Source organism: Streptomyces sp. NPDC059256, assembly GCF_042753785.1.
In the GTDB taxonomy this organism is placed as follows: Bacteria; Actinomycetota; Actinomycetes; order Streptomycetales; family Streptomycetaceae; genus Streptomyces.
Map to the genome: position 1 here is coordinate 57260 of NZ_JBHYZO010000009.1, position 175954 is coordinate 233213.

At 69.6% G+C, this 175954-nt stretch carries 152 protein-coding genes, 1 pseudogene and 1 riboswitch (1 of these 154 only partly in view); of the genes and pseudogenes, 59 read left to right on the forward strand and 94 right to left on the reverse strand.

The genetic code is table 11. The features are described 5' to 3' along the window. Positions 1 to 60 carry the beginning of a TetR/AcrR family transcriptional regulator gene (locus tag ACFXJL_RS20920; protein ID WP_384694497.1) on the reverse strand. It extends 537 nt beyond the left edge of the window, so the window shows 60 of its 597 coding nt (coding positions 1-60); its start codon is at positions 58 to 60; the stop codon falls past the left edge of the window. 80 nt (positions 61 to 140) lie between these two features. On the opposite strand from ACFXJL_RS20920, the gene ACFXJL_RS20925 reads away from it, so the two are divergent. Together ACFXJL_RS20925 and ACFXJL_RS20930 are read left to right on the forward strand one after the other, a co-directional pair. Further along, complete coding sequence (locus ACFXJL_RS20925) at positions 141 to 1352, forward strand: FAD-dependent monooxygenase (RefSeq protein WP_384694500.1); 1212 nt, start codon at positions 141 to 143, stop codon at positions 1350 to 1352. 145 nt (positions 1353 to 1497) lie between these two features. Further along, positions 1498 to 2403, forward strand: coding sequence for a Gfo/Idh/MocA family oxidoreductase (locus ACFXJL_RS20930; protein WP_358881946.1), 906 nt, complete (start codon positions 1498 to 1500; stop codon positions 2401 to 2403). Here the strand turns inward: ACFXJL_RS20930 and lnt are convergent. Then, positions 2327 to 3976 (reverse strand): apolipoprotein N-acyltransferase, encoded by a 1650-nt coding sequence (gene lnt / locus ACFXJL_RS20935; RefSeq protein WP_384694503.1) that lies wholly within the window; start codon positions 3974 to 3976, stop codon positions 2327 to 2329. The two genes, ACFXJL_RS20930 and lnt, sit on opposite strands and share 77 nt — an antisense overlap. Positions 3977 to 4303: 327 nt before the next feature. Here lnt and ACFXJL_RS20940 point away from each other — a divergent pair, with 327 nt between their 5' ends. Then, complete coding sequence (locus tag ACFXJL_RS20940; RefSeq protein WP_358881944.1) at positions 4304 to 4450, forward strand: hypothetical protein; 147 nt, start codon at positions 4304 to 4306, stop codon at positions 4448 to 4450. A 114-nt stretch (positions 4451 to 4564) separates the two neighbouring features. Here ACFXJL_RS20940 and ACFXJL_RS20945 read toward each other — a convergent pair whose 3' ends face one another. From ACFXJL_RS20945 to ACFXJL_RS20960, 4 genes are all read right to left on the reverse strand, one after another. Further along, a complete protein-coding gene (locus ACFXJL_RS20945; RefSeq protein WP_384637135.1) occupies positions 4565 to 5023 on the reverse strand; it encodes a nuclear transport factor 2 family protein in 459 nt (152 codons plus the stop codon). A gap of 97 nt (positions 5024 to 5120) precedes the next feature. Then, on the reverse strand, positions 5121 to 6284 hold the full coding sequence (locus tag ACFXJL_RS20950) for a methyltransferase (protein WP_384637131.1): 1164 nt from the start codon (positions 6282 to 6284) through the stop codon (positions 5121 to 5123). A gap of 148 nt (positions 6285 to 6432) precedes the next feature. Then, on the reverse strand, positions 6433 to 6606 hold the full coding sequence (locus tag ACFXJL_RS20955; protein WP_329015451.1) for a hypothetical protein: 174 nt from the start codon (positions 6604 to 6606) through the stop codon (positions 6433 to 6435). A gap of 52 nt (positions 6607 to 6658) precedes the next feature. Then, a complete protein-coding gene (locus ACFXJL_RS20960) occupies positions 6659 to 6784 on the reverse strand; it encodes a hypothetical protein (protein ID WP_358881940.1) in 126 nt (41 codons plus the stop codon). A 616-nt stretch (positions 6785 to 7400) separates the two neighbouring features. On the opposite strand from ACFXJL_RS20960, the gene ACFXJL_RS20965 reads away from it, so the two are divergent. Next, positions 7401 to 7958: a DUF4352 domain-containing protein gene (locus ACFXJL_RS20965; protein ID WP_384694507.1), complete on the forward strand. Its 558-nt coding sequence runs from the start codon at positions 7401 to 7403 to the stop codon at positions 7956 to 7958. Positions 7959 to 8092: 134 nt separating this feature from the next. Here ACFXJL_RS20965 and ACFXJL_RS20970 read toward each other — a convergent pair whose 3' ends face one another. Together ACFXJL_RS20970 and ACFXJL_RS20975 are read right to left on the reverse strand one after the other, a co-directional pair. Then, positions 8093 to 8980, reverse strand: a complete 888-nt coding sequence (locus ACFXJL_RS20970) for an undecaprenyl-diphosphate phosphatase (RefSeq protein WP_384694510.1) — start codon at positions 8978 to 8980, stop codon at positions 8093 to 8095. Positions 8981 to 9273: 293 nt separating this feature from the next. Beyond that, positions 9274 to 9978: a TVP38/TMEM64 family protein gene (locus tag ACFXJL_RS20975; protein ID WP_384694513.1), complete on the reverse strand. Its 705-nt coding sequence runs from the start codon at positions 9976 to 9978 to the stop codon at positions 9274 to 9276. A 49-nt stretch (positions 9979 to 10027) separates the two neighbouring features. Between ACFXJL_RS20975 and ACFXJL_RS20980 the strand changes: the two genes are divergently transcribed. From ACFXJL_RS20980 to ACFXJL_RS21005, 6 genes are all read left to right on the forward strand, one after another. Beyond that, entirely contained in the window at positions 10028 to 10741 is a 714-nt protein-coding gene (locus ACFXJL_RS20980) for a DNA alkylation repair protein (protein ID WP_384637122.1), read from the forward strand. 309 nt (positions 10742 to 11050) lie between these two features. Next, positions 11051 to 12322 (forward strand): beta-ketoacyl-[acyl-carrier-protein] synthase family protein, encoded by a 1272-nt coding sequence (locus ACFXJL_RS20985; RefSeq protein ID WP_384694516.1) that lies wholly within the window; start codon positions 11051 to 11053, stop codon positions 12320 to 12322. Then, positions 12319 to 13536 (forward strand): ketosynthase chain-length factor, encoded by a 1218-nt coding sequence (locus ACFXJL_RS20990; RefSeq protein ID WP_384694519.1) that lies wholly within the window; start codon positions 12319 to 12321, stop codon positions 13534 to 13536. Before ACFXJL_RS20985 ends, ACFXJL_RS20990 begins: the two co-directional genes overlap by 4 nt. Continuing rightward, entirely contained in the window at positions 13533 to 13826 is a 294-nt protein-coding gene (locus tag ACFXJL_RS20995) for an acyl carrier protein (protein WP_384694522.1), read from the forward strand. The genes ACFXJL_RS20990 and ACFXJL_RS20995 overlap by 4 nt, the downstream gene beginning before the upstream one ends. 10 nt (positions 13827 to 13836) lie before the next feature. Then, positions 13837 to 14868, forward strand: coding sequence for a ketoacyl-ACP synthase III family protein (locus ACFXJL_RS21000; protein WP_384694524.1), 1032 nt, complete (start codon positions 13837 to 13839; stop codon positions 14866 to 14868). Positions 14869 to 14875: 7 nt separating this feature from the next. Next, a complete protein-coding gene (locus ACFXJL_RS21005; protein WP_384694527.1) occupies positions 14876 to 15883 on the forward strand; it encodes an acyltransferase domain-containing protein in 1008 nt (335 codons plus the stop codon). Positions 15884 to 15950: 67 nt separating this feature from the next. Here the strand turns inward: ACFXJL_RS21005 and ACFXJL_RS21010 are convergent, their stop codons facing one another. Further along, positions 15951 to 16841 carry a class I SAM-dependent methyltransferase gene (locus ACFXJL_RS21010; protein WP_384694530.1) on the reverse strand — a complete coding sequence of 297 codons (891 nt, stop codon included), beginning with the start codon at positions 16839 to 16841 and terminating at the stop codon, positions 15951 to 15953. 148 nt (positions 16842 to 16989) lie between these two features. On the opposite strand from ACFXJL_RS21010, the gene ACFXJL_RS21015 reads away from it, so the two are divergent. The 3 genes from ACFXJL_RS21015 to ACFXJL_RS21025 are packed head-to-tail and all read left to right on the forward strand — an operon-like array spanning position 16990 to position 20571. Next, positions 16990 to 18591, forward strand: coding sequence for an FAD-binding oxidoreductase (locus ACFXJL_RS21015; RefSeq protein WP_384637104.1), 1602 nt, complete (start codon positions 16990 to 16992; stop codon positions 18589 to 18591). After that, positions 18591 to 19334 (forward strand): NAD-dependent epimerase/dehydratase family protein, encoded by a 744-nt coding sequence (locus ACFXJL_RS21020; protein WP_384694533.1) that lies wholly within the window; start codon positions 18591 to 18593, stop codon positions 19332 to 19334. The genes ACFXJL_RS21015 and ACFXJL_RS21020 overlap by 1 nt, the downstream gene beginning before the upstream one ends. Positions 19335 to 19353: 19 nt before the next feature. Continuing rightward, positions 19354 to 20571 (forward strand): acyl-CoA dehydrogenase family protein, encoded by a 1218-nt coding sequence (locus ACFXJL_RS21025; RefSeq protein ID WP_384694536.1) that lies wholly within the window; start codon positions 19354 to 19356, stop codon positions 20569 to 20571. A 74-nt stretch (positions 20572 to 20645) separates the two neighbouring features. On the opposite strand, the gene ACFXJL_RS21030 is transcribed toward ACFXJL_RS21025, so the two are convergent. Together ACFXJL_RS21030 and ACFXJL_RS21035 are read right to left on the reverse strand one after the other, a co-directional pair. Further along, positions 20646 to 21443: a phytanoyl-CoA dioxygenase family protein gene (locus tag ACFXJL_RS21030; protein ID WP_384694539.1), complete on the reverse strand. Its 798-nt coding sequence runs from the start codon at positions 21441 to 21443 to the stop codon at positions 20646 to 20648. Between the two features lie 55 nt (positions 21444 to 21498). Beyond that, positions 21499 to 22224, reverse strand: coding sequence for a class I SAM-dependent DNA methyltransferase (locus ACFXJL_RS21035; protein ID WP_384694542.1), 726 nt, complete (start codon positions 22222 to 22224; stop codon positions 21499 to 21501). 159 nt (positions 22225 to 22383) lie between these two features. Here ACFXJL_RS21035 and ACFXJL_RS21040 point away from each other — a divergent pair, with 159 nt between their 5' ends. After that, entirely contained in the window at positions 22384 to 23601 is a 1218-nt protein-coding gene (locus ACFXJL_RS21040; protein ID WP_358881637.1) for a class I SAM-dependent methyltransferase, read from the forward strand. A gap of 152 nt (positions 23602 to 23753) precedes the next feature. Here ACFXJL_RS21040 and ACFXJL_RS21045 read toward each other — a convergent pair whose 3' ends face one another. The 4 genes from ACFXJL_RS21045 to fabG all read right to left on the reverse strand — a co-directional run bounded on the left by ACFXJL_RS21045 (position 23754) and on the right by fabG (position 29384). Beyond that, positions 23754 to 25877 (reverse strand): BTAD domain-containing putative transcriptional regulator, encoded by a 2124-nt coding sequence (locus ACFXJL_RS21045; RefSeq protein ID WP_384694545.1) that lies wholly within the window; start codon positions 25875 to 25877, stop codon positions 23754 to 23756. 319 nt (positions 25878 to 26196) lie between these two features. Continuing rightward, positions 26197 to 27519: an activator-dependent family glycosyltransferase gene (locus tag ACFXJL_RS21050; RefSeq protein ID WP_384694548.1), complete on the reverse strand. Its 1323-nt coding sequence runs from the start codon at positions 27517 to 27519 to the stop codon at positions 26197 to 26199. A gap of 51 nt (positions 27520 to 27570) precedes the next feature. Continuing rightward, positions 27571 to 28539, reverse strand: coding sequence for an aromatase/cyclase (locus ACFXJL_RS21055; protein WP_384694550.1), 969 nt, complete (start codon positions 28537 to 28539; stop codon positions 27571 to 27573). A 59-nt stretch (positions 28540 to 28598) separates the two neighbouring features. Then, on the reverse strand, positions 28599 to 29384 hold the full coding sequence (fabG, locus tag ACFXJL_RS21060) for a 3-oxoacyl-ACP reductase FabG (RefSeq protein ID WP_358881633.1): 786 nt from the start codon (positions 29382 to 29384) through the stop codon (positions 28599 to 28601). A gap of 224 nt (positions 29385 to 29608) precedes the next feature. Between fabG and ACFXJL_RS21065 the strand changes: the two genes are divergently transcribed. The 3 genes from ACFXJL_RS21065 to ACFXJL_RS21075 are packed head-to-tail and all read left to right on the forward strand — an operon-like array spanning position 29609 to position 32060. After that, complete coding sequence (locus tag ACFXJL_RS21065) at positions 29609 to 30673, forward strand: methyltransferase (RefSeq protein ID WP_358881632.1); 1065 nt, start codon at positions 29609 to 29611, stop codon at positions 30671 to 30673. Positions 30674 to 30714: 41 nt separating this feature from the next. Beyond that, the gene (locus ACFXJL_RS21070; RefSeq protein WP_384694554.1) at positions 30715 to 31614 is read left to right on the forward strand and encodes an alpha/beta fold hydrolase; all 900 of its coding nucleotides are present in this window, start codon (positions 30715 to 30717) and stop codon (positions 31612 to 31614) included. 26 nt (positions 31615 to 31640) lie between these two features. Then, entirely contained in the window at positions 31641 to 32060 is a 420-nt protein-coding gene (locus tag ACFXJL_RS21075; protein ID WP_329015390.1) for an ester cyclase, read from the forward strand. A 68-nt stretch (positions 32061 to 32128) separates the two neighbouring features. On the opposite strand, the gene ACFXJL_RS21080 is transcribed toward ACFXJL_RS21075, so the two are convergent. Next, positions 32129 to 33262, reverse strand: a complete 1134-nt coding sequence (locus ACFXJL_RS21080; protein ID WP_384694558.1) for a nucleotide disphospho-sugar-binding domain-containing protein — start codon at positions 33260 to 33262, stop codon at positions 32129 to 32131. 297 nt (positions 33263 to 33559) lie between these two features. Between ACFXJL_RS21080 and ACFXJL_RS21085 the strand changes: the two genes are divergently transcribed. Both ACFXJL_RS21085 and ACFXJL_RS21090 read left to right on the forward strand, forming a co-directional pair. Beyond that, positions 33560 to 34396 carry an NAD(P)H-binding protein gene (locus tag ACFXJL_RS21085; protein ID WP_384694561.1) on the forward strand — a complete coding sequence of 279 codons (837 nt, stop codon included), beginning with the start codon at positions 33560 to 33562 and terminating at the stop codon, positions 34394 to 34396. Positions 34397 to 34570: 174 nt separating this feature from the next. Continuing rightward, a complete protein-coding gene (locus ACFXJL_RS21090) occupies positions 34571 to 35878 on the forward strand; it encodes an activator-dependent family glycosyltransferase (RefSeq protein ID WP_384694564.1) in 1308 nt (435 codons plus the stop codon). Between the two features lie 62 nt (positions 35879 to 35940). On the opposite strand, the gene ACFXJL_RS21095 is transcribed toward ACFXJL_RS21090, so the two are convergent. From ACFXJL_RS21095 to ACFXJL_RS21120, 6 genes are all read right to left on the reverse strand, one after another. After that, entirely contained in the window at positions 35941 to 37224 is a 1284-nt protein-coding gene (locus tag ACFXJL_RS21095) for an activator-dependent family glycosyltransferase (RefSeq protein WP_384694567.1), read from the reverse strand. 11 nt (positions 37225 to 37235) lie between these two features. After that, positions 37236 to 38450 (reverse strand): P450-derived glycosyltransferase activator, encoded by a 1215-nt coding sequence (locus ACFXJL_RS21100; RefSeq protein WP_384694570.1) that lies wholly within the window; start codon positions 38448 to 38450, stop codon positions 37236 to 37238. A gap of 25 nt (positions 38451 to 38475) precedes the next feature. Next, a complete protein-coding gene (locus ACFXJL_RS21105; protein ID WP_384694573.1) occupies positions 38476 to 39960 on the reverse strand; it encodes an NDP-hexose 2,3-dehydratase family protein in 1485 nt (494 codons plus the stop codon). After that, positions 39957 to 40574 (reverse strand): dTDP-4-dehydrorhamnose 3,5-epimerase, encoded by a 618-nt coding sequence (locus ACFXJL_RS21110; RefSeq protein ID WP_358881624.1) that lies wholly within the window; start codon positions 40572 to 40574, stop codon positions 39957 to 39959. The genes ACFXJL_RS21105 and ACFXJL_RS21110 overlap by 4 nt, the downstream gene beginning before the upstream one ends. Then, complete coding sequence (locus ACFXJL_RS21115) at positions 40571 to 41890, reverse strand: activator-dependent family glycosyltransferase (protein ID WP_384694577.1); 1320 nt, start codon at positions 41888 to 41890, stop codon at positions 40571 to 40573. The genes ACFXJL_RS21110 and ACFXJL_RS21115 overlap by 4 nt, the downstream gene beginning before the upstream one ends. An 81-nt stretch (positions 41891 to 41971) precedes the next feature. Further along, the gene (locus tag ACFXJL_RS21120) at positions 41972 to 43801 is read right to left on the reverse strand and encodes an ABC transporter ATP-binding protein (protein WP_384694580.1); all 1830 of its coding nucleotides are present in this window, start codon (positions 43799 to 43801) and stop codon (positions 41972 to 41974) included. Positions 43802 to 44025: 224 nt separating this feature from the next. Between ACFXJL_RS21120 and ACFXJL_RS21125 the strand changes: the two genes are divergently transcribed. The 3 genes from ACFXJL_RS21125 (at position 44026) to ACFXJL_RS21135 (ending at position 47035) form a co-directional block, all read left to right on the forward strand. Beyond that, positions 44026 to 44652 (forward strand): TetR/AcrR family transcriptional regulator, encoded by a 627-nt coding sequence (locus ACFXJL_RS21125; RefSeq protein ID WP_384694583.1) that lies wholly within the window; start codon positions 44026 to 44028, stop codon positions 44650 to 44652. Between the two features lie 25 nt (positions 44653 to 44677). Next, a complete protein-coding gene (locus ACFXJL_RS21130; RefSeq protein ID WP_384694586.1) occupies positions 44678 to 45622 on the forward strand; it encodes an SDR family oxidoreductase in 945 nt (314 codons plus the stop codon). Between the two features lie 99 nt (positions 45623 to 45721). Next, a complete protein-coding gene (locus ACFXJL_RS21135) occupies positions 45722 to 47035 on the forward strand; it encodes an activator-dependent family glycosyltransferase (protein ID WP_384694589.1) in 1314 nt (437 codons plus the stop codon). On the opposite strand, the gene ACFXJL_RS21140 is transcribed toward ACFXJL_RS21135, so the two are convergent. Continuing rightward, on the reverse strand, positions 47028 to 47795 hold the full coding sequence (locus tag ACFXJL_RS21140) for an SDR family oxidoreductase (RefSeq protein ID WP_358881618.1): 768 nt from the start codon (positions 47793 to 47795) through the stop codon (positions 47028 to 47030). The two genes, ACFXJL_RS21135 and ACFXJL_RS21140, sit on opposite strands and share 8 nt — an antisense overlap. 139 nt (positions 47796 to 47934) lie before the next feature. After that, positions 47935 to 48255, reverse strand: coding sequence for an antibiotic biosynthesis monooxygenase family protein (locus ACFXJL_RS21145; RefSeq protein WP_358881617.1), 321 nt, complete (start codon positions 48253 to 48255; stop codon positions 47935 to 47937). 169 nt (positions 48256 to 48424) lie between these two features. On the opposite strand from ACFXJL_RS21145, the gene ACFXJL_RS21150 reads away from it, so the two are divergent. Both ACFXJL_RS21150 and rfbB read left to right on the forward strand, forming a co-directional pair. Next, the gene (locus tag ACFXJL_RS21150) at positions 48425 to 48859 is read left to right on the forward strand and encodes an ester cyclase (RefSeq protein ID WP_093751100.1); all 435 of its coding nucleotides are present in this window, start codon (positions 48425 to 48427) and stop codon (positions 48857 to 48859) included. A gap of 76 nt (positions 48860 to 48935) precedes the next feature. Further along, positions 48936 to 49967, forward strand: a complete 1032-nt coding sequence (gene rfbB, locus ACFXJL_RS21155; protein ID WP_384694594.1) for a dTDP-glucose 4,6-dehydratase — start codon at positions 48936 to 48938, stop codon at positions 49965 to 49967. 98 nt (positions 49968 to 50065) lie between these two features. Here rfbB and rfbA read toward each other — a convergent pair whose 3' ends face one another. The 4 genes from rfbA to ACFXJL_RS21175 form a co-directional block, all read right to left on the reverse strand. Further along, positions 50066 to 50956 carry a glucose-1-phosphate thymidylyltransferase RfbA gene (gene rfbA, locus ACFXJL_RS21160; RefSeq protein ID WP_384694596.1) on the reverse strand — a complete coding sequence of 297 codons (891 nt, stop codon included), beginning with the start codon at positions 50954 to 50956 and terminating at the stop codon, positions 50066 to 50068. A 130-nt stretch (positions 50957 to 51086) separates the two neighbouring features. After that, entirely contained in the window at positions 51087 to 52196 is a 1110-nt protein-coding gene (locus tag ACFXJL_RS21165; protein ID WP_358879806.1) for a DegT/DnrJ/EryC1/StrS family aminotransferase, read from the reverse strand. A 90-nt stretch (positions 52197 to 52286) separates the two neighbouring features. Then, complete coding sequence (locus ACFXJL_RS21170; protein WP_358879807.1) at positions 52287 to 52997, reverse strand: class I SAM-dependent methyltransferase; 711 nt, start codon at positions 52995 to 52997, stop codon at positions 52287 to 52289. Between the two features lie 107 nt (positions 52998 to 53104). Next, positions 53105 to 53884, reverse strand: a complete 780-nt coding sequence (locus ACFXJL_RS21175) for a cyclase family protein (protein ID WP_358879808.1) — start codon at positions 53882 to 53884, stop codon at positions 53105 to 53107. A gap of 163 nt (positions 53885 to 54047) precedes the next feature. Between ACFXJL_RS21175 and ACFXJL_RS21180 the strand changes: the two genes are divergently transcribed. Next, on the forward strand, positions 54048 to 54461 hold the full coding sequence (locus tag ACFXJL_RS21180; RefSeq protein WP_358879809.1) for a nuclear transport factor 2 family protein: 414 nt from the start codon (positions 54048 to 54050) through the stop codon (positions 54459 to 54461). A gap of 73 nt (positions 54462 to 54534) precedes the next feature. Here ACFXJL_RS21180 and ACFXJL_RS21185 read toward each other — a convergent pair whose 3' ends face one another. Further along, complete coding sequence (locus ACFXJL_RS21185) at positions 54535 to 55791, reverse strand: cytochrome P450 (RefSeq protein ID WP_384694601.1); 1257 nt, start codon at positions 55789 to 55791, stop codon at positions 54535 to 54537. A gap of 224 nt (positions 55792 to 56015) precedes the next feature. Here ACFXJL_RS21185 and ACFXJL_RS21190 point away from each other — a divergent pair, with 224 nt between their 5' ends. From ACFXJL_RS21190 to ACFXJL_RS21200, 3 genes are all read left to right on the forward strand, one after another. Continuing rightward, entirely contained in the window at positions 56016 to 56852 is an 837-nt protein-coding gene (locus ACFXJL_RS21190) for an SDR family NAD(P)-dependent oxidoreductase (protein WP_384694604.1), read from the forward strand. Between the two features lie 4 nt (positions 56853 to 56856). Then, positions 56857 to 58191, forward strand: a complete 1335-nt coding sequence (locus tag ACFXJL_RS21195; protein WP_384694607.1) for an activator-dependent family glycosyltransferase — start codon at positions 56857 to 56859, stop codon at positions 58189 to 58191. 121 nt (positions 58192 to 58312) lie between these two features. Then, entirely contained in the window at positions 58313 to 59221 is a 909-nt protein-coding gene (locus ACFXJL_RS21200) for an NAD-dependent epimerase/dehydratase family protein (protein WP_384694610.1), read from the forward strand. Between the two features lie 115 nt (positions 59222 to 59336). On the opposite strand, the gene ACFXJL_RS21205 is transcribed toward ACFXJL_RS21200, so the two are convergent. Together ACFXJL_RS21205 and ACFXJL_RS21210 are read right to left on the reverse strand one after the other, a co-directional pair. Next, a complete protein-coding gene (locus ACFXJL_RS21205; protein WP_384637015.1) occupies positions 59337 to 60647 on the reverse strand; it encodes an MFS transporter in 1311 nt (436 codons plus the stop codon). A gap of 59 nt (positions 60648 to 60706) precedes the next feature. Further along, positions 60707 to 61723 carry a hypothetical protein gene (locus tag ACFXJL_RS21210; RefSeq protein ID WP_384694614.1) on the reverse strand — a complete coding sequence of 339 codons (1017 nt, stop codon included), beginning with the start codon at positions 61721 to 61723 and terminating at the stop codon, positions 60707 to 60709. A gap of 95 nt (positions 61724 to 61818) precedes the next feature. Here ACFXJL_RS21210 and ACFXJL_RS21215 point away from each other — a divergent pair, with 95 nt between their 5' ends. Both ACFXJL_RS21215 and ACFXJL_RS21220 read left to right on the forward strand, forming a co-directional pair. Then, positions 61819 to 62271: a DUF4442 domain-containing protein gene (locus ACFXJL_RS21215; protein ID WP_329015312.1), complete on the forward strand. Its 453-nt coding sequence runs from the start codon at positions 61819 to 61821 to the stop codon at positions 62269 to 62271. Positions 62272 to 62338: 67 nt separating this feature from the next. Beyond that, positions 62339 to 62869 (forward strand): gamma carbonic anhydrase family protein, encoded by a 531-nt coding sequence (locus ACFXJL_RS21220; protein WP_384637006.1) that lies wholly within the window; start codon positions 62339 to 62341, stop codon positions 62867 to 62869. Here ACFXJL_RS21220 and ACFXJL_RS21225 read toward each other — a convergent pair. After that, positions 62811 to 63395, reverse strand: a complete 585-nt coding sequence (locus tag ACFXJL_RS21225; protein WP_384694618.1) for an ATP-binding protein — start codon at positions 63393 to 63395, stop codon at positions 62811 to 62813. The genes ACFXJL_RS21220 and ACFXJL_RS21225 overlap by 59 nt on opposite strands. 109 nt (positions 63396 to 63504) lie before the next feature. Between ACFXJL_RS21225 and ACFXJL_RS21230 the strand changes: the two genes are divergently transcribed. Further along, positions 63505 to 66894: a LuxR C-terminal-related transcriptional regulator gene (locus ACFXJL_RS21230; RefSeq protein WP_384694621.1), complete on the forward strand. Its 3390-nt coding sequence runs from the start codon at positions 63505 to 63507 to the stop codon at positions 66892 to 66894. Positions 66895 to 67106: 212 nt separating this feature from the next. Further along, the gene (locus tag ACFXJL_RS21235) at positions 67107 to 68333 is read left to right on the forward strand and encodes a cytochrome P450 (RefSeq protein WP_358879819.1); all 1227 of its coding nucleotides are present in this window, start codon (positions 67107 to 67109) and stop codon (positions 68331 to 68333) included. 103 nt (positions 68334 to 68436) lie between these two features. On the opposite strand, the gene ACFXJL_RS21240 is transcribed toward ACFXJL_RS21235, so the two are convergent. The 5 genes from ACFXJL_RS21240 to ACFXJL_RS21260 form a co-directional block, all read right to left on the reverse strand. Continuing rightward, positions 68437 to 69723 carry a cytochrome P450 gene (locus tag ACFXJL_RS21240; protein ID WP_384636996.1) on the reverse strand — a complete coding sequence of 429 codons (1287 nt, stop codon included), beginning with the start codon at positions 69721 to 69723 and terminating at the stop codon, positions 68437 to 68439. After that, the gene (locus ACFXJL_RS21245) at positions 69720 to 70334 is read right to left on the reverse strand and encodes an ATP/GTP-binding protein (RefSeq protein WP_329015296.1); all 615 of its coding nucleotides are present in this window, start codon (positions 70332 to 70334) and stop codon (positions 69720 to 69722) included. The genes ACFXJL_RS21240 and ACFXJL_RS21245 overlap by 4 nt, the downstream gene beginning before the upstream one ends. Then, positions 70315 to 70674 (reverse strand): DUF742 domain-containing protein, encoded by a 360-nt coding sequence (locus tag ACFXJL_RS21250; protein ID WP_329015293.1) that lies wholly within the window; start codon positions 70672 to 70674, stop codon positions 70315 to 70317. Before ACFXJL_RS21250 ends, ACFXJL_RS21245 begins: the two co-directional genes overlap by 20 nt. Next, on the reverse strand, positions 70671 to 71090 hold the full coding sequence (locus ACFXJL_RS21255; RefSeq protein WP_329027309.1) for a roadblock/LC7 domain-containing protein: 420 nt from the start codon (positions 71088 to 71090) through the stop codon (positions 70671 to 70673). Before ACFXJL_RS21255 ends, ACFXJL_RS21250 begins: the two co-directional genes overlap by 4 nt. Before the next feature lie 163 nt (positions 71091 to 71253). Beyond that, a complete protein-coding gene (locus ACFXJL_RS21260; RefSeq protein WP_384694626.1) occupies positions 71254 to 72966 on the reverse strand; it encodes an ATP-binding protein in 1713 nt (570 codons plus the stop codon). 510 nt (positions 72967 to 73476) lie between these two features. On the opposite strand from ACFXJL_RS21260, the gene ACFXJL_RS21265 reads away from it, so the two are divergent. Further along, a complete protein-coding gene (locus tag ACFXJL_RS21265) occupies positions 73477 to 74229 on the forward strand; it encodes an acyltransferase (RefSeq protein WP_384694629.1) in 753 nt (250 codons plus the stop codon). A gap of 72 nt (positions 74230 to 74301) precedes the next feature. Here the strand turns inward: ACFXJL_RS21265 and ACFXJL_RS21270 are convergent, their stop codons facing one another. After that, positions 74302 to 75168, reverse strand: a complete 867-nt coding sequence (locus ACFXJL_RS21270) for an EamA family transporter (protein ID WP_384694632.1) — start codon at positions 75166 to 75168, stop codon at positions 74302 to 74304. A 93-nt stretch (positions 75169 to 75261) separates the two neighbouring features. Between ACFXJL_RS21270 and ACFXJL_RS21275 the strand changes: the two genes are divergently transcribed. After that, positions 75262 to 75834, forward strand: coding sequence for a helix-turn-helix domain-containing protein (locus ACFXJL_RS21275; RefSeq protein WP_384694635.1), 573 nt, complete (start codon positions 75262 to 75264; stop codon positions 75832 to 75834). Positions 75835 to 75943: 109 nt separating this feature from the next. Next, positions 75944 to 76498 (forward strand): YbaK/EbsC family protein, encoded by a 555-nt coding sequence (locus ACFXJL_RS21280; protein ID WP_384636977.1) that lies wholly within the window; start codon positions 75944 to 75946, stop codon positions 76496 to 76498. A gap of 74 nt (positions 76499 to 76572) precedes the next feature. Here ACFXJL_RS21280 and ACFXJL_RS21285 read toward each other — a convergent pair whose 3' ends face one another. Next, positions 76573 to 76980, reverse strand: a complete 408-nt coding sequence (locus ACFXJL_RS21285) for a CoA-binding protein (protein ID WP_358879825.1) — start codon at positions 76978 to 76980, stop codon at positions 76573 to 76575. 62 nt (positions 76981 to 77042) lie between these two features. Here ACFXJL_RS21285 and ACFXJL_RS21290 point away from each other — a divergent pair, with 62 nt between their 5' ends. Then, a complete protein-coding gene (locus ACFXJL_RS21290) occupies positions 77043 to 77669 on the forward strand; it encodes a YigZ family protein (RefSeq protein ID WP_358879826.1) in 627 nt (208 codons plus the stop codon). A gap of 153 nt (positions 77670 to 77822) precedes the next feature. On the opposite strand, the gene ACFXJL_RS21295 is transcribed toward ACFXJL_RS21290, so the two are convergent. Further along, positions 77823 to 79001, reverse strand: coding sequence for a YncE family protein (locus tag ACFXJL_RS21295; protein WP_384694639.1), 1179 nt, complete (start codon positions 78999 to 79001; stop codon positions 77823 to 77825). Positions 79002 to 79616: 615 nt separating this feature from the next. Between ACFXJL_RS21295 and ACFXJL_RS21300 the strand changes: the two genes are divergently transcribed. The 3 genes from ACFXJL_RS21300 (at position 79617) to ACFXJL_RS21310 (ending at position 85043) form a co-directional block, all read left to right on the forward strand. After that, positions 79617 to 80855, forward strand: a complete 1239-nt coding sequence (locus ACFXJL_RS21300; protein WP_384694642.1) for an exonuclease SbcCD subunit D — start codon at positions 79617 to 79619, stop codon at positions 80853 to 80855. Further along, positions 80852 to 83998 carry an AAA family ATPase gene (locus ACFXJL_RS21305; RefSeq protein ID WP_384694645.1) on the forward strand — a complete coding sequence of 1049 codons (3147 nt, stop codon included), beginning with the start codon at positions 80852 to 80854 and terminating at the stop codon, positions 83996 to 83998. Before ACFXJL_RS21300 ends, ACFXJL_RS21305 begins: the two co-directional genes overlap by 4 nt. Positions 83999 to 84191: 193 nt before the next feature. Beyond that, positions 84192 to 85043: an SDR family oxidoreductase gene (locus tag ACFXJL_RS21310; RefSeq protein ID WP_358879830.1), complete on the forward strand. Its 852-nt coding sequence runs from the start codon at positions 84192 to 84194 to the stop codon at positions 85041 to 85043. A gap of 277 nt (positions 85044 to 85320) precedes the next feature. Here ACFXJL_RS21310 and ACFXJL_RS21315 read toward each other — a convergent pair whose 3' ends face one another. Further along, positions 85321 to 87003 (reverse strand): DUF885 domain-containing protein, encoded by a 1683-nt coding sequence (locus tag ACFXJL_RS21315; RefSeq protein ID WP_384694648.1) that lies wholly within the window; start codon positions 87001 to 87003, stop codon positions 85321 to 85323. A 491-nt stretch (positions 87004 to 87494) separates the two neighbouring features. Next, positions 87495 to 87995: an Lrp/AsnC family transcriptional regulator gene (locus tag ACFXJL_RS21320; RefSeq protein WP_358879832.1), complete on the reverse strand. Its 501-nt coding sequence runs from the start codon at positions 87993 to 87995 to the stop codon at positions 87495 to 87497. A gap of 59 nt (positions 87996 to 88054) precedes the next feature. Between ACFXJL_RS21320 and ACFXJL_RS21325 the strand changes: the two genes are divergently transcribed. Further along, positions 88055 to 89266: a trans-sulfuration enzyme family protein gene (locus ACFXJL_RS21325; protein WP_384694652.1), complete on the forward strand. Its 1212-nt coding sequence runs from the start codon at positions 88055 to 88057 to the stop codon at positions 89264 to 89266. On the opposite strand, the gene ACFXJL_RS21330 is transcribed toward ACFXJL_RS21325, so the two are convergent. The 4 genes from ACFXJL_RS21330 to ACFXJL_RS21345 form a co-directional block, all read right to left on the reverse strand. Then, entirely contained in the window at positions 89178 to 90488 is a 1311-nt protein-coding gene (locus tag ACFXJL_RS21330; protein ID WP_384694769.1) for a GNAT family N-acetyltransferase, read from the reverse strand. The genes ACFXJL_RS21325 and ACFXJL_RS21330 overlap by 89 nt on opposite strands. An 845-nt stretch (positions 90489 to 91333) precedes the next feature. Continuing rightward, positions 91334 to 94351: a DUF6493 family protein gene (locus ACFXJL_RS21335; RefSeq protein WP_384694655.1), complete on the reverse strand. Its 3018-nt coding sequence runs from the start codon at positions 94349 to 94351 to the stop codon at positions 91334 to 91336. Then, positions 94348 to 95754 carry an SWIM zinc finger family protein gene (locus ACFXJL_RS21340; protein ID WP_384694658.1) on the reverse strand — a complete coding sequence of 469 codons (1407 nt, stop codon included), beginning with the start codon at positions 95752 to 95754 and terminating at the stop codon, positions 94348 to 94350. Before ACFXJL_RS21340 ends, ACFXJL_RS21335 begins: the two co-directional genes overlap by 4 nt. 232 nt (positions 95755 to 95986) lie before the next feature. After that, positions 95987 to 97585, reverse strand: coding sequence for a PLP-dependent aminotransferase family protein (locus ACFXJL_RS21345; protein WP_384694661.1), 1599 nt, complete (start codon positions 97583 to 97585; stop codon positions 95987 to 95989). A 282-nt stretch (positions 97586 to 97867) separates the two neighbouring features. Between ACFXJL_RS21345 and ACFXJL_RS21350 the strand changes: the two genes are divergently transcribed. Beyond that, positions 97868 to 98893 (forward strand): DMT family transporter, encoded by a 1026-nt coding sequence (locus tag ACFXJL_RS21350; RefSeq protein ID WP_384694663.1) that lies wholly within the window; start codon positions 97868 to 97870, stop codon positions 98891 to 98893. Between the two features lie 121 nt (positions 98894 to 99014). On the opposite strand, the gene ACFXJL_RS21355 is transcribed toward ACFXJL_RS21350, so the two are convergent. After that, the gene (locus ACFXJL_RS21355) at positions 99015 to 99848 is read right to left on the reverse strand and encodes an alpha/beta fold hydrolase (RefSeq protein WP_358879838.1); all 834 of its coding nucleotides are present in this window, start codon (positions 99846 to 99848) and stop codon (positions 99015 to 99017) included. Positions 99849 to 100007: 159 nt separating this feature from the next. On the opposite strand from ACFXJL_RS21355, the gene sigJ reads away from it, so the two are divergent. Together sigJ and ACFXJL_RS21365 are read left to right on the forward strand one after the other, a co-directional pair. Continuing rightward, a complete protein-coding gene (gene sigJ, locus ACFXJL_RS21360; RefSeq protein WP_384636943.1) occupies positions 100008 to 100910 on the forward strand; it encodes an RNA polymerase sigma factor SigJ in 903 nt (300 codons plus the stop codon). Between the two features lie 257 nt (positions 100911 to 101167). Continuing rightward, positions 101168 to 101932, forward strand: coding sequence for a GntR family transcriptional regulator (locus ACFXJL_RS21365; protein WP_358879840.1), 765 nt, complete (start codon positions 101168 to 101170; stop codon positions 101930 to 101932). Positions 101933 to 102018: 86 nt separating this feature from the next. Here ACFXJL_RS21365 and ACFXJL_RS21370 read toward each other — a convergent pair whose 3' ends face one another. The 8 genes from ACFXJL_RS21370 to ACFXJL_RS21405 all read right to left on the reverse strand — a co-directional run bounded on the left by ACFXJL_RS21370 (position 102019) and on the right by ACFXJL_RS21405 (position 110791). After that, positions 102019 to 103176 carry an ROK family transcriptional regulator gene (locus tag ACFXJL_RS21370; RefSeq protein WP_358879893.1) on the reverse strand — a complete coding sequence of 386 codons (1158 nt, stop codon included), beginning with the start codon at positions 103174 to 103176 and terminating at the stop codon, positions 102019 to 102021. Between the two features lie 379 nt (positions 103177 to 103555). After that, complete coding sequence (mug, locus tag ACFXJL_RS21375) at positions 103556 to 104104, reverse strand: G/U mismatch-specific DNA glycosylase (RefSeq protein WP_384694772.1); 549 nt, start codon at positions 104102 to 104104, stop codon at positions 103556 to 103558. Next, positions 104101 to 105543 (reverse strand): adenylosuccinate lyase, encoded by a 1443-nt coding sequence (purB, locus tag ACFXJL_RS21380; protein ID WP_384694667.1) that lies wholly within the window; start codon positions 105541 to 105543, stop codon positions 104101 to 104103. Before purB ends, mug begins: the two co-directional genes overlap by 4 nt. Positions 105544 to 105628: 85 nt before the next feature. After that, on the reverse strand, positions 105629 to 106408 hold the full coding sequence (locus ACFXJL_RS21385) for an SGNH/GDSL hydrolase family protein (protein ID WP_384694670.1): 780 nt from the start codon (positions 106406 to 106408) through the stop codon (positions 105629 to 105631). A gap of 181 nt (positions 106409 to 106589) precedes the next feature. Next, positions 106590 to 107603, reverse strand: a complete 1014-nt coding sequence (locus ACFXJL_RS21390; protein ID WP_358879843.1) for a hemolysin family protein — start codon at positions 107601 to 107603, stop codon at positions 106590 to 106592. Beyond that, positions 107600 to 109021: a hemolysin family protein gene (locus ACFXJL_RS21395; RefSeq protein WP_384636935.1), complete on the reverse strand. Its 1422-nt coding sequence runs from the start codon at positions 109019 to 109021 to the stop codon at positions 107600 to 107602. The genes ACFXJL_RS21390 and ACFXJL_RS21395 overlap by 4 nt, the downstream gene beginning before the upstream one ends. Before the next feature lie 166 nt (positions 109022 to 109187). After that, positions 109188 to 109655, reverse strand: a complete 468-nt coding sequence (locus tag ACFXJL_RS21400) for a GNAT family N-acetyltransferase (protein WP_358879845.1) — start codon at positions 109653 to 109655, stop codon at positions 109188 to 109190. 284 nt (positions 109656 to 109939) lie between these two features. Continuing rightward, positions 109940 to 110791, reverse strand: a complete 852-nt coding sequence (locus ACFXJL_RS21405) for an ABC transporter ATP-binding protein (protein WP_384694675.1) — start codon at positions 110789 to 110791, stop codon at positions 109940 to 109942. Between the two features lie 174 nt (positions 110792 to 110965). Here ACFXJL_RS21405 and ACFXJL_RS21410 point away from each other — a divergent pair. Continuing rightward, positions 110966 to 111175 (forward strand): annotated as a pseudogene (locus ACFXJL_RS21410) (antitoxin); the annotation flags it as partial. Between the two features lie 161 nt (positions 111176 to 111336). Then, positions 111337 to 111708, forward strand: coding sequence for a fic family toxin-antitoxin system, toxin component (locus ACFXJL_RS21415; RefSeq protein WP_329015217.1), 372 nt, complete (start codon positions 111337 to 111339; stop codon positions 111706 to 111708). Positions 111709 to 111775: 67 nt separating this feature from the next. Here the strand turns inward: ACFXJL_RS21415 and ACFXJL_RS21420 are convergent, their stop codons facing one another. The 5 genes from ACFXJL_RS21420 to bioB form a co-directional block, all read right to left on the reverse strand. Continuing rightward, complete coding sequence (locus ACFXJL_RS21420; protein ID WP_384694678.1) at positions 111776 to 112438, reverse strand: methyltransferase domain-containing protein; 663 nt, start codon at positions 112436 to 112438, stop codon at positions 111776 to 111778. A 32-nt stretch (positions 112439 to 112470) separates the two neighbouring features. After that, entirely contained in the window at positions 112471 to 112824 is a 354-nt protein-coding gene (locus ACFXJL_RS21425) for a VOC family protein (protein ID WP_384636926.1), read from the reverse strand. A 117-nt stretch (positions 112825 to 112941) separates the two neighbouring features. Then, a complete protein-coding gene (bioD, locus tag ACFXJL_RS21430) occupies positions 112942 to 113655 on the reverse strand; it encodes a dethiobiotin synthase (protein ID WP_384694681.1) in 714 nt (237 codons plus the stop codon). A 196-nt stretch (positions 113656 to 113851) separates the two neighbouring features. After that, positions 113852 to 115171 carry an adenosylmethionine--8-amino-7-oxononanoate transaminase gene (locus ACFXJL_RS21435; RefSeq protein WP_384694684.1) on the reverse strand — a complete coding sequence of 440 codons (1320 nt, stop codon included), beginning with the start codon at positions 115169 to 115171 and terminating at the stop codon, positions 113852 to 113854. After that, positions 115164 to 116447 carry a biotin synthase BioB gene (gene bioB / locus ACFXJL_RS21440; RefSeq protein ID WP_384694687.1) on the reverse strand — a complete coding sequence of 428 codons (1284 nt, stop codon included), beginning with the start codon at positions 116445 to 116447 and terminating at the stop codon, positions 115164 to 115166. Before bioB ends, ACFXJL_RS21435 begins: the two co-directional genes overlap by 8 nt. Before the next feature lie 168 nt (positions 116448 to 116615). On the opposite strand from bioB, the gene ACFXJL_RS21445 reads away from it, so the two are divergent. Continuing rightward, entirely contained in the window at positions 116616 to 117782 is a 1167-nt protein-coding gene (locus ACFXJL_RS21445; RefSeq protein WP_384636917.1) for an 8-amino-7-oxononanoate synthase, read from the forward strand. Here the strand turns inward: ACFXJL_RS21445 and ACFXJL_RS21450 are convergent. Together ACFXJL_RS21450 and ACFXJL_RS21455 are read right to left on the reverse strand one after the other, a co-directional pair. Then, entirely contained in the window at positions 117775 to 117981 is a 207-nt protein-coding gene (locus ACFXJL_RS21450; protein WP_329015205.1) for a DUF397 domain-containing protein, read from the reverse strand. The two genes, ACFXJL_RS21445 and ACFXJL_RS21450, sit on opposite strands and share 8 nt — an antisense overlap. A 9-nt stretch (positions 117982 to 117990) precedes the next feature. Then, positions 117991 to 118848: a helix-turn-helix transcriptional regulator gene (locus ACFXJL_RS21455; protein WP_358879854.1), complete on the reverse strand. Its 858-nt coding sequence runs from the start codon at positions 118846 to 118848 to the stop codon at positions 117991 to 117993. 250 nt (positions 118849 to 119098) lie between these two features. Here ACFXJL_RS21455 and ACFXJL_RS21460 point away from each other — a divergent pair, with 250 nt between their 5' ends. Beyond that, positions 119099 to 119530 carry an ATP-binding protein gene (locus ACFXJL_RS21460; protein WP_329015198.1) on the forward strand — a complete coding sequence of 144 codons (432 nt, stop codon included), beginning with the start codon at positions 119099 to 119101 and terminating at the stop codon, positions 119528 to 119530. A 179-nt stretch (positions 119531 to 119709) separates the two neighbouring features. Here the strand turns inward: ACFXJL_RS21460 and ACFXJL_RS21465 are convergent, their stop codons facing one another. From ACFXJL_RS21465 to ACFXJL_RS21475, 3 genes are all read right to left on the reverse strand, one after another. Continuing rightward, complete coding sequence (locus ACFXJL_RS21465; protein ID WP_358879855.1) at positions 119710 to 120186, reverse strand: C40 family peptidase; 477 nt, start codon at positions 120184 to 120186, stop codon at positions 119710 to 119712. A gap of 3 nt (positions 120187 to 120189) precedes the next feature. Next, positions 120190 to 120345, reverse strand: a riboswitch (cyclic di-AMP (ydaO/yuaA leader). A 358-nt stretch (positions 120346 to 120703) separates the two neighbouring features. Further along, positions 120704 to 121018 (reverse strand): hypothetical protein, encoded by a 315-nt coding sequence (locus tag ACFXJL_RS21470; protein ID WP_384694774.1) that lies wholly within the window; start codon positions 121016 to 121018, stop codon positions 120704 to 120706. 5 nt (positions 121019 to 121023) lie between these two features. Next, on the reverse strand, positions 121024 to 121671 hold the full coding sequence (locus ACFXJL_RS21475) for an ATP-dependent Clp protease proteolytic subunit (protein ID WP_384694692.1): 648 nt from the start codon (positions 121669 to 121671) through the stop codon (positions 121024 to 121026). 502 nt (positions 121672 to 122173) lie between these two features. On the opposite strand from ACFXJL_RS21475, the gene ACFXJL_RS21480 reads away from it, so the two are divergent. Next, the gene (locus ACFXJL_RS21480) at positions 122174 to 122464 is read left to right on the forward strand and encodes a type II toxin-antitoxin system Phd/YefM family antitoxin (protein WP_358879857.1); all 291 of its coding nucleotides are present in this window, start codon (positions 122174 to 122176) and stop codon (positions 122462 to 122464) included. A 68-nt stretch (positions 122465 to 122532) separates the two neighbouring features. Here the strand turns inward: ACFXJL_RS21480 and ACFXJL_RS21485 are convergent, their stop codons facing one another. Beyond that, complete coding sequence (locus tag ACFXJL_RS21485) at positions 122533 to 123240, reverse strand: lysophospholipid acyltransferase family protein (protein ID WP_358879858.1); 708 nt, start codon at positions 123238 to 123240, stop codon at positions 122533 to 122535. 650 nt (positions 123241 to 123890) lie between these two features. On the opposite strand from ACFXJL_RS21485, the gene ACFXJL_RS21490 reads away from it, so the two are divergent. Beyond that, positions 123891 to 124385 (forward strand): ATP-binding protein, encoded by a 495-nt coding sequence (locus ACFXJL_RS21490; RefSeq protein WP_384636904.1) that lies wholly within the window; start codon positions 123891 to 123893, stop codon positions 124383 to 124385. Between the two features lie 62 nt (positions 124386 to 124447). Here the strand turns inward: ACFXJL_RS21490 and ACFXJL_RS21495 are convergent, their stop codons facing one another. From ACFXJL_RS21495 to ACFXJL_RS21515, 5 genes are all read right to left on the reverse strand, one after another. Next, the gene (locus tag ACFXJL_RS21495; protein WP_358879860.1) at positions 124448 to 124615 is read right to left on the reverse strand and encodes a hypothetical protein; all 168 of its coding nucleotides are present in this window, start codon (positions 124613 to 124615) and stop codon (positions 124448 to 124450) included. A 173-nt stretch (positions 124616 to 124788) separates the two neighbouring features. Then, entirely contained in the window at positions 124789 to 125799 is a 1011-nt protein-coding gene (locus tag ACFXJL_RS21500; protein ID WP_384694697.1) for a cytochrome c oxidase assembly protein, read from the reverse strand. Positions 125800 to 125903: 104 nt separating this feature from the next. Beyond that, positions 125904 to 126929, reverse strand: a complete 1026-nt coding sequence (locus ACFXJL_RS21505; protein ID WP_329015174.1) for a 6-phosphofructokinase — start codon at positions 126927 to 126929, stop codon at positions 125904 to 125906. A gap of 228 nt (positions 126930 to 127157) precedes the next feature. Beyond that, positions 127158 to 127886, reverse strand: coding sequence for a glutamine amidotransferase (locus ACFXJL_RS21510; RefSeq protein WP_329015171.1), 729 nt, complete (start codon positions 127884 to 127886; stop codon positions 127158 to 127160). A gap of 63 nt (positions 127887 to 127949) precedes the next feature. Further along, positions 127950 to 129188 carry a MurT ligase domain-containing protein gene (locus tag ACFXJL_RS21515; RefSeq protein ID WP_329015168.1) on the reverse strand — a complete coding sequence of 413 codons (1239 nt, stop codon included), beginning with the start codon at positions 129186 to 129188 and terminating at the stop codon, positions 127950 to 127952. 115 nt (positions 129189 to 129303) lie between these two features. Here ACFXJL_RS21515 and def point away from each other — a divergent pair, with 115 nt between their 5' ends. Then, entirely contained in the window at positions 129304 to 129873 is a 570-nt protein-coding gene (gene def, locus ACFXJL_RS21520) for a peptide deformylase (protein ID WP_384636896.1), read from the forward strand. Between the two features lie 110 nt (positions 129874 to 129983). Here def and ACFXJL_RS21525 read toward each other — a convergent pair whose 3' ends face one another. After that, positions 129984 to 130631: a TetR family transcriptional regulator gene (locus ACFXJL_RS21525; RefSeq protein ID WP_358879863.1), complete on the reverse strand. Its 648-nt coding sequence runs from the start codon at positions 130629 to 130631 to the stop codon at positions 129984 to 129986. Between the two features lie 166 nt (positions 130632 to 130797). Here ACFXJL_RS21525 and ACFXJL_RS21530 point away from each other — a divergent pair, with 166 nt between their 5' ends. Further along, positions 130798 to 132024 (forward strand): acyl-CoA dehydrogenase family protein, encoded by a 1227-nt coding sequence (locus ACFXJL_RS21530; protein WP_358879864.1) that lies wholly within the window; start codon positions 130798 to 130800, stop codon positions 132022 to 132024. A 217-nt stretch (positions 132025 to 132241) separates the two neighbouring features. Here the strand turns inward: ACFXJL_RS21530 and ACFXJL_RS21535 are convergent, their stop codons facing one another. From ACFXJL_RS21535 to ACFXJL_RS21545, 3 genes are read right to left on the reverse strand one after another with little or no spacing between them, the layout of a single operon-like run. Next, a complete protein-coding gene (locus ACFXJL_RS21535) occupies positions 132242 to 132733 on the reverse strand; it encodes a glutathione peroxidase (protein WP_384694703.1) in 492 nt (163 codons plus the stop codon). Further along, positions 132730 to 133635: an acyl-CoA thioesterase gene (locus ACFXJL_RS21540; RefSeq protein WP_384636890.1), complete on the reverse strand. Its 906-nt coding sequence runs from the start codon at positions 133633 to 133635 to the stop codon at positions 132730 to 132732. Before ACFXJL_RS21540 ends, ACFXJL_RS21535 begins: the two co-directional genes overlap by 4 nt. Before the next feature lie 36 nt (positions 133636 to 133671). After that, on the reverse strand, positions 133672 to 136245 hold the full coding sequence (locus ACFXJL_RS21545) for a DEAD/DEAH box helicase (RefSeq protein WP_384694706.1): 2574 nt from the start codon (positions 136243 to 136245) through the stop codon (positions 133672 to 133674). A 99-nt stretch (positions 136246 to 136344) separates the two neighbouring features. Between ACFXJL_RS21545 and ACFXJL_RS21550 the strand changes: the two genes are divergently transcribed. After that, on the forward strand, positions 136345 to 137136 hold the full coding sequence (locus ACFXJL_RS21550) for a metal-dependent hydrolase (protein WP_329015152.1): 792 nt from the start codon (positions 136345 to 136347) through the stop codon (positions 137134 to 137136). 165 nt (positions 137137 to 137301) lie between these two features. Here the strand turns inward: ACFXJL_RS21550 and ACFXJL_RS21555 are convergent, their stop codons facing one another. The 4 genes from ACFXJL_RS21555 to ACFXJL_RS21570 all read right to left on the reverse strand — a co-directional run bounded on the left by ACFXJL_RS21555 (position 137302) and on the right by ACFXJL_RS21570 (position 145067). Beyond that, complete coding sequence (locus ACFXJL_RS21555; protein ID WP_358879868.1) at positions 137302 to 139116, reverse strand: ABC transporter ATP-binding protein; 1815 nt, start codon at positions 139114 to 139116, stop codon at positions 137302 to 137304. Further along, the gene (locus tag ACFXJL_RS21560) at positions 139113 to 141023 is read right to left on the reverse strand and encodes an ABC transporter transmembrane domain-containing protein (protein WP_384694710.1); all 1911 of its coding nucleotides are present in this window, start codon (positions 141021 to 141023) and stop codon (positions 139113 to 139115) included. The genes ACFXJL_RS21555 and ACFXJL_RS21560 overlap by 4 nt, the downstream gene beginning before the upstream one ends. Positions 141024 to 141217: 194 nt before the next feature. Further along, positions 141218 to 142711: a Gfo/Idh/MocA family protein gene (locus tag ACFXJL_RS21565; RefSeq protein WP_384636880.1), complete on the reverse strand. Its 1494-nt coding sequence runs from the start codon at positions 142709 to 142711 to the stop codon at positions 141218 to 141220. 157 nt (positions 142712 to 142868) lie between these two features. Continuing rightward, positions 142869 to 145067 carry an efflux RND transporter permease subunit gene (locus tag ACFXJL_RS21570; protein WP_358879871.1) on the reverse strand — a complete coding sequence of 733 codons (2199 nt, stop codon included), beginning with the start codon at positions 145065 to 145067 and terminating at the stop codon, positions 142869 to 142871. Between the two features lie 566 nt (positions 145068 to 145633). On the opposite strand from ACFXJL_RS21570, the gene ACFXJL_RS21575 reads away from it, so the two are divergent. Next, on the forward strand, positions 145634 to 146089 hold the full coding sequence (locus ACFXJL_RS21575; protein ID WP_329015136.1) for an SRPBCC domain-containing protein: 456 nt from the start codon (positions 145634 to 145636) through the stop codon (positions 146087 to 146089). A 93-nt stretch (positions 146090 to 146182) separates the two neighbouring features. Next, a complete protein-coding gene (locus ACFXJL_RS21580) occupies positions 146183 to 147445 on the forward strand; it encodes an FAD-dependent oxidoreductase (protein ID WP_384694715.1) in 1263 nt (420 codons plus the stop codon). A 70-nt stretch (positions 147446 to 147515) separates the two neighbouring features. On the opposite strand, the gene ACFXJL_RS21585 is transcribed toward ACFXJL_RS21580, so the two are convergent. The 7 genes from ACFXJL_RS21585 to ACFXJL_RS21615 all read right to left on the reverse strand — a co-directional run bounded on the left by ACFXJL_RS21585 (position 147516) and on the right by ACFXJL_RS21615 (position 156538). Further along, complete coding sequence (locus tag ACFXJL_RS21585) at positions 147516 to 148760, reverse strand: cytochrome P450 (protein ID WP_358879873.1); 1245 nt, start codon at positions 148758 to 148760, stop codon at positions 147516 to 147518. A 287-nt stretch (positions 148761 to 149047) separates the two neighbouring features. Beyond that, a complete protein-coding gene (locus ACFXJL_RS21590) occupies positions 149048 to 149467 on the reverse strand; it encodes a hypothetical protein (protein ID WP_358879874.1) in 420 nt (139 codons plus the stop codon). Between the two features lie 136 nt (positions 149468 to 149603). Beyond that, positions 149604 to 150647, reverse strand: coding sequence for a ketoacyl-ACP synthase III family protein (locus ACFXJL_RS21595; protein WP_358879875.1), 1044 nt, complete (start codon positions 150645 to 150647; stop codon positions 149604 to 149606). A 44-nt stretch (positions 150648 to 150691) separates the two neighbouring features. Further along, positions 150692 to 152281 (reverse strand): phosphopantetheine-binding protein, encoded by a 1590-nt coding sequence (locus ACFXJL_RS21600; protein WP_384694720.1) that lies wholly within the window; start codon positions 152279 to 152281, stop codon positions 150692 to 150694. Next, positions 152271 to 153854: a class I adenylate-forming enzyme family protein gene (locus ACFXJL_RS21605; RefSeq protein WP_384694723.1), complete on the reverse strand. Its 1584-nt coding sequence runs from the start codon at positions 153852 to 153854 to the stop codon at positions 152271 to 152273. Before ACFXJL_RS21605 ends, ACFXJL_RS21600 begins: the two co-directional genes overlap by 11 nt. Then, complete coding sequence (locus ACFXJL_RS21610) at positions 153851 to 154906, reverse strand: ketoacyl-ACP synthase III family protein (RefSeq protein WP_358879878.1); 1056 nt, start codon at positions 154904 to 154906, stop codon at positions 153851 to 153853. The genes ACFXJL_RS21605 and ACFXJL_RS21610 overlap by 4 nt, the downstream gene beginning before the upstream one ends. Positions 154907 to 155326: 420 nt before the next feature. After that, positions 155327 to 156538 carry an MFS transporter gene (locus ACFXJL_RS21615; RefSeq protein ID WP_384694726.1) on the reverse strand — a complete coding sequence of 404 codons (1212 nt, stop codon included), beginning with the start codon at positions 156536 to 156538 and terminating at the stop codon, positions 155327 to 155329. A gap of 189 nt (positions 156539 to 156727) precedes the next feature. Here ACFXJL_RS21615 and ACFXJL_RS21620 point away from each other — a divergent pair, with 189 nt between their 5' ends. Then, positions 156728 to 158368: an MFS transporter gene (locus ACFXJL_RS21620; protein WP_384694729.1), complete on the forward strand. Its 1641-nt coding sequence runs from the start codon at positions 156728 to 156730 to the stop codon at positions 158366 to 158368. A 222-nt stretch (positions 158369 to 158590) separates the two neighbouring features. Here the strand turns inward: ACFXJL_RS21620 and ACFXJL_RS21625 are convergent, their stop codons facing one another. Together ACFXJL_RS21625 and ACFXJL_RS21630 are read right to left on the reverse strand one after the other, a co-directional pair. Next, entirely contained in the window at positions 158591 to 159382 is a 792-nt protein-coding gene (locus tag ACFXJL_RS21625) for a thioesterase II family protein (protein ID WP_384636852.1), read from the reverse strand. 406 nt (positions 159383 to 159788) lie between these two features. Continuing rightward, complete coding sequence (locus ACFXJL_RS21630) at positions 159789 to 160625, reverse strand: BTAD domain-containing putative transcriptional regulator (protein WP_384694732.1); 837 nt, start codon at positions 160623 to 160625, stop codon at positions 159789 to 159791. 254 nt (positions 160626 to 160879) lie between these two features. On the opposite strand from ACFXJL_RS21630, the gene ACFXJL_RS21635 reads away from it, so the two are divergent. The 4 genes from ACFXJL_RS21635 to ACFXJL_RS21650 all read left to right on the forward strand — a co-directional run bounded on the left by ACFXJL_RS21635 (position 160880) and on the right by ACFXJL_RS21650 (position 166686). Next, entirely contained in the window at positions 160880 to 161296 is a 417-nt protein-coding gene (locus ACFXJL_RS21635) for a hypothetical protein (RefSeq protein ID WP_384636846.1), read from the forward strand. After that, positions 161293 to 163662 (forward strand): TOMM precursor leader peptide-binding protein, encoded by a 2370-nt coding sequence (locus ACFXJL_RS21640; RefSeq protein WP_384694736.1) that lies wholly within the window; start codon positions 161293 to 161295, stop codon positions 163660 to 163662. The genes ACFXJL_RS21635 and ACFXJL_RS21640 overlap by 4 nt, the downstream gene beginning before the upstream one ends. Before the next feature lie 62 nt (positions 163663 to 163724). Next, entirely contained in the window at positions 163725 to 165404 is a 1680-nt protein-coding gene (locus tag ACFXJL_RS21645; RefSeq protein WP_384694739.1) for a SagB family peptide dehydrogenase, read from the forward strand. A gap of 43 nt (positions 165405 to 165447) precedes the next feature. Beyond that, positions 165448 to 166686: a sensor histidine kinase gene (locus ACFXJL_RS21650; protein ID WP_384694742.1), complete on the forward strand. Its 1239-nt coding sequence runs from the start codon at positions 165448 to 165450 to the stop codon at positions 166684 to 166686. Positions 166687 to 166786: 100 nt separating this feature from the next. Here the strand turns inward: ACFXJL_RS21650 and ACFXJL_RS21655 are convergent, their stop codons facing one another. From ACFXJL_RS21655 to ACFXJL_RS21680, 6 genes are all read right to left on the reverse strand, one after another. Beyond that, a complete protein-coding gene (locus ACFXJL_RS21655; protein ID WP_329015092.1) occupies positions 166787 to 167395 on the reverse strand; it encodes a response regulator transcription factor in 609 nt (202 codons plus the stop codon). A 106-nt stretch (positions 167396 to 167501) separates the two neighbouring features. Then, on the reverse strand, positions 167502 to 168581 hold the full coding sequence (locus ACFXJL_RS21660; protein ID WP_358879887.1) for a ScbA/BarX family gamma-butyrolactone biosynthesis protein: 1080 nt from the start codon (positions 168579 to 168581) through the stop codon (positions 167502 to 167504). A 240-nt stretch (positions 168582 to 168821) separates the two neighbouring features. After that, on the reverse strand, positions 168822 to 170531 hold the full coding sequence (locus ACFXJL_RS21665; protein ID WP_384694745.1) for an FAD-dependent monooxygenase: 1710 nt from the start codon (positions 170529 to 170531) through the stop codon (positions 168822 to 168824). Further along, complete coding sequence (locus ACFXJL_RS21670; protein WP_384694748.1) at positions 170528 to 171298, reverse strand: HAD family hydrolase; 771 nt, start codon at positions 171296 to 171298, stop codon at positions 170528 to 170530. Before ACFXJL_RS21670 ends, ACFXJL_RS21665 begins: the two co-directional genes overlap by 4 nt. A gap of 545 nt (positions 171299 to 171843) precedes the next feature. Next, positions 171844 to 174261 carry an MMPL family transporter gene (locus tag ACFXJL_RS21675; protein ID WP_384694752.1) on the reverse strand — a complete coding sequence of 806 codons (2418 nt, stop codon included), beginning with the start codon at positions 174259 to 174261 and terminating at the stop codon, positions 171844 to 171846. 121 nt (positions 174262 to 174382) lie between these two features. After that, positions 174383 to 175618: an SMP-30/gluconolactonase/LRE family protein gene (locus ACFXJL_RS21680; RefSeq protein ID WP_384694756.1), complete on the reverse strand. Its 1236-nt coding sequence runs from the start codon at positions 175616 to 175618 to the stop codon at positions 174383 to 174385. Positions 175619 to 175954: the final 336 nt, after the last annotated feature.

Consider the following 175954-nt stretch of genomic DNA (forward strand, 5'->3'; position numbering starts at 1 on the left):
AAGAGCGGTGTCGGTGATCAGGTCGGCTCGGGAGCCCTGTGGTGTGGTGCGTTCGGCCATGGCACCAACCTACCGCTGGGCAACTACGGGTGTAGTACGCTCCTGGGGTCACTACAGATGTAGTTACGCGAGGAGAAGGCATGTCCGGTTCGGCTCGACCCACTGCGCCCCGTGCCATCGTGATCGGCAGCGGCATCGGCGGTCTCACCGCCGCCGTGGCCCTGCACCAGCGGGGCTGGCGGACCACGGTCCTCGAACGAGCGCAGAGCCTGGAGCCCGTGGGCGCGGGAATCAGCCTCGCCCCCAATGGCCAACGGGCGCTCGACGTCATCGGGCTGGGCGACGGCATCCGTGAACTCGCCGCCTGGCAGGGCGGTGGGGGTCTGCGCAACCCCCGAGGCCGATGGCTCAACCGAGTGGACAGCGCTGCGTTCGCCGAACGCTTCGGCGGCCCCCTCGTGGTGATCCACCGCGCCACCCTGATCGACCTGATCGCATCCGGACTGCCCGCCGGGGTCGTACGGACCGCGAGCCCCGCCGAGCTGATCGATCCCGGCGTACCCGGTGGGGAGCCGGCCGTGGTCGCCGTCGGCGACGACCGAATCGAAGCCGAACTGGTCGTCGCCGCCGACGGCATCCACTCGTCCGCGCGCCAGACCCTGTTCCCGGCGCACCCGGCACCGGCCTACTCCGGCTTCACCACCTGGCGCATGCTCGTTCCGGCGCTCGAACAACCCCAGGAACCGCACGAGACCTGGGGCCCGGGGATGCTCTGGGGCACCCAGCCGCTCAAGGACGGCTCCCTCTACGCCTATGCGGCGGCCCTCGCACCGCGCGGAGAGCGCGCCGACGACGAACGCGCCGAACTGCTGCGCCGCTTCGGCGGTTGGCACGAGCCCGTGCCGCAGATCATCGACGCCACATCACCGGGCGGGGTACTGCGCAGCGACGTCCACCACCTCATCGACCCGCTGCCCACGTTCCACCGGGGCCGCACCGCACTGCTCGGGGACGCCGCCCACGCCATGACCCCGATGCTCGGCCAAGGCGGCAACCAGGCCGTCGAGGACGCCGTGGTCCTCGCCCATCATCTGGCCCCGAACGGGGACCTCGGCGCCTCGCTCGCCGCCTACAGTGCCGATCGCCAACCCCGCACCACCGCCATCGTGCGCAAAGCCTCCCGGGTCGCCAGGGCGCAATCGCTGTCCAGCGCCCCGGCGGTCACCGTGCGCGAAGCGCTGTTGGGTCTGGTCGCCCGACTCGGCCCTCGGGTCGCACTCCGGGCGGGCGACGGGATCCTCGACTGGCGGCCACCCCAGCGCACGTATGCTGACCAGGCATCGCACGGATGACGGACTCGGTGGTGAACCGTCATCCGGTGTGGATCGGTCCGCCCCGGCGAGCGCGGTACGGCGCTGGAGTCGACCCGCGGTCCGAAGCACCCATGACACGGGTGCCCAACGGGCGCGCACCAGGACAGGCCCTAGGGAGGAATCTGTGAAGATCGGTTGCATCGGCCTCGGAGACATCGCGCAGAAGGCGTATCTGCCCGTGTTCGGCGCACTGCCCGGGATCGAGCTGCACCTCCAGACACGTACTCCCGCCACCCTCGCCCGGACGGCCGAGGCGTACCGCATCCCGGCGGCGCAACAACACACCACCTTGGAATCCCTGCTCGCCCAGGACCTCGACGCCGCCTTCGTCCACGCCCCGACCGCCGTGCACGCGCAGATCGTCGACACCCTGATCGAGGCGGGTGTGCCCACGTTCGTCGACAAGCCGCTGGCCAATGAACTGGCCGAGGCGCGCCGACTGGTGGAACTCGCCGCAGCGCGCCGGGTCAGCCTCGCCGTCGGCTTCAACCGCCGCTTCGCACCCTCCTACGCCCAGTGCCTGGAACACCCCCGCGATCTGATCCTGCTCCAGAAGAACCGCATCGGGCTCGCCGAAGTCCCGCGCACCTTCGTCTACGACGACTTCATCCATGTCGTCGACACCCTGCGCTTCCTGGCCCCCGGGCCGATCGAGCACACGGACGTACGCGCTCGTCTGATCGGTGATCACCTCCACCACGTCGTGCTCCAGCTGTCCGGCGACGGCTTCACCGCGATCGGCACGATGAACCACCGCAGCGGCTCCACCGAGGAGATCCTGGAGATCGCGGGCCAGGACAGCAAGCGCGAAGTGCGCAACCTCGCCGAGGTCGTCGACCACAAGGGGCAGCCCAGCATTCGGCGCCGGGGCGACTGGGTGCCCGTCGCCAGGCAACGAGGCATCGAACAGTCGGTGCTCGTCTTCCTCGACGCGGTACGCGCCGGGACGGTCCTCAGCGCCCAGGACGCCTTGCAGACCCATGAGTTGTGTGAGCAGGTCGTACTGCGGGCGATGGAGCACGCCTCCTGATCCTGCGCGCCGCCTCCCCGGCGCCGAGTACGACCAGAACGGCTGCGGCGCCCTGGACGGCCCAGTCACCGAACCGGACGAATCCGGTCGTTCCTCGGGTCAGTGGCACCTCGTAGACGGCGGCGGCGCTCGTGCCGGTGGGCAGTTGACGCCCGATGCGGTCGCCCTCGGCGCCGTACACCGCGCTGACTCCGGTCAGCGTCGCATGCACCATCGGCCGACCGTTCTCGGCCGCGCGCAACGCCGCCAGTGATGCGTGCTGCTCGGGAGCCCAACTGCCCTGGAACGACGAGGTCGCCGACTGGGCGAGCAACAGTCGCGCACCGTCCCGGGTCAGCTGTCTGCTCATATCGGGGAACGCCGACTCGAAGCAGACGAGCGGCCCGATCCGGGTGCCGCCCTCGGCCGTGGTGACGGAGGTGTCCCCCCGCGCCACCTCCATCACCACCGTCCGGGTGCCCCGCACGCGATCCTCACCTGCGGCCCTGCCCACCGAGGTCGCCCACCCCAGCAGCTCCCGGGCCGGAACGTACTCCCCGAACGGAACCAGCCGCATCTTGTCGTAGCGGTCGCCGGTCGGTCCCGTCGGGCCCACCAGCACGGAACTCTTGTAGATGCCGGCCCCCTGTCCACCGTCGGTGCGGCGGGCATCCACATTGACCAGTACCTCGGCCCCGACAGCGCGGGAGAGCGCGGTCAGCCGGGCCGTGAGGTCGGGACGTTCACCAAGATCCGCACCCACACTGCTCTCGCCCCAGACGACCAGATCGAGCCGTTGGCCCACCAGTGCACGGGTCAGTTCCTCACCGCGTGCGAAGCGTTGCTCCGCACCCCGCTCGCCCGCCCCCTCGAACACCCCAGGCTGCACGATCGCCACCCGTATCCGCCCCGACTCCTCCGGGCGCGGGGCGGCGAATCCCATGGCCGTGATCACCAGTGCGCCGACGAGGGCGCTCGTGAGCACGGCGGTTCTGGCCGAGGGGACGGCGATCAGCAGAGCGATCGTCGTGTTCACCGCCACCACCAGCAGGGTGAGGAGCCACACCCCGCCGACCGATGCGATCACCAGGGCGGGGGCGACGTCGAACTGGCTCGCACCGAGCAGGCCCCAGGGGCCGCCGAGCCCTTCCCAGGACCGGACCAGTTCGATCATCAGCCATCCCGAAGGGACCACCACCAGGGCGGCGGCCGTTCCGCTCGGCGAGAGGCCACCGCGCAGCCGGGAGTGGACCAGCCAGCCCCAGGGCGCCCACAACAGTCCCAGCAGCGCACCGAGCACCACGATGAACACATGGAGGCTGGGCACCAGCCAGTGGTGGACGGCGATCACAAAGCCCATCCCGCCGAGCCAGCCCTCGATCGCCGCCTGCCGACCGGAGGGCGCAGACCGCAGCAACAGCAGCCACGGCACGAGCGCCACATACGCGAACCACCACCAGGCCGGCTCCGGAAAGGCGAGCGCAGGCAGTGCACCGACCAGGAGCGCCAGTCCCACCCGGTGGCGCACCGGGGCGAACCACCCGGAAGCCCTCCCACCGTGCCGCAGCTCTGGAAGGCGGGCCGCAATCCGCATGGCGCGCCTCCTCGTCCTGCTGCGAAGGGCCGTGAGCAGTCTCCCTTCCAGTCTGTGCGCCATCGGGAAGCGGATCAACACGGCATCCGGAGTCGGTATCTGCCCGCGTCCGACCGCCTTCAGTCCGTCGGGGACGGCGGCCGAGCGCGATCCGGCCCCAGCTGTCGCCGGCCCGAACCGGAGCCCCTCGACCGGGGCGGCCGAAAGTCGACCGCCATCCCGTACGTCCATGGCGAGGGCGGAGGGTGGGATCTAAGGTCCCCCTGAGCCGTCGATGCGACGGCGCCCGCCGCCGCATTGAGCGGCCCGTGCCCGGGGAGTGCGCCCATGAGCGTCCGCCGTCTGTCCCTCGCCCTGATCGCCCTTGTCGCCACCGCCTTCCTCATCGGTGCCGCCGCACAGCTCGCCAAGATGTCCCATGGCGGCCCTGCGCACTCCATCAGCGCCATGAACAAGGCGGAACTGGTCGGCTGACCTCGGGCCTTCGCATTTGCCGAGACCGATCGTGCTCGGTACGACCCGAACCCGGGCCGGCCGAGCACGGCGGGCGCCTCCGGCGGACACCGCCGTCCGTGGGCCCGGGGTCCCTCAGACTCCAGCGGGCGCCCCCGGACCGTTGCGCCACTTCTCCCGCATCACCACCCGGGTGAGTCGCCATCCGTCGTCGGTACGGAGGACACCGAAGGTGTAGCGGCCACCCGATCCATGGCCTTCTCCACCGTCCCCGCGCACCGGATGCAGATAGTCGGCCTGTACCTCGCCGTCGTCGCCGAAGTAGCCGCCGAGGTCCTGTAGCCGTAGGAGACGGTTGACGACGAGGTGCTGTCGTACGGGCAGGGACTCCAGGTTCCCGGCCATCCAGTCGGCGACCTCGGCCGCCGATCCCTCGATCCCACCGGCACTGCGGTAGTCGGCCCGCCCCCCGGGGGCGAACAGTTCTCGGAACGCGCTCCAGTCCGCATCGTCCACGGCCACCGCATAGCGAGTCACCAGCTCGTCGATGGCCAGCCGGTCCATTACCGTTGCGAGATCCACGCGCTGCGTCATCGGCTCAGTGTCGGGTAGTCGGGGCCAGACGCCAAGGGCCGTGCGGGTACGTCCTGCGCCGACGTCGGGAGACGGGGCCGCTCCCCGGCCTGCGGAGCTACTGCTTCACGGCCCTCAGGACCACGAACTTGGGGTCGCTCGCCATGACCTCGCAGTTGCCGAAGAGCCGCTTGAGCCGTACGTGATATCCGAGGTGTCGGTTGCCCACCACCCATAGTTCACCGCCCGTGCGCAACGCCCGCCGGGCATCGCCGAACATCCGACGGGCCGTGCCGTCCGACCTGGCCCGGTGGGAGTGGAAGGGCGGATTGTTCAGTACGAGGTCGACGCTCTCCGTGGCGAGCTGCGACAGGGCGTCGCCCACCAGGAACTCCGCGGTACTGCCGGTGGGCGCGTTCTCGCGGAAGGTGGCCTCGGCCGATGCCACCGCCGCGTACGACTCGTCGACGAAGGTCACCGACGCCTCGGGGTTCGCCAAGGCCACGGCGGTTCCGACGACCCCGTTGCCGCAGCCGAGGTCCACCACGTGCTCGGCTCCGCGGTGGCGGGGCAGATGGCGCAGGAAGAACCGCGTACCGATGTCGAGACGATCGGCGCAGAACACACCCGCGTGATTGGTCACGGTCCGTCCGGCGAGCACCCCGGTGTCGTCCGGCAGCGCATAGCGCAGCGGCCAGGGGTTGGCAGCGGGGCGCAGCTGCGGATCGGGCGTGCAGAAGATCAAGCGTGCCTTCTTGGCCGCGAGTGAGGTCTTCGTCGGACCGATGATCCGCTCGAACAGTCGCAGCGTCGAAGTGTGGATCTCGCTGACCATTCCCGTACCGATGACGACGGTCCCGGCGTGCACGGCGGGTGCCAACCGGTGCAACTGGTCCTCCAGCAGCGCCAGGCTCTTGGGAACCCGCACCAGCAGTACGTCGATGCGCTCCGGCACGGGGTCATGGGTGGCGAGCAGCCGTACCGCCGAGGACTCGATGCCGTTGCGGAGGAGATTGGCCAGCGTGGCCTGCCGGCCGAGGAAGGAATCGCTGATCTGCACCGGGGCGGTCGGGACGGGACCTGCGGCGAGGGCCACGGTCAGCGCACCCCAGCGATCGCCGACCACCACCAGCCGGGACGGTTCACGGGGGATTCCCTCGCCCTCCTGGAGGTGCCGCAGCAGATACTCGTCGGCGGCGTCCCAGGCTCGAAGGGTGTCGCGGGGGTCTTCGGGGAAACGGGCGAGTGAGACATCGCCCCATGACGTGGTCAGACGGTTCATCGTGCAGCCAGGCTAGCCCAGGGCGACACCGGCGGGCGCTTCACACGATCCGGGGGCGGCTCGGCGGGCGCCCCTGTGGTGAGGAGCCCGACGGGGGTCGGGCTCCCGACTCACTGTGCCGTAGGGATCGTGCGGTGGGCTGTGATGCTCAGGCCGCGTGCTCGACGCGCTCCAGCGCAGCAGCCGCCCACTTCAGTACCAGTGCCTCGTACTCCGGACGCCTGGCATCGGGCAGCTGCCCATCGGCCCACAGCTCGCGAATGCGCAAGTTGAGTTCGGCGGCGGACAAAGCAGTCTCTGGCTCGTGTGGAAGGGGGGACATGCGAACAGATTACGGCCTCCGTAGCGGAAGGACTCCCATGCTGCGGCTGCTTTCAGACGCCCGAATCGCCCGTATGTGGGCTCGGCACACCCCTCCCCACCAGGATGAACAGGGCGATTCCCAGAAACACATGGGAGATCATGAACGGCAGGAAGGTATTCGTAGTGACGAAGCTCATGAACCACACCATGTGGCCTTGATCACTGTGACCTGCGTCTTCTCCGTGATTCGGTGCTTTGCGTAAACGGGTGGTAAATGAGAGACGGGGTTTATCCAGCAGGGGGCGCATGCACCTTTTCCGGCGTTCGTGCAGCGATTTTATGAACGATGTTGCAGGGCTGTGGTCGAAGGCGTCTTCGTCATCGTCACCGCGACCTGTGGGTGTGCGCCGGGTCGAGTGCCCGCGCCGGGACTTGTGCGACGTATTCGTTGTTTCTTCAACCGGTGGTGCGTTTCTTCAAGCCGGTGGTGCTCTGTGAGCGGTGGGTGGGCCGACCGGTCGTCGAGGTGGTCTCCCGATCCGGGCCGTCCGACTCCACGTTCCAGCGGTGTCGCTGACGGTCCGTGCGCTCTCTCTCCCACGGTGGGTTGCGCCGCGGCGCGGCGGCCTGGCCCCACTCAGTATCAGTGAGGTAACGGACCTCCCGTGGTTCCTCCTGGTTGCCGCCCCCTCGGTACATTCCCCCAATCCACACCCATTGGGGGGCAGTTCACGTATGAGTCAGCAATACCCGCCCGGTCCGCACCAGCCCGGACAAGGCCACCCCGGATATCCGCCCCCAGCGAAGAAGCGCATGTCCACCGGGGCCATCGTCGCCATCGTCCTCAGCAGCGTCGTCGGTGGGATGCTCCTGCTCGGCATCCTCGGAGCCGCGCTCAGCGAAGACTCCCCGGCCACGAGCGGGAAGAAGGCGACCTCCACCGCCGAGGCGCCCGTACAGCCGTCGAAGAAGGCGCCGGCGGTAGCCGGCGAACCGAAAGAGGCCAAGCCCGAGAAGAAGTCGGAGAAGAAGGCAGCACCCGAGCCGGAGGTGAAGGTGGTGGCTCAGAAGGCGACCTTCACGCCGAGCATTCTGAACGACGGCGGGGCGTTCACCAGTGTGAAGGTGACCATCACGAACAACAGCGACAAGAAGATCAGTGTCAATCCGCTGTACTTCACGATCACCGACACCAACGGCACGAAGCACGAGTCCGAACTCGCCGAGGACGAACACCAGATCGACACCATGGATCTCGAACCCGGAGAGAACACCAGCGGAATCGTCACCGGTGAGGGCAAGTTCACCCCCAAGTACGTGACGTACATCGACGGAATGTTCGGCGACGGTGTGCGCGGCGATGTGAGCTGAATCCGGTCGGGTCGTCGAGGCGAACGTCCCTCGTCGAGACCGAGGACGGTTCCGTCTCACCCGCGAGACGCATGGTGTTCGAGCGGCCCGGGCGGTCTCCAGCGGTCTTTGGGGCGACTCGCCCGCGAGGGCTTCTAGCCGCCTGACTCGCCCGCATGTGGGCTCAGGGCACCCGTTCCCACCAGGATGAACAGGACGATTCCCAGGATCACGCGGTAGATCACGAACGGCATGAAGCTCTTGGTGCTGATGAACTTCATAAACCATGCGATCACCGCATAGCCCACGCCGAAGGCGATCACCGTGGCGAAGAGGGTGGGGCCCCAGGAGACATGGCCCTCGCCCGCGTCCTTGAGTTCATACGCGCCTGAGGCGAGTACGGCAGGAATGGCGAGCAGGAACGAGTAGCGGGCGGCGGCCTCGCGTGTGTATCCCATGAGGAGGCCGCCGCTGATCGTGGCGCCCGAGCGGGAGACTCCGGGGACCAGCGCCATCGCCTGGCAGAAGCCGTAGATCAGACCGTCCCTGACATTGAGTTCGCGCAGTGTCTTGCGCTGTTTGACGGCCCGGTGCCGGCCGCCGGACTCGTCGTGGGGGCGCTCGTCGCGAGCAGCGAGCCGATCGGCGACGCCGAGCACGAGCCCCATCACGATGAGCGTGGTGGCGATCAGCCGCAGATCGCGGAAAGGCCCCTCGATCTGATCCTTCAGGGTGATTCCGAGCACGCCGATCGGAATCGATCCGATGATCACCAGCCAGCCCATTTGAGCGTCGTGGTCGGTGCGCATTTCCTTGTTCCTCAGTGAGGAGAACCACGCCGTGACGATTCTGGCGATGTCGTCACGGAAATAGATCAGGACGGCTGTTTCGGTGCCGATCTGGGTGATCGCGGTGAAAGCGGCTCCCGGATCCTTCCAGCCGGCGAAAGCGGCCGTCAACCGCAAATGCGCGCTGGAGGAGATGGGGAGGAATTCGGTCAGGCCCTGGACAAGTCCGAGGATGAGGGATTCAAACCACGACATGGAAACTGAGCCACCCAAGAAAACGATCCCGATCATGCGTCGGACGGGGGAAGAGTAGCCCTCCGAGGCGAACGAGCAGTGACGTGAAGAGGAACGTTCGATGGGATCTCTTGTACGGGTGACCATCGGTCCGGGTGAGGCGTTGTGACAACCGGACGATTCGGTTCAGCAGCCAGCAGCCAGCAGCCAGCAGCCAGCAGCCAGCAGCCAGCAGCCAGCCGTGAGCCGTGAGCCGTGAGCCTGAGCGGAGGGCGGAGGGCGGAGGGCGGAGGGCAGAGAGCGGCCGATGGACGTTAGCCCTGGCGCAGACCGTGACGCTTGCGCCAGGCGACCGCTCCGGCGATCAGTCCCGTCACCACGATGAACCCCATCGCCACCAGGAAAGCCGGCGACGTCGGAGAGGAGGCCCGGCTGCCGGCGACCACGTAGGCCGCCGTGTTGGGGATGGACCCGAGGGCGGTGGCCAGCAGGAACGGGGTGTAACCCATCCGGGAGACGGCGGCGCAGTAGTTCGCCGCGGCGAACGGGATCCCCGGGAACAGCCGTATCGCCAGCATCGACCGGAAGCCGTGTCTGCTCAGCTGGGAGTCCGCGGCCTGGAGCACTCGCCCACGCAGCAGGGGGCGCAGGGCCTCCTGGCCCAGGAGCCGACCCAGGGTGAAGGCGATACCCGCCCCCAGAACGGTTCCCGCCAGCGCCGACACCAGACCCAACTGCGATCCGAACAGTGCGCCCGCCGCCAGATTGAGCAGCGGACGGGGCACGAAGGCCGCGGTGCACACCCCGTAGGCGACCGCGTACAGCAGCACGGCCGCCGCGCCGCCGAGCTGCGCGGGCCAGCCCTCGGACAACAGTCTCTGCGGTTCGTAGAGCACCACCAATGCGCCGGCCGAGGCCAGCATGATCAGCAGCAGCGACAGTCTCGACCACGGCGAGAAGAGCAGCCGCGCGCAGCGGATCGCAAGACCTGACGACGGGTGGGGGACTGGCTCGAACATCCGGGGAGACTAACCGACATCGTGATGAGATCGCCGTAACGTGTGCCTCATGACGCGTGGCCGACCCATCCCAGCCGTCCCCGGCAGCCCGCTCGCAGATGAGGTCCTGGAGCGAATCACCACCATCTACCCCCCGGCGGCGCAGCCCCAGCGGGCCGCGGAAGCCAGTGCCTATATGAAGGGCGTCGTTCCCTTCCTCGGGATCCGGACGCCTGCTCGCCGTGCGCTGTCCCGGCAGGTGCTGGAGGGGCTCGCCCCGCCCGACGAGCGCGACTGCACGGCGATCGCGATCCGGTGCTGGCGACTTCCCGAGCGCGAGTACCACTACTTCGCCGTCGACTATCTGCGCCGGTACGTGGGCCGCTGCTCCTCGGGATTCCTTCCGACCGCCCGTTGGCTGCTGACCACCGTCCCCTGGTGGGACACCGTCGATGCCCTCGCGGCCCACACCGTCGGACCCCTGGTCGCGGCCGACCCCGCCCTGAAGACGACCATGGACGGGTGGATCGAGGACGACGACCTCTGGGTGGCGCGCACGGCGCTCCTGCACCAACTGCGCTACAAGCAGGCCACCGACAGCGAGCGGCTCTTCCGGTACTGCCTCCGCCGTGCCGACCATCCGGACTTCTTCATCCGCAAGGCGATCGGCTGGAGCCTGCGGGAGTACGCCAAGACGGATCCCGAGGCGGTGCGCGCCTTCGTCGGGTCGGCACGGGACCGACTCTCCCCTCTGTCGGTGCGCGAAGCCCTCAAGAACCTCTGACCGAAGCCGACACCGGCGCCCCCGCCGACCCCTACACCGACAGCGCGGACGAGACCCCCGTCCGTGCCGGGCCGTGGCCCCGATGGTCACCTTCCCCTGCCCTGGCCGGGCACCGGGCAGCCGACGGGGTCAGCGGCGCTCCCACCAACCAGCCGGGATCGACTGACAATGCAGGGACCTGTGCTCTGGCCCGAGCGTTGCGAATCGTTTCCTCACCCCTGATCCAGTAGCCCTCGACGCCCCTGCGAGAGCGGCATCGCATCGTCGAACCGTTCATGTGCCGCTGGTGGTGAGAGTCTGGGGGTCCTCATGGGGGAACGTCGCGTCGCCATTACCGGAATCGGTGTGGTCGCACCGGGAGGAACCGGTGCCAAGGCGTTCTGGGAGCGCATCGTGTCCGGGGTGCCCGCCACCCGGGGCATCACGGCCTTCGACCCGGGGCCGTTCCGCTCACGGATCGCCGCCGAGTGCGACTTCGATCCGCACCAGGCCGGATTGACCGGTCCTGAGGCCGATCGGTTGGACCGCGCCGCGCAGATGCTGATGATCGCGACCCGGGAGGCGATGGCCGAGAGCGCCCTGCTGATCGACCCCGACGCGGCCCACCGGGTCGGGGTCACCATCGGCAATGCGGTCGGGCTGACACAGCAGTTGGAGCGTGAGTACCGTCGGCTGAGCGGCGACGGACGGAGCTGGGTCGTGGATCCCGCGCTGGCCTCACCCCATCTGTACGACTACTTCGTCCCGAGTTCGCTTTCGGCCGAGGTCGCCTGGGAGATCGGCGCCGAAGGCCCCAACTCCGTCGTCTCCGCCGGATGCACCTCCGGCGTCGACGCCATCGGATACGCCTGCGATCTGATCCGCGAGGGCGCGGCGGACGTCATGGTCGCGGGCGGCACCGACGCACCGATCGCGCCCATCACCGTCGCCTGCTTCGACGCGATCAAAGCGACCTCGCCCCGCAACGACGAACCCGACAGCGCCTCCCGCCCCTTCGACCGAACCCGCAACGGCTTCGTCCTCGGGGAAGGCGCGGCCGTCCTGGTCCTGGAGTCGCTGGAGCACGCGCGCCGCCGCGGAGCGCACATCTACGCGGAGGTCGCGGGATACGCATCCCACGGCAATGCCCACCACATGACGGGACTGCGCCCCGACGGGCTGGAGATGGCCGGCGCCATCGCCTCAGCCCTCCACCGCGCCCGCCTCGACCCCACGGCCGTCGACTACGTCAACGCCCATGGCACCGCCACCCAGCAGAACGACCGGCACGAGACCGCAGCGTTCAAACGGAGCCTCGGGGAGCACGCCCGCGCCGTGCCCATCAGCTCGATCAAGGCGGTCGTCGGGCACTCGCTCGGCGCGATCGGTGCCATCGAGGTGGCCGCCTGTGCGCTCGCCCTGGAGCACGGGGTGGTGCCGCCGACGGCGAACCTCCACCGCCCCGACCCCCAGCTCGATCTGGACTACGTACCGCTGACCGCCCGCGAACAGCAGTTGGGGACGGTGCTGACCGTCGCCAGCGGGTTCGGTGGATTCCAGAGCGCCATGGTGCTCACCGACGCCGACAGGAGGGCCGCGTGACCACGGCCGTAGTGACCGGTACGGGGGTCATCGCCCCCAACGGGTTGGGAACCGAGGCGTTCTGGGCGGCGACCCTGAACGGCCGGGACACCATCGAACCCATCGACGGATACGACAGCAGCGCCTTCGACTGCCGGCTCGCCGGGCAGGTCCGGGACTTCGACGCGGCCCGGCATCTGCCCAGCAGACTGATACCGCAGACCGATCGCATGACCCAGTTCGCGCTCGCTGCCGCCGACTGGGCGCTCACCGACAGCGCGATCGACACCGAGGGGATGTCCCGCCTCGACCTCGGTGTGGTCACCGCGGCCGGAGCGGGCGGCTTCGACTTCGGCCAGCGGGAGTTGCAGAACCTCTGGGGCGAGGGACCCGACCACGTCAGCGCCTATATGTCCTTCGCCTGGTTCTACGCGGTCAACACCGGCCAGATCTCCATCCGGCACGATCTACGCGGCCCGGCCGGAGTGCTCGTCGCCGAACAGGCCGGTGGCATCGATGCCATAGCGGGGGCGCGCCGGGCGATCCGCAACGGGTCCGCCATGATGCTCACCGGTGGCATGGAGTCCTCGCTCTGCCCCTACGGCATGGCCGCCCGCAACGCCGGCGGGCGGCTCTCCACCCGCAAGGACCCGGGCCGCGCCTACCTCCCCTTCGACCCGGACGCCAGCGGACAGGTACCGGGGGAAGGCGGGGCGATCCTCGTGCTGGAGGACGAGGACCGGGCGCGTGAGCGTGCTGCCGAGGTGTACGGCGAGATCGTGGGCTACGGCACCGCGTTCGACCCGCCGCCGAGCTCCGGACGACCCGACAACCTCGGCCGCGCGATCCACAACGCCCTGTCCGACGCGCAGCTCACCCCAGCGGACGTCGACGTCGTCTTCGCCGACGCCGACGGCTCTCCCGAGCGGGACCGCGCCGAGGTAAGCGCCCTGACCGCGGTGTTCGGCCCCGGGGGCGTACCGGTCACCGCGCCCAAGACCATGATCGGCCGGCTCTGTTCCGGCGGTGCCCCGCTCGATGTCGTCCTCGCACTGCTCGCGGTCCGCGACGGCGTCATCCCCCCGACCACCAAGGTCACCACCGACTACGACATCGACATCGTCCGGGACGAGCCCAGGCCCTTCACCGGGTCGACCGCCCTGGTACTGGCCCGTGGACACAACGGATTCAACAGCGCCCTGATCGTCCGAGGGCGACGAAAGGACTCCCCATGAGCGAGCTTCGTGAGCCGAGCGAGCTGACCCTGCCCGTGCTGACCGACATCATGCGCGAATGCGCAGGCGAGGACGAGGCCCTGACCGCCCACGAGGGGGACGTCGGGGAAGTGGAACTCGAATTCCTGGGCTACGACTCGCTGGCGCTGATGGAGGCGGCCAGCCGGGTCAAGCGGCAGTTCGGGGTCGAACTGTCCGACGACGGCCTCGCCCAGATCCGTACGCTCAACCAGTTCGTGACGGCCGTCAACGAGCGCCTGGCCTCCGCCGCGGCGGGGCGGGCCGGCTGACGGTACGGCGATGGACGAACTCTACATAGCGGCGACGGGCAGTTGGCTGCCCCCGCGCCTGCCGATCGAGGAGGCCGTGGCCGACGGCCGGTGCCCCGCCCCCCTCGCCCGGACCACCGGCATGGTGTCGGTGGCCGTGGCGGGGGAGGAGTCCGCGCCGGAGATGGCCGTACGCGCCGCGCGAAGCGCCCTGGACCGCTCCGGCACGGGCCCCGCCGACATCGACCTGGTGCTGCACGCCAGCTTCTTCTACCAAGGACACGACCTGTGGGCGCCGGCCTCCTATGTCCAGCGGGTCGCGGTCGGCAACCACTGCCCTGCCATGGAGGTCAAGCAGGTCTCCAACGGCGGCATGGCCGCACTCGAACTGGCCTCGGGCTATCTCGCCGCCGATCCCGCGCGCACGGCGGCGCTGATCACCACGGGCGACAAGTTCTGCCCGCCCGGGTTCGACCGCTGGCGCAGCGATCCGGGCACGGTCTACGCCGACGGGGGCACCGCGCTGGTGCTCTCCCGCCGGGACGGCTTCGCCCGGCTGCGCAGCCTGGTCACCGTCTCGGCACCCGAGTTGGAGGGCATGCACCGCGGCGACGACCCGTTCGGCCCAGTGCCCTTCAGCCATCGACCAGGGGTGGATCTCGACGCCTGCAAACGAGCCTTCCTCGCCGGGACGGGCTCCTCCTACGCGGTCGCCCGGGTGAGCTCCGCCCAGGACTCCGCCATCAAGGGAGCCCTGGCCGGTGCCGGGCTGGAACTCGGCGATGTCACCCGTGTCGCCCTGCCCCACCTCGGCCGACGACGCCTCCAGGCCGGCTACTTCGGGCGGTTCGACCTGGACCCCGAACGGACCACCTGGCCCTGGAGCCGAGAGGTCGGCCATCTCGGTGCGGGGGATCCGATCGCCGGGCTCGACCACCTCGTCACGAGCGGTGCCCTCGACGTCGGGGACACCTGTCTCCTCGTCAGCGTCGGGGCCGGATTCAGCTGGTCCTGCGCCGTGGTCGAAATACTGCGACGCCCCGAGTGGGCGGCTCGCGCATGAGAGGGGAATGGGGACGTTGGCAACCGGGCGATCGACTGTGCTTCTCCTGCCGGGCCAGGGGTCACAGCACCTCAGGATGGCCGCCGGCCTGTTCGGGACCGAGCCCGTGTTCACGGCAGCCATGGGCGAGGTCTTCACCGCGCTGGGGACGGAAGGAGACCGGCTCAGGGAAGACTGGCTCAGCGAAAGACCGGCCGTCGAACTCGACCACGTGACCCGCTCCCAGCCACTGCTCTTCGCCGTCGACCACGCACTGGGCCGGCTGGTGCTGAGCTGGGGAGTGCGGCCGGGGGCGGTGCTCGGGCACAGCATCGGCGAACTGGCGGGAGCCGTCCTGGCCGGGGTGTTCGCCCTGCCGGACGCGGTTGCCCTGGTGCGCGAGCGCATCCGGCTGCTGGGGGATGGCCCACCGGGTGGGATGCTCGCGGTGGCTGCGGCGCCCGAGGAGGTCGAGCCGTTCCTCGGCGGCGATGTCGTCATCGGCGCGTACAACGCTCCCCGGCAGACCGTGCTTGCGGGGCCGGATCCCGCGCTGGAGAAGGTACACGCGGCGCTGCTGGAGGCCGACTTCACCTGTCGGCGCGTTCCGTCGCTCAGCCCGTTCCACAGTCCTGCGCTCGCCCCGGCGGTCGAGGGATCGGCAGATCTGATCGCCGCCCTACCGGTCCGGCCTCCCAGGATCACCCTCCACTCCTGCTACACGGCACTGCCGCTACGCCCCGACGAGGTGGCCGACCCGGAGTACTGGGCCGCGCAGCCCGTCGCCCCCGTACGGTTCTGGCCGGCGCTGGATGCGCTGCTCACCGATGGTGACGCCGTGCTGGTGGAGGCGGGACCGGGTCAGGGGCTGGCCCAACTCGCGAGGCGGCACCCGTCGGTACGGGCCGGGCGCAGCGTGGTCGTATCCCTGCTGCCGGCTCGTCCCGGGCCGCCCGAGCGGGACCGTGCGTCGGTGGCGGCGGCCCGGGAGGCCCTGATCGGGTTGGGGGTCGCGCCGGAGGCCACCGCTGGGTGACCGTGCCCGAGCCAAGGCGACCCGGACGGATGCGGTCCGCCCGGGTCGCTGAGTTCCTGGCCGCGCGCTACCGGCGTACCGTCGCCGTGACGTAGCGGACCGGGGTGTCGATGGTCAGCGGCCCGTCCCCGTCCCGCATCGCGTCGAGGGCGGTGATCAGCCGCTCGCGCAGCCGCCGGCTCTCGTCGTCGGGCAGATGCGTCCACAGCAGTCGCATGCCTTGGGTGTGGGACCAGTCCACCCATGCCTCGCCCGAGGTGGCCGTCAGTTCCACCGGCTCGTCCACGACCTCGACCTCGGTGAAGCCGGCCGCCTCCATCGTCCGGCGGAGGTCGGCGGGGTGGGAAAGCCAACTGTTGAACCGTCGCTGCAATGCCTCCGGCTGCCACTCCGGCGGCAGATTGGCCAGCAGGGAGCGCGGGATGAGGTCGGTGAACACCGGCGGCAGGAACGGGAAGGTGTCGTCGGTGAAGACGGGACTGGTGAAGGCGATGCGCCCGCCGTCCCGCAGCAACTCGGCGTAGCGGGTGAGCGCCCCGGGCGCGTCCGGCAGGAAGATCACGCTGTAGCTTCCCGTGACGAGGTCGAAGGAGCGGGCGGGCAGGTCGGGACGCTCCCCGTCCATCACCTGTGCTTCCACCTGGCTCACACCCTGCCGCGCGGCCTCTCGACGGGCCTCATCGACCATCGCAGGGGCGATGTCGATGCCCAGCACCGATCCCGTGGGCCCCACCTGTTCGGCCGCCGGGAAGAGTGCGGCGCCGCGTCCGCAGCCGATGTCGAGGACCCGCTCGCCCGGCAGCGGCTTCGCCCGCTCGATCAGCCTGCGTCCCATGGGGGTGAAGAACTCGACCCCCATGCGGTCGTAGTGGGCCGCCGCGCGGTCGAAGGCCCGGGTGACCTCTGCTTTGTAGGCCGAGTCTTCCAGATTTTCCGCGTTGTCCGTTGTTGCTCCCATAGGGGGCAGCATGCAGCCGCCGTCTCGCACCGATGTCTCGCCCGCCTGGAACCCGCCTCGACGGCCCTTACAGCAGAACCCCAACGGTTGGACAGGGCCACTGCCTAGCGTGACGCCCGTACCGGACGGATTGACGGGGGAAGGAACGGTGTTCACGTTGGGTGAGTTGACGCGGCGCGGCGTACTGCGGGGCACGGCCGCCACCGGTGGGGCCGCGGCTCTGACCGGGCTGGGAGCACCGAGCGCGCGGGCCACGCCCTCCGCGAGGGCCTGCGCCCCGGTCGTGGGCCCGGTGACCGTGGGTCGGACGGACCCCAGATTCATCAACCTCAACACGAGCTACAACAGCCGGTTCACTCCGAACCCGGAGTCGTTCTGGCTTGTCTGGTCGGGCGACCAGGTGGTGGCGGCGGTCGACGAGGCCGTGCGGACCGGCAAGCGGATCGCCGTCCGCAGCGGCGGCCACTGCTACGAGAACTTCGTCACCAGCTCCGATGTCGCCGTGGTGGTGGACATCTCACCGCTGAACCAGGTCTCCTTCGACACCGAGCACCAGGCGTTCTCGGTGGAGTCGGGCGCCACCCTCGGCGAGGTGTACAAGGCGCTCTACTACGGCTGGGGAGTGACGATCCCGGGCGGCAGCTGCCCCAGCGTCGGCGTCGGCGGCCATATCGCCGGCGGTGGTTACGGCTCCCTCTCCCGTGAACACGGCATGGTCGTGGACCACCTCTACGGCGTGGAGGTCGTGGTCGTGGACCGGTCGGGCAAGGCTCGTCGGGTCGTGGCCACCCGCCGACCCGACGACCCCAACCGGGACCTGTGGTGGGCCCACACCGGCGGAGGCGGCGGCAACTTCGGCGTGGTCCTGCGCTATCTGCTGCGCACCCCGAACGTACGCAGCCGCAACCCCGCCCTGCTGCTGCCCCGCCCACCCGAGACCTCCGTGGGCAGAACGCTCACCTGGCAGTGGGAAGGCATCACCGAGCAGGCGTTCACCACTCTCGTGCGAGCCCACGGCCAGTGGCACGAGCGGTACCCGCAGACCAAGGTGGGCAGCTCGCTCTCCCTGCCGCACCGCACGGCAGGAGAGTTCCAACTGTTGGTCGGGGCGGACGCCGAACGGGCCGAGGCCGAACGGCTCATGGACGACTTCATCAGGGTCGTCACCGCCAACGTGGGTGTCGCGCCCACGGTCGAGCAGTCGGAACAGGCTTGGTTGCCGGAGACCTTGAACTCCGAGACCCACCCGGGCGGCACGCCCTTCAAGTCCAAGGCGAGCTTCCTGCGCAGACGGTGGACCGACCGACAGATCGCCACGATCCACAAGTACCTGAGCGACGGATACCGCTGGGGCGCGTCCGTCTACCTCAACTCCTTCGGCGGGAAGATCAACTCCGTAGCCCCTTCGGCCACCGCCTTCCCGCACCGCGACGCCCTCTTCAGCGTCTCCTACGACCTCTACTACGACGACCCAGCCAACACCGGGGAGTTGGAGTGGATGCGCCGCTTCTACCAGGAGGTCTTCGCTGACACCGGCGGTGTCCCGGCGCCTGACGCCAACAACAGCGGCTGCTACATCAACTACCCGGACGCCGACCTCGCCGACCCCCGCTGGAACACCTCCAAAGCCCCTTGGTCCACCCTCTACTACCGGGACAACTACCCCCGGCTCCAGCAGGTCAAGGCCCGCTGGGACCCGCGCGGCGTCTTCTCGCACGCGCTCTCCGTCCGCCCCCCATCCGTCCGCTGATGGAGATCATCGGCACCGGATTCCTCGCCCGGCACCTCAAGCCGCTCGCCGGCGCGCACCCACGGGTGACCGTCCTCGCGGCCGGGGTGCCGCGCCACCCCCTACCGGACTCCGAACACCGTCGCGAGGAGCGCCTGGTCCTGGACACCCTGGAGCACTGCCGCTCCCGGGGGCAGACACTGGTCTTCTTCTCCACCGTCAGCATGTACGGATCGCCCGGCTGCCGGGGCCGCGAGGACGACCCCGTCGTTGCCGCCCTGCCGTACGGACAGCACAAGCTCGGTCTGGAGAAGCTGGTCCGGGACTCGGGCGTACCCCACCTCGTGCTGCGTCTGGGCTATGTGATGGGACCCGACGAGCCGGCGTACCGGCTCCTTCCGGTACTCATCCGCCAACTCCGAGCCGGCCGCATCACCGTCCAGCGCGGCGCCCGCCGCGACCTGTTGTACGTGGACGAGTTCGTCTCCGCGCTGGACCTGCTGCTCGCCACGGGCACCGTCGACGAGGTGATCAATCTGGCCTCCGGCGACTGCGTCGACATCAGCGACGTCATCGACCACCTGGAACTGCGTCTGGGGCTCGGCGCCGAACGCGGATACGCCGACCACACCGTCTCGCACTGCCCCTCGGTGGACAAGCTCCACCGGATCGTGCCCGAAGTGGCCGCGCTGGGCTTCGGGCCGGGCTACTTCCGTACCGCCATCGACCGGTATCTCGCGACGGCCGACCGCGCGGATCCGTGACACCGAGGAGAACGACACCATGACCCCTCACGTCATCAGCCGCCCGCCCCTCTGCGACCTCGGCGCGCCGATCAGCCCCGAGGGCGCCGAGCTGTTGGAGATCATCGGACGCCATCTGCCGCGCATCGCCGACGAGGCCGCGGAGCACGACCGCGCGGGGACCTTCCCCGAGGGCGTGTTCCGTGCACTGCGGGACGACGGAGTGCTCGCCGCCACCGTGCCCGTCAAGTTCGGCGGGCTCGGCGTCAGCAGCGTCCACGACGTCTGTCTCGCCATCATGCGGATCGCCGAGGCCGACGCGTCCACGGCGCTCTCCTTGCACATGCAGCTCTGCCGGGGCATCACCATGTCGTACGAGCGCGAGCACTCCACCCCGGCCGGACAGGCGCTCGCCGAGCGGATCCTCACCCTGATGGGCACCGGCGACGCGGTGGTGAGCGGTGCGCTGAAGGACGCCCGGCAGACCACCGAACTGCGTCCCGCGGCCGGAGGGGGCTGGCTGCTCTCGGGTGCCAAGATCCTCGTCAGCATGGCGCCCGTGGCCACCCACTTCGTCGTCGCGGCACCCATCAGGCCCGAGACCGGCCCGCCGCGACTCGCCGCCGCCTTCCTCTCAGCGGACACCGCGGGGTTGAGCGTGCCGGACGACTGGGACGGCATGGGCATGCGGGCCTCGGCCAGTTCCTCGGTGGTCTTCGACGACTGTCCGGTCCCCGACGAGGACCTGTTCGTGCGCGGCCCGGTCGGCGAGGTCAACCACGCCGCTTTCGCCGGGCAGACGGTCAGCTCCATCGGTCTGCTCGGTGTGTACGCGGGAATCGCCCAGTCCGCACGGGACTTCACGGTCGCCGGTGTGCGGCGCCGGGGTGGCACTCCGGCGAGTGCCGTGCGCACCCTCGTCGCCGAACTCGACGTCAAGCTCTACACCCTGCGGTCCGCGCTGGCTGCGGCCCTCATCCACACCGAGCACCTCTCGGAGCGGACCGACGGCGATCCCGCCGAGCGCGGACGCCGGATGATGGCCCCCTTCCAGTACGCCAAGCTGGTGGTGAACCGTTGTGCTGCGGCCATCGTCGAGGACTGCATGACCTTGACCGGAGGCGTGTCGTTCACCGCAGGGCACCCCCTCGCCCGCCGTCATCGGGACGTCCGCGCCGGATGGTTTATGCAGCCGTTCACGTACGCCGACGCGATCGACCAGCTCAGCGCCTGGGCGTTGGAGCTCGACGAGCACTGAACGCCACGAGCGCCAGAACTGAACGGACGGCGGCCCCGGGGAACGATCCTCCCGGGGCCGCCGTGCGATCGGGGTCAGCTCGTGACGATCGGGAACAACTCCGCGTCGTCCAAGGGCTGACCCGGCTCCATATGGGCGAGGTACTCGTCCATCACCCCCGGCAGATAGGTGGTTCCGGCGTCCATGTAGATGACGCCGTGGCCGACCCGACGGGTGTCGGTCTCGTTCCCACCGGCCCAGTGCAGCGTTCGGCAGTGGTGGAAGGCGACGTCACCGGCGCGCAGCGGCACGGTGACCCGGGGCCGCCAGGGGAAGTCCGGCCAGACCTCGTCGGGCTCACGGAACTGCTCGAAACTGGTCATGTGCCGCAGCCGCTCGGAGTCCGCCCGCAGATGCGAGCCGGGGATGTAGCTCAGACAGCCACGTTCGACGGGGACGTCCACCAGCGCGATCCACGCGGTGAGCGTCTGTTCCAGCCCGTCCATCGGCAGCCCCGCTTCGTCATCGTGGAGCAGGGTGGGCGGCGCCCCTTCGGGCTCCTTGACGAGCACCTCGCTGCTGTAGAGGCGCAGCGGAACGCCCGCGAGCCGTCCGGCGATACCGGTCAGCGCGGGGTGGAGGGCCAGCCGGCGCAGCGTCTCGTCCTTGCGCCACACCTGGGTGGTGTAGTTGACCTCCACGGCCGCGCCGTCGTCGCCACCCGCCCACACCTCCATGTCCCGCTCCAGGATGCTCTCGGCGGCCGTCCGGTAGACGGAGACCTCTTCCGGGGAGAGCAGCCGGGGCACATGGACGAAGCCGTCCTCGCGATAGCGGCGGACGCTCTCCTCGGTGAGCGTCGCCGGGGTGGTCAGTTCACGGGGGGACGCCATGGGCGGCTCTCCTTCGCATCGATGGGTCAGTGGGCGGGCGAGGGCGTCGGCGTGCTCACGCCGCGGGGGTCTCCAGTACCCCGACGAACAGACCGCGGCCGTTGTGCAGACCGTCGAGGTACTCCACGCTCAGGCCGGCCGCGGTGAAGGCCGCCTCGTACTGCCGACGGCTGAACAGCGAGATCAGATGGGTCTCGCTGAAGTGCCGCACCCCAGTTGCGGCATCGGCGACGAGGTAGTGCACCTCGATCCGGGACGCGTCGCCCACCCGCACCGAGTGCGACACGCGGGCGAGCGTACGGCCGTCCTCCGTGGTTGTCCCGGTCGCCACATGGCCGTCGAGGAAGGTCTCCGGGAACCACCAGGGGTCGATGGCGACCACACCGCCCGGCCGTAGGTGCCGCGCGAAACGGCGCAGCGCCGACGCCAGCTCTCCCGGGTCGGCCAGATAGCCGATCGAACCGAACATGCAGGTGATGGCCGAGAAGGAGGCGTCCAACGAGAAGTCGCGCATATCACCGGTGTGTACGGTGACCCCCGGCAGCCTGCGTCGAGCGGACTCCGCCATGGGCGCGGACAGCTCAAGCCCCTCGACCCGCTCGAACACCGGGCGGAAGTGCTCCAGATGGGCTCCCGTGCCACACGCCACATCGAGCAGTGACACGGCGCCCGGCATCCTGGCCCGCACCTGGCGGGCGATCTCCTGCGCCTCCGACCGGTAGTCCTTGCCTCTGCCCTGGTGCAGCAGCTCGTAGATTTCGCTGGCCTCTGCCCCGTACAACGCGACTCCCTCTGCCGGCGGGTCCGCGCGCTCACGGACGTGGGCCGCCGGATTCAGGCTGCGGCGAGCGGCTCGAAGCCGCGAAGAAGCCCGCTGGAGCCCGGTTCGGTCCAGTCATCGTTGAGACGGCTGCGAGAGCCCGGGGAGACCGTCTACACCATGACGAGCTGCCGTATCTGCGGCGGCCGACTTCACGAGTTCGGTGATTTCGGTACGCAGCCGCTTTCCAGCGGGTTCCTGGAACCCGACTACATCGGGGACGAGTACCTCTTCCGGCTCGCGCTGGGAGTGTGCGACTCGTGCACCATGGTCCAGCTCATGGAGGAAGTCCCCCGGCATCTGATGTTCAACGGCCACTATCCGTATCTGTCATCCGGGTCGTCGGTGATGAGGAAGCACTTCGAGCAGACGGCGCAGGACTTCCTGCGGACCGAGCTCACCGCCCCGGGCGCGTTCGCCGTCGAACTGGGCTGCAACGACGGCATCATGCTGCGGGCGCTGGCCGACGCGGGCGTCAGGCATCTGGGCGTGGAGCCCTCCGAGAGCGTGGCCGACATCGCCCGCAGGCTCGGCATCCGGGTCACCACCGAGTTCTTCCAGGCGTCGACGGCACAGGAGATCCGGGAGGCGGAGGGCCCCGCCCAGCTGATCTACGCGGCGAACACCCTGTGCCACATCCCGTACATGGACTCCATCTTCCAGGGCATCGACGCGCTGTTGGCGCCCGACGGTGTGTTCGTCTTCGAGGACCCCTATCTGGCGGACATCGTCGAGAAGACCTCGTACGACCAGATCTACGACGAGCACTACTACTTCTTCAGCGTCACATCGGTGGCGGCCATGGCCGAGCGGTTCGGCTTTGAACTGGTGGGTGCGGAGCGGCTGCCCGTGCACGGCGGTGAGGTGCGCTACACCCTTGCCCGCAGGGGTCGGCGCACTCCGGATCCCGCGGTGGCCGTGCTGCTCGCGGAGGAGAAGACCCGCAGACTGGCCGAACTGGACACCCTCAAAGGCTTCTTCCGGAACGTCGAACGCTCACGGGACGAGTTGGTGAGCCTGCTCCGGAAGCTGAAGGCGGAAGGGTGCACGGTGGTCGGGTACGGTGCGACGGCGAAGAGTGCCACCGTGACCAACTACTGCGGAATCGGTCCCGACCTGGTGTCGTTCATCTCCGACACCACACCGAACAAGCAGGGGCGGCTCACTCCCGGCGCCCACATCCCGGTGCGCCCGCGTGCGGCGTTCGACGATCCCTATCCCGATTACGCCCTGCTCTTCGCCTGGAACCACGCCGAGGAGATCATCGCCAAGGAGACCCAGTTCCGGGAGTCGGGCGGCAAATGGATTCTCTACGTACCGCATGTGCAGGTGGTGTGACGCTCCTGCGCAGCCGCACGGTCGCCCGTCCGCGATCTCGCGGCTGCTGAGTCGGTGTGCGCGGTGGAACCTCGCTCCCACCGCGCACACCTTCCCTGCTCATGGAGCCTTGCGCCGGAGGCCGGGCAGCCCCATTCCTCAGGTCCCGGACATCACCTGGGGTGCGAGGGTCCCTGGCAGGCGTGCTCGTCCGGGGCGTCCGCCCTGAGCCGAGGGTCCTGCCTGAGCGTCGAGTCCAGCCGTCCCCTTGCGTACGTCCAGGTCAACGGGGGAAGAGCGTAGTGCAGCTCATCGTTGCCATAGTGGACGATCTTGAGGAGGTAGCTGTTGACGAACCGGTCGAGGATGCGCTCGACCGAGGGGATCTCCCACCCGAGCAGGTCGGCCACCGTGGTGGCGGTGAACTCGTCGGCGGGCAGCATGCTCAGCAGTCGAAAGACCGCCTGTTCGCTCCGGGTGAGCCGGTCGTACGCGGCGTCGTAGCCTGACCTCACATCGAGGTCGCCCAGCCGGAGTTCGCTCAGGATGTCGCTGGACCTCGCCAGTTGGTCCGCGACCCGGGTGAGGGGGAGCCCCGGCATGGTGGCCACTCGGCCGCCGATACATCGCAGCGCAAGGGGTAGCCATCCACCCAGCTTCCCCAGCTTGTCGGCCGCCTGTGGCTCTTCGTCGAGCCGTTCACGTCCGATCAGACTGGCGAGGAGGTCGATCCCCTCCGTGCTGTCCAGCACATCGAGGTCCACGCTCTGGGCTCCGGCCAGTCCGTGCAGCCGACGACGACTGGTGATGATCACCGCACACTCGGGTCCGCCCGGCAGCAGTGGACGGACGTCCGCCAGCGTCGCCGTGTCATCCAGCACCAGCAGGACCCGGCGCGCCGCCGTTGTCGAGCGGAAGAGCTTCGAACGCTCCTCCAGTTGGGTCGGAATCAGCGTGTCGGGGATGCCCAGGGACCGCAGTAGTCCATGGAGCACCTCCCGGATGTCCCGGGGTTCGTCGCTCGATCCATGGAGTTCGACGTGGAGCTGCCCGTCCGGGAAGAGATGTCGCACCCGGTGGGCCAGATGGACCGCCAGGGCCGACTTGCCGACCCCCGGCATGCCCGCGATCACGACGACACGGGTCGCCGCGTGCCGCACGGTTCCGTCCTCCGGGGGGAGGAACTGGAGCATGATGTCCTCGATGACCGGTGCCCGGCCGGTGAAGTCACCGACGTCCGCGGGGAGTTCCGCGGGTGCGGGCGTGGTCGACTGCCCGGCGCCGGCACGCTCCTCGGCGTGGGACCGCGGGGGCGATGGCACCGGACCCGTCGCCCTGACGGGGCCGTGGGCGCCCTGGGCTGACGCACCGGCGGCGTCGCGTTGGGCCGGAACCGAGGTGAGCAGATGGTCTCGCTCCGGCGCATGGGTGGCCGGCGTGCGCTCCTCCACGTCGACGGCGGTTCCCCGCGCGGCCCGTGGCCCGGCCGTACTCGTCGCGGCACCGTCCCGAGACCCCGTACGGATCGACTGCCGGGCATCGAACGGAGGTCCGACGGGCGCGTCGGCGAGCAATGCCTGGTGCAGTTGGCGCAGTTCCTCGCCCGGTTCGAGCCCCAGGTCCTCGACCATGTTCTGTCGCAACACCCGGAAGACCTCAAGGGCCTCATGGCGCCGCCCTGATCGATGCAACGCGATCATCAGCGAGGCATGGAGATGCTCATGGAGGGGATGGGTGAGTATGAGTGACTTGAGTTCGCTGACCAACTCCCGGTGGTGGCCGAGTTGGAGATCTGCCTCGATCCGCATTTCCAGGGTCCTGGAGCGGAATTCTTCCAGCCGTGTCGCATAGGAGGAAAGGAGCGCCCCTCTGTCCACATCGACGAGCGCAGGCGCCCGCCAAATCGACAGGGCTTCGGCGAGGGATTCACGAGCCCGTACGGGATCGCCGTTCCTCAGTGTTGCCTTGCCCTCGCCCGCCGCTTTTTCGGCCCGGTGGAGGTCGACTGAGGAGTTGGGTATGTCAAGGACATATCCACCCGGTCGAGTATGAAGAACCTCTTTGCCCCCGTAGCGAACAAGGATCTTGCGGAGTTTGTAAATGTAGGTCTGAAGAGTTGTTAGCGCGCTGGTGGGAGGGCCGCCCTCCCACAATTCATCGATCAGTTCGGATGTCTGGACGACTGCGTTTCGCCGCATGATCAAGAGTGCGATTACTTGGCGAGGCTTGGGTGCTGTAGGCGCAACGTTCTTGTCTTTCTCAAGCATCCCTAAGGGCCCGAGAACTTGGAAATCCATTGTTCCCCCAGTTGCACACAACGGTGGCTCGATCCGCTGTCGAAGCGAGATGCGTTGAAATTCAACCACCCATCGAGGTTGGTGGCCTCAATGAAGCGATACATCGCGACTCGCTGCAACTTGACTCTAGATTTGGTCGACTAGCTTGTCAATGTTCAGCCAATGGGAACGTCAAGGATTGGTAATTCGATTGACGACACGCCGAAGCGCGTGCCGGAAGCGCTGGGCCCGGGGCATGTGCAATCGACATTTCCCGGGAGAATCCGCGCGGAGCGGGACAGAACCAGGGCCGCCGTGCGGCCGTCACGGGCAGGACTGCTCACAGGCCCCGACGGACAGCCGGCCGATGGTGGGCGGTGAGCCGTTCGAGGACGGGGACCACATCGGCGGGCGCGGCGGTCGCAGCCATCTCCCGACGCAACCGACGGGCCTGGCGCGCCGGAGCCGGGTCGTCGAGCACTCGGCGGACGAGGTCACGCAAGCCCGCCGCGGTCAGACGCGCGGGATCGGCGACCTGGAGCCCGGCACCGGAACGTTCCAGGCCCTCAGCCCGGCGGGCGCTGTCCCACAGCACGTCCGGCAGGATGATCTGCGGGACCGCGTGGGCCAGCGCCGACTGGTAGGTTCCCGCCCCGCCGTGGTGCACCACGGCGGCACAACTGGGCAACAGGGCGTCCAGCGGCACGAAGTCCACCACCCGCACCCGTGCGGGCAGCGTTCCGAGCGCATCGCGCCGCGCCGCGCCGACGGTCGCGACGACCTCGACGTCCAGTGCAGCGACGGCGTCGAGGATCTCGGCCACCGACACCCGGTCCCTGCCCAGGGTCTCCAGCAGCGACAGCCCGAGAGTGACACAGACCCGGGGGCGCCGCGGCGGCTCCAGGACCCAATCAGGTAATACGGCGGGCCCGTTGTACGGGACGTAGCGCATCGGCACCCGCACCAGATCCGTCGGCAGTGCCAACGAGGTGGGAACCGGATCGATGGTCCACTGCCCCACCACGGCCTCCTCGGTGAAGCGGCAGCCGTACTCCTCCAGGGTCCAGCCCAACCACTCCGCCATCGGATCGTCCCGCAGCGCGGGTATCCGACGCTCCAGCACCCGGTTGTAGTGCTGGCGCAGAAAACCGATGAGGTCGAGGCCGAAGAGCAACCGGGCGTGCGCCGCGCCCGAGGCCATCGCCGCGACGGGGCCCGCGAAGGTCATCGTGTCCCACACCACGAGGTCCGGCCGCCACCACCGCGCGTAACGCACCAGGTCGTCGATCATCTCCGGGTCGCACTGGGTGGGAAACGCTCCCGCTGCGAGGGCCAGTTGCCTGCGGTGCATCAACTCGTACGTGAGCCGCTCCGGCCGGACCTCGCTGATATCGGTCAGCTCCAGGTAGTCCAGGGACTCCGGCCCCTCCCGACCACTCTCCAGCGCTTCGCTGCGGCGCTCGTCCAACTCCTCCACCAGGGCTTCCTGGTTGAGTGGAGCACCCACCGGCACCGCGGACAACCCCGCCCGCAGCACATGCTCCACGGCATCGGGCTGGGTGGCCACGCGCACATCGTGCCCCGCAGCGCGCAGCGCCCACGCCAGGGGCACCTGGCTGTGGACGTGCGTCCGCGCCGCGAAGGTGGTGAACAGCACGCGCATGGCCCTCTCCCGACCTCTCCCCGCCGTGAACCGGTCCGCTCAGCGACCAGCTCAGTGAGCCGCCCGGTGACCTGCCCGGTCTGCGATCTCCTCCGCGTACGCCTTCGCGTACCCCATCGTCGCCGTGCTGTTGCGGCCGAGCGCCTCCCGGATGAAGGTGCGCGCCTCGGTGACGCCCGCCTCGGCGCCCAGGACCCCCGCGATCGCCTCCGGATTCACGACCACCGTGTGGGTACTGGTGATCTCCGTCTCCTCGCCCACCTCGCGGATCAGCCACTCACCGGTGTGCGCCGACATCAACACCGGCGTCTGGAGCTGCTTGTAGACGATCCGGTCATGGGGGAAGCAGATCCGCACCGACCGGGTGGTGTGCGTGGAGCCGTCCGCGGTACGGGTGTCCATCTCCAGCACCTGCTGCCTCGGGACGTCCTCGGCGAGGGACACCCGGGCCACGTGCGGCAGCCGCTGCTCCCAGGCGTCCGCCCGGTCGATGAAGTCGTAGACGTCCTTGGCGGCACCGGCCACCCGCAGCGAGTCCGAGAACGTCAGCGTCAGCTCGCCGCGCTGCGTCCGCAGTTCCGCGGCTGCGCGCAGCGCCGCCAGTTCCTGGCCGCTGTTGCGGTCCACCGCCTGTTGGATCCACTCGACCTTCGCCGGGTCGTCGCCGATCGCGCGGAAGTCGTGCAACAGCCGGACCAGGGTCGCACCGGACGGATCGGTCTCGATCACCCATTCGCCGCCCATCGCGGCCACGGGAGGCGCGGACACCTCCTGACGGAACCGGACCCGCAGCCGTTCCCGGTCCAACTCGCGCAGCGAGGTCCAGCCCTTCACCTCCCCGCCCGCGGTGGCCCAGATCCGGATGCGTTCACGGTCTCCGTCGCGTTCGGCGTCGACATGGACGCACGGCGGGAAGGTCTCCGGCCAGCCGGTGACGTCCTCGATCAGCGCGAACACCACATCGGCCGGGGCGTTCACGGTGATCCGGTGCTCGGTGTGGTGGGTCTGGGGCTCAGTCATCTTCCGGTCCTCTTGTCTCACCCGTCGCTGCCACGGTGGTCGGTCGTCCTCCGGTCGGCTCAGTAGTTGCCCAGCCCGCCGCAGACGTTGAGCGCCTGTGCGGTGATGGAGGCGGCCGTGTCGGTGACGAGATAGCCGACCAGACCGGCCACCTCCTCGGGCGTCGAGTACCGGCCGAGCGGAATCTTCGCCTCGAACTTGGTCAGGACCTCGTCCTCGCTGGTCTCCCAGAAGTCGGCGTACCCCTGCCGCACCCGCTGGGCCATCGGGGTCTCGACATAGCCGGGACAGACGGCGTTGACAGTGATCCCGGACTTCGCCAGCTCCTGCCCCAACGCCTTGGTGAAGCCCACCACCCCGTGCTTCGACGCGGAGTACGGGGCGCCGAACATCACCCCCTGCTTGCCGCCGGTCGAGGCGATGTTGATGATCCGGCCGCTGGTGCCCTCCAGCATCCGGCCGGTGGTGAGCACCTCGCGCGTCACACGGAACACACCGTCGAGGTTGGTCGCCATCACATCGCGCCACAGTTCGTCGGTGAGGGTCGACGTCGTACCGCCGCCGCTGCGACCGGCGTTGTTGACCAGGATGCCGACCGGGCCGTACTGCTCGACCGCCGCCGCGACGAACGCGTGCACATCGTCGGTGGAACGCACATCGCAGGCCCGGCCTTCGACCTCGTAGCCCTCCTTGCGGAACCGCTCGACGGTCGCCGCGACATTCTGTGCGTCACGGGCGCACAGAAAGACCCGGTGACCCTGCTCGGCCAACAGGGCGGCGACCGAGGCGCCGATTCCGCTGGTCGCACCCGTCACGATGGCGACCTTCTGTTCCTTGCTCGTCATGCGTTCCCCGTTCGTGGAAGTCCCTCGGTGTTCCTTCGACGTCCCTTGGGTGCGCGCTCAAACGGAACGCCGATTGCCCACGCTGTCAGGGGCCGCTCGCGGCCCACTTGACCCGTCCGCCACTTCCGCTCCGACGATGGCCCAGCGATCGTCGAGACGGTTGCGAGACGGGCGGACCACACTCGCCGGGCACGGACGTCCGAGCGACTCAGGGAGACGCCCACGTGAGCAGCACGAGCAGTCAGCACGACGGCACGCCCATCGACCGCTTCCTCCGGCTGGTCGACCTCGTCACACCGACGTCCCTGCGGGTCGCCGCCACCCTGCGCCTGGTGGACCACATGGCCGCCGGCGCGCACACCCCCGAGGACCTGGCACGGGCCACCGGCACCGACGCCGGTGCGCTGCACCGCCTGGTGCGCCACCTCACCGCCGTCGGCGTGTTCGAGGAGAGCGCCCCCGGCCGGTTCGGCCCCACCGACCTCGGACTGCTGCTCGCCGACGACCACCCGCTCCAACAGCGCTCCTGGCTCGCGCTCGACCAGATCATCGGCCGGGCGGACCTCGCCTTCACCCAATTGCTGGAAGCGGTCAGGACCGGACGCCCCAGCTATGAAGCCCTGTACGGAAGGCCCTTCTGGGACGACCTGTCGGCCAACCCGGAGCTGGGTGAGTCCTTCGACGCACTCATGGCGACCGAGGAGGAAGCGGTCGACGAGGGCTTCATCGCCACCTATGACTGGAGCGGCGTACGGCACGTCCTCGACGTCGGCGGTGCTCCCGGCGGATTGATCCAGTCGATCGTGCGGACACTGCCCGAGGTGCGCGGCACCCTGCTGGACCTGCCGTCCCCGGCCGATCGGGCGCGTGCCAAGATCGCCCAGCGGGGGCTCGCGGACCGCATCGACGTCATCGGCGGCGACTTCTTCGACGAACTGCCGGTGACCGCGGACCTGGTCCTGCTCTCCATGGTGTTGTTGAACTGGCAGGACGACGAGGCCCGACGCATCCTCAAGCGCTGCCGGGACGCCCTGGAGCCGGGCGGCACCCTGATCCTGCGCGAACGCGCCGAACCTTCCACCGACGCCACGACGAGCACCGCCGACCTCCACTTCAGCCTCCTCGACATGCGGATGCTGGTGTTCCTCGGCGGTCGGGTCCGGACGACGGCCGAGTGGTCCGAGCTGGCGGCCTCCGCCGGCCTCGCCATCACCTCCCTCGTCACTCCCATCACCTCGCCCGTCGTGCCGTTCGACTTCTGCCTGATCGAGATGACCCCCGTCGACTGACGGGGACGGAACCAGAGCGCACCCGCGAGAGGGAATCCCGCATGCCCGAACGGATCGTGACCACCGACGATGTACAACTGTGGAGTGAGGACCTCGGAGACCCTGCCGGCCCACCGCTGCTGCTGATCGCCGGAGGGAACCAGTCCTCCCAGGCGTGGCCCCGGGAGTTCGTCGACCTGCTGACCGCCGAAGGACTGCGGGTCATCCGGTACGACCACCGGGACACCGGGCGCTCCACCGTCCGTGACTTCGCCGCACACCCCTACGGCTATGCGGAGCTGGTACGGGACCCGGTGGCCGTCCTCGACGCCCACGGCGTCGCCGCCGCGCACGTCGTCGCCATGTCGATGGGCACGGTGATGGGCCAACTCCTCGCCCTCGACCACCCCGAACGGCTCCTCAGCATGACCCTGATGCTCGGCGGCGGACTGGACATCGACTTCGACGGCAACATCGAACGGGCCTTCAACGGACAGCCGTCCGTCGACGGTCTGCCCTTGCCGCAGCAGCCGCTGCTGGACGCGCTGGCGCTGATGTCCGAACCCGCGGAGGGCCGCGATGCGGTACTCGATCTCCGGGTACGCAGGTCGAGGATCTTCTCGGGCGACAAGGTTCCCTTCGGCGCGGAAGACTTCCGCCGCTGGGAGGAGCAGGCCGCAGACCACGCCGGCACCATCGCCGAGCCCGTCGCCCACCACCAACTGGCCTCCCACCCACGCGAACGGGCAGCCGAACTCGCCGGGGTACGGGTGCCGACCCAGGTGATCCAGGCGCTGGAGGACCCCATCTCCCCACCGCCGCACGGCAGGCACCTCGCCGGACTCATCCCGGGCGCCCGCCTGGTGGAGATCCCCGGCATGGGGCACGCGCTGCCCCGCTCCGTCCACACCCCGCTCGCGGAAGCGATCACCGCCCACACCCGTGCCGCCGTCCGGCCCTGACCCGGCGCCCAGCACCAGGAGATCCGATGTCCCCACAGGAGAACAAGGCACACGCCCTGCGCATGGTCGACGCATGGAACCGTGGCGACCCCGACGCCGTCATCGCGTACTGGGCCCCGGACGCCGTCCACTACGACGAGGACGGCGGCCGGATGCCCGCCGACCAGATCGCCGACATCATGCGCGGCACCCTGGACTCGTTCCCCGATCTGCGTCTGGAGGCCAAGAGCATCGTCGCCGAGGGTGACCGGGTGATGCTGCGGATCACCGCCACCGCGACCCACCGGGGTGACTTCATGGGCGTACCCGCCACGGGCGCCCCGGTGTCCTGGCACTACCTCGAAGAACTCCTCTTCGACGACCAGGGCCGGGTGACCGCACACTGGGACGTGATGAACTTCGGCCCCCTCTACCGGGTCCTGGGCCAGATACCCGACGGGCTCTGAGAACACCACGGAAGCACGGAGCCCGGGCCCCCTCTGTGCGGGCCCGGGCTCCCTTGGCGCTCCGGCCGTCAGCCTGCCAGCTCCACCAGCCGTGGCACCAGATCGGCCGGGGTCGGCATCGTGTCGACCATCTCCTGACGCAGCGCGCTCGCCGCGGTGCGCAACTCCAGGTCGTTCAGCAGCCGACGGCATTCCACGGCCCCGATCGTGGTCGCATCAGCCGTGAATCCGGCCCCGCTGCCCACCAACACCGCACCGTTGGCCTGCTGGTAGGCGCCGTCCGGCAGTACGCACTGCGGCACCCCCAGCCGCATGGCGGTCAGCAGTGTGCCGGAACCGGCATGGTGGACGATCCCCGCACAGGTCTCCAGCAGCGGCGCCAACGGCACCCACTCCACGGTCCGTACGTTCTCCGGCAATTCGCCGAGGAGTTCCACATCGCCGCCGCCCAACGTCAACACGAACTCGGCGTCGATGTGCGCGGCCTCGGCCATCAAGGGGGCGAGCATCGTGATCCCGCCCCACTGCGCGCCGATCGATCCCAGGGTGACCGCGATCCGGGGCCGCTCGGACGGTGCAAGGAGCCAGGCGGGCAGTGTTCCGCCGCCGTTGTAGGGGACGTAGCGCATCAGCCACTCGTCCTTTGGGCGTTCACCCCCGGGCAGCAGGTGCGCCAACCGGGCCGGGACCGAGCTGATCCGCGCGGTCGCCCTGGGCGTCGCGCTGATGCCGTGCCGTGCGTAGTCCCCCTTCATGGCCTCCCGCAGCAGCCCGGCCAGCCGCGGGTCGCTGTCGGCCGGGCCCAACGGCAGCTCCACGCACGGGATGCCGAGCGCACTCGCGGCGAGCGCCCCCGCGCCCTGGGCGGCCGAGTGCACGATCACATCCGGGGCCCAGGACCGTGCGGCCTCCAACACCCCGTCCACCTCGGCACCCGACACCCGGCCGAAGAGCTCCGCGAGGAACTCCACCCCCGCGTCCTTGACGTACATCGGGTCCTCGGCGCCTTCGGGCACCCAGATCTTGTCGTAGTCGAGCCCCGGGGTGACGTCGACGGCGGGCAGGCCCGCATCGGTGACGGCGTCCAGGGCGGCTCCGAGCGCATAGCGGACCTCATGGCCTGCGGCGAGCAGCGCGTGGGCCACCGGCACCGTGGGGAAGGCGTGACTGAGTACGGGAGAGGTGACGAACAACGCGCGCATGATTCCCCTGTCGACGAACTGCTGGTTCCGGTGAGCGTCGCAGCGCCCTCTCGCGGTGTGGCTGAAGAACGGTGGAGACACAGCGCACCCCGGTGGACCCGGCTCCAGCGGCCCACCGGAATCTCTCGTGGCGCACGCGGCATCGTGATCGTCCGGCGGACCGTCACCAGGACAGCGGACGGCCGCCCGGCCGTGGACCCGCGCCGCATCCCCCGGGGCGCGGGCCACGGCTGTGGTTCCACGGCGCACCTGTGGAACAAAGGCGCACAAGGAACTCTGCAAGGTGGAGGAGAGACCATGGCCATACTCGTCACCGGTGCGACCGGACACGTCGGCCGCCATGTGGTGCGACGGCTCGTCGCCGCCGGCCAGCCCGTCCGGGCGCTGACGCGCGATGTCGGCGCGGCCAAGTTCCCCGCTGGAGTCGACGCCTTCGAGGGGGATCTGCTCCAGCCGGCCACGCTGCGCGCGGCGCTGACCGGGGTGGAGCGGATGTATCTCTTCCCCGTGGCCGAGACCGCGCGGGAGGTCGCCCTCCTGGCCGCATCGCTGGGGGTGCGCAGGATCGTGGTCCTCTCCTCCGACGCGGTCACCGACGGAAGTGACCCGAGCGGGCACCGAGACGTCGAAGAGGCGGTGGAAGCGGTGGAGGCGGCCGGGGTGGAGTGGACCCATCTGCGGCCCGGCGAGTTCGCCGTCAACAAACTCAGTCTGTGGGAGCACTCCATCCGCACCGGGGCGGTGGTCAGGTCCGCCTACCCGGGTGCCATGGGTGCGCCCGTCCACGAGGACGACGTCGCGGCCGTCGCCGTCGCCGCCCTGCTGGAAGAAGGCCACCAGGGGGCGATCCTTCGGATCTCCGGGCCCCGCGCGCTCAGCCAGCGCGACCAGGTCCTCGCAATCGCACGGGGGCTCGGGCGGGCCATCGCCTTCGAGGAGGTCTCGCCCGCCGAGGCCCGTGCGGACATGCTGGCCCAGGGCTTCCCCGCCGACATCGCCGACTACATCCTCGCCCACCAGGCGACCTGGGCCGACCAACCGGCCGCCGTCCACCCGACCGTGGAGCAGGTGACCGGGCGACCCGCCCATGACCTGGCGCGCTGGGCCGCCGACCATCTGACGGACTTCCAGTGATCGCGACCGCCCCCTGATGTCGGGGAACCGGGTCAACCCCGGGCTCTCGACCGCGCCCGACCCCGGTCAACCCCGGACCAGGCCGGCGCCCCGGACATCAGCGACCACCGTCTTCCGTGGTTCCGGTTTCAGTGATGTGACCCCCAGTTTCCAGTGATCGAGCGGAGCCCATCGATGCGCGTACTGTTCGTCACCCTCGCCGCCTCGACGCATCTGCACGCCCAAGTACCGCTCGCCTGGGCACTGCGGGCCGCGGGGCACGACGTCTGTGTGGCGAGCCACCCCGATGTGGCCGACGACATCGTCCGCAGTGGTCTCACCCCCGTGCCCATCGGCGAGCCCATGGACATCGGCCAGTGGGCGGACGTCTCCCCGCTCACCGAGGAGGAGTTCCACGACGAGGCCAACATCTGGGATGCGCGCGGGGGTGTCAACTGGGAGTTGTTCGACCTGTGCGAGATGCGACCGGAGAAGCTCACCTACTCCCATATGCACGCGGTGTTCAGTGCCTGGATCGGTGCCAGCTTCCAGGAGATCTCCTCGCCTCAGCTCATGGACGACCTGGTGTGCTTCGCTCGCCAATGGCGTCCCGACCTGGTGATCTGGGATCCGCTGACCTTCGCGGCCCCGGTCGCAGCGCTGGCCGTCGGCGCGGCCCACGCGCGCATGATGTTCGGGTTCGACGTCATCGGCCGCATGCGCCAGAGCTACCGGACCGCGGTGGAGGAGCGCCCCGCCGTCCTGCGCGATGACCCGTTCGAAGAGTGGCTCGGCACCGCCCTGGCCCGGTACGGCGTCGCATTCGACGAACAGGCCGTGCTCGGACAGTGGACCGTCGACACCGTTCCCTCCTCGATGCGGCTGGAGGTCGACCACCTGTACCTCCCCATGCGGTACACGCCGTACAACGGCCGCTCCACCGTTCCGCGCTGGTTGTGGACCCCGCCTGAGCGCCGCCGGGTCTGTCTGACCCTCGGCCGCTCCTTCCGGGAACTGATGGGGGGAGACCGCGCCGATGTGGGGGAGTTGCTCCGGGGCGTCGCCGATCTGGACATCGAGGTGGTCGCCACCCTGAACACCGATCAGCTCAGCTCGCTGCCGTCGCTTCCCGACAATGTGCGCGCGGTGGACTTCGTCCCCCTGGACGCGCTGCTGCCGAGCTGTTCGGCGATCATCCACCACAGTGGATCAGGGACCACGCAGACCGCGCTCGCGCACGGAGTGCCCCAGGTCATCGTGCCAGCGAACATGATGGACAACGTCCTCAAGGCGCAGCAGGTCGAAGCCGCCGGGGCCGGTCTCCACGTCAAGGACACCGCCGCGCTGACGGCGGATTCACTGCGTGCCCTCCTGCTGAGGGTGCTGGACGAGCCGTCGTTCGCCGAGAACGCGGCGGCGCTGCGGCGGGAGATGCTCGCTACTCCCGCCCCCCGCGACATCGTGCCCGCGCTGGAGCGCCTCACCCGCCTCGGCCGCCGCTGAGACCAGCCGCTGCTGTGCTGTGACCGGCCGCCGCCTCCATCGGGGGCGGCGGCCGAGCCGTGTCACGCCGGCGCGGCGGCCCGGCTCCGGTGCCGCGCGGTGAGCCGCTCCAACACGTCGACCACCTCGTTGGGGTGCGGCGCGGCACTCACCTCCGCCTGCAACGCCTGTGCGCGAAGCCGGAACTCCGGCTCCTTCAACAGCCGCAGCAGGCCCGAGCGCAGGCTCTCCGCCGACACTCCTCCCGCCGGCAGGAACAGCCCGGCGCCCAACTCCGCGAGCCGCTGTGACCGGTAGACCGCGTCCCACACCCGGCCCAAGGAGATCTGTGGCACCCCGCAGGCGGCGGCGGTCGCCCAGGTGCCGGCGCCGCCGTGGTGCACGATCGCCGCACAGGTCGGCAGCAGCACGTCCAGCGGTACGTGGTCGACCAGCCGGACGTTGTCCGGTACCGAGGAGATCAGCTCCCGCTCCGAGGGATCCACCGTGGCCACCACCTCGGCGTCCAACCCGGAGACCGCCTCGAAGACGTCGTCCACCGCAATGGTGCTGGGCGCACCGGTGTTGCGGGTGGTCATGCCCGCGGTCACACAGATCCGGGGCCTGGTGGGCGCCGACCGCAGCCACGGCGGGACCACCGTCGGGACCTGGCCGTTGTACGGGATGTAGCGCATCGGCACCAGGGGCTGCCCCAGCGACAGGCGTACGCTCGGCGGCATCTGGTCGATCGACCACTGACCCGTCACGACCTCCTCGTCGAACGCACAGCCATAGCGCTCCAGTGTCAGACCCAACCATTCGCCCAGGGCATCGTCGTGCTCCGACTCGGGCCCCCGCTCCCAGTGCTCCCGCAGCAGCCGACGCGTGCTCATGAACATGTCCGGGAACGAGAGCAGCCGAGCGTGGGCGGCACCGCTGGCCCGCGCCGCCACCGCACCGGCGAAGGTGAACGGCTCCCAGATCACCAGGTCGGGCCGCCACTCCCGGGCGAAGGCCACCAACTCGTCCACCATCGACTCGTTGTTGATCCAGGAGTAGAAGAGCGAGGTCATCACGGTTTCATGGCTCATCAGAAAGTCCCGGCTGAGCTGATCGTGGCGCCTCTCCAGATAGTCCGGGCGGTCGTGCAGGGCCATCATCGGCCCGCCCACCGCGCCGAGCACGGTGTGCAGCGCCGGGTCCTCACCCACCGGTACCGCGGTCAGACCCGCGCCGGTGATGGCGGCGGTGAGCGCGGGTTGGGAGGCGATCCGCACCTCGTGCCCCGCGGTCCGCAGCGCCCAGGCCAGTGGCACCGAACCGCTGAAGTGGCTCTGCTCCGCGAAGGAGGTCATCAGTACACGCATGGTTCGACCCTTCAGCCGGTGGAAACGGGCAGGTGCAGTACACCGCCGGTCACGGGGGACCGCAGCCGGCGCAGTTCAGGGCCGGCTCGGCGCAGCTTCGGCAGTTGGGCGACGGCGGTGGCCACGACGGCGGTGGCCAGCGGCCTCACCAGTGGCTCCAGCGGGCCCGTGAACAGGTCGTCGGTGAAGGCGAGCAGCGGCGCTCCGGCCGGGCGGTCGAGGTCGAAGCGGTCCGGGTCGGGGAACGCATCGGGGTCGCGTTGGGCGGCCTCCACCAGCACCACCACCTCATGGCCGGCTTCGATCGGCTGCCCGCCCAACTCCACGTCCTCGTAGGCGAACAGCTTCTGCATGCGCACCGGTGGGGAGTGGCGCAGTGCTTCCTGGACGGCGTCAGCCGCGCGGTTCGACTCCTGTCGGACCCGGTCCCAGGACTCGGCGTGGTCCAGCAGCAGTGCCACGGTCCGGGCCGCGGTGTTGGCGGCCATCTGCACTCCGGCGACGGCGAACAGCCCCGCGACCCCCCGGGCCGGTGCGCCGGCTCCGTTGCCCGCCGCGTCCAGCAACTCGCCGACCTGATCGACCGCGGTGATCAACGCCCGTGCCGTGGGGGTCCGCGGCGGACACACGGTCGCGTCGAGCGCGGGCGCGGTCTCCACGCACAGCGCGACGAACCGTTCCCGTTCGGCGGGGGACACCCCGAGCAGCGCCGCCACCGCGGACGCCGCGACCGGATGTGCGACCTCGGTCATGAAGTCGAAGGCGCCGTCCTGTCGGCCCAGCGCCTCCTTGCACCGTTCGGCGACCTCGTCGGCGAAGCCGGTGCCGACCGTGGCACGGGCCAGGGCGCCCAGCTCCCGGTACTGGCTCCGCTCCTGCGCCAGGTACACCTCGTCCAGCGGTAGGACCCGGTGCAGGGCCGGCAGTTGCCACTCGTACATCGGCTCACCGTCGTTGCCCTCCGCCGCCACGGGGTAGCGCACGCCGAACCGGGGATCCCGCAGCAGTTCGGCGGCGGTGTCGTACTTCGCGGTCACCCAGGCGTCGGCCATGCTCCACATCACCTCGCCGTGTGCGCGGGCGTGGCGGCCGAGGTCGTGCGGGTCGTCGCTCTCGGCCCTCAGCAGCAGGGCGTAGGGGTCGTCCTTGATGCCGTAGATCCACTGCATGCCCCGGAGCGACATCAGCAGGGAGCCCAGCTCACTGTCGGTCTTGGTGGAAATCATGCGGTCGAAATTAAGCCGGATCGCTCTAGCTTCCCTCGACTCCCGCTGTGCTCCCCGAGCGCTCCAGCAGACCGTGCAGACATGCCACCAGACTGCGCGCCTGGATGTTGAGGTAGTGGCTGTGCCGCAACAGTTCGGTGAGCTGGTGGACGGCGGTCCAGCGATAGTCGGGGTGCTCGATTTTGGTCGGAGCCACCTCCACGATGAGATACCGGTTGAGGGCGTGGTAGAAGCGTCCGCCCTCCTCCGACAGGACCGTGTCGTACCGGATCTGCTCGGGAGCGGCCGACAGGACGGTGTCCAGGAACTCCGGGCGGGCCGTGGCGGGCAGGGCCGCCAGACTGTCGGGGATGCACTGGACGGTCGGGGCGAGTTCGACGACGTCCAGGAATCCGGGCTCCACCCTGGCGTGCATCAGGGCGTGCAGCACACCGTCGAACTCGGCGACGAGCAGGGCGATCACACCCCGGCCGTGCTGGCGGATCATGGGCTGGGACCAGTGCGCCACCTCACGGCCCCCCGCGGTCACGTCCACGCCGATGACCGAGAAGAACTCACCGCTCTCATGGGAGATCCGCTCGGGTGTGCGCTGCCAGCCGGACAGCCGGTCAAGTGGCAGGAGTCGGGCGCTCACCTCGGTCCGGGTGCGCATCTCCGTCATCCAGTGGAGCAGTTCGCCGGTGGGGTGCCGGCTGCCGGATGCCGTCGCGCAGGAGCGGACCAGTGCGCCCCGAAAACCGCTGCCGTCCGATCGTAGGACCGTGTCGAGTCCGGGGCCCGTCAGGGGCAGACAGGAGAGCACGGAACGCAGATCCATGTTCACGGTGTCCTCGACGGCCAGCAGTTCCTGGATCTCTCCGATGGTGAGCCAGATGAAGCCGTCCAGGAGCTGGACTTCCCCGACCGCCTCCACCACCATGTTGCGGTTGCGCTTGCGGTAGAACCAGGATCCCTGTTCGGACTGGCGCACATCGGCTATCTGCCGGTGGCGCCATGGCTCGCGGAAGAACTCCAGATACGGGACGGGCTTGCCCTGGTGAACCCGGAGGTAGTTGCTCCGGGTCGCCTGGACCGTCGGTGCGAGTTGTAGCCCGTTGCGATTGCCCGGCTCGACCTTGGCCTGCACGAGGGCACGCAGCACCCCGTCGAACTCCTTGACCAGCAGCCCCAGCACACCGATCTCCGGCTGGTGGATCACCGGTTGCGTCCAGTGCTGCACCGGCCCCTGGGGCCGGCTGGTCGAGAGCCCCTCCACACTGAAGAACCCACCGCTGTGGTGGTGGAGGTTGCCCGTGTCGGGGTCCTGCCGCCAGCCCTCCAGCTCCGCCAGCGGCGCCGGTCGCACCCGTGTGTAGGCGCGTGCACCGAACTCCTCGAACCACTGGCGGAATCCGGTGAGCGGCCCGCCGTCCGCGCCGCGTTCTCGTACCGACTCACCGAGCCGCAGGGCGATGTCTCCGAGGTCGCCGCCCACCGCTGTCGCCGGACCGGTGGCGGTGAGCGCCGTCATGCCGACCTCAGTGCCCGGTCGAGCTTCAAACAGGTCTGGTAGTCGGGCAGCAGTCCCGCCGCCCGTGCCTCCGCCAAGGTGGGGGCGACCTGATCGCGCTCCGAGAGGATCGGGGCGACGTCCGTGGGAAGCGGCAGCCCGAGGGTCGGGTCGAGGACCGACAGGGCGGCTTCGTTCTCCTGCACGTACTCGCCGGAGAGCATGTACGACACCACCGTGTCGTCCTCCAGGGCGATGAAGCCGTGGGCCATTCCGACCGGGAGGTACACGGACCGGAAGTCCTCCTGGTCGAGCAGTGCGGAGTCCCACTGGCCGAACGTCGGGGAACCCACCCTGATGTCGAGCACGATGTCGAGTGTCCTGCCCCGGGCGCAGTAGACGTACTTGGCCATGCCCGGCGGGGTGACGGTGTAGTGCAGCCCGCGCACCACACCACGGCGTGAGCGGCTGTGGTTGGTCTGGGCGACCGGGAACAGCTTGTGCCCGGTGGCCGCCACGAAGGCGGCCTCCTGGTAGGGCGACACGAAGATGCCGCGGTCATCGCCGAAGACCCGGGCCTGGAACTCGAATCCCCCCTCGACGCTGAGGGCGCGCGACTGCATGGTGATCGTCATGATTCGCTCCGATGAGGCTGTGAACGGTGTTCGTCAGTCAGGCGTTCGAGGGTGGGAACGATGTCTCGCGGCACCGGCATGGCGAGCATCTCCCTGCGTACCTTGGCCGCGGCTCGGGCGAACGACGGGTCATCCAGTACCCGGGCGATCAGCGCGCGCAGCGAGTCGGCGGTCTGCGGGACGTCGTCGGGTACGGCGAGGCCGCTGCCGCTGGACTCGATGTAGCTCCGTTTGGCGGCGCCGTCCCACAGGGCCGCCGGGAAGATGATCTGCGGTACGCCGTGCAGCTGAGCGGTCTGCAAGGTGCCGGCGCCGCCGTGGTGGACGATCGCCGCACAGGTCGGCAGCAGTGCGTCCAGCGGGACGTGGTCCACCACCCGGACGTTGTCGGGAACCCGTGCGGTGGGCGGGAGTTGCGCGGCGCTCAGGGTGGCGATCACCTCGATGTCCAGATCGGCGACCGCTTCCAACAACTCGGCGATCGGCGCGTGGTCGGCGCCCAACACCTCCCGACCGGCCTGACCGAGCGTCACGCAGACGCGTGGCCGTTTCACCGGCTCGTACAGCCAGGAAGGGATGGAGGAGGCCCCGCCGTACGGCACATAGCGAACGGGAACGTGGCTGCCGCCGACCGGCCCCCGCATCGAACCCGGGATGGGGTCGATGGTCCACTGCCCCGTCACCGCCTCCTCGGAGTACGGGACGGAGTAGCGCTCAAGGGTCCGGCCGAGCCAGCGCTCCAGAGGATCGTCGCGCTCGCCGGCCGGTCGGTCGGCGAGGGACTTCCGGAAGGCCGCATGGCTGCGCCCGATGAGGTCGAGGCTGAACAGCAGTCGTGCGTGTGCCGCCCCCGTGGCCATCGCGGCCACCGGTCCCGCGAAGGTCTGACAGTCCCAGATGACCAGGTCGGGGCGCCAGGAGCGGGCGAACTCCACCAGGTCATCGATCATGGAAGGTGGTGACAGACTCGGATAGACGTAGCTCGTCAGTGCCTCGAACGCATCATGGAGGTAGTCATGGGTCAGTCGCTCCGGATGCGTCCCGGACAGATCCGTGAGGTTGACGAAGTCGAGGTCCTCCTCGGCGAGCGGGACGTCTTCGACGTCCCGCTCCCGGGTCATGCCGTTCATCTGCTCGTCCAGGCGTAACTCCGCGCCGACGGCGACACCGGTGAGGCCCGTGTGACTGATGTACTCCACGAGATCCGGCTGGCTGGCGACGCAGACGTCATGCCCCGCCGACCGCAGCGCCCACGCCAGCGGGATCTGGATGTGTAGATGTGACGTCGCTGCGAAGGTCGTGAACAGGACCCGCATCAAGACTCTCCTCTTCTTTCGCCCCGAAGCGTGGGTCACCTGCCTCGCAGTCCGCTCAACGACCGCTGGACGGCCGCCCGGTCAGGAAACGCCCACACCGTCCTCCTGGAGTTGCCGGTGCTGCTGACTGACGGTTGCGATCCTCAGCGCGGCCACGAGATCCCGGTAGAGGTCGTCGGATGCGAGCAGTTCGTCATGGGTGCCGGAGGCCCGGCAGAGGCCGTTCTCCATAACCATGATCTGGTCGGCCTCCACGACCGTGGAGAGCCGGTGCGCGATGGTGACCACCGCTCCGCGCTCGGCCACCCTGACGATGGCGTCGTGGATCGCCGACTCGGTGAGGCCGTCCAGTTGTGCGGTCGCCTCGTCCAGCAGCAGGATCTCCGGCTCGCCCACCAGGGCCCGCGCCAGGGCAATGCGCTGTCGCTCACCGCCTGAGATCTCACTGTCGGACAGGGTGGTGTCCAGGCCCTCTTCCAGTTCCCGCACCCGCTCGTCCAGTCGCACCGCACGCAGCACCGACCAGAGGTCCTCCTCCGCGGCCTCCTGGTGGTTGTAGAGCAGGTTCTCCCGCAGGGTGCCGGGAACCAGGGGGGTGTCCTGTTCGACGTAGACGATCCGCTTGCGCACCTCGTCGAGGTCGTAGTGGTCCAGGGGGACACCGTCGAGGCGGACCGATCCCTCGGTGGGGTGCAGGAACCGCAGCATCAGCGAGAACATCGTGGTCTTCCCCGCGCCGGACGGGCCGACCACCGCGGTGTGGCCGCGCCGTGCGATATCGAGGGAGACCCCGTTCAACGCGGTGCCCGCGTCCGGTCCGTACCGGGCGACGACGTCGTGGAAGGAGAGCACGGGGGAGGCCGGAGCGCGCTCCGCCGGTGCGACGGATTCGTCCGCTGCGGGGACGAGGGCGGGCCGCCGCTCCTCCGGCAGGTCCTGGATCTCCTTGATGCGAGCGGCAGCCACCAGGCCGGACTGGAGCAGCGAGACGGTCTGGGTCAACTGGGTCACCGGCTCCACGATCCAGAAGGCGTACAGCAGGAACGCCACCAGACCGGAGACCGGAAGCATGTCCTGGCTGACCCGCCAGGCCCCGACCGAGAGGATCATCAGGATCGCACCCTCGAAGCCGACGCCCGCGAGCGTCCAGGTCAGCGATTCGATGCGGACCGCCCGGACGCGCTGGCGCGCCGACTCGCGGGCCTCGGCGAGTATCCGCTCGCTCTCCCGGCCCTCCCCGCGGCTCGCCTTGACGGTACGGATCGCCCGCAGCGCGCCTTCCAGTACTCCGCCGAGCCGTCCGATCGCGGCCTGCGCCTGCTCCTGGGCCCGCGCCAGTGGCGGCATCAGCAGCCCGATGGAGATGGCCATGACCACCAGCGTGCCCAGCATCACGAGCAGCAGTACCCAGTCGAGCAGGGCCATCAGGACCAGCGCGCCGACGATGGTGATGACCGCGCCGAAGAACTCCAGGGCGGTGGAGGCCGCAGCTTCGCGCAACAGCACCGTGTCCGAGGTGACGCGGGTGATCAGCTCGCCGGGCGAGCGTCGGTTGAGGACTCCCAGCGGTGCGTGCAGCAGCCTCTTGACCATGGAGGTGCGGGCGTCGAGCACGATCTGCTCGGCCAGTTTGCCGAGCAGGACCGCCTGGAACAGGCCCACCACGGCGCCCACTACCAGCAGCCCCACGAGCAGCCAGATCGCGCCGGCGATCGGCTTCGACTCGGCGAGCCCGTCCAGGATCCACTTGGTCGCCATCGGCGTGGTGAGCATCGCGGCCGTGGTGAGCGTGGTGAGGACGAAGGCGACGAGCAGGGTCCATCGGTGGGGGTGGACGAACGACCAGAGCACCCGGAGGTTGGCCCAGCGCAGCGGCGGCGCCTCGGTCTCGGAGACATCCGGTTCGGTCACGGGAGGGGCCTTTCGTATGGAGACATAGAGATCTGCTGGGATTTATGGAGGTTTATAAAGATTTACGGAGATGGAGATTCGCGGAGATGGGTGCGGTGTCGTGGGGAGCGATGGGGAGCCATGGGGAGCGGCAACGGAGAAGGCCACCATCAAAATGGGACACTGAAGTCCCAAGTTAGCATGTGATCAATCCGCTATGGGAGTTGTCTGCTAGCTTTAGGTACGTGAGTGACATCGCCGGGGAGTCCGGAACGCGGAACCGTACGCGCCGCGCCATCTTGGGTGCCGCTGCCGAAGTGCTTGCCCGGGACAGGACCGCCACGCTGGCCGACATCGCCAAGGCGGCCCAGGTCGGGCGCAGCACGCTGCACCGCTACTTTCCCGACCGTGACGACCTGATCCACGCCGCAGTGGCCGACTCGTATCTGGTGATCCAGCAGTCCATCCAGGACGCGGCGGTCGACCAGGGGACGGCCTTGGAGGCGATGCGCCGTCTCATCGCGGCGATCGTGGACACGGGAGGCCGGATGCTCTTCCTCTACGGCGACTCGCGCGTCCTGGAGGACTTCGCGGCGCACGACGGCGGGGACGGCGAGGACGGTGGGGCCGAGGCGGCTGAGGGGGAGCCCGACACCGCTCCGGACTCGGTCTCCTCGATGGTGGTCGACCTGATCCGGCGCGGTCAGTCTGAGGGTGTGTTCGATCCCACCCTCGACGTCGACTGGGTCCAGGACGTGATCTGGGCCCTGGTCTACACGGGCTGTGAGGCCGCGAGCCGAGGCACCCTGCCGCGCCACGGTGTCACCACCGCGGTGGTCCGCATGTTGGAGAACGGAATCCGCGAACAGTGAGCCAATCGAGAGGAAGCACGACGTTATGGCAATACTGGTGGCCGGTGCGACAGGAAACGTCGGTCGGCATGTGGTCGGACGGCTGATCGAGGCCGGGCAGGACGTCCGCGCGCTGACCCGCCGTCCGGGGGCCGCCGCACTACCCCCGGGGGTCCAGGTCTTCGAGGGAGACCTCACCCGCCCCGAGACCCTGCCACCCGCCCTCGAAGGGGTGCGCACCATGCTGCTCTTCCCGGTCGGGGAAGCCGTGGACGAGGTGGTCGCGCTGGCGGTGAAGGCCGGGGTGCGCCGGATCGTGGTCCTCTCCTCCGCGGCCGTCACCGCGGGCTACGACACCGAGTACCACTACCCGGTCGAGCAGGCCGTCGAGCGGTCCGGGCTGGAGTGGACCCATGTGCGGCCCGGTGAGTTCGCGGTCAACTCCCTCTATCTCTGGGGCCCTTCCGTCAAGGCGGAGCGCCGTGTGGTGGACATCGACCTCGACACCCCCGGCACTCCCATCCACGAGGCGGACATCGCGGAAGTGGCCGCAGCCGCATTGATGGACGACCGGCACGCCGGCAAGGCGTACGACCTCGCCGGCCCCGAGGCACTCACCCACCGCGACCAGATCGCCGCCATCGCCGCCGCCATCGGTGCCCCGCTGCGCGTGGACGAGGTCGAGCCCGAGGAGGCCAGGGAGTTCTACCGGGCCCAGGGCGGTTGGGCCGCGGAGAACGCGGACTTCCTGTTCGGCTTCGAGGACTACTCGGGTGCGACGACGGACCCCGGCGAGACGGCTTCCGGCGCGAACCAGCAGCCCGGCGAGCAGCCCGACGAGCAGTCGGACGAGCAGCTGGGGGACGGCGCGGGGGAGGAGCAGACATGGGAGGAGCCGGACATCTCCTGGCTCACCTGCGCCGACATCACCGGCGTGCCTGCCCGCACCTACGCCGAGTGGGCCCGCGACCACGTGGACGACTTCCGCTGATCCTCGGGGCGGCGGCGGGGTGTCCAGCGCGATGCGAGTGGCTTGCATCCCCGCCCTCCTACCGTGAGCGCACGAGCTTCATCGGCTAAGGAGTTGGGGATGCGGGTCCTGTTCACGGCGTTCGCCACCAGGTCACACATGTACGCCTTCGTACCGCTCGCCTGGGCGCTGCGGGCGGCCGGGCACGATGTCCTGGTGGCGAGCCAGCCCGATCTGGTCGATGACATCCAGGCCACCGGACTGACCGCCGTGGGCGTCGGTGAGCCGCTCAATCTGGCCGAGGACATGATCTTCGAGGATCTCGCCCCCGGGCCCGATGACCCCCATGGCGTCGATATGAACACCTGGCCCGAGCTGCTGGACATCGGGGAGACCTCGCTGGAGCGGATCACCGACGACTACGCACAGGGGGTCTTCGCCGCCTACGGACCCTTGATCTTCCACTCCCTCTCCTCCGTGATGATGGACGAGATGGTCGACTTCGCCCGGTGGTGGAAGCCCGACCTGATCATCTGGGACACGATGACCTATGCGGGGCCGGTCGCCGCCAAGGCATCGGGGGCCGCCCATGCGCGGCTCCTGTTCGGGCTCGACCTGGTGGGCTGGATGCGTCAACACCATCTCGCCGCACTGGGCAGGCGGCATCCCGCCCTGCGGGACGATCCGATGGCCGAGTGGTTGAGCTGGACCCTCGGCGACTACGACCGCGAGTTCACCGAGGACACGGTGCTGGGGCAGTGGACGATCGACCCGGTCCCCACCTCCATGGCGCTGCCGACCGCCACCACCCGGGTCCCGGTCCGCTACGTCCCCTACAACGGGCCGTCCACCATCCCCGGCTGGATCCACGAGAAGCCGAGCCGGCCGAGGGTCTGCGTCACCATGGGCGTCTCCCAGCAGGAGGTGTTCGGCAAGGACCGCGCGTCCCTCCAGGAGATCATCACGGCGACCGCCGAACTCGACATCGAGGTCGTCGCCACCTTGAACGCGCGCCAACTCGCCGCCCTCGGCGAACTGCCGCCGAATGTGCGGGCGGTGGACTTCGTCCCGCTGGACGCCCTGCTGCCCACCTGCGCCGCCATCATCCACCACGGAGGCTCCGGCTCCTTCAAGACCGCGCTCGCCCACGGTGTACCGCAGATCATCGTCCCGGCCATGCTCTGGGACACCGTCCGCAAGGCGGACCTCCTGACGGAGGCCGGGGCCGGACTGCGGATCGAGGACCCCGACCAGTTCACCGCCGCCGAACTGCGCGAGCTCCTCAGCCGGATCCTCAACGACCCCTCCTACGCCCGACAGGCCGCCCGGTTCCGTCAGGAGATCCGGGCGACTCCGGCGCCCGCCGACATCATTCCCACCCTGGAGGGGCTCACCGCCCACCACCGCACGGGTGTGGTGACCCGGGCTAGGTGAGCGAGAGCCCACCGTCCACGGGGATGACCGTGCCGTTCGCGTAGTGCGCCTCGGGGCGCGTCAGTTCGGTGATCCACCAGGCGATCTCTTCGGGAGTGCCGACGCGTCCGGCCGGTGACTGGGCCGCCATCTGCGCCAGGAAACCGTCGTACTGTTCGGCCGACATCCCCATCCGTAGTCCGATGCCGCTGTTCACGACGCCCGGTGCGATGCCGACGACCCGGATGCCGCGGGGTGCCAACTCCACCGCCCAGGTCCTGGTCAGGAAGTCCAGAGCGGCCTTGCTCGCGCCGAACGCGCCGGCACCCGGCCAGGCCCGCAGCCCCAGTGCCCCGGATGAGCCAACGTTGACCACCGTGCCGCCGCTGGCCGCGAGTGCGTCCAGGGCGGCCCGCGTCAGCGCGATCGGGCCCAGCAGATTGGTGGCGATCTGTGCCTCGTCGTCCTCCCGGGTCTGATCACTGAGGGTGCCGTACCGGGACGCGGCGGCATTGTTGATCAGCACGTCGATCCGGCCGAACTCGCGCAGTGCCTCCCCCACCACCACCTCGCCGACGTCCGGCCGGGTCAGGTCGGCGATCACCGTCTTGATGGTGTCGTGGTCCTTGGCCGTCTCGGCCAGGGCTGCCTGGGTCCGCCCGGCGATCAGCACCCGGGCTCCCTGCGCGGCGAAGGCACGGGCGGTCACCCGGCCGATTCCGGTCCCGCCCCCGGTGATGACGACCACGGGTGTCTGGTTCTCTTCTACGGTTTTCGACATGGGCACAGCGTGGGGAGCCCTGCTCGAACCGCAGTCGACTCCGCCTCGCTCCGGGCCCGAGGCGACGGCCCGAGGCGACGGCCCGGGGCTAGGACCCAGGGTGAGGTCCCGGAGCGGGCGCCATTCTCCTGATGGGGCGTCAGTTCGCTGCGCGGACCGTGGTGCGCGGCAGATACAGATGCGGCTCGCTGGTGCTGAGCGCGCGCAGTGCCGCCGCGTGCGGCTGGAACTCGGGCTGGGCGACCGCTCGCCGCAGCGACTGTGCATCGTCCCATCGGGCGATGTTCACATAGCGGCTGCCGTCGGTGGTGTGGCGCATCAACGTGTGCTCCACAAAGCCGGGTTGCCGGGCCATGAACTCCGCGGTCCGCGAGAACGCCTCCTCGAACTCCTCCGGAGTGGCGGAGAGCGTGAACGTGTTGATGAAGGTGACTCCAGCGTCGGGCGCTTGGGCGGTCATGTCCGAAATCCTCTCGCAGACGTCGATGCGTTGCGCGCCAGCATGCGCCAGCGATCTCGTCGCGCACTCAACGGCCGCGCGGCGGAATCGAGCCGAAGTCGACGGGACGGCGATCGGCGGATGCCACGTTTCCCCTGCCTGTCAACGACCGGAACAGGGAGTGCCGCGCATGAGCGAACAGATCGAAGCCGTACGCAGGGTGATCAACGCCTTCAACACCGGGGATGCCTCGGACGCCGCCGAGTACCTCCATGAGGACTATCTCAATCCGGCCACCCAGGAGCATGGCATCCCCCCGGGCCCTGGCGGGTTCCAGATGATCGTCAAGTGGGTGAAGATGACCTTCTCCGAAGAGGCGCACCTCGAAGAGGTCAAGATCGAGGAGAACGGCGAGTGGGTCCGCGCCTACCTCGTTCTCTACGGTCGCCACGTCGGCAACCTGGTCGGCTTCGCCCCCACCGGCCGACGGTTCGCCGGTGAGCAGGTCCACCTCTTCCGCTTCGTGGACGGCAAGATCCGTGACCACAGGGACTGGCCCGAGTTCCAGGGCACCCTGCGCCAGCTCGGCGAGCCCTGGCCCGAAGGCGGCGGTTGGCGCCCCTAGCCGATGCGCGGTCCGGCCCCGCCCCCTCCAGCGGGATCCGGCTCGTTCACCAACGAGCCCTCCTAGCGTGGAGCACATGGGCACCCTCATGATCACCGGCGGGGCCGGATTCATCGGATCACACTTCGTCAGGCACTGGTGCGACACCCACCCCGGGGACCGTGTCGTCGTCGTGGACGCGCTGACCTACGCGGGCAACCTCCGCAATCTCGACGATGTGCGGGATCGCATCGTCTTCGAGGAGGCGAGCATCACCGACAGTACGGCGATGGAGCGTGTGCTGCGGACCCACCAGGTCGACGTCGTCGTCAACTTTGCGGCCGAGTCGCACAACTCCTATGCGCTCTTGGAACCGGGCCAGTTCTTCCTGACCAATGTGCTCGGGACGCAGACCCTCCTTGAGGCCGCGCGCCGCGTGGGGGTGGGCCGCTTCCACCACGTCTCCACCTGCGAGGTGTACGGGGACCTGGATCTGGATGCGACGGAGTTGTTCACCGAGTCCTCCCCCTACCGGCCCCGCACCCCCTACAACGCCAGCAAGGCCGGAGCGGACCACGCCGTCCGGGCCTACCACGAGACCTTCGGTCTGCCGATCACCATCTCCAACTGCGCCAACAACTACGGTTCGCACCAGTTCCCGGAGAAGGTCATTCCCGCCTTCACCACGTCCGCGCTGAACGGCAAGCCCCTCCAGCTGTACGCCCAGACGGAGAACCGTCGGGAGTGGATCCACGTCCTCGACCACTGTCGGGCCATCGAAGCAGTACTGGAGCGGGGCCAGGTGGGGCGCACTTATCACGTGGGCACCGGACAGGAAGCGTCCATCGCCCAGATCGCCGATCTGGTCCTCGACGAGCTCGGACTGCCCGCCTCCATGAAGACCATCGTCCCCGACCGGCCCGGTCATGACCGTCGGTACGTCCTGGACTGGACCACCCTGCGGGACGAACTCGGCTGGCTTCCGCGCACCGACTTCACCGAAGGGCTCCGGGAGACCGTCCGCTGGTACGCCGAGAACCGGGCCTGGTGGGAGCCGTTGCTCGACCGGATGCCGGTCAACGAGGGGCAGTGGTCGACCGGAACACCAGTCGGGTCCGGGACGCGCTGAGACCTCAGGTCCGACCACCCGCCCCGTCGAGCGGGGCACACGGAACAGCGTTGGGGGCGAGCCGCGAACGGCTCGCCCCCAACGCCGCGTCCACGGCCTCAACCCTGGACGGCGGTGCCCTTGAACTCCTCGGCGATCGCCATCACGTACTGGCCGTACTCCGACGCCGCCAACTCGACCCCCAACGCGGCGCAGGCTCCGGCGTCGATGAACCCCATGCGCAGCGCCACCTCCTCGACACAGGCGATCCGTATCCCCTGCCGCTTCTCCAGGGTGCTGACGTACTGCGTGGCCTGCTGGAGCGACTCGGGGGTACCGGTGTCCAGCCACGCGGAACCGCGGCCGAGGTCCACCAGCTTCGCCTGACCGCGCCGCAGATAGACGCGGTTGACATCGGTGATCTCCAACTCGCCACGCGGCGATGGGCCGATGTTCTTGGCGATGTTGACCACGTCGTTGTCGTAGAAGTAGAGGCCGGTGATGGCCCGGTTGGAGCGGGGGCGAGCCGGCTTCTCCTCCAGCGAGATCAGCCGCCCCTGCTCATCGGCCTCGCCGACGCCGTACCGCTGGGGGTCGTGGACCGGATAGCCGAAGAGCACACAGCCCTCGACGTCCCGGGCGTTCTCCGCGAGCACGTCGGAGAACCGGTGGCCGTGGAAGATGTTGTCGCCCAGCACCAGTGCGGCGGAGCCGTCGCCGATGTGGTCGGCGCCGATGATGAACGCCTCCGCGAGCCCGCCGGGACGGGCCTGCTCGGCATAGCTGAGCTGTAGGCCGAGCCGTGAACCGTCGCCGAGCAATCTGCGGAACTGCGGCAGATCGGTGGGTGTGGCGATGATCAGGATCTCCCGTACATCGGCGAGCATCAGCACGGAGAGCGGGTAGTAGATCATCGGCTTGTCGCCGACCGGGATGAGCTGCTTCGACACCGCAAGGGTGATCGGATACAGCCGGCTGCCGGTGCCGCCGGCCAGAATGATTCCCTTCATGGGATTCCCCGTCCTCACCGTCCGGGAACCGGACGGCTCCTCGATGTGCGCGAAGCTCCGGGCCGGACGTGTAGGTCCTCGATGAGCCGCGCCGGCCCGCCCCGGGGGACGGATGCCCGACGCGGCCCCCTCACAGCGTGGCCAGTACGTCGCGCAGTGCGCCGATGACCTTGTCCTGGACCCCGCTGGGCAGCGAGGGGTACATCGGCAGTGAGAAGATCTCCCCGGCCGCCTTCTCGGTGACCGGCAGCGATCCCTCCCGCCAACCCAGGTGCGCGAAACCGCTCATGGTGTGGACGGGCCAGGGATAGCTGATGTTCAACGAGATGTCGTACGCCTTGAGCGCCTCGATGATGGCGTCGCGCCGGGGGTGGCGCACCACGTAGACGTAGTAGACGTGGTCATTGCCCGGCGCGATCGCCGGAAGCACCAGATCCGTGTCCCCCAGCCCCTCGGCGTACCGCTGTGCGATCGCCCGTCGGCCCTGGGCATAGGCGTCCAGACGTCGCAGCTTGCGGCGCAGGATCTCCGCGTGCAGCTCGTCCAGACGGCTGTTGTGGCCGGGTGTCTGGACGACGTAGTAGCGCTCCTCCATGCCGTAGTAGCGCAAGCGGCGCAGATTGGCGTCGATCGCGGCGTCGGAGGTGATGGTGGCCCCGGCATCCCCGTACGCGCCCAGCACCTTGGTGGGGTAGAAGGAGAACGCAGCAGCGTCCCCCATGGTCCCGGCCAACTGGCCGTGGTGGCGCGCGGCGTGGGCCTGGGCGCAGTCCTCGAAGAGCACCAGACCGTGTCGATCGGCCAGTTCCCGCAACGGCGCCATGTCGACGCACTGCCCGTACAGGTGCACCGGCAGCAGACAGCGGGTGCGGGGGGTGATGGCCGCCTCGACCTGGTCGACACGCATCAGATAGGTGGCTTCGTCCACGTCCACGAAGACCGGGACGGCACCCACCGAGACGATCGCCACGACGGTCGGGGCCGCGGTGTTCGACACCGTGATCACCTCGTCGCCCGGGCCGATGCCCGCCGCCTGGAGCCCCAGCTTGATCGCGTTGGTGCCGTTGTCGACGCCGACGCAGTGCGCGGCGCCGTGGAAGGCGGCGAACTCCTCCTCGAAGCCGCGCACGCTGCGGCCGAGCACCAACTGCCCGGAACGCAGGACGGTGTCGATGGCGTCATGGATGTCGGCGCGCTCGTTCTCGTACTCGGGCAGGTAGTCCCACACGTACGTGGTCATCGGATGGCCTCTCTGACACGTCGTCGACGACATGTCGTCAACGGGGTTGGAGCGGACGGCCCGTGCCGTCCGCGGGAGCGGCGGAGCGGATCAGTCCCGGACGCCGACGAAGAGTCCCCGGCCGGTCGGTGCGCCCGGCAGGTACTCCACCGAGCACCCGGCGGCGGTGAACGCCTCGGTGTACTCCTCCTTGGTGAACAGGGTGAGGACGTCGATCTCGGTGAACTCCCGGATCCCCGAGACGTCGCCCACCAGGAACCGGACCTCCATGCGGGTGGCCCGGCCCTGGAGCGTGGAGTGGGAGATGCGGGCGACCGTCAGCCCGTCCTCCCGGCCCAGATCGCCCGCGACGTACCCCTCGACGTGGTCTTCGGGGAACCACCACGGCTCGATGACCAGGACCCCGCCCGACGGCAGGTGGGCGGCCATGGACCGGACCGCCGAACGCATCTCCTCGACCGTGCCGAGATAGCCGATCGAGCAGAACATGCACACCACCGCGTCGAAGGTGCGGCCCAACGAGAAGTCGCGCATGTCACCGGGGTGCAACGGGACCCCCGGCAGCCGCTGCCGCGCCAACTCCAGCATCGGAGGGGCGATCTCCAGGCCCTCCGCGTGCGCGAACCGTTCGTGGAAGGTGGCGAGATGGGCGCCGGTACCGCAGGCGACGTCGAGCAGCGAGGCCGCGTCGGGTCGCCGTTCCCGGACCAGCCGCACCACGTCCTCGGCCTCGCTCGCCCAGTCCTTGCCGCGACTGCGGTAGAAGATCTCGTACACCTTGGCGAGTTCCTGCCCGTACATCCGTTCTCCCTGGGGTTGGCAGCGTTGGTTCATCCCGGCCGGTCCCGGCTCCGGCCCCTTCGGGCCCGGCCTTGCCCGGCGCCGACGTGGACGACCGGTGGTCGTGCTCAGTCGTCGACCATGGCGACCGCCCGGGCCCAGCCCGCTCCCGCGCCGGTGATCTTCACGGGGAAGCAGGAGACCTGGAAGCCGTACGGCCCCGGCAGGGCCCCGAGGTTCGCCAGCCGCTCGATCTGGCAGTACTCCCGCTGCCGACCGGCCACATGGGCCGGCCAGAGCACCGATCGGTCACCGGTGCGCCGGTAGCGGGCGATGATGTCGCCGAACGGCGCGTCCAGGCTGAACGCATCGGTTCCGATGACCCGCACGCCCAGGTCGAGCAGCAGGTGCACCGCCGGCCCGTCCAGCCCGGCGAAGTCCGTGAAGTAGGCCCCGGTGCCCACCCGGGCGTCCGCCCCCGTGTGGAGCAGCACGATGTCCAGCGGGTCGGGGGTACGGCCGATGCGCGCGAACTCCTTCTCCAGCCGGTCCGCCCCGATCACCCCGGTCGGTGCATCGGTCACGTCGAGCACCATGCCGGGCCGGTGGAACCAGTCCAGCGGCATCTCGTCGATGTGGCGCGGCACCCCGGTGCCGTAGGTCGTCCTGGAGCCGTAGTGCGAGGGGGCGTCGACATGGGTGCCCGTGTGCGTGGTCAGCGACAACCGGTCCAGCGAGAGGAACTCCCCGTCGGGCAACTCGTCCGGGTCGAAGTCGACTCCGAAGTGCTCCCGCATCTCCGCGCTCATGTGCTCGGCCCCCTCCCGCGGCGACAGCACCTCGTGCACCACGGGATCGGGTTCGACGAACGAGGCGTCGACGGGCGAGGACAGATCGATCAGGCGCATGTGTCACCTTCGGGCAGTGGACAACGCTGGAGCCCGATCGTCCGCGCCCGTCGCCGCAGGGCGTTGGAGGATCGCTGGGGCCGGGCCTCAACGGAATCTCGAAGACCGTGCGGCATCGTCCCCATACCCGAGAGTGCGGGCAGCGGCCCGAGGAGGAGAACGCGTGTCAGTGCAACTATTCGCAGAGGTTCAGCAGTTCTACGCACGCCATATGCAGTACCTGGACGATGGGGCCGCCGAGGAGTGGGCCGGGACCTTCACCGAGGACGGCAGCTTCCTGCCGCCGTCGCTGCCCGAGCCGGTGCGCGGTCGCACCGCCCTCGCGGCGGGTGCCCGGAAGGCGGCGGCCGGACTCGCGGAGGCGGGGGAGGTGCACCGGCATCTGCTCAGCATGGTCGCCGTCGACCCCCAGGACGACGGCACCCTCAGGGTCCGCAGCTATGCGCAGATCGTCGCCACCCCCCGGGGCGGGCAGCCCCGACTGCATCTGATGTGCGTGTGCGAGGACGTGCTCGTCCGGGAGGGCGGCGAACTCCTGGTGCGCGAGCGACGCGTCACCCGCGACGACCGGCCCTGATCCGGAGCGGGTCCGCGGTACTCCCGGCCCGCGGACCCTCCCGCGGGCCGGCAAGACCACGACGGCTACACCGCTATCCGTCGAGTTGCACCTTGAACGAGGCGAAGTCCCGCAGCGGCAACGACCGACGACGCACCGGCTCCTCGGCGAAACGCAGCCCCGGAAGTCCCTGCGCGATGGCCATCAGCACCGCCGCGATCTCCATCCGGGCCAGGTTCATCCCCAGGCAGTGGTGAATCCCGTTGCCGAAGGCCAGGGAGCGCGGCGCCTCGCGTGACGGATCGAAGAGCTCCGGCTGTGGGTTGGCCGCCGGGTCCCGGTTCGCCGCTCCGAGCAGCACCCGCACCGGGGAACCCGCGGGCACCAGATGCTCGCCGAAGTGCACGTCCTCGGCTGCGTAGCGGAACCCGGCCGACATCGGCGCCGGTGCGTCCCACCGGAGCACCTCGTCCACGAATCGCAGCGCGCCGTCGAAGTCGAGGATGCCCGCCCGGTGCTCGGGACGGTGGAGCAGTGTGTGCACGGCGATGTCCAGTGCGGTGGCCGACGTTTCGAAACCGGCCGTCAGCAGTGCGACGAAGACGGCCTTCAACTCATCGTCGGTCAGCGGCGCCGACTCGGTGGCATCCGGGGCGACCAGTGCGGACACCAGATCGTCCGCGGGCTGTGCGCGGCGTCGTTCCACCAGGTCCCAGAGCCGGTCCAGAAGGGTGTGCAGTGCCACATCGGCGTCCTTCAGCGCCGCAGTGTCACTGCTGGGGTCAACCACATTGATGATCCGCGGGATCAGATCGGCGAGCAGTCGGTCGTCGTCGAGCGGCAGGCCCAGCAGCCGCGCCATGACCTGGAGGGGCACCGGCACGGAGAGTTCATGGTGGAAGTCGATGACCGCGCCGTCGGCCGACTGGGCGCCGACCTTCGCCACATGGTCCCGCGCGATGGTCATCACGCCGTGTTTGAGGGACTCCACCCGACGGGGGGTGAAAGCCCGTGCCACGAGCCTCCGCAGTCGGGTGTGTTGTGGGGGATTGGCATTGACGATCGACGTCACCAGCACCTTGAAGGCGTCGTACGTGCTCTGCTCCGGCATGAACCGGGAGAACGTCTCGGCGTCCGGTGCCGGGAAGAGCGTGGGGTTCTTCATGACGTACGAGCAGTCCTCGAACCGGGTGAGGACGTAACTCCCGAGCGGCGGTGCGAAGTACACCGGCTCATGGGTGCGGAGCCAGTCGTAGAGCGGATAGGGGTCGTCCTGTCCCGGGGCGAGCAAACGACCCAGGACTTGCGCTGCTTCACTGGTGGCCGAATGCTGGTGATCTTCGGGGTTCACCTGCGTGCTCCTCGTTCGAACGGCGGCGGTCCCGCGTAGCGTGACCGGCCCCCTTCGAGCGCGGCTCAACGCAAACTCGATGTCCGGCGGTCAGCATGACCGCACGTCGCCGGGACGGTTCGATCCGAACGGTCCGGGGCGGTGAGCGGTTGGGCCGTGCCGGCCGGGACACCCCGTGCAGAGACGACCGTAAGAGCGAGCTTCGAGAGATGAGTGGTGAGGACATGCCCCAGACCCCCGACGATTCCCGAGTCTGGTTCATCACCGGGGCCTCCCGTGGCCTCGGGCGGGCCTTTGCCGAGGCCGCGCTCGACGCGGGGGACCGGGTCATCGCCACGGCACGCGACCTCTCGGCCCTCGACGCCCTGATCGACCTCCACCAGGGCCGGTTGGTGGCCTTAACCCTGGACGTCACCCGGCGCGAGCAGGTGTTGGCGACCGTCGCCCGGGCCGTCGAGGTCTTCGGACGACTGGACGTCGTCGTCAGCAACGCCGGTCAACTCCTCTACGGCATGGTCGAGGAGGCCACCGAGGAACAGGCCCGCGCCCATCTCGACGTCAACTTCTTCGGAGCGCTCTGGGTGGCGCAGGCGGTCACCCCGGTACTGCGTGCCCAGGGGTCCGGACACCTCTTCCAGGTGACCGTCGCGGGCGCGGGCGGCGGTTCCGCGTCGACCGGGCTGTACGCAGCAGGCAAGGCGGCCGTCAGCGCACTCGGCGAGGCCCTGGCCGAGGAGGTCGAGCCCTTCGGCATCAAGGTGACCCTGCTGGAGCCGGGGGAGTACGACACCGGTCTCGGCGAACTGGGCATCACGGCCACCGATGAACTCGACGTCTACGACGAGGCGCGGGCCCGGATGATGGATGGCTGGAGCGAGGCGGCCGAGCCGGCCGCAGATCCGCGCCGCGCCGCCGACGTGGTCGTCGAGCTCTCCCGGATGGACAGTCCGCCCCGGCACCTCGTGCTCGGTGGTACCGCGTACGACGACGTACTGGGCGAGTTCCAGGAGCGGACCGACGCCTACACGCCCTGGGCAGAGCTCAGTCGCAGGGCCGGCTGAGCCCGTGCGCGTCCTCTTCACGCCGTTCCCGGCCACCACCCACGTCAACACTCAGGTGCCGCTGGCGTGGGCGCTGCGGTCGGCGGGGCACGACGTCCGCATGGCCACCCAGCCCGATGTCCTCGACGACATCCTCGACGCCGGCCTCACGGCCGTACCCATCGGTGATGTCCTGGATGTCGCGGCCCAGATGAACCCCGATCCTCCCAGCAACGCCAACAACGCCAACGCCGACACCAATACGCCAGGGGTCGAGGCCGAGCAACAGGACGACGAGGAAGAGTGGCTCGACGTCCTGGACATCGGCGAGACCAACCCACAGAAGCTGACCTACGACCACTTGCAAGGGGTGCTCACCACCTGGACCCATGTGGTGCACCAGAACACCAACCCCCGTCCCGTCATCGCCGAACTGGTCGACTTCGCCCGCTCCTGGAAGCCCGACCTGGTCATCTGGGACACCATGTACTACGCCGGAGGCGTCGCCGCGATGGCCTCCGGAGCCGCCCACGCCCGGCTGTTGTTCGGCCTCGACCTGATGGGCTGGGCCCGCCAGCACTACCGCGAGCTGCTCGCCGGGCGGCCCCCGGAGTTGCGGGACGACCCCCTGGAGGAGTGGCTCGGCCCCGTACTGCGCTCATATGGCCGTGAGTTCGCGGAGGAGGCCATGCTCGGGCAGTGGACGGTGGACCCGCTCCCGGTGTCCCTGCGTCTGCCGGTCGACCAGCCCTTCACGCCCGTCCGCTATGTGCCCTTCAACGGTCAGTCGCCGTTTCCCGACTGGTTGCGCGAACCCCCCTCGCGGCCCCGGGTCTGTCTGACCCTCGGCCGTTCCTTCCGGGAGATCGTGGGCGGTGACCGGGCGTCGGTCCAGGCACTCCTGGAGGCCGTGGCCGGGCTGGACGTCGAGGTCGTCGCCACTCTGGACACCGGTCAACTCGGCTCGTTGTCCCGTGTGCCCGACAATGTGAGGGTCGTCGACTTCGTCCCGCTCGACCTGTTGCTGCCGACGTGTGCGGCGATCGTCCACCACGGTGGGTCGGGGACCGTGGCGACCGCACTTGCCCACGGGGTGCCGCAGATCATGGTGCCCGCCCGCATGTGGTGCAACATCCCCAAGGCGCGAAAGGTGGAGCAACTCGGCGCGGGACTCTACCGACAGGCGGAGAGGTTCACCGCCGATGAACTCAGGGCGATGCTGGTCCGGGTGCTGACGGAGCCCTCGTTCGCACATAACGCCGGCCGGCTGCGCGAGGAGATGCTCGCCGCCCCCGCACCCGCCGACCTCGTACCCGTACTGGAACGGCTCACCGCCGCCCACCGCACCGGCCCCCGCTGAGGAGTGACCCGCCATGAGTGCCCGAGGCTCCGACAACTCCGATACTTCAGATAACTCAGACAATCCCGTGCACCTCGCAGGTCACCCGGGCCGCGCGCCAGCGACACCAGAATGCGGAACGGTGGCCGTGCTGGGTGCGACGGGGTTCGTCGGGCGGCAGGTGTGCGCCGCCTTCGCCCGCGAAGGACACAAGGTCCTGGGCATCGCCCGCCACCGTCGTGACCACCCGGTGGACACTCCCTTCGCGGCTTTCGACGTCACCACCGGGGAGCCCGCGGACCTGGCCGCACTGCTCACGGCAGCCGGGGTGGACGTCGTGGTCAACGCCACGGGTGGGTGGGTGCTGACGGAGGAGGCGATGTACGAGTCCCATGTCCTCCTCGTCGACCGACTGATCGCTGCGACGACCCTGATGACGTCCAGGCCGAGGATCGTCCATCTTGGCACCATCCATGAGTACGGTTTCGTCGAAGACGGTGTCTCGATCGACGAGTCCCTCGTTCCGGCCCCCACCACGCCCTACGCCCGGACCAAGCACGCCGGTTCCGCGGCCGTCCTCGCCGCCACCGAGGCGGGGCAGGTCGACGGGGTGGTGCTCCGCCCGGTGAACGTGTGTGGACCGCACACGACGGAGGCGAGCTTCCTGGGCGCACTGATGGCCCGGATCGCCGCGGCGGACCCGGACGAGGGCCTGGAACTCAAACTCGCCGATGCGCAACGGGACTACCTGGACGTACGCGACCTCGCCGACGCGGTCCTCGCGGCGGCGCACGCGCCGGTGACCGGACGGGTGATCAACCTCGGCCGGGGGGAGGCGGTGCCCATGCGCGAGATCGTCGCCCTGGTCGTCGCGGTCTCGGGCTTCCCGCCCGACGCGGTGCGCGAGCGATCCGCCGAAGTGCAGAGCAAGGGCGGCAACTGGACCCGTGCCGACATCGCCCTCGCCGGTGAGTTGCTCGACTGGCGTCCCAGGACCGGGCTGCGCGATTCCCTACGGGACATGTGGGCCACCGGCCCCGGGCGGCCTTGACCTGCGGCCCCCTTGGGCAGCCCCACAGCCGCACAACCCTCGGGAAGTCCAGGGAACACGGCCCCGACACCGCTCATCGGCGCCGGTCACCGCCCTCACATGGCGCGCCGTGTGGTCAGCCCAGCCGTTCGATGGATTCCTGGCCCTCGCCGGCCGGTGCCTTCTCCGTCGGCGGCAGCACCACCCGGTCCTGGGAACGCATCGTCAAGTTCCGTACGTCCGGTACCAACAGCACCAGGGCGGTGACGATGACCACCAGGGCGGAGCACCCCCAGAGCGCCGTGCTCCGTCCAAAGGCAATTTCCGCGGGACCGGCGAGCGCGGTTGCCAGGGGGACCATCGCCACCGAACCGAACCAGTCGTAGGACGAGACGCGTGAGAACTTGTCCTCCGGGATCTCCTGGTGCAGGGCCATCATCCAGGCGACCCCGAACACCTCGATGGCGATGCCGCTCACCAGCATCACCACGATCAGCCCCTCGACCTGGAGGGGCACCGCCAGTGCGGCGGACGGCGCCGCGAGGGGGAAGACGCACAACGACCCCGCGAGCAGCATCCGGCGCGGCTTCCACCGCATCATCAGGATCGCGCCGAGCACCGTGCCCACACCGAACGCGGCGAGCGCCAGCCCCCAGGGGGCGGCGCCTCCGAGTTCGTCCCTGGCGACGAGCGGCCCGTACACCCCTTCGGCGGCGGCTACCACGGCGACAACCACGGAGAACTGCGCGACGATGCCCCAGAGCCAGGGGCGGCTGCGGACCTCGACCCAGCCCTCCCGCATGTCGGAGATCAGCCCGCCGCCCGCCTCGCGCGGGCGGATGTGGCTGACGTCGAGGAAGGCCCGGAGCGCACCGGCGACGGCGAAGGCCACGGCGTCCACGGCGAGCACCCAGCCGGGTCCGATGGCGGCGATCATGGCCCCGCCTATCGCCGCTCCGCCGATGGCCGCGCCGTGCATCGCCATCCGGAAGAAGGCGAAGGCCCGGCTCGCCTGTGCTCCGCTGACGCTGGACAACAGCATGCCCTCGGCGGCCGGGTTGAAGAACGCCTGGCCGGTGCCGCCGAGTGCGGAGAGCACCATCATCTGCCACAGCTCGGCCTGGCCGCCCAGGACCAGCACGGCGAAGGCGGCCTGCGACACACAGCTGAGCGCATTGGCCGCGACCATGACCCGGTGGCGTGGCAACCGGTCGGCGACCGCTCCGCCGACCAGGAGGAAGAGGACGAGGGCTAGGGTACGGGCCGCGGCGACCAGACCCACGTCCCCCGCGTCGCCGCCCGTCTCGATGACGGCGAACGCCGCCGCGATCATCGCGCCGTGGCTTCCCAGGTTGGCGATGATCGCGCCGGCGGTCAGTAGTACGTAGTTGCGTCCTGCCCAGGCGGGTGGGCGCAGCGGTCCGCGGTGGGGGGAGGGGGAGGTCACCCAGGGACTATCCCCGCTCCTTCGACCGCTGCCAACCGATTATCGCGGTGCTCGGCCGGTCAGCCGGTCGAGGTGCCCGCCAGCCGGACCGTGCTGAGGATCTGTTGGATCGTGGCGTCGGCGAGTTCATCCGGGTTGCCCTTGGTTCCGTAGAGCACCCAGGACTTGAACTCGCCCTTGTCGTCCTTGAAGGTGAACGCGATCGACTTGCCGTCGGTGTCGCAGCGGGTGCGCTTCTTCACCCCGACCGCGGTGGCCGTGGAAACGCTCCCGACCAGTCCGGACTTGGTGGTGTACGGCTTGGACTTCTCGACCTTGACCGTGCCCTTCGGCTCCAGTTGGGCGTAGGCGGCCCACACCCAGTTGCCGGCTTCGTTGAACGCGGCGCTCGCACTGTCCTTCGCGCCCTTGCCGCCCTTGGTGCCGACGTTCGCCAGACTCCAGTCCTCGGCCTTGCCGTCCTTGTCGGAGTCGACCGAGCACCATTTGGCGCGGTAGCTGCTGGGGGCCGACATCACCACCAGGGGTGTGCCGTCGCCCTTCTTCTTGTCCTCGAAGCCGATGCTCACTCCGGGGCCGACGACCTGCCAGGTCGCCGGCACATCGAACTGGGTGCCGTGTTTGGGGTTGGTGACGACCTTCCAACCGGCGATGGTGGGCTTTGCGTCCTCCGCACCGCGCGGATTCTCCGAGGCAGTGGAGGGCGCTGCGGCCGGTTCCGAGGGCGACGACGCCGGTGTCGACGCGGCGGCGGGACCGCCCTTGCCCTGGTCGACGTCCTTCTTGTCGTCCTTGCCGAAGACGATCACACCGGTGACCACCGCCGTGGCGACGACGGCGGTCGCGGCCACGATCGCGACGATCGTGGTCCGCTTCTTGTCGTCGCCTCCGCTGGGCGGTTGAGGCCCGCCGGGCGGCTGCCCGGGTATGGCGTACTGCGGCACGGTCGGCTGCTGGTACGGATTGGGCTGCTGATACCCCGGCTGCTGATAGGGGTTCGGCTGTTGGTAACCCGGCTGTTGGTACGGGTTCTGCTGCGGGTTCTCGCCCCCGGGCGGCTGCTGTCCTGGCCACATGGCCAGTAACCATAAGGGGGGTGGCCGGTCCGCTGCCATGCACGTCCACCAGTGAGGATGGCCAAGCCCCTCTACTCGTGGGTAACATCGCGGCCATGAGCGCTGATCAGACATCCGTCGGCGAGATGCTCGCCGCCACTGTTCCCATGGCCAGGACCCTCGGACTTCAGTTCCTTGAGACCACGGCGGACCGGGCCGTCGTCCGACTGCCGGACCAGCCCGACTTCCACAACCACGTGGGCGGCCCGCACGCGGGTGCGATGTTCACGCTGGCCGAGTCGGCGAGCGGCGCCATCGTGATCGCGGCCTTCGGCGATCAGTTGGACCGGGCCGTACCCCTCGCCGTTCGGGCCGAGATCGGCTACCGCAAGCTGGCCATGGGCGAGATCACCGCAACGGCGACCCTGGGCCGTCCCATCGACGAGGTGGTCGCCGAACTCGACGCCGGCCAGCGCCCCGAGTTCCCCGTGCACATCGAGCTCCAGCGCGCGGACGGTGCGGTGACCGGCGAGATGACCGTCGTCTGGACCCTTCGCCCCCACTCCTAGGCGGGCAGGGCGACTCGATAGGCTGATCGGGGCGCGGCACGGACCCCGTACCCATGAGGAGTAGGCGATGACGGCTCAAGCGTGGATCGCGGGCGTCGGTGGCAAAGAACCGGACATCGACCCGGCGGCTTTCACCGCGCCCACCTCCGTGGTCGTCGGAGAGGTCACCCTGGCTGCCGGTGCCAGCGTCTGGTACCACGCCGTGCTCCGAGCCGATCTGGGGTCCATCGTCATCGGGGCCGACTCCAACATCCAGGACAACTGCACCGTCCATGTGGACCCGGGACACCCCGTCATCGTCGGTGAACGGGTGTCGGTGGGACACAACGCCGTCCTCCACGGCTGCACCGTCGAGGACGGGGTCCTCATCGGCATGGGCGCGACGATCCTCAACGGTGCGCACATCGGCGCGGGGTCCCTCGTCGCCGCCCAGGCACTGGTTCCGCAGGGAATGCGCGTGCCGCCCGGCTCGCTGGTCGCGGGCGTACCGGCCAAGGTCAGACGTGAGCTGACCGACGAGGAGCGCGCGGGCATCGAGGTCAACGCCGCGATGTACCTGGACCTGGCGAAGCAGCATCGGGCGGCGCAGCAGGACTGAACGGCCCGGCGGCTTCCCCGCGGCGCGTCGGCTGGCGACCGATGGCCCGCACGGCTTCCTCCCGGGGCCGCACCAGGATCTCCGCCGCCACCACGCTGCCCGCCGGCAGCCTGCGGGTGTCGGTGTGGACCGCGAAGGCGTCCACCAGCTTCAGCCCCCGTCCGCAGTCGACATCCGCGTCGAGCGGTTCCTGACGCCTGCCGATGCGGTGCTTCCACCGGCCGCCGTCCCGCACCTCCGTCGTCAGGGTGTCGCCCTGCATCCTGAGGGCCAGGGCCACCCATGAGCTACCGCTGTGCAGGACCACATTGCTGACCAGTTCGGTCACGATCACCGAAAGTGCTTCGTCGCAGTCGCTGTGCAGTCGCCATCGGCGCGCGACCGTCCGGGCGAAGTGGCGAAGGGCCTGGGCGGATTCCGGCGTCGCCGACATCGCACACTGGGCGAGCCCCGCGGTTGCCCCGTTCGGCCCAAGGCCGACCGAGAGCGGCGCTGTGCGTCCTGAGGTCTCCTCTGATGCGATCACGTCGGCTCCTTCCGCCCGGGGAGAGCCCGGACCGGTACAGCAACATTCCCTGTCACTGCGTGCCGAGCGCAATTGGGGAGACTGAAGTACGGATACGCAAAGAAATGACATGTCCGGAATCTTCGAGGAGGGTGATGTGGCGACCACACCCGGTGAGGAGATCTGGGCGCGCTGGGTACGGCGGACCCTGGACCAGCCCCTTCCCGCCCCGACGCTCCTGCTGCTGGAAGGCGCCGCGGGTGCGGGCAAGACCCGTCTCCTCGACCAGTTGCGGGAGCAGAGCGCAGCCGCCGGCCGACCGTACGTGGTGCTGAACTTCACTGCGTACGGGGTGATCGTGGCGAGCACCTCGGCGCAGGACCCCGCTACGGCACCCAGTGACCAGGGCCGTCCGGGCAACGGCCCGGCAGAGCCCCCGAACGGGCCGAACCGACGCACCGGGCCGGCCGACGCCCCGGGCGGACGGGCCGCCAACGGCGCCACGACCGCGCAGTCGAAGGGCCCTCCATCGGACCCGTCGGCCGACCAGGCACGGAGTTCCGGTCAGCCCCCCTCGGCCCCCGGCCGGCGGACGGTCACCCCGTCGATCGGCGCCGGTGCGCCCGGGCGCCAGGAGGCGTCCATGGGGCAGCCACCCTCAGCATCCGAAAGCCGAACATCCACCGGTCCCCGCCCCGCCCCCCGAGAGCGCTTCCACCATGACCCCGCCGCCCTCGCCCGGGACCTCGCCCGGTTGAGCGAATCGACGAAATCGTTGCTGCTGATCGCCGACGACGTCCATCGGGCCGGGCCCCCCGACGCCGATCTGGTGCGACAACTGCTGGAACGTCCGCCCACCGGGCTTGCCGCGGTTCTCGCCTACCGTCCGGAGGAACTGCGCACTCCCGGTCTCGCGCTCGGCCATCCCGTCGACCATCCCGCCCGGCTCACCCTCACCCGCGTAACCCTGGAACCCCTGGACACCGAGCAGGTGCGACAACTCGCCGAAGAACGTCTGGGCCAGGAGCGCTGCCCACCGGAACTGATCGCGCGCCTCCGAGAGCGCTCGGCCGGAGTGCCGCAGGTCGTCGTCGACCTACTCGGCCAGCTACAGGACGCCTACGGACAGCGCGACCGGTACACCGCTCGTGACCTCGACGACACCGGCACCCCGCCGCGCCTCGCCGAGCTGATCACCGGACGGCTGGTGAGCCTCCCGGAGCAGGATCGGCTCATCGTGTTCGCCGCGGCGGTCCTCGACGGCCCTGCATCGGCGGTGGACCTCCACACGGTGGCCGGTGTCTGCGCCGACCGCGGACGCAGTGCCTTGCTGGCGGCGTTGCGCGCCGCCGCTCTCAAGGAGTACGACCGCGGGCGCTACGACTTCCCCGTTCCCCTTGCCGCCCAAGCCGTCTACCGGCGGATTCCCGGTCCCGTACGCCAGGACATGCACGCCAGGGCGGCCGAGGTGCTCAGCCATCGGCATCCCCCCGAATCGATCGACTGGGTCCGGTTGGCGGCGCACCGGCTGCGCGGCGGACAGATCCGCGGCTGGTTCAAAGCGGTCGAGCGCGCCGCGCGCCAGTGCGCAGCCGCCGGGGAGCATCAGACCGCCATCGACCTGCTTGAACAGGTGCTCTCCCGACCGGACGTCCCCATGGAGACCCGGGCAAGGCTGGCCGGACTCCTCGCCCACAGCGCGGTGCTCGGACTGCACACCGATCAGACCGTTCGCGTGCTTCGACAGATGCTCGACGAACAGTCGCTGCCGTCCGCCGTGCGCGGTCGCATTCGGCTGGACCTCGGGCTGGTGCTCTACAACCAGGCGGGCCGGGGCCTGCAAGGGTGGGTGGAGCTCGAACAGGCCGCGGAGGAGCTGGAGGGGCAGCCCGCGCTCGCCGCCCGGGCCATGGCGGCGCTGTCCATGCCCGTCATGTCCTCGGTGCCGCTGGAACGCAATGCGTACTGGCTGGAGCGGGTGCGGAAGGTCGCGGACCGTAGTGGGGACGAGGAGGTGCGCACCGCCGTCGCCGCCAACAGCGTCGCCATTCTGTTGGAGACCGGTGACCCGTCCGCGTGGCAGGTTCTGGAGGGGCTGCGGAGCGAGGCCGCGGTCCCGGCCCGGGCGCCCCACGTCGCCCGCGGGCTGGTGAACGCCGCTGATGCCGCCCTCTGGTTGGGACACCCGGGACGGGTGGCCGAGTTCCTCGACGAGGGGGTGGAACTGGCGGCGAAGACAGGCGCCGCCTATGTGGAGCAGGACGGCCGTGGCACTTCCTTGCTGCTGGACTGGATGACCGGACACTGGGACGGGCTCGGAGCTCGGGCCAGGGCCTTCCTCGGGGAGTCCGCCGTGATGCCCGGACCTGGCGCCGATGCCCGACTGGTGCTGGGCATGCTGGGGCTGGCGCAGGGCGAATGGCAGCAGATGGCCGCCTGGTTCGCAGGGGACGCCCGCCCGCTGCCGCTCGGGTCGCCGCTGCCGCACATCGCGGCGGCGGCAGGCGGACTGGTCCGTACGGCGCTCGCCCGTGGGGATGTGGAGGTCGCATCCGATGAGGCCGCCAAGGCGTGGGATCGGCTCCGGGACAAGGGCGTATGGGCGTGGGCGGCCGACCTCGCCCCCTTGGCGGTCGAAGCCGCGGTGCGCGCCGATCGTCCAGCGGCGGCGAGAACGATGATCGAGGAGTTCGAATCGGGCCTCGCCGGACTGGACCGGGACAGTGCCCCTTCGGCTGCGGCGGCGCTGGACTGGTGTCGGGGCATTCTGCTCGAAGCCGCTGGTGGACCGGCCGATGCGGTGGCCTGTTATCGACGGGCGAGCCAGATGTTTACGGACATGCCACGGCCCTATGCGGCCCTGTTGACCGCCGAGGCGGCCGACCAGTGCGTCCTCAAGGCCGCCGCACATCGACACGACCAACCTGGCCCACCTGACCGACCTGACCGACACCGCCCTTCCGATCGATCGACCTCCCCCGACACACCCAGCACACCCGTCTCGTCAGGCGTCGCGGGAGCATCGGGGGCGCCACGACCGACGGGGGAGCGATCCACCGGGAAGAAGCAACGGCCATCGAAGGGGGCCGCCGCAGCCGAGGACTCCCCGGGCTCCTCTGCTTCCTCTGCTTCCGACGGCTCGGCTGAGGGTTGGTCTGACGACTGGCCCGATGACGAGACGGTGACGCGCGCCCTGGAGTCCCTCGCCTCCTGTGTGGAGCAGCTCACCCGGTTGGGCGCAGGTTGGGACGCCGCGCGGGTACGGGCCACTTTGCGCTCGCACGACCCCGCGGCCGTCGGCTCCAGGCGGCGGGGCCGCCCCAGCTATGGCGACCAGCTCTCCCCGCGTGAACAGGAGGTCGTCGACCTGGCATCGGGCGGCCTCACCAACCGTGAGATCGCCACCACCCTCCACCTCTCGCCACGGACGGTCGAGCAGCACATCTCGCGCGCCCGGCGCAAACTGGAATCGCAGTCACGCCAGCCCCTCAACCGTCCCAGGGGCCAGCGCGACCCGTGAATTTCCTGCGTATCCGTAGTCCCTCTTTTTGCAGGGCATACGGACAGTAATCACCAAGGGGCATGTCCGCTCATCATCGGACAGTTCATGATCACGGCATGGCCGAAATGGGCGACCGAAGGCATGGGATTCGGCCAAGACCTATCTGTCTCGGCCGATGACCGGTCAATAACCTTGTGTGCATTGTCCGTTACCGCTGAGAGTGAGCGATCATGGCCACCGCACAGCAGGTCCCCGACATCCTGTCCCCCGAGTTCGCCCAGAACCCCTACCCTGCGTATCGCGCCATGCGGGAGCATTCACCCCTCATCTGGCACGAGCCCACTCAGAGCTATCTGATCTCGCGCTATGCGGATGTCGAGCGGGCGTTCAAGGACAAAGAGTCCGCCTACACCACCAAGAACTACGAGTGGCAGATCGAACCCGTACACGGGCGGACGATCATCCAGCTCAGCGGGCGAGAACACGCCGTCCGCAGGGCACTGGTCGCCCCCGCCTTCCGCGGCCGGGACCTCCAGGACAGGTTCCTCCCGGTCATCGAACGCAACGCCCGGGAACTGATAGACAACATCAAGCACCGCGGCGAAGCCGACCTCGTCGAATCCTTCGCGACCCGCTTCCCGGTCAATGTCATCGCCGACATGCTCGGGCTGGACAAGGCGGACCACGCACGCTTCCACGGCTGGTACACCACGGTGATCGCCTTCCTGGGCAATCTGTCCGGCGACCCGGAGGTCATCGCCGCCGGGGAGCGCACCCGCGTGGAGTTCGCCGAGTACATGGTGCCGATCATCCAACAGCGCCGGGCGAACCTCGGGGACGACCTGCTCTCCACGCTCTGTGCGGCAGAGGTCGACGGTGTGCAGATGAGCGATGAGGACATCAAAGCCTTCTGCTCGCTGCTCCTCGCGGCCGGTGGCGAGACCACGGACAAGGCGATCGCCAGCATCTTCGCCAATCTGCTCACCCACCCGGAGCAACTCGCCGCCGTCCGTGAGGACCGCTCCCTCATCGACCGGGCCTTCGCCGAGACCCTGCGGTACACACCACCGGTTCATATGATCATGCGGCAGACCTCGGCCGAGGTGACGGTCTCCGGGGGCACCATTCCCGAGGGCGCCACCGTCACCTGTCTGATCGGCGCCGCCAACCGCGACGAAGACCGTTACCGCGACCCCGACCGCTTCAACATCTTCCGCGACGACCTCACCACGACCACCGCATTCTCCGCGGCGGCGGACCATCTCGCCTTCGCGCTGGGCCGACACTTCTGTGTGGGCGCCCTGTTGGCCAAGGCCGAGGTGGAGATAGGGGTCAACCAACTCCTTGACGCCATGCCGGACATGCGGCTCGCCGATGGATTCGAGCCGTCGGAACAGGGTGTCTTCACCCGTGGGCCCGGCTCGCTCCCCGTGCGGTTCACACCCGTGACGGACTGATCCCCTGCCGATCGCCCGGCCCACCCCCGTCGATCACGATCAAAGGGTGGGCCGGGGCATCGACACAGGGCCGCCCCGCTGGAGTGGGTGACGGCGGGTGGTGTCAGCGAACCACCGGAGTGAAACGGACGGGCAGCGAGGTCAACCCGCGCATCCAGATCGAGGGGCGCCAGGTCAACTCCGCCGGCTCCACACCGAGCACCACGTCCGGCAGCCGTTCCAAGAGCGTCTCCACCGCCGTACGCGCGATGACGTCCGCGAGCAGGGGCGCGGGGTAGGGACACCGGTGCTCGCCGTTGCTGAAGGACAGATGCGCCGAGTTCTCCGCCCCGACGTGTCCCTCCGGCCAGATCTGCGGATCGGTGTTGGCCGCCGCGAGACCCAGCACCACGCAGTCACCCGCGCGGATCTGCCGACCGCCCAACTGCGTGTCGCGTACCGCCCAACGGCCGATGAAGTTCTGCGTCGGCGTGTCCAGCCAGAGCACCTCGTTCAGCGCCTGGCCGACACTCAGTCGACCGCCCGAGACATTCAGTGCGAAGCGGTCGTCCGTCAGCAGCAGCCGCAGACTGTTGCCGATCCAGTTGGCGGTGGGCTGTTGCGCCGCGGCGATGATCGAGATCAGATCCTGGATGATCTCCTCATCACTCAGCCGGGCCTGGTGGACCAGCATCCGTGAGGTCACATCAGGACCCGGTGCCGAGCGCTTCTCCTTGACCAGTTGCTGTATGCGCTCCTGTACCCGGATGTACGCCGCCACCGGGTCGTCGCCCTCGTGGGCGTCCAGGGTGATCCGCAGATCGCGCACCAGTTCCTCGGTGTCGTCACCCCCGGCGGGCATTCCGCACATCTGGACGGCGGCCCGCATCGGGAGCGCGTGTGCGTACGAAGCCATCAACTCGGCACGTCCGCTGCCGGCGAAGGCATCGATCAACTGGTGGGCGATCCGCCGACTCCAGTGCGCGAGTTCGAACTGGTCCACACCCTCCAGCGCCTCGGTGATCACTCCGGCTCGACGCTGGTGCTCGGGGCCCTCGGTGAAGAGCACCGAGGGCTGGTAGCCCACGAAGGGCATCAACGGCCAGTCGGCGGGGATCGAGCCCCACTGGTTCCAGCGCCGTGAATCACGTGCGAAGAGGTCATCGTGCCCGGTCACATAGCTGACCTCGGCATAGCCCAGCACCAGCCACGCCGGAATGTCCCCGTCCAGCAGAATCGGTGCCACCGGACCGTACTCGCGGCGCATGGCGCGGTAGAGCTCGGAAGGGGTCTGCTGGTACTCCAACCCGCTCAGCCGCATGGCGCCCCCGTGGGCCGGGCAGCCAGGGGGCGGCGCTGCGGCCCCGGTTGGACCGGCGCCACCGCTCACTGGTTCCGTGAACTCGTTCATGGTGTCATCTCCCGGGCCATGGCCAGTTCATGAAGGTGGTTGACGAGGCTGATCAGCACATGCTTGCCGGAGTTGCGGACCCGGGCGTCACAGTCGAGCAAGGGCACATGGGCGGGCAGCGACAGCGCCTGACGTATCTCGTCCAGGGAGAAGGCTGCGGGGTCGCCGTCGAAGCGGTTGACCGCCACGACGAAGGGCGTGTTGTGGTGCTCCAACCGGTCGATGGCGTACCAGGAATCGCTCATCCGACGGGTGTCGACCAGGACGACCGCGCCGAGAGTGCCGGAGAACAGACGGTCCCAGAGGAACCAGAACCGCTCCTGGCCCGGCGCACCGAACAGGTAGAGCACCATGCGGTCGTTGAGGCTGATCCGGCCGAAGTCGAAGGCGACCGTCGTGGTGGTCTTCGTGGTGAGCCCGCCCGGATCGTCGACTCCGACGCCCGCCTGGGTCATCACCTCCTCCGTGTTCAACGGGCGGATCTCGCTGACGGATTTGACCAGCGTGGTCTTGCCCACCCCGAAGCCACCGACGATCACGATCTTCAAGCCGGTTTCGGCGGAGTCGACCAGCGGTGTTCTGCCGGTTAGTTCAGAGGTTGCGGAGTCCATGGAGCACCTCCTCCAGGAGTGCCGAGTCGGGCAGGTCGATGAGCGAGCGGCTCCGCCGTGGATGGCGTGCCGTGATGCGCCCCGTCGCCTGGAGGTCGCCCAGCAGGATCCGCACCACCGTGATCGGCAGTTTGAGTTCTGCGGACACCTCGACGACCGCGATGGGATGCCGGCACAGTTCCAGGATCCGTACGTGCTCCGACTGCATGCCCGGTGATGGCGCACACTCGCTGACGATCAACGTCACCAGGTCGAAGTTGTCGTCGTCGGTACGGCTGCGGCCACCGGTGACCGTGTACAGCCGATCCGGGTCACCCATGTCGACGGGGCGGCGTGTCATGAGCGCGGACTCTCCCCGGCCGGAATGCGCGGCTCGGCCCGTAGGTGTTCGCCGATCTGCTCGACCAACTCGCTCATCTGGTGTCCCACCGCCCCCGGATCGGCGCCGTCGGCGGCGATGACCGCCAGATGTGCGCCGTCGCCGGCCTCCACGATGAAGAGCAGCCCGCCGTGGAACTCCGTCATCGAGTGCCGGACACCGCCGCTACCGTCGCCGAACTCGACCGACGCTCCCTGGGCCAGGGCCTGGATGCCCGAGCAGATCGCCGAGAGCTGGTCGGCCTGGTCGAGTGTGAGGTGCGGCGTCCAGCAGAGCTTGAGCCCGTCGCGTGAGAGCACCAGGGCGTGGCGGGTGCCCGGGGTGCGTTCGAGAAGTCCTTCCAATAGCCAAGTCAGGCTGTTGTCCGTGGTCTGCATGATCTGGATGGGGTCGGTGTCTCCGGACGTTCCGGTCACCGACCCGTGCCTCCTGTCTCCCGAACTCGGTGGTGCATGGGACGCATGCGGCATATCGGCACGCTGGCGGGTATGCGGCAGCTGGTCTGTACGGGCCCGGCCTCGGCCGGGCCGGTTGCCGGGGCTACGGGTCCGACGGCTTCGGCTGCTGCCCCTCCCGCGCCTTGCGCGCCCGGTGGAAGGCGCCGAACTGGGTTCCGGCGTCCCGTCCTGGCGTTGGGGGCGGCGGGGGCGGAGTGGGCTGCGCGTCGGCGCTCTGATGGTCGCCCCTGCCGCGGTCCGCCGCGGCCATGGTGCGTCCCGGTGGTCGAACGGGCAGCCCGTTCGGAGTCGCCATGCGCGGACCGCCCTGGGTGGGGAGAGAGGGAGCGGGAGGTGTCGAGTATGGACTCGGCGGCGCGGAGTTGGTCGGTGCGGCGGGTGCGGGCGGCAGCCGGTCCGGTGCGGGCTCGGGCGCGTACATGGGGGAGTGCGCGTCGATGGAGACTCCGCGTGACTGGTGCAGCAACTGCGGCGGGAAGAGGACCACGACTCCGGTCCCCCCGCGCGACGAAGGCCGGAAGCTGACGCTCATCCCATACTTGGCGGCGAGGATGCCGACGACGACGAGCCCGAGCCGGGTGCTCTGGAGGGTGGCCAGATCGGAGCCCCGCCCTGACACGGCTTCCTCCGCGCGCCGCATGGCCGCGTCGGCCATCTTCAGCCCGCTGTCCTCGATGGTGATGACCAGTCCGGCGGTGCGTTCCTCGACGTAGACGTGGACCTCGTCGATCGGGGGCGAGAAGTTGGCCGCGTTGTCCATCAGTTCGGCCAAGAGGTGCATGACGCCCTCAGCCGCGTAGCCGGCGACAGCGGCGGTGCTGGAGGAGTGCAGACGCACCCGCTGGTAGGCGGCGATCCTGCCCACCGCACCGCGCAGGATGCTCTCCATCCCGATCGGCTTGTTCCAGGCCCGGCTGGCCCGCCCGCCCATGAGCAGCGCCAGTCGGTCGGTGAGCAGGCCGAGTTGGGAGGTGTTGTGGTCGAGCTTGAGGAGATCGCCGAAGACCTCTTCCCCGTGACGATCCTGCATGTCCCGAAGGTCGGCGAGCATGCTGACGGCCTTCGCCTGCACCCGGCTGAGCACCTTGGCGCTGGCGCCCTGGGCTGCTGCCGCGCGGCGCTCGCTGAAGGCGAACTCCCGCACGATCGAGTCCAGGATCACCCGCAACCGGGCGTCGTTCGGATGTTCGAGCTCGGCCAGGGCGGTGCCCGCGGACGCTCCGCCACGCAGGCGGTCGATGGCGGCGGGCAGGGTGACGGTGGTGAGCCGGTCCAGATCGTCGGCCGCCTGGGCCAACTGCCGTACGGCTTGGATGCTGTCGGCACCCGAGACACGGGCGCGCTCCTCGCTGGCGGCGAGTTCCGTGGCGAAGATCTGTACTGCACGACGCAGTTGCGGGTCCGCGGGTGCCGGGGTGCCGCCGAGCGCTCTTTCGGCCGACTCGCCGTCCCGCAACCTCTTGACGAGGGAGGGGAGGGTGACGTTCACGAGATGTGCGGAGTCCGCTCCGGTCTGCGCCGCATGTGCCTGGAGGGAGCGCAGTTCATCTCCGGCGGCGGTCGTCTTGGTCCTTAGCCGCCTGGCGTTGAGCAGGGTGGTGACGGTGACCACGGCCACCCAGAGCCAGCCGGCTGCGACGGTGGCCGCGACCCAACTGCGCGCGGCAGGAGGAGCAGCCGCGATCGCAGCGCCACCGACCGCTCCGGCCACCACGAGCGACCCCAGGGGGATGAAGAGGGGCAACGGCTGTGGTGTTCGTATCCTGCGCGGTTTCGGCGCGACTGGTACTGACATTCGGTCCCTCGCTGCTTGAGTCCGGGGAATCCGGGGGACGCCCCGGGAGAACAAGGTGAGATTCAGACGGGCCGGCCGCTCTGTGGTTCGGACGGCGGTACAGATCGGGCACCGAGAAGTTGACGGTGATCTTCCGTACGTATGCGACCTCATGCTAGTCACGCCCCGCAGCGGGGAAGTCCGCACAGCGCCGACAGCCCGCAGATTGGAGGACTTAGTCCCGAACTCACTACTCCGAGCCGATGAACGTGATAGGCGGCAAAACCGGGCCTTGCACGGTTCGAGGCTCCGTCCACTCCCTGTGACTCTGTGATTTCTGTGGTTCGTGGGGTGAATGCGCTATGTGTGGTTGTGCGATTGTGCGATGAAGGGGCTGATTTCAGCCAACCCGATGCATGGTTCGGGTGTGCGATCCCCGGCACCCCCGGACGAAGCGGACGCATGGGTCTGGGGTCAACATCACAGCAGGGCGATCTGATGGGCCCGCACGCTTGCGGATACCGTGTGGAGGTGTCCGGAAACAGAAACGTGTTCTCGTCCAGATCGCCTTCCGGCTGGTGGCGGCGGGCTGTGACCCGCGCTGTCCAGGGCGGCTGGCGTTGGGTGCAGGAAGCGGGGGCGGTCACCGCGGAACATCCCGGGCAGCTGAGCTTCCGAGCGCTGGGGCACGGGACCAGGCTGGCCTTCCCCCAGGGCACGGTGTTCGGGGAGCAGTGGATCGAACTGGGGGACCACTGCATCATCGGCGAACGGGTCACTCTCACCGCGGGAATGATGCCCGGGCTCGACCTCGGGCCCGCAGCGATCCTGACGCTGGGTGACGGAGTCGTGCTCGGGCGGGGCAGCCATGTCATCGCCGACACGCGGGTCGTCATCGGCTCCGACACCTACTGCGGGCCCTACGTCTACATCACTTCGACCAATCACAGCTACGACGACCCCGGGCAGCCGGTCGGCAAGCAGTGGCCGCGAACCGAGCCCGTGGAGATCGGGCCCGGCTGCTGGCTGGGGACCGGCGCGGTCGTCCTGCCCGGCGCCCGACTCGGTCGCAATGTCGTGGTCGCTGCCGGGTCCGTCGTGCGCGGCGATGTGCCGGATCACTCCGTCGTCGCCGGAGCCCCTGCCCGTGTGGTGCGGAAGTGGGACGCGGAGCGGGGATGGCAGCCTCCGCTGCGCACACCGGCGCCGGTTCCCATTCCCGAAGGTGTCACCCCGGAGCAGTTGGTGGCCCTCGCCGAAGAGGAGTCAGAGCCGGAGGGCTGAACGCGAACGCCACCCGGGGGCCGAGCTCGCATCGGAGCGCCGGTGACTCGGTGGGCTCGGCGAACCGCTGGCTCAGCGGGTGGCCAGCAGGATCGTGCCGACCAGGGCGAGCCCTGCGCCCGCTGCCTGAATCCCTTTCAGCCGCTCCTGTAGGAAGACGAACGCGGCCAGAACGGTGACCACCGGATAGAGGCTCGCCAACACCGCCGCCACGGTGACCGGCCCGCTGTTGGCCGCGAGTGAGTAGGTGCCGTTCGCCGCCACGTCCGCGAGGCCCACGAAGGCGAGTGCCGGTAGTGAGCTGAGCACGACACTCGCGCCGCCCTCCTCCGGCAGGGCGCGACCGCCCCGGCGTACGGATACGTACAGGGCCGTTCCTCCCACGGTCACATTGGTGAGGCGTTGGACGAGGAGGGCGAGGAAGAGTCCGCTGATGGAGGTGGCCGCCTCGGCGATCAGGGCCATCACCGCGCCGAAGCCGACCGCTGCCAACAAGGTCAGCGTGATCGCCTGCCGTCGGACGGACGTGCCCCGCAACTCGGGTCCGCCGGCGAGGACCACACCCAGCACGGCCACGGCGATCCCGGCGAACTGGAGCAGGCCGGGACGTTCGCCGAGCATCAGTCCTATCCCCACGGGGACGGCCACGCCCAGTGATCCGAGGGGGGAGACCACTCCCATGGGTCCCAGCGCGAGGGCCTGGTAGAAGCAGAGCATCGCCGCGGTCCCCACGACCCCTGCCGCGACCGCGTACCCCAGCCTCGGGCCTGCCTCGTCCCATGCGCCGGTGGCCAGGACGACGCAGGCGAGTACCACGGTGGCCAGGACCTGTGAGGCCACCACGACCGTGAGCGCGGGTATTCGGCGGGTCAGCAGTCCGCCGCCAAAATCCGCCAGGCCCCAGAGCAGGCTGGTCGCCAGGGCCAGCAACGCCGTCATCGACAACCTCGCAGTACAGTGTGATGAACGATTCAGTGCAGCACACCGTAGTGTAAAATATTCGACTCTGCCATTGAAGATAGTGGACTCATTGTGTCAGACCTCGACCAGCTCACCCAATCCCTCGCCCGTAACCTCAAGCACTGGCGCGGTCAGCGGAGCCTGACCCTCGACGGGCTCGCCACCCGCTCCGGAGTCAGCCGGGGCATGATCATCCAGATTGAGCAGGCACGCACCAACCCCAGCGTGGGCACCACGGTGAAGCTCGCCGACGCCCTCGGCATCAGCATCACCACCCTCCTCGACTATGAGCAGGGTCCGCAGGTGCGGCTCGTACCGCCGCAGGCGGCGGTGCGCATGTGGTCCACCTCCACCGGAAGCTCCACGACCCTGCTGATCGGAGCCGAAAACCCCGGGCCACTGGAGCTGTGGTCCTGGCGGCTGATGCCCGGCGACCACAGCGAGTCCGACGCCCACCCCGAGGGAACGGTGGAACTGCTGCACGTGACCGCGGGTGAACTCACCCTGGTCGTGGACGGCGAGTCCCATGAGGTCAGCGCCGGAACATCCGCTTCCTTCGATGCACAGGTGCCGCACGGCTATCGCAACGAAGGGGCGACGGTCGTGGAGATGACGATGGTGGTCAGCGTCCCACCCGTGCGTTAGATCGCGAACCGACGTGGTGTCACGGCGTCGTCAAGCGCAGTCGCCGTTCCCGCCTTCGCCTGTTCGGGACGGCCGTCCATGGCGCGCGCCCGCTGTTAGCGTGGGCGCCATGCGCGCTCCCATCGGAACCTTCGACGACGCCCGACCCGCCATCGACCGTCTTGACCTGCTGACACCGCCCGTCGTGGACGCCCTGCGCGAATGGTCCGGAGACGTCCCCGTCGACCAGTTGATCTACGTCGACACCGACCCGGAGATCGCGGACACCGCAGGCTTCGTGGAGCACCACGGTCGTGAGCTGCTCGACCACTCGGCCAACTGTGTGGTCGTCGCGGGCAAGCGGGGTGCCGAGTCGAGCCTTGCCGCCTGTGTGGTGCTCTCCCGCACCCGCGTCGACGTCAACGGCCTCGTCCGCAAGGAACTGGGTGCCCGCAAGGCGTCGTTCGCCCCGCGCGACACGGCCACCGGAGAGACCGGCATGGAGTACGGGGGCATCACCCCGATCGGCCTGCCGACGGGCTGGCCCCTGCTCGTGGACGCGGCCGTCGTCGACCTTCCCTGGGTTCTCATCGGCAGCGGACGCAGACGCGGAAAGCTGATCGTCCCCGGCAAGGCGTTCGCAGGGCTCCCCGGCGCGATGGTCCTGGAGGGGCTGGGAGTCTGACCCGGCCAGCGTAGGCAACGACCGCCGGTCGGACCCGAAGGCATACCCGGGCCCGATCGGCGGTCCCGGTGAAATCAGCCGAGCTGCGGGATCTCAATGGCGGGGCAGTGGTCCATCACCATGTCGAGCCCGGCGGCCCGTGTCCGTGCGTATGCCTCGTCGTCGATCACACCCAGTTGGAACCAGACGGCCTTCGCCCCGATCGCCACCGCTTCGTCGGCGACGGCACCGGCCCACTGGGAGTTGACGAAGACGTCGACCACGTCCACCGGGAAGGGGACATCGGCGAGACTCGCGTACCCCCGTTCGCCGTGCACCGTCTCCGCCTTGGGATGTACCGGGACGATGCGTTTGCCGAAGCGCTGGAGCACTCGGGCGACGCCGTATGCTGCCCGCGACTCATTGTTGGACAAACCCACCACGGCCCAGGTGTCACCGCTCGTCGTCAAGATCCTGCGGATGGTCTCCGTCTCTGCGTCCATGCACAGCACAACGGGCACCCCTGACGGCGCATTCCCCGTGGGGAGCCGCATAGGCTGGGCCGATGCAGGAGCAGTACCGGACCCTCGCCCATGAAGGCGTGCACGAGACAGAGATCAATCGATCACGCTTCATCTGTGCGCTGGCACCCGTCGCCACCGAAGAGGAGGCGCAGACGTTCGTCGCCCGCATCCGGCGCGAGCATCCGACCGCCACCCACAACTGCTTCGCCTATGTACTGGGTGCCGACGCCTCCGTACAGAAGGCCAGCGACGACGGCGAGCCGGGCGGCACGGCCGGGGTCCCCATGCTCCAGATGCTCCTGCGTCGTGACATCCGCTATGCCGCGGCCGTGGTCACCCGCTACTACGGGGGCGTCAAGCTCGGTGCCGGTGGGCTCATCCGGGCGTACGGGGGAGTGGTCGGGGAGGCGCTCGATGCGTTGGGCACGACCGTGCGCCAGCGCTATCGGCTGGTCACCGTCACCGTGGACCACCAGCGCGCGGGCAAGCTGGAGAACGACCTCCGCGCGACCGGGCACACGGTCCGGGACGTGCGCTACGCGGAGCAGGTCACCTTGGAGATCGCCCTTCCGGACGCACGCGCCGATGACTTCGTCCGCTGGTTGGCCGACGCGACGGCGGGATCCGCGGAGTGGGAGTTCGGCGGTGAGGCGTACGGGGAGCTGTGATCCGACTCCCAGCGTTGTGATCCGACCCCGTCGACCGGGGGCGCGGCTCGTCCGATCCCGCATCATGGCGCCCCCATCCCAGAACCTCATGGACCGCAGAACCTCATGGACCGCAGAACCTCAGGGGCTCGTCAAACCGCGGGGGCAGGGGAGTCAGCCTCCGACCAGGACCGCGATGCCCAGCGGGCGCTTTCCGCCCGGTAGCTTCCTGGCCGTTCCCCGGTCGAGGTCGACGACGGTGATGCCGTCCCAGTACCCGTCCCTGGTGAAGCCGCCCGTCACATAGGCGGTTTGCCCGTCGGGGGAGACGGTGATGTCCTCGTGCGGTCCGTCGAGCGGGACGAGGCGTTCTCTGCCGTCGCGGGACCTGATGGTGAGCGAAGCGTCCCGATCACCCGACCCGATCGGCCCGGTACCGACCACGAGCAGGGTTCCCTCGGCCGTGAGCGCGACTCCGTGCTGATGCGTGTTGGCCGTCATCCGCGCCACCGTCATCCGACCCGTGCGCGGATCGAGCATGGCCAGTCGCTCCCCTTCGAAGGGCAGCAACAGTCGCCCGTCCGCGGCGACCACTGCGTAGTGCGGCTTCAGCCAGGAGCCGAGGCCCCCTTCGGTGCCGTACGGCGCGACCTCGAAGCGGCGGGTCGCCAGGGTGTCCGCACGTACGGCGGTCACGTCGAAGGAGTCGTGCTGGGTGACGTACACCTCCCGTCCGTCGCGGGCCACATCGACGTCGAACGGACGACGGCCGATCGGAACCGTGTCGACGACGGACCGCTCGGCGGTGTCCATCACTTCCAGGACGCCGGGGCCGCCGGGCACGTTCACCCCCACATAGACCCGTGAACCGTCGGGAGAGAGCGCGATCCCCATGCCGCCGCCGCGGTACTCCCCCTCAGTGACCGGCCCGGTGTCCGTTCGGTACGGGATGCGGCCCAGGCTCCTGCGGGTTCGGGTGTCCACGATCGCGACGCCCTCCGCGGTGGCGACCCAGGCGCGGCCCTCGGCGTCCACCGCCAGACCGTAGGGCGCCGTACCGACCCTGACCGAAGCGAAGGGGCCCGTCCGCGGATGGAGAAAGGTGACGGTGTCGCCGCCGAAGTCGGCTACCAACAGGGTGCCCCGGGCGGTGACCCGTCCCGGTGAAGGGGACCCGGAGGGGGAGGCGGGCGCGGACATCGCCGGGGCGGATGGCTGGGACTCGACGTCCTGTTCGCCACCGGGGTCGGTCGAACAGCCCACCAGGGCGGCGCAGCAGAGCAGAGCCGCGATGGGACGCGTCCGGCCACCGCTACGGGTCGGCGCGGAGGTCCGTTGTTGAGCGGTGTCCATGGCGCCTCTCCGCGTCGCTGTCAGCCGGGTGCGCAGAGGAGCTGTCGCACCGCCGTTGGTACGGGCCCGGCCGGGAGGTTTCCCGAATGGTGTGGCCCGTTGTGATCCATTCTGCGGGCAGTCGGCCGCGATCCCCATCCTCACACCGGTCGGTGTGGACGCAGCGATCGGTGGATCCACGGGTCAACCGATCGGTCGATGCGCCCTTGGGCTCCTGTACACCGGCCCTGCCCGACGGAGGTGCGGCGAGCCCGGCTCGACCACCACCGCCGCCGTACCGAGAAGGCACCGAAAGACGTCCGTGACTCTCGCCGACGTATGCCGATTGGATCGGGACACCACGAACCCACGAGCCCGTGACAGTACGGCACGACCTCCGTGCACGCGGACCAGTATCGGAGCGCCTCCCCGCCCACCCGCCACCGCATGGCACGCCCCACTTGCCACCGGATGGCGAGGAAAACGCCGGTCCGTGCCGAACGCACCGGCGACCGGGGATAACGTGGGGGCGCCGCCGGCCGTGCCGGGGCGGCACGGGGCCGGCCGCCGTGCCGGGGCGACACGAGACATCGGTGAGCTGGGGGAAGCAGAGAACATGCAGGTCGGAGTAGCCACGTGAGATTTCTCCACACGTCGGACTGGCATCTGGGGCGCTCGCTCCACCGGGTTCCCATGCTTTCCGCACAGGCGGCCTTCCTCGACCGGTTGATCACCACCGTGCACGAGCGCGAGGTCGACGCGGTCCTGGTCGCAGGTGACATCTACGACCGGGCCGTCCCGCCGCTCGCCGCCGTGGAACTCTTCGACGACGCCCTCCACCGGCTCGCCGCCGCCTCGGTCCCCACCGTGATGATCTCCGGCAACCATGACTCGGCACGTCGCCTCGGGGTGGGGGCCGGGCTGATCGACCGTGCCGGCATCCACCTCCGGACCGACCCGGCCGGCTGCGCCACGCCCGTGGTCCTCGAAGACGCGGCGGGCCAGATCGCCTGCTACGGACTGCCGTACCTCGAACCCGCGCTGGTGAAGGACGAGTTCCAGACCGCCGCCGCCCGCCATGAAGCAGTGCTTGCCGCGGCCATGGACCGGGTGCGCGCCGACCTCGCGGGCCGACCCGACGGCACCCGTTCCCTCGTGCTCGCCCATGCCTTCGTCGCCGGCGGCCAACCGAGCGACAGCGAACGCGACATCACCGTGGGCGGGGTCGCCGCCGTGCCCGCCGGGGTCTTCCACGGTGTGGACTATGTCGCGCTCGGCCATCTGCACGGCTGCCAGACCATCACCGACCGGGTGCGCTACAGCGGTTCTCCGCTCCCGTACTCCTTCTCCGAAGTCCACCACCGCAAGACCATGTGGCTGATCGACCTCGGCGCGCAGGGTGAGATCCACGCCGAGCGCATCGACACCCCCGTGCCCCGTCCGCTGGCCCGGCTGCGCGGCACGCTCGACGAACTGCTCACCGACGAGTCGCTCGATCGCCATACGGAGGCGTTCGTGGAGGCGACCCTCACCGACGCATCCCGTCCGGCAGACCCCATGGCCAGGCTCACCCGGCGCTTCCCGCACACCCTCAGCCTGGTCTTCGAGCCGGAGCGCGGCCCCGAAGGGCCGACCGCACGTTCCTACGCCGAGCGGCTCAAAGGCCGTGGCGAACAGCAGATCGCCGAGGACTTCGTGGCGCACGTCCGCGCCGGGCAGGGTCCCGACGAGCAGGAGCGGGCCGTGCTGAGCGGGGCGTTCGACGACATCCGGGCCGCAGTGGCGGCACACGACAGCGGAGGCGTACGCACGGTGCCCCGGCAATCCACCCCCGGCCGCAAGACCGTCACGAGCCCCGGCGAGGCGACCGGATGAGGCTCCACCGGCTCACCGTCACCGCCTTCGGCCCCTTCTCGGACGAACAGCACATCGACTTCGACGCACTGTCAGCGGCGGGCATCTTCCTGCTCCACGGACCCACCGGTGCGGGCAAGACCTCCGTGCTCGACGCCGTGTGCTTCGCCCTGTACGGATCCGTTCCCGGCGCCCGTCAGAGCCCGGGCACACCGCTGCGCAGCGACCACGCAGGCTCCGGGACGCCCACCGAGGTACTCCTCGAACTCACCATCGCCGAAAGGCGGTTGGAGATCGTCCGACGTCCCGCCCAACCCCGCGCCAAGAAGACCGGCAAGGGTTTCACCACCGATCGCGCCCAGAGTTGGCTGCGCGAGTACGACCACACGACGGGTACGTGGCAGGCCCTCAGCCGTTCCCACCAGGAGATCGGTGAGGAAATCACCCAACTGGTCGGCATGAACCGCGAACAGTTCTGCCAGGTGGTGCTGTTGCCGCAGGGCGACTTCGCCCGCTTCCTGCGGGCGGACGCCGAGGCCAGGGGCAAGCTCCTCGGTCGACTGTTCGACACCAGCCGCTTCGCCGCGGTCGAGGAACGCCTTGCCGAACGCAGGCGGGCAGCCGAGGCCCGGGTGCGCACCGGCGACGAGCAACTCCTCTCGTTGACCCACCGCATGGAACAGGCAGCGGGCGCAGCGGGTGCCGACTGGCCCGCGCCTGATGGGCAACCGGGAGATCCTGGACTCGCCGAATCCGTACTGACCTGGGCGGCCATCGCCCGCTCCGCGGCCACCGAGCGGCTGGACATCGCCACCCAAGCGTTGCGGACGGCCGAGAGCCAACAGGCCGCGGCCCGTTCCCGGTTGGACGACGAACGGGATCTGCACCAGCGCCAGCAGCGTCACACCGATGCCTGCCGCCGCAACGACGCCCTGACGATGCGACAGGCCGAGCACGATGCCGCACGACTACGCTGGGAACGCGGCGAACGGGCCGGGCAACTGGCCCCAGCGCTTCGGCTGAGGGATGAGGCCGAACGGGACCACGCGGCAGCGAGCACCACCTGGCAGAACGCCCGTACCGGGTTGCCCCAGGACCTGGGTGACGCCGGTGTGGAAGCACTGTCGGCCCGAGAGGGGCGGCTCCGCCAGGATCTCGGGGGGCTCCAGGCGGCGCGCAGGGCCGAACACCGCCGCGCCGCCATTGACCAGGAGCGGTCCGAGTTGGACCGGCAGGCACAGGTTGACGACGACGTCCTCGCCGAGGCCCGGGAGTGGCTCGCCGGCTGGGAGACGCTGCGGCACGGCTGCCGCGAGCGCATCACCGCAGCTCAGGAAGCCGCCACTCGCGCCGAGCAACTGACCGCGAGGATCGGTCCGGTCCGCGGCAGGCTCGAAGCGGCCCGGGAACGCGACCGCCTGGTCACCCTGCGGGACGAGGCGACGGAAGCCCTACGGGCGGCCCGGGAACGTTCGACGGCGGAGAAGGAGATCTGGCTCGACCTCAAGGAACGCAGACTGCGCGGAATCGCATCCGAACTGGCGGCGAACCTCACCCCCGGCGAACCCTGCACCGTGTGCGGCTCGATCGAACACCCGCGTCCGGCGGCCCGGGACGACGACCGGGTGGAGCCGGCCGCCGAAGACGCGGCCTACGAGGTGCACACCCAAGCCGAGGCGGCGAAGGCGACCGCGGAACGCGAACTGGCTGTGCTCCAGGAGTCCTGGGCCAGGGCCAGGACAGAGGCCCGGGGTGCTCTCGGGGACGCCGAGGCCGTGACCCTGCCAACCCCGGACAGCAGCCCGGGCGGGCGGACGGCACCCGGGGCGTATGTCACCCCCGCGGCCCCGCCCGCTGACCCCGGTGCCGTTTCCGAGAACACGCCCCCGGACCCCGATGCCGGGGAACTCGCCTCGCTCGTCGAACGGTTGGAGAGGGAGCAGCGACAGGCCCACCACCTCGCGTCCGGACTCCACGCCGCCCACGAAGCCCTCGACCGGGCCGAGCGCGAGCACCAGGAGCGGCTCACCGTGCGTCAGCAGGTCGAGCAGCGAGCCGCGGCCAGAACCTCCCGCCGTGAGTCCCTCGAAGAGGAACACGCCACGCTCTCGGCAGAGTTGGCGCTCGTCCACGACGGCGAGGTCGGCATCGACGAACTCGCCGCCCGACTGGAGCGGCAGGCGACCAGGCTGGCAGCGGCAGCCGATGCCACACGCGCCTTCGACGCCACGGCCAGCCGGCTGAAGGACGCCGACGACCGACTGGCCGATGCCGCCTATCGAGCCGGATTCGACACCCCGGCAGAGGCCGCCGCGGCCCTCATGGGCGAAGCCGAGCGACGGGAGCTGCGCCGGCGCATCGACGCCTGGCAGACCGAAGCCGCGGCCGTGGCCGACCGGCTCGCCGAACCCGAGACCCTTGCCGCGGCCCAGCGTCCGCCGGCCGATCCCCGCGCTGCCGAGACAGCCTGGGAGAATGCCGAACAGACGCTCCGTGACGCCACCTCCCGCCTCGCCGCCGACCGGCAGCGCTGTGTCGAACTCGGCCGGCTGTCCCAGGCGGCTTCCACCGAGGTTCGGCGACTCGGACCGCTGCGCGAGGAGTACGAGCGGGTCGCCCGGCTCGCGGGGCTCACCGCGGGCACATCGTCGGACAACGAGCGCAAGATGCGGCTGGAGTCGTACGTGTTGGCTGCCCGGCTCGAACAGGTGGCGGCGGCGGCCTCCGTCAGATTGCAGCGCATGTCGTCGGGTCGCTACACCCTCGTCCACTCCGATGCCCGCTCCGGCGCCCGGCGGGCCGGGTTGGGGCTCCACGTCGTGGACTCGTGGACCGGTAGGGAGCGCGACACCACCAGCTTGTCCGGGGGCGAGACCTTCTTCGCGAGTCTTGCGCTCGCGCTCGGTCTGGCCGATGTGGTGACCGATGAGGCCGGGGGAGTACGGCTCGACACCCTCTTCATCGACGAGGGGTTCGGCAGTCTGGACGAGCAGACCCTCGACGAGGTCATCGACGTCCTCGACTCCCTGCGGGAGCAGGACCGCAGCGTCGGGATCGTCAGCCATGTCGCCGATCTGCGTCGCCGTATCCCCACACAGCTCGAAGTGGTCAAGCAACGCGGTGGTTCGGGTGTCCGGGTGCTGACGGCGCCGCTGGGCGGTTGATCGCGTACCGGGCCCCGCACGACACGGCAACCGCACCACAACCGCACCGCAACCGCAGCGCACCGACCAGCGTTGGTCCGTCGCCGAGGGGGGTCGCCGAGGGAGGTCGGCGGGCCTGGCGGCTGGGCGTCGGCCGGCTCGCGGGCGGTATTTCGCGCGACAACGCCGTCGGGCTCGCGCAGGATGGGGTGCCATGCCCAAGTACCCACCTCCGCAGACTGCCTCCCTCCGTCGCGACCCCCTGCCCCTGCGGGGGCGCACCGCCCTGGTCACCGGTGCGAGCAGACGGGGCGGCATCGGCTACGCCGTGGGGCGTCGACTGGCCGCGCTGGGGGCGAGCGTCTACCTCCACCACCACATCCCGCACGACGCCTCCCAACCCTGGGGAGCTGATCCGGGCGGCCCCGAGGCCGTGGCGGCAGGCGTCAGGGAAGCCCTGGGTGATCCCGCGGCCCGCGTGTGTCACGGCCCGGCCGATCTTGCCGACCCGGCGGCACCAGCCGCACTGATCGCCGCCGCAGGCGAAGCCCTCGGCGGGACCATCGACGTCCTCGTGGCCAATCACGCCCTCAGCGGCCATGACGGCACGTTGGACGAGATCGATGCGGCGATGCTCGACGCCCACTGGGCGATCGACACCCGCTCGGTGCTGCTCCTGGTCCAGGCGTACGCCCGGATGCGCACCACCGTGTCGGCCGCCACCCCCGGTGGGCGGGTGGTGATGATGACCTCCGGACAAGACATCGCGCAGGGAATGCCGCACGAGATCGCCTACGCCCTCGCCAAGGGTGCGTTGGCCTCGGTGACCCGATCGCTCGCATCCGCCCTCGCCGATCTGGCGGTGACGGTCAACACGGTGAATCCGGGTCCGGTGGACACCGACTACCTGGTCGGAGAGGAGTACCGGAACGTGGAGGAGCGGTTCCCCGCCGGTCGTTGGGGCATGCCGGACGATCCCGCACGACTGATCGCCTGGCTGGCCACCGATGAGGCGGAGTGGATCACCGGTCAGGTCATCGACTCCGAGGGTGGCTTCCGGCGCTGACGGCGTGGAGCCGTCACACGAGCTCCGGAGCGCGGGGCACCCGCCGTCCCGAGCCGGGGAACGACCGCCCGCGTCCCCGTCGCCGTACGGAAGAACCGTCGGGCAGGGAGCTTGCCCCACGCCAACGAGTTCGGCGCGGACTGCCGGCGCCAGTCCCGGTGCCGGGGTTCGAGTGTGGTGTCGGCACCCGGCAGTGTGGTGCCGGGAGCCGGATTGGAGTGCCGTGCCGGGACCGGGGCTCGCCCTGGTCCCGGCAGCGGCGCTCGTCAGCCATGACCTACAGGCGCGACAGTTCGTCCACCAGATCGTCCAGCCCCAGCGAGCCCTGCGACAGGGCCGCCATGTGCCATGCCTTGGCGTCGAACGACTCGCCGTGCGCCTCCCGTGCCTTCTCCCGACCGAGCAACCAGGCCCGCTCGCCGAGCTTGTAGCCGATCGCCTGGGCCGGCATCGAGAGATAGCGGGTCAGTTCGCTCTCCACGAAGTCCGCGGGACGCCCGCTGTGCCGGCCGAAGAACTCCTGCGCCAGCGCGGGGGTCCACCTCTCACCCGGGTGGAACGGCGAATCGTCCGGGATCTCCAGCTCCAGGTGCATACCGATGTCGACGATCACCCGGCAGGCGCGCATCATCTGCGCGTCCAGATAGCCGAGGCGCCGTTCGGGGTCGGGCAGGAAGCCGAGTTCGTCCATGAGCCGCTCGGCGTACAGCGCCCACCCCTCGATGTTGGCGCTGACCCCGCCGATGGTGGCCTGGTAGCGGGACAGCTGGTCGGCGACGTGCGTCCACTGCGCCAACTGGAGGTGATGGCCCGGCACACCCTCGTGGTACCAGGTGGTCACCAGGTCGTACACGGGGAAGCGGGTGGCGCCCATGGTCGGCAGCCAGGTCTGGCCCGGCCGGGAGAAGTCCTCGGACGGCGCGGTGTAGTAGGGGGCCGCCGCACTGCCTGCGGGAGCGATGCGCGACTCCACCTTGCGGACCTGCTCGGCGAGTTCGAAGTGGGTGCCGTCCAGGGCGTCGATGGCCTCGTCCATCAATCCCTGGAGCCAGCTGCGCACCTCCTCGACGCCTTCGATGTGCTCCCCGTGCTCATCGAGGTGTGCAAGGGCCTCCCACGGGCCGGCACCCGGAAGAATCTTCTCCGCTTCTGCCGTCATCTCCGTGAGCAGTCGGTGGTACTCCGACCAGCCGTAGGCGTACGCCTCGTCGAGGTCCAGTTCGGTGCCGTTGAAGTAGCGGGACCAGCGGGCGTAGCGTTCACGGCCCACGGTGTCGGGAGCATCGGCGACGGCGGGCGCGTACACATCGCGCATCCAGTCCCGCAGGGCGGTCAGGGCATCCGTGGCGCTGCGGGCGGCGGACGCGAGGTCCTCGCGCTGCGCCGTGGGGCCGTCAGCGACGAAGTCCTCGAACCAACTGCTGTCCGTTCCGATCCACTCCGTCAGCTGGTCGATCATCGTCGCAGTCGCCCGCGGGCCGGCCGGTAGTTTCCGCTCCAGCCCCAGTTGCAGCGAGGTGCGGTACCCCTCGAATGCGCTCGGCACCGCACGCAGGCGTCGGGCGATCGCCGCCCAGTCCTCCTCTGTCTGCGCGGGGGTGACCGTGAACACCTCACGGACCTCGTGGACCGGGGAGCGGAGGTTGCTCACTGTGCGCAGTCCTTCGTCGGACTCGCGTACACCCAGGTCGGCCGTCAGTCGCTCACGCAGCAGCCGACCACAGCGCCGTTCGGCGTCGCTTTGGGCGCCCGGCAGCTTCTCGGCGTCGTCAAGCTCGGCCAGGGTCCGCCGGGCGAGCTCGATGAATCCCTGCTGACCCTCGGGTGAGTAGTCGGGCAGGAACGGCGAACTCTCGTTGACTCCCAGATAGGTGCCGACGGTCGGGTCCAGTTCGATGAGGGCGTCGACGTATGCGTCGGCGACCTGACGGGGCAGCGGGCTGCTGGGGGTTACTGACATGCACACATCCTCATACGAGTGGGGGGTCCGCGTCACCATCGTCTGGCCGCGGGAGTATCGCTGACCGGCCATTCCTTCACTACTGACCGGCCAGCGGTCGGTCAGCGGTCGTGGGTAACGGGCCGAAAGGTCGATCAGCGGTCACAGTCGACATGCTTACCCGACGCCCGCTCGAAGGGGTCAGCGGGGGCTCATCTGGACGGGATTCGGCTGGGATTCGGCTGCCACGAGCCGGGGAATCCGGGTGGTTCCCGACGGTCTGTGGCGGTCGGTTCCGGCGCGATCCGGGTGTTTGCTCGGCCGCCCAGGGCATGCGTTGGACCGGCGGTCCTTCGAGGGGCGGCGATAGGGGCGCGGCATGTGGAGGTGCCCCTTGCGGGTATGGCTCTCGGCACTCCGCCACCCTCCTCATGGCTACTCTCCGTCATGGCGGGTGAAGGGAAGATCTGCCCAGGCGGGCCCATCTCCCTCGTACGGATTGCCGGTCCTCCTCAGTGGGGCTGGGCCGGCTGATCCCTGCGGTCCGGCGGTAGCAGCGGCCCGCACTCCCACTGCTGGAAGATCAACCGGGTCTCCACCCGTGCCACCTCGGGGCGCGAGGTGAACTCGTCGATCACCAGCCGCTGGAGGTCCGCGGTGTCCGCCACGGCCACATGAACGAGATAGTCATCCGGGCCGGTCAGATGGAACAGGGCCCTGGACTCGGGTAGGGCGCGGATGCGTTCCACGAACGTACTGATCAACTCGCGACGGTGCGGGCGCACCTGCACGGAGAGCAGCGCTTGGAGCCCGCGGCCGAGCCGGGCCGGGTCGAGCGCCAGACGATGGCCGAGGATCACGCCCGAACGGCGCAGCCTGGCCACGCGGTCGAGACACGTGGATGCGGCGATGCCCACGTCCGCCGCGAGATCGCGATAGGTGGTCCGTGCATCGTTCTGTAGGAGGCGAAGTATGCGGAGATCCACCGGATCGAGAGCGATAGATTCGGCCATTGGCCGAACGTAACACGGGACCATGCCCGAACTTCCCGGTAAGTGTTCACCCTGCGGTCATGGAGAACTCAGCCTTCGCCGCCCCGACACCCCGGGCCCTGGCCACCGAAGCAGTCCATGCCGGACGCGAGGACCTCGCACAGCTCGGCCTGCACGCACCTCCACTGGATCTGTCCACGACCTACCCGTCCTACGACGCGGCTCACGAAGCAGAGCGGATCGACGCCTTCGCCACCACCGGAGCCCGGCTGGAGGGCCCGCCCGTCTACGCACGGCTGGACAATCCGACGACGGCCCGGTTCGAGACCGCGCTCGCCCGGCTCGAAGGTGCCAAGGACGCGGTGGCGTTCGCCAGCGGGATGGCGGCGCTCACCGCGGTACTGCTGGTGCGCGCCAGTATGGGGCTGCGGCACGTGGTGGCGGTGCGCCCGCTCTACGGATGCAGTGACCACCTCCTCGCCGCGGGCCTGTTGGGCACCGAGGTCACCTGGACGGATCCGGCGGGCATCGCGGCGGCGATACGACCCGACACCGGGCTGGTGATGGTGGAGACCCCGGCCAATCCCACGCTCGCGGAAGTCGATCTCGCGGCGGTCCGCCACGCCTGCGGTGCGGTCCCCCTCCTCGTCGACAACACCTTCGCCACCCCCGTACTCCAACGGCCCCTGGAGTTCGGCGCCCAGATCGTCCTGCACAGTGCGACCAAGTACCTCGGCGGCCACGGCGATGTGCTGGGCGGGGTGGTGGCGTGCGACGAGGAGTTCGCTGGCCGGCTGCGGCAGGTGCGGTTCGCGACCGGGGGCGTACTGCACCCGATGGCGGGCTATCTGCTGCTGCGGGGCCTGGCCACCTTGCCCATACGTGTGGCAGCGGCTTCCGCCTCGGCCGCCGAACTCGCCCGACGCCTCGGCCGCGATCCGCGAGTGACAGCGGTCCACTATCCGCGGCTCGGCGGTGGCATGGTCTCCTTCGAGGTCCACGGCGACCCCAGGGACGTCATCGCCTCCGTCCGGCTGATCACACCGGCGGTCAGCCTCGGCAGCGTGGACACCCTGATCCAGCATCCCGCCTCCATCAGCCATCGCATCGTCGCCGAGACCGATCGCCACTCGGCGGGCGTCAGCGACCGACTGCTACGGCTGTCGGTGGGACTTGAGGACGTCGACGACCTCTGGAGCGACCTCAGCCAGGCCCTCGGTGCCCGGCCTGCGCGCGGGGAACAGCGGTCGATGAACGGGACGCTGTTGACATCACCTCAAGGCGCGCGGTGATCACCAGGGTGCCTTCCTCCAACTGGTAGTCGAGCGGCAACCCGAGCCCCCGCATGGCGGAGACCATGCCGGTGTTCGACGACCGGGTCACCGCATACACGCTCCGGCAGCGGGTCTCCCGGGCCAGTGCGAGGAGTCGACGCAGCAGTTCCGCGCCGATGCCCCGGCGCTGCCAGTCATCCTCGACGAGCAGCGCCACCTCGGTCTCGTCCCCGTCCCACAGGAGGTGCCCGAGGGCGACCATGCGTCCCGAAGGCGTTCTGGCGGCGAGGGTCTGTCCGAAACGCGGATCGAGCAGATGGTTGAGATAGCGATGGGCATCACCGACCGGGCCGTGGTAGCGCTGCCTTAGGGCCCGGTCGGAGCACCGCTCGTGCAGTGCCATCGCCTCGGACACATCCGAGAGACCGGCTCGGCCCACGACGATCTCCTCGCCCTCGGCGAGCGTCCAGGCGTCCTGGCCCCGGGGAATGCGCAATCCAAGCACGGCATCCAACTCCACGAGGGCCCGTGCCCGGGCGAACTCGGTCGGGGTGAAGGCCAGATATGGGCGTTCCACAGTGATGGCGCCGCCTTCACCGTCCCTCAACCGCATCACCGTGCCGTCCAGGACGCCTTCGACGGGCGGGAGGTCACGGGCGCGGTGGCCTGACGCGGAGATCGCGGGCCGGGACCTGATCGTGCACCGGCCCAGCAGCCGCCGCAGGGACAGGGGGAGTGCCGCGGAGTCCACGGCGGTACGGGCGGCGAGGGCGAGGACCCGGGTCGGCGTGTCCACCACGTCATGGGCGTCGGCCCGCTCGGTCCAGGTGTCACGACCGCCCGCGCGGGCGATCGCGCGGGTCAGATCCTGTGCCTCCAGGGCGACCGGGGTGCGGAGCAGGAACTCATCGACCGTCCCATCGGTGAGGGGATGCGTCTGGAGGGTGAGAATGTCCACGCACAACCCCGCCAGGGCGGTGCAGAGGGCGGCGAGTGAGCCGGGACTGTCCTGCACGGTGGTACGCATCCGCCAGAGCGCCGTATCCGGTTGCTCCGGTACCGTGCCGGCCGCTGGAGAGGCGAGGTCGGGCACATCCGAGGTTGCCGGGGCGAGATGCATTTCGGTGTCGATGTCCTGGACGCAACGGGCGCTCCCAGCCGTCCCCGCGCTTTCCCGCACATCCGCCGATGCGTTCTCCCCCACATATGCCCCCACATCTGCCCGCCTGTCCGCCGGCATGTCCGCCTGCGTGTCCGTCCGTACGGGTTTCCGTGTGGAGGGCTCCTTGCGGCGAGTTTCGCTCCGGGCGGGGCGCGATCCCCCTTCGGTGCGGTCCAAGACCGTGTCGTCGGCTGTGTCGCCCTGCGACGGGGCCGGACCTGCCGGCGGTGTACCGAGGGCCGTGGCCGTTCCGCTCGCAACGGGGGTGGAGCCGGCGCTCGCGACGACGATCGGTGTGGTTGCTGCTGTGGTCGGGGAGGCACCGCGGCCAACGGCCCGACGGCGGGACCAGCCGAGCCACCAGAGCAGAAGCACACCGGTACTGACCACGGCGATCGTCACCGCCGCGGTCGTCGAGGGCTCCGGCAAGGCCGGTGCCGAACCCAGCGCCCCCGAGGTGCCGCGGGTGGCCAGGTCGCCACCGTGGATACCAGCGGTACGGCCGGCGTCGGTGCCACCGATGGCGCCGGGGTCTGTTGTGGCGTGACGGGTCATCGCGCCGTTGACGGTCAGGAGGAGAACCGCCGTCACCGCGGCGAAGGCGGCACATGGACCGAAGAGACTGCGCCGCCAGTGGCGCGGACGGCGGGTGCGCTGCGCGGACATGGTCTCGGTCATGCATCCACCCTCTCCGAGCCGTATTGCCCGACCACGAACGCCGTGTGACCGATGGGTAAAGAGTGGTGCGAGAGGGCTTGATCGAGTCCGCTGCTGATCCTGCGGCTTGGGCCCAGGGCGGCGCCACCGTACGCGCGCGCCTACCGCCCGCCCTTACCGTCCTGTCGCGAAGAGGCCCGATCGGCTTGCGCACGGCCACCACACCACAACGGGCACGGGCGGTGACGTCTCCGTGGGGGGTGTCCCTACCGCAGCGCCGCCAGCAGCCGCGCCGCCTGGGTGACCGCTTGGGACGAACCTCCGCGGCGCGCCAACTCGGCCAGCCCCGGTATCCCACCCTCGGCCTGAGCAGTGTCTGCTGGCCGTACCAGCGTCGCCTGTGCCGCTTCGGACCGGGAGGGCGAATCGGCACCTGACGTGTCCAGAGGGTCGAACCCCGTCGGTCCCTCGACACCGCGGTCCGCCTCCATCGGCCCGGTGGCCGGCTCCTGTGCGACCCCTGCCCCCACGGTTATGAGGCGCGGACCGCACTGCTCCACGCAGTCCGCGGCGACCGCGAGGAGGCCCCCCACGGCCCGTGCCGCCTTCGGTGCACCAAGCAGCTCGGGCAGGGCGCCGGCGAGCACCGACCACACTGTGCGATGCGCACCCGTGGCTGCGGCCGTGCTCAGGGCGTCGGTGATGCGGGTGGGCTTCAGATGGCCGTGGGCGATCAACTCGCCCAGCTCACGCCCCAGGAGCGCCGGGTCCAAGTGGCCACGGGCCGCGGTCACCAACAAGGCATCCACCGCGGCCAGTCGGTCGTCGGCGACCCGCACCCCCAACCCCGCCGCGATCGCCCGGTGCATCGCCTGCCCGGCCGGGCCGCTCCGGGCCGCGCCCTCGGCGAGCCGTGGCAGACACCAGGCGCCACCACGCAGATCGCTGTCGTGGATGTCGGCCACCATGGTCTCCAGCAGCCCCGGCAACAGCCAGCTCGCCAGTGCTTCGCGATGGTGCGGCACGACGGTGGGCCAGTGCGGCACCACGCTCTGCCAATTGCCGTAGTGCATGAGGCATCTGTAGTCGTGGCGGTGCCGGGGATCGACCTGTCTGCTCAGCCAGCGGAACCCGGCGGGGAACTCCCGCTGGATAGCCCGCCGGGCCCGCGTCCGGTCCAGCAGCCGCCGCGTCGCCCGTGCCGGATGCCGCAGAAGACTGCCCTCGGAGTCCGATTCGGCCGGCTCCCGATCTTCCTCCTGCCCCGGGTGCAGCGCAGCCAGGAAGGGACCCCCGCCCATGAGCCAGAGCGCGAGCCGGTCGCCCTCTTCCGTGCCCAGTCCTGCTGCGGCCTCGGCCGTCACTCCCGGGTCCCACTCGCCGTCGTCCGAGGCGACCCGCAGCAGTGCCTGGGCGAAGTCCGCCGGTGCAGGCTCGACACCGAGCCGGCCGTACTCCCTCAGCCGCTCCACCAGAACGGCGGGGTCGAGGACTCCGTTCTCCCACGTCGGCGTCGACAGCAGGAACGGCACGGATCGGTCCTTGACCAGCTGGGCCGCTTCCCAGAGCCGTGCCCTGGTGATCGCCGCCATACCGCTGTGCGGGCACCCGGACTGGGCGGGAGCCTTGTTCTGGACTTGGCGGATCGCCCGGTCGGAGATCCGTCCCAGCAAGGCAGCCGCGACCACGTCCACCGCGTGGACGCCCCGCTCGAAGTGGGCGTCGAGATCGGCGAACCGGGAGAGGTGCGACTGCAACCACCAGCGATTCGCCATGGCGCTCCGCAGTTCGGCGACCAGTGCCTCCGGCTCGCGGTGTACGAGACGGACCAGACCGTCCAGCGCCCGTTCGAACGCACAGGGGTCGGTAGTGCCCCCTCGCACCATCGAGAGCTCCGCCACGAGTTCGGCGACCGATGTGGCCGGGGGAGCGAGTCTGATCGGCTCGGGTACGGCGGGCAGGAGTTCCTCATGGGTGCTCGGGTCCGTCGCCACCGTCACCGCGCCGAACAGATCTGCCGCCGCCGCATGGTGGACCGGACTTAGGAGCGCTGCCGACGCGGCCAGTTCCTCCCGGAGGTCGTCGTCCGCCGGCAGCAGATGACGTGACACCACTTTCAGCGCCCGCCCCTGGATGACAACGTCTTCATGGCCGAAGGCTTCGGCGACCACCGGCAGGAGTTCATGGACAGCCGCCGAACTCTCCGCACGCTCTCTGTTCACTGCGTTCGTCGCGTCGGTCGCGTCGGTCGCGTCTGTTGTGGGCGTCGCGCTCTTGGTGCCGGGCTTCCTTCTGAGCTGGGTGTGTGACCGCAATACCTTGCCCAGCAGCGACAGTTGAGCCGTGACCAACTTCTTCTCGGTGCGGAAGAGAACGGCGCCAGACATTTCGGCGAGGGCCGACGTCGACAGTGCCCCGGTCTCGGCGAGCCGGGCGAGCACGCCCTGAGCGACCGTCGCGACGGAGGTCGGGCCGTCGGCGGCCATGCCCAGCCAGTCGGGAACACGGGCTGCCTCCTCGTGGCCGGTCAGCTCCAGACGTTGCAGCAGGGCCAGGAAGAAGCGCAGGTCACCCGGTTTGCCGCCGCGCAGGAGTCGGGCGACACAGGCATCCACCACCACCGCACGTTCAACCACCCCGTTCTCGGTGAGGCCAACGAGCACCGAGGGCCAGTGGGCGGGCGTGTCAGGGTCCCCGTACCAGGCCAGTGGGCCGGGCAGTTGCGGGGTTTCGAAGAGCCGAGGCACCAGGACCGGTGTCTGCGGGTCCTCGGTGAGCCGTTGGCGCAGTCGATAGAGCGTGCCGGATCGCATGCGGCTCAAGTCATTGATCCAGCCGTACACATAGCCGTCGGTGGCGGGTACCTGGCAACCGGACAGATCCACCAGACGGCGGATCAGCCAGTAGTCCTCCTCGGCGCTGGAGGTACGTGCGGCCAGCCGGTGGGCGACGTCCCCGAGCCAGTCGGCGTCCCGCTCCTTGAGCACCTCGACGAGCGCATCACGGGGCGGGCCGGACACTGTGCGCAGATCCCTGGACCCCAACCAGAGGGCGGCGGCTGCCGCTCCGGTGTGGCAGCCTGCACCCGCGACCAACAGGGCGGCCCCCACGTCGCTGCGCTCCCGCCAACTGGGCCAGCGGCTCGGATCGCCCTGGCGCAACTCGTTGCGCAGGGTCTTGAGTTCGCTCAGCATCGTCTTTCGCTCGGCGGGACCCAAGCGCTTCAGCAGCGTCGGGACCTTCGTGGGGTGTCCCGCGCGCACGGCTTCCAGGAGTGTGTTCATCGGGCAGCTCCTGTCACCGGGCGATCGGCGGTGGCGGAGACGGTGGCCTCGCGCCGGATGATGCGTACGGCCAGCGCGTGTTTGCACGGCCCTCTCTGGCCCAGGTGGTCGGACCACCAGGCGCAGGTGCACCGCAGCCGTCCGTCCTCCTCGCGCACCTGGTACACCCGCTCGCCGGAGGTCACCGAGGCGCCTTCGGCATGCAGGGCGACGGCCTGGGACGACACCAGCTTCCGGGCCGCCACCAGACGCGGGTTGTGCCGCTCGGCCCGATCCGCGTCATAGGGGAGTTCGCGGTGGAAGTACGCCGCGTCAGCCACGTCGTAGCCCACCCGGCCGGCGGTTCCCAGCCGCACCAGGGCCGCCCGTACCCGGGCCACCGACAGACCGGAACGGCCCGCCAGGTCCGCGGGATCGATGGTCGGCTCCCAGGCGAGCAACACCGAGATCAACTCCGCGTCCTGGGCCGCCTCCTCGGTTGCCAGGGCTTCCAGTACCCCGCCCTCTCCGGAGAATCCCCTACGAGTGTCGGGCGACAAGGTGAGTGTCAGCCGCATACCGGGCAGCACCACCTCCCATGCGGTCGAGGTGGGGGAGTTCGAGCCGCCGGGCGTCGCCGGCCCGTACACGCGCAGGGCGATGGCGTGGCGCAGGACCCGGCGCAGCGCCGTCAGCCGCTCCGGCCCCGGCAGACAGACCGCGCCGGCCACCGGACGCGTGGTGGGCCGCAGGGTCTTACCTGCGGGCACCACCCACTTCGCGCCCAGGGAAGCCCGACCCGTCGACGTGGGCAGCGAGCGCAGAAAACGCACGGCCTCCGTCGCGGACAGCTCCGCTCGCAGATCGAAGCCAGCGGTCGCCACCTGGGCCTCGGCGAACCCGCGCAGCCAGCGGTCCGGCAGCGGTACCTTCTTCTCCACCACCGATCCGTCGAGCGTGGTGACGGCCAACTCCTGCGGACCCACCCGCAGATGCAGCGGACTGTCACCGGTCATGCGGGACAGGGCCTCCCGCAAGGGATTGTTGACGTCCACGTTGGTGGTGCCCCGACCGGTCTCCCTGCCGTCCAACCCCGCGCTCAGCACGTCCAGCCGGGCGTAGACCCCACAACACCCCGAGAAGGACTCGAACCGCAGACGATCGCCGTTGCCGGTCACCACCGGATCGAGCAGGGGGCGAGGCGTGGGGTCCACATAGCGGGCAGCTGCCACGTCCGCGACTGCCAACAGACCGCGCGCTGCAGTGTGGGGCGAGGTCAAGAAGCCCGAGAAGAAGTGGGGGTGCGCTTGTGCGCCGACGGGTGTCAGGCCCCCCGAAGTCTCCAGCCCGAGGAGGGGGCCGTCGGCCGAAGACTCAAGGGTGGAGGGGCGTGCGTAGGCGAGCGCCTGCATGGATCGCGTCATGCAAAAGACCGTAGGTGGAGGCACTGACATTCGATCGGCCAGGAGCGGTGCCGGGGTGCTTTCGACTCGCCGCGACAGCGGAAGAGTCCCTGGTCATCGGTACCAACCAACGTTTTCCACAGGGCGCGTGCGCGGGCCGATGGAACGCACCACGTCAGGACGGCGCACCCATCGCCCCTCAGTGGCACCGAAGCGGGCGAGGGCCCCGGCGTGCGGTCTCATCTCCGCTCGCTCACGGTGTGCCGGCCCGTGCCAACAACCCCACGCCCCGGGCGATCTCGGTCGGGCTGAGATGGGCGTACCCCAACACCAGGTCCACGCCCTCATCCCCGGGCCCGCTCGCCGTGTCCGGCACTGCCAGCCCGCGCGCCAGGTCCGACCTGCCCGTCCCGTCTGCGGCGCTCACCGTGCCGTCCGCGGGCTCGGTCGGCAACCGGGCAGCCGCCATCCCCGCCCCGTCCGTGGTCTGCACATTGTCGCCGGTCATCCGATGATCGGACAAAAGTCGTACGGCGACCCCCGCGTCCGCCGCCCGCTTCCGGAACGTTTCCGCGGGCCCGTACCGTGCCGGCAGCCGCGCGATGATGTGCAGCCCGGCGGCGATGCCGCTCACCCGGGCACCGGGAAAGTGCTCGTCGAGGGCCCGCACCAGGGCATCCCTTCGCTCCCGATAGGCCCGCTGGCAGCGGCGCAACTGTCGGTCATAGCCTCCGCGGTCGACGAAGTCCGCCAACACTTCCTGGTCCAGCGCCGGATTGCCCAGGTCCATCGTGCGCTTGCGCTCCACGACCTCCTCCAGGAGCCGCTGCGGCACGACGACCCAACCGAGCCGCAGCCCCGGCGCCAGCGACTTGCTGACCGAGCCGCTGTAGGCGACCCGGTCGGGGTCGAGGCCCTGGAGCGCACCGACGGGGGCCCGGTCGTAGCGGAAGTCGCCGTCGTAGTCGTCCTCGAAGATCAACCCGTCCACGGCACGTGCCCAGTCGAGGAGTTCGACGCGGCGCCGCGCAGAGTAGGCGATCCCGGTGGGGAACTGATGGGCCGGTGTCGTCATCACCGCGCGCACGCCGGATGCGCGCAGCGGCCCCATCGCCAGTCCCTCGGCATCGAGCGGCAGTGCCGTCATCCGCAGGCCGACGCCGGTGAAGACGGGTCCGTGACTGGGACTCCCCGGGTCCTCGACCCCGATGCTCCGCAGACCGTGGGCGTAGAGGACGGACCCGAGCAATGCCGTCGCCTGGGTGACGCCGGAGCACACCACCAGACGGCCGGGGTCGGCCACCACTCCTCGCCGTCGGGTCAGGAGCGCGGCCAACTGCTCGCGCAGGGCCGGCAGCCCACGGGGGTCGGGGTAGCCCAGGGACCGGTGGGGCAGCCGGGCAAGGACGGACTTGTGCGTCGCCGCCCAGGCGCTCCGTGGGAAGAGGGAGAGGTCCGGTGTGCCCGGCCGGAAGTTCACCTGCGCGGCAACGGACCGGGGAGCAGGCGTGTGCGCCGAACGGACGCCTCCACGCGCGGCCTCGCCCACCCAGGTGCCCGAACCCCGGTCGCTGCGCAGATATCCCTCGGCTGTCAGCTGTTCGTACGCCTCGGTCACCAGACCGCGGGAGACACCGAGGTCGGCCGCGAGGTCCCGGCTGGAGGGCAGACGGGTGCCGGCCGCCAGTCGGCCCGTCCGAACCGCCTCACGCAGGGCGGACTGAAGCACCCGTCCGCGCTGACGCGCGGGTGCCGTCGCAGCGGGAAGCAGCAGCTCCCAAGCGGTCGACCAGGGCCCTCCTCCCGTGGGAGCCGACCGATGGCGGTCCGCGCCTTCAAGGGGTTCCGCCATCGCGTTCGTTTCCTTCGATCGATTCGTATGCCGTCGATGATCCGTCGTTGGCCTGTCATGACCTGTCATGACAGGCCATGGGGAGTACTGGCCCGCTTGCCGCGCGGCGGTGGCCTCCGATCGCCGAACGCCGTACGTCCACCGGATGGTTCCCCTCCACGTGATCGAGCACCAACCGCCACCATGACCCACGGCGAGAGACCCGCGCTGCTGGATTGGTCCTCGATGACACCAGGAAAGTGGACCTTAAAGGGGACCGCCCGGCTCCCTAGCGTCATGGTCATGGACCACCCACCACCGCATCGTGCCAACTCCGACGCCCTCCGCGGCGTACTCCTCGTCTCCTTCGCCTACTGCCTGGTGGGAGCCTCGTTCACCGCCAACAGCGTGCTGGGGGAGTATCCGTACGCGGGTGGTCAGGCCGTACGGTACGCACTCGCCTTCCTGCTCCTCCTCCCCCTGCTGGGCGGTAGGGCGGCACTCGGCCCGGTGGCCGCGCTGAGGCCCGGCCAGTGGGGACGCATCGCCCTGCTCGCAGGGGTCGGCATGGTCGGTTTCAACCTGGCCATCCTGGCTGCGGAACGCACCGCGGAACCCGCTGTTCCCGGTGTGTTCGTGGGGTGTGCCCCGGTGGTCGTCGCCGTCCTGGTACCCCTCGTCGACCGTCGACGCCCCACTCGTCCCGTCCTCTGGGGAGCCCTGCTGGTGGCCGTGGGGGCATTGACGGTTCAGGGGTGGGGCCGGACCGACACCGCGGGCATCGTCTGGTCGGTGGCGGCGCTGATCGGCGAAGTCGGGTTCGCGGTCCTCGCTGCTCCGGTGCTGCGCCCGCTCGGACCCCGGCTCCTGACGGCATGCGTCTGCGCCGTCGCGGCCGTCGAGTCCACCATCATCGGCCTGGTCCTGGATGGTTCCGGCTTCGTCCGGATGCCCGACGGGGCGGAGGCCGCAGCGCTGGTCTGGCAGGCCGCCATCGTCACCGTGATCGGATTCGTGACCTGGTACATGGGCATCCAGCGCATCGGCACCGAACGCGCGACCCTCTTCACCGGTGTCATCCCCGTGACCGCGGCGCTGACGGCGCCGCTCGTGGGCGCCGGCACCTTCGGTGCGGCACAGGCCGCCGGGGGAGTGCTCGTCGGATGCGGCGCGGCGCTGGGGTCCGGGGTGTTCGGCCGTCGGGCCCAGAGGGAGGTGGCGCCAGCAAGCCCATCGACCCTGGCAAGCCCATCAGACTCAGCGGCATCAGTGACATCAACGACCGACACCGCAGGGCCGCCCAAGGAGGCCGGTCGCTCCGGACGCTAGCCTTCCGTTCCTGGTGCACCCCACCGCAGTGGACCCCACCGCAGTGGACCCCACCACATTGCACCCCACCGCAGTGGACCCCATCGAAGTGCGCCAGGAACGCCGGCCGTCCGGTGCGAGCTCATCGACTGCTGCCGTCGAGCAACACCCGGGCGACCAGCGCCGGATCGTCGTTCATGGGTACGTGTCCGCAGCCCGGCAACCGCACCAGGCGCGCCCCCGGGATGACGCCCTTGGCCCGGACGCCCTGGCGTCGCAACAGCAGTCGGTCCCGGGTGCCCCAGGCGATGGTCACGGGCACGTCCGGCACATCGTCCATGAACCTGACGCCGCCCCCTGCGGCCAGGGTCTGCTGGAAGCCGGTGGCCTCGCGCAGCGCCAGGGTCTCCGCGACGACCGCGTCCGGTGAACGCCGTCCGGGGCGGGCGTAGATGGTGCCGGTCAGGGCGGTGCGCCCGGCCGCCGTCCTGGACAGACCCTCGATCATGGGCAGCGGTAGCGCCCGGGCCGCGCTCCGCATCGCCTTGAGCGTGCCGAATGCGTACCTGCGTTCGGTTTCGTTCCAGAAACCCGCTGGCGACAGCGCCGTGACCGAACGGGCGATCTTTCCCCGGCCCAACTCCAGCGCCAGCAGTCCGCCAAGGGAATTGCCCGCGACATGGGGTCGCTCGATGCCCAGCGCGGTACAGAAGGAACCGAGTACGGAACCAATGGTGGGCAAGTCATAAGAAATCCCACCGGCCAATGGTGGGGAGATCCCGAATCCGGGCAGGTCAACGGCGATCACATCGCGTTCAGCGGCCAAAACGCCCATCACGGGTTCCCATGCCTGCCAGTGATGTCCTATGCCGTGGAGAAGCAGGAGGGGTTCTCCCGCTCCCGCCCTTTCATATGAAACAGACAGTTTTCGGCTGCCCTGAGGTGATGCGACGGAGAACGAAATACTTGCGACCATGTCTCTCACTCCCTCGTGTCACCCCTGCGTGAGCGCTGTAGACGGGGTGTCAGCAATGATTACCCTTCAGTAGCTTCTGGTTCAAGAGGACCGACACTTCCAGCCGGGGCCTTTGGGTCCGGCTGGACACCCGGGTGCCCGGTCGGTTGGGATGGGTGGGTGGCGACCGATACCCTCACCGACGTCTTCGAAGAGCACCGCCCTGTCCTGACCGGCGTGGCCTACCGCATGCTGGGCCGGGCGGCGGATGCCGAAGACGTGGTGCAGGAGGCGTGGCTGCGCTGGTCAGCGCGGGGGGCGGACGGTGCTGGGGTAGTCGCTGAGGTGCGTGAGCCGCGCGCCTATCTCGTCCGCATCACCGCCCGGCTCGCAATCGACCGGCTCCGTCAGATCCGCTCCCGTCGCGAGTCGTACGTCGGGCCGTGGCTTCCTGAACCGATCGTCACGGACCTCGCAGCCACCGCGTCCGACCCTGGCGAACGTACGATTCTGGCCGAATCGGTCTCCTTTGCCGTCCTTGTGGTCTTGGAGTCGCTCTCGCCCTTGGAGCGGGCCGTGTTCGTGCTCCGTGAGGCGTTCGGCTTTCCCCATGCGGAGATCGCAGTGACGCTCGATCGCTCCGAGGCGGCCGTGCGTCAACTGGCGGTCCGGGCCCGTCAGCGGGTCGATGAGCGCAAACCCCGCTACCGCGCGAACCCCGATGAGTGTCGCGACCTCACCGAGCGCTTCCTCGCAGCCGCCTCCGGAGGTGATCTGGAGGACCTGTTGGGCCTGCTGGCGCCCGGCGTGCGACTGGTCGGCGACAGTGGCGGCAAGAGCAAGGCGCCGCTGCGGGTCATGGTGGGCGCAGACAAGGTCGGTCGCTTCCTGCTGGCCGTCGGGCAGACGCCGGTTCCGGCGGCCGACTTTCAGTTCAGCGAGATCAACGGCGCACCGGGCATCGTTCTCCGTTCCGCCGGAAAGCCGGACACCGTCGTCCAACTGGAGATCGCGGACGGACTCGTCCAGTGCATCTACATCGTGCGCAATCCCGACAAATTCGCCGCGATCACATCGCTTTGAAGCATGGCTTCGCACGTCAGAGGCCATGGTCCGAAAAGTCGAAAACGCGTGGACTGTGCATAAGGCGCACTGTTCCACGGTGCGAACGCCCCATGAACGCTTGTATAAGGCAGCCGATTTTCCTGGTGTGGCGAGGCAGGATTGGTCTTGACCAAGGTGCCGCGTCGCCTTATCGTCGGCTGAGATAGTGCAGGAACCTTTAATAAACAAGGGCGCGGAAAAGCCGCCGCTGACACGGCGAAATGCGGAGGATCAGGGTGGGGACCACGCAGCTGGAATCAGTGCCGGAACCGAAGTACTGGCACCTGAAGAACGTGATCGGAGAGGCACTCGACTCTGACTTCTCAGTGGGTGAGGTCCTGCCCAACGAGCGTGATCTCGCCGCTCGCTTCGGAGTTGCCCGGGCCACGCTCCGGCAGGCTCTCGAACAACTCGAACTAGAAGGCCGGCTCCAGCGTCGCCGCGGAGTCGGTACCACCGTGGCGCCACCGCGCGTCGGGGTGGACGTCTCGACCGGCCGCCAGGCTTGGCCGGGCGCGGCCCAGGACGCCTGGCAGTCCTTCGACTGCGCCAAGGCGGTCCCACCGGCCGCGGTCGCCCGCATGCTGGGCACCGGCACCGAAGACCAGACCTATGCCCTGCGCCGACTGCGCGTCTCCCACGGCCATCCGGTCGCCGCGGAGCTGCTCTACGTTCCGGTGGCGTCCGTGCCCGACCTGTCGGCCATAGACGCGCCGTCCGGTCCGTCCCGTGCCCGCGCCGTCCTGCGTGAACTCCAGCGGCTCGACCTCGACGGCCAGGACCGCTCGGTCGAGTTGGGTTCGGCCCGCGCTGACGACGCCAAGGAACTCGATCGGCTGCCCGGCGCACCCGTGTTGGTGGTCACCACCCGGTATCTGTCCCAGGGCAGGACCGCGGCCGTGACCGTCGCCACCTACCGCGCCGACACCTGCCGGCTCACCTTCGGTGACACCGGCGATGTGGAGATCAGCCACCCCGTGGAGGAGCGCCGCGCTTCCTGAGCGCGCGTTCCATGCCCTCAGGGCCGCTCACACGGCCCCGAGGGACACAAGCCGGACCTTGACGGCCCGCCGTACTGAGCATCAGCTCAGTGGCGGGCCGTCACCGTTCCCTCCACCGCGAACAACTCCTCCTCCACGTGGTCGAGCGCCAGCCTGAGCGCGCCCGTGGCCACGGCGGCCTCACCGAGGAGGGAGAGCGTCACCCGCGGCGGTCGAAGGCAGTAGCGCGCCAACTCGTCCCGGAGCGGGTCCAGCACCCCGTCCAGCCCCGCGGCCCAGCCCCCGACCACCACGACCTCGGGATCGAGCGCCAGCACCAGTGCCGCCACGTCGTGGACCAGCCGCTGGATGAAGCGCTCCACAGCTGCCTGCGCCCGGACGTCCCCCTGCCGCGCCAGCGCGAACACATTGGCCACCGCCTGCTCGTCCAGCGGGTGCAACGGCTCATCCGTCGGCGACAGCAGCTTCTCGGGCGAGACCTCCCGCCCCAACAGGTGCAGGGCCCCGATCTCACCCGCCGCACCACCGAACCCGCGGTGCAGCCGGCCCCCGATCAGGGATCCGGCGCCCGGACTCAGGCCCGCGAGGACAAAGACGATGTCGTCGGAGTCCTTGCCGGAGCCCTTCCAATGCTCGGCGACCGCCGCGGCGTTGGCATCGTTCTCCACCAGCACCGGGCACCGGAACGAACGCTGGAGCCGCTGCCCGAGCGCCAGCCCGGTCCAACCGGGCAGCGCCGTGCCCAGCCGTACGGTGCCGTCCGCCTCCACGATCCCGGGGGAGCCGACACCGACGGCGCGCAAGCTGGTGCGGGCGATCCCCGTCCGCCGCAGGACGTCCGCGATCACCAGCCGCACCCGGTCCAGCCGGTCGTCCGCGGACGCCGTCTCCGACACCTCCCGGGAGCCCGCACCGATGATGCGGCCGTCCAGCCCCGAGACCAGCGCGGCGACCCGGTGGGGGCCGATTTCGACGCCCAGGAGGTGCCCGGCCTCGACCCGGAACCGGAACCGTCTCGCCGGCCTGCCCTGGCGGCGTGCCTCGCCCTCCTCGGGAACCGACTCTGCGACCAGTCCCGCCTCGATGAGCCCTTCGATCACACCCTCGACCGTCGGCCGCGACAGGCCAGTAACGCGGGTGAGATCCGTCAGCGTCGGAGAGCCCGCGCCTCGCAGAGCATGGAGTACCACCGCGGAGTTGATCCGCCGCAGCAGCGACGGATCACCGCCGGTCAGCCGCCCCACCATGTGTCCTTCCAGCCCTCACTCGTGCAGTTCGGGCGCGTGTGTCTGCCGGATCGTACTCGTTGGTCGAACGACGTGCACGATTGCTGCGCAGGCTGCAACGCAGCGCGTTCGTTCCCTGACCAACGGAGACGGCCGAGGCGGTGTCATCGCGGGTCGAGGCCCGTACCGAAGCGGTGCGCAGCGGCTTTGAGAGCCCGCCGGCACTTTCCGTGTCGATCACCCCGGCGCACTGCCGGTGCGCTGATACGGAACGCCCACCCTCACCACAGAACGCGGGACCGACCAAGGAAGTGCCCACCCCGTACGGGGCCGCCGCTCGGGAGGAGAAGAAGACAGTGGATGACGGTGGAGGCACCGGAGAAACGGCAGAGGTGCCTCAGGCCGTGGGCGCGGGCTCGGCGGCCTCGCGCAGCAGGCCGTACTCCTCCGCCATGGCCGCGGTGCTCCAGTGCGCATTGAGACCGCTGGGGTTGGGAAGTACCCAGATCCTTGTTGCGCCGATTGTCCGCTCCTGCGGTCCCACCTGCGCGGCGCGCTCGCCGAAGGCCGTCCGGTACGCCATCACACCCACCACGGCCAGCCAGCGCGGCTCCAACCGCTCCACCTTCGCCGTCAGCAGCCGTCCGCCCTCCACATACTCCTCACGGCTCAACTCGTCGGCCCGCGCGGTCGCCCGCGCCACCACATTGGTGATCCCGAATCCGTACGTCAGCAACTCCCGCTGCTGCGCGGGCTGCAACTGGTGGGGTGTGAATCCGGCACGGTGCAGCACGGGCCAGAACCGGTTGCCGGGACGGGCGAAGTGGTGTCCGGTCGCCGCTGACATCAGTCCCGGATTGATTCCGCAGAAGAGGACGGACAGGCCGCCCGCGACCACGTCATCGATGACGCGGTCGCGGGCGGCCTCCAACTCGTCGGGGGTCAGAGGATCGACCCCGGGGCGTAGCTCGCGGCCTCCGGGTGACGCTTGACGATCTCCTCGATGCGCGAGACCACTTGGGCCACCTGGTCGGCGGCGGCACCCGTGAAGGACAGCTTGTCCGCCATCAGGGCGTCCAGCTCGTCACGGCTCAGCGGAATGCGCTCGTCCGCGGCGAGCTTGTCGAGGAGCTCATTGCGCTCTGCGCCCTGCTCGCGCATCGCCAGTGCCGAGGCCACCGCGTTCTCCTTGATCGCCTCGTGGGCGACCTCCCGGCCCACCCCGGCCCGTACCGCGCCCATCAGCACCTTGGTCGTGGCGAGGAACGGCAGATAGCGGTCGAGTTCCCGCGCGATGACGGCCGGGAAGGCGCCGAACTCGTCCAGCACGGTCAAGAAGGTCTCCAACAGCCCGTCGAAGGCGAAGAAGGCGTCCGGCAGCGCCACCCGACGCACCACGGAACAGGACACGTCGCCCTCGTTCCACTGGTCGCCCGCCAGCTCCCCCGTCATCGAGGCGTAGCCGCGCAGGATCACCATCAACCCGTTCACCCGCTCGCAGGAGCGTGTGTTCATCTTGTGCGGCATCGCCGACGAACCGACCTGGCCCGGCTTGAAGCCCTCGGTGACCAACTCGTGCCCGGCCATCAGACGAATCGTCTTGGCCAGTGAAGAGGGGGCGGCGGCGAGCTGTACCAGCGCCGTGACCACCTCGTAGTCGAGCGAGCGCGGGTAGACCTGGCCGACCGAGGTGAACGCCTGGGAGAAGCCCAGGTGGCCGGCGATCCGCTGCTCCAGGTCGGCGAGCTTCGCCGCGTCCCCACCGAGCAGGTCGAGCATGTCCTGTGCGGTGCCGACCGGCCCCTTGATCCCGCGCAGCGGATAGCGCTCCAGCAGGTCTTCCAGGCGTCCGTACGCAGCCAGCATTTCATCAGCTGCCGTGGCGAAGCGCTTGCCGAGCGTGGTGGCCTGCGCCGCGACATTGTGCGAACGTCCCGCCAGCACCAGCTCCGCGTACTCGGCCGACAGCTTGCCGAGACGGGCGAGCACGGCGACTGTGCGGTTGCGCATCAGCTCCAGTGAGAGCCTGATCTGTAGCTGCTCCACGTTCTCGGTGAGATCGCGGGACGTCATGCCCTTGTGGACCTGCTCATGGCCGGCGAGGTCGTTGAACTCCTCGATCCGCGCCTTCACATCGTGGCGGGTGATCTTCTCCCGCTCGGCGATCGACGCCAGGTCGACCTGGTCGAGGACGCGTTCGTAGTCGGTCAGGGCCGCGTCGGGGACCTCGATGCCGAGGTCCTTCTGGGCGCGCAGCACGGCGAGCCAGAGCTGACGCTCCAGCTTCACCTTCTGTTCGGGGGACCACAGGGCGGCCAGCTCTACCGAGGCATAGCGGCCGGCCAGGACATTGGGGATGCGAGGCTTCGCAGACACAGCAGTCACACGGCCTGATTCTACTGGCGGTTTGTGCAGGCCAGCGCCCCGGCCTCGGTTGTAGGTTGCTACGAGAGATCCGCAGCGACCCCGCTCAGGGCCGCGGCGGTTCGTAAGGCAGGAGATCGGGGCGCTTCGCAGAACGGCCGTCGCCGGACGAGCGTCCGGTCAGCCGACGGCCGATCCAGGGCCCCAGGTGCTGTCGGGTGAAGCGGAGGTCCGCGGCGCGCCGCGCCGCCCAGCCGGTGAGCGGTGCGGATGCCAGGGGCGTTCGCCAATCGTCCTCGGGGTCCAGCCCGAGCACCTGGGCGACCGCTTCCGCCACCCGGCGGTGTCCTTCCGTCGTCAGGTGCAGTCGGTCCGCGTCCCACAGCCGGGGATCGCCGAGCGCGCCGGAGCCATAGAGGTCCACCACCAGAGCGTCGTGCCGGGCCGCCAGTGCGTCGATGTGGGCGAACAGCACCTCCATGCGCGGACGGAACCGGGCCAGTACCGGGCCCTGGCGTCCGGGGCTGTGCATGAGGACCAGCCGCCCGCACGTGGGGGCCAGCCGCTCCACGGCCTCCTCCAGCAGGCCGCACACCCTTGCCATATCGCACTTCGGTCGCAAGGCGTCGTTGAGGCCGCCGACCAGGGTCACCACGTCCGCTCGCATCGCTGCGGCGGGCCCGACCTGCTCGTCGACGATCTGGCCGATCAACTTGCCGCGCACGGCGAGATTGGCGTACCTGAACCCTTCGGTGCGCAGGGCGAGCCGGGCGGCGAGGAGGTCCGCCCAGCCGCGGTAGCTGCCGTCCGGCTGAAGGTCGGACATGCCTTCGGTGAAGGAGTCGCCGATCGCGACGAAGCTTGTGTAGTGGGCACTCATCTCCATGGCGCAGCCGATACTACCGTGCAGTAGGGGCCTGGTTCGAGGTCCCGTCGGCGCCTCGCGAAGCAGAGCGACCGCGCCCGTCCGAGGCGGCCGGTGTCGCACGGACCGTGTTCCGGGACGGGAACGGCCTCGACCCTCAAGGATCGAGGGTCGAGGCCGTCGCCGCTGTCGTGCGCCTGGGTCAGTCCTGGGTGCCCACCAGCTCGCGGAGTACGTCCTCCATGGTCACCAGACCCTCGGGCCGGCCGTCCTCGTCCAGGACCGCCGCCAGATGGGTGCGGCTGCGCCGCATCGCCGTCAGTGCGTCGTCCAGCGGGGTCGTGCCACGGACCCGGGCGATCGGCCGCATCGCCGTCACCGGGAACGCAACATCGCGCGGGGTCGCGTCCAGGGCGTCCTTCACATGGAGGTAGCCCAGGATGTTGCGGCCCGTGTCGATCACCGGGAAGCGCGAGAAGCCGGACTCGGCGGAAAGCGCCTCCAACTGTTCGGGAGTGGTGCCAACGCGTGCGTACACGATCTGCTCGACCGGCATGATCACGTCGCGCACCGGGCGTCGACCCAGCTCCAGAGCATCGCGCAGCCGCTCGGCCGAGCGGTCGTCCAAGAGGCCGGCATCGCCGGCGTCCCGCACCATCCGGGCGAGCTCGGCGTCCGAGTACGTCGCCGCCACCTCGTCCTTGGCCTCCACCCGCAACAGCTTGAGCAGGGTGTTGGCGAAGGCGTTGATGGTGAAGATCACCGGGCGCAGCGCCTTGGCGACGGCCACGAGCGGCGGGCCGAGCAGGAGCGCACTGCGCGTGGGCTCGGCCAGGGCGATGTTCTTCGGCACCATCTCGCCGAGGAGCATGTGGAGATAGGTCGCCAGGGACAGCGCGATCACGAACGAGATCGGATGCACGGCCCCGTGGGGCACCCCGATCGAGTCGAACACCGGCTCCAGCAGATGGGCGATGGCCGGCTCGGCCACGATGCCGAGGATCAACGTACAGAGGGTGATGCCCAGCTGTGCCGCCGCCAGCAGCGCCGACACATGCTCAAGGCCCCAGAGCACGCTGCGGGCGCGGCGGTCGCCCGCCTCGGCCGCCGGCTCGATCTGGCTGCGGCGCACGGAGATCAGGGCGAACTCGGCACCCACGAAGAACGCGTTGACCACGAGGGTCGCAAAGCCGATGAGGAGTTGGATCGCGATCATCGGCCGGTCTCCTCGGGGCGCTGGGAGTTCGATCCGTCCACGGTGGGGGCGGCCGTCTCCCTGTTTGCAGCGCGCTCGGCGTGCGGGTCGTGGTGCTCGTCTGGATCGTCGGAGGGGAGCGGGGCGTGCATCAGCACCCGTGCCGCCCGCCGTCCGGACGCGTCCACCACATCGAGCCGCCAGCCCTGGAGGTCGATGCGGTCGTTCTCCGCCGGGATGCGGCCGAGCTCGGTCGCGATGAGACCTGCGAGGGTCTCGTACGGGCCTTCCGGAACGCGCAGGCCGACCCGTTCCAGCTGGTCGGTGCGCGCGGCACCGTCGGCCGACCAGAGCGAGCGGCCGTCGGCGTCATGACCGGCCGCGGCGAGGTCAGGCGTTTCGTGCGGATCGTGCTCGTCCCGCACCTCGCCGACGACCTCTTCGACGATGTCCTCCATGGTGACCACGCCGGCCGTGCCGCCGTACTCGTCGATGACGACGGCCATGGTCGACTTGCCGCCCAAGCGGTCCATCAGCCTGTCCACGGTCAGGGTCTCGGGGACCAGGAGCGGCTCCCGCAACACCTCGGAGATGCTGCGCCGGTGACGCTGCTCGGCCGGTACGGCCAGCACGTCCTTGATGTGCGCGATTCCCACGACCGTGTCCAGGTTCCCGCGGTAGACGGGGAAGCGGGACAGGCCGGTGGCGCGGGTGGCGTTGGCGACGTCCTCGGCTGTGGCCTGCACTTCGAGGGCCGTGACCTGTACCCGCGGGGTCATCACGTTCTCCGCGGTGAGCTCGGCGAGGTTCAGGGTGCGCACGAACAGTTCGGCGGTGTCTGCCTCCAGCGCGCCTTCCTTGGCGGAGTGGCGTGCGAGCGCCACGAGCTCCTGGGGGCTGCGGGCCGATGCCAGTTCTTCGGTCGGCTCCATCCCGAGCCGCCGCAGAATGCGGTTCGCGGTGTTGTTGAGGTGGCTGATGAGGGGTTTGAAGGCGGCGGTGAACAGTCGCTGCGCGGGGGCGACGACCTTGGCCACGGCCAGTGGGGACGAGATCGCCCAGTTCTTGGGGACCAACTCGCCGACGACCATCAGAACGACCGTGGAGAGGGCGGTGCCCAGAACCAGGGCGACGGACGACGCCACGGACGGGGAGAGTCCGAGGTCCTCGACGGGACCACGGATGAGCTTGGAGATGGAGGGCTCGGAGAGCATGCCGACGACCAGGTTGGTGACGGTGATGCCGAGCTGTGCGCCGGAGAGCTGGAAGGTGAGGCCGCGTACGGCCTTGAGGGCGCTGGCGGCGCCTCGCTCATTGCGCTCGACGGCGCGTTCCAGATCGCTGCGCTCGACGGTGGTGAGGGAGAACTCTGCCGCGACGAACACTCCGCAGGCCAGCGAGAGCAGCACTGCCACGAACAGGAGGAGCACTTCGGTCATCGGGTCACCTCCGTCCCATGGTCGGGCAGGGGCAGGAGGAACGCTCGATGTCTACTACTGGGAGGCTCGCCCATGGATGGACGCTCACACCTTTCCTACGGAGAGTGATGGTCCACCCATGGTAAAGGATCGGCAAAACCGCTCGATGAATAGGTGGCTGACGTACTCAGTCGCCTTTGACGGGCCATGGGTAAGGCTTCACCCAGCGTCGCCAGTGGTCTTCGCGCCGGTACCCCGCCGCCGCCCATGCATGCTGAGCCCGCTCATTGGCTTCCAACACCATAGCGTCGCCGCGGCGCCCGCCCGCGGCGAGAAAACGCGCCTCGGCCGCCTCCAGCAGGGCGGTGGCGATCCCACGGCGACGGTAGGCGGGCAGCACGGCGAGCCGGTAGAGCGAGCAGCGCCAGCCGTCATACCCGGCGATCACCGACCCCACCAGGACGCCGTCCCACTCGGCGAGGATCAGGGCCTCGGGGTCCCGGGTGATCAGTCGGGTCACTCCGGCCACATCATCGGTGATGCTGGTGCCCTCGGCGGCTTCGGCCCAGAACGTGAGCACGGCCCGTGCCTCTTCCGCCCGGGCGGTTCGTATCCCCAGTCCGGTGGGGGTGTCACTGTCGATCGCTGAAGTCATGACCATGAGCCAAGCACGGCACGGTCGCCGGCTGCCACCACCTTCTCGCCGATCGTCCCTGGTCAGCGTAGTGCGTGCGGGTGCGCGACGGGTGCGCGGCGACCGGTTGTCCTGGGGCAGCGGTCTCCATACGACCGATCGCGGTACAGGCGACAGGACGGCCCCGTCGGGTTTCTGAGATGTGCTCGGTGCTCTCGGGGGACTCAGTTTTCTCAGTGTGCTCGGTGTGCTCGGTGTTCTCAGCGGCCTCGGCGGTCTCTGGGTGCTCAGGGTTTTCGGGAGTCTCAGTGTTCTTGGGGGTCTCTGCGTTCTCGCGCTTCCCGGGTCGGGTCCGCGTTTCGCTCGCGGGATCGGGGTACATGGCCCGTACGGGTGAACGACCTCAGTCGCTCCAGGACCGTCTCCGCCGTCGGTCGATGGATGGTGTCGACGATCCTGCCGTCGGCGAGGAACAGCACCAGATCCGAGTATGCCGCTGCGACGGGCTCATGGGTCACCATCACCACCGTCTGGTCCAAGCGGTCCACCGCGTCCCGGAGGAAACCCAACACCTCGGCGCTCGCCCGTGAGTCGAGGTTGCCGGTGGGCTCGTCGGCGAAGATCAACTCGGGCTGGGAGGCCAAGGCGCGGGCACACGCGACCCGCTGTTGTTGACCGCCCGACAACTGCGCCGGTCGATGGTGCAACCGATCCCGTAGTCCCAGTGCGTCGATCACCCGTTCCACCCACACCCGGTCGGGCTTGCGCCCGGCGATGTCCATCGGGAGCGTGATGTTCTCCGCGGCGGTCAGGGTGGGCAGCAGATTGAAGGACTGGAACACGAAGCCGACCCGGTCCCGCCGCAGTTGGGTCAGGTCGCGGTCGTGCAGCGGGGTGATCTCGGTCTCGCCCAGCCAGACCTGGCCGGACGAGACGGTGTCGAGCCCGGCCAGACAGTGCATCAGGGTCGACTTGCCCGACCCCGAAGGTCCCATGACCGCGGTGAAGCGCCCGCGTGCGATGTCGACATCGACGCTGTCGAGGGCCCGTACGCTCGTCTCGCCACTGCCGTACGCCTTGGTCAGGGACCGTGCTCTGGCCGCGAGGGGCAACCCCGGTGCCAGGCCGTGCGGTGGTGCAGGGGCAGGTGTGGACATGGCCGCCTCCCGGACAGGGCCGTTCCTCACTCGATGGGTCCGAGGAGAGTAGGCGACTGTCGAGCCGGGTGAACATCCCCCGGAGGTCGCGCATTCGGGGTCCCTGTAGGGGGCACCCGCACCGGTCGGCCGTATTGCTTGCGGGTGCTAGCGCAACCGCGCTAGCTTTCTGGTATGGCCAAGACCCAGTTGAACGTGCGTGTGGACGAATCCACCGCACAGGCCGCCCGCGACCGGGCCCAGCAGCGCGGGATGAGCGTCAACCGCTACATCGAAGAACTGGTCCGACAGGACGCGGGGGAGGCGGGCCGCACCTTCGTGGAGGCTGCCGCCGACTTCATGAAGCGTTATGCCGCCGTCTTCGCGGAGGACGGCAACGACGGTGCTGCGGGCCCGGTCAAGGACGTCCACGGTTTCGACGAACCATCCACCGGTCGTCACCGCGCCCCGGCGGACGATCCCCACCCGAGCCCCACGGCTGCCGGCCCTGCCGCCACGCGCGCACCGGGCGGCGAGTACGACCCCGCCGCGGCTGAAGGCCCGCGTTGACCCTTCAGATCGACCTCGCCTGGCTGTTGATGGTCGCCGAGTACCGGACTCCCGGTGATCCCCAGGTCGCCGACTGGGGTGCGCTCGTCGCCGCCGTCAGCCGGCACGAGGCGGAGATCTTCGGCATCCCCGTGTACAGCGATCCGCACACCCGGGCGGCCTCGTTGCTCCAACTGCTGCTGCACGTGCCGGCCCTGGAGCACTCCAATGCGCTGTACGCGTCAGCCGTCGCCTACGGCTATCTCGTGGCCAGTGGGGAGCAGGTCGACACCTCGCCGGAGCGGGTGCGTGATCTGGCCCGACTGGTGAAGTCAGGCAAGGCCGATGTCCGGGTGATCGCCGACGAGTTGCGCCTCTGGAGCAGTTGACTCCCCACCAGCCCACCAGCCCACCAGCCTGCCGTGATCCGTGTTGGACCCCGGCCAGCGGTACGCCTCAAGGGTTGTGCGCGACGCCTCGCACACAGGGCGAAGTCGGAGCGGCGAGCCCGCGCTCCGGGAGCCGGAAGCGCTCGTACCGGATGTCGTGGAATCCGGCCTCCTCCAGCGCGGCAACCGTGTCACGTGAGGTGTGACAGCCGCCGAACAAATGGGGCCACACCGTACGGTCCAACACCCTCTGCACCCGCGCAGCCCCCGGCGTCCGGGCCAGTCCATGCTCGAAGAACCGCAGTTCACCACCAGGTCGTAGGACCCGGCGGACCTCGCTGAGCGCCCGCGGAACGTCCCGTACCGAACAGAGCACCAGGGACATCACGGCCGCGTCGAAGGACGCGTTCTCGACCGGCAGTGCCTCGGCCACTCCTGGCACCACCTCCACCGTGACCCCGGCGCCGTCCGCGGCCCGTACCGCCAGGGCCCGTAGCGAACGCTCCGGTTCCAGCGCGACCACCTCGCTGACCGAGGTCGGATAGTGCGGGAAGTTGAGACCGTTGCCGGCACCGATCTCGATCACTCGACCCGAGAGCGCGGCCAGGAACTCGGCGCGGATGGCCACAATGCCCGCGGATTGATCGGCGGCCACGCTGAACCTGGCGTAGAAGCGAGCGAACAGGGGGTGATGGACGGCATCGGGAGAGGTGTCGCCACGTGTTCCCATCACGGCCTCCTGACGCAGGTGTCCCTTGCTCCCTACTCTCCGCCACCCTGGACGAAGCAGAACTCGTTCCCCTCCGGGTCTGCCAGCACCTGGAACCGCCCCTGCGGATCCGCGACGACCCCACCGAGTCGTACCGCACCCAGCGCGACGGCCTCGTCCGACGCCGCTTCGACGTCCCCCGCGGCCAGATCGAGGTGCAACCGGTTCTTGGCCGCCTTCCCCTCAGGGACCTGCTGGAATGCAACACGCACCGAGCCGGGCGGATCGACGAAGGACCAGCCGGAGTCGCGGTCCACGGGTGCGCCCCCGAGCAGCGCGGCCCAAAAGCGCACCAGAAGGGCCGGGTCATGACAGTCGAAGACGATTTCGTCGATCCGTGCTCGCATCCGACCAGGGTAGGTCAGCCGCGTTCAGCGGGCGGGGACCACGCACGAGCGGACGGGAGCACCAGGGACAGCAACGGCCGACCGGTCCTGACCGGGTCGTTCAGCGAATGACGGCCGTCAGTCGGCCATTCGGGTGAACACCCCTTCGTCCCACACCCCACCGAGCCGAGGAGCCAGCCACCGGGCCGCCTGCGCCCGGAAGTCCACCGGTCGCAGCTGCCCCGCCCGCTCGGGGACCGCACCGAGCAGCGGAGCACCCGCGACCTGCGGTAGGTCCAGTGCATTGCATCGCGCCGCCAGATCCGGTCGGTGCGGCCAACTCCCCACGACGACACCCAGTTGCGCTATGCCCCGCGCGGTGAGGGCCTCTGCCGTCAGCGCCACGGAGTTGAGGGTGCCCAGGCCCGCGGGGGCCACGACCAGCACGGGCGCGGCGAGCAGTCGAGCCGTGTCCGCGAGCGTTCCGCCGTCCTCGTCGAAGCGCACCAGCAGTCCACCGGCGCCCTCGACCAACACCAGGTCGTACTCGTCGGCCAACCGCTTCACCGCCGCGGCCGTTTCAGCGGGCCCCACACCAGCGACCCCGGCCCGTCGAGCCGCCGTGGCCGGAGCCAATGGCTCGCTGTAGCGCGCCAGCTCCACGCCGTGGACACCGCCGCCGAGCCGGCTCACCTCATGGAGGTCACCCGGCTCGCTCGCCGAGACCCCCGTCTGGACGGGTTTGACCACGGCGACGCGTTGGCCCTGGGCCCGTGCAACGGCGACCAGCGCAGCGGTGACAACGGTCTTCCCGATCTCGGTCCCCGTGCCGGAGACGACGATGATGCCCATGGTGGTGGCGATGACCCTCTCTCGATGGTTCGGTCGTACGACCGTGCGAACGATACGGCGGGTGGTCGGTCGTGCCGTCGACCGGTCGCAGGAGCAGAAGGGACCCCGTCGATCGGCATTCGGCAAGTCGCCCAGGGACCGGCCCCGCCGACGGGCACCGCCTTCGGACGAACTCGCGGGACTTCGACGACATCAACTAGCCCGCTGCCGCAGCCTCGCACAGTGCCGTGCACACCCGGGCGAGATCGTCGTCATCGGTGACGTAGGGCGGCATCGCGTACACCAGATCCCGGAAGGGGCGCAGCCAAACCCCCGCCCGTACGGCCGCGGCCGTCGCCGCCGCCATGTCGACCTCATGATCGAGTTGGATCACACCGATGCCCCCGAGCACCCGGACGTCCTTGACACCCGGTGCGCCCTCGGCCGGTGCGAGCCCCGTCCGCAGCCCCGACTCCAAGCGCCGCACTTCACTGCGCCAGTCCTGCGCCAGCAGCAGATCGATCGAGGCGTTCGCCACCGATGCGGCCAGTGGATTGCCCATGAACGTCGGGCCGTGGGCCAGGACCGGCACTTCGCCCCGGGAGATGCCTTCGGCGACCCGACTGGTGCACAAGGTCGCCGCCATCGTCAGATAGCCGCCCGTCAGGGCCTTGCCCAGACACATCACATCGGGTGAGACCCCTGCCCAGTCGGCCGCGAACAGTTCACCCGTCCTTCCGAAGCCGGTCGCGATCTCGTCGAACACCAACAGCACTTCGTGTTCGTCGCAGGCGTCCCGCAGCACCCGCAGATACTCGGGGGAGTGGAACCGCATGCCCCCGGCACCCTGCACCACGGGCTCCACGATCACCGCGGCGAGTTCATCGGCGTGCCGCGCTATCAGATCGCGCAGGGCATCCGCGTACTCCTCCTGGAACTCCTGCGGCGGCGCGCTGGCGAAGACCTGGAGAGGCAGCGCCCCCGACCAGAGGTGGTGCATCCCGCCCTCGGGGTCGCAGACCGACATCGGCTGCCAGGTGTCTCCGTGGTAGCCACCGCGCCAGGTCAGCAGCCGCCGCTTGCCCGGTCGGCCGACGGACTGCCAGTGCTGGAGGCACATCTTCACCGCGACCTCGACCGAGACCGAGCCCGAGTCACAGAGGAAGACGTGCTGGAGTGGCTCCGGGGTGATCTCGACGAGTCGGGTGGCGAGTCGCACGGCTGGCTCATGGGTGAGTCCGCCGAACATGACGTGGCTCATGCGCCCGAGTTGGCTCTGCGCCGCCGCATTGAGGTCGGGATGGTTGTAGCCGTGGATCGCCGACCACCACGACGACATCCCGTCGATCAGTTCATCGTGGCCGTGGGCGGGTTCCATCAGGCGCAGGCGCACCCCGGAAGCCGATTCCACGATGAGGGGATCGGCGCGCCCGGGCATGGGGCCGTACGGGTGCCAGACATGGGCGCGATCCAGCGCCACCAGTTCGCCCGCCGACAGCGGTCCCGGGGCGAGGCCGAACGGACGGGGCTCAGGCATTGGGCGCGAGATCCGTGCCGGCGCCGCGACGGCGAACGGTGACCAGGTCCGTACGCGGTACGGGTACCCCGGACGGGTCTGCCTGGGCCGCGGGCGGGGATTGCGGCTCGGATCCGCACGGCGCGCCGCCCCCGCATCCGGTGGCCGATTCCCCCGACGGCGCCGCGCTGCCACAGCCCGCTGGCGTCTCTTCCGGGACCGTCGTACCGCCGTCGATCGAAGCGGTCTCTTCCGAGGTTGAGGCACTGCCGCAGACCGAACCGCAGCCGCCCGCCCGGTGCTCGGGCAGTGTGGTCGTCCCCGCGCCCTCCACCTCGAAGCCGGCGTCCGCGATCATGTCCAGATCGGCCTGGCCCGCCTGGCCCTCGCTCGTCAGGTAGTCGCCGAGGAAGATGGAGTTCACCAGGTGCAGGGCGAGCGGCTGGAGGGACCTCAGATGGACCTCGCGCCCACCGGCCAACCGCACTTCCACGTCCGGGCAGACGAACCGGACCATGGCGAGGATGCGGAGGCAGCGCTGCGGGGTGAGGTTCCACTCCTTCGCCAGGGGGGTGCCCTCGAAGGGGATGAGGAAGTTGACCGGCACCGAGTCGGGGTCGAGCTCGCGCAGTGCGAAGACCACGTCGACCAGGTCCTGATCGCTTTCTCCCATGCCGGCGATCAGACCGGAGCACGCCGACAGACCCGCGGCCTGAGCCTGTTGGACGGTGTCCACCCGGTCCTCATAGGTGTGGGTGGTGGTGATTTGTCCGTAGGTGCCTTCGGACGTGTTGAGGTTGTGGTTGTACGCATCGGCGCCGGCGTCCCGCAACCGCTCCGCCTGGCCCTGCGACAGCAGACCGAGACAGGCGCAGACCTCGACGCCCTCGTTCTGCTCCTTGATCGCTTCGATGGTCCGGGAGACCCGGTCGACGTCCCGGTCCGTCGGACCGCGCCCGCTCGCGACCAGGCAGACCCGCTTGGCGCCCCCGGCGACGCCGGCCGCCGCCGCCCCCGCAGCCTCGTCCGGCTTCAGCCAGGTGTACTTGAGGATCTCCGCCTTGGACCCGAGCCGCTGTGAACAGTACGAGCAGTCCTCCGGGCAGAGCCCCGACTTGAGGTTGACGAGGTAGTTCAGTTTCACCCGGCGGCCGAACCACTGGCGGCGCACATGGCCGGCTGCGGCCACCACGTCGAGCAGCTCGTCGTCCGTGGACGACAGTACGGCGAGGGCCTCTTCACGGGTCGGCAGCTCGCGCCGCAGCCCCTTCTCCACCAGCGTCTTCAGCAGGTCCATGGCGCAGATCCTGACGCACGGGGCAGCCCAGGGGAAAGGCCGAACCCCACAACAGACCCTTGCCGAGGTGTGTGCATGACCACACTCGTTCCAGGTGGGGGCCCAGTTAAGGTCTGTGCGCTGCCTACAAAAGGGCCCGCGCACGGCCTAGCGAAGGACCCGACCGTCATGATCACTCAGGACCCGTTCGGCTGGATCGACGAGGAGTCCATCGACCGGGAGCGCACGGGGCTGACCCGTACGCTCCGTCCCCGGGCCCTCGACACCGACCTGGTGGACCTCGCGGGCAACGACTACCTGGGCTTGACCCGCCACCCTGAGGTGACCGGGGCGGCTGCCTCGGCAGCGCACCGCTGGGGCGCGGGTGCCACCGGATCGCGGCTGGTCACCGGCAGCACCGAACTCCACGCCGAACTCGAAGGCGCACTCGCCTCCTTCTGCGGGTTCGAGGCTGCCCTCGTCCTGTCCTCCGGCTACGCCGCCAATCTCGCCGCGCTCACGGCACTGACCGCGAGTGGTTCCCTGCTCGTCTCGGACGCGGGCAACCACGCCTCCATAGTGGACGGCTGTCGGCTCTCACGCGCCCGGACAGCGGTCGTGCCGCACGCGGATCCTCGGGCCGTGCGTACGGCACTGGAGGCGCACGGCGACGGGCGGGCGCTGGTGGTCACCGATGCGGTGTTCTCCGTGGACGGCGACGCCGCACCACTCGTCGACCTCGCGGCGATCTGTCGTTCGCGGGGCGCGGCCCTCCTCGTCGACGACGCCCATGGCTTCGGAGTCCTCGGCGCCGGAGGTCGGGGTGCGCTGAACGCCGCGGGGATCGCGGGTGAACGAGGGGTGGTCGCCACGCTCACCCTCTCCAAGGCCCTCGGGAGCCAGGGCGGTGCGGTCCTCGGGCCGGCCGATGTCATCGCCCATCTGATCAACACCGCGCGGACCTTCATCTTCGACACCGGGCTCGCGCCCGCCGCTGCCGGTGCCGCGTTGGCGTCCGTCCGGCTGCTGGAGCGGACACCGGAGCTGGCCGGTCGGGTGCGTACGGTCGCCGAGGCCCTGCACCGTCTGTTGACGGCACGGGGTCTGACGGCCGTACGCCCCGACGCCGCAGTGGTCTCGATCAAGGCGCCGTCGCCACGGTCGGCGGTGGAGTGGGCGGCCGAGTGCCGAAGGGCGGGTCTCGCGGTGGGCTGTTTCCGTCCGCCGTCGGTCCCGGACGGTGTCTCCCGGATCAGACTGACGGCTCGCGCCGATCTGACCGATGAGCAGATCGCCTGGGCGGTGGACACGATCGCGCGGACCGCTCCGCTTCGCGCACGGGACGCCGTCAGTTGATGCTGTCCGCCTCCACGGCGATCAGGAACCGGTACCACGCCTGCGGGGAGAAGTGCAGAGCTTCACGGGCCACGTCTTTGGAGTCCCGTACGGAAAGGGTGCGGTCGGGCAGTCGGGCGGCCTCGACACAGTTGTTCGCCGCCGTGCTGTGACTGCTGCGCCGCCAGGCTAAGCCGGGGTGGTCGATGTGATTGGACATGGAGCCTCCCTATGCGCCGACGCGGATGCCGGCGATGAGATCCAAGGATTCGACCGGTGACAGGGCGAGCGTCTGCATCGTTGCGAACGCGGTCCCGTACACCGCCAGATCCTCTGCCCGTTCGATATGAAGGCTACTCGCGAGATGGTCGAGAACGACCACATCCAGATCAGAAGTGGTCGAGAAAGAGAAGATAACGAAAGAACCGGCCAGGCCCACATACTCCCCGGCCGAAAACGGCATGACCTGGAGCCGGACATGGGGGAGCACGGCCCAGTCCGCCAGTACCCGCAGCTGTTCCTTCATCACCCGGGTACCGCCGATCTCGCGCCGCAGCGCGGCCTCGTCGAGGATCACGCTCAACTCAAGGGGATCGTCCCGCCGTAGGACCGCCTGGCGCGTCATCCGCACCTCGACCAACTGGTTGACGGTGTTCTCGGGCAGCTCTTCCAGGGTCGCTCGGGTGATCGCCCGGGCGTACTCGGCGGTCTGGAGCAGCCCCGGCACCACGGACGTCTCCATCGAACGCACCCGGTTCGCCTGGGACTCCAGACTGATGAAGTCGCGGTACTCGGGCGGAAGCACGCTGCGGTAGGTGTGCCACCAGCCTCCGCCGCCCCCGTCAGCGGCCCCCGCCAGGGTCTCCAGGAGGGTGCGCAACTGGGGGTCGGTCACGGTGTAGAGGTCGAGCAGCAATCTGACGTCGTCCGGTTTGACGCCGCTGGCCCCCGTCTCGATGCGGCTCACCTTCGACTGGTGCCAGTCGGCGAGTTCTCCGGCGCGACGACTGGTGAGTCCGGACGCCAAGCGCAGCTTGCGGAGTTCCTCGCCCAATTGGCGGCGGCGCACCACGGGTCCTTGACGCATGGACGCTCCTTCCGGTTGATCTGTACGGGCCGTGTGGTCCGCCCGAGATCAAAGTCCCTGCGCGTCGCAAAATACGGTCTCGCGTCGCAGAGTTCACCGTATTGAGCGACAGATATATGCATATCTTGGGGGATCGGCCCCCCTCGCGGCACGATGAGTGGCACTCTGACGGCAGCGCAGTCCGTGGCCGCTCAAGCATCCCTCCGCTTCGAGTCGGAGCCCGGCCGCGGTGGGAAAGGGAAGCATCGCCATGGCAGATCACCAGGAAGCATCCGTCACTCTGCCGAGCGATCCCGCCTCGGTGTCGGTGGCGCGAAAGTTCGCCATCGACATCGTGACCGAGTGGGGCCTGCCGGCACGGAGCGGCGAAGTGGACACCGTCCGGCTGATCGTCTCGGAGCTGACGACCAACGCCGTGCAGCACACCTTCGGCCAGTCGCCCACCTTCACGCTGGAACTGAGGTTGGCGCGGGAAGAGGAGCTGATGGTGGGGGTGACGGACAGTCATCCGCGCTGGCCGCAACGGCTTCCCGCCGCCGTACGGCAGGACAACGGCCGAGGCATGGTGATCGTGCGCACCCTCATCGCGGAGTTCGGCGGAAAGCTGCACGTCACTCCGACGGACGAGGGGGGCAAGACGGTGTGGGTCGCCCTTCCTTGGACCGCCTCGGTGCCCGGTTGACGTCGACCGCGCGATGAGGACGGCTCGGTTGCGTGGGGTCCGCCGGACTCGGTGTCCGGTGCCGGTGTCCGGTGCCGGCGTCCGCTTCCAGCCGTTGACCTGACAGAGCTCCGCGCCGACCGCCGGGGGCCACACCCGGGGCCGGCGCGGATCGAGTACCAGGACTCAGCGCGGGATCGTCACCCCACGCGGCCGTACTTGACGCTCTTGGACCAGATCTTGTCCAACTTCACCCAGGACCCCGTCTTGGGGGAGTGCCAGATCTTTCCCTTACCGGCATAGATGCCCACGTGGTAGACGTTCCGGCCGGAGTAGAAGAACACCAGGTCGCCGGCCTGGCGCGCGGACGCGGAGATGCGGCGCGTCTTGTTGTACTGCTGCTGTGCGGTACGGGGGAGCTTCTTGCCGGCCTTCTTGTACGAGTAGAGCGTCAGCCCCGAGCAGTCGAAACGGGACGGTCCTACTGCGCCGTACTTGTAAGGGGCGCCCTTCTTGGATGCCGCCACCTTCAGTGCCTTGCCCGCGTGGCTCGACGCGGCGTGTGCCTCGGGTGTGCCGCCCGGTACGAGCAGCGACCCTCCGAGAGCGGCGAGGGTGAGAGCGGATACCGCTCCCGCCCGACCCAGCAGGAACGGGACGTTGTTCTGCGCACTCATGCGCGACCCTTCGTCAGCCGCCTGTGAAGGATGACCTGTCGGGTTCGGGCGGACGAAGGTGCCCGGCCGCTTGCGCGGCTTCACCCCAAGGAACGTCCGGAATTTCCGGGCGCCCCGTACTGCTTGGGTCCTCCACTCCTGCCGAAGCACTCCTGTCGACCAGTCGCCCCGGCGGCGGCAGGACTCGGCGTCCGCCCGGGCTGCCCCGCCGAGGTGACGGGGGCTTGTCGTCCCAGGGATCTTGACCCACGGCCTGTCAAATTGCCGAGCGGAAACGGCGATATGTGAGTTTTCACACCATTGGTCTGATCGGGTGGACATGCTCGCCGCGCGATCGGCCCTCGACAGGTGAGGATGCCCGTACCAGCACCGGAATAAGGCATTCCGTTCGACGCGTCATCCTTGTGCGCAACTCGACCGTAGCTGCTGGCTCTCATGCGCGTACTTCAAATGGGGTAGCTCAACCACTACTCCTTTGGCGGTTGACGGTCTGGGCGGAGTTCGTTCCGGCCCGTCGTCAGGGGTCGTTAGGAGTTACGGAAGGGGGCAAAGTCACTCGAAGTGATCTGCGTTCGCCGTCGAGGACGCGCAGCGCGCGGGCGAGCGTCTGCACATGGACGTCACTCTCGCCCCTTTGGTGCATCACGGTCAGCGCGTCCTTGAGGGCGACGGCCCCGGAGACCAGTGCCTGCGCGGCACGCAGCGCCCCATAGGTATGGGTGGAACGGGCGGGGTTGATGCGTCCGACCTGATCCACGACGGCGAGGTAGGCGTCGATGAACTGGCCCTCGGCGCGGGTGAGGGCGGGCAGCGGAGGTAGTTCCGGAACCATCGTGGTCACCGGCTTCCGGGCCCGGACGGGGTGGCTCCGCGATTCATGATGACGTGGTCGACGAATCCGTACTCCTGGGCGGCGGTCGCGGTGAAGAAGGCGTCCCGTTCCAGATCCTCTGCGACCCGTGCCGGCTCCCGGCCGGTGTGGCGCGCCATCAGTGCGGTCAACTGCGACTGCTGCCGCAGGAGTTCCTTCGCCTGGATGTCGAGGTCCGAGAACTGGCCGTGCTGCTCTCCCTCCGATGAGGGCTGCTTCAGAACGACCCGGGCTCCGGGGAGGGCCATGCGCCTGCCCGGCGTGCCGGAGGCGAGCAGGAGGGCTGCCGTGGAGACTGCCTGGCCGAGACAGACGGTCTCCACCTCGCAGATCACGCTCTGGATCGTGTCGTAGATCGCGGTCATTGCGCTGTACGAGCCGCCCGGGGAGTTGATGTACAGCGAGATGTACCGGTCGGGATCGGCGTGCTCCAGGTGGAGGAACTGCACGATGACGTCATTGGCCGCCGTGTCGTCGACATGGGTCCCGAGGAAGACGATGCGCTCCTCCAGCAACTTCGCGTACGGGTCCAGGGTGCGGGTGCCCGTACTGGAGCGCTCGGTGAACTGCGGTAGTACATAACGGGCGTCGGGGCTGGTGCGGTGGCTCTCCATGAGGTGCCTCTCCGGGATCTCGATTCCCAAGAAATGTACAGGACGTACATTATCGGGGAAGGGTTTGGCGGAGAGATGAGTTGCCGTCAGTTATGAATCATCACGATTTCTTCACCTATGGGGCACGGTTTCATTGTTCATCTCTGAAGTCGCCCATGCCTGAAGTCGCTGATCCCTGAGGGAGCGCGACCGGCTCTCTGGCAGGCCGCTCACTCCGGCGGTGCGTGAACCGCCCTGGGAGAAGGCGTGGTGACGTACTGCCAGCAACCTCGGCCCCGCGGCCGGATCAGCGCGGCGGGCCGCAGGTGAAACGGCCCTCGGGGGCAGATCGGATCGAGCCCCGCGACGGCTGCCCGCTGGCACGCGGCACCCGCATCGGTCGCTCGGCGGCACGAGCGAAGGCCGACGGCTTTCCCGCGCAATCCATGCGAGCCCTTGACCTGGACTTCGACCGGACCGGACGTCTCGGGGCGGGGCGCGACGCGCCGACTAAGCTGGGCCCATGGCCTACGAGATCCCGGTGACGCAAGCCCGCGCGGAGCTGGCTGAACTGATCAATCGCGTCGTGTACGGCGGCGAACGCGTCGTCGTGACCCGGCACGGGAAGCCGCTCGTGGCCCTCGTGTCGGCAGCCGATCTGGAGCGACTCGAACACCCGACGGCGGAGACCGAGGGCGAGGAGGCTCCGGTGATCAGCTCCGTCTCCTCGCTGGGCACCGCCGGAAGCCGCCCCCCGGCGGGCGGAGGCTATGGCCTCACGGCGGAGCACCACCGCCCCGGCGTGCACGGCTGAAGCGCTTTCGGCAACCGCCGTCGCCGGACGCCACCTCGTCCGCGGTCCCCGGTTGCAGGGTCGCGGCCCTAATCCTTCCGGCGCGCAGCCTTCTTCGCCTGCTCCGCCTCGGCCTTGACCTCAGCCGCGTACCGGTCCACGTACTCCTGTCCGGACAGTTCCAGGATCGCGTACATGATCTCGTCGGTGATGGCGCGGATGGCTGCCTTCTGGTTCTCCAGGCCCGTGTAGCGGGAGAAGTCCAGAGGCTCCCCGAACCGCACGGTCACCCGCTTGATCTTGGGGAGGACCTGGCCGGGCGGCTGGATCTCGAAGGTGCCCACCATTGCGCAGGGGATGACGGGCACCCCTGCGGTGAGTGCCATCACCGCCACCCCGACCTTCCCCTTGTACAACCGGCCGTCGTGCGACCGGGTTCCCTCCGGGTAGATGCCGAGGAGTTCGTCCTTGGCGAGCACTCCGAGCCCTTCCCTGATCGCCGCCTGACCCGCCTCCTTGCCCGAGCGGTCGACCGGGATCTGTCCGGCGCTGCGGAAGAACGCGGCGGTCAGCCTTCCTTTGAGGCCGGGGCCCGTGAAGTACTCGGCCTTCGCCAGAAAGGTGATCCGCCGCTTGAGGATGGCCGGCATCAAGAAGTGGTCGGAGAACGACAGATGGTTCCCCGCGACGATGGCCGCCCCTTCTTCCGGTACGTGCTCAAGGCCCTCGATCCGGGGGCGGAACAACAGGCGCAGCAGCGGCCCGATGATGACGTACTTGAGCAGGTAATAGAACACGGGGAGTTCCTATCTCTACCGGATCGGCCCTGGAGCCGCGTTCATCGAGGTCATGGGGTGTGCTGCTTGCTCGACCCGATAGTTTGGGGGTGGGGGCCTGTCGTCATTCGAGGTCGCTGGTGGGTCGACACGGGTGACGGGGAGTCAGATCTTTGCGGCGGGGCGAGCGTCCGCAGGCGACTGCGGCGATCGATCGTAGCCCGCTCATGTGTGCCCCGCACCACCCGTGAGGTACGAGTGCACCACGGTGCTTCGGTCTCCCGGACGGGGTTCGGGGCGCGTGCAGCGTCGGCACGATGGGTCCACCGATGCACGGAGGTTCCTGCCCGCGCCACGAGCTGGTCGCCCGGCCACCAGCCGTCACCGATACCGGTCCGTCAGCGAGGTCAGCGTGGTCAGCGAGAGCACGGGATTCTGCTGCCCGCTGCCGGATGCAACGACACGTACCCACCGAGCCGGACAGCGGAGGGCTTCTCTGCCGGGCCGGGCGTGTGCGACGCCCCTGCACCAGGCGGGCGAAGTTGCGAGGTGTGATCCTCCGGGTCACGCTGATCAGTGACCCGGAGGTGATGGGTGCTGCCTCTTCGCGCACGGTGATCGCGCCAGGCAGCGTCGAGGATCTGGTCAAGCGGTGATGAGGAGCCGAGGTCATGCACGATCAGCCAGCCTGCCGATACGTCCTGGAGGTGCAGGCGTCGGCGCAGCGCATTCCGCAGGTCCGCCGCATCCTCGCCGCCCATCTGCGGCACTGGGCCCTGGACGTACATGTGCCGCCGGTCTGTAGAGCGGTCGACGAGCTGATCGGCAATGTCGTCCATCATGCCCGCGGTGACAAGACCTGTGAGGTCGAGCTGCGCTGGACCGGCCGCCAATTGGTGGTGTCGGTCGCTGATCGGGACCATCGGATGCCCCAGCTGACCGGTTGCTGCCCGCCCAAGGGCGGACTGGCAACCGTCGCGCTGCTCAGCGACAGCTGGGGTACCTGTGCGACGCCGTCGGGCAAGGTGGTCTGGTTCAGCCGCTACATCAAGGAGGCCCAGCGGGTCGGGCTCGGCGATGCCCGCACCGCTCCTGCGGCGCCGGAGGCCAATCCGCTGCCCGGCACCCCGCCCGGGGGAGTGCGAACGACGACGTCGGTGGCCTGACCCGATCGACCGCTCCAGGCATGCGCGCCCCCGGCCCGGAGTCCGGGGTCGCTCGGATGGACTCATGTGCTCCGGGAAGTCGCCATACCGATGGTCACCAGCCCCAGCACCACCCAGCCGAACCACAGCCAGCCGTTGCTGCCGAGGGCAGCGGTGTACGCGGTCACGACCACCAGTGCGGTGAGCGTGAGCACTCCCATTGCCTTCGTCGATTTCGTCGATCCGGACATGTGCCCTCCTTCGACGACCGCGGTGTCTTCACGTCATCCTCACCCGAAGGAGGGGCGTCGCGCCACCGCCGGCAGCTGACCAGGGCGGTTCGCGCCCGGGCTGGACCCGGAGGGCGGGGAGGGCGGACGGAAGTCGGGCAGCGGGGGCCTATGGAAATGCGGGCAGCGGGGGCCTACGGAGAGGTGGCGTTCTCGCGATCGCTGGTCGAGCCGGTACCGCTCCCGGTACGCCCCGTACCGCTTCGGGCGTGGAGCGAGGCGAGATAGGCGTTGTACGCCTCCAGCTCCTTGTCCCCGTTGCGGTCGGCGGCCCGGTCCGTGCGGCGCGCCTGCCGCTCCTCCGAGCGGTACCACTGGAACACCAACGCGATCAGCACCAGCACGGACGGGATCTCACTGAACGCCCAGGCGATGCCACCGGCCGCGTTCTGATCCACGAGCGCATCGATCCCCAGCGACGCAGGAGGGTTCTCGTACGCCTTGATCATCGGCTCGCTCGCCATCATCAGGGCGATGCCGAAGAAGGCGTGGAACGGCATGCCCGCGAACAGCTCCAGCATCCTCATGAGGTAGCCAGGCCGATGCGGCCCCGGGTCCACCCCCATGATCGGCCAGAAGAAGATCAGGCCGACAGCGAGGAAGTGCACCATCATCGCCACGTGCCCCGGCTTGGACTCCATGAGGAAGTCGAACAGCGGGGTGAAGTAGAGACCGTAGAGGCTCGCGATGAAGAGCGGGATGGTGAACACGGGATGCGTCACGATCCGCATGTAGCGGCTGTGGAGCAGGGCGAGCAGCAGCTCGCGCGGGCCCTTGCGACCCTTGCCGGCGACCGGGAGCGCGCGCAGCGCGAGCGTCACCGGCGCACCCAACAGCAACACGATCGGCGAGAGCATGCTGATCACCATGTGCTGCACCATGTGCACGCTAAACATGACCATGCCGTAGTCATTGAGCTTGGTGCAGGTCACCAGGGCCACGCTCAACACACCGATGACGAAGAAGACGGTCCTGCTGACCGGCCAACGATCACCGCGCTTGCGAAGGCGCAGCACGCCCCAGGCGTACAGGACCAGCGCGAGCGCGCTGCCGATGAGGAAGAAGAAGTCCGGGGAGAACTCCAGGCCACGCCCCAGCGTGAACGGCGGCAGCTCCATCATCGTGCCGTGCCCGCTGTGATCCATCCGCCGGCTCCTGATTCGTACTGGGTTGTCCGTTCGCCTGCACCAGAGTAGAACCGCCCCCGGTCGCAGCTTCGACCGGGGGCGGTTCTCTCAGGGCAATCGGGCTACAGCACGACCTGCGCCTCGGCGTAACGGTCGTCGGGGACGGTCTTGAGGGTCTCCACGGCGCTCTTGAGGGGAACCATGACGATGTCCGTGCCCCGCAGTGCGGTCATGTTGCCGAACTCGCCGCGGTGCGCCGCCTCCACCGCGTGCCAGCCGAACCGGGTCGCGAGCACCCGGTCGTAAGCCGTCGGAGTGCCGCCGCGCTGCACATGGCCGAGGATGACGGGACGCGCTTCCTTGTTGAGCCGCTGCTCCAGTTCGATGGACAGCTGTCGGGCCACTCCCGCGAAGCGCTCGTGGCCGTAGATGTCCTTGCCGCCCTCGTCCCAGCGCATCGAGCCCTCGCGCGGCTTGGCGCCCTCGGCGACCACGACGATCGCGAACCGCTTGCCGGCGTCGAAGCGCTGGGAGACCCGCTTGGTCAGCTCCGCGATGTCGAAGGGCCGCTCGGGGACGACGATGGCGTGCGCGCCGGCCGCCATGCCTGAGTGGAGGGCGATCCACCCGGTGTGCCGGCCCATGACCTCGACGATCAGAACCCGCTGGTGGGACTCGGCGGTGGTCTTCAACCGGTCCAGGGCCTCGGTGGCGACGCCGACCGCGGTGTCGAACCCGAACGTGACGTCGGTCGAGGCGATGTCGTTGTCGATCGTCTTCGGCACCCCGACGATGGGCAGTCCGCTCTCGGACAGCAGATGCGCCGCCTTGAGGGTGCCTTCGCCGCCGATCGGGATGATGGCGTCCAAGCCAAGATCGGCGACATGCCCCTTGGCGCGTTCCACTCCGTCGCGCAGATGCTCCGGGCGGACCCGGGAGGATCCGAGGATGGTGCCGCCACGGGCCAGGATGCCGCCCACCGCATCGAGATCGAGCTTGCGGTAGTCACACTCCAGAAGGCCCTTCCAACCGTCGTGGAAGCCGATGACCTCGTCACCGTGGTCAACGACCGCGCGATGCACGACGGAGCGGATGACGGCGTTCAGACCGGGGCAGTCGCCGCCGGAGGTGAGTACACCAATGCGCATTGCCCGATATACCTTTGCAACGTGGGCCGACTCCCGGACCACGTCGTCCGGTTGTATCACCACCACCCTACCGGCGGGAGGTGGCGAGAATCGAACCGAGCGTCCGAGTGATGGACGGCTCACATCCCACTTGCGTACGAGTGGGGACGTTCCACTCGTACACCGGGCATGACAGTGCCCGGGGTGCGCTCGCATCCCCGGGCACCGAGACCGTACGGCCCGCGGCAATCACGCCGGTTGGGTCGCCGCCGTGATCCGCTCCGCACGCAGCGCCTCGAACCACCGGTCGTCCGTCGGCGGCAGGGCGTTCACATCGAGGGCCAGCTTCAGCAGCAGATCCGCGATCTGCGGATTGCGGGCCATGACCGGGCCGTGCATATAGGTGCCGAAGACCGTGTCGTTGTACGCGCCTTCGGTGCCGTCGCCTGTGCCGTTGCCCCGGCCGATGACCGTACGCGCGAAGGGCCGGGCCGTGGGGCCGAGATGGGTGATCCCCTGGTGGTTCTCGAAACCGGTCAGCTGCGGCAGGCCGAACCGGGGGTCGATGTCCCCGAGGACGTCGCCGACGCACCGCTCGCCCTCACCACGCGTGGAGATCACGTCGATCAGACCGAGTCCGGGCTCACGCTCACCGAGGTCGTTGATGAACTCGTGGCCCAGGATCTGGTAGCCGGCGCAGACGGAGAAGATGATCGCCCCGTTGGACGCCGCTCGGGACAGTCCGCCGTCACGTCGCAGCCGCTCGGCGGCCAGCCGCTGGGGACGGTCCTCACCGCCACCGATCAGATAGATGTCACCCGAGGTGGGGATCGGCTGGTCGCTGCGCACGTCGATGCGCATCACGTCGAGGCCGCGCTGCCGGGCCCGGCGCTCCACGACCAGTGCGTTTCCTTGGTCGCCGTAGGTGCTGAGGAGGTCGGGGTAGACCCAGACCAGCCGCAGACTGTTGTCGCTCATTCTCATGGGAGTCCTCTGAGGTCCTTCTCCGGTCGGCTACCGGTCTGCCGTGGTCCTGCTCGATCAGTTGCCGACGCGGCGGCGCACGTCCTGGAAGGCGGTGTAGTTGGCGATCAGCTCGATGCGTCCGGGCGGGGCGCTGTTCACCGCGTCGTCGACCGTGTCGCACACCCGGAAGTCCAGACCGGCGACCTCAAGACGGACCGCGAGGTCGAGCCGGCGATCACCGATGACGAAGATCGGGTGGCCCGCGAGTCGGGTGTAGTCGACGTCCCAGAGCCACGAGGTGTCCGTGCCGTCCGCGCCGCGGGCGTTCACCGAGAGGATCACCGGCGTCGGCGGCGGGTCGATCAGGGAGAACGTCTCCAGCCAGCCGGCCGGATTCTTGGCGAGGAGCAGCCGCAGTTCGCGGTTCATGAAGGTGACCACGTCATAGCGGCCGGCGACGGCCTGCACCGAGTACATGCGCTCCAGGGCGACCTGCGGCGGGACGCCGAAGCAGGCGGCGACAGCGGCGGAGGTGGCGGCGTTCGCCTTGTTGGCGCGGCCGGGCAGCTGGAGCCGGATGGGCCAGGCGGACCCGTGCGGGTCCAGGACATGGTCACCGCGGAGCACCCAGCTCGGGGCGGGACGGCGGAAGCCGCACTCGCCGCAGAACCAGTCGTCACCGGGGCGCTGCATCACGCCGCCGCAGGAGGGGCAGGACCAGGCGTCGTCCTTCCACTCCTGTCCCGCGGCCACCCACACCACGTTGGGCGAGGAGGATGCGGCCCAGACGATGAGCGGGTCATCGGCGTTGGCGATGACGATCGCCTTGGAGCCGGCGAGACCCTCGCGCCACTTCTCGGCGAGCATCCGGGTCTCGGCCGCACGGTCGAGTTGGTCGCGGGAGAGGTTGAGGAGGGCGATCGCCTTGGGCGTCACGTCCCGGGCGACTCCGGCGAGGTACTTCTCGTCCACCTCGATCACACCGAACTTGGAGTCGGTGCCGCCGGCGAGGGCCGAGGTGATGCCGGCGGGCATGTTGGCGCCGAGCGCGTTGGATACGACCGGCCCGGCGGCCCGCAGGGCTTCGGCGATCAGTCGGGTGGTGGTGGTCTTGCCGTTGGTCGCCGACACGAGAACGACGTCCAGGTGCTGCGCCAGCCGCCCCAGGAGATCGGGGTCGAGTTTGAGCGCGACCCGGCCTCCGATCACCGAACCGCTGCCCCGTCCAGCGGCGCGCGAGACCGCGGCCGCGGCTCTACCGGCGGTCACGGCGAGCTTGGCGCGCGGCGTCAGTGGCTCCGAGTTGCCTGACATCGTCCTTGATCCTCCTTGCATTGGTCCCGCCCAGCCTATCCAGGTCCGACCGGGCGGCCCTACCTCGGCACCGCCGGTTATGGGGCCGACTCCTGCCGAACGTACGCTTACCGCCATGCGAAAACGGCTGATCCCCGGCAGTACCGGACGTGTGAGGCCGATGAGTCTCATCGGCGATCCGGTGTTGCACACGCCCTGCGAGAGTGTCACCGACTTCGGTCCGGAGCTGAAGGGGCTCGTCGAGGACATGTTCGCCACGATGTACGCGGCCCGCGGAGTGGGACTTGCGGCGAATCAGGTGGGGCTCGGACTGCGGGTGTTCGTGTATGACTGCCCCGACGATGACGATGTACGCCATCTCGGACATGTCGTCAATCCGACGCTCGTGACGGTGGACGGCATGACGTTCCGCGGGCCGGAGGGCTGTCTGTCGCTACCGGGGCTCGAAGCGGGCACCGAGCGCCACGACCTCGCCGTGGTGGAGGGGGTGACCTGGGACGGTGCCCCGGTACGCGTGGAGGGCACGGGCTTCTTCGCCCGCTGCCTCCAGCACGAGTGCGACCATCTGGAAGGCGTGGTGTACGCGGACCGGGTCACGGGGTGGCGTCGGAAACGGTTGTTGCGTTCGGTGCGACGGGCGCCGTGGGCCCCGGCGGCACTGCCGCCGCAGCCGCCCTTGCCCTAGGTGCATTGAGTCGCGGGGCTCTTGACCCGGCCACGCGAGACGGTCCTGTGCGCGTCCCGATGCCCGTGGCCGGGGCGCTGTCGCTCCCGACACCCATGGACGCGGTCGGCTCAGAACCCCGGGCCGCCCGCGCGGTCGGCCACCGCGGCGAGCCTGCCCCACAACAGGTCCGCGAGGCAGCGGACCAATTCCGCCCGGGAGCAGGGGCGTTCGCCGAGCCACCAGTCACCGGCCGCGTGCATCATCCCGACGATGCCGTGCCCCCACACCCGGGCCAGCCGCTCGCCGTCCGGCCCGAGTTCGACCCGCTCGTGGATGACCTCCGCCAGCTCCTCGCCCAACCTCCGCAGCAGGGGCACCGAGTGGCGGCCCACGTCGAAGCCGCCCTCGGGGATCTGGGTGTCCTCCGCAGGATGCATCAGAAAGCGGTAGACCTGGGGTCGCATCTCGATCGCGGCCAGATAGGTGTCCAGCGTCGCCTCGACCCGCTCCCGTCGCTCGGCCGGCGCGTCGAGGGCCGCCCGCAGCGAGGTGAGCAGGGCGTCGGTGTGACGCTTGGCCAGTGCCCGGTAGAGGCCGCCCTTGTCCCCGAAGTGCCGGTACAGGATGGGCTTGGTGATGCCGGCCTCCGCTGCGATCGCGTTCATCGATGCATGGGGGCCGTCCCGGAGCACCACCCGGTCCGCCGCCTCCAGTAGTTCCCGGCGCCGCTGTTGTGCCGGCCGATCCTGGTCGGAGGACTGCTGTGTGGTCTCCATGCGTGTATCTCCCCGCCCGAGCGATTGCGTGACGCCTGCGAAAGCTAACACCTCGAAGCTCCCCCGGGCGGCCCGGTCCATCGGCGGTTGACACGCTCTACCAACCGGTAACAGACTGCTGTTACCAGAGGTAACATCCAGGTTGGCTGGGAGCGTTGGAGGGGACATGACCGGGTTCACCTTGGAGCTCAACGACGATCAGAAGCAGGTCCGCGACTGGTTGCACGGCTTCGCGTCCCAGGTGATGCGTCCCGCAGCGGCCGAATGGGACGAGCGCGAGGAGACGCCCTGGCCGATCATCCAGGAAGCGGCCAAAGTGGGGATCTACTCCCTCGACTTCTACGCCCAGCAGCACCTTGACCCGACGGGCCTCGGAATACCCCTGGCCATGGAGGAACTCTTCTGGGGCGACGCGGGCATCGCCCTCTCCATCGTCGGAACCGGACTCGCCGCCGTCGGTGTCCTCGCCAACGGGACCGACGAGCAGATCGGCACCTGGATACCCCAGATGTACGGCGACGCGGCCGACGTCAGACTCGCCGCCTTCTGCTCGTCGGAGCCGGACGCCGGATCCGACGTCGCCGCGATGCGCACCCGAGCCGTCTACGACGAGTCCACGGACGAATGGGTCCTCAACGGCACCAAGAGTTGGGCCACCAACGGCGGTATCGCCCATGTGCACGTCGTCGTCGCGGTGGTTGACCCCGCGCTCGGCTCCAAGGGGCACGCCTCGTTCATCGTCCCGCCCGGCGCCCAGGGGCTGACCCAGGGGCAGAAGTTCCAGAAGCACGGCATCCGCGCCTCCCACACCGCCGAAGTGGTCCTCGACGACGTACGCGTCCCCGGTGAGTGCCTCCTCGGCGGCAAGGAGAAGCTGGACGAGCGCCTCGCACGAGCGCGCGAACGGGCGGCCACGAACGACGAGCGCGTCAAGAATGCGGCGATGGCCACCTTCGAGGCATCGCGTCCGGCGGTGGGAGCCATGGCCGTGGGCACCGCCAGGGCCGCCTACGAAGTCGCCCTCGACTACGCTAAGACCCGTCACCAGTTCGGCCGCCCCATCATCGACAACCAGGGCATCGCCTTCCAACTCGCCGACATGCGCACCAGGATCGACGCGGCCAGGCTCCTGGTGTGGCGCGCGTCCTGGATGGCCGCGACCGGCCGGCCGTTCACCTCGGCCGAAGGGTCGATGTCCAAGCTGTACGCGAGCGAGACGGCCCAGGAGGTCACCGCCCGGTCCATCCAGATCCTCGGCGGCAACGGCTTCACCCGCGAGTACCCGGTGGAACGCATGCACCGGGACGCCGCGATCTACACGATCTTCGAGGGGACCAGCGAGATCCAACGGTTGGTCATCGCCCGAACACTGGCCGGGGTACCGATCCGCTGAGCTGCGGCGCGGGTCAACAAGGACGCTCGTCAAGCCCGTTGGAGGTACGCGACACCGAGCCGGTCCGGTTGGCGGGAGCGGCGACCCGGGCGAGGGGACAGTGGCCGGTGGGGCGGCGCGTCCTGCCACCGCCCCACCGGACGTCGCTCCCATCTGCCGCCCGCTGGTCGCCATCGCGGGCCGCTCTCCGCGCTCGGCCGTCCTCAGCCGTCGACCATCAGGACTTGAGGAGACCCTCAATGGCGGCAACCACCTCAGGGGCCTCCGGCTCGGTCCTCGGCCGGATGCGGGCCACCACCTCACCATCCCCGTTGAGCAGGAACTTCTCGAAGTTCCACTGGACGTCCCCGGCCGCGCCTTCCGCGTCCGCCGCCTTCGTCAACTCCGTGTACAGCGGGTGCCGCCCATCGCCGTTGACGTCGACCTTCTCCAACATCGGGAAGCTGACGCCGTACGTCGTCGAGCAGAAAGTCTGGATCTCCTCCGCACTGCCCGGCTCCTGGCCGGCGAACTGGTTGCACGGTACGCCGACCACCGTGAAGCCCTGGTCGGCGTAGCTCTTCTGAAGACGTTCCAACCCGGCGTACTGAGGTGTGAGACCACACTTCGACGCCACGTTCACCACCAGGACCGCCTGGCCCCGGTAGGCGCCGAGCGAGGTCGACTCCCCGGCGAGCGTGTTCACGGGAATGTCATGCATCGTTGTCATCGTTGATCTCCTTTGCTGGCGGCTGAGCCGCCCCAAGTGCGGAACAGGCCCTCCTGCACGACGGACACCAGCAGCCTGCCTTCCCGATCGTAGATCCGTCCACGCGCCAACCCCCGGCCGCCCGTGGAGATCGGGGACTCCTGGTCATAGAGGAACCACTCATCGGCGCGGAACGGCCGGTGAAACCACATCGCATGATCCAGCGATGCCATGTCAAAGCCCCGCTGACCCCAGAGCGGCTCCACCGGAATGCGGACCGCATCCAGCAGGGTCATATCGCTCGCGTACGTCAGCGCGCAGGTGTGGACCAGCGGATCGTCCCCCAACGGGCCCACCGCGCGCATCCACACGGCGCTCCTGGGGTCCGTGCGCTTCTCCTCGATCTCCTCCGGTGTCCAGCGCAGCCGCTCCACATAGCGGATGTCGAACGGCTGGCGTCGTGCCATCCGCTCCAGCGCCTCCGGCAGCTCACCCAGATGGGCGCGGATCTCGTCGGGCAGGGTCGGCAGGGTCTCCGGGTCGGGGAACTCCAGCCGCGGCGGTAGCTGGTGCTCGATGCCGCCCTCCTCCGGGCGGTGGAAGGACGCAGTCAGGTTGAAGATCGTCCGTCCTTCCTGCACGGCGGTGACCCGGCGCGTGGTGAACGACCGACCGTCCCGCACCCGTTCCACCTGGTAGACGATGGGCACACCGGGTCGCCCCGGCCGCAGAAAGTAGGCGTGCAGCGAGTGCACCGGGCGCTCGCCGTCCGTGGTGCGCCCCGCGGCGACCAGCGCCTGACCGGCCACCTGCCCGCCGAAGACCCGTTGCAGGGACTCGTTCGGACTCAGCCCGCGGAAGATGTTCACCTCGATCCGCTCCAGATCGAGCAGATCAACCAGGCGCTCGGCCGCATTGGTCATCGGGGGCTCTCCTTCGTCAGGTGCCGTCGGGACGGGTCAGAGCTGACCCACCGAGGTGACCCGGACGATCGCCCGGCCCTCCTCGTCGGAGGCCGCCAGATCGACCTCCGCGCTGATGCCCCAGTCATGATCGCCGTTCGGGTCGGCGAAGATCTGCCGGACGCGCCACAGCCCGTGCTGTTCGTCCTCCTCGATCAGGAGCAGCTTGGGCCCACGGGCGTCGGGGCCGGTGCCGAGGTCCTCGTACTCGTCCCAGTACGCGTCCATCGCCTGGCCCCAGGCGTCCTCGCCCCAGCCCGATTCGGCGTCCAACTCGCCCAGTTCGGCGACCTTGTCGAGGGCGGCCAGCTCCACCCGGCGGAACATCGCATTGCGCACCAGCACCCGGAAGGCACGGGCGTTCGCGGTGACGGGACGGACCTGATCGGCCTTCTCCTGGGCCTCCTCGGCGGTCTCCACCTCGGGGTTGGCCAACTGCTCCCACTCGTCGAGCAGACTGGAGTCCACCTGGCGCACCATCTCGCCGAGCCAAGCCGTCAGGTCCTCCAGGTCCTCGGACTTGAGGTCGTCCGGGATGGTGTGTTCCAGGGCCTTGAAGGCGCCCGCGAGATAGCGCAGCACGATGCCCTCGGTGCGGGCGAGTTCATAGAAGGAGGTGAACTCGGTGAATGACAGCGCCCGCTCGTACATGTCCCGGATGACGGACTTCGGGGACACCGGGTGGTCACCCACCCAGGGGTGACTCTTGCGGTAGACGTCGTACGCGTGCCACAGCAGCTCTTCCAGCGGCTTGGGGTAGGTCACCTCCTGGAGCCGTTCCATGCGCTCCTCGTACTCCACGCCGTCGGCCTTCATCAGCGCGACCGCCTCGCCGCGCGCCTTGTTCTGCTGCGCGGCCAGGATCTGGCGCGGATCGTCCAGGGTGGACTCCACCACGGAGACCATGTCCAACGCGTACGAGGGCGACTCGGGGTCCAGAAGTTCGAAGGCGGCGAGCGCGAAGGTGGAGAGCGGCTGGTTCAGCGCGAAGTTCTGCTGGAGGTCGACCGTCAGCCGAACGATCCGCCCCTGCTCGTCCGGCTCGTCGAGCCGCTCGACCACACCGCCGTCCAGCAGCGAGCGGTAGATCGCGATGGCCCGCCGGATGTGGCGCAGCTGGTTGCGGCGCGGCTCGTGGTTGTCCTCAAGGAGCCGGCGCATCGCTTCGAAGGCGTTGCCGGGGCGGGCGATCACGGACAGGAGCATGGTGTGAGTGACCCGGAAGCGTGAGGTCAGCGGCTCCGGATCGGAATCGATGAGCTTCTCGAAGGTGGTGTCGGACCAGGCGACGAAGCCGTCGGGGGCCTTCTTCCGGACGACCTTGCGGCGCTTCTTGGGGTCGTCGCCCGCCTTGGAGAGCGCCTTCTCGTTCTCGATGACGTGCTCGGGTGCCTGGGCGACGACGAATCCCGCCGTATCGAATCCCGCCCGGCCGGCGCGGCCGGCGATCTGGTGGAACTCGCGCGCCCGCAGGGTGCGGACCCGAGTGCCGTCGTACTTGGTCAGCGCGGTGAACAGCACCGTGCGAATGGGGACGTTGACCCCGACGCCGAGCGTGTCCGTGCCGCAGATCACCTTCAGCAGCCCCGCCTGGGCGAGCTTCTCCACCAGCCGTCGGTACTTGGGGAGCATGCCGGCGTGATGGACGCCGATGCCGTGCCGTACATAGCGCGAGAGGTTGCGACCGAACTTCGTGGTGAAGCGGAAACTGCCGATCAAGTCGGCGATCTGTTCCTTCTCCTCCCGCGAACACATGTTGATGCTCATCAGGGACTGCGCCCGCTCCACGGCCGCCGCCTGGGTGAAGTGGACGATGTAGACGGGTGCCTGACGGGTTTCCAGCAGTTCCGTCAACGTCTCGGTGATCGGTGTGCGCCGGTACTCGTACGACAGCGGAACCGGTCGGGTGGCCGAGCGCACGACCGCGATGGGACGGCCGGTACGGCGGGTGAGGTCCTGTTCGAAGCGGGAAACGTCACCGAGGGTGGCGGACATCAGGATGAACTGTGCCTGGGGCAGTTCCAGCAGGGGGATCTGCCACGCCCACCCGCGGTCCGGCTCGGCATAGAAGTGGAACTCGTCCATCACCACCTGGCCGATGTCGGCGTCCTTGCCGTCGCGCAGGGCGATGGAGGCCAGCACCTCGGCGGTGCAGCAGATCACCGGTGCGTCAGCGTTCACCGATGCGTCGCCCGTGAGCATGCCCACGTTCTCGGTGCCGAAGATCTTGCACAGGTCGAAGAACTTCTCCGACACCAGGGCCTTGATCGGCGCCGTGTAGAAGGTGACCTCGTCCTTGGCCAGGGCAGTGAAGTGCGCTCCGGCCGCCACCAGGCTCTTTCCCGAGCCCGTGGGGGTGGAGAGGATCACGTTCGCCCCGGACACCACCTCGATCAGCGCTTCCTCCTGCGCCGGATAGAGCGTGATGCCCCGCTCTTCGGCCCACGAGGAGAAGGTCTCGAAGAGGGCATCGGGGTCGGCATCCGGCGGCAGCTGATCGATAAGGGTCACGCCCCCATCTTGCCTGGCTTCCGCCCCGATGAGGGAACCGGCCGGTGGACGGAAGATCACGAACGATACGCTGACCAGTCAACTGGGCTTGACCAGCAGGAGCGATGGTCGCTGCGGCGGTGGGAACGGCGCGCGAGCGGCGGGGGCGGGGAAAAGATCATGATGGGGCCTGCGCACTCACTGTCGGGAGCCGCGGCGTGGCTGGGGGTGGGCGCGGCGACCGCCGCAGCGGGGCATCCGATGCCCTGGCCCGTGCTCGTCGTCGGCGCGCTGATCTGCGCGGGAGCGGCACTCGCTCCCGATCTGGACCATAAGGCGGCGACGATATCCCGGGCCTTCGGACCGATATCCCGCGGTCTGTGCGAGATCGTCGACAAACTCTCGTTCGCCGTCTACCAGGCGACGAAGAAGCCGGGTGACAAGCGCAGGACCGGCGGTCACCGCACCCTGACCCACACCTGGCTCTGGGCGGTGATGATCGGTGGAGGTGCCTCTGCGCTGGCGGTCACCGGGGGCCGCTGGGCCGTTCTGGGACTGCTCTTCGTCCATCTGGTGCTGGCGGTCGAGGGCCTGCTGTGGCGCGCGGCCCGGGTCTCCAGCGATGTTCTGGTGTGGCTGCTCGGGGCCACGAGCGCATGGATCCTGGCAGGGCTGCTGGACAAGCCCGGCAACGGCGCGGACTGGTTGTTCAGTGCCCCCGGGCAGGAATACCTCTGGCTCGGGCTGCCCATCGTGCTCGGTGCCCTCGTGCATTGCATCGGCGACGCACTGACCGTCTCGGGTTGCCCCATCCTGTGGCCGATCCCGCTGGGCCGGAAGCGCTGGTATCCGATCGGACCGCCGAAGGCGATGCGGTTCCGGGCGGGCAGTTGGGTGGAGCTGAAGGTGTTGATGCCCGCGTTCATGCTGCTCGGGGGAGTGGGCGGGGCAGCGGCGCTCAATGTGATCTGACGCCGACCGGGGGCGCTCCGGTACGACCGTGGCCGTGCCGGTCGCCCGCGGGGGTGATCCTGCGGCCCGTCGGCTCGGAGCTTGACCCGGCCCACAAGCGTGGAGGGACCGCCCGGTGTCCGAGCGGCCCCCCATGATCACGTCCGTGCCCAGCGGCGTCGGCGGTCAGCCGTGCCAGGACCGCCAGAGCGCGGCGTACGCACCATCGGCCGCCACCAGCTCGTCATGGCTGCCCAGCTCGCTGATCCTGCCCTCCTCCACCACCGCGATCACATCCGCGTCATGGGCGGTGTGGAGTCGGTGGGCGATCGCGACGACCGTACGGCCCTCCAGCACACGGGAGAGCGACCGCTCCAGGTCACGGGCGGCCCGTGGGTCCAGCAGCGAGGTCGCCTCGTCCAGGACGAGGGTGTGCGGATCGGCCAGCACCAGTCGGGCCAGCGCTATCTGCTGCGCCTGCGCCGGAGTCAACGCGAGGCCACCGGAGCCGACCACCGTGTCGAGCCGCTCCTCCAGCGTGCTCGCCCAGCCGTCCGCGTCGACCGCGGAGAGCGCCGCCCACAGTTCTGACTCGTCCGCGTCGGACCGTGCGAGCAGCAGATTGTCCCGGAGCGAGCCCACGAAGACATGGTGCTCCTGATTGACCAGGGCCACGTGCTCGCGCACCCGCTCGGCGGTCATCCGGGACAGCTCCGCATCACCGAGGGAGACACTGCCCTTGCGCGGGGCGTAGATGCCCGCGAGCAGCCGACCCAGGGTCGACTTGCCCGCGCCCGATGGACCCACCAGGGCGAGCCGCGTACCCGGGGTGACCGACAAGGACACCTCGCGCAGGACGTCCACCCCCTCGCGATAGCCGAAGTGCACCCCGTGTGCCTGTACGGCGCGCCCGTCGGGTCGAACCGCGCCGTCACCCGCGTCCGGTTCGATCTCCCGCACCCCGACCAACCGGGCCAGGGAGACCTGGGCCACCTGGAGCTCGTCGTACCAGCGCAGCACCAGCGAGACCGGGTCGACCAGCATCTGTGCCAGGAGTGCGCCCGTCGTCAGCTGGCCGATGGTGAGCCAGCCCTGGAGGGCCAGGCTGCCGCCGATCAGCAAGACGGACACCAGGACCGTGGTGTGGGTCAGGGTGATCACCGGGAAGAGCACCGAGCGCAGATGGAGCGTATGGCGCTCCCACGCCGTCCACTCCTTGATCCGCTGGTCGGAGAGGGCGACCCGGCGGGCGCCGAGGCGGTGCGCCTCCACCGTGCGACCCGCCTGGACGGTCTCGGTGAGTGCGGCGGTGACCGCGCCGTACCCGGCGGCTTCGGAGCGGTAGGCGGCGGGTGCCCGACGGAAGTACCAGCGGCAGGTGACGATCAACAGGGGTGCCGCCACCACCACGGCGAGGGCCAGCGGAGGTGCGGTCACGGCGAGGCCGCCGATCAGCACCGCCGCCCACACCGCGCCGATGGCGAGTTGCGGAACGGCCTCCCGCATGGCGTTGGAGAGCCGGTCGATGTCGGTGGTGATGCGGGAGAGCAGATCACCGGTACCGGCGCGCTCCAGCACTCCCGGAGGCAGGCGCACGGACCGTACGAGGAAGTCCTCGCGCAGATCGGCGAGCATCTCCTCCCCGAGCATCGCGCCGCGCAGTTGCATCATCCGGACGAAGACGGCCTGGATCACCAACGCGACGGCGAACAGGGCGATCGTGCGCGTCAAGGGGAGCTCCCGCACCCCGTCCGTCAGCTTCTGCACGGCGGAGCCCAGCAGATAGGGGCCCACCATGGAGGCGATCACGGCGAGGGTGTTGAAGAGGACCAGGGCGCCGAAGGCCCGTCGGTGCCTCCGCAGCATGCGCCGGCCGTACGCCCGTACCGTCGTACGGCCGGCGACCGGGAGGGTTGCCGCCGACTCCGGTGCTGCCGGGTCGAACTCCGGCGGCACCGGCCGGAAGATCGTCGCTCCGGTCGTATCGGTCGTATCGGTCATCTGGATTCCTCGTTCCCCCCGTAGGCGCGGTGCTGCGGCGACGGACCGGTGTCGAGCGGCCCGCGGATCTTGCCGGTGCGCTTCTTCATCGCCGCCGCGGTGAAGCCGTCGGTGCCCATCGCGGCCAGTCGTTGTTCGATCTCGTCCTGTGTCTCCCGGGTGACCACGGCCCGATAGCGCGGCTCGCTGCGCAGGAGTTCACGGTGGGTGCCGCACGCCACCGCCTGGCCCTCGTCCACCAGGACCACGCGGTCGGCGAGGTCGAGCAGGAGTGGTGAGGAAGCGAAGACCACGGTGGTGCGCCCGGCGCGCAGGCGTTTGATGCCGGCCGCGACCCGGGACTCGGTGTGGGAGTCGACGGCTGACGTCGGCTCGTCCAGGACGAGCACCTCGGGGTCGGCCACCAGGGACCGCGCGAGCGCGAGCCGTTGGCGCTGTCCCCCGGAGAGGGATCTGCCGCGTTCGGTGATGCGTGCCTCCATGGGGTCCTCACCGGTGTCCCCGCCGGCGAGGGCGAGGGCGGCGAGGGCATCGGCGCAGTGGGCGGCTTCGAGCGCGGCGGCGGCGGACACCCGGCCGGACGAGGGCACGTCGAGCAGTTCCCGCAGGGTGCCGGACAGCAGTACCGGCTCCTTGTCCTGGACCAGGACGTTCGTACGGGCGCGAAGGAGCGGCAGCCCATCCAGGGCCGCTCCGCCGAGCAGTACGGAATCGTTGGTGTCATCGGTGGCCGGATGCCCGCCGAGTCGTTCGGCGAGCCTTCCGGCGAGGTCTGGGTCGCCGCAGACGACGGCGGTCAAAAGGCCCTCTGCGGCGAGGATCCCGCTGACGGGATCGTGGAGGTCGCCGCCGAGGGGGCGTTCCGAAGGGTCGGATTCTACGGGGGCCGCCGATGCCGGGGCGGCGTCGACGGTGCGGCGCAGCGCCAACACCCGCGCCGCCCTCTCGGCCGATGGCTTGGAGTAGGAGTAGGCCATGGCCATCTCCGCGAAGTTGCGCAGTGGATGGGCGGTGAGCAGAACGGCGCTGTAGACGGTGATCAGTTCACCGACGGCGATGTGTCCGTCCAGGGCCAATTGCGCCCCGTACACGACGACCGTCAACAGGAGGGCGCCGGGGAGGAGGACTTGGATCGCCGAGATCAGGGCCCACATGCTGGCACTGCGGACCGAGGCGCCGCGGACGTCCTGGGAGGCCCTGCGGTAGCGGCTGAGGAAGAGGTCTTCGCCGCCGATGCCACGCAGCACCCGCAGCCCGGCGACGGTGTCTGCGGCCAACTCCGTTGCGTAACCGGCCTTTTCGCGTTGGTGGTCCGCCCGACGGGTGGCTATGGGCAGCAGGGGCAGTACGGCCACTGCCAGCACGGGCAGGCCGATCGCCACGATGATGCCGAGGGAGGGTTGGTAGAGGGTCAGTCCGGTGCCGATGGCGAGGAGGGCGATGGCCGCCGCGGCGAATCGTGAGAGCGCTTCGACGAACCAACCGATCTTCTCCGCGTCCGCGGTCGAGATCGCCACCACTTCACCGGCCGGAACACGGCGGGTGAGCAGGGAGCCGAGCTCTGCCGTGCTGCGGGAGAGCAACTGTTGGATGCGGGCGGCGGCAGTGGTCCAGTTGGTGATGGTCGCCCGGTGGACCATGGTGTCACCGAGCGCGATGACCACGCCCAGCAGGAGGAGCAGTCCGCTGGCGTACGCCAGTCGTGTCCCGGAGCCGTCCACCACGGCCTGGACGGCGAGGCCCACGCCCAACGGCAGTGCGGCCACGCCCAGTTGGTTGACCAACGCCCAGCCGAGGCCGGCGAGTTGGCCGCGCCACTGGCGACGGCCGAGCCAGATCAACAAGCGGGTTCCGGACCGGACGTCTGGGTCACCTGGGTCAAGATACGGAAGGTCGCGAATTTGCATGACGTCCCAGCACAAGTCGAGGTTGGTGCACGCGGCAAGGCTCGCCGTACTGACGCCCAATAGGCAAACTCGTTCATTAACTGACAGGACAGAACACGCCAGAACCCGGTGCGCGGAAGCACCGGGTCCACTCGACGACTGGGCCGATACGTAGGCGATCTCCCCCTGCCTACGGAGTGTGTTGACCCATCGGATCAGCTCGAAGGTTTGACCGAATCCACACCGGTGCGAGGCTTCTTCCACTCCCCGCGCGTGAAGTCGGGAATAGGCAGTGGTGTGCCCTTGGCCCGGATCGAGGTGTGACTGAGCGGTACGGGAGCCGTCCAGGTGGCCGCGTCGTACACGTCGAAGTCGGGCACCAGACCCAGCTGCATGCACTGCATCAGACGAAAGATCATGATGTAGTCCATGCCGCCGTGACCGCCGGGCGGGCTGGAGTGCTCCTTCCACAGCCAGTGGTCCCAGTCGGCGTACCGAGCGAAGCTGCCCCACTGGTGGTTGGTGTGATCGGGCTCGACGTAGATGCGCGCGGGATAGTCCTCGAAGACGCCCTTGGTGCCGCCGAGGCTGTTGATGCGGCTGTAGGGGTGCGGAGTGGACACGTCGTGCTCCAACCGGATCACCCGCCCCCGAGCCGTGCGGAGCATGCTGATCGTCCGATCGCTGCTGATGTACGACTCCTTCCAACTCGGGTCACCCGCCGGCATGTTCGCCTCGCGGTACTCCGCGAGGCCCAGCGCGGGGGTCCCGAAGCTGGAGATGCTCACCACCCGGTCGCCGCGGTTGACGTCCAGGTAGTTGGCCACCGGGCCGAAGCCGTGGTTGGGGTAGAGGTCGCCGCGCAACCGGGTGTGCCACTGCCGCCGCCAGGGACCCTCGTAGTAGTCCGGGTCGAACATCAACTGGCGCAGGTCGTGGTTGTAGGCGCCCGCGGCGTGCAGCAACTCGCCGAACTTGCCCGCGTGCGCCATGCGCAGCACCCGCATCTCGTTCCTGCCGTAGCAGCAGTTCTCCAGCTGCATGCAGTGCCGTCGGGTGCGCTCGGACAGATCGACGAGCTCCCACAGCTCGTCGAGGCGCATGGCGACGGGACACTCCACACCGACGTGCTTGCCGTTCAACAGCGCCGACTTCGCCATCCCGAAGTGGGCTTCCCAAGGGGTCGCCACATAGACGAGGTCGAGATCGCCGCGGCGACAGAGGTTCTCGTAGTCCTCCTCGCCGTGGGAGTAGACGGCCGGGGCCGGCTGGCCGGCCGCCAGCACCTTGGCCGCGGCCCGTTCCGTCTTGGCCCGCACCGGGTCGCACAACGCCCGCACCTGGACGCCGGGCAGGGCGAGGAAGAGGTCGATCATGCTGCTGCCGCGGTTGCCGAGACCGATGATCCCCACTCGGACCGTGCTGCGGCGCTCGAACGGTACGCCCACCATGGTGCGGCCCGTACGGGTGGGTGTCCCGGTCGTCTCAGCCGTGCCTGCTGCCCCGGCGCCTTCGGCCGCTGCCGCAGCAGCGGCCGTCCCGGTCCCCAGGGCGCCGAAGGCGATTCCCGCACCGGCGACTCCCGCCGAGGTCCGCAGCACGGAGCGACGGCTCGGCGGGCCGTCGGGGCCGCCCGCGGTGGCGTCGGGCAGCTCGCCCGGGGTTTCGAGGTGGTTCCCCTCGGTGGGGAAAGGTGCTGCGTCGTTCATCGAGCCTCCACGAGAGCTGATGGTGCGCTGCCGGTCATCTCGACCTCGTGAAGGACCCTGGCCGCTGGGACGCACGGTGCGCAAGAGCCCCGTTTGGACTCTTGCGCACCAACCCATGGACTCTTATGCCGTCCCATGACGGCACGTCATCCGTGCCTCAGCCGACAGGAGCGGCCACAGGCTCGCGCGGCTCGGACTCGTCGCTGACGACGGGGGATTCGCTCTTCGAGCGGTGCGGGAAGACAGCCTGGTGGAGCTTGCGCAACGGCGCCGGCGCCCACCATGCGGCAGCACCGAGCAGCGCCATCAGCGAGGGCACCAACAGCGCCCGGACCAGCGTTGCGTCCAGCAGTACGGCGAAGGCGGCACCGAGCCCCAACTCCTGGATGAACACCAGTCGGGACAGCGCCAGCGCACCCACGGGCACACAGAACAACACGGCGGCGGAGGTCACGATGGATCCGGTGCGCGACAGCCCGTACGCCACCGCGGCCCGATCGTCCATGCCCTGCGCCCGGGCCTCCTTGATCCGACTCAGCAGGAAGACGTTGTAGTCCGTCGACAGACCGAAGGCGAGGGCGAAGACCAACAGCGGAGTGGTGGCCTCCAGACCGTTCTGCGGCGAGAAGCCGAGGTTGCCGTCCTGGAACACCCAGACCAGGAATCCAAAGGCGGCACCGGTCGACAGCAGGTTCATCACCAGTGCCATCAGCGGCAGCACCACGGCACCGGAGAACGCGAACAGCAACAGCAGGGTGACTCCCGCCAGGATGGCGGCGGCGAGCGGCAGACTGTCACCGATCGTCGAACGCTGCGCCAGGAAGTCGGCGGTGACGCCGGTGTAGGCGGCGGAGTAGGGCGCCTTCAGGTCCTGTACGGCGTCGACGGACTCCTGTGCCGTGTCGTCGAGCGGGTTGCCCGCCACCACGGCGTCGATCTCCCAGTGCCGGTCGTCCAGCTTGAAGGGCGCCGCCACGGCTTCCACCCCGGGCACGTCCTTGATCCGTGCGACATAGTCGTTCAGCCGGGAGTTGTCGGGCGCGGAGTCACCGGTGGCCAGCACGATCTGGAGCGGTGCGGTACCCGCGTCGTCGTACTCCTTCTCCAGGACCGCGGCCACCTGGCCTGCGCTGGTCTCCTTCGGCAGGAGGGCGGGGTCCACACCGGTGAAGCGCACCCCGGCGAGCGGGGAGGCGATGAGCAGCAGGATCGCGGTGGCCACCACGGCGAAGATGCCGGGGCGCCGCATCACCGCCGAGGCCATCCGGTGCCAACGGCCCTCGGTCGCGGCAGCCGTGCCAGCGGAGCGCTGCCAGCGGCGCGGGGCCAGCGAGTTGATGCGGTGACCGAGCACGGCGAGCAGCGCCGGCAGTCCCACCAGTGCGAACAGTGCGGCGGACAGTACGGTGATCACACCGGCCAGGCCCATCGAACGCAGATAGGGATGGGGGAACGCGGTCAGCGCGGCCAGGGCCGCGGCCACGGTCAGAGCACTGAACAACACCGTCCGGCCGGCGGTGGCGACCGTCAGTCGAAGCGCCTCCCCCCGATCCTTGTCGGCGGCCAACTCATCGCGGAACCGCGAGACGATCAGCAGCCCGAAGTCGATCGACAGACCGAGCCCCAGGGCGAACGACAGGCTCATCGCGCCGGCGGAGACGTTCATGAAGTCGGTGGTCAGCCGCAGGCCCGCCATGGTCAGCAGCAGCGAGACAAAGCCGCCCAGCAGCGGTACGAACGCTGCCACCAGCCCACGGAAGACCAGGAAGAGCACCACCAGGATGATGGGTGCCGCGATCAGCTCCGCATTGGACACGTCCTCGTCGGACACCTTCGCCACCTGCACATGCCCGGGGGTGGAACCACCCAGCCAGGTGCGGTCCTTCAGCACGGGATCGTCCTTGATGGCCTCCTGGATGGCCTTCTCGGCGTCCACGCTCTCCTGGTACTCCATCGTGCGGACGGCGCCGACCACCACCGTGCTGCGCCCGTCCTTGGAGATCAGCCCGGTGCCTGCGGCGGACGAGTAGTCGATGACGTCCTTGACCTCGGAGCGGGAGCGCAGCAGCTCGCCCGCGGCCTTCACGGCCGCCGGCGGGGCGGCACCGGGCTTCAAGGACTCGTCGGTGCGCACCAGCAGCAGATAGCCCTGCTGCGGGTCGACGCCGGTGGCCTTCGCGATCGTCTCGCGCGCCACGACATTGCCGCCACCCGGGTCGTCGTAGTCGGACAGACCGTTGGAGAGCTTCTCGGAGACGCTGCCGCCGTAGGCGGTGGCCAGCACGGTGACCAGGAGCGCCAGTAAGAGTACGGCGACCCTTCGGCGGTGGAGGGCCGAGCCCAGAGCGGAGAACATGGCTTCCTTCCTTCCATCGGACCGACCACCGGGGCCGGCACGGAGGAGGGGGTGGGGACGAAAGGGGCGCGCGGACGGCTCGTAGGGAACTCGCTACCGATGGGCGGAGCGCATACGGCCCGCGCAGCGTCCATCGTCCGGCAAGCCACTGGAGTTCCACTGAAGCGGCCAGGGAGAGGCTGGGGGTTGGTTCTAAGGGATCGCTGTAGCGACGCGTTCCGGGGGCGGCGCAGGCATCGGCGCGCAGGTAGCGTCCCTGGGGAAGGGCGCTCCCGGTGCCGTCCTCCGATCGGATGCAGCAAACGTGACCGGGGGATGGCCAACGGCCGGCACCGCGATCCCGCCGAGCCGCCGCTCGGACCTGCGCACAGCCATCTGCACTGCCAACGGCCCAGCCACCTGCACCGTCAACCGCTCGGGGCACCTGCACTGCCAACCGCCCCTGGCACCTGCACAGTCAATTCGCACGAACGTCTGCACGAACGTCTGCTCGGGCGCCGGCGCCGATGTCCGCACCGATGTCCGCATCGCATTCGCTCGTACCACCCGCTCCGGAAAGGGCTCCCATGCGTCGCATCTCGTCCGCCGTCCACATTGCCGCCACCCCCGACCAGGTGTGGGGCGTGCTCACCGACTTCGCACGGTTCCCCGAGTGGAACCCCTTCCTGATCGCGGCCGAGGGGCGGCCGGTGCCCGGTGCCCGACTCACCCTGCGGCTTCGACTGCCGGACAACGGACGGGAGATGACGTTCACCCCGACCGTGCTGGAGAGCCGGCCCGGGCGGCTGCTGCGCTGGCGCGGCAGGCTCGGAGTGCCGGGTGTCTTCGACGGTGTCCACACCTTTGAGCTGAGTGCTCAGCACCAGGGCACCCAGGTCCTCCAGAGCGAGGTCTTCAGCGGATTCCTGGTCCCCCTGTCCGGGTCGATCATCAATCCGTCGGAGCGCGGCTTCACCGCGCTGACGGACGCGCTGAAGGCCCGCGTCGAGTCGATCCACGCACCCGTCAGCCCCGGCGAGTGAACAGGCGCCGTGGCCGTTCGTCCGCAAGGAGAGCTTTAGCCCCCCATTCGACGATCGGCCGACCATGACTCCCGCTGGAGAGGCAGCAATACGATGACAGCAGCGCTGACCGCACAGGTGTGCGTGGTCGGAGGAGGGCCGGCCGGGCTCACGCTCGCCATGGAGCTGGCCAAACGCTCCGTTTCCGTGGTGGTACTGGAGCAGAGCGGGCACTTCAACCGGTCGTTCCGCGGCGAGTCGGTCTCACCCGACTCGGTATGGCTGCTCGACCAGTTGGGGCTGCTCGACCGGCTCGACGGCGAGTACGCCCAGATGCACCACATGGAGATCATCGACTCCGGTCACACCGTGATGCGGACCGACTTCTCCGACTACCACTACCCCCACCCCTACCCGGTGGAACTCCCGCAGCCCGCGCTGCTGTCCGCGCTCGCCGCCGCAGGCCGGGAGCACGAGGGGTTCACCCTGTTGCAGTCGGCCACGGTCGTGGGGCTGCTGCGCGAGAACGGCGAGAACGGCGCCGTGACCGGTGTGCGCGCCCGTACCCCCCGCGGTGAGATCACCGTCAATGCCGCGCTGACGGTGGCTGCCGACGGCCGGTTCAGCAAGGTCCGCGAGATGTCCGGCCTCCCTTACGAAAAGCTCCCGTTGGACCGGGACGTCATCTGGATGCGGCTCCCCTTCCCCGTCGAATGGGACAGCAACACCTATCGCATCCGCATCCGAGGCGGCGAGCACGGACTGTTCATCCCCACGCATCCCGACAGCGTGCGCGTCGGCCTCAACATCCCCAAGGGTGGTCTGCGCGACCTGCGCGCGCAGGGCCTCTCAGCACTCCACGAACGACTCGACCGACTCGCCCCCGAACTGTCGGACACCGTCCGCAGCCAGGTGCGCAGCTGGTCGGAGACCTCCATGCTCGACATCTTCACCACCGTGGTGCCCCGCTGGTCGATGCCCGGTCTGGTCCTGATGGGCGACGCCGCGCACACACTCACCCCGATCCTGGGACAGGGCGTCAACCACGCCATCATCGACGCCGTCACCCTGGCGCCCCTGGTGGAGGGCGCCTTCGCCGCCGGCGGGTCCACGGCCGAGCTGACGACGGCCGCGGCTGAGTTCCAGCGCGTCCGGGAGGAGGCGGTGCGCCGCTCCCGCGGGCTCCAACTGCGCCAGGAGAAGCTGTTCGCGCTCGACGGCAAGTTCGGGGGTGCGCTGCGCCGGGCGCTCTACCGTGTCGTCGACGGCAACCGGGCGCTCCAACACCGGGTACTGGCCCGGGCCTACTTCCAGGTCCAGCAGCCCGGCCCCATCGTTGCCCGCAAGGTCTCCCAAAGCCCGAGCCCCCGCGTCTGACGCCGTACGACACACCGCTGCCCGGGTCCCCGCCGAAGGGACCCGGGCAGCGGCGTTCAACGGCTCCACGTCACCAGGTGACCGGCATGGCGCTCAGCGCGTGGACCATCATTCCGCTGGTCATCTTTAGATTGCTCACGTCGTCCGCGAGCGCCAGGTTCGGGAACCTCTTGATCAGCGAGGAGATCGCGATCTGGAGCTCGGCCCGCGCGAGGGCCGCGCCGAGGCAGAAGTGGGCGCCGTGGCCGAACGCGAGATGGGAGCTGGCCGTGGGTCGGGACGGGTCGAAGTCACCGGGCGTGGCACCGAAGCGGTCCGGGTCCTGGTTCGCCGAGCAGACCGCGGCGATCACACCACTGCCCGCGGGAATGGTGGTGTCCGCTATCTCCACGTCCTCCAGGGTGATGCGGAACGGTCCTCCGTCACCGATGGGGTTGAGCCGCAGCAACTCCTCCACGACATGGTCGATCGTCTCCGGGTTCGCGCGCAGCGCCGCCAGGTACTCCGGGTGGCGCAGCAGGGTCAGAACACAGGTGCCGATCATGCTGACGGTGGTCTCGTGCCCCGCCACCAGCAGGGTGATCCCCATGGTGATCAGCTCGATCTCGCTGAGCCGCTCGCCGTCCTCGTCGTGGACGGACACCAGCGCACCCATCAGATCGTCCGAGGGCTCCTCACGCTTGCGCTGCACCAGCTCGCCGAGGTACTGCACCATCGACATCCGCTGTTCCATCACCTCTTCGGCCGTGTGCGAGGTGAGCGAGACGAATGCGTCGGACCAGCCGCGGAAGCGGTCACGGTCCTCGAAGGGAACGCCCAGCAGCTCGCAGATGACCATCACCGGCAGCGGGAAGGCGAAGGCAGGATTGAGATCGACGGGCGGGGCGAGCTTCTCCATCTGGTCCAGCAGCTCGTCCGTCATCTCCTGGATGCGCGGACGCAGGTTGTGCACCCGGCGCGCGGTGAACTCGCGCGACACCAGCTTGCGCAGTCGGGTGTGCTCGGGCGGGTCCATGGTGAACAGGCTGCCGCCCATGGGCGGGGCGGCCGTCAGCCGCGGAGCGCCCTCGGCGAGCATCGCCGCCCGGCTGAACCGCAGGTCCGACAGGACGGTACGCACGTCGTCGTACCGGCTGACAACATAGCCGTCGTCGCCGCTGGGCAACCTGACCTTGGCCACCGGGCACTCGCCGCGCAGCTTCTGGTAGACGGGCGGTACCTCGACCGCGGAGGGGCGCGGGAAGGGGTATGCGAGCTCGGTTTCGGTCTCGGTCGGTGACTCGACCGGGGCCGAGGTCGGCGAGGCGGTGTCCATCGTGTGGCCTCCACGGGATTCGGTAGACGAACGGGGACTGCGCCCCTGTCAGGCGAGCGTCCCAGTGGTGGCTTGTGCCCGGATTAAGAGCGACTGGATCGCTCGGCCGCGGCCCCCACCCTCTACCCCTCCACCCCTCTGTGCCGTCCCACCGTCCGCGCCCATGACAACAGGCCCGCACTCGAGCCCACGAGAACAGGCCCGCACCCGAAAGGGGTGCGGGCCTGAGTCCGCTGCCGGGTCGGCCTCGGACATGAGCCGGCGCGCGTGTGCTGCCGGGTGCGCCGTCAGCGCACCCAGCCGTCGGCGGTGCGCTGGCCGAAGCCCATCGCCCGGGCGATGGCGATGTTGGTCAGCCACGACATGCCGAACGTGAAGGGCGCCGCGATGTCCTCGGGCGCATCGCCGAGGAACGAGAAGACGACCATGATGGCGAACGGGATCAACGGCTGGTGCAGCAGGTTGTACAACGGCACAGCTCTGCGGGGGAGTTGGCCCGGTTGGTGCTCCTGCCCCAACCCGGCGATGCGCGACAGGTCGGGGAGTACCGCGCCCAGTGCGGCGGCCGGAATCACCCAGCCGGTGTGCTTCACCACCTCGAAGACATCCCAGATCAGGAGCAGCCCTCCCAGAACCCCCCAGGCGACCCGTACCGAGCCGGACGTCGAACTTCTTCTTGCACCGGTTCGGTCGGTCATCATCACCATGCGTTTCTCCTCAGCTTCGAGGCATTCGGCCAGGGCGGCGGTCCTGGCGCCGGAACAACGGCGGTCAAACTCAGGAGTATCCGCCAGTGCACTGAAGCGCCGCTGGAGCCGCAGGCGGCAGCGGCGATTCCCGCCCTCACGCCAGTGCGCCGGACGGCTCCCACTGGGGTACGTCCACGATCTCCAGCACCGCACAGGTGCAGCTGAAGCCCGAACCGCCACCGACGAACAGCACCCGATCGCCCACGCTCAACTCGCCCCGCTCCAGCAGGTCGTTGAAGCCTGCGATCTGGTCGCCAGCGCCCAGATGCCCCGCCCGGCGCGCGAACTCCCAGGTGGACAGCTCGACCGGGAAGCCGAGCAGTTGGGGGAGCTGCCATTCGAGCCGGGCACGTCCACTGGCCAGGGTCACCACGCGGTCGATGTCCGCGCGGCCGACGCCGGCATCGGCCAGGGCCGTGTCCACGACCCTGTTGACGACCGCCGCGACCTTCTCGGTCGCCTCCCGCACACTGCCCCGGGTCCGGACGTAGTGACCGACGCGGCCCAACAGGTCCAGCGGACCGCCTGACGGCAGCGGCTTGAGCGCCGGGCCGCGCACCACCGCCTCCAGTGAATTGTCCGAACCGCTCGCCGTGGCCAGCAGCCTGGCGAATCCGCCGCGCGCGGACAGGAGCAGAGCCGTGCCCGCGTCCCCGTACACGAAGCCCGGCTCGCTGCTCCACCGCTGGACCAGGGGGGCGCCGAAGCGGTCGGCGGTGGTGACCATCGCTGCACCCTCGCCGGGCCGGGCGCTGACCTGCCGGGCCGCCACCTCCAGGGCGCCGACGCCGCCGTTGCACTCCTGCTCCAGCCCGAAGGCCGTCACCGAGGTGCCCAGCGCGTGCCCCGCCACATAGGAGGCGGCGGGCCACATCTCCACGCCCTGGAACCAGATGCTGCTGTGGATCAGCAACTCCACGTCCGACGCATCCAGCCCCGAGCGCTTCAGCGCGGTCGTCGCGGCGTGCACGGCCATGTCCGGGGGAGCCATGGACTCGTCGGCGACCGAGACGGACAGGATCTCGTCCTGTGCGTGCTGTTCCGCGTCGTACCTGCCCGACTCGACTGCGGACCGGGCGAGTTCGGGCTCGCCCAACCACACTCCGGTCCCCGCGACGAATACGCCTTCCCAACGCATGAGGTCCTACCTTCTTGGTTGTGGGTCTGAGCTGGTCATCCGGGTCAGGCAGCCGGGCCGACGGCCTGCTCCCGCAGGGTGGAAACCACGTGCCAGAGCGAGGCGGGCGTGGCGAAGGTGGCCGCGACCAACTCGCTGTCGGGGATGGAGATGCCGTACGCGGACTCCACCCGGACCAGCACCTCCACCATGGCCATGGAATCCAGACCGGCCGCCTTGAGGCTGCTGTCGGGCAGCAGCGGACCCTTCGCGGCGAGCCGGGGAAGCACGTCGTGCAGGACGGACTCGTACTCCTCGTCCCAGCCGTGGGCCGCGGACGTGGTGGTGTCGGTCGCCGTGGGGGCGGAGGTGTCGGGCATGGCGGGGGAGTCCTTCGACTGGAGGTCGGCGAGTGGGGCGACGGTGTGGCGTTGCAGGGCCAGACGGGTCGCGGAGACGGCCTTGCCGCCGTCCACCAGGACCTCGGCGGGCGCCGGATGACCCAGGAAACCCAGCAGGCTCGCCGACAGCCCGTAGGCGCCGACGTGCGGGAAGACCAGCCGGTCGCCCGGGCGCACCCCCGGCAGTTCCGCGACGCGCGCCAGGATGTCGGCCGGGGTGCACAGCGGGCCGGCCAGGGTCACGGTCGTCGGGCCCTCGTCCGCGCGGTCATCGGACACGGGAGTCAGGGGCTGTGCCGAGAGCGGCAGCAGCCGTCCGAGGCCGGAGAGCCCGCCCAGATGGTTGATCCCCGAGTCGAGCACCGCGTAGTCGCTGCCCTTGCTGTGCTTCACATCCGTGACCGTGGTCACCAGCCGACCGCTGTCCCCGACGAGATAGCGCCCCGACTCGAAGGCGATCACCGGATCACCGTCGCGCCAGCCCGGCAGGTGTTCGTCGAGGACCGCGGTCAGCGAGGTCCGCAGACCGCGGTAGACGGGACGCTCGCCCGGAGTGGCGTAGGGCGCCGCGAACCCGCCTCCGAGGTCGAGTAGTTGGAGCGGGATGCCGAGTTCGTCGCGGAGCCGCGCCGCCGTGCGCACGCTGTTCGCCAGCTCTGCGTGCAGCCCTTCCTCGTCACGGGCGTTGGTGAGCGGGAAGAAGTGCATGCCGACGATCCGGGTGCCTTCGGCGAGCAGCCGGGCCCGCTCCCGGGCCAGCCCGTCCAGGTCGAACCCGAACTGCGAGGGCCCGCCCGTCATCCTCAGTCCGCCCTGCCCGGGGGCGCCCGCTGCGTTGATGCGCAGCACGCAGTCGGCGACCACCCCGTGCGCCGCAGCCGCGGCGCCGATCCGCTCCAGATCACCGAACGACTCGGTGGAGAAGGTGCGCATCCCCGCGGCGATGGCCTCGTCCAGCTCCGCCGGCACCTTGCCGGGACCGGAGTACATCAGCTCGGCGGCCGGATGCCCCGCCTCCAGCGCGGCGGCGAGCTCTCCGCGCGAGGTGACCTCGGCGCGCGCCCCGCCCCGGCGCAGCTCGGCGACGAGACCGGGGTGCGGATTGGCCTTGAGCGAGTAATAGATGCGGCTCGGCTGCGGCAGGGCGGTCCGCAGGTCCTCCAAAGCGGAGCGCAGCCGCGCCAGGTCGTAGACGTACAGCGGGCTGCCGTACTGCTCGACCAGCCCTTCGACGAGGTCACTGTCAGTCGCCATGGATGCCCTCCACGAGCCGCCTGCGCAGCTCCTTGCGGTCGATCTTGCCGTTGGGGGTCAGGGGGAGTGCGGTCAGCACATGGCAGACGTCGGGCACCTTCGCGGCTTCGAGACGGTCCCCGAGCCGCAGCAGTACTTGTTCGTCGGTCAGCCGGTCGTCCTCGCCGACGACGAAGAGGACCATGTCCCGATCGTCCTCGGGGACCAACAGCGCGGCTTCCCGCACACCCTCGATGTCGAGCGTGGCGGCCTCGATCTCGACCGAACTCATCCGCGCGCCGCGCCGCTTGAACAGATCGTCCCTGCGACCCTGGAAGTAGACGTGACCGTCCTCGTCCAGCCAGCCGTAGTCACCCGTGTGCAGGGTGACCCCGCTCTCGTCGGAATGCCGGAAGCGCAGCGCTGTCTGCTCGGGGGCCTGCCAGTAGCCCGCCATCACATGGGGTCCGCGCACCACGAGTTCACCGATCTCGTGGGGCGGCAGCCGTCGGCCGTCCTCGTCGAGTACCAGGACCTCGGTGCCGGGCAGCGCGGGTCCCACGGACCCGGGCCTGGCCAGATCGCCGTCCGGCTCCAGGATGGTGATCCGCTTGCACTCGGTGGTGCCGTACATGGGGGCGACCGCCGCACCGGGGAACGCCTCCCTCAGCGCAGCGATCAGTGGCGCGTTGAGTGCGGCGCCCGTGTTGGTGAACAGCCGTATCCGGGTCGGCTGCCGGTCGCGGGAGGTCAACCGCACCAGCAGTTCGCCCAACGACGGTACGAGGGGGACCACCGTGGCCCCGTGGTCGCGGGCGAACCCGAGCAGCCGGGCGTGGTCGGACGGGCCCGAAAGCAGCAGCTCGGCGCCGGCCAGCGCGCTCAACAGGATCTGGTACAGGCCGTAGTCGAAGGAGAGCGGTACGGCGGTGAGCACGGTGTCGTCCGCGCGGTAGCCCAGCCGGGCCGCGACCGCCCGGGCGGCGAACGCCACCGGGCCGTGCGGGCAGGCCACCGCCTTGGGCGCCGACGTGCTGCCCGATGTGTAGATCAACAGGGAGAGCCGATCCGCCGGCACCTTGACCTGGGTGCGGGATGCGGGGTCGGCCGCACCGGACAGATCCACCTCGCCCAGCACGGCGACCGGCACCTGCGCCGGCCACTCCAGTCCGTCGGCGCCTGATCGTTCCCCCTCCTCCACCACGATCAGCGAGGGACGGGAGTCGGCGAGCACCGCCGCGAGGTGGTACGCCTTCATCCCCGGGTTGATCGGGACCAGGACGGCTCCTCGACGCCAGGTGCCGTACAGCAGTGCCGTGAACTCACGTACGCTTCCGACCCGGGCGAGCACCCGGTCGCCCGGCTCGATGCCGTAACCCTCCAGGACACGGCTGAAGGAGTCCGCCGCGGCGTCGAGTTCGGCATAGGTCCACACTCCATAGCGGTCGCGCACGGCGGGGGAGTCGGGATGGGCGCCGACGGCCGCCGTCAGGAACACCTCGGCGGCGTTCTCGACGAGGGGCGCGGTGTCGGTGCCCACGGCGTTGTCGATCAGCGCCGTCGCGGGGAACACCTCCGGTGCCGGGGCGGTCATGACTGCGGCTCCTGGGCGAGGGCTGCGGGCACGGCCCACGCGGGCTGGCTGGTGATCTCCAGGACGGCACAGCTCGCGGTGCCCGGGCCGGCGGAGAGCATCAGCACCCGGTCACCGGGGTTCAGCTCGCCCCGCTCGGCGAGGTCGTTGAGCGCGGCGAACTGGTCACCGGCGCCCAGGTGTCCGGTGCGGCGGCCGAACTCCCAGGTGGTGCGTTCCGCCGGCACGCCCAGCAGCTGTTCCGCCTGCCACTGCATCTTGCTGCGGCCCCCGGTGGGGATGACGGCCCAGGCGAGGTCTTCGCGGCGGGTGTCGGCATCGGTCAGGGCGTCGTCGACCGCGCCCATGACCATCGCGATCAACCGCTCGGACGCCTCCCGGATGTTGCCCTGGGCCCGCAGATAGTGGGCGAACCTGGCCGCGTGGTCGTAGGGCTCGCCGGTGGGCAGGGGGCTGAGCCCCGCACCCCGGGCGAGCGCCTCCATCCGGTTGTCAGCGCGGGTCGCGGTCGACAGCACCCGGGCGAACCCGCTGCGGTTGGAGAGCACCAGCGCGGTGCCTCCGTCCCCGTAGACGAGCCCGGCCTCCGCGCTCCAGCGGTGGATCAGCGGCTCGGCGAAGCGGTCGGCGGTGGTGAGTACCGCGGCGGCCTCCTCGGGCTCCGTGCTCAGATGGCGGGCCGCGAGTTCCAGTGAACTGATCGCGGCGTTGCACTCCTGCTTGACCTCGAAGGCCGGTACGCCGCGGTGGACGGCGTGGTCGGCGACGTAGGACGCCACCGGCCACATGGTCTGGCCCTGGAACCACACATAGTTGTGCAGCAGGAGCCGCACGGTCTCCGCGTCGATCTGCGACCGCTTGAGTGCGGTGGTGGCGGCCTGCACCGCCATGTCGGGCGGGGCGATGTCCTCGCCGGCGATCCGGACCGTCAGCAGACCGTCCGCCTCGAACTGCTCGGGGTCGTACTCGCCCGCCTCCACGGCGGCGCGGGCGGGGAACGGTTCGGGGAGCCAGGCACCCGTTCCCGCCACATAAACGCTTTCCCAGCGCATGGTTCTCCCATCGTCAGGGGGCTCTCTCGCGACCGGGTCCTCACCGGCGCCACCGCCGTACATGCGGTGCGCGGTCAGGGCCCGGGTCCGCCCTCGCGGGGATCGTCCGCTTTCGCGCTTTGGGCCTGCTAAAGGCGAGGTAGGGCGGACATCGACGGGCTGGGAACCCTCCCGCTCACCGCGGGCCGGCTCCTGCGCGACGGCCCGACGCCGATCGGCCCGCCGCCGACGGCTCCGACCCGTTCGCACCTCCGGCAGGCGTGCCTGAGTACACAACGAAGCCGGGCACACAATGAAGCCGGTCACACAACGAAAACTGTGCACAACGAAACCTGTTGCACACAACGAAGCCCGGGCCCCTCGACGACGGCCGAGGGGCCCGGGCACACCGACCCGCGGGATCGCTCCGACAGCCGCGGCCTACCCGGTGGTGGTCGGAGCCGGTCGGGCCAGGGGCACGTTCGGCTCCGGACGCTCGGGGGCCACCAGTGAACGCGCCATCAACAACACCTCGAGGACGAGCAACAGCGGTACGCACATCGCAGCACGGTAGGAGACCGTCGCCCCGACCGCCCCGACCAACGGCGGGCCGACGAGGAACCCCACGTAGTTGAAGAGGTTGACGCGGGCGATGGCGGTGTCCGACGACCCCGGCAGCAGCTGGGCGCCGACCGTGAACACCTGCGGAATGATCACGGACAGGCCAGCGCCGAGCATGCCGAAGCCGAACACCGCGGCCCAGGGCCCCGGCGCCGCGGCGACCACCGAGAAACCGGCGGCCGACAGCACCGCGCCCGCGCGGATCACACTGACAGCACCCCACCGCCTCACCCACTGGTCGCCGAAACCACGACCCACCAGCGTGGCGACCATGTAGAGGGCGTACGGGAGAGTGGCCACGGCCTCGGAGCTACCCAGCGTGTCCTGAAGGAACTTGGCACTCCAGTTGGTGGCCGTGGAATCGGCGACCACCGCAACGCCCATGATCAGGCAGAGCGGCAGCAGCGGCTTCCACGGCACTGCCGGCCGCTCGGTCTTCGATGCCTGCGCCGCGATTTCACCGCGCAGCTCCACCGCGGACAACCGGGGGCCCGCCGCCACACCGATCGGCAGCAGCACCACGACCGAGACCGTGTAGAGGACGGACAGCGAGACGTCCCAGTGCGCACCGCCCCAGGCCAGCAGGGCGCCGACGATGCCGCCGAGGCTGGCGGCCCCGTGGAAGCGCAGCATGATGCTACGGCCGTAGCCGCGTTCGATACCCACGCCCGTCATGTTCATCGTTGCTTCCAACGCGCCCACCATCAGTCCGAACACGGCCAGGCTCAGGGCGAGGTGCCACACGGCCCGGCCCGACCCCACCCCCACCAGCGTCAGACAGATCACCGGCTGGAGCACCCGCACCACCATCGGTGCGGGCACCCGTTGCACCAGTCGGGAAGCGCTGAGGCTCCCCACTCCGGCGAGGATCGGCACGGCGGCCAAGAACGCGGGAAGGGCTGCGTCGCTGAGCCCGTACCGGTCCTGGATCGCGGGAATCCGGGTGACCAGCAGGGCGAAGACCGCTCCGTGGACGAGGAAGATCAGCAACAGTGCTGACCGGGCTTGCCGCAGTCGCAGCGGGATCTCCATGGCACCCCCTTCGGGCATCGCCGCCTCAGGACGAGCACGGCACCGGGCGAAGGTATGGAGCGCCGCTGAAGCGCCGCTTGAGCGGCCGGCCGGACCCTGTCGTACGGGCCGACTGCACAAGCAGCCCTACAGTGCGGCCCGGAAATCTGGCGGTGCCCAGCGTGTCCCGGAACGACGGAGGACCGACAGATGCACCCGACCGCCAAGGACGGCACGACCCCCGAGGACCCACGCCGTTGGTGGATGCTCGGTGTGCTCTCCCTCGCGCTGTTCGCGATCGTGCTCAACAACGGCCTGCTCAACGTGGCCATCCCGGAGATGATGCGCAGCCTGGACGCGGACATCAGCGAGGTCCAGTTCATCGTGGACAGCTATGCGCTGGCCCTCGCCGGAGCCCTGCTGACCGCCGGTACGCTCTCCGACCGCTACGGCCACAAGCTCGCCACCCTGACCGGAACGGTCGTGTTCGGAGTCGGTTCGCTGGTGGGGATGGTCGCGGACGGACCCGGCCAACTCGTCGCGGCCCGAGCCCTGATGGGCCTGGGCGCCGCCTTCATCATGCCGGGCACCCTCGCCGTGCTGGTCCATGTCTTCCCCCCGGCGGAGCGGGCGCGCGCCATCGGCATCTGGAGCGGCGCCTCGGCGCTCGGGGTGGCCGCTGGCCCGGTGATCGGAGGGTTCCTGGTGGGCCACTTCTGGTGGGGTTCGATCTTCCTGGTGAACCTGGTACCGGTGGCCGTCGTGCTGGTGGCCGGTGCGCTGCTGTTGCCGGAGTCGTCCAACGCCACACCGCGCAGGCCCGATCCCATCGGTGCACTGCTCGGCACCGCGGCCATGGTGGGTCTGGTCTTCGGCACGATCCGGGTCTCCCAACACGGCTGGACGGCACCCGGTCCGTTGGCAGGGTTCGCGGTGGCGCTGGCCGCCGGAGTCGCCTTCGTCGTGTGGGAGCGCGCCCACCCGAGCCCGATGGTCGACTTCGAGCTGCTGCGCAAACGGCCGTTCATCGGGGCGAGCCTGAGCATCCTGCTGTTGATGTTCGGACTGGCCGGCACCCTGTTCGTCCTCACCCAGAGGCTCCAATTCGCCCTGGGCTACGGCGCCTTGCAGGCGGGACTTGCCGTGATGCCCGTCGCCTTCGCCGTGCTCCTGGGAACACTGATGTGTTCGGCGCTGGTACGCCGGGTGGGGCCGGGCGGCAGCGTGGCGATCGGGCTGGGCGCTGGAGCCGTCGGCATTCTGATCGTGGGCACGGTCGGGAGCGGCTATCCACCGGTCCTGGCGGGACTGCTGCTGGCGGGCGTCGGCTTCGGGCTGGCGATGGGGCCGACCACGGACGTGGTGATGTCCCTGGTACCGCCCGAGCGTTCCGGTGCCACCGGCTCCTTGGACATGACCATGCAGGAGCTGGGAAATGCCCTGGGCGTTGCGGTCGTGGGCAGCGTCCTCGCGCGCAGCTACGCCGATGAGGTGACCTCCGCCGGTCTGCCGGACGCGGCCGGAAGGACCCTCGACAGCGCACTCAGGCTCGCCGAGCGGACCGGTGGCAGTACGGGTGCCGACTTGGCGGCCAGCGCTCGGGCCGCCTTCGACGAGGCCGCCGGGGTGGGGCTGGTGGTGGCCGCGGTCGGGGTGGCAGTTGGCGCGTTGGTCGCCGCAGCGCTGATGCCCCGGCGCGGCGCGTCGGTTGACGGAGCTGGTGACCGGACTTCTGAAGGGACTTCTGACGGGACCGGTGACGTGTTCCGAGCGGGGGAGGGGCCGGTGACTGCTGCGGGAACACCCAAGGACGCGGCACCGCGGGTGGTGGAACAGGGTTCACGCCACTAGGACCCCTGCGTCGAACCGGCTCAACACGCCCTGGAGCCGACGACGACCCTGACGCCCATGGAGTGACTGGAGGCAGGTCGGCGTGCTCCGCCGCTCGACGCCAGTGCATCGGCCCCCAGGTCCGGATCCGGACCTGGGGGCCGATGCGTCATCCCGTTCCGTTCGCCCGCCCCGATCGTTCCCCGCCGCCCGGTGAGGAACGACGCGACGCCTGGGCGGATCTCACTCGCTCGGAGCTCCGACCAGGTCCCGCTCGATCAGGCCGGGTGCGTTCTCGTAGCGCTCCAGCAGCAGTTGCAGGCGTCCGAGGAAGTGGTCTTCCTCCTCCCGAATGAAGAAGTGCCCCCCGGGCAGCACCTCCACCGCACTCTCCGCGGTCGTGTAGGCGGACCACTCCCGGATCTCGGGCACCGTGACCAAGCGGTCCTCCACCCCGCCGAAGGCATGGACGGGCACCGGCAGCGGGGAGCGGTCCACCCGGCCCGCATCGGCGCAGAGCGCCAGATCTCCGCGCACCACCGGCAGGAGGGCCGTCAACCACTCCGGTCGGTCCAGGAGCGCCTGAGGCAGCCCGCCGAGCTCCGCCAGCCCCCGTACCAGTTCCCCGTCGTCCAGGACCTGCCCCTGGGCGATCGGTGGCGCGGGCAGGTGCGGAGCGCGATGGCTGCTCAGCACCAGGGCCAGCGGCAGTCGGGCACCACGGGCCCGTCGGTACTGGGTGAGGGCGAACGCGATCAGTGCACCCATGCTGTGCCCGTACATCAGATGCGGTCGTTCGAGTTCTGGTCCGATCTCCCGGTCCAAGTCGGCTATCAGCGCCGGTAGATCGGTGAAGCGCGGTTCCGCCATCCGGCCCTCCCGGCCGGGAAGCTGCACCGGTTGCACGTCCACGGTGGCGCCGAGCCGGCGCTGCCAGCTGGCGTAGGCGGAGGCACCCCCACCCGCGTAGGGGAAGCAGAACAAGCGCAGTCGGCCCCCGTCGGCCGTCCCGCCGCGCCTCAGATATCGCGTCATAGTGCCCGGTTCTCCTCTCGCTGCCCTGATGTCCACCGGCGCCCACGGCCGCGGAGCGTGGCTGGGCGACACGGTCCGGTGGGGCGTTGACCGCTCGCTGCGGAGGCCGGAACGGATCCCAAACGGAGTACGGCGACAGCCGTGCCTGCCACCCGTCCACCGAACGCCGCCGCAACAGAATCGGCCAAACACCCTCCAGAGTCGGCAGCACCGCTTAAGGGGCGGCAAACGATCGGCACCACAACCGCCCGGCGAGACCGGTCGGCCCCGGCTCGAACGGCGGTCGTACGGGCCGCGGAACAGAGCCGGACCGCAGCCCCGGCGAGGTCACGGGGTTGCGGCCCGGGGTCATGTGGGCTGGGACGGTGTAGTCGACGGGTCGGCCGGGCGGCGGCCGACCCATCGACTACACCGGGGCGGGGACGAGCCGCCCGAAGCCGCGTATGGCGCCGGCGTGCATCGCCTGCTCCGGGGCCTCCAACCCCGGATCGGCGGCCAGGATCGCCTGGTGCAGCCGCTGCAACCGCGGCGAGGGCTCCAACGCCAACTCCTGGATCAGTGAGCGACGCAACCGCTGGTAGGCGCTGAGCGCATGGGAGGGCCGACCGCAGCGGTACAGCGCCAACATCAGCTGGGCGTGCACGGTTTCATGCAGGGGGTGTTGGGCGGCCAGTGCGGTCAACTCGCCCAACAGCGCCGCGTGTCGCCCGAGCCGCAGATCGGCTTCGATGCGTCCGTCGAGCGCGCTGAGCCGGGTCTCCTCCAACCGCAGGGTCTCGACCTCCAGCGCCCGACCGATCTGCACATCGGCGAGTGCGGGACCGCGCCACAGCGAGAGCGCCCGGTGCAGCAGTTGGGACGCCTCCAGATCGGCGCCTTCGCGCAGTGCCGTCTGCCCCGCCACGCACAGCCGCTGGAACTCGGTCGCATCGACGGCCGCGGCGGCATCCAGGGCGTATCCGCCGTAGCGGGTGCACAGGACGTCCTTGGGACCGCGCACCCCACCGGGGTCAAGGGCGTCCCCGAGCATCCTGCGCAACTGTCGGATGTACGTCTGCAAGGTGGCCGGCGCGGTGCGCGGCGGTGCGTCCCCCCACAACTCGTCGAGCAGGGTGGACACGGTCACCACCTGGCCGGGATGCAGCGCCAACAGTGCAAGCACCTGGCGCGGCTTGGCCGCGCTGGGCACCACCGACATATGGGCGAGCTGAGCGACGAGCGGCCCCAGGACCCGGATCTCCATCTGGTACTCCCTTCCAACCACAACCGCCCGGTTTCTTCCTCCGGGGTGACCAACGATGGCAGCAGGAGGGCTGTTGACCCAGTGATCGGTTCACCGGCCCGATATGAATCCGCGACGGTGGCAGCCATGAAGAACTCATATGTGAGGCATGAACGGAACACTGTCTTTCGGCCACATGTGACGCACAAGATTTATCCCAGCCGCTCAGACACGGCGCTCCGACGGACATATTCAGGATGAAAGCGGAGGACCACGTGAACGGAATCACCCTTTTCGCTCCCGACGGTACGACCCGTACGGCCCGTACGAACACCGCACCCACCCCGGGTGCGCTGGGACGGGAGAGATCGATCCCCTCCCAGAAACTCGTCGAGGTGGTCGCCCACATCTGGCTTGAGCCCGACCTCGCGGACCGTTACCGCTGCGATGCCCGCTCGGTACTCGGCGAGTTCGGAGTCTCCGCGGACCTGGCCGACCAGGCCCCGGCGCTGATCGAGGACACCGCGGGCGAGCTGACCATCGAGGAGCTCAGCCGGCCCGCGGTGGCACAGGCGCAGCTCTGCTTCTGCCTGGAGACGGAGTCGCTCTCCGACTCCTCCCGCCTGACGGACGGCTTCTCCACCGCCTTCTCCGCGGCCCTCGCCGCCGCGAACGGGACGACCCTGCGGTGACTGCCGTCCACGGCGAGCGCTCCCCGCGCTCCCAGGAGTCCACGCGAGGGCGGCGCGTGGGATTCCGCAGTCACCTCAGGGCGGAGGTCATCGCGGGGGACGCGGCGTATCTGCTCTCCGACCGCGGTGTGACCGCCCTCCAGGGCGGTCAGATCGAGGCGCTCGTCCCCCTGTTGGACGGTACGAGGGATCTGCCGTCCGTCCTGCGCGAAGCAGCCAGGACCATCCCCGCGGAACAAGCAGGGCGGTTGATCGGACGGCTCGCCCGGGCGGGGTTGGTCGGGTACTCGGGCACCGCCCCGGACGCCCAGACCGATCCCGTGCGCACTCGTGCCCGCGCCTATTGGGAGTTGGCGGGGCTCGACGGGAGCGACGCCCTCGACCGGTTGGCCGCGGGGTCCGTGGAAGTGCTCGCGGTGGGAAACGTCGACACGGACGGAGTGAGGGAAGCGTGCGGGGCCGCCGGTCTGACGCTGGCGGGCGGTGAGGGCTCCGACGGAGGTCCCACCCTCGACGTCCCGCAACTCTCCCTCGTCGTCTGCGACGACTACCTCAACCCCGAACTGCGCGAGGTCGATGCGCGACACCAGGTCACCGGACGACCGTGGCTGCTGACCCGGCCGGGTGCTTCGACCACCTGGCTCGGGCCCGTGTTCCAGCCCGGAATCGGCGCCTGCTGGTCATGTCTGGCCCATCGGCTCGAAGGACACCGGCTCTGTGAGGCCCCCGTGCGACGGGCACTGGGGCTGACCGGACCGGTGCCCCGACCTGCCGCACGGGTCGCGGCCACCGGCGCAGCCGCCGCACACCTGACCGTGCTGGAGGCGGCGAAGTGGCTCGCGGGCTATCGCCATGCCGGCCAGTCGTCGGTGCTGACGCTGGAGACCCTGTCGCTCACCACCGCCCACCACGACCTGCGCCGTCGCCCACAGTGCCCGGACTGCGGAGATCCGACGCTCATCGCCGACCAGGCACGACGACCGGTGACGCTCGTCTCACGCCCCAAGTCGCCCCACAGCGCAGGTCACCGTGCCCGCTCCGTACAGGAGGTCCACGACCAGTACCGCCATCTGGTGAGCCCGGTGACCGGGGTCGTCGACGCCATCCGTCGCGACCCCCGGGCGCCGGCAGCCCTGCACTGCTACCTCGCCGGCCGCAACCCCGCCGCGGGAGGTGCGGACCTCGCCCAACTCCGCGCCGGCCTACGCCAGGTCAGCGGCGGCAAGGGCAGCACCGCACAGGAAGCGGAAGTCAGCGCGCTCTGTGAGGCCCTGGAGCGGTACAGCGCCACGCTCCAGGGCGATGAGCTGCGGATAAGGGACAGCCGCCGTGCCCTGGGGGACGCGGCCCTGTCTCCGGACGCAAGCCAGCTCTACGCACCGCGCCAGTTCCGTGACCGCGACCGGTGGAACGCCCTGCACTCGGCCTTCCAGTACGTTCCCGAACCCTTCGACGACCGCGCACCGGTCGACTGGACCCCCCTGTGGTCCCTCACCGAACAACGCCAGCGGCTCCTCCCCACCGGAATGCTCTACTTCTCCGGTCCCGCGGGCGGTACGGCACCACCCCCGGCCGGTCACCGCGCGCTGCGTGCGGACTCCAACGGCCAGGCCGCGGGCAGCAGTTTGGAGGACGCGATACTCCATGGGTTCCTCGAACTCGTCGAGCGGGACGCGGTGGCGCTGTGGTGGTACAACCGCATCCGTCAGCCGGGCGTCAGGCTCGACGGCACCGAGGGGTTCGGTGACGCCTGGAGCGAGGAACTGCGCGGTACCTACCGTGAGTTGCACCGCGAGGTGTGGGTCCTCGATCTCACCTCCGACCTCGGGATTCCGGTGTTCGCCGCCCTGAGCCGAAGGACCGACAAACCGGCCGAGGACATCATGTTCGGCTTCGGCGCCCACTTCGATCCCGCGGTCGCCCTGCGTCGGGCGCTCACGGAGATGAACCAACTGCTGCCGGCCGTCGTCGACGCCCGGGCCGACGGCTCCGGCTATGGCATCACCGCGCCGGAGCCGCTCGGCTGGTGGTGGGGCGCCACCGTCCGCAACCAACCCCATCTGCTGCCCGACCCCGCACAACCCGCGCGGGGTCCGGCCGACTTCACCCACCAGCGCCGGTCAGATCTGCGCGAGGACGTCGAGGAGGTCGTCACGCTTCTGCGCGGGCATGGCATGGACCTCCTCGTCCTCGACCAGACGAGACCGGACATCGGCATTCCGGTGGTGAAGGTCGTGGTGCCCGGTCTGCGTCACTTCTGGGCGAGGTTCGCCCCGGGGCGACTGTTCGACGTGCCGGTGCATCTCGGCCGGCTCGATGCCCCGACCCCGTACGCCGACCTCAACCCCGTTCCGCTGTTCGTCTGAAGTACGTGTGCGTCTCCCGGCCGTCTCGACGGCTCTCCCCCGCGTCCCGCTCAGGAGTTCCCATGCCAACCGAGAGGTCATTCGACGGCCACCCGACCGTACGCCGAGGACGGCGCACCCTCTCCCTGTGGGCGCTGCGCGAGGACGTACTGGTGGACACCGGCTGCCCCAGCGGTGCCGTGGTGCTCTCGGGAAGATGGGGGGAGGTCCGTATGCGCCATGCCAGCCCCTCGGTGCGTGAGGCGCTGCGTCGGATGCGGCTCGGGCCCATCTCCCTGGCGAACGTGGTGGCCGGCGCGCCGCCCCCGCCTCCCTCGGTGTACGAGGGGGGCGGGGGCGGCGCGTCCGTCGAGGCTTCCCTGACGGAGATCTTGATGGTGCTCCAGCGCCTTCAACACCTGGTGGTGCGTTCCCTAGGGCTCGACAGCCCCGACCATCTGCTGATGTCCGTGGTGCCGATCTCCCAGTCGGCCCGCTACGGACCGACGACGGTCGATGAGAAGCACCCGATCCGACTCTCCCAGTTCGCGTTCTTGCGCAGTGAGGGAAAGGGCTTCGTCCTGGAGTCACCGACCTCCCTGCACCGGGTGGTCCTCCACTGCCCGGAGGCATCCTGGGTCATCGGGATGCTCGGGCGTCCCATCACCAGTGCCGAAGTGGCTGCCGCGGTCCCCCTGCCGCTCGAGGCGACCCGCGAGATCATCGCCCATCTGCTGGGCACCGGGATGGTGGTGCCGGCCGAGCCGTTGACCTCGCCCGACCTCGGGGGCGGCGCCGAACCCGGCACGGGAGCCGTGCAAGGCGACGGAGTCCTGCATCCTCCCGTCCCCGGATTCGCGGAGGACAGCGATCCCGCCCTGGCCTCCTGGTCCGCGATCGACCTGCTGTTCCACACGCGCTCCACGCTCGGCAGGCACGACGCGGACTTCGGAGCCACCTACCCGCTCGCCGACCGGATGGCCCCGGCCCCCGCGGTCAAACCCCTGCCGGATGGACCGCGCATCGCCCTCGCACGGCCCCGACTCGATGAGATGCCGGCGAGCGATCCGCCCCTGAGTTCCGTACTCGAAGGCCGCCGCAGCATCCGGTCCTTCGGCTCCGAGCGACTGACCGCGGACGTGCTGGGGGAGTTCCTGTTCCGGGCGCTGCGGGTGCGGTCCCTCCATGACGGGTCACGCGGCGGCGACGAGGGAGCCTTCACTGACCGGCCCTACCCGAGTGGTGGCCGGGCCTACGAGCTGGAGTTCTACCTGGCGGTCCGGGACTGCGCAGGCATTCCGCCCGGCATCCACTACTACGCCCCGCTGGAGCACTGCTTGGTGCAGGTGGGGGACCCCGACCATGAGTCGGCCAGGGCGGAGTTGTTCGCCGAGGCGAGGATCGCCGCTGGGCTCACCGACCTGCCGGCCGTCGTCATCACCATCACCTCCCGCATCCACCGCCTGGCGTGGAAGTACAGTGGCCTGCCGTACGCCCTCACGCTCAAGCACGTCGGTGCCGTGACCCAGAACCTCTATCTGGTGGGCACGGCGATGGGGCTGGCGTCCTGCGCGCTGGGTAGCGGTGACATCGATCTCGCCGCCCGGGCCACGGGCCTCGACTGGCGCATCGAACCGAGCGTCGGAGGCTTCGTGCTCGGTACGCTCCCTGAGGAACTGGCGCAATCCGCCGTAGTGCGGCACGATTTTCACAGGTCTAATCCACAAGCTGGCTCCGGAGTTCAGACTCTCCCCATTGACTGATCTCCTGTGATGCCTCTCCGCGGGGGAATGCATGAGGGACGCCATGACGCGCTCGGGTAGATCCAGGACCGCCGGTAGACGGGCCCCCGACCCGGGCGTCGGCGCTCCGCCGGCCCTCTCGTCGGCGGTGTCCAAGATGGGGCGTGGCGCCCCGCCGCCACACCTCGCCCTCAGCATCCTGCTGTTGGTCGAGTGCGGATTCGTCCTCGTGGGCTTCCTGAACATCCTCGGGGAGGAACCGGCGACGTTCACCCTGGTGGCGTCCGTGATCGGCTTCGCCCTCATCTTCGTCCTGCAACTCGTCCACTCTTCGTACCAATTACGCCAGTTCCGCGCCCGATGGGGCCGGTGGACTCTCGCCGTGCAGGCCCTCTTGACCTATCTCCCGCTACTGACGCTCGGCTTCGGCTGGGGCGGCATGGCGGGATTCTTCGGTGCCTCGGTTCTGCTGGTCCTGCGCCCCCAGGTGGCCTGGCCGTTGTTCGCCGCGGTGACCGCGGTGGCCGCGGCGACCGGCCCGCTCCTCGGCATGGACCTGGTCGCCACCGTGTACATCGCGGTCTCGACGGTCCTCACCGGACTGATCGTGTACGGGCTCAGCAGGCTGGCCGAGTTGGTGGTCGAAGTGCAGGAGGCCCAGCAGGAGATCGCGCGGCTCGCGGTCACCCAGGAGCGCCTCCGCTTCGCCCGTGACCTCCATGACCTCCTCGGCTACAGCCTCTCGGCCATCACCCTCAAGAGCGAGTTGGCCCGTCGACTGGTGCACGGCGAGACCGATCGTGCCCTCGCGGAGCTGGAGAGCATCCTGGAGATCTCCCGCCAGGCGCTGTCCGACGTACGCACGGTAGCCCGCGGCTACCGGGACATGTCCCTGGCCACCGAGGCGGTATCGGCACAGGCCGTACTGGAAGCGGGCGGCATACGGGCCACCGTGGACCTCAGGGGCAGGCTTCCCGAAGGCGAGGTCGACACCATCATGGCCACCGTGCTGCGGGAGGCCGTCACCAATCTGCTGCGGCACAGCAAGGCGGAGAACTGCCGGATCGCCTGCTGGACCGATGCGGCGGGCGACGCGGTGCTCACGATCGTCAACGACGGTGTGGAGCAGTCCCTTTCGGGCACTCTGCCGGATCCGAACTCCCGTGATGGCAGCGGCTTGCAGAACCTACAGTTCCGGTTGGCGGCGGTCGGTGGCCGGCTCGCCTCGGGCATCGACACGGACGGCTGCTTCTCGCTGCGGGCCGAGGCGCCCCTGCGGCTGCCCCCTCATCTCGCGGACTGAATCGCGCCGACTGCGTGCTCCAAGTCGACTGAACGGTTCGATGGACAGGCCCCGCGCCCCCGGCCCCTGCGGATGTTCCGTCGACGGGGCGGGGGCGGTGTCACATCAACCAGCCGCTCTCCCGCGCCACTCGGATGGCGTCCACCCTGTTGCGGGCGTTGAGCTTGGTGACGATGGTCGTCAGATAGTTGCGGACCGTCCCCACCGAGAGGAAGAGACGGATCGCGATCTCCGCCGCCTCCGCCCCGTCCGCGGCCAGCCGCAGGACCTCCACCTCACGCGGAGTCAGCGGGTTCTCACCGTTGTCGAAGGCGGCGAGGGCGAGTTGGGGGTCGATGACCCGCTTGCCCGCGGCCACCTCGCGCACGGCGTAGGCAAGTCGGGCCGGCGGCGCCTCCTTGAGGAGGAAGCCGCCGACCCGGGCCGCGAGTGCCTTGCGGAGCGTTCCGGGTCTGCCCAGGCTGGTGAGGATGAGCGTTCGGCACCAGGGCGCTTGCTCGGCCAGGAGCGCGGCGGCACTCAGACCGTCGAGCCCCGGCAGATCGACGTCGATGATGGCGATGTCCGGCCGGCACTCCAGCACGGTGCTGACGATGGTGTCACCGCGTTCGACTTCGGCGACCACGTCTAAGTCGTCCTCCAGAGCCAGCAGTGCCACAAGCGCCCCGCGAACCATGTGCATGTCTTCGGCGAGCAGGATGCGTATCAATGCGGTCCCCCGTCGGGTTCGGTCGATTGGCCGACACCTTTTGGGCGGAAATGCTACTGGATAGAGACAATGCACGGGATTTATGCAAACGTCTTTCTTTTTGAACTCAACTCCATTGTGCCACCTCAAGCCGCAGGGCAGTGGTGGTCCTCCCCTCCTGAACCGCTTCGACCGAGACCGGGACTGTGCAAGTGCGTAGACCTTCGTCCCAGCGGAACCCCTCGGCGGTCGCCCGCATTCGGGTGATCTGATCCAGCTCCGCATAGTCGGAGAAGTTCGTCGTGATCGAGGCGATCGTCAGGGTGTACGGGTCCAGTCCGTGCAGCCGTGCGACTGAGGCTATGGCCAACTGCCGTGCCGCTTCCATCTGGAGGTGGCCCGGCACATGGTCCAGCGGGTGGTCGAACACGTGCGGGTGCGTGGTGTCCACCACCAACTGCGCCGAGAACAGCCCGTGCTCCGCCTCGGCGACCGGATCGGTGATGAACACATTGCGGGCGTCGCGCCGCCCCACGGTGGCGGGCTCGGCGGCCGTGAAGCGGGGCAGCAGGAACCCCGGGTGATCGGGGACCTGTCGCTTTCCGCGCAGCACCCGGTAGGCGGAGGTGGAAAGGATCAGCAGTCCGCCCTCCCCTTCGAGAGCGAGCTCCCCGTCGACATGGATGGCTCCGGTGAAGGTGAAGCCCTGCACCCGGCCGGCTCTGTTGCGCTTCGGCTTGGCGTCCATCGTGACGACGAGGTCCGCGGGCCGCAGTCCGATCCGCAGCGGCGCGAAGCCCGTGGTGCGCAGATTCAGGTCGCGGAAGATGAAGGCCGAGGCGAGGGCCACGTTCAGATGACGATGGGCGACCAGCACACCGGCCTGGCGCACCACCTCGACCAGGAGGGTGAAGTCGTACAGCGGCGAGGTCTCGCCGATGAGGTGGCCACGGGGCAGTTGGGCGGCGACCTTGAAGCTGTCCTCACCCGTCTGGATGGAGTCGGTGACGAAGACCTCGGCGATCGAGGAGCGGTGGACGAGGGCCCGCGGCACCGTGGCGTCATAGCTCAGCGTCGGCAGCGCCGCGGTCTCCTCGCTGATGAGGGACCCGGTCTGCTGGGGGTCTGCCTCGGCGACGGTGGCCGATGCGGGGAGGGGGAGGGTGGCGGCGGGCGTCGAGAGGGAGGCTGAGGTGGAGATGGACATGGCGAAGTGATCCCTTCACACGAATGGTCATGGGGAGCGGTGGCCACCCGTGGGAGCCCGTCGAGTCGAGCGGGGCTCCCACGGCGTGGCAGGAAGCGCAGGAAGTGCAGGAAGGCTGCGGGGCGCCGGTTTCCGCCGTGCGGTGCCGGACGCAGTGGGTCGGTCAGCGGTGGCGATGCGGCGCGGGGAAGTGGGCGAACGAGCCCAACAGGCCCTCGGCGCCCGTGGTGTCCGCAGTGGTCAACTACCGTGCCGGGCCGAGAGGGTCCGTCCCACCGGGGGCGCATCGACGGGCGACTTCGGCTGCTGCCCGGGCGCGGGCAGCGACGGATCCTCAACGGCGCGCAGGGAGGGCCAGCAGGGCAAGCGGGCGAGCAACGCATCGAAGCCGGCCGTGCCCGAGCGGGCGCCGAGCACCCCGTCCGGCCTGATGTAGGCGAACCACGGAGTGTCGCCGCCGCCGAGCGCATGGCTCCGGTCGTGGAGGACCTCGCAGCCGGGAACCGCGGCCACCCGGTCGTGGCCGGCACCGGGACGCACCCAGAGTACCTGTACGACGTCGTCGACCTCCCAGGCGCGAAACGCCAGGGCGGCCTGCTCAGCCCACTCGCCGGCGCCCGCACCGTGCACCACCAGTGTGTGCCGCCCGGTGGACAGGTACGCCCGGAGCGACGTCACCGCACCCCCGGGCACCGGTGCGAGCGGTACGTCGAAGGTGCGCCTGCCCAGCCGCAGAGCGCGCGGCACGGCAGCGGCACCGGGCAGGTCGACGACCGCCGCACTGCGTGAGTGGTCCAGATCCAACTGGGCCAGCAGGGGCACGACCTTGGACTCCAGCACTCCCGCGCCGGACAGCGCCCGCATCGCCAGATCCCGGGCCTTGCGGGCCATCGGGGAGCGCAGCAGCCACATCCTGGTCTGTTGATCCCCGCTGCGGACCGCCCGCACCGACGCCGGCCGGCGTTCCGCCTCGAAGCTGTCGAGCAGCCGTGCATCGCCGCCGCGGATCACCGAGGCCAGCTTCCACCCGATGTCATAGCCGTCCTGCACACCGGTGTTGAGCCCCTGTCCGCCCGCGGTGGTGTGGGCGTGCACCGCATCTCCCGCGAGCAGCACCGGACCCTCCCGAAAGCGAGGGGCAACCTTTGCATGGACCCGGAAGCGGCTGGACCAGCGGACGTCCCGCAGCCTCAGTCCACCGGGGCCGCGCTCGTCGAGCAGCCGTTGGAGCAGTTCTAGCGGGGGCGGTTCGGATTCGTCGGTGGGTTCGGTGTCGAAGAAGACCCGGTGGCCTTCGGGCTGCGGCACGATCACCAACACACCCTCCGGAGCGATGTGGTGCTGGACCTCGGCCTCCGCCGGAGCCCCCTCAAGCGTGCCGTCCCCGATCAGGAACGTCCGCTCGAAGGTGTGGCCCTCGAAGGGGATGCCCACGGCCGTGCGGACCAGGCTGCGCGCCCCGTCGGCGGCGATGAGCCACGGAACCGTCAGTGTCTCCTCGCGCCCGCCGGACCGCAGGGCCACGGTCACGGACTGGTCGGCCCCGGAGCGGTCCACCCGTACGGTCGTGGCCTCGGTCTCCCACTCCACCCGACCGCCGAGTTCCACGAGCCGTCGGTGCAGGGCCCGCTCGGTCACGGGTTGTGGCACACACAACGGGCCGGGGAACGCCGTGTTGGCCAGCCCTCCGAATCGCACCCCGGCGATGCGTCGACCGGCGGTCCAGTAGGACGCCCCGGCCAGCGGCAGGGCGACCCGGGCCAGCTCGTCGGCCACACCGATGCGGTCGAGGCACTCCAGCGCCCCGCTCCACAACACCAGTCCCTTGGGAGCCGTACCGGGCCCCTGGCGGCGGTCCACCACACGAGCGGGCACACCGAGACTCCACAGCGCGCAAGCCGAGGTGAGACCGGTCGGTCCGGCCCCGATGACCAGCACGGGCGCACTCATCGTGAACCACCCAGGGCCCGTGCGCCGAAGGGGCCGGCGCCCACGAGGGCGTCATCGGTCGCCGCGGCGGTCGTAGCGCCATCCGTGGAGACCGCCACCGCCACCGCCCCCGCCGATGGCTGTTCGGGGCCCTGGTGCCCGAGCACGGCGTCGATCTCCTCGATCGCGCGCCGGGTGTCGGTGAAGTGCACCGCGCGCATGCCCAGACCCTCCGAAGCCGTGCAGTTCTCCTCGGTGTCGTCGACGAACAGGCACCGCTCGGGGCCGACCCCGAGCCGGTCGAACAGCACCTGGTAGATGGCCGGGTCCGGCTTGCGGACTCCTTCGCGGTGCGAGTCCACGACGACGTCGAACAACGCGTCCACGGGCAGTTGGGCCCGCCACAGCGGCTCCCACTCGCGCACATTGTTGGTGAGCAGAGCCAGTCGTACGCCACCGCGCCGCAGCGAGTGCAGATACTCCAGGAACGGTGTGTTGGGACGGCGTCCGCGGAACCAGAGCTCGCCGAAGCTGTGCCCGTCGCCCAACACCCGGCCCGCGCCCTCGGGCAGTTCGGCCAGGATCCGCTCGGTCATCTGCCGCTCGCTGATCCTGCCGGTCTCCAGCGCGGCCATGGGTGTCTGGCCGTACCGTTGCGTTGCTGCCACCAGGGCACCCGCGAGCTCATCCGTGCCCAACCGGGCCAGCTCGGCGAAGGCCACGAAGGTCTCCACCAGCGGGTTGGTGAGAACCCCTCCGTAGTCGACGACGACCGTGTCGATGGCCATGGCCACTCCTCCTCGTACCGGTCTGGGCGTACGCACGCTCCGCGCGCCCCCCATCTGTTGCAGAAAAGGTCCAGGAACCGTCCGTCGGTCCTCCAGGGAGGCCGAATGGGAGTGGTGGAGGATCTGTCCTGCGTCCGCCGTAGCGCGGTGCCCCGGACGCTATGCGCGACCCCTTGTGCAGGGCCAAAGCAGCCTGTCCGGCAGTCCCTACACCAGTCCCCACACCAGCCCCCGCGCCAGCCCCCGCCAGTCGGCGAACTGCGCGGACCGAGGTCACATCGCCGTTCCACCCCTGTCCTGCGGGGCAGTTGGGCAGGCACGAGCGATTTGGACCCCGCGGTCGGGGCACCACCGGCCAGTCCAAGCACACAACGCCCCCACGGCACACGCATCCCTCGCTGCGTTGTGACAACGGCGAAGGTGCGTTCGTGTCATGGGGGATGGGCGGCGCCATGCCCGCCACCAACAGCTCGGGGCCGCCCCGCCGACCGGCCTGCACACGGCAGGCTCTCCGGTCGGCGGGACGGCCCCGGGCGGGGGAGGAGTCAGATCTTCGCGGCGGTCCTGTGTTCCTCGTCGGCCTGGGCGACGGCCGTCCGTACGGGCGGATCGACCGCATCCGGATCAGCCGTCTCTCGATCGGCCGTGGCACGCGCCGCGGTGTCCGCAGTGGGTTCACGGCCCCCGTCGGCCCGCGAGCCCGCAGCGTGATGCACCGAGCCCCCTTCGCTGATGCCGAACCGTGCGTGCAACCGGCGTAGCGGCCCCGGTGCCCACCAGGTGGCCTTGCCCGTGAGCGACAGCACCGCGGGGACCAGCAGCGTACGGATGACCATGGCGTCCATGAGGATGGCGAGGGCCACGCCGAGTCCCAACATCTTGGTGTTGGTGATCCGCGAGCTGCCGATGGCCACCATCACCACCGCGAGCACCACCGCGGCAGCGGTGATCACCCCACCCGTGCCCCGGATGCCCTCGACGACCGCGGCCCTGTGGTCGCCGGTGCGCAGCCGCTCCTCGTTGATCCGGGACAGCAGGAAGACCCCGTAGTCCATGGAGAGCCCGAAGGCCAGGCAGAACATCAGCACCGGTAGCGCCGTCTCGATGCTGCCTGTCGGTGTGAAGCCCAACAGGTCGGAGAAGTTGCCGTCCTGGAACACCCAGACGACCGCTCCGAGCATCGCGGTCAGACTGAGCGCATTGAGCAGCACCGCTTGCACGGGCACCAGCACACTGCCGGTCAGCAGGAACACCAGCACCAGCGTGGCGAGGACGATGATGCCGATCGCCCACGGCAACCCACGACCGATGGCCGACTGGCTGTCGATCAGGGCCGCGGTCGTACCGGACACATGGGCCGGGAACGGCGTTCCCACTTCCCTTACGTCCCGCACCAGTTCCTTGCCCTCCTCGGAGACGGCCTCCACCCCGGGCACCACCGTCAGGTACGAGGTGTCGCCCGCGGTACGGGAGGGCTGGGCGCTACCCGAGAGCTCACCGTCCGCGTAGCGGCCCTGCGGGGCGTCCACCCGCAGCACGCCGGGCAGGGTGGACAACTCCTCGGCATAGCTCCCCAGCTTAGCGCCGGCCGCCCGTTCGGTGACGACCTCGATCGCTCCGGTGGGACTGCCCTGGAACCCGTCCTTGATGCTCTCCTGCACCTGCCGCGACTGTGCGGACGAGGGCAGTTGGCGGTAGTCGGCCGTACCGAAGTCGACGTTGAGGAAGGGGGCGCCCAGGAGCAGCAGCACGGCGAACGTACCGGTCGCGACCAGCGGCGCACGCCGCATCACACCCTGTGCCAACCGCGCCCAGGCAGCCCCGGGAACTGACTTCCGCTGGCCGCCCGAGCGCCGCTTGAGCAGCTTGCGGACGTCCCATGCGTCAATGCGCGGGCCGAGCACCACGAGCAGCGCCGGCAGTACCACCAGGGCGGCCACGGCCGCCAACACCACCACGCTGATGCCGGCGTAGGCGAGCGAGCGCAGGAAGTACAGCGGGAACACCATCATGGCGGCGAGTGAGACGGCGACGGTCGCTGCCGAGAACAACACCGTGCGCCCCGCGGTGTTCAAGGTGGTGGTCAGCGCGTCCCGGAGGTCCTTGCCGGTGTCCAACTCCTCGCGATAGCGCCGCACGATCAACAAGGCGTAGTCGATGGCGAGTCCGAGGCCGAGCGCGGTGGTCAGATTGGTGGCGAAGACCGACACATCGGTGAACTCGGTGATGACCCGCAGCACCGCATTGGTACCGAGGATGGCGATCACCCCGATGCCGATGGGCAGCAGCGCCGCGACCGCGCTGCCGAAGACCACCATCAGGATCAGCAGGGTGATCGGCAGGGCGATCAACTCGGCCCTGATCAGATCCTCGGCGATCAGCTTCTGCTGTTCGTGCTGGACGGCGACGCTCCCACCGATCCGTACGGTGAGATCGTCCTGCCGGCCGTCGAAGCGGGGGATGATCCGGTCTTCGAGCGTGCGCTCCGCCGCCAGTTCATCACCGTCGATGCGGGCGACCACCATCGCCTCCCGGCCGTCCTGCGAGCGCAGGGCGGGGGAGCGGGTGCTCCAGTAGGACGCGACACCGGTGACTCCGGGAACGGCCGCCAGCCGGTCGGTGAGCTCCCGACCCTGTTGGGCGATCCCCGCGTCGTCGACGCCCTTGCCCGCGCCGTTGGCTTCGGCGAGCAGGACGACGTTGGGCCGGGCGTCGGGGAACTCGCGCTCCAGCACCTTCGCGGCGTACGACGACTCCGAGGCGGGATCGACGACGCCGCCGCTGCCTCCGCTGCGCAGTCGGTCGGCCACCCCGCTGCCGAGGACCACGGCACCGGCCAACAGGACCAGGGTGAGGAGGAGCAGCAGCCGTGGCCGGTTGCAACTCAAGCGGGCCAGGGCGGTGAAGGGGCCGCCGGGCGAAGTCTGGTGGGGTGGGGCACCGGTACGTGGTCGATGCGGCATGGGCGGGACTCCCGGGTCGGTCGATACCGGTGGTGTTCGTGCCGGGAGGAGTCCTCGCGGAGCAGCCCGCCACCGGTGGGGTGAATGGGTCGGGGCTTGATGGGGCCGTGCTGTGGCGCCGTCAGCGCCGGCGCAGTTGGAACTGGCCGGGAGTGGTGGAGGGCACCCCGGTGAGGATCTCCCGCAGTCCACCGCTGACCACGTAGTCGCCGTACGGCGTCACGGCCACGGTGGTGGGGTCGGCGAGCGGCCAGGTCTGGTCGCGCAGGGTGCGGGCCGTGCGCCAGCCGTCCGTGGACCGCAGGACGACCACGGCGTCCCGGCCACCCGCACCGCCCGGCAGCGAGAGGTCGTTCACCACGACGACCAGGGAGCCGTCCGGGCGCAGTGCGAGCCCGTCGATGGAAGCGGGCGCGCGATCCAGGCGTACTTCGCGGACGACGGGGCGCGCCGAACGCGGACGGTCGATGCGAAAGAGCCGGCCGCCGTCGTACTTGCCCATCAGCAGATACCCGGCGGGGTGGGCGACGATGCCGTTGGGACCCGTGCCATCGGCCGTGAAGCGATCGTCGCGGATCACCTGGAGCACCTCACCCTCCCGGCTCACCCGGGTGATGGTGTCGGCTTCGGTGTCGGTGACGTAGATGTCGCCGTGGCGGTCGGTGGTGACGTCGTTGGTCCGCGGCTCGGACTCCCCGGTCGAGACGGGGACCAGCTGCCGTACGGCCCCGGTGGCCAGGTCGAAGCTGCCGACGCCGTTCACCGGGGGCAGGGAGGTGTCCACCATGCCCAGACGGCGGAAGAAGTAGTCGCTGTAGGCCGCCTGGATGCTGCCGCGGACCGCGTCCACCTGGATGCCGATCACGGAGACCCGGGCGAACGGGGCGACCAGCACGGAGAGCGATCCGTCGGCGCGCACCACCGAGATGGTGCCCTGGGCGGTGGAGCCGACCAGGAACGCCTTGCGTCTGGGGTCCCAGGCTACGCCTTCCGGATAGAGCCCCGGAGCGGTGACCGAAAGGGTCCGCGGCAGCGGGCAGCGGTCCGCGCCGGTGGCGGCGAACGCGGGCAGCGGCGCGGCGGCGATGGCGCCACCGGCCGCGCCGGCTGCCGCGAGGCGCAGAAGGGTGCGGCGGGATGCCTGTAGTGAGGGTTCCACGGTGTGCTCCTTCGAGCGGTACGGAATGTGGGGCGGTGCGCGGGGCCGTACGGGCCGGGGCTGATCGGGGAAGGGGTCGGACAGACCGGCTCCGCCGACGGGGAAAGCGTCGCGAGGCTTGCTGGAGAACTGCTGTACGGGTGCTGTAATCAGCCGCCGTTCGCTGTCCGTACGCGGGTGGCCGGGCCGGCGGCGCATCACCGCCGTTGCACGCGCTTCCGGGCTTCGGTGGTCCCGTCCGGCCAGGGGGCCGTGCACCGGGGATGGATCGGTGCTTTGGCTTGCCTCAAGGCGGCCTGCCTAGCGTCGTGCTCGTCCATGTGCCGAAGCCGCGCAGTCGCCCGGTGAACAGCCAGCAGAATGTTGAAGGAGACGGATCGCGTGACGGTAGACACGGTAGGCGTCGAAGAGGCTGAGCCGGTGTCGGCCTCCGTCCCGGCCAAGGAGGTTCGCCGGTTGGATCGGGTGGTGATCCGGTTTGCTGGTGACTCGGGTGATGGGATGCAGCTTACGGGTGACCGGTTTACGTCGGAG

Coding starts and splice junctions, on each gene's coding strand:
- ACFXJL_RS20925 (WP_384694500.1), top strand. CDS start 141: ATGTCCGGTTCGGCTCGACCCACTGCGCCCCGTGCCATCGTGATCGGC.
- lnt (WP_384694503.1), bottom strand. CDS start 3,976: ATGCGGATTGCGGCCCGCCTTCCAGAGCTGCGGCACGGTGGGAGGGCT.
- ACFXJL_RS20940 (WP_358881944.1), top strand. CDS start 4,304: ATGAGCGTCCGCCGTCTGTCCCTCGCCCTGATCGCCCTTGTCGCCACC.
- ACFXJL_RS20945 (WP_384637135.1), bottom strand. CDS start 5,023: ATGACGCAGCGCGTGGATCTCGCAACGGTAATGGACCGGCTGGCCATC.
- ACFXJL_RS20950 (WP_384637131.1), bottom strand. CDS start 6,284: ATGAACCGTCTGACCACGTCATGGGGCGATGTCTCACTCGCCCGTTTC.
- ACFXJL_RS20955 (WP_329015451.1), bottom strand. CDS start 6,606: ATGTCCCCCCTTCCACACGAGCCAGAGACTGCTTTGTCCGCCGCCGAA.
- ACFXJL_RS20960 (WP_358881940.1), bottom strand. CDS start 6,784: ATGAGCTTCGTCACTACGAATACCTTCCTGCCGTTCATGATCTCCCAT.
- ACFXJL_RS20965 (WP_384694507.1), top strand. CDS start 7,401: ATGTCCACCGGGGCCATCGTCGCCATCGTCCTCAGCAGCGTCGTCGGT.
- ACFXJL_RS20970 (WP_384694510.1), bottom strand. CDS start 8,980: ATGTCGTGGTTTGAATCCCTCATCCTCGGACTTGTCCAGGGCCTGACC.
- ACFXJL_RS20975 (WP_384694513.1), bottom strand. CDS start 9,978: ATGTTCGAGCCAGTCCCCCACCCGTCGTCAGGTCTTGCGATCCGCTGC.
- ACFXJL_RS20980 (WP_384637122.1), top strand. CDS start 10,028: ATGACGCGTGGCCGACCCATCCCAGCCGTCCCCGGCAGCCCGCTCGCA.
- ACFXJL_RS20985 (WP_384694516.1), top strand. CDS start 11,051: ATGGGGGAACGTCGCGTCGCCATTACCGGAATCGGTGTGGTCGCACCG.
- ACFXJL_RS20995 (WP_384694522.1), top strand. CDS start 13,533: ATGAGCGAGCTTCGTGAGCCGAGCGAGCTGACCCTGCCCGTGCTGACC.
- ACFXJL_RS21000 (WP_384694524.1), top strand. CDS start 13,837: ATGGACGAACTCTACATAGCGGCGACGGGCAGTTGGCTGCCCCCGCGC.
- ACFXJL_RS21005 (WP_384694527.1), top strand. CDS start 14,876: ATGGGGACGTTGGCAACCGGGCGATCGACTGTGCTTCTCCTGCCGGGC.
- ACFXJL_RS21010 (WP_384694530.1), bottom strand. CDS start 16,841: ATGGGAGCAACAACGGACAACGCGGAAAATCTGGAAGACTCGGCCTAC.
- ACFXJL_RS21020 (WP_384694533.1), top strand. CDS start 18,591: ATGGAGATCATCGGCACCGGATTCCTCGCCCGGCACCTCAAGCCGCTC.
- ACFXJL_RS21025 (WP_384694536.1), top strand. CDS start 19,354: ATGACCCCTCACGTCATCAGCCGCCCGCCCCTCTGCGACCTCGGCGCG.
- ACFXJL_RS21030 (WP_384694539.1), bottom strand. CDS start 21,443: ATGGCGTCCCCCCGTGAACTGACCACCCCGGCGACGCTCACCGAGGAG.
- ACFXJL_RS21040 (WP_358881637.1), top strand. CDS start 22,384: ATGACGAGCTGCCGTATCTGCGGCGGCCGACTTCACGAGTTCGGTGAT.
- ACFXJL_RS21045 (WP_384694545.1), bottom strand. CDS start 25,877: ATGGATTTCCAAGTTCTCGGGCCCTTAGGGATGCTTGAGAAAGACAAG.
- ACFXJL_RS21050 (WP_384694548.1), bottom strand. CDS start 27,519: ATGCGCGTGCTGTTCACCACCTTCGCGGCGCGGACGCACGTCCACAGC.
- ACFXJL_RS21055 (WP_384694550.1), bottom strand. CDS start 28,539: ATGACTGAGCCCCAGACCCACCACACCGAGCACCGGATCACCGTGAAC.
- fabG (WP_358881633.1), bottom strand. CDS start 29,384: ATGACGAGCAAGGAACAGAAGGTCGCCATCGTGACGGGTGCGACCAGC.
- ACFXJL_RS21070 (WP_384694554.1), top strand. CDS start 30,715: ATGCCCGAACGGATCGTGACCACCGACGATGTACAACTGTGGAGTGAG.
- ACFXJL_RS21075 (WP_329015390.1), top strand. CDS start 31,641: ATGTCCCCACAGGAGAACAAGGCACACGCCCTGCGCATGGTCGACGCA.
- ACFXJL_RS21080 (WP_384694558.1), bottom strand. CDS start 33,262: ATGCGCGCGTTGTTCGTCACCTCTCCCGTACTCAGTCACGCCTTCCCC.
- ACFXJL_RS21085 (WP_384694561.1), top strand. CDS start 33,560: ATGGCCATACTCGTCACCGGTGCGACCGGACACGTCGGCCGCCATGTG.
- ACFXJL_RS21090 (WP_384694564.1), top strand. CDS start 34,571: ATGCGCGTACTGTTCGTCACCCTCGCCGCCTCGACGCATCTGCACGCC.
- ACFXJL_RS21095 (WP_384694567.1), bottom strand. CDS start 37,224: ATGCGTGTACTGATGACCTCCTTCGCGGAGCAGAGCCACTTCAGCGGT.
- ACFXJL_RS21100 (WP_384694570.1), bottom strand. CDS start 38,450: ATGATTTCCACCAAGACCGACAGTGAGCTGGGCTCCCTGCTGATGTCG.
- ACFXJL_RS21105 (WP_384694573.1), bottom strand. CDS start 39,960: ATGACGGCGCTCACCGCCACCGGTCCGGCGACAGCGGTGGGCGGCGAC.
- ACFXJL_RS21110 (WP_358881624.1), bottom strand. CDS start 40,574: ATGACGATCACCATGCAGTCGCGCGCCCTCAGCGTCGAGGGGGGATTC.
- ACFXJL_RS21115 (WP_384694577.1), bottom strand. CDS start 41,890: ATGCGGGTCCTGTTCACGACCTTCGCAGCGACGTCACATCTACACATC.
- ACFXJL_RS21130 (WP_384694586.1), top strand. CDS start 44,678: ATGGCAATACTGGTGGCCGGTGCGACAGGAAACGTCGGTCGGCATGTG.
- ACFXJL_RS21135 (WP_384694589.1), top strand. CDS start 45,722: ATGCGGGTCCTGTTCACGGCGTTCGCCACCAGGTCACACATGTACGCC.
- ACFXJL_RS21140 (WP_358881618.1), bottom strand. CDS start 47,795: ATGTCGAAAACCGTAGAAGAGAACCAGACACCCGTGGTCGTCATCACC.
- ACFXJL_RS21145 (WP_358881617.1), bottom strand. CDS start 48,255: ATGACCGCCCAAGCGCCCGACGCTGGAGTCACCTTCATCAACACGTTC.
- ACFXJL_RS21150 (WP_093751100.1), top strand. CDS start 48,425: ATGAGCGAACAGATCGAAGCCGTACGCAGGGTGATCAACGCCTTCAAC.
- rfbB (WP_384694594.1), top strand. CDS start 48,936: ATGGGCACCCTCATGATCACCGGCGGGGCCGGATTCATCGGATCACAC.
- rfbA (WP_384694596.1), bottom strand. CDS start 50,956: ATGAAGGGAATCATTCTGGCCGGCGGCACCGGCAGCCGGCTGTATCCG.
- ACFXJL_RS21165 (WP_358879806.1), bottom strand. CDS start 52,196: ATGACCACGTACGTGTGGGACTACCTGCCCGAGTACGAGAACGAGCGC.
- ACFXJL_RS21170 (WP_358879807.1), bottom strand. CDS start 52,997: ATGTACGGGCAGGAACTCGCCAAGGTGTACGAGATCTTCTACCGCAGT.
- ACFXJL_RS21175 (WP_358879808.1), bottom strand. CDS start 53,884: ATGCGCCTGATCGATCTGTCCTCGCCCGTCGACGCCTCGTTCGTCGAA.
- ACFXJL_RS21190 (WP_384694604.1), top strand. CDS start 56,016: ATGCCCCAGACCCCCGACGATTCCCGAGTCTGGTTCATCACCGGGGCC.
- ACFXJL_RS21210 (WP_384694614.1), bottom strand. CDS start 61,723: ATGTGGCCAGGACAGCAGCCGCCCGGGGGCGAGAACCCGCAGCAGAAC.
- ACFXJL_RS21215 (WP_329015312.1), top strand. CDS start 61,819: ATGAGCGCTGATCAGACATCCGTCGGCGAGATGCTCGCCGCCACTGTT.
- ACFXJL_RS21220 (WP_384637006.1), top strand. CDS start 62,339: ATGACGGCTCAAGCGTGGATCGCGGGCGTCGGTGGCAAAGAACCGGAC.
- ACFXJL_RS21230 (WP_384694621.1), top strand. CDS start 63,505: ATGTCCGGAATCTTCGAGGAGGGTGATGTGGCGACCACACCCGGTGAG.
- ACFXJL_RS21235 (WP_358879819.1), top strand. CDS start 67,107: ATGGCCACCGCACAGCAGGTCCCCGACATCCTGTCCCCCGAGTTCGCC.
- ACFXJL_RS21240 (WP_384636996.1), bottom strand. CDS start 69,723: ATGAACGAGTTCACGGAACCAGTGAGCGGTGGCGCCGGTCCAACCGGG.
- ACFXJL_RS21245 (WP_329015296.1), bottom strand. CDS start 70,334: ATGGACTCCGCAACCTCTGAACTAACCGGCAGAACACCGCTGGTCGAC.
- ACFXJL_RS21250 (WP_329015293.1), bottom strand. CDS start 70,674: ATGACACGCCGCCCCGTCGACATGGGTGACCCGGATCGGCTGTACACG.
- ACFXJL_RS21255 (WP_329027309.1), bottom strand. CDS start 71,090: ATGCAGACCACGGACAACAGCCTGACTTGGCTATTGGAAGGACTTCTC.
- ACFXJL_RS21260 (WP_384694626.1), bottom strand. CDS start 72,966: ATGTCAGTACCAGTCGCGCCGAAACCGCGCAGGATACGAACACCACAG.
- ACFXJL_RS21270 (WP_384694632.1), bottom strand. CDS start 75,168: ATGACGGCGTTGCTGGCCCTGGCGACCAGCCTGCTCTGGGGCCTGGCG.
- ACFXJL_RS21280 (WP_384636977.1), top strand. CDS start 75,944: ATGCGCGCTCCCATCGGAACCTTCGACGACGCCCGACCCGCCATCGAC.
- ACFXJL_RS21285 (WP_358879825.1), bottom strand. CDS start 76,980: ATGGACGCAGAGACGGAGACCATCCGCAGGATCTTGACGACGAGCGGT.
- ACFXJL_RS21290 (WP_358879826.1), top strand. CDS start 77,043: ATGCAGGAGCAGTACCGGACCCTCGCCCATGAAGGCGTGCACGAGACA.
- ACFXJL_RS21295 (WP_384694639.1), bottom strand. CDS start 79,001: ATGGACACCGCTCAACAACGGACCTCCGCGCCGACCCGTAGCGGTGGC.
- ACFXJL_RS21305 (WP_384694645.1), top strand. CDS start 80,852: ATGAGGCTCCACCGGCTCACCGTCACCGCCTTCGGCCCCTTCTCGGAC.
- ACFXJL_RS21310 (WP_358879830.1), top strand. CDS start 84,192: ATGCCCAAGTACCCACCTCCGCAGACTGCCTCCCTCCGTCGCGACCCC.
- ACFXJL_RS21315 (WP_384694648.1), bottom strand. CDS start 87,003: ATGTCAGTAACCCCCAGCAGCCCGCTGCCCCGTCAGGTCGCCGACGCA.
- ACFXJL_RS21320 (WP_358879832.1), bottom strand. CDS start 87,995: ATGGCCGAATCTATCGCTCTCGATCCGGTGGATCTCCGCATACTTCGC.
- ACFXJL_RS21325 (WP_384694652.1), top strand. CDS start 88,055: ATGGAGAACTCAGCCTTCGCCGCCCCGACACCCCGGGCCCTGGCCACC.
- ACFXJL_RS21330 (WP_384694769.1), bottom strand. CDS start 90,488: ATGCCGGCGGACAGGCGGGCAGATGTGGGGGCATATGTGGGGGAGAAC.
- ACFXJL_RS21335 (WP_384694655.1), bottom strand. CDS start 94,351: ATGAACACACTCCTGGAAGCCGTGCGCGCGGGACACCCCACGAAGGTC.
- ACFXJL_RS21340 (WP_384694658.1), bottom strand. CDS start 95,754: ATGACGCGATCCATGCAGGCGCTCGCCTACGCACGCCCCTCCACCCTT.
- ACFXJL_RS21345 (WP_384694661.1), bottom strand. CDS start 97,585: ATGGCGGAACCCCTTGAAGGCGCGGACCGCCATCGGTCGGCTCCCACG.
- ACFXJL_RS21350 (WP_384694663.1), top strand. CDS start 97,868: ATGGACCACCCACCACCGCATCGTGCCAACTCCGACGCCCTCCGCGGC.
- ACFXJL_RS21355 (WP_358879838.1), bottom strand. CDS start 99,848: ATGGTCGCAAGTATTTCGTTCTCCGTCGCATCACCTCAGGGCAGCCGA.
- ACFXJL_RS21385 (WP_384694670.1), bottom strand. CDS start 106,408: ATGGAGATGAGTGCCCACTACACAAGCTTCGTCGCGATCGGCGACTCC.
- ACFXJL_RS21390 (WP_358879843.1), bottom strand. CDS start 107,603: ATGATCGCGATCCAACTCCTCATCGGCTTTGCGACCCTCGTGGTCAAC.
- ACFXJL_RS21395 (WP_384636935.1), bottom strand. CDS start 109,021: ATGACCGAAGTGCTCCTCCTGTTCGTGGCAGTGCTGCTCTCGCTGGCC.
- ACFXJL_RS21400 (WP_358879845.1), bottom strand. CDS start 109,655: ATGACTTCAGCGATCGACAGTGACACCCCCACCGGACTGGGGATACGA.
- ACFXJL_RS21405 (WP_384694675.1), bottom strand. CDS start 110,791: ATGTCCACACCTGCCCCTGCACCACCGCACGGCCTGGCACCGGGGTTG.
- ACFXJL_RS21420 (WP_384694678.1), bottom strand. CDS start 112,438: ATGGGAACACGTGGCGACACCTCTCCCGATGCCGTCCATCACCCCCTG.
- ACFXJL_RS21425 (WP_384636926.1), bottom strand. CDS start 112,824: ATGCGAGCACGGATCGACGAAATCGTCTTCGACTGTCATGACCCGGCC.
- bioD (WP_384694681.1), bottom strand. CDS start 113,655: ATGGGCATCATCGTCGTCTCCGGCACGGGGACCGAGATCGGGAAGACC.
- ACFXJL_RS21435 (WP_384694684.1), bottom strand. CDS start 115,171: ATGCCTGAGCCCCGTCCGTTCGGCCTCGCCCCGGGACCGCTGTCGGCG.
- bioB (WP_384694687.1), bottom strand. CDS start 116,447: ATGGACCTGCTGAAGACGCTGGTGGAGAAGGGGCTGCGGCGCGAGCTG.
- ACFXJL_RS21445 (WP_384636917.1), top strand. CDS start 116,616: ATGATCACTCAGGACCCGTTCGGCTGGATCGACGAGGAGTCCATCGAC.
- ACFXJL_RS21450 (WP_329015205.1), bottom strand. CDS start 117,981: ATGTCCAATCACATCGACCACCCCGGCTTAGCCTGGCGGCGCAGCAGT.
- ACFXJL_RS21455 (WP_358879854.1), bottom strand. CDS start 118,848: ATGCGTCAAGGACCCGTGGTGCGCCGCCGCCAATTGGGCGAGGAACTC.
- ACFXJL_RS21460 (WP_329015198.1), top strand. CDS start 119,099: ATGGCAGATCACCAGGAAGCATCCGTCACTCTGCCGAGCGATCCCGCC.
- ACFXJL_RS21465 (WP_358879855.1), bottom strand. CDS start 120,186: ATGAGTGCGCAGAACAACGTCCCGTTCCTGCTGGGTCGGGCGGGAGCG.
- ACFXJL_RS21470 (WP_384694774.1), bottom strand. CDS start 121,018: ATGGTTCCGGAACTACCTCCGCTGCCCGCCCTCACCCGCGCCGAGGGC.
- ACFXJL_RS21475 (WP_384694692.1), bottom strand. CDS start 121,671: ATGGAGAGCCACCGCACCAGCCCCGACGCCCGTTATGTACTACCGCAG.
- ACFXJL_RS21480 (WP_358879857.1), top strand. CDS start 122,174: ATGGCCTACGAGATCCCGGTGACGCAAGCCCGCGCGGAGCTGGCTGAA.
- ACFXJL_RS21490 (WP_384636904.1), top strand. CDS start 123,891: ATGCACGATCAGCCAGCCTGCCGATACGTCCTGGAGGTGCAGGCGTCG.
- ACFXJL_RS21495 (WP_358879860.1), bottom strand. CDS start 124,615: ATGTCCGGATCGACGAAATCGACGAAGGCAATGGGAGTGCTCACGCTC.
- ACFXJL_RS21500 (WP_384694697.1), bottom strand. CDS start 125,799: ATGGATCACAGCGGGCACGGCACGATGATGGAGCTGCCGCCGTTCACG.
- ACFXJL_RS21505 (WP_329015174.1), bottom strand. CDS start 126,929: ATGCGCATTGGTGTACTCACCTCCGGCGGCGACTGCCCCGGTCTGAAC.
- ACFXJL_RS21510 (WP_329015171.1), bottom strand. CDS start 127,886: ATGAGCGACAACAGTCTGCGGCTGGTCTGGGTCTACCCCGACCTCCTC.
- ACFXJL_RS21515 (WP_329015168.1), bottom strand. CDS start 129,188: ATGTCAGGCAACTCGGAGCCACTGACGCCGCGCGCCAAGCTCGCCGTG.
- def (WP_384636896.1), top strand. CDS start 129,304: ATGCGAAAACGGCTGATCCCCGGCAGTACCGGACGTGTGAGGCCGATG.
- ACFXJL_RS21525 (WP_358879863.1), bottom strand. CDS start 130,631: ATGGAGACCACACAGCAGTCCTCCGACCAGGATCGGCCGGCACAACAG.
- ACFXJL_RS21530 (WP_358879864.1), top strand. CDS start 130,798: ATGACCGGGTTCACCTTGGAGCTCAACGACGATCAGAAGCAGGTCCGC.
- ACFXJL_RS21535 (WP_384694703.1), bottom strand. CDS start 132,733: ATGACAACGATGCATGACATTCCCGTGAACACGCTCGCCGGGGAGTCG.
- ACFXJL_RS21540 (WP_384636890.1), bottom strand. CDS start 133,635: ATGACCAATGCGGCCGAGCGCCTGGTTGATCTGCTCGATCTGGAGCGG.
- ACFXJL_RS21550 (WP_329015152.1), top strand. CDS start 136,345: ATGATGGGGCCTGCGCACTCACTGTCGGGAGCCGCGGCGTGGCTGGGG.
- ACFXJL_RS21555 (WP_358879868.1), bottom strand. CDS start 139,116: ATGACCGATACGACCGATACGACCGGAGCGACGATCTTCCGGCCGGTG.
- ACFXJL_RS21560 (WP_384694710.1), bottom strand. CDS start 141,023: ATGCAAATTCGCGACCTTCCGTATCTTGACCCAGGTGACCCAGACGTC.
- ACFXJL_RS21565 (WP_384636880.1), bottom strand. CDS start 142,711: ATGAACGACGCAGCACCTTTCCCCACCGAGGGGAACCACCTCGAAACC.
- ACFXJL_RS21570 (WP_358879871.1), bottom strand. CDS start 145,067: ATGTTCTCCGCTCTGGGCTCGGCCCTCCACCGCCGAAGGGTCGCCGTA.
- ACFXJL_RS21575 (WP_329015136.1), top strand. CDS start 145,634: ATGCGTCGCATCTCGTCCGCCGTCCACATTGCCGCCACCCCCGACCAG.
- ACFXJL_RS21580 (WP_384694715.1), top strand. CDS start 146,183: ATGACAGCAGCGCTGACCGCACAGGTGTGCGTGGTCGGAGGAGGGCCG.
- ACFXJL_RS21585 (WP_358879873.1), bottom strand. CDS start 148,760: ATGGACACCGCCTCGCCGACCTCGGCCCCGGTCGAGTCACCGACCGAG.
- ACFXJL_RS21590 (WP_358879874.1), bottom strand. CDS start 149,467: ATGGTGATGATGACCGACCGAACCGGTGCAAGAAGAAGTTCGACGTCC.
- ACFXJL_RS21595 (WP_358879875.1), bottom strand. CDS start 150,647: ATGCGTTGGGAAGGCGTATTCGTCGCGGGGACCGGAGTGTGGTTGGGC.
- ACFXJL_RS21600 (WP_384694720.1), bottom strand. CDS start 152,281: ATGGCGACTGACAGTGACCTCGTCGAAGGGCTGGTCGAGCAGTACGGC.
- ACFXJL_RS21605 (WP_384694723.1), bottom strand. CDS start 153,854: ATGACCGCCCCGGCACCGGAGGTGTTCCCCGCGACGGCGCTGATCGAC.
- ACFXJL_RS21610 (WP_358879878.1), bottom strand. CDS start 154,906: ATGCGCTGGGAAAGCGTTTATGTGGCGGGAACGGGTGCCTGGCTCCCC.
- ACFXJL_RS21615 (WP_384694726.1), bottom strand. CDS start 156,538: ATGGAGATCCCGCTGCGACTGCGGCAAGCCCGGTCAGCACTGTTGCTG.
- ACFXJL_RS21620 (WP_384694729.1), top strand. CDS start 156,728: ATGCACCCGACCGCCAAGGACGGCACGACCCCCGAGGACCCACGCCGT.
- ACFXJL_RS21625 (WP_384636852.1), bottom strand. CDS start 159,382: ATGACGCGATATCTGAGGCGCGGCGGGACGGCCGACGGGGGCCGACTG.
- ACFXJL_RS21630 (WP_384694732.1), bottom strand. CDS start 160,625: ATGGAGATCCGGGTCCTGGGGCCGCTCGTCGCTCAGCTCGCCCATATG.
- ACFXJL_RS21645 (WP_384694739.1), top strand. CDS start 163,725: ATGCCAACCGAGAGGTCATTCGACGGCCACCCGACCGTACGCCGAGGA.
- ACFXJL_RS21650 (WP_384694742.1), top strand. CDS start 165,448: ATGACGCGCTCGGGTAGATCCAGGACCGCCGGTAGACGGGCCCCCGAC.
- ACFXJL_RS21660 (WP_358879887.1), bottom strand. CDS start 168,581: ATGTCCATCTCCACCTCAGCCTCCCTCTCGACGCCCGCCGCCACCCTC.
- ACFXJL_RS21665 (WP_384694745.1), bottom strand. CDS start 170,531: ATGAGTGCGCCCGTGCTGGTCATCGGGGCCGGACCGACCGGTCTCACC.
- ACFXJL_RS21670 (WP_384694748.1), bottom strand. CDS start 171,298: ATGGCCATCGACACGGTCGTCGTCGACTACGGAGGGGTTCTCACCAAC.
- ACFXJL_RS21675 (WP_384694752.1), bottom strand. CDS start 174,261: ATGCCGCATCGACCACGTACCGGTGCCCCACCCCACCAGACTTCGCCC.
- ACFXJL_RS21680 (WP_384694756.1), bottom strand. CDS start 175,618: ATGCGCCGCCGGCCCGGCCACCCGCGTACGGACAGCGAACGGCGGCTG.